Raw genomic sequence first — 229882 nt, 5'->3', positions numbered from 1 at the left:
GCCCTATCGGTGCTAGGCGCCTGCGCCTCAAACGGAAGCGATGGCAACCATATCTCCGGCGTCATGCAGGTCACCCTAAAGCCTGGTGACACCGCGACCTGCGAGACGACCCCTTGTCAGGTGTCCTTCCAGATGCCGCCAGGCTCTGGCACCTACGAGGTCACGGGAAATCAGGTTAAGATCGGCGACTTTCCCGCCGGCGAAACCGTGTCACTGGGCGGTTTAGACGCAAGCAACGCCATCAAGGTGGTCGGGGCCAATGTTCCAACGGCCTACGTCTACATTCCAACGATGCAGTAGGTCCGATGCATTGCGAGTGACCCTCCCAAAGATGATCCGCCATGCCTGAGATTTCCCAATTCGGGCTCGGAAAAGCCTCGCATCACTCCGGTGCCACTGGTGCTGCTGGTGCCACCTGGTTCGACGTCGACATGGCCGACGACGCTGATCGCCAATGGCTGATGGGCTTGCAAGAGATTAACGATCAGACCAGGCAGGCGTTATTGGCGCCGGTGCGTTTCAACCATTATGAACAGGTGCCTGACGGCACCTTGGTAAGTATCAGAACCCCGCGTTCCGAGCAGATCGAGGATATCAGCGAACTCGCCGATTTGAAGCTGCTGATCGGCCCGGCCCGGGCGATGACCGTGCGATCTGGCCCGATCGCCGCCGTGGAGGTGCTACGACGGCACAGGTCGGACAGCTCTCTGGTGACGGCCGTGGATTTGCTCGGTTTCATGGTGTCGGCGATGACCAAGCGGATGGAAGCGGTCATCTTTGATCTGACCCAAGACATCGATGCCGTCGAGGATGCCCTGCTCGACGGCGGTACCGCGCCTCCCCCGCAGGCGCTGAGCGAGCTGCGGCGGCGAATCTTTCGCACCCGACGGCAAGTGAATGCCACTCAGCAGGTGCTCGCTCCGATGACGACCGACCCCGCCCTGGTGCTGGATGCCGATGACCGTGAAACCTTGGTCCGATCCTCAAATTACGTGACCCGCTATTTGCAAGGGTTGGATGAATGCCGCACCCGGGTGCAGCTGCTGGAGGATCAAATCGATGCACAACGCTCGGAGACCATGACGCGTTCCAGCCTGAATCTGACCATCGTCGCGACCGTGTTTTTGCCCTTGACCTTCATCACCGGTCTGCTCGGAATGAACGTCGCGGGGATTCCCGATCAACACAATCCGTTTGGCTTCTGGACGGTGACGGGATTGTCTGTCCTCGTTGCTCTGCTGGCTTGGGTCTTGCTGCGTCGGGAAATCCACGATCGCCAGCTCGATCAGGCCAGTCGCCCGAAAAAGACACTAGCGCAAGAGCCCAAGACCTTGAGTCCAGAAAACGTCGAATTGACGCTCCCTCCCCGGCCCAGCGCGGAAACCGGGCATCAAGACAAGTCAGATCAAACCGCAGTGGAAGGACATCACCCGGGTTTCCGTCGCAAGATTGTCCGGATCTATGGCTTTGCGCTGCTGCTTGCGCTTGCTCTGTTCTTTTTTCACCTTGTTATGATCTTCGATGTGGCTGGCGCAATCATTGGACAGAAAGCGTGGATGCTGGAGCATTTTGGGCACCATACTGGCAAGACTTTGATCCTTGGCTGTTTCTTTCTGTTGTTCGCGGCCCACCTGGCAGAATCTGCGGCCTGGGGATTTTTTTTGCGCGGAACGCGGCTCTTGCCAAGCCTGACCGAAGGTGTCTATTTTGCCGCCGCATCCATCACGACGCTGGGCTTCGGCGATGTCCTGCTGAAATATCCCTGGCGACATATCGGACCACTGATCGCTATCTCCGGGGTGCTGATGTTTGGCTGTTCGACGGCTTTCTTGTTCGTGATCATGCAGGACGTCTGGGTCGGTCATCTTTAAGCCGGTACTGAAGCATCCGCCAAAACCATCTACTATCACCATCTACCAGAAGCATCTTCCTAAAGCATCCGATGACTCAATGAGCACCAGCCGCCGAATGAAAATCCTGCGCGTTTTCGCCTGGCTGCTGCTGTCACTCTTGTTAATCCTGGTCGGCGTCTCCTCCTATCTGCCCTTCTATTTGCAAAATCATAAGGCGGAACTCGAGACCGCTGCGAGCAAGGCCCTTGGGCGGCCGGTCGTGATCGATAGGGTCACGCTGGGGTGGTTGTTGCATCCACGCCCAGCCTTGTCGATCGCACTCCAGGGACTGCGAGTATCGAACCCGGACTGGGACAAGGATGATGCACTGGGGCCTTACCTGTTGGAGGCCGACCGGGTGGACCTGTCGTTGCAACTGCGGGCGCTGTTGTGGCGACAGGTTCGCATCGATCAACTGCTGATCCGCGATGCGCGATTGATGCTGCGAAAGACCCCTGATGGCCGCAACAACTGGCAACTTGGTGGTAGCAAAGACAAGGACACCGGCAAAATCCGCCTGCGGATGCCCAGAATTCAGGTCTTCGACTCCGAAATTGCCTTTGCACCGGCCAAAGGGCGCGTGCGACGCGCCGATATCACGGAGCTTCAACTCGACGGGCTGGGTGCCCCGCCCCTGGTCCTCCAGGCTGAACTGCGGATCAATCAGACGCCGCTGAGATTAAGCGCCAATGTTGGAACCAGTGCCGGAACCAGCTCTGGTGCCAGCTCCGATGCTAGTGCCAATACTGGTGCCAATTCCAACGCCAGTGACGCGCAGGCTCCGACCGGCGCTCGCTGGCCCTTCCAGGTGCAGGCGCAAAGTGCCGATACCCGTATCGAGTTAAATGGCAGCGCCCCGGCACCGTTCGAGATTAGCGGATTGGAAGCCAAACTCCAGGTGCAGGGGCCGACGGCGATACCCCTTGGGAACATCGCCGGAATCACGGGGCTGCCGGATGCGCCATTTCAGCTCAACACAGACCTAAGCTGGAGCGGCCAGACTCTGAAGGCCAGTGCGATCAGCGGCTCCCTGGATGCCCATGCCCTGCCCGCGCCGCTGACCCTCAGCGATGGCGAGATCAACATCTCGACGCATCAAGCTTGGTCCGTGCGACTGGCCGGGAAGCTCGGCGATCAGCCCGCGATGCTGCAACTGGCGCCGATAGACCCGCCGCAAGGTGACGCCCCAGTTTCCGGCGCCCAGGCTGGCGGCCCCCAGACGACCGCAACCCAGTCTGCCGCGACCAAGCCAACCAGCGATCTAATGATCGAGGCGACACTTGCCGACAGCCGCTTTAACGGCAAGCTGCGACCAGCATCAGCTGATGCGCGAGCGCGGCTCAGCGGCACACTGAAGCTCGGAGCCATCAACTTGGGACAGCTCACGCGCGCGCAAGCCAAGCAGGCAGATGCGAGCCCCCCACCGAAAGCCCCTGCCACCAAGACCCAGTCGGCGACAGCGCCAAGCTGGATCGACCGACCACTGCCGTTTGCGGCCCTGACTCGGTTTGATGCGGATCTGGACCTCGCTGCCGAGGCGCTGACCTGGAAGCAGATCACCCTGCGCAAGCTACAGGCTCAGGCCAAACTCAGCGGCGGTCGGCTCCAGATCGACGGGGCCAGACTGGCGCTACCCGGGCTGACAGTCACCGGCCAGGCGGTCATCGATGCCAGCGCCAAATCACCCGCGCTCAGCCTCCAGATCAAAACGGAGCGCATCGACTTGGCCGAGGCCCGGTCGATGCTGACCCAGAGCCCGAAGCTCGACGGTCGCATCGTCAATCTAAGCCTGGACGCTGCGGCCACTGGTTCGACTCCTGCGACATTAATCCGCGCCCTGAGTGGCACGCTAAAGGCCGAATCGATGCGGCTGCTGCCACCCGCCAAGCGGGGCCAAGAGACTGCGGCCATTGAACTCACCAGCCCCAGCGTGCGCGTCGACGCTGGTCAAGCCGTGCGCTTTACGACTAGCCTGGCGCGGGCCGGGCAGGCGCTGGATCTGACACTGACAGGCGGACCTTTGGCCGACCTGCTGCCCGCGGGTCAATCCTGGCCGCGCATCGAGATCGCTGCGCAGACCCGCATCCACCAGCATGCGCTCAGCATCCGCGGCCATCTGGGGCCGCTCGCGGCCATCGGCGCTGGCCGCGACCTGAGGGTCAATCTGACCCTGACCGAAGACACCGGCCTGAGCGGCGCCCTCACCGGCACGCTCGCCCGACTCGACGGCCTTGCGGGAAACCAACTCCAGGCGCAGTTCAAAGCCAAGAGCCTGGCGACATTGCATCCTGGCCTGCCCGCGCAACCGTTCGCAGCGTCAGCGCGCGTCCAGGGTCAGGCCGATCAGATTGAACTGCTGGACCTTAAAGCCAAGAGCGCTGGCAGCGATCTCGCCGGGCAGGTGCGTATCGCCCTCCGCGAGCGCCCGCAAATCGACGCCACCCTGAACGCCGAGACTCTGGACCTGATCCCGTTTTTGGCCCCAGACGCGCACCCAGACACAAACCCGGCTGACAAGCCTGGTGGCGCAAAGGAAGACGTTGTTTCGCCAATCCAGCGCAATAACACCAGCGAGCGACCGCTGCCATTAGATGCTTTAACCCGCCTTGATGGCTCCCTCAAACTGAGCGCCGCTCAGGTCCAGTTCGGACACTTCAGCATCGACAATGGCCAGCTCTATGCGAGCCTCGACGCCGGACATCTGGTGCTCGCGGGCGATGCCGGGCAGGACCGCTTGTCCGTGAATCTTGATGTGCAGCCTGGGCAAACCAGCTGGCAGTTCGACCTGCACCATCAGGGCAATCTCAACCTCGATGACCTGATTAAGTCGAAGCATCGGCAAACGACAGCCTCCGACCTCCCCGCCGCAATCGACATCCGCCTGCACGGAACAGGTGCCTCAATGCCCGCACTGCTTGGCACCGCCGACGGGCACCTGGGGCTGGTCCTGGGTGCCGGACGACTCGACCGCAAGGCGTCCGGGCTGCCCTTGGGGGGCGTTGTGGTCAGCCTGCTGGACACCGTCAATCCGGCCGACTTCAGCACCATCGACCTTCGGCGGGATCTTCTGAGCCTGAAATGCGCGGTGCTCCAGTTCGATGTCGCCGATGGCATCGCCACCAGCAAGCGCGGATTGGCGCTACAAACCGACAACCTCAATGTGCTCGGTGGCGGCGCCATCAAGCTTGAGACTGGCGAGATCCAGCTGAGCTTCAAGACCGCTAAACGCACCGGAGTCGGGCTGAGCCTGCTCGGCATCGCCGACCGTTTCATCGACCTTACCGGCACGCTCAAGGCCCCGCGCGCCAGCATCAACCGACGCGACCTGCTCGTCGAAAGCGGCGCAGCCTGGGCCACCGGCGGCCTGAGCCTGGTGGCCGATCAAATCCTTGGCCGTCTCAGCGCCTTCGGCAACCCGTGCGAGAAGGTGTTGAAACGCTATTCTGATGCACCCTGATCGGACAGGTCGGGTTCTCCGTCGCAAACGCACGCTATAATCCCGATGACCCCCCGTCTATCTGTGCACCCTGGACCCGCAAGACGCCGCTCTTCAAGAACCGCGGGGCCACCGCCCCTGGTAATTTCATTCCCTGACAAAAACTGGGTACCTGCGTGATGGATCAGCTTCAAGCCTTGCTTGCCCCAGCACTTTCCTTGACCACCTTTACCGATCATCTTCAAGCCATCGTCACGGTGCTGTCGGTCGTCAACCCTGCGATCTGCGGTCTCATGTTGGCTCAGGTTGAGGCGGCCCAATCCCAGCCCCGACCACTGGCCGACGCGACGAGGACCGCACTGGTCATTCTAATAATCCTGGTGTTAGCGGCACTGTTTGGGATGCGCTTGTTGCAACTCTTTGGCGTGTCTCTCAATGCGTTCCTGGTTGCAGGCGGCGGCGTCCTGGCCTGGATGGGGTTTTCAATGCTCAGCAGCGGGGGTGCGGCGTCCTCATCCACTGCGCCCGCAACCAAAACGGGCGCAAAGGTCTCGCTCGCACCCGTCATCCTGTTTGCGGCGAGTCCGGGCACCATCACGGCAGTTATTTCTATAGCCGTTTCCCATACGCCCTCGGCCTTTCCCATCACCGCGCTGATTGCGGTTGCCGTGGCGACTCTGATCGCCTGGCTTACGATGTGGCTGTTCGCGCGCTTTGGCGCATCCAAGGGAAATAGCTTTGGGCGCGACATGGTGACCCGCATGATGGGCCTGATCGTGCTGGCCATGGGCGTGCAATTTGCCCTGACGGGATTTTTTGCATTCAAAACAGCAGGGTAATGGATGCGGGGCGTCACTTAAAACCAGACGCCCGCCGGCTCGCGCTGAATCAGAACGGATTGAAGATGTAGTTGAGCAAGCTCTCGGACTGGATCTCGATCATCCGCAACACCTGCACCAGATCGATTGCCTTGCTGGTGAAAATCGCCGCCAGTCCGCTCGAGCCGAATTCCAGCGGCGTCTCGCTGAAATCACCCTCGGGGTCAAGCTTGACGAAGAAAGTTCTGCTCGTTCCCACCTGCTGCTCCGAGGGCAGCGGGCCCGTTGCCCTGAGCTGGGCGCGACCCGTGGCCCAAGCAACCGAGTCCACCTTGGCCTTGAAAATACGCCCTGGATACATGCTCAGCGCAAAATGGGCCTTGTCTCCAGGGCGAATCCACTGCACCGAGCGCTGATCGACGCTGGCAATCAGGAAGACGTCCTCGGAGCTGACGAAATTGGCCACGGGCGTCTTAAGGCGAATAAAGCTCCCAGGGCGCAGCACCAGATCGACCAGATAGCCATCGGTGGGAGCGACGATGGTCGCATGATCCAGGTTATATTGCGCCTGTTCCACCTCGGCCTTCAGGGTCTCCTGCTTGCTCAGGATGCCGGCAACCTGCGCCTTGAGCCCCTCGACACGATCCTGGCGGATGGGCAGCTCCTGGGCCGCCATCATCTTCTGTGGTACCAGCTTCACCGCATCCTGGAGCTTACGCTCTGCCTCCGCCAACTCGGCCTCGACCGATTTCTGCTCCTGGGTCGCACTGGCTAAGTCGCCGGTCGCCTCGGTCAGCTTGTTCTGCCACGGGGTCACGTCCATGCTAAAAATCGGCGCGCCCTTGGCAATAGGCACATTGGGTTTGGCGTGGACCTCGCTCACCAGACCGCCGAATTCCGGAGCGAGCTGAATCACATAGCGCTCGACCACCAGCTCTTTCGAGTAGGGCGTGGTCTGGCCGAGAACGACGATCTCGGTGAGAGCCGCACCGGCATAGAGGCCGAAAACGACGAAGCTCCAAAACAGGTTGAACCGCAGCAGGTGGAAGCGGAAGAAGATCAGCCAGACGAGGCAGAAGTAGGCGATAGTGACCAGCAGTTCCATGCGCTATGCCTCCGTTTCAGTGTTGGCGGGCCGTTCGACTTGCGCGACCGCAGGCGCCGAATCCGATGCGAGTGTTGATTCAATTTCCGGCTCCAGCTTTGGTTGCGGTTTTGCCTGCGTCGCCGATTGCTGGGCAGATTGCTGGGCCGGTTCGGATTCTGGCGCTGGCTCCAAACCCGATGTGCCGGAGCTACCATGATCGACCATCTTCACCGGGAGGGTGAAAGGTTTTAGATAGGCCCACACCAGCGCGGCCATCCACAGTGGAAAGATCAGCAGCCCGAGCAAGGACAGGATCTCGATCGCCTCGACCTGAGCGCTGCCTCGCTTCTTAGCGATCTTACCGGGCATGGTGTGCACAAAGATGATGAACAAGATGATGACAATGATGCAGGTCAAGATGAGACCCACTGAGACAGCCATCAGCATTTGGGGATTATCGGCCACAGAAAACTCTCCGGTTAATCGGCTCGCGCTGGCAGCAATCCGCCATCAGATAGCAGACGCCGCGCGCATTTTGCGCCCAATGTCTCCTGATGGCAACGCCGGCATGGCTTTTGCTGCCTCGCGCCCTTTCCATCCTTTCTCTGCGGCTGCGGTTAACCTCCACATGCATCCAATGTGCGCCACCGTAAAGAGAAAGAGCCGCGTGCCGAGTATGCTAAGAGTCAGACATCGAGATTGGATGTCTGGGTGGCATGAAAACAGACGGCTCTGTGTAGGAGAGGCTGGCAGGCTAGCAGCGATATTGCCGCCGTCATTTCAGTAGCCTGATTTTCTAATACCAGCTATATAGCAGGTGAGGATCAATGAAATCTCTATCTACAACTGCAATTCTTAGCATCATGACATTTGTGCTAGTACTGACAGCAACGCTCTCGGCATGCAGCACCGCATCGAAGTATGAGCCGGCGCCCGCCGCCCCAGCACCGATGTATGAGCCAAAAGCTGATCGCAATTAGTCATTTTTCTGTTGATTGTATTTGCCGTTAACTTGGACATTGAACAGTTCGAGTTGACGGCAAAGCCCGGCGATCTTTCATGTGAAACGACTCATGATCGGAGCACCACTTGTTGGTTCTTAGGCGTTTCCGGCCCACTATCATTGTTTTCTTTGTCATCCTCGTCGGCCCTGCCGGCTGGGTTGGCCCCACCGCCTCACAGCCGGTTGTTGATAGTGCTAAAGGATCGGTTTCCAGTCCACTGGTGCCTGAATACACAATCAACAAGGACGGCTCCGTAACGCTGCGAATCTGCTTTAACTGGTCATGCGCTTACAGGCAGACCATGACCTTCACTCCTGACGACATCGCCATCCTTAAACAGCTTATAGCAGCTTGTCCAGGGGGGAGTCTTCACGACAGGCTGCAACGTGTGCGTATTGGTATCTGGCAAATGGAGTTACTGGCACAGCAATATCAGCCCTTGTTGGCCAACGACCTGGCCATTAACGATGGTGAGGCGGGTGTTAATGGGCGGATGGATTGTATTGACAACACTAGCAATACCACGACTTACCTGCATATTCTCGAGGATATTGGGGAATTGAATAGTTGGACGGTCGCATCGCCCAAAGTGCGCGGTCGCTTCGATCTCATCGCAGTTCACTGGACGGCTGTTATCATCGATACGGATAATGGGGTTTACTGGAGTGTTGACTCCTGGTATCGGCCTAACGGCCATCTGCCAATGGTCATGCCCTTGCTGAGCTGGACCGATAAAAAGAAGGCATGGAACCCGCCTTTTAACCGGATAAACGCGACCCCGCATTCTATTGACGACCTCTGTCATCGGCCGCCATTAGGCTTACAGCAGTGAGTCGCGTATTCCAACAGATGGCCTAACTCAGCGGGTTTCCGGCAAAACATAGACAATGCCTGGCGTTTTGGAAAACAGGTAGTGGATCACCTGGTCGAAGAATGTCGCTGGAACATTGATGCAGCCATAGGAAATACGGTTATCAAGCGGCGATAATGTGGCTAGGCGTTGCGCCCGGCGCTCTTTGGGGCTGCTCGTAATCACCGGGTGCATGGAGATGGCGTTTTCGTAGTCCAGCCAGAATACTTCCTTGTCAAGAGAATTGCGGCCCATGGTTGCGACAAAACGACCCGCCGGTGTCGTGCGCTGCGCGGGGGAGATCTGTGACATCCGCATGTGACCAAGGCCGGGAGCCGTGTTATCCCCCTGCGCCAGCCCCAATAGCACGGGGGCTGCTGCGTAAAGCCTTCCGTCTGCTTGAAACACATAAATATTGGCGTTGACTTTATCGACAATCGCGAACGGCATGTTGAGGTTATCGCCTGAGCGGATCACCCAATCCGCCATCGCCCGTGTTCTGGGCGAGGCGCCCTCGGCCTTAAAGTTCGTCTGTTTGAGATCGTTGTCCGTGGCCGTAATGGCGTTCCTCACGAAGGGGACATCGGCGTCGTCCGCGTAGTTCGCGCCATACATCGGGCTAGGCTGATGAGCGACAGTGTCCGCCGACGTTGCCAGGTCCGGGCTGCAACCGGCAACCAAGGGAAGCAAACACAGGCTTAGCGCCATGCTCAAGATCTGATTGTTCTGGCGGCACCTCACCGATCCGGCTCGTGTGACCAGCTGAGCTGGTTTAGCCGCGCACAGGGCGCGGGCCGCTAGATGCCCTATGGCAGCCATTTCCAATCCCGTATCTCCGGCATATCCTCGCCTTTCTCGGTGATGTAGTGCTTGTGCTCGATGAGCTTGTCGCGAATCGCCTGCTTGGCGTAGGCGGCCTGGGGGCCTAGCCGTGGCACGCGATCTATGACATCGGCGACCAGATCGAAACGGTCAAGCGCGTTCTTGATCACCGTATCGAAAGGCGTCGAGGTGGTGCCTTCTTCCTTGTAGCCGCGCACATGCAGGTTGTGGTGGTTGGTGCGGCGATAGGTGAGCCGATGGATCAGCCAGGGATAGCCGTGATAGGCGAAAATGATGGGCTTGTTCGTGGTAAAGAGCAGATCAAAATCCGCGTCGCTCAAGCCGTGCGGGTGTTCACTGGGCGGCTGGAGCTTCATCAGGTCAACCACGTTGATCACCCGGATCTTGAGCTCAGGGAAGTGCTCGTGCAGCAGGGCAACAGCCGCCAGGGTTTCGAGTGTCGGCACGTCACCGGCGCAGGCCATCACCACCTCCGGCTCGCCGTCCTGGTCGTTGCTGGCCCAGGGCCAGATACCAATGCCGGCGGTGCAGTGCTTGATGGCGGCATCCATGTCGAGCCACTGGGGGGCGGGCTGTTTGCCGGCGACGATGACATTGACGTAGTTGCGGCTGCGCAGACAATGATCAGTCACCGAGAGCAAGGTGTTGGCATCGGGCGGCAGATACACCCGGATGACCTTGGCCTTCTTATTGATGACATGGTCAATAAAGCCGGGATCCTGATGGCTGAAGCCGTTGTGATCCTGCCGCCAGACATGCGACGACAGCAAATAGTTGAGCGATGCAATCGGCCGCCGCCAGGGGATGTCGTCGCACACCTTAAGCCACTTGGCATGCTGATTGAACATGGAATCAATAATATGGATGAAGGCCTCGTAGCAGGAAAAGAAACCATGACGCCCGGTGAGCAGATAGCCTTCAAGCCAGCCCTCGCACTGATGCTCGCTCAGCATCTCCATCACCCGGCCATCGGGGCCCACATGCTCATCGCCAGGGACAATCTCCGCGACTGAACAGCGATCAGTCACCTCAAACACGGCACCCCAGCGATTAGAGGCCGTCTCGTCCGGGCTGAAGACGCGAAAGTTGTGCGGATTGAGCCGCATCAGATCGCGAATAAAGCGACCCTGCACGCGGGTCGCCTCAGCCTCCACACCACCCGGGCGGGGCACATCCACCGCGTGATCGCGAAAATCCGGCATCCGCAGATCGTGCAGTAGCAGGCCGCCATTGGCGTGCGGATTGGCGCTCATGCGCCGCTCGCCCTGCGGCGCCAGAGCCGCGATATCCGCGTTGAGTCGGCCGGTCGCATCGAACAACTCCTCCGCGCGATAGCGCTTCAGCCAGTCTTCCAGAATGCCCAGATGCCCTGGCTCCGTCATGTTGGCCATCGGCACCTGATGGGAGCGGAAGGTGCCTTCAGTTGCTTTTCCATCCACGCTTTCTGGGCCAGTCCAGCCTTTGGGCGAGCGCAGGATGATCATGGGCCAGCGCGGACGAGTCTGAAAACCAAAGGCACGGGCGTCGTTCTGAATGCGCTGAATCTCGGCGACCACGGTATCGAGCGTGGCTGCCATGAGTTGGTGCATCGCCATAGGGTCATCACCCTCGACAATGTGGGGCGCATAACCATAACCCTGGAAGAGCGCCTCCAGCTCATCGCGCGGGATGCGCGCCAGAACCGTGGGGCCGGCGATCTTATAGCCGTTCAGATGAAGGATGGGCAGCACGGCCCCGTCGTGGATCGGGTTGAGGAACTTGTTCGAGTGCCAGCTCGTGGCCATCGGACCAGTCTCTGCCTCGCCATCGCCGACCACGCAGGCAGCAATCAGCTCGGGATTATCAAAGACCGCGCCAAAGGCATGGGACAGTGCATAGCCTAGTTCACCGCCCTCGTTGATCGACCCCGGTGTCTCCGGCGCGACATGACTGGGGATGCCACCGGGAAAGGAGAACTGCTTGAACAGCCGCCGCATTCCCTCCTCGTCGCGGGAGATATTCGGATAGACCTCGCTGTACGTGCCTTCCAGGTAGGCATTCGCCACCAAGGCTGGCCCGCCGTGCCCCGGCCCGGTGACATAGATGAGGCTCAGATCATGCTCCTTGATAACCCGATTGAGATGCACGTAGATAAAACTCAAACCCGGCGTCGTGCCCCAGTGCCCGAGCAGGCGCGGTTTGATGTGCGAAAGCGCCAGCGGCTCTTTCAGCAGCGGATTGTCGTAAAGATAGATCTGTCCGACCGAGAGATAGTTCGCCGCGCGCCACCAAGCATCAAGCTTGCGCAGACTCTCTGGATCAAGGGGCTGGGTCGCCGTGGTCATGGGCTGATTCCTGAAGGATATGGCTTGGAAGAAGCCGCCTGGGGTTTGCTGCTACCTGGCCATGCAGCGCCTCACCCAGACGATGGCGAGTAGATGCCGGATATCGCGTGTCCGGGAATCGCCATCAAACACCCTTTCCATCCTTCTGGTCTGTACGCTACAGAACATAAACCAGAGTCGCATCAATGCCGCCCTGCGCGAGACCATTGCGCACCAGGGTGAATCGGCTCATCAAGCTCAGGCATACCACATCAGGTTTTCCTGCTGCGCTGCGGCGGCTGTCACCTGATGCCCCGACCCCAGGATAGGGGTTTCCCCGATCATCACAGCCCACGTGAGTCCCCATAATAAGGTTGTTTCTCAGAGGGCTGTGTTCGCGCAGCAGTCCAGCACCCTCGTTCTCCGCGCTGCTGCAAATCTATCCAACAGAGGCAACCCCCATGACGACAACTACCACTCCCAAAAAACGCACAAGCACGACAACAGCCAACATCGACCCGCCCCGCTACGACCGACCTGCAAAAGACGAAAAAGTCGCGGAGCTCGCCTACCTCAAGGCCGAACAGCGAGGGTTCGAAACCGGCCACGAGATGGACGACTGGCTCGAAGCCGAGGCCGAGCTGGCCAAAGTTGACTGATTACTCTCTGCCAAGCCTTTAACTGATCGTGCCCGTGTCTCCAAGCGAGGCCGTTCGGTCCCAAGTTCTCCTGGAAGCTCGACGCGCGTGAGACGGGATCGCAGTACATTCCTTGGGTGAAAACGAAGCCGCAATGGTCCATGTTCTGAACCATGACAGCGGACGACCCCTGGAACCCTGCGATACGCGGCGCTAGAACAGGCACCTGGTCCAGCAGCCGCTTGACCGAAAGCGCCCAGAACACCGCGCCCCCCAATGCGGTTTCCGGAAGTCCGCTGAACCGGGTGCCTGCTTCCAGGCCCTAGACTGATTTCCGCGAATGCACTGCCGCCGCAGCTGGTAAGGCTGCACCACCAAGAAAGACCAGGGAGACTTTGACTCAGTCGCGGCTATTCGGCGGCGATAAGTCACGCAGTGGGTGCCGATGGGTCGGATCGCGCGGCCCTGGCTGTCGAAGATGTTGGCCGGCGGGCAATGCGAGTGCGGCCATGTCATCCACTTTTTATACTTCGTTCGCGAGTCGGTTCATATAAACCGCTGCTGACGGCTTCCCCTCTTGCACTCCGTAACTCCAGAGCGCCTGATTGAGATCGGAGCGCATGACGAGTTGTGAGGTCACATAAGAAGCACAATCGCGACATAGTGACTGATGCTGCCCGCGAGCACGAAAAGATGCCAGATGCCATGACCTGCGGGATACCGGTGATCGAGGACGTAGAAGAGAATGCCCGAGGTGTAGAAGATGCCGCCCGCCAGAAGCCAGCGAAAGGCCTCGGGTGGCAGGGCCGCAATCACGGGTTTTAGCGCGAACACACAGAGCCAGCCCATCAGGAGATAGATGATCATGGAAATCACGCGCGGCCCTCGGTGGGGCAGGGCGTCGAGGACGATGCCGAGCACGGCGAGCGCCCATATCGTGCAAAACATCCACCATCCGAGCGGCCCCTTGAGCCCGACCAGCGTGAAGGGCGTGTAGGTTCCGGCGATCAGTAGATAAATGGCCTGGTGGTCGAGTACTCGGAAGATCTGTTTTTTCCGGCCGCTCAGGCTGTGATAGAGGCTGGAGATCAGATACAGCAGGAACAGCGTGACCGCGTAGAGGCTGACGCTTATGATTGCACGAGTATCGCCTGTTTTCGCCGCCAGGGTGATGAGCAGCGCGCCACCGATGAGCGCGAGGACCGCGCCAATCAGATGACTAATGCTATTGAATTTTTCGGTGGCATACATGCGGCCTCCTTGCGATGCCCATCAACAATGCTGGGCCTATTGCGCGGTCTCTCTGGAAGCAGGGGCGTTGGAACTCCTTTTTGACCACCTGGTAGCATTCGCACGTCCAGCATGTAGCATATGATTCGCTCCCCTATGAGTTGCCATGATCAGGGCCGCTCTCTGTACGTTAGCGCACAAAGACCGCCGGGCAGTGCCGGTTTTCCCTGACAATGGCATGGGGAAAAACCTGGTTCGTCGAGCGCAGAGCGATCAGGCACTCGGCAAACTTTGGCGGTCAATGAGGCTGGCCGACATAGCATTCCGCTAAGGTGTCCGGTTGATTTTCTCAACCATACAAGAGGAGGTCGGCGATGCCGCGCAACCCGAACGAGGCCAAGGACCATCGCCTTGGGCAACCAGGGCAAACCGGCGGGCGGATTTCAGAAAGCGAGCCTTCTGTCGGATTCCACCGGCATTTGCTCAACAATCTGAGCGCTCCGCTTGCACTCTATCAGCCTGATGGCACACTCATTTTTATCAACACGGCAGGAGCCGCTTTGCTCGGCGGCAGCCCGGATGACTATGTCGGTCGCAACCTTCGGGAGATCGCTTCAGAGAATTCTGGGGAGACTCTGCGCCGAATCCGTCAGGCCTTTGATGACAACGCGACCCAGGAATACTTGGACCTAGTTTCGCTTCCCGGTGGGGACAGGTGGTTTCAGTCGACCTATCAGCCTGTTGCGGATGAGCATGGTGCTACATTTGGTGTGCAAATCCTCTCCGAGGACATCACCGAGCGCAAGCTGGCAGAAAAGGAGACGGTCAAACTCAAAAACCATCTTCAGTCCCTGTGGAATATCGCCAAGCATACCGAGGCGACACACAAAGAACTCTGCGATCTGGTGCTTGAGGAAATCCAGCGGATGACCGGCAGCCAGTTCGCCTTTTTCGGGTTCCTGAACGAAGACGAAAGCGATTTCGCCATTCATGCCTGGTCTAAGAGTGCTATGCCCTCGTGTACAGTTGAGGACAAGCCCATCCATTTTCCCATCCATCAGGCTGGGCTGTGGGCACAAGCCGTTGTTGATAGAAAGCCAAGTATCTTCAATGACCTGAGTCTGGAGCACCCGAGAAAGAAAGGGCTGCCTCAAGGTCATGTGCCGCTCTCGAATCTGATCTCCGTGCCCATCCTCCGCGAAGGCAAAGTGACAGCACTGTCCGCCGTCTCCAATAAGCAGGGGAAATACACCCAAGAAGATGTCGAGATGGTGCACGCCTTCACCTCGGGCGTCCTCTCGCTGCTCGACAAGAAGAGGGCCGAAGAAGCGCTCCAGACCATCGAGTGGATGCTCGACAAGAAACCCAACCCTGTGAGAACCCTGCCGAGGCAGCGCTATGGAAACCTTGCCGAGCTAAACAACTCGCGTGTCATTCTCGATGCGGTGGGTGAGGACATCCTGTACGACATCGTCAATGACTACATGCTCCTTTTGGAAACCTCCTCCGCAGTTTACGAAAAGAATGGCGACCATGCGCTCGGACTCTTCTCGTCCGGCTGGTGCAAGCGCATGGACCATGCCTCGCGTGGCTTGTGCGACTGTCAGGACAATACGCAAGCCATGGCCAGCGGCAGGTGGCTCTGCCATGAGTCCTGCTGGACCAATGCGGCAAAGGTTGCCATTGAGACCGGCAAGCCGACCGACATTGCTTGCAATGGGGGTATTCGGCTGTACACCGTTCCGATCCGGGCAGGGAATGACATTGTCGGGGCGATTAACTTCGGGTACGGCTCCCCTCCCACGGACCAGGACGCCTTGGAACAGCTGGCTAAAACCTACCGGGTTCCAATCGTTGAACTCAGAACCCTGGCGGCTCAATACCAACACCGCCCGCAATTTATTCTCAATGAGGCCAAGTCGCGGCTTGCTACTTCTGCCCGACTTATCGGTGAGATCGTGGCCCGCAGCCTGGCCGAAAAGCAACTCAAACACGCCAAGGAAAGCGCCGAAGCTGCCAGCCGGGCAAAGTCCGAATTCCTGGCCAACATGAGCCATGAGATTCGCACCCCGCTCAACGGGGTCATGGGCATGTTACAGCTGCTTGAGGACTCGGGACTGGATGCGGAATCCTCCGAGTATGCCAATATCGCATTGGAGTCCTCGCACAGTCTGCTGACCGTCATCAATGACATTCTGGACTTCTCCAAGGTCGAGGCGGGAAAGCTTGACCTCACCCTCGCCCCGTTCGGAATCGATTCCCTGCTCAAAGCGCTGGTCCTCACCTTCACCACGCAAACGCGGAGCAAAGGTATTGCGCTTGACTACCGGATCGCTGCGGATGTGCCGAATGAAGTCGTCGGGGACATGGCCCGATTGCGCCAGGTGCTCTTTAATCTTGTCGGCAACGCGGTAAAATTCACCGATCAAGGCGGCGTTCGCATCGAGGTGCGCGTCCTCGAAAAGTCCATTCCCCATCGCCTGCGTCTGGGGTTCAGGGTCACAGATACCGGCATCGGCATCCCCGAGGAGCAAATCAACGACCTCTTTGAACCTTTCGCACAAGCGGACGGCTCACTCACCCGAAAATTCCAAGGAACTGGCCTGGGGCTTTCTATCGTCAAGCGGCTCGTCAAACTGATGGATGGGGCCGTTGGCATCGAAAGCGCGCCGGGGCGCGGCACGGCGGTTCAGTTTGACATCCTGGTCGGGCTCGCGGATGCAGAGCTATAGAACATAGACCAGACGCGCATCAATGCCGCCCTGCGCGAGACCATCAAGCACCAGGGATAGTCGCCTCATCACGCTCAGACATCCCACATGACATTTTCCTGCTGAGCCGCAGCAGCCGTGAGCAGTTCGATCAGCGGTAGTGCCCGATGGGCCAGACTGACGTGCGGGCCTTCGTCCCCATCTTTCGCATGGCCGCTGGCGGGGTCCAGGGGCTGATCGGGTCGCGCCTCGACTGCGGCCTTGAGATGCGCGAGCGCGGCGGGTACATCCTCGGCGACCAGGGCGCCTGGCACTGTGCCGCTATGCCCCATCAGCTTGATCAGTGTCACGGCGATATCGCCGAACATGGTGATGCTGGCATAGGCTTTGGTTTCAAATTTAATCAGCATGGTCTTCTCCCTTCTGTCTTGATGCGTGGATTATTGTGTCAGCTCGGCTGTTTTTTCCTCCAGCGCGATGGGGGTGGTTGCGGTGATTGGGACGACCGGGCGCGACTGGGACTGGCCTTGCTCCGACCAGTTTGACACCCAATCGGGAATCGCCTCCGCGGGCATCGGGCGGGCAATGCCGAAGCCCTGACCCATGCGACAACCGAGCAAGGTCAGCAAGGCTTCCTGCTCGGGTGTCTCGACGCCCTCGGCAATGACCAGGCGGTCAAAGGCGTGCGCCAAGCGGACGACGCTCTCGACAATCTCCCGGTCCTCGGCGTCGCCGAGCATATCCTGCACGAAGCTCTGATTGATCTTCAGCACGTCAATTGGCAAGCGGCGGAAGTAAGCGAGGGACGCATAGCCCGAGCCAAAGTCATCCAGGGCGAAGCGCACCCCGAGTGCGCGACAGGCGGTGAGGGTTTGGCTCGTGCGCTCGATGTCGCTCAAGGCGGAGGTCTCCAGCACCTCCAGTTCAAGACACCCGGGATCACAGTCGCCATGCTCGGCGAGCAACTGCTCCAGACGTTGGGCGAAGCTCGGCTGCAACAGATGCCCATTACTGATATTGACACTGACCGGTAATTTGAGTCCGAGACGCTGCCAGGTCGCCAACTGGGTCAGGGCCGCCGCGATCACCCACTCACCGATGGCAATCTCCAGGTCGCTCCCTTCGACCAAGGGCAGGAAGGCACCCGGCAGCAGCAGACCCTCGTCCGGATGCGGCCAACGGATCAGTGCCTCGACGCCGATGACCTCGCGACTGACCATGTTGACCTTGGGCTGGTAATAGAGCACGAATCCCTGGCCGTCCAGCGCTTGTTCGAGATGATGCCGTTTCAGTCGCTGCTCTTGAATCAGCCGGTTTTGTTCCGCGTCGTGAAGGTGATAGCGATTCCCACCGGCCTCCTTGGCGATGTACATGGCCTGATCGGCATGGCGCAGCAGGGTGTCGGCACTGTCGACATCCGGCGGACTCAGGACCACCCCGATACTGGCCGAGACGCGGTGGGCCACACCGTGCGAGAGGATCGGCGTCGTTGCCGCCGCCAGGACGCGCTCTAGGAGCAGGTGACAGTCTTCCGCTCGCGCCAGATCGGTAAAGAGCAGGACGAACTCGTCGCCGCCCAGGCGGGCCACGGTATCCTGCGCGCGCATCAGCTTGCGCAACCGATCGGCAATGCCGATCAGCACCTCATCGCCCACCTCGTGCCCGTGCTGATCGTTGATCGGTTTGAAGTTGTCGAGGTCGAGATAGCACACCGCGATGAACCGCTCCGAACGTCGCGTTCCGGCCAGCGCCTGTTCCAGTCGGTCGCTCAACAGCCGCCGGTTGGGCAGCTCGGTCAGCGCATCGTAGTTGGCGAGATGGTCCAGCTCCCCCTCGTGGGCCTTGATTTCGCTGATGTCGGAGAAGACGCCAATATAGTTCTGGACCGCATCCGCGGCGTCATGAACGACCGAGATCGACAACAACTCGGCGTAGAGCTGGCCATCCTGGCGTCGATTCCAGACCTCGCCCCGCCAAGACCCTTGGTGCGTGATCGCATCCCACATCTCACGGTAGAAGGCCTCATCCTGACGGCCAGAGGCAAGGATGTTCGGGTCCTTGCCGAGCACGCTTGCCTGCTCGTAGCCGGTGATGGTGGTGAAGGCGGGATTGGTGTCGATGATCCGGTTCTCGGCATCAGTGATAATGATGGCCTCAAAGCTGTGCGCGAAGACTTTGGCGGCGAGTCGCAGCTTCTGCTCAGCTTGCTTGCGCTCGGTGATGTCTTCGAAGGTGCCGTAGACATGCGTGACGCCGTGGTTCGACCGGGTCTCGGGATAGCCCCGCGCAAAACACTGGCGCGTGCTGCCGTCGCGGCGTCGCGCGCACAACTCCAGGGCGTAGGGGGTGCCTTCATTGATCACCGCGTTCATCGCCGTAGTCAGGCGCGCGAAGTCTTCGGGACAGAAAAGCCGGTGGTGTTCGGTGAAGGGAGGCACCCCCTCAGCCGGGACCATCTGGAAGATGCGAAACAGCTCCTCAGACCAGGTGACAGTGTTCGTCTCGACCTCCAATTCCCAACTGCCGATATGGGCGAGCTGTTCGGTGCGGGCGAGCATGATTTGCAGATGACGCCGTTCGATGTCCTCTTGCTCGCGCTCGGTGATGTCCTGAACGGTGCCGGAAAGCCGCACGACCTGGCCCTGAGCGTCCAGATGGGGCGTGCAGATGGTGATCATCCAGCGCTCCTGGCCGTCGGGGCGGCGGATGCGCAACCTGAGCCGGTAGGGCTCTCCCCGCTGCGCAGCCCGGTTGACGGCTTGGTCGAAGGCGTCCCAATCGTCGGGATGGATGTAGCGACGATGCGCCTCGTAGCTCGGTGCGGCATCCTTGGGGTCCAGGCCCCAGATCGGAAACATGCCCTCCGACCAGCTCACCTGTCCGGTGCTCGGATCAAAGTTCCAACTCCCGAGCTGGGCGGTTCGCTGTGCCCACAGCAGCAGCCGCTCCTGCTCGGCGAGGTGCTGGTTGGTACGCTCCAAGGCCCCAATGGCGAGGGCAACGCGCCGCTGCGCCTGTGTCTGCACCGCAGCGAGCAGTGCCAGCAGCAGGCTGAGGGTGAGTCCGCTCAGGCCGATCCATGTCGCGATGTCGTTGGCCAAGGCGTACTCGAACCAGGGCGCGGCCGTGACCGCGACCGACCATTGACGCCCCCCGAACTCCACCCACTGGATCTTGCGCATGCTCCCGTTGGCCTCTGGGCTGATCTGCGCTGGCCCTGAGGTGAACAGCCGCTGCTGGGGCTCTAGGCGCTCGCCAGCGTAGACATCCAACCGCAGTCCGGGCTGCGCGAGGTCTGACTGCACGGGCCGCAGCACGTCTTGCATCAGGTCGCGCATCCGCAGCGGCGAATAGACCCAGCCGAGCAGATTCGCGCGCCGCTCGGCAACACTGTCATGGGGGGCGTCGGCACGATAGACCGGCAGGAACAACACGAAGCCCGGTTGGATATCGGTAGCGTCTTCCTGCTTCAAAGTCACCCGGGCCGACAGAGCCGCCGTGGCCTGATCCCGAGCACGGGTCGCCGCCTCCCAGCGCTGCGGCTCCGAGCCCATGTCATAGCCAAAGTCGCGCAGATTGCGACCGGAGAAGCGCTCGATATAGAGCACTGCCGCATAGAAGGCCCGCTCGCCCTCGGGGTGGATCTGAAACTGCGGAAACCCTTCCCGATGCACGGCGGCGACCCGCGCGTCCTTCTCGTCATCAGGGATCAGCAGCAAAAAGCCGATGCCCTGGATGCCGGGATACTGATCCTGCAGCTTGAGCATCTCGAAATAGCGCCGGAAGCGTTCGTGGGTGATCCACTCCGGGGTATCGAACAGGGCCGCCGCCCCGCGCAGCAACTGGACGTTGTCCTGGAACCGCTCATCGATCAAGCCGGCGACCTTGCTCGCCAACTCACCGAGTTCTTCCTCCCGGTCTTGGCGCACATGCTCTTCAGCGATCAACCAAAGCCCAGCGGTCAGCGTGAGCCCAACGGACAGGATCACAGCGGGCAGCAGGAAGGGGCGCAGCCAACTGAGGCGGCCGAGCGGGGGCATGGCGGAGGAAGTCTTCATGTCAGAGCACCCGTGACAGGCAGGGTGATCGCATGCGACCGAGGCAGCGCTGCCATCCTTCGAAGCGATTGATCATCTGTGTCATCCAAACCGAGCCGGCAGGTTACCCGGCAGGTCATCAGGGTTTCATCGAGCCACTCGCCATCCAGGTGCGGTAATCTATAAGACCGCCAGTTGATTGTTGCTGAGACAGCGCCGCGCGGATCCAGTGCAGCTTCAACCCTGGCAACGGCACCGCCTACAGGTCGATTGATTATGCGCCAATATCTTCGTCATCCATCGGATATTCCCATTGTCTATCGCCTTGGGGATTTAGTGGCCGACCGCAACGACTATCTCCGCAATATTGGTCACGGCGGCCTCTGCTTTCGTTCGAATAGCGCCGTTCCGATTGGCGCCAATATCCATATCGAAATCCCAATTGTGCAGCCGGAATTCAAAGCCGATGGCATCGTTGCCTGGTGTCGCACACAGGGAAACGAGCACGAAGTTGGGGTTCGTTTCAACGGTGTCGAGGCGGAATACAGTGTGCGCATGGTTGAGCAACTGTGCCAGATTGAACACTATATCCGCCACATCCGCGAAACCGAAGGACGCGAACTCACCAGTGAAGAGGCGGCTGTCGAGTGGATCGAAAAATATGCAGCAGGCTTTCCAGGGTAACTCCAGAGGATCTGGTAGAAAGCATAATGATCGCCATGCGGGCTGTATGTTCGCTGGCGCGCAGAGCGATTGAAATAGTAAAGCTCCTGATCAGCGCATGGAGGTTTCCCTGATGCCCGCAGGCAAGGGCTTTGTAGGGTAACCTATAGATCGCGCCCCTTGACCGGCAGGACGACCCAGCCGCCATCACCCGGAAAGAGACCGTATCGCCATGAAATTTCCCTACGGCACGGCTGACTTTCACAAAATCATCACCGACGGCTATTACTACGCAGATCGTACCGCGCACATTCGCACGCTGGAAAACGCCGGCGAGCAGCTTCTGTTGTTGCGCCCGCGCCGCTTCGGCAAAACCGCCTGGCTGACCACGCTGGAGAACTATTACGATCTGGCCCGTGCCGGGGAATTCGACGCCCTGTTCGCTTCGCTTGCCATTGGTCGCGACCCTACCGCGCGGCGCAATCAATACTTCGTGCTGCGCTGGGATTTCTCCATGGTCGATGCCAGCGGTAGCCTGGCGGAGATTCGCCAAGCCTTGCACGATCACCTCAATAGTCGGGCACGCGCGTTTTTTGCTCGCTATCGCGACCATCTGGGCCAGTGGTCGCTGAGTCTGCAACCAGAGAACGGGCTGGTGGCCTTGGAATCCGCCGTGAGTGCCGCCCGCACCCAAGGGCATGATGTCTATCTCCTGATCGACGAATACGACAACTTCGCCAACGAACTGATGCAGGGGCGGCACGCGGATTATGAGGCCTTGGTTTCTGGAGAAGGTCTGCTGAAAACCCTGTTCAAGGCGGTCAAGTCCCTGGCCTCCGGTCAAGGCATCGACCGTGTGTTCATCACCGGGGTCTCGCCGGTGGTGCTGGCGGATATTTCGAGCGGCTACAATGTCTCGAAAGACATCAGTCTTGATGCCCGCTTTGTCGATCTGTGCGGATTCACGGAATCCGAAATCGCCGCCGTGCTTGATCAACTCGCTGCCGAAAAAGAGCACGCTCCGGAGTGGTCAGCACGCATGTTGGCAACCATGCGCACCTGGTACAACGGCTATCGCTTCGGCTACGACCCCGGCCCCGGTCTCTACAACCCGACCCTGGCGTTGTATTTCTTCGATGCGCTGGCCTCCACCGGGCAGCCGCCACGGGAGATGCTTGACAACAACCTAGCGATGGATCGCAACCGCATCGACTTCGTCGCCCGTCAGCCGCATGGGCAGGAGCTGATCGGTGCCGCGCTCGATCCCGAGCACCCGCCGGTGATCGCCAGTCTGGCGCACCGCTTTGGGGTCGAGGATCTGCGCCGCGCGCCCAGAGACGCGCCCTTTCTTGGCTCGCTGCTGTATTTTCTTGGCGCGCTTACCCTCAAGGATCAGGATGCCATGGGGCGACTGGTGCTGGATGTGCCCAATCTGGTCATCCGCAAGCTGTATGTCGAGAAGTTCCGCGATCAGCTGTTCCCCGAGTATCCCGAGCGCGAAAGCCTGCGCGCCACCGCCGAAAGTTTCTACACCAACGGCGACCTTGGCCCGCTCGTCGAGGTGCTGGAAACCAACCATCTGCGGGTGTTCGATAATCGCGACTATCGCTGGTCGAACGAACTGACGGTCAAGACCGTTTTTCTGGTGGCCTTGTTCGCCGACATCTTCTATGTGATGGACTCGGAAACCGCCATTACGCGCGACCATGCCGATCTCTCACTGATCGTGCGCGAGGAGATGCGCCGCTTCGCGCTGCTCGATCATCTGTTGGAGTTCAAGTACCTGAGTCTTCAGGATCTCGGAGAAAGCGCCGAGCGCCTGCGGCAGCTATCGCGCGATGAACTCAGTGCGCGGCCCCAGGTCGCCGCCCGGCTCGACGAGGCCGAAGCTCAGCTTGCCCGCCACCGCCAGGGACTCGAACAGGCCTACGGCGGGCGGCTGCGCCTGCACACCCATGCCGTGGTGGCACTGGGGTTTGAGCGGCTGCTGTGGCGCAGCACTCCGCCATCCGCGCTCAGCCAGTAGGGGTTGACTCGGTAATGGACTCAGCATCGCACGGTCTGCGCTTGGCTGGCAGAACGGCCCAGGGAGCTTCTCATCAAGCGCCGACAGAACTTGTTTGCTGGCACATACGAAAACCGTGAATTGCTTGTAAAGCTCTAGGTTATAAAGCAAATACCTGCTGGGCGTTGCCGTAGTTGGGCCTTGCGCAGTCATCCGTCCGCGTGCCGCGCCAGTCGCTGGCGGCCCTTGTCGGTCAGGCGGTATTTCTGTAGACGACTATTGGGCTTGTCGGGGATGGTCATCTCAATCAGGCCGTCGGCCAGCGCCGGTTTGAGGTAGCGCTCGCGGAAGGATTTTCGATCCGCGAGGCCCAAGGCGGATTGCAGTGCCGCGCGATCCATCTCGCCCTGGATCATCGCCAGCAGCTCGCCGACTTGGGGGGCGACTTGGGGGGCGACTTGGGGGGTGAAGCTGATCAGGGCATCCAGGATCATCCGCAGCATGAAAGCGACGAAGGGCGCCGAGTCTGTCTGGCGGGTACTCTCCTCAATGGCCTGGTAGTATTCGCGCTGGTGTTCGAAGATCAGGCTTTCCACCGGAATCTCAGCGAACAGGCGGGACCAGCGGGCCAGAATCAAGCTCTGCCACAACCTGCCCATGCGGCCGTTGCCATCGGTGAAAGGGTGAATGAACTCGAACTCATAATGAAAGATCGAGCTGGCAATCAGTGGATGGACCTCGGTCGCGGCCAGCCACGCGAACAATTCGGCCATCAGATGCGGCACCCGATCGGCGGGCGGGGCCATGTGGATGACCTGATCGCCCGCCATGACGCCCACACCCCCGTGCCGATACCGGCCTACCTCCTCGACCAGGCCGGACATCAAGATTCGATGCGCCTCAAGCAGGTCCCTTTCGGTCGTCGGCTTCCAGGCGTCGAAGCGGTCGTAAGCGGCCAGGGCGTTTTTGACCTCCAGCACCTCGCGCGGCGGAGCCATGACCCGCTTGCCCTCAAGGATCGCGGTGATTTGCGCCTCGCTCAGCGTATTGCCCTCGATGGCCAGGGAACCCTGGATCGTGCGAATGCGATTGACGCGCCGCAGCCGCAGCGCCCTGTCCTGATCGGTGAGCACGGTCAAACGCCCGATGGTCTCGCTGATCGCGGCGACCCGGTTCAGGATCTCGGGAGTCAGGGTGCAGGGAGGCTGGTAGGCCAATTTTGATCACCCCACGCGAAATCGTCCGCCTGATGATAAATCTCGTGTATACCGAATGAGGAAAACGCCTGCATACCTATCCACTGAGCATCGCCTTAAGATCCTTCAGTAGGAGGAACAGATGATACGGATCGGTTGGACTGGGTTCGAACTCCCAGGCTTCGTACCACCGCCTGGCTGTATCGTCCTTCGCATGCACCAACAAACAGCGAATGCCGGCAATATCGGCGGCCTGTGCTGTGCGCATTAGGGCATCTTTCAGCATGGCTTTGCCTAACCCACGGGCCTGGTGATGTTGATCGACCGCAAGGCGCGCCAGAATCATGACCGGCACAGGGTGACGAGCCATCCCCTTCAAGACCCGAGCCGGCGCAACAAGGGGGTCGATGCTGCCAACAGCCAGGCTGTAGAAAGCCACGACTGCACCGTCTTGGCAGCAAACGTAGGTCTGGGCGCTGTTGGCTTTCTGATTGGTGAGCGCGAAACGCTGCAGAAAAAGATTGAGCGCCGGTTCCCCACAGTCGAACCCATCGATAAGATCGACCGCCGTGAGTTTGCGAACCGCCTCATAGCCGACGCTCAACCCAAAACCCCAGGGTCATTGAGCAGTCGGTTCAGGCGCGGCTTGCTCTGAACAGGACGATCCAACGCCGCTGCAAAGGCCCGCCACTGTGCTTCATCCAGCTGAAAATGGCGGCGATCCGCGAGGGCTTGGTTAGCGGCCGTCAGGCCTGCATCCAGCAGGAATTCGCTGACCGTTTTATGACTGGCGCGGGCCGCTTCTTGCAGTAGCAGCTTCACCGAATGGCTGGTACGGACGTCGATTCGATCCGTCTTGGTGGGATTCAATGCGCTCATGAGTAACTCCAAGCAAGAGACTCCAGGCAAGACACTTAGGCGCTGATGGTAATGTCCGTATGATGTCCTGACAAGCTCGATACGCTGACCCGAACGATCCCCGCCCCAAACACCCACCAACGGCTGCAACCGGGTCTTATCGCGCCGCCAGTCATGAGCTTTGCGCTGACCGCCGTGGCTCGGAGAGCGCCTCGAAGCCGGCAATGACATCGAAGAGTTCCTCGTCGATGCCGCTTTGGCGCAGACGGTGGAAGGTGGCGTTGAGTGTGTCGAGCAGCTCGTCGATATTCTTGTCAGCGCGTTGCATGGCGGCGAGGCGGCTGGCGTTTTCGCTGGCCAGGGATTCGGCGCAGGCGCGAAAGATGGAGACAAAGAGGTATTCGCGGATGAGCGCTCGCAGGGTGCCGGTATTGCTGTCACTATCGCCCCCGATCACCTCGGGCAGATTGTTCGTCGGCCAGGGGACATCGGCGAGCGCGTGCCGCCAGGGCGCGTCCAGGGGCAGCAGGCGCTGGTCGACGGGCGCGTAGACGGCACCGGAGCTGGGTCTGTTGTAAAACAGGTAAAGCGCGCCGAATTCGCCCTGACGCTGGTGCGCCTCGATCTCGACCAGAATCTCCCCGACTAGCGCGGTGATGGCCTCGACCGAGCTGGGCACAGTGAACTGGCCCACCACCGTCAGACCGGCGTCCGCCAAGCGCGCCTGCACGCGCTCGCCGACTGCCCAAACCTGGGGTTGGCTCGGTGATTGGTCCTTCTTTGCGTCAGGCCGTGCATCAAGCGGCGCGTCAGGCCCTGCGTCAAGCTGTCCAGCAGGCTGTGCGCCAGACAGCGGGGCTGCCAGTCCGGCCAGCTTCTGCACGGCATGATCGGCCACCCGATCATTGAACTGGCCCACCAGCCCCTGATCGGAGCCAAAGATGACCGCGCCAATCGGGCCTGAAGCGGTTTGCCTGGATGGGGCCGCCGGCCCGCCTGCCTTGCCGATACCCCGGAAGCAGACACCCAGACCCAGCTCGACGGTGCGCGCGTAATCGACCAGGGCATCCACCGATTGCTCGTACTGATGGATGCTGGATGCGGCCAGTGACTTCATGGTGCGCACGACCGATTGAAGGTCTCCGGCACTGTTGATCTGGCGGCGCAGGCTGGCGGTGGTGTCACTCACGGGGCGCTCCGTCGCCTGTCGAGGGCTGCGCGCGCCTGCGTTAGCCGACGTGCCAGGTGAGTCCGATCATGCGGCGCGACAATGTTGCGCTCGGCGGCCTCGGCGATCTCTTCCACCTTTTCTCGCAGCAACCAGCGCCGGTCCCGGCTGGCGGTCAGATCGGCGATGGTTTCCAGCGCGCCGAGCAGCCGCAGCAGGATGGCGACATTGGTTTCGGCATCCTGGCGGATCTGATCGAAGGCCTCGCTCAGCAGGCTCTCGAAGCTCTGGCCGCAGGCGATGACGCGCACGACGCCCTGATCCAGTCCGTGCCCTGTGCCAATCCGGCGCGCCGTCAGCCGGGTCATAATCGCCGCCAGGTAGTCGACGCACATCACCGCCGTGGTGGTGTCATTGATGCCGGGCGACAGCGCTTTCAGGGCGATGTCGACGATCTGGCGGATGCCGAAGGCGACATCCTGTTCCACCGTGCGCTGGCTGCTGATCACGAAAGCCGCGTTCAGCTTGTCCGTCGTTGTCTCATTCAGCTCAGCCGAGTCGAGCAGCGAGACCAGCGGTGTGTCCTCGACGACGAAGTCACCGACGCCATGCTCCATGCGCAGGATGCTGTCCAGGCTGCGGGCGACATCCAGCAGCGCGTCCGCATTGACGCGCTCGATGTAACCGGTTTTGCGCGCCGGGACGGGAGACCAGGGCTGTCTGGCGAGCCTGTCCGCCAGGTCGTCATCCAGGGCTTGATCGCCGTCTTCGTCCTTGCCTTCGTTGCAGCCCCCTTCACCGTTTTCGTGATTGCGCTTTTTCTTGTTCTCGCCCACGCGCCCGTCTTTGTCCTCATGATCGCACTTATCTGGCGGCGGCGGAAACAGCTTATCCACGGCTGCCAAAGTCTCTTGTGCGGCCTTGGCCACGATGCTCGATGCCTGGATTGAGGTCGCGATATGGTGGATGAAGTGAATCAGCACCCCGATGCCGACGAAGGCGAGCAGCAGGCCAGTCAAGACCGCGAGCGAAGGGACGAACTCGATCGCCCCACCTTCGCGAATCGTCCGCAGGACCACCAGGCAGTAGGCAAAAATGCCGAGAAAGACGCCCAGCACCCACTGGTTGACGCGGTCGCGCATGAAGTTGCGAATCACCCGCGAGCTGTACTGGCTGGATGTGAGCGACAGGGCCACCAGGGTGATCGAGAACACCAGTCCCGCCACGGTGATCATGGAGCTGGCCACGGTCGTCAGCAGCCCGCGCGCACCCGCCGCGCCGGTGCCAAAGATCAGCGGCCAGCGCGCCGCCAGATGCAGATCGATGTTGGTGTCCAGGGTGATGAGGACAATGGCCAGCACCACCGCATCCACGACCATCAGGGCAGGGACGAACCAGAAGCTCGAGCGCATCGATTGCCAAGCATGCTGGAGTTTGGTGATCATGCTTGGCGCTTCTCTGCTGATAGGGCCGGTTTAGGCGATCCGCCGAGTTTGGGTTCCACGCCAGGCTCCAAGTTCGGCTCCGAGTTCGGCTGCGATTCGGGCTGGCGCTCGGGCACGGATTGGGATTGGGATTGGGACTCGGGCTGGGACCCGGCGAGCGCCTCGCGCCCGATCTCCACGATGGTCTGACGATCCTCATCGCTCAAGGAATCGGCGCTCACCAAGCGCTCGATCAGATCCTCCGGGATCATCGCCGCCGCGTCTTGCACCGCGCGCTCGGCGTCGGGCATTTGCTCAAGCGGCACGGTGTCGAAGAGCCCGGCGGTCAGAGCCAGCAGGATGGTGATCTGCGCGGGCATGGACACCGGGGCGAATTCAGGCTGTTTGAGGCAGGCGCGGATGCGCCGCCCATGCGCGATGCGCTCCTGGGTGTCTTCATCGACGCGGGCGCCGAAGCGGGCAAAGGTTTCAAGCTCCTCGAATTGCGCATAGGCCAGTTTCAGATCGCCCGCCACCGCGCGGTAGGGCGACCGCTGCGCCTTGCCGCCAACACGCGAGACGGACTGGCCGACATCGACGGCGGGCAGCACGCCAAGTTCGAACAGCGACGGCGAGAGGTAGATCTGTCCGTCGGTGATGGAGATGAGATTGGTCGGGATGTAGGCGGAGAGGTTCTGCGCCTCGGTCTCGATGATGGGCAGCGCGGTGAGCGAGCCACCGCCAAGGTCTTCGCGCAGGTGGGTGGCGCGCTCTAGCAGGCGCGAGTGGATGTAGAAGATGTCGCCGGGGAAGGCCTCGCGACCGGGCGGACGGCGCAGCAGCAGCGACAGCTCGCGATAGGCGCGCGCATGGTGGGTGAGATCGTCATAGACGATCAGCACATCGCGGCCCTGCTCCATAAAATGCTCGGCGATGCTGGTCGCGGCATAGGGGGCGATGTAGGTGAGCCCCGGCGAATCGTTGCCTTCGGTCACGACCACCAGGGTGTAGTCCAGCGCGCCCTGGTCCCGGAAGGTCGCCAGCGTCTTGGCGATGGCGGACGCGCGCTGGCCGATGGCGCAATAGACGCACAGCACATCCTGGCCGCGCTGGTTGAGAATGGTGTCGATCGCAATGGCGGTCTTGCCAGTCTGGCGATCACCCAGGATCAGCTCGCGCTGGCCGCGCCCGATGGGAATGAGGGCGTCGATGACCTTGAGCCCCGTCTGCAAAGGCACGGTGACGGGCGCGCGGTCCATGATGGGCGTGGCGGGACGCTCAATTGGCAGGCGTTGGCTGGCGGGGACAGACCCGAGGCCATCGAGCGGTCGACCGAGCGGGTCGATGACGCGCCCCAGCAGACCCTCGCCGACGGCCACGTCCATGACCCGGCCAGTGCGCTCCACCGCATCGCCGGCGTGCAGTTGCCAGTAGTCGCCGAGCAAGACCACGCCGATCTCGTCCGGGTCCAGGTTGAAGGCGATACCGAACACATCGCCGGGAAAGGCGAGCAGCTCCTCGAAGCCGATGCCCGGCAGGCCGGAGACCTTGGCGATGCCGGTGGAGACGCTGGCGATGGTGCCGATTTCGTGAGGGGCGAGTTGCGGCGTGAAGGCGTCTCTCGCTTGGGCGATGGCGCTGAAGCTTTGATCGAAGACCGATTGTAGACGCTCGGGTGCGGCGCTCATGGATGCGCTGCGTCGGGTGCGGGCTGCGCGGCTTTGGGCTCGACATCGGATTGATCCTTTGCCTTCAGCAACTCCCCAACCTCCTGCTCCAGCGACTTCAGATACTCCGCAATACTCCAAGCGACCCTTTGCCCATTCGTGCTCAGTTCAATCCCGCTGATCAAGTCAGGCGAAGTCTCAAACCGAACCGGAATCTCAGTTGCAAATGTCTTGTTCAGTGCGGTCTGAATCGTCGCGCGCTGATCAGCGCTCAGATCAAAGGCGCTGCGCAGGCGCGCGGGGTCGGTCGCCGTCTTCTGCGTCTTGGTCAACACGGCGAGCGGCTCTCCATCCAAAGACTCCAAGCGCTTGACGAACACATCAACCAGACGCTCCTCAAGGCTCGCCCCGGCCAGATCCGTCAGCGTCTTGCGCGCAATCGCAAACACCTCCTGCTGAGTTCGGTTCATTAGGGCCTGATTGAGCTGCTCGGACTCCTGTCGCAGCGCAACTTGTCGCTTGGCACGCAAGGCGTCGGCAGCTTGCCGGGCCTCATCAAGCAGGCGCTGGCGTTCGGTCTTCGCCTCATCCACGGCTTTGGCCAGGCGTGCCGCGCGTTGCTGGTCGAACTCCTGGTTCTTCTGCTGGAAGGTCTCACGCTCTTGTTGGGCCTCGGCGCGTTTTGCGTCGGCGTCCGCCAACTCTGCCGCAATGCGCTGCTCGCGCGCGCCGATGGCGTCGAGAATCGGCTTATACAGAAAGCGCTTGAGAAGCCACACCAGAACCAGAAAGTTGAGCACCTGCGCGCCGACGGTGAACCAGTCGATGAGCATGGTCTACTTTCCTGCGACCTGGGCAATGGCGAGGTTCCAGAAGGGATTGGCGAAGATGAGGATCATCGAGACCACGAAGCAGTAGATGGCCGTGGACTCGATCATCGCCAGACCGACAAACAGGGTGCGGGTGATGGTGGCGGAGGCGTCAGGCTGCTGCGCCAGCGCTGTCAGTGCGGTCGCTACCGCTCGGCCTTCCGCCAGGGCTGGTCCCATGGTACCGAAGCCGGTGGTGAGGCCGGCCATGACGATCGAAATCACCGCGATCAGCGCTAAACTGTCCATGATAGGTCCTCGGTTGCTTGCATGAGTGATCTCACGGGTTGGTTGCTGCCTTTGGCTTTCGTGTCTGCGTGGCGGCCGCAATATAGACGGCTGCCAGGATGCTGAAGATGTACGCCTGCACCATCCCGGTGAGCAGGCCGAGCGCCGTCATGAGGATCGGAAAGATAAAGGGCGTGATGGTGAGCAGGATGGCGATGATCATCGCTCCGCTCATCATGTTGCCGAAGAGCCGCACCGCTAGGGCCAGAGTGCGGGAGACCTCGCTGATGATATTGAACGGCAGCATCATGAAGGTCGGCTCCATGTAGGACTTGAGGTAGCCGCCGAGTCCCTGGTCCGCGATGCCAAAAACGGGTACAGCCACAAGCACACAAAGCGCCAGCGCCGTCGTGGTCGACAGCGATCCCGTCGGCGGCTCGTAGCCTGGAATGATGGTGGCCAGGGCGGCGGCAGCGACGAACAGGAACAGGGTGCCGAGAAAGCCGAGATAGGTCCGCGCGTCGGGCAGCCCGACCTCCGCGATCTGCTTTTCGATGCCGGTGACGAGGATTTCCAACAGGTTCTGCCAGCGCGAACGGGTGAGGTCGCGGGAGAGTTTGCGCGTCACCAGGATGGAGCCAACCACCAGCACGAGCATCAGCGCCCAGGTGAAAACGATGGTCGCGTTGAGCTGGATAATGCCGGATTGCCAGTAGACGATTTCATCGGGACTTAGGCGCATGTCCGGTCTCCGTCGTGACCCTTTGACGGTTGATTGGCGGCGGCTTGACTGGGTGCTGCTTGCTTGGGTGATGGGCGATCGGCTAATGGATGGTCAGCTGGGCGAGTCCATCGCAGAACCAGCGCCCGAGCGCCGATGACGCCGAGCAGCGCGGCCAGCAAAGGCTCCCAATGGCCGTCGGAGATCAGATACAAACCAAACAGAAGCACACCCATCCGCACCAGCAGGCTGCCCAGAAGCCACAGCGCCGGGCGCGGGGACTCAAGACTTTTACGCAGCGTCCACCAGAGCCCTCCGAAGAAGATCGCCCCAAGCGCTAGGCCCGCGACCCCGGCCAGCACCATGATCAGCACCAGTTCCAGATCCAGTTCCAGCAATGGGCTCAGGGTTTCATTCATCGCGTTCTTCCGGATCTTCCTGATCCTCCGCCCGCATCGCCCGTTCTTCCTTGGCAACCCAATGCCAGGCATTGAAACAGCCGAGCGTGAGACCGCCCACCAAGAGCGCTAAAGTCCAAGAATGTGCGCCTGGATGCTGCTTGTCGAGCCAGAGTCCCAGGGCCGCGCCGAGTAGCGTCGGCACCACCACCGACCAGCCGATCAGCCCCATCATGCCCAGGCCAAACCAAACCCCAGGCGTGGGGTTGCGCCGGGCATGAAGCTTGCGCGCCGCCTTGGCACCGACCTGACTGGCAAAGGCATGTTCCGAACCAGACCCAGATCCAGACCCCAAGTTCGGAGTCTGTTTGCTCGGGTCATTGGTCATGTTGCAGGCTCACGAAGCGGCGCATGAATCCGGCTTCCATTCTTGCCATTACCCTTTCCAGGTTGTTCTTGCGCGCATTCACAATCAGAAACTCTTGGACCACGGTCGCGCGTAATTGATCGAGATCGCTGCCGCAGGTCGCGCGGCGCACGGAAACCAGCACCTCAGCGCCGGCTTTGACCAACACCCCCTCGTCCACGGCCAGATAGACCTCGCCCTCGGCCTCGGTTTCGTAGGTGAGAATTCCCGGCGTGAGCGCGGTGACACAGTCCAATCGATGGGGCAGGAGTCCGAAGGAGCCGTCCGGCGTCTCCGCGACGATGCGCAATACGCGCGTTGCATGCGAAAAAATCCGGAAGGGCAGAAGAACCGCAAGATTCATCGGCATGAAGGACATGACTTGCTCCTCAGGCATTCAACGGTTGGTTTTTGTAAGCCATTGCTTAACAGTGGGTATATCGATCCGATGCAAAGCTAATTGGTTATCCAGTGATTCAAGCATGACGCGGTCAGTCTCTCTTCCTGTCCGCTTCAATCTCAGGGACACACTCCTGCGCATGGCGATGAGTTCCTCGACATGCTTGATGTCGCGGGCAACGGGCTTCGAAGCGGGTGGGATCGAGGGAGATTGTGAAACCCGATTCCTCGATTGCTCGCCTGCCGAATTGTTGCTGGCCAGAGATGTTTTCATGGTGATCACCTGTGTTGGTGCTTTTGTTAGTCATGGCACTCATCCGAGACTGTAACCACGGCATCGGTCCGAGTCTGTTCGGTTCCGCACTTAAGCCTTAAGTCCGTCATTCCTTCAGTCCGCAAATCCGCAAGTCCCATCAGACGCACCGAAGGCTCGCAACATGCCTGCTGTTAGCGGTTTCCAAAACCTGCCGTGTTCGTTACCGGAAAGAGGACATCAGGAACCCGTCGATGCCGGCTTCAACGTCACTTCGTCAAGGTTCCCGATCATGTAAAGCGCCCGCTCCGGGGCGTCTTTGAATTCGTCGTTTAAGATGCGCTCGCAGCCGTCGAGCGCGTCGGCTAGGCTGACGAGCTTGCCAGTGAGACCGGTAAAGCGCTCGGTGGTGAAAAAGGGCTGAGTGAGAAAACGCTCCAGCCGGCGGGCACGGGCGACCAGCTTGCGGTCCTCCGGCGAGAGCTGTTCCAGGCCAAGCATGGCGATGATGTCTTTCAGCTCCGCGTATTGCGCCAGGGTGCGGCGGATCTCCTGCGCCAAGGCGTAATGCCGCTCACCGACGATGCCCGGCGTGGCCATCCGCGAGCTCGATTGCAGTGGGTCGATGGCCGGATACAAGCCTTCACCGGCCCGCTTGCGCGACAGCACAATGGAGGCGGAGAGATGCGAGAAGGTATGCACCGCCGCCGGGTCGGTGAAATCGTCCGCCGGTACATAGACCGCCTGAATGGAGGTGATGGCCCCGGCATCGGTGTTGGCGATGCGCTCTTCCAAGCTCGACAACTCGGTGCCCATGGTCGGCTGATAGCCCAGGCGCGAAGGCATCTGACCCATGAGCCCGGAGACCTCCATGCCGGCCTGGATAAAGCGGAAGATGTTGTCGATCAGCAGCAGCACGTCGCGCTGCTCGTCGTCGCGAAAATACTCGGCCATGGTCAGCGCCGCATGGCCCACGCGAAAGCGGCTGCCGGGTGGCTCGTTCATCTGGCCGAAGACCATCACCATATTCGGCAGGACGCCGGCGTCCTTCATCTCGCGATAGAGTTCCTCGCCTTCGCGACAGCGCTCGCCAATGCCGCAAAAGAGACTGACGCCAGCGTGGCGCCCGATCATGTTGTGGATCATCTCGGTGAGCAGCACCGTCTTGCCCACGCCCGCCCCGCCGAACAGCCCCGCCTTGCCACCGCGCTCCAGCGGCACCAGCACGTCGATGAGCTTGATCCCGGTCTCGAAGACTTCGGACTGGGTGGAACGCCGCGCGAGCGCTGGCGGGGCGCGATGCACCGAACGCCATTGGATATCCTCGGGCGTCGGCTGGCGGTCGATGGCGTTGCCGAATACATCAAACATGCGCCCGAGAATGCCCTGGCCCACGGGCGCCATCAGCGGCCCGCCGCTGTCCTCCACCCACATGCCGCGCGCCAGCCCTTGCGTCGGGGTGAGCGCGATGCCGCGCACATGATGGTCATCCAACTGCGCCAGCACTTCGATACGGATCTCGCCTTCCGAGCCCGCATGCAGCAGCCGATAGATCGACGGCAGATTCGTCTCGAAGTGCAGATCCACCACGCTGCCGCGCACCGCAACCACCAGGCCGTTGTTGGGGGATAAAGTGCGCTGGTGACTCATGCGTTGGCCTAGGCTGGTTGCTGATGCACTGAGGTCAAGTGCTGACGGTCGAGACCCATCCGACAAGAAAAGTGGAGAGCGTCACCACGCGCGAGAGTGGCCCTTAAAGCCGAGCCGACACTAGCTTGACGTTCCCCAGCAGAGTTTTGGATTCCTCCTTGGTCTTTTTCGTCGCCCGCTTTTCTTTTAGCGTCTGCGCGGGTTTTTTCTTCGTTTCTTTATTGCTTTTTTGTTCTTTGTTCATGGGATTTTCTCGCGGGTAATTTATTGATTAGGGGAAAACCAAAAGTCGACTTCACGTAAAGGCGCAAGGGCGCTCGCAACGCCCTCCGATTTCTAATGCGTCACATATCACCTCTGACGCTTCGCGCCGCATCGCTCACGGACTCGCCGCCACTTTGGATATCTTTACCCGCGCCTTCGATGGTGCTGCAGCCGGATAGCCCCGTGATCGCAATCAACAGCATTAGGCTAAATAGCTTAGTCATCAGTCTCACTTCTCACTGTGGCTTATGGTTGGCGTTCTGATGACCTATTTGCTCACGGCCGCCGCTTTCTTGTTGGAGCGGAAGTCAAAAAGCGCGTAGGCCGGGCAGAAGCGGAAATAAGCGGTGGTCAACACCACCGCGCCAATCACCGCGACTATCCAGCCACCACCGAGAAATCCCGCGATGATCATGAGTGCACCGACAATCGCGCGGATCAAGGTATCGGTATTACCCATGTTGGGTTGTTTGTAATCAAAACGCATGACAAATGCTCCTGTTGCGGTGAATGAACTCCGGCCTGCATGGCAGACCAGCCCGAGTGAGGACGAACCCGGCTATCTGGGTTCTTTGCAATAGATTTGTCCCGCTACTAATTAGCGATCTGATTGGGAAACTGGCGTGGCAAAATTGCGAGGCTTGCATGGCGCATGTCCGGCTGACCGACTGCGAACAGGCGCACTCCCTTGCAAATAAGCATGCGCGAGCTTGCCCGTTACTGCCATAAGGCGTACCCCGATGTTGCCATGGGCGCAAAACCCTTAGCTTTAAGCTCAGCTTATTTCTCGCCCCTAAACCATGGCCTGATCCGAGCCCCTCAGTCGCGGCTCTGCTGGATAATGAAAACCCGCAACCTGCCGGCAGACATCATTCTGGCTTTCATTCCGTGATCGGGTCGCCGAGGAGACGAAGGTTCTGGTCGAACCGCTACAGGTGCCGCTTGTGCTGGTCAGTCTGCTTGCAGAATGCGACAAAGAGCCTTTGCGTGCTAGCGCACGGCTATATGTCGACCTCATCGATGTGGAGGCCGACTGAAGGGAGGGGGGGAAGTCGGGTGGGAATGGACACGGCCAGGTACTCCAGGTGACCATCAGCCTGGGTGTGGTCGAGTTGGATGAAACCAGCCCCAACTTGGGCGCACTGCTCAAACACGCCGATCTGGCCACGTATGCGGCCAAGCGCAACGGCCGCAATCGGGTCGAGCGCCATACGCCAGGCATGGAGTTTGGCGCCGATCAAAAAGATGGGCCAGAGGATGGGGAAACTCGGAGGGGAAAGACCGCGAGCCAGGGGGGCTTACCCATGGCTCGCGGAAAGCCCGCAGGGGGGCTTTGGAGGGCTTTGGCTGGTTTTGTGCTTACCAGCGCGCGCCGCCGCCACCGCCACGTGCGGGACGGTCGCTGCGCGGCTTGGCCTGATTGACGCGCAATGGGCGACCTTTCAAAGGAGTTTCGTTCAGGGCTTTGATCGCGGTATCAGCTTCGGAATTGTTCGGCATCTCAACGAAGCCAAAACCTTTGGAATCACCGGTGAATTTGTCAGTGATCAAATTGGCGCTTTCCACTTGACCATAGGCGGCAAAGGTGTCGCGGAGTTCGTCTTGGGTGACGCCATAGGCCAGGTTGCCAACGTAAATATTCATCTATCGCTTTCTCTCTAAGGGACATTGCGCATCAACCTAAGAAGACTCCAACCAGGCGATGCGCGGCCTGGATGAAGAGTGTGCGACCAATCCATTGCGGATGGCCGCGACTGTTCGAATAACGGGCTGTTAACGCGCGGCGCGGGGACCGCTAGCCCGGGACGTTTTCCGCCCGCGTGCACCCGGCAGCGTCTGGCGATGTGCCCGAGCGGAGCCGCCATTGGGCGACGCCGAACGTGGCGGGCGCGAGCCCTTGGTGCGCGAGCGGGTGTCTGCGCCATCATCCGCGCTGGCGGGAGTAGCTTTGCGATCAGAAAAGCCGGGGATGGCCTGGCTTTCGATGCGACGGCCCAACAGGCGCTCAATGCCAGCGAGCAGCGAGCCTTCCTCGGGGCTAACCAAAGAGACGGCGGTGCCGCTCTCTCCGGCACGACCAGTGCGGCCAATGCGGTGCACGTAATCCTCAGCCACATTCGGCAGCTCGAAGTTCACCACATGCGGCAGGCGTTCGATGTCGAGCCCGCGCGCGGCAATGTCGGTGGCGACCAGGGTGCGCACGGCCCCGCGTTTGAAATCGGCCAGGGCGCGGGTGCGCGCGCTCTGACTCTTATTACCATGAATGGCGGCGGCGCTGATGCCATCGCGTTCGAGCTGCTGCGCGAGTCGATTGGCGCCATGCTTGGTGCGAGTAAAGACCAGTGTCTGGTCCCAGCCGCCGCTGGCAATCAGGTGCGAGAGCAACGCGCGCTTATGGCCACGCTCGACCGGGTGCGCAAGTTGCCGCACCGTCTCGGCGGCGGTGTTGCGGCGAGCGACCTCAATGCGCAGCGGGTCGTTCAGCAGGCCAGTAGCAAGCTGCTCGATGTCGCGCGAATAGGTTGCCGAGAACAATAAATTCTGACGCCGAGCCGGCAGCAGCTTCAGCACCCGGCGGATGGCCGGCATGAAGCCCATATCGAGCATGCGGTCGGCCTCATCAAGCACCAGCAGTTCGACATGGCCCAAGTCCAGATTACCCTGACCGACGTGGTCAAGCAGGCGCCCTGGTGTGGCGACCAGGATATCGACGCCCCGGCGCAAGGCGGTGATTTGCGGCCCCATGCCAACACCGCCAAAAATCTGCAAGGCGCGCAGCGGCAGATACTGGCCATAAGCACTGACGCTCTCACCCACCTGCGCAGCCAGCTCGCGGGTCGGCGTCAGCACCAGAGCACGGGGTTGCGGCGAACGCGCGCTGGCTTGTTGGCCGCTCTGGCTCAGGCGTTGCAACAGCGGCAAGGTGAAAGCGGCGGTTTTGCCTGTGCCCGTCTGAGCGCCGGCCATCACATCACGACCTGCAAGAATGGCGGGGATAGCCTGGTTCTGAATGGGGGTGGGCTCGGTGTAGCCCCGCGCCGTCACGGCGCGCAGCAATTTGGCCGACAGGCCGAGATCGGAAAAGGACATAGAGACTCCTGAAGTTCCCGGGGAAGGTACTGGGTTGGCCTACCCAGGGATTCAGGCTGGGCCGGTCTAGGCGGTGGGGTAAGAGCGGGAGGGCCTAAGGCCCCTGATGGGCAATCTTGATTAGGTAGTCAAGGAGCGGCGGTAAACCAAACAAGCCTTGAGACCGGGCGCGCCGACCGGAGGGCGCTGCATCTGAGCGGACACCATACGCGAATGCAGCGGAAAAGCAAGGACAAAATACCCATTGTATCCGGCCACTATCTGGCTCCATCTGGCCGCCATCTGGGACACAGAGCATTTTTCACCCGAGCGAAGACGCTTCCCGAACCCGCGTCAAATTGCGGCACAGGCTGGCAGCGAAGCCTGCCGTTGCTAGAGTTGCTAAAAGACCGCCCGCAAGCCGTAATGACAATTCCCCTTGTCAAATCGTGCCGAAGGCGTTCTTTCGCTACTTCACAAGCGCGGAATCTGCACCTATACTGGCCAGCCATTCGCTTCTGCGAATGCACGAGTCGGGGCCGCAGGAGCGGTCGGACAGTTTTATTGGACTCTTGATTCGGCGCGAAACCGGCCGAATATTAACGAGCCTGGTCCGGCCCGATTGGCCCGACCCAAATGGGTAGACCCGCTCTGATTCGGAGCAGGCATTGTGTTTTTAAGTAAATGACATAAAACCGCTTACCCGCAAGACGTAACCATTCAGGAGAGAGACGATGACGAAATTTTCCAAAATTCTCGGTGTTGCCGCCATCGCTGGCGCTGCTGCTTTCTCGATGAGCTCGGCGCAGGCCTGGGGACCAGGCGGCTGGGGCGGTCCCGGCGGTTACAACAACAACGGCTGGGGTGACGGCGTCGGCGACATGTTTGGCGACGGCTATGGCGACTTCAACTTTGGCATGTCAGGCGGTGGTCGTGGTCAGGGCCGTGGTCAGGGTCGCGGCTATGGCTACGGTAATAACTACTACAACCAGGGTTATGGCTACCCGGGTTATGGCTATGGCTATCCGGGTTATGGCTATCCGGGTTACGGCTACGCACCTCCAGCTCCTTATGGTGCTCCCTATGGCGCGCCGCCGGCTCCCCCGGCTCCGCCCGCCGGTGGCGAGTCCCAATAATCGGACTCGGACAGTCTGCTTCTTAGCTCCTTAAGCAGACCGCTCAGGCAACAAGTGCCTGAGCACCAAGCCGCGCCTAATCAAGGCGCGGCTTTTTTGTGCCCGCTCGATTCCCTGTTGACCTTGACAAATCACCCTCAGGATTCGCCTTATGCATCACGTCTCTTGATCTCCGTCAATGACAGCTGCAAAATGGCAAAAAAACCAAACGGAGTGGAGCACCTTGAGTCAGGACAAAATCATCTCTTTCGAAAATATCCGGGTTGCTTGCCGCAGTTGCTCGCTCAACGCCCTTTGTCTGCCGATGGGCCTGTCGAGCGAGGATGTCGAGAAGCTGGAGAGCATCATCAAGCGCTCGCGACCGCTGCATCGCGGCGAGCATCTGTTTTCCGGCGGTGAGCGTTTTCAATCGCTCTTTGTCGTCAAGACCGGATCGGTCAAGACCTATACCCCAAGCTCCGAGGGCGGCGAGCAAGTGCTCGGCTTTCACCTGCCCGGCGAGATCGTCGGTCTGGATGCCATCGATCAGGATTTTCACTCCTGCTCGGCTCGGGTGCTTGAGACCTCGGCGATCTGCGAGATCCCCTTCCGCCGGCTCGAGGAGTTGGCAGCCACCCTGCCCTCACTGCAACATCAGCTCTACCGGCTACTGAGCAAGGAAATTGTCGAGGAATCCGAACTCCTGATGCTGCTTGGCAAACGCAATGCCGAGGAGCGCCTTGCCTCTTTTCTGGTGAGCTTGTCGCAACGATTTGGTAAGCGCGGCCTGTCGACAACGGATTTTCACCTCAGCATGTCGCGGCATGAGATTGGCAATTACTTGGGGCTGGCGGTCGAGACCGTTAGCCGACTATTTACCCGCTTTCAGGACGAGCGCCTGCTGGATGTCGACCGCAAGCATGTGCAGGTGCTTGACATGGCGCGACTCGAGACCCTCGCGGGCGTTGCGCAAAATCGGGCTAGCCGACGGGAGAGCAACTGAGCTCGAGTGGCCCAGAACGCGCTGAAATATAAAAGGGTTTCGATATATCAGCCTCTGACTGTCAAGGCACTAAAACAGCATCAGTCACAACAGAATGCCCTATCAACTCTCAGGCGCGCAGTGGCGATCCGGTCAGCACTGTCTTGCATCGGCGGCGCAATCGCGACATCCTTAGCGCTTTTTTGCCCTTGGGGCTGGTTTGCAATCAGCCGCCTGTCCCGCACCTGCTGTCTTTTTCAGGATTTCCCGTCATGCACGATCTTCGCAATCGGCCACTCCGGTCCCTCCCGGCCTTGCCCTCCATTGTCATTGGCCGCACGACCCTCGGCATCAGCACTGCGCTGCTTGGAACGCTGTTACTGCTTTTCTCGGGCAGTCTGCTGGCCTCTGAAGGCGGCGCTGCACATCTGAATCTAACCACCACCTGGGTAGGATTTACCTCACTTTTGATCTTTGTCGTCGCCTATGGCCTGGTGATGACCGAGGAATTCACCCATCTGCGCAAGTCCAAGCCGGTCATGCTGGCGGCAGGCGCGATCTGGCTGCTGATCGCCTATTATTACTCCACCCATCACGGCAGCCCGCACGCGGCGGCCGAAGCGGTGCGGCATAACATCATGGAGTTTGGGGAGCTGTTTCTGTTCCTGCTCGCGGCCATGACTTACATCAATACCATGGAGGAGCGCCTGGTCTTCGATGCCCTGCGCTCCTGGCTGCTGCGCATGGGGTTCGGCTACCGCACCCTGTTCTGGATGACAGGCTTCCTGGCCTTTTTTATCTCCCCGGTGGCCGATAATCTGACCACGGCGCTGCTGATGTGCGCGGTCGTGATGGCGGTCGGTGCCGACAGTCCCAAATTTGTCGGGCTCGCCTGCATCAATATCGTAATCGCGGCTAACGCAGGCGGCGCCTTCAGCCCATTCGGCGATATCACCACCCTGATGGTGTGGCAGAAGGGCCTGCTGCATTTCGAGACCTTCTTCCGGCTGTTCATCCCCTCGCTGGTGAGCTTTGCGGTGCCAGCCTGGTTCATGCACAAGGAAATCCCCGACATCAAGCCACCGCCAAGCAATGAGCGCGTGCGCATGAAACGCGGCGCAATCCGGGTGGTGCTTTTGTTTATTGCCACCATTGGCACGGCGGTGAGCTTTCACAATTACTACCACCTGCCGCCGGTGCTGGGCATGATGACTGGCCTGGCCTATCTGAGCTTCTTCAGCTACTACCTGAACATGACCGGAGAGATGTCAACGGTGCGAGCGGGCAACATCGAAGACAGCATGCCCTTTAACATTTTCAATAAAGTGGCACGCGCGGAGTGGGACACCCTGATGTTCTTCTACGGCGTGATTCTATGCGTCGGCGCGCTGGGCTTTATCGGCTATCTGGAACTGGTCTCCCATGTTGCCTATGACGGCATGGGGCCGACCATTGCCAATACCCTGATCGGCATTCTGTCCGCCATCGTCGATAATATCCCGGTCATGTTTGCAGTGCTGACCATGAACCCGGACATGAGCCAGGGCCAGTGGCTGCTGGTGACGCTCACGGCCGGAGTGGGCGGCAGCTTGCTATCGATTGGTTCTGCCGCTGGCGTGGCACTGATGGGCCAGTCCAAAGGGATGTATACCTTCTTTGGCCATCTGAAGTGGATGCCCTATATCGCGGCGGGTTACTTCGCGTCCATTCTCTGCCACTTCATCATCAATTTCGGGACCTTTAAGCTGCCGGCAGGTTTGGTGTCCGCGACTACTGGCTAAAACCGCCCCGGCCCTTGTGCCTCGCAAGCCGGGCGGAGACTGATCCCTCCCCGGCTTTAGCCCATCAGGCATCGCTCTGGCGCAACCACACACAGCGCCCCTCACTGGCTTTGTCGATGGCCGCCAGCCGCTGCCGATGGGCGTCGATCTCGACCTCGGTCGCGCGAATAACAGCCAGTGGCGGGCGGTCCTTTAATAGCACCCGCGCCGCCTGAGCGCCCTGCCCGTCACGCTGGCGCGCCGGCTGCACGTCCAGCTCCAGACTGGCCTGACCGCCGGTCATGGCCAGGTACACTTCGGCCAGAATCTCGGCGTCGAGCAGAGCACCGTGCAGATCGCGCCTGGTGTTGTCGATGTGATAGCGCTTGCACAGGGCATCCAGGCTATTGCGCTGACCAGGATGGCGGCTGCGAGCTAGCTTCAGGGTGTCGATCACCTCGCACTGGCTCTCGAGGCTAGCTGCGCCCTTGCGCCACAAGCGCAGCTCGTGATTCAGAAAGCCAAGGTCGAAATCGGCGTTATGGATAATGAGCTGGGCACCACCGATGTAGTCCAGAAATTGCTCGGCCACATCGCCAAAGCGCGGCTTGTCGGCGAGAAATTCATCGGAAATCCCGTGCACCTGAACCGCGCCCTCCTCCACCTGCCGGTCCGGTTGCAGATACTGGTGAAATGAGCTGCGCGTGAGGCGTCGATCAACTAGCTCGACACAGCCAATCTCAATAATGCGATGGCCTTGGCTCGGCTCTAGGCCGGTGGTTTCGGTGTCCAGTACGATCTGTCGCATGCTGTCTTATACCAATGACATCAATGGTTTTCGGTTTTAGGTCGGGTGGCGGCCCAAAACGAGCCAAAATCTCAAGAGGTTTCGGTCTACCCTGTTTTCTTTGCCATCTTGGCCTTTTTGTCCATCTCGGCAATGCCACGATTGGCGAGCCTGTCGGCGGTTTCGTTCCCGGGGTGGCCACTGTGCCCGCGCACCCATTGCCAACGCACCCGATGCCCGGTCAGCGCGCGGTCGAGGCGCTGCCACAGGTCCTGATTCTTGACCGGCTCGCGCGCCTTGGTCAGCCAGCCATTGCGCTTCCAGTTGGCCATCCAGCGCTCCACCCCATCCTGGACGTAGCGCGAATCGACCGTGATGACCACCTCGCTTGGGCGCTTGAGCGCCTCCAGCGCCTGGATCACCGCCATGAGTTCCATGCGATTGTTGGTGGTCATGGGCTCCCCACCACAGAGTTCTTTCTGGTGCTCACCCGCGCGCAGCAAGGCGCCCCAACCGCCCGGCCCAGGGTTCTTCTTGCAGGCCCCGTCAGTAAAGATCTCGACCGCTTTAGTCATAACTGGACTCCCGAGCCGTGGGCTTGACCGCTCGACCCGGCAGCAACGACGGTCGTGGTTTCCAACTCGAGCGCAGCGGTGTCACCGCCGACAGCCGTTTGACCGCGCGCACCGCGTAAACGCCACCAAACACCGGCCAATACCGGCTGCCGAGCGCATCGACCCAGTCCAGCCGCGTGGTAAAAGCGCGCCGCCAGGGGGGGCGAAAAACCAGCATGCGCCGAACCTCCACATGAAAGCCGATCAGCTTAAGCCAGTCGCAGACGCGAAACAGCGTCAGCCGCGAACCGCACCAAGGCACGACACCGCGCCGTCGCGGCCATACCCGTCGCACGCCCCAGGTGCTAAGCGGATTGAAACCGAACAGAAACACTCGTCCATCGGCAATCAGCACCCGCTCCACTTCGCGCAGCACCCGGTGCGGATCGGGCGAGAAGTCCAGACTGTGCGGCAGCACCACGGCATCCAGGCTATCGGAGGCGAAGGGCAGTCGCGTCAGCTCCGCGCGCAGCGACAGGTCGCCACCGGGATTCGTGACCATCGAATTCTCGGCCGCCGGCTGCAACAAGAACTGATGGCGGATGCGACTTGCAGCGAGTGCGTCAGCAAACGGCTGCCGGGCACCGACTTGGAGCAGAAAATACCCAAATGCATCCTCGAGTAACTCCTCGAGACAGCGCGCCTCCGCCTCCGCGACACCGCGCCCGAGAGGGCTGCGATACCATGCATCGAGAGAGATCAGCGGATCGGCCGCAACGCCATCGCAGTCTTTCATGGAACCTCGTCAGGCAAGAGCAGAGAAGAACGCCACAGCATAACGCGCCTGTGGGGTCTTCGCAGAACCGGGCGCGCGAAAGGACACCATTGCAACGACTGGCAAGCATCCGGGTATTCCCGTATAGTGCAACGACTTATCCACCGAGGCCGGATTTGGCGTCATCGACGCGCAACACTATCAGGCCTCACGGACAAACCTCGTCGTTAAGCCCTCATGCGGAGGATCAGTGCGTGACTCTGACAGGACACTCTGCCCAAGCACCACTCTCTGGCCCGGCTCATGTCGACCCGGTTCGTTTATATACGAAGGCTGATCATCCCAGGCTGCCGGGTTCCGCTGGCCGCGCCAACAAAGCGAACAGACGCACCGGAACCAACATCATGCGGTTGTCGGCCCTGGTAGTCGCCCTGCCACTTGCCATGACAGGGCTCGGCGGCTGCGTCTCCAATCCCACGCGGGGTTCCGCCTTGGCGGATAACATGGTCGATCAGCCGTCACGCTCGGTATCGGCGCGCGAGTACGGCTTCGTCCGCCCCGCCATTGATCCACAAACCTTGGCGCAAAATACGCAGCGCCGCTCCGCTCGCCCCGGCACATCATCTCGCAGCATCAGCGGCGACCCCTGGCAGCGCATTAGAAGCGGTCCCAGTCTGGGCATTGCGCCAAACCCTCGAGTGAGCCAAAGCCTCAAGCAACTGGCGCGAAACAAAAAGTACCTCAACCAACTTGCTGACCGCGCGAGCCCCTATCTCCATCTCATCCTCACCGAACTTGATCGCGGCGGTCTACCAACAGAACTCGCGCTACTGCCGGAAATTGAAAGCCGCTACAACCCCCGCGCCGTCTCCCCCATGAGCGCAGCTGGCATGTGGCAGTTCATGCCCTACACCGGAAAGCAAATGGGGCTCGAGCAAAATGGCTCCTACGACGCCCGCCATGATGTACTGGCATCCACTCGCGGAGCGGTGAAGTATCTGACCGAGCTAAACCAGACCTTTGACGGCGACTGGGCGCTGACTCTGGCCGCCTACAACTGCGGCCCCGCGCGCGTCCAGGCGGCCCAGCGGGCCAATAAGCGCGCTGGCAAACCGACCGACTACTGGTCGCTCGACCTGCCGCGCGAGACCGAGGACTATGTGCCCAAGCTCCTCGCTGTCATCAGTATGGTGCAAAATCCCCAGCGTTTCGGACAGCGGCTGCCCGTTTTGCCCGCCGCCTCACCGCTCGCCGCAACCACAGCCCGGGCACCGGCTGGCGGAAACTCCTGAGACTTATTTGAACAGGACGCCCCAGGCGGCAAGAAAAACGCATTATTTTCGAATTTCGCTGGACCTTTTGTAAAAACAGGTCTAGCCTACGAACTAAGGCGTCGCCTGCGATGCTCGATAACCGCCTGGGTATTTTCTTGAGCCTAATTAGTACCCTGGGGGCATAATGTAAAGGCTGTTGTGCATGCCCGCCCACGAGCGGGAAGCCTGAAGCCAGCGCGAGTGCCCCCACTTGAACCCCTTGGTTCAAGAACGAAGGTCGGTACCGGCAAACGCGGGGGGCGCCGTTTTTTTACCCACCCAACTTTCTTTTTGCCCGGCTTTTTATCCACCTGGTTTTCTGTCTGCCCGGTTTTTTCCGCCAGGCGAGAGAGCATGATATCGCCTCAACCCCCTTCCAGCCCCTCCTCATCCATCCCAAACCTTTCCGCACGACCTGCGCTCAGACGCAAGTTACGCACCAAGCGCCGCGCCTTAAGTCAAAGCATCCAACGCCAGCACGCACATCAGGTCGCCGCGCGCATTCTGCGCCTGCCAGGCATCGCGCGGGCACGTTGCATCGCGCTATATGTGCCGACCGACGGTGAACTCGACCCCAGCCCGATCCGCGCCAGACTCGCACGCGCAAGCACCACCTGGTATCTGCCAGTAATCACCTCCCTAGCCCCACCTCGACTCGCGTTTTACCCTGACCAGAGCGCTCACCGGCGGCGACGCAATCGTTTCGGAATACCGGAACCCGACCCACGCCGACAAGCCCCGATCAAAATCTCCTCGCTCGACCTGGTATTCCTGCCGCTGGTGGGTTTCGACCCAGACTGCCAGCGCCTTGGTATGGGGCTTGGCTTCTATGACCGCTGCTTCGGAGCCATTCGCGCAAGGGCGCACTGGTATCGCCGCCCGCGTCTGATCGGGCTGGCGCACGAGTGCCAGCGTGTGGAGCGCATCGAGACCAACCCCTGGGATGTGGCACTGGATGCGGTGGTCACCGAGCAGCGTCTTTATGTATGCGGCCAGCCCCAGAGCCGCTCATAGCGAATCGGAGACCGAATCGCGCCGGCACCCGCCATTTGCAAAACAAAAACCGCCATAGAGGCATTGTCGGGTTTGACCGAGTATTCCCATGCGCTTATACTGCGCGGCTGTAACGACAGACCTGCATCCAATGCTGGTGTCCAGGCTGTTGGCCCCAACCCGAGGGTCGGAGTTAACAGCCAGAAACGGATGAACCAGCACTCTTGCAGGCTGAACCGGAACTCAAGACGCGCAAAAAAAACGCAATGCTTTCTCAGCCGCGCCAGATTCAGCACCTTCTGCGCTGGCAGGGAATCATTGGTGTGATTTTGTTATTGCTAGCAGCCCCTTTTGGCCTGCCCGCCCTGGTCTCCGCCGGCGCGGGAAGTGCAGCCTGCCTGTTGGCCAATGCAGTTGCCGCGTTCTGGGTTTTTCGTTCTTATCGCGCGCAACAACCGGGCGCCTTGGTGCTGCGGTTCTATGGCGCTGAAATTGTCAAAATCACCTTGATTCTGGCGCTTTTCGTCATCGCTTATGCGGTGTTCGATGATTTGGTTTTGCCAATCGTTCTGGGCAGCTATCTGGCAGTTCAGACGTTACCAGCGCTGATGCCTGATCGCCGCAGCGACAGGACGATGTCAGGCCAAGGCTGATTTGATGTGCCAGATTTAATTTGACCAGATTTGCTTTGACCAGATTTACTTTGAGAGTTGATCGTAACTAGAGCCCAAGGCTGCAAAATCAAGACCTAGCCGATCAGCACAAACCTAATTAGAAACCCAGTTGAGAAGATCCCCACAGGGCCTCCCATGTCTTCACAATCAGCGATGACAGCACAGGATTACATCCAGCACCATCTGACCAACCTGACCTTTGGCTGGCACCCGGAGCATGGACTTAGCTTCGCAGAAAACAGCGCCGAGGCAGCTGAGATGGGCTTCTGGGCCATCCATGTCGACACCATGGCGTTTTCCCTGCTGCTCGGCGGCCTGTTTCTGTGGTTCTTCAAAAAGGTTGGAGAAAAAGCCACCGCCGGAGTTCCCGGTGGCGCACAAAACTTTGTCGAGTGGATTGTCGATTTCATCAATGAGAACGTCCGCGGTTCTTTCAGTGGGAAAAACCCCATGGTCGCCCCTCTGGCGCTGACCATTTTTGTCTGGGTGCTCTTGATGAACACCATGGACTTGATCCCGGTCGATCTGCTGCCCTTCTATGCCCAGCACTTGATGGCCGGAGTTGGAGCGGACCCGCATCACGTCTTCTTTAAAGTTGTACCGACTACCGACCCGAACACCACATTCGCCATGTCGCTGGTGGTCTTCTTTCTGGTCATCTACTACAGCATCAAAATCAAGGGCGTCGGCGGTTTTGTTGGCGAACTCACCCTGCAGCCCTTCGGTAAATGGGGCTTGCCGGCCAACCTGCTGCTTGAGGGCATCAACCTGCTGTCAAAGCCCGTTTCCCTGGCGCTGCGACTTTTCGGCAACCTCTACGCTGGCGAGATGATCTTCATTCTGATCGCGCTGATGTACGGTCACAACATCATCATGGACATCTCTGGCGGCGCGCTGCAGCTGGCCTGGGCCATTTTCCATATCCTGATCGTGACCCTGCAAGCCTTTATTTTCATGGTGCTGACCATTGTCTACCTCGACATGGCGCATCAGGAGCACCACTGATCCGGTGCACATCAGCCCGCGGGCATGGCGCCCGGTTCGGGTCTCTCAGAGTTTCGTTTCTGTTTAATTCATTATTTTCCAAACACCCATGGGGGACACAATGGAACTTGCACAAGCCGTTATATTCATCGCCGCTGGTCTGATGTTGGGTCTAGGTGCCGTCGGCGCTGCCATCGGTATCGGTGTGCTCGGCGGTCGCTTCCTTGAAGGCGCAGCCCGCCAGCCGGAGCTGATCCCGATGCTGCGTACTCAGTTCTTTATCGTCATGGGTCTCACCGACGCCTTGCCGGTCATCTCGATCGCCATGGGTCTGTACTTGATGTTCGCTGTCTGACGCCGCTCCGGCCAAGCGTTCCGCCGCAGGCCGGATCACAGTCACTCGTCTTCACGAGGCTTACGGATGAATATCAATCTGACACTGATTCTCCAGATGATCTCCTTCACGGCGTTCGTCTGGTTTTGCATGACCTATGTCTGGCCACCGATCATTCACGCGCTCGATGAGCGCAAGAAGCGCATCGCCGAAGGCCTGGCCGCCGCCGAGCGCGGCGCGAAAGAACAGGAACTTGGCCAGCAGCGCGCGCTTGAAGTGATGCACAAGGCCAAGACGGACGCGGCCGAGATCGTCAATCAGGCCCAACGCCGCTACAACGAGATTCTCGACCAGGCCAAGCATGACGCGGTTGCCGAGGGCAGCCGACTGAAGCACGCGGCTGAGGCCGAGATCGAGCAGGAAACCAATCGGGCGCGTGAGGAATTGCGCGAGCGGGTAGCGACCCTGGCCATGGCGGCCGCCGAGAAAATCCTCCAGAAGGAAATCGACGCAGGCGCGCATCGCGAGCTGGTCGAATCCTTCGGCAAGCAAATTTAGGGCGACATCATGGCTGGAGACTTCACCACCATCGCCCGCCCCTATGCTGAGGCGGCCTTTGCCATCGCCAAAGCAGAGCAGGCACTCGAGCCTTGGTCTGCGGCGCTCAATGCTCTAGGCGCCATTGCCAGCGACCCACAACTGCACGCCATTGTTGGGAATCCTAATGTTGGTCGCGAGCGCCTGTGCGAGCTGGTGCTGGCGATTGCCGCTGGCACCAACGGCAAGGAGCTTCCGGCTGGCCCGGCGAATCTGGCGCGCATCCTGGCCGCCAATGGCCGCCTGCCGGCGCTCCCGGAGATCGCCCGCCTGTTCGATCAGCGCAAAACCGCTGAGCAGGGCGTGCGCCAGGTGCTGGTGCGCAGCGCCTTCCCTCTCGATAAGGCCGAACAGCAGGGTCTGATGACCTCGCTCAAGGCGCATTTTGGTGCCGAGGTCGAACTCAGCGTCGAGGAAGACTCTAACCTGATCGGTGGGGTCGAGATTCGCGCCGACGATCTGGTCATCGACAGCTCGATCCGGGGCAAGCTACAGCAGCTCTCAAACGAATTGCAATTCTGAACGGAACACCGCCATGCAACTGAATCCTGCCGAGATCAGCGATCTGATCAAACAGAAAATCGAGCAGTTCGACATCAAGACCGAGGCGCGCGCAGAAGGCACCATCGTCAGCTTGACCGACGGTATTGTGCGTATCTACGGCCTGTCCGACGCCCAGTACTACGAAATGCTCGAGTTCCCGAATAACACCTTCGGCCTGGCGCTCAACCTTGAGCGCGACTCGGTTGGCGCCGTGATACTCGGCGACTACACCCACCTGTCTGAAGGCGACTGGGCGCGCTGCACCGGGCGCGTGCTGGAAGTCCCGGTCGGCGAAGGCCTGCTCGGTCGTGTGGTCGACTCCCTCGGCGCCCCGGTCGACGGTAAGGGACCGGTCAATTGCAGCGAGACCTCAGCAATTGAAAAAATCGCACCCGGCGTTATCCAACGCCAGTCGGTTGATCAACCCCTGCCCACCGGTCTTAAGGCCATCGATGCCATGGTCCCGGTCGGGCGCGGCCAGCGCGAGTTGATCATCGGTGACCGCCAGACCGGCAAAACCGCGGTGGCCATCGATGCCATCATCAATCAGAAACACACCGGCGTTAAATGTGTTTACGTCGCCGTCGGCCAGAAGAACTCCTCGGTTGCAGGCGTGCAGCGCAAGCTTGAGGAATTCGGCGCCATGGACCACACCATCATTGTGCATGCCGGTGCGTCGGATTCGGCCGCGATGCAGTTCATTGCTCCCTACGCCGGCTGCGCCATGGGCGAGTACTTCCGCGACAAGGGCGAGGATGCGCTCATCGTCTTCGATGATCTGACCAAGCAGGCTTGGGCCTATCGTCAGGTGTCTCTGCTGCTGCGCCGCCCGCCGGGCCGCGAAGCCTATCCGGGTGATGTCTTCTACCTGCATTCGCGTCTGCTTGAGCGCGCCGCGCGCGTCAATACCGACTATGTCGAGAAGCAGACCGGTGGTCGCGTGCGCGGCCAGACTGGCTCGCTCACCGCCCTGCCGATCATCGAGACCCAGGCCGGTGACGTCTCCGCTTTCGTTCCGACCAACGTTATCTCGATCACTGACGGGCAGATCTTCCTCGAAACCGACCTGTTCAACGCCGGTATCCGCCCGGCCATCAACGCCGGCCTGTCGGTATCTCGTGTTGGTGGCGCGGCCCAGACCAAGATCATCAAGAAGCTCGGCGGCGGTATTCGTCTGGCCCTGGCTCAGTATCGCGAGCTGGCGGCTTTCTCCCAGTTTGCCTCCGATCTCGACGAGGCCACCCGCAAGCAGCTCCAGCGCGGTGAGCGTGTGACCGAACTGATGAAACAGACGCAGTACTCGCCGATGACTACCGGCACCATGGCCGTGTCGTTGTTCGCCGCCAACGAGGGTTATCTCGACGATGTCGAAGTCAACAAGGTCGTGGCTTTCGAGCGGGCACTGCAGGGCTACATGAAAAGCGCGCACAAGAGCCTGATCGACAAGATCGACGAGACTGGCGACTACAGCGACGACATCAAGGAAGCCTTGCATCAAGCCATCAAGGACTTCAAGGCCAACAACACCTGGTAAGGCCATCCGGCTGGGCGCGCGGGTCTGATGGTCCCTGCGCCCAAAGCCTCAGTGCCCTAGATTCAACCAGGATCGCTTCAGGAACCCCTCATGGCTGGCGCTAAAGAAATTCGCACCAAGATCTCAAGCATCAAAAGCACCCAGAAAATCACGGGTGCCATGGAGATGGTCGCCGCCTCCAAAATGCGCAAAGCGCAGGAACGGATGCATGCCACTCGCCCCTATGCCGAGAAAATGCTTCAGGTCATCCGCCATCTGGCCAAGGCCTCGCCCGAGTACCGTCACAGCTTCATGGCGCAGGAACGCGAGATCAAGCGCGTCGGCTACATTGTCGTCTCCTCTGATCGTGGACTCTGCGGTGGTCTGAACACCAACCTCTTTCGCATGCTGACACAGGAATTCAAGCAAAAGCGCGTTGAGGGTATCGACACTGCTTTCTGCACCATCGGCACCAAGGCCCTGGGCTTTTTCAAACGCTTTGGCGGTGACGTCATGGCCGAGGCCGCGCAGCTTGGCGACAAGCCGCGCATTGCCGACATCATCGGTCCGGTCAAGGTGATGCTCGACGCCTTCGAGAAAGGCGAAATCGACGCAGTTTTCATCGCTTACAATGAATTCGTCAACACCATGACGCAAAAGCCCAGTCTGCAACAGCTGGTACCCATTGTGCCCGATGACGAGCCTTCCGCCTCCGGCCCGGTGTGGGATTACATCTACGAGCCCGACGCGCGCCTGGTACTCGACAATCTGCTAGCCCGTTATATCGAATCCCTGGTCTATCAGGGGGTGGTCGAAAACGGCGCCTGTGAGCAGGCCGCGCGCATGGTGTCGATGAAGTCTGCCTCCGATAACGCCGGCAACCTGATCGACGAACTGCAACTGGTTTACAACAAGGCGCGCCAAGCGGCCATCACGCAAGAGATCTCTGAGATCGTCAGCGGTGCCGCCGCCGTCTAGGCTTTGGCTCCAGCCAGTGTATCTGGCGCGCTCGTTTAACCCCTTTTTATCATTTTTCGTTATCGAACCCGCCGCAAGGCAGAAGAGAGGACAGCATTATGAGCTCCGGTAAGGTGGTGGAAATCATCGGTGCCGTCGTAGACGTGCAATTTCCGCGCGAACATATGCCCAAGGTCTATGACGCGCTCACAATCGACGCCACTGGCCTGACGCTCGAGGTCGAACAGCAAATTGGAGACGGCGTGGTCCGTACCATTGCCATGGGCACGACCGACGGCCTCAAGCGCGGCGTTGAAGTCAGCAACACCGGCGCACCGATCAGCGTACCGGTTGGCAAGGCCACGCTCGGGCGCATCATGGATGTGCTCGGCAAGCCCATCGACGAACTTGGCGCTGTCGGCTCCGAGGAGACTTGGCCCATCCATCGCCCGGCGCCCAAGTTCGAGGACCAGGCGACCTCCACCGAGGTACTGGAAACCGGCATCAAGGTGGTTGACCTGATCATGCCCATCGCCAAAGGCGGCAAGGTGGGTCTGTTCGGTGGTGCCGGCGTCGGCAAGACAGTGACGCTCATGGAGCTGATCCGCAACATCGCCGTCGAGCACTCTGGCTATTCGGTCTTCGCCGGTGTTGGCGAGCGTACCCGCGAGGGCAACGACTTCTATCACGAGATGAAGGACTCAAACGTCCTCGACAAGGTCGCCCTGGTTTATGGCCAGATGAACGAGCCCCCGGGCAACCGTCTGCGTGTCGCCCTGACCGGCCTGACCATGGCCGAGTTCTTCCGCGAGGAAGGCCGCGACGTGCTGATGTTCGTCGACAACATCTACCGCTACACCTTGGCCGGTACCGAGGTCTCGGCCCTGCTCGGGCGCATGCCATCAGCCGTGGGCTATCAGCCAACTCTGGCCTCGGAGATGGGTGCCCTGCAAGAGCGCATCACCTCCACCCGCACCGGCTCCATCACCTCCTTCCAGGCGGTGTATGTCCCGGCTGACGACTTGACCGACCCTTCCCCGGCCACAACCTTTGCTCACCTGGACGCCACCCTGGTGCTGTCGCGTCAAATCGCCGAACTGGGCATCTACCCAGCGGTTGATCCGCTCGACTCCACCAGCCGCATCCTCGATCCGAACGTGGTCGGCCAAGAGCACTACGACACCGCCCGCGCGGTGCAGGGCACACTCCAGCGCTACAAGGAGCTAAAAGACATCATCGCCATCCTGGGCATGGACGAGTTGTCCGAGGAAGACAAGCTGACTGTCTCGCGCGCACGCAAGATTCAGCGCTTCCTGTCGCAGCCCTTCTTCGTCGCCGAGGTCTTCACCGGTGCTCCCGGCAAGTATGTCTCCCTGAAAGACACCATTGCCGGCTTCCAGGCCATCGTCAATGGCGACCACGACGCGCTGCCCGAGCAGGCCTTCTACATGGTCGGCTCCATCGACGAGGCCGTCGCCAAGGGCGAGAAGATGTAAAGTCGCTGGCGGGTTCCCAGCTTTAAGCCCCAGGCTTGAGGCCAACTCCCGCCGCGTCCGCGCATCGACCGCCGTAACAGGGAGACCAGACACCAATGGCAATGACCGTACATGTCGACATCGTCAGCGCCGAGGGCGCTATCCACTCAGGCATGGCCGCCATGGTCTATGCGCCTGGCGAGATGGGCGAGCTCGGCATCGCGCCGCGCCACACGCCACTCATCACCCGCCTGAAGCCCGGCGATGTGCGGGTAGAGGACGACAAAGGCGACATGGAGCATTTCTACGTCTCGGGCGGCATGCTCGAAGTCCAGCCGGATGTGGTCACAGTGCTTGCCGACACCGCCATCCGCGCCCAGAACATCGACGAGGCCAAGGCACTCGAAGCCAAGCGCCGCGCCGAGGACGCCTTGGCTGGCAAGGCGGCCGAGTTTGAATACGCCAAGGCCCAGGCCGAGTTGGCCGAGGCGATCGCCCAGTTGCGCGCCATCGAGAAATTGCGCAAGATGCGCGCTAGCTAAGCTAGGCATCGCCATCTCCGGGGCGTGCGACCACCAAACCCTCGCCCATGGCGGGGGTTTTTGGTTTTTACAGCCACTTCATCACGCGATGGATTCAGACGGGGAGCGCCTGTCGACATGAAACTTGGAGTCGTCATCCTGGCCGCCGGCAAGGGCACGCGCATGCGCTCGGCCTTGCCAAAGATACTGCACCCTCTCGCGGGGCGGCCTTTATTGCAACATGTGCTGGATGCCGCCGAAGCCCTTGGGGCCGCGCGCATCTGCTGCGTTTATGGCCATGGCGGCGACCTGGTCCCCAAAACCCTGAAGGATGCCAACTGCACCTGGGTCGAGCAGAGCGAGCGGCTCGGCACCGGCCATGCCGTCTTGCAAGCCATGCCCAGCATGGCGGGCATGGATCGCATTCTGGTGCTCTACGGCGATGTGCCGCTCATTGAACCCGAAACCCTCAACCGCCTGGTGGCTGACAGCAATGGCAAGGCGCTTGGGCTGATCAGCATGCATCTCGATGATCCCAGCGGCTACGGGCGCATTGTGCGCGACAAACGCGGCCATGTGCTGCGCATCGTCGAGCACAAGGACGCCAGCGAGGCCGAACTGGGCATTCAGGAGATCAACACCGGCATCATCGTGGCCGACGCCCGTCGCCTTGGTGAATGGCTGACGCAGATCGGCAACAACAACGTCCAGGGCGAATACTATCTGACCGACGTCATTGGTCTCGCCACAGCGCAGGGTATTGAGGTGGTGACTACCCACCCGGAGGCCCCGCAAGAAGTCGCCGGTGTCAACGACCGGCTGCAACTTGCCGAACTCGAACGCTACCACCAGCGTCGCCTGGCCGAAACCCTGATGCTCCAGGGCACCACGGTGCTCGACCCGGCACGACTGGATATTCGCGGCACCCTGATCTGCGAGCGCGACGTCACCCTGGATGTGAACCTGATCGTCGAAGGACGGGTGCGCCTGGGGGCCAATGTGCGCGTCGGGCCAAATTGCCTGCTCAAAGACTGCGAGATCGGCGCCGGCAGCGAGGTGTTCGCGAACAGCATCGTCGAATGCGCCCACGTCGGCGCTGGCGCGCGCATCGGCCCCTTCGCGCGCCTGCGACCCGAGGCCGACATCGGCGACCACTGCCACATCGGCAATTTTGTCGAAGTCAAGAAATCCCGCATCGGTGAGGGCACCAAGGTCAATCACCTGAGCTACATCGGCAATGCCGAACTGGGCAGCCGGGTGAACATTGGTGCAGGCACCATCACCTGCAATTACGATGGCGCCAATAAGCATCTGACCAAAATCGGCGATGGCGCTTTCATCGGCTCCAACACCGCCCTGGTCGCCCCGGTCGAAGTGGGCGCAGACGCCACCATCGGCGCCGGCTCGGTGATCGCGCGCGAGGCCCCCGCCGGCCAGCTCAGCCTGACCCGCGCGCCACAGACGACCGTCAAGGGCTGGGAGCGACCACGCAAGAAAAAATAGGGCTCACCTCCCAGCCCGGAGTTGAAAAGGCGGCTGTTTCACGGCACAGCCACTCCCGCCCGCAAATCCGTCGTTTTTTTCTGACATCAGGTGACATCCATGTGTGGAATCGTCGGCGCCATTGCCCAGCGACCCGTCGCTGAGATCCTGCTTGAAGGCCTGCGGCGGCTCGAGTACCGCGGCTATGACTCCGCCGGCATCGCAGTGCTCTCAGAGCAGGACGAACTCAAACGACTACGCTGTCTTGGCAAGGTCTCGGCACTGGCGGATGCCTTGGCGCAGACCTCCCTGCCCGGCACCCTGGGCATTGCCCACACCCGCTGGGCGACCCATGGCGAGCCATCCCAACGCAACGCCCATCCGCATATCTGCCGCGAGCGCTGCGCCCTGGTGCACAACGGCATCATCGAGAACCACGAAAGTCTGCGCCAGCAACAGCAAAGCGCCGGGCATCGTTTCACCTCGCAAACAGATACCGAGGTGGTGGTTCACGCCATTCATGACGCCCTCGAGCGCGGCCTCGACCTGACCGAGGCGGTACGCGACTGCATCAAGCAACTCGATGGTGCCTATGCGCTCGGCGTGATTGACCGCCAGCACCCGGAGCAGTTGGTCGCCGCCCGCCTCGGCAGTCCGCTGGTGATCGGTGTCGGTTTCCATGAGCACTTCATCGCCTCGGATGTGCCGGCCCTGCTGCCGGTAACCAATCGCTTTATATTTCTCGAAGACGGCGACCTGGCCGAGCTGACCCGCACCTCGGTGCGCATCTGGGATGCGACCGGGCAGGAGGTCGAGCGGCCGGTGCGCACCTCAAGCATGTCGGTCGACGCCACCGAGCGCGGGCCTTACCGGCACTTCATGCAAAAGGAGATTTTCGAGCAGCCACACGCCATTGCCGAAACCCTCGAAGGCCGCCTTGGCGCCGACCATGTGATCCCCGCCGCCTTTGGCACCGAAGCAGAAACCCTGTTCGCGCAGGTGCGCTCAGTCACCATTATTGCCTGTGGTACCAGCTTTCATGCCGGATTGGTCGCCAAGCACTGGATTGAATCCCTCGCCGGCATTCACTGCCAGGTGGAAGTCGCCAGCGAATATCGCTACCGCCAGCACGTGGTACCGGAGCAATCCCTCTTTGTCAGCATCTCCCAGTCTGGCGAGACCGCCGACACCTTGGCCGCGCTGCAAATGGCCAAGCACAGTGGCTATCTCGCCACACTCGCCATCTGCAATGTGGCCGAAAGCTCCCTGGTGCGCGAATCCGAACTACAGCTACTCACTCGCGCCGGGCCTGAAATCGGCGTAGCCTCGACCAAAGCCTTCACCACCCAACTGGTTGCCCTGCTGCTGCTGGCGCTCGCGCTTGGGCATCAGCGCCGTCTGAGCCCGGAGCGCGAAGCCCATGCCGTCGAAGTGCTGCGCAACCTGCCGACTCAGATCACACGCGCGCTCAGCATCGACGAGTCCGTCGCTGATCTGGCCCAGCACTTCGTCGAAAAGCGGCACACGCTGTTTCTCGGGCGCGGCGAACAACACGCCATCGCGATGGAAGGCGCGCTCAAGCTTAAGGAAATTTCTTACATTCACGCCGAGGCCTACCCAGCCGGTGAACTCAAGCACGGTCCGCTGGCGCTGATTGATGAGGATATGCCAGTAGTCGCGGTCGCGCCCAACAATGCCCTACTCGAGAAGCTCAAATCCAATCTTGAAGAAGTCCGCGCACGTGGCGGGCAGTTGTTCGTCTTTGCCGATGACAGTGTCGCCTGGCAGCAGGCCGAGGGTGTGCATCTGCTAAGACTGCCGGAAACCGATGATCTGATCGACCCGCTGGTGTTCACCATCCCCATGCAACTGCTGGCCTACCATGTCGCCGTCCTCAAAGGGACGGATGTCGACCAACCGCGCAATCTAGCCAAATCCGTTACCGTCGAATAGTCCGTCTAACCCCAACGCCTGCCGCTGCCCACCCGAAGAAAAAACCCTGGTCAATTGAACTCTTTGTAGTCAGTCAAATAAGACACCGACATCTCCGCTATCTTGAAGCCTTTGATCGAGCAGTGTAGCCTTTCAGCCTGAGCCATTGGAGGCCATCCGACGTCGGCTTTGGAGCGACACCGGTCGCTTCAGGCAAGCGCAATCTTTACCACTGCCCGATTCCCTTATGGACAGCGATCACATCAACTGCATCGACAAACCTGAGATCATCGCCAAGATTCTCACCAAGCATTTCAAGGCGCGTGGAACTCTTTGCGTGTCGACCATTGGCGGCGATTGCAAGGCCAACTCCAAAGTGGTGGATAACGACCCCTTTGCGGAGTACTTACTGCTCGATGCCTTACCGAGCGACGTCGGCGAGACCATCGAACATGCAGACAAGGTCGAACTCCGCGGCTCGATCGAATCTCTCTACAGCTGGTTCCACCACACCGGCAAGCTCGAAGTGATCGTTGAGGATGGCGAGCGCTACTACGAGATCCCCTACCCCGAAAAACTCTTTCAGTTACAGCGGCGCAACTCCTTTCGCACGCACCTGCCCACGCGGCTCACGGCAACCATGACCGGCGAGCTGGAAAACCCAGCCGCCGAGCAAGCACACCCATTTCGTGCCATGCTTCAGAACCTGTCGGCCACTGGCGCCGGTATGTCGGTCAGCGGCAAAACTGCTTCTTTGATCAGCGAGGGGACCAAGCTTTATCAGAGCCGCATTCGAGTTCCAAACATTCTTGATGTCACCGTCGATGCCGACGTCCGCAACTGCCGCCCGGGCAATACCGAAGACGAGTTGGTTCTGGGTCTGGAGTTTCTATGTCTGTCAAGTAAAGACGCCCAGAAAATCACCCGTGCCGTCATGGAGATCCAGCGGCAAGTACTGGCCGATCTGGACGACTAAGGTCGACACTCTGTTGCACGATGCCTTTGCCTCGCCAAATTTTTCTGGCTCATTTTTTTCTGGCCCATTTTTTTTTGGCCCATTTTTTTTTGGCCCGGTATTTTCTGGCCGCTCGGCTAGCCTCCCTTGCCGGGCGCCGAACCGCTCTTGCGCGCTTTGATCATCTGCTGACCGACAGCCTGATGAAGCAACTTAAAGGTGCGCCTCTGAGCTTCCTGATTGGTGGTTTTGGGCTCTCCGATCAGCCCAAGCCTGGCCTGAAAGTACGCCAAATCAGACTGCAGTTGAATCATCAGCAGGCGGCGCTGAATAATTTCTTCGCGCGTATCCGGGCGCTCGGCAATGTTTGGTGCCAGCGCGGCTTTGACTGCGGGTGTTTCGCTCATTTTTTGCTCGGCTGCTCCGGTCTGGTCGCTCATTATACCAATCGCAAACGAATGGTTTTCGGTTTTGGGTCGGGTGACGGCCACGGGGTCTCGGCGGCCCTTGATCGGATCAGGGATGCCGCCGGGAAGCCTACGGGGAGGTCTTCACGGCGTCCCCCCTGGCCGTCACCCGGCCCAGAACGCGCCGAAATCTCAAAGGGTTTCGATATACCATCCCCGAACCCGACACTTTTCTCCCGTCTGCCAAAAACGATCAACTCATGAGCGCGCTCCTTGAGCTTTTTCACGACTCTTCCGCCTTCAATGGTGGCAATGCGGCCTTCATCGAACAGCTCTACGAGCGCTACCTGCGCGACCCCGCCAGCATTGAGGCAGACTGGCGCGCGCGTTTCGATGCGCTGCCCCGGCGCGCAGCCGATGACATTGGCCACCAGCTAACACGCGTTCGCCTGACAGCACTGCAACAGGGATATGACAACCCAGTCTGGTCACCGCATGGGGCTACTCAAGCCGCCCCCGCCCGCGATGGCACATCCGAGTTTAGCGCCACCAAGCAGGCTGCCGTACTTCGATTGATCAATGCCTACCGCAGCCGCGGCCATCAACTGGCCAACCTCGACCCGCTTCGTCTACGCCCACTGCCCGAAGTGGCCGACCTGGAGCCCAGCCAGCACGGTCTGCTCGACGGCGATCTCGACCGGACCTTTCATAGCGGCTCCCTCTATGGTCCCGAACGCATGCCACTGCGCGAGATCATCGACCGCCTCAAACGCAGCTACTGCGGCAGCCTTGGCTGCGAGTACATGCACATCACCACCACACCCGAAAAGCGCTGGCTGCAGAAGCGTATCGAAAGCTACCAGGCACGCCCGGAACTCACCAACAAGGCCCGCCGCTGGCTGCTGCAACTGCTCACCGCCGCTGAGGGCATTGAGCAACACCTGCACCGGCGCTATGTCGGACAAAAGCGCTTCTCGCTGGAAGGTGGCGAGGCCCTGATCCCGCTGCTCGATGAACTCATCCAGCGCGCCGGACGCGACGGGATACGTGAAATCATCATTGGCATGGCCCATCGCGGTCGGCTCAATGTGCTGACCAATATTTTGGGCAAGCCGCCGCAGGATATTTTTGCTGAATTCGAGGGCAAGGTCGCCCTCAAAGCCGGTCAGCGCGCCGGGGACGTCAAGTACCATCTGGGCTTTGCCACCGATGTCGACACCCCCAGCGGGCCGGTGCATCTGGTGCTGGGATTCAATCCATCGCATCTGGAGATCATCAACCCGGTGATCCAGGGCTCGGTGCGCGCGCGCCAGCGCCGCCGCAACGATCGGGACGGAAGCCAGGTACTGCCGGTGCTGATTCATGGCGACTCGGCCTTTGCCGGTCAGGGCGTGGTGATGGAGACCCTGCAACTGTCGCAGACGCGCAGCCATGGCACGGGCGGCACAATGCATATCATTATCAACAACCAGATTGGCTTCACCACCAGCAATCCGCTCGACACCCGCTCAACCCTGTACTGCACCGATGTGGCAAAGATGGTCCAGGGGCCGGTATTTCATGTCAACGGCGATGATCCAGAAGCGGTGATTTTTGCCACCCGCATGGCGCTCGATTTTCGCAATCGATTCAAGCGCGATGTCTTCGTCGATCTGGTCTGCTACCGGCGTCTCGGCCACAACGAGGCCGACGAGCCGGCCGTCACCCAACCGCTGATGTATCGCAAGATTCGCCAGCATCCGAGCGCGCGCACCCTCTATGCACAGCGCCTGATCGACACCGGCGGGCTGACGGCTGATGCCGCCGAGGCCATGATGGCCGACTACCGCCACGCCATTGAGCACGGTCTGGTCGTCACTCGACCAGTACTGTGTGACATCACAACAAGCCAGCGCACCAACTGGCGTCGTTTCACCGACCAGTGGACCACAACCTGCGACACCGGTATGGCGCTCGCCAGTCTAAGGGATGTTGGCGAACGCCTGCTGCCCCTGCCCGATGGGTTCGAGCTGCATCCGCGGGTGGCCAAGATCTGGGCCGAACGGCGCCAGATGGCCGCCGGCGAACAGCTCATCAATTGGGGTTTTGCCGAGAACCTGGCCTATGCCAGCCTGCTTGATGCGGGCATGCCGGTGCGCCTCTCGGGCCAAGATACCGGGCGCGGCACCTTCTTCCACCGCCATGCAAAAATCCACTGCCAAGCAAGCGGCGATGACTACAGCCCTTTGCAGCACCTCAGCCCTGACCAAGGCGCTTTTGTTGCCATTGACTCTATCCTGTCAGAGGAGGCCGTGCTGGGCTTTGAATACGGCTTTGCTACGGCTGAGCCCGACGGGCTGACGCTGTGGGAGGCCCAGTTCGGCGACTTCGCCAACGGCGCCCAAGTGGTGGTCGATCAATTCATCGCCTCCGCCGGCACCAAATGGGGCCTGCAGTGCGGCCTGGTCATGCTGCTGCCGCACGGACTCGAAGGCCAGGGCGCTGAGCATTCGTCCGCCCGGCTGGAGCGCTATCTGCAACTTTGCGCCGAGCACAATATTCAAGTGTGCGTACCCACCACCCCGGCGCAGATTTTTCATCTGCTGCGCCGTCAGATGCTGCGACCCTATCGCCGCCCGCTGATCGTGATGACGCCCAAGAGTCTGCTCCGGCACCGACTGGCGGTCTCGGCACTTGAGGATCTCGCTGAGGGAGGCTTCCAGCCACTGATTTCGGAATGTGACCCGCTGCCAGCAGACAAGATCGAACGAGTGATATTCTGTAGCGGCAAGGTCTATTTCGATCTGCTCGAGGAGCGCCACACCCGGGCACTCGAGAATGTCGCCATTGTGCGCATCGAGCAGCTCTACCCCTTCCCGAAAGAGGACTTCGCGGCGACCCTGGCCGATTACGCTCATGTCGGAGAGTTTATCTGGTGTCAGGAAGAAGCCCAGAACCAAGGCGCATGGGATATGATTAAACACCGTTTTCAACCCCTGATCCGCGCCGGAAAACAGGTCTATTATGTCGGCAGGCCCGCATCTGCGGCGCCCGCCGTTGGCCATCGATCCATTCATCTCGAGCAGCAACAACGGTTGATCGACGAGGCACTGACCGGTCGCATCAACCCCAGCATGAACCACCACATTGACCGAGTCGCTCAAGTCGCATGACAACCGAGGTGCATGTCCCCGTCCTTCCCGAATCGGTCGCCGATGCCACCATACTCGAGTGGCACAAGGCTCCCGGCGACCCAGTGCGCGCCAACGAGAATCTGGTTGACCTCGAAACCGACAAAGTTGTCCTGGAGGTGCCAGCACCTTGCGATGGCATTTTGCGCGAAACCCTGGTCAAGGCCGGAGAAACCGTCACTGCCAGCACCCTGCTCGCGCGCATTGACGAGACCCAGCTAACCGATCAACCACCTGATCAAACAGCCGACCAACCAGACAATCAGCCGGCCGATCATCCAATCGAGCACCCAGCAGGACCCGCTCGAAACCCATCCACTGACATCGCAGCGTCTGACACCAAGCCTCATGCAGCCGACGAGGACGCCCCCGCGCCAGACCCGCTAGGGCTCATGGCGCCAGCCGCCCGGCGCCTGATCAAAGAACTCGGTCTCGACCCCACGCAAATCTCCGGCAGTGGCCGCGATGGACGCGTTCACAAGGCCGACGTACTTGCCTGGCTCGACCGCCACGAGGCGACCGATCCCCAAGCCGACGCTGACCAGGCCGCTTTTGGTGGCGACGCCAGCACCTCATCGCCAAGTGCCCAGCCCCGTCAGAGCCCGCTTCCCCAGCAGGCGATGTCCGCCGAGACGCGGCCGCAACAGCGCGTACCCATGACCCGCCTGCGCGCGCGCATCGCCGAGCGCCTGCTTGAGGCGCAGCGGCAAACTGCCGCGCTCACCACCTTTAACGAGGTCGACATGAGCGCGGTCATGGCGCTGCGCCATCGCTACCGCGAGGAGTTCGAACAGCAGCACGGCACGCGCCTCGGCATCATGGCATTCTTCGTCAAGGCGGCGGTCGCCGCACTGCGGCAGTTTCCGCTTGTGAATGCCACCATCGACGGCAGCGACATTCTCTATCAGGGCTTTTATGACATCGGCATCGCCGTCAGCACCGAGCGCGGCTTGGTGGTACCCATCCTGCGCGATTGCGACCGCCTGAGTCTGGCCGAGATTGAAAGCGGCATTGCAAGCTTTGGCGGCAAGGCCCGTGATGGCAGCCTGAGCTTCGACGAATTGACCGGCGGCACCTTCTCCATCACCAACGGCGGCGTATTTGGGTCCATGCTGTCAACGCCCATTATCAACCCACCGCAAAGCGCTATTCTGGGCATGCACAAGATCGAAGACCGCCCGGTTGCCATCGACGGACAAGTTGTCATTCGCCCAATGATGTATCTCGCGTTATCCTACGATCATCGGCTGATTGATGGACGCGAGGCGGTGCGCTTTCTGGTGGCCATCAAAAACACCATTGAAGACCCGGCCAGACTCTTGCTAAATCTTTAACCCTGAAACAACAGCTTCAAGTTCCCGGATTGCCGGAATCATAGGCCCGAGTTCAAATGCCGCCATCTCGCCCTGATCAGCAAGCGACTGCCCTTAATCCCGCGCGCTCCGTGCGTGCCTTTGCGCTAGAGGAAACTTGCCGCCAATGAAGGTCATGATCCGTGTCGACCGCGTCGCCGCGATCCTTGCCGGCTGCGACTGCTATGGCGATCTGATTGCCGAGGTGGACCCGCGCGAGCTGAACCTTGATGAGCGCAACGCCTTGGCACTCGCGCCCGAGCAACAAGGCGTCACCGATCTGACCGCACCCTTTCCGAGCCCCGGCAGCTACCCCACACCGCCCGAAACCGCCACGCCCGATATCCGCGCCTGGTTGCGCTGGCGCATTAAATGCGCGCGCATTCACGAGCAGGCCCTGATCAATCAACAGGCCGAATGGAAAGCCCAGGCCGACGCCTATATCCTTTACTGGTCGCAGCATCCCCCAGAACGCTTCATTCGCAAAGACTGGCCGGCCATCTACTTTAGCGCTGCCCTGCCCGCCGCAGACGCGCACAGCCCGCCCCTGCCCGAGCGCGACGCCGCCGAGGAGCTTGAACGCATCGAGCAGGCATTGGCCGATAAGCTCGATCAGGCGCGCGAGCTTGCCGAGCAACGCAACCGCGACATGGAAAAGCACAAGGCCCAGTCCGCCGCCCGGCGGCAGGCATCCCAGCAGCGCCGCGCCAAGCAGCTCTCCGCCTGGGTCGAAAACCACATGGACGACAACGCCAAGGCCAGATTCAAGCTCAATCTGCTGCCGGAAGATGAAATTCTCGACGCCATCCGCGCAACCGCCTATCAGCCACTTGATGGCTTTGAGCGATACCGGAAAATCCGCTTCGACGACATCACCCATGGCGATCAGTGCATCGACGGCCAGAGCCTCGATTGCGACACCGATGAGTCAAACCATCTGAGCGCGGAGCAATTTGAACGTTTCCGTGCAATCGATGCGGCTGCACCCGAGGGCGCCAAGCTCAAGGCGCTGATTCATAGCTGCGCCTGCGAGACCTGCAACGCCGGGACCATTCGCCGCAGCGTACAGGTGGTCATTCCTGTCGGCGAGCTACTGTTCAGCCGCGAGTACGCACTTGATATTGGCAGCCAGGTGCCCCCCGAGCCGCCGCGCACCGAGCATCAAGACAACCAGCAGCAGAGCCCCGTGTCTGCGGCAACGCCAGTTCCAGCCGACCACAGCGGACCCGTGCCCGACTGAGACGCGCAAGCACATCCCGCTCAGGCTATCTCTTATGGCCCATCTCTACCTTGCCGTCACCGCGCACGGCTATGGGCATCTGGCTCAAGTAGCCCCTGTCGTTCATGCCTTGAAGGCGCGCCTACCCCGGCTGCGCATCAGCTTGCAGGGCAACCTCAAGCCCGAGATCGTGCGCGCCCGCCTGCCACAAGATGTCGCGCTCATTCCCCATGCCGCCGATGTCGCGCTGCCGATGGATGGCCCGCTGACGGTTTGCTGGGAACAGGGGCTTGCACTCTATGAGGCATTCGAGGCCGATTATGACCGCCATCTCGCCCACCAGATGGACCTTCTGGCCGACGCGCGCCCGGATCTGGTGCTGGCCGACATTCCTTGGCTCCCACTTGATGCCGCGCACCGGCTCGGCATCCCAGCCGTGGGCCTGTGCTCGCTGAACTGGCTGGATATTCTGCGCCAAAGTCCGCTCGGTGATCGACTCTCCTCCGCGCTGGTGGAGCGCCTGCACACCGCTTATGCCGGGGCCGAGCTGTTCATCCGCCCTGCCCCTTCCATGCCCATGCCCTGGCTGCCCAACGCCATCTCCGTCGGGCCTATGGCGCAGTTGCACCCGCGTGATCCCGAACGCCTGCGCGCCCGGCTGGGGCTGGCCGAAGATCAGCGGCTGATTCTGATGCAATTCGGCGGCACCGGGTCGCTGCACATTGATCCCGGCCCCCTTGCGCGCGCCCGCCTGCAACTGCTCACAGCCGACCCCAAGCTCGCCGACAGCTCTGCGGTCAGTCCTATTGGAGGCGCTGGCCCCAGCATGCTCGAGGCGCTCGCCTCCTGCGATGCCATGATCACCAAACCGGGCTATGGCAGCTTTAGCGAAGCCGCCTGCCATGGCATTCCGGTGCTCTATGTGCCACGCGATGGCTGGCCGGAAACCCCGGCACTGGTCGACTGGCTGCACCAGCAGGTAACAGCGGGCGTAATCACCCCAGAACAGCTCGCGCGCGGCGACATGGTCGGGCCAATCGAAGCGCTGCTGGAACAGGCCCGCCTGGATGCCAGGAAGCCGGTGGTCCCGACCGGGATCGAGCAGACAGTTGAGCGGCTGCTACCATGGCTGCAACCCTAGCCGGACGACACTTGCCCTGCCGCCCCAGAGGATGAAACCGATATTTCGCGGTAAGGCTCAGGACGCAAGGGCAGACTCGTCGGCCGCCAGAGCCTCGCGCGCCCGCGCCACGGCCGCGCGCACTTGGTTAGGCGCGGTGCCGCCGAAGTGATCGCGCGCGGCCACCGAGCCTTCGAGGGTCAGGATATCGAAAACATCCTCGTCAATGGCAGCAGAAAAGCCGCGCAGCTCCTCCAGACTCAGATCTGCAAGATCGCGGCCGCGCTCCACACCCAAAGCCACCGCCCGCCCGACGATCTCGTGCGCATCGCGAAAGGCCACGCCTTTGCGCACCAGGTAGTCGGCCAGATCGGTTGCCGTGGTGAAGCCCTGCAGGGCCGCGGTGCGCATGCGCGCGTGATTGCAGCTCAGCGCCCCCATCATGTCGGCAAACACCTTGAGCCCACCACGCAGGGTATCGACAATGTCGAACAGGGGTTCTTTGTCCTCTTGGTTGTCTTTGTTATAGGCCAGCGGCTGGGCTTTCATCAGTGTCAGCAGGGCGATCAAATGGCCAAAGACACGGGCGCTCTTGCCGCGCAGCAACTCGGGCACGTCGGGATTTTTTTTCTGCGGCATAATCGAAGAACCCGTGCAGAAGGCGTCCGAGAGTGTAATAAAGCCAAACTGTGCCGATGACCAGATAATCAGCTCCTCGGAAAAACGCGACAGATGCATACTCAAAATGGCCGCCGCAGCACTGAATTCGATGGCGAAATCCCGATCAGAAACGGCATCGAGCGAGTTCGCCGCCGGGCGGTCAAAACCCAGCAGGCGCGCGCTGTAGTCGCGGTCGATCGGATAGGTGGTCCCGGCCAGCGCGGCAGCCCCGAGCGGCATCAGGTTGATGCGCCGACGCGCGTCGCGCAGACGCTCGACATCGCGTTCGAGCATCTCATACCAGGCCATCATGTGGTGGCCAAAGGTCACCGGCTGCGCCGCCTGCAAGTGGGTGAAGCCGGGCAGAATGGTCGCTGCCTCGCGCTCGGCCAGGTCAACCAGCACCTGCTGCAGGCGGCGAATGGCGCGACTGATCTCGTCCACCTCCTCGCGCAGCCACAGGCGAATGTCCGTCGCAACCTGATCGTTGCGCGAGCGCCCGGTGTGCAGGCGCTTACCAGCATCGCCAATCTCGGCAGTCAAGGCCGCTTCGATGTTCATATGCACATCTTCAAGCGGCACAGACCAGCTAAACTTATTTTGTTCAATGCGCGTTTTGATGCGCTCAAGACCGGCAACAATGGCGTCACATTCGCTGTCGCTCAGAATGCCCTGACGAGCGAGCATGCGCGCATGCGCCTGAGAGCCCTGAATGTCCTGCCGATACAATCGGCGATCAAAACCCACCGAGGCGGTAAAGGCCTCGACAAACACATCGGTTGGTTCATTAAAGCGCCCTGCCCAGGGCTTTTGGGTAGACTCTGTCTGCTGCATGACATCCGCCAGAAGCGATAATTAAAGTTCGGCGCGCGGCGACAGCAATGTCTGCGCACGCCAGAAGTGCAAAATTCGGTTGCGAAATAGGTGCCAGACGTCACCACAATAAGATGAAACGCCCATCCCAGACAGACCAGCCAACCACTGGCCAGGCGCCAGGTGCGCGCCATGAAGGAGCCGCAAGCGCCGCCGGCGATTCCAAACCCCCGGCACGGGCCAATCTGCTGCCCGATTTCTGTAGCCTGCCGATGGTGCTGGGTGTGGTGGTCTACGCCGAGCTGCTAGCGATTTTGATCACCCTAACTTCCCCGCAGCCGCTAGCGACATTCTGGACCAGAATGGGGCCGCTGTCAGTCTTTGTGCAGTTGATCGCGCTGCTAAGCGCGGCACTGATGTGCGCCGCCCGGCCAAGGCTGGGGCACATTGATGCCCGCCTTGGCGTCCTGGGCGCGCTGGTTATCATCATCGGCTCAAGCGCGGCCATCACTGTCGGCGCCACGCTGCTGATTCCGCCGGAAATGGCCCGACGGCTGTTTCCAAAGGATGGTCTTGCCGGACTGATGATCCGCGCACTTTGCATCAGCGCTATCGTCGGAGCGCTCTTCTTGCGCTACCTCTATTTACATCAGCAATGGCGTTTCCAAGTGGAGGCGGTTGCGAACGCACGCTTCAAGACCCTGCAGGCGAAGATTCGCCCGCATTTTTTGTTCAATAGCATGAATACCATCGCCAGCCTGACGCGGAGCAATCCCAAGCTTGCCGAGGAAACAGTGCTTGATCTTGCCGATCTGTTCCGTGCCTCCCTTGCGACCGAGGCCGATACCGCCACCTTGAGCGAAGAGTTCGAGCTAGCCCGGCGTTATCTCAATATCGAGCAGTTGCGTCTGGGTGAGCGCATGCGCGTCGATTGGGATATCCAACAAGCACCAGGCGAGGCGCTCCTGCCACCGCTGATTTTGCAACCTCTGGTTGAAAATGCCGTTTACCACGGAATTTCCCCATCCTTGCACCCGGGCTTTATCCGCATCGGCGCGAACTACCACCACGGACAAATTCATGTCACCATCGTCAATAGCCTGCCGCTGGCCGGGAACCACCCCACACAGCGACATCAAGGGCATCAGATGGCGATTGCCAATGTCACGCAGCGGCTGGAAGCCATGTTCCCTGGCACCGCCAGCCTGCGTCACGGCACCAGAGGCCAGGATTACCAGGTGAGACTCGCCTTTCCCCACCCATGGAGACGGGCATGAAGATACTTCTCGTCGATGATGAAGCACATGCACGCGAGCGCCTGCGGCGCCTGATTGCTGAGTTCAACGGCGACTACCAGATCGTCGCCGAAGCGGACAATGGCGCCGATGCTGTGCGTCGTTGCAGCGAGGCCAGCGCCGACCTGGTGCTGCTCGACATTCGCATGCCCGGAATGGATGGCTTGAGCGTTGCCGAGCATCTGGCGCAGCTCAGTCCACCACCCGCAGTGATTCTGATCACCGCCTATCCGGAATACGCGCTTGAGGCGTTTGAGCATCAGGTCGCCAATTATCTGGTCAAGCCAGTGCGTGCCGAGCGGCTGCGCGAAGCACTCGAGCGGCTGCATGTGGTCACCAGACCACAGCAACAAATGGCGGACGAGGATGCGCCGGCCTGGCCACGCCGCCACCTGAGCGCCCAATATCGCGGCGGTGTGCAAAGAGTCGCAATCGAGGACATCCTTTTTCTACAGGCCGAGCAGAAATACGTCACCGTTTATCATGGCGGCGGCAAAATGCTGCTCGATGAATCCCTAAAGACCCTGGAGGAGGAATTCCCCGAGCGCTTCCTGCGCATTCACCGCAGCATTCTGGTGTGTGCTCGGCGCTTGATCGGGCTTGAGAAAAGCCCTCAAGGCGGCATTCTCGCTGTCCTGGATGGAAGCGACCAGCGCCTGCCCGTCAGCCGCCGTCATCTTCCGAGTGTGCGCCGCTTTCTGCGCGCAAGCTGAAATCAGGATTATCGCTGCGGCCCCCCCCCGCAACTCGCTATACTTCACCCTCGCACTTTTATTCTGGCCCTTCTGCATCGGACCCCCTTGTCATGACCGAGACTCTGAAAATCGCTACCCGCAAATCCCCGCTTGCCATGTGGCAGGCCGAGCATGTCGCCACCGCCCTTGGACGCCTCTACCCGGAACTCAAGGTTGAAATCATCGGCATGACCACCCGTGGCGACAAGCTGCTTGATGCACCATTGGCCAAGGTCGGCGGCAAGGGATTATTCGTCAAGGAACTCGAGCAGGGCATGCTCGATGGCGATGCGGACATCGCGGTCCATTCAATGAAAGATGTCCCGGTCGGCTTCCCCGAGGGGCTACACCTTGCCGCCATTCTGGAGCGCGAAAACCCCCACGATGCCTTTGTTTCCAATAGCTTCGCGAGTATCGACGCCTTGCCCCAAGGGGCCTGCGTGGGCACTTCAAGCCTCAGGCGCGAATGTCAACTTGCGGCCCGGCGCCCAGATTTGCGCATCGAGCCGCTGCGCGGCAATGTCAACACCCGGCTGGCCAAACTCGACGACGGCGTTTATGACGCCATCATTCTCGCCGCTGCGGGTTTGATTCGCCTGGAATTTGGCGAGCGAATTCGTGCTGTCATGCCGCCGGAGGAAAGTCTACCCGCCATTGGCCAGGGAGCCATTGGCATCGAGTGCCGCAGCATGGATGAGCGCGTCAATGCCCTGATCGCCCCGCTGCATCACCAGAACACGGCCGAACGAGTACTGGCCGAGCGCGCGATGAACGAGCGACTCGATGGCGGCTGTCAGGTGCCCATCGCCGGCCATGCGATCCACCAAGACGGGCAGCTTTATCTGCGCGGTCTTGTCGGCACTCCTGATGGCCAGCGCATTCTGCGTGCCGAGGAACGCGCCGCCCCCGAGCAAGCCGAGGCGATGGGCCGTCGGGTGGCCGAGTTGCTACTCGACCAAGGCGCCGATGAAATCCTCAGTGCACTGGCCGAAGAATGACAAACCCGACCCGCAACCCGAAACCCAGCGGCAATCTGCCCGACGATATCCCCTGCGACCTGAAGGGCCAGACCATCCTAGTCACCCGGCCGGTCGAACAGGCGCCGCATCTGTGCGATCTCATCCAGCAGGCCAATGGCGAAGCGCTGCTCTTTCCGACCGTCAGCATTCGCCCGTCCACCCATGCTGAGAAGGCGAAAGCGCGGATGGCCGAGCCCTGGGATCTGCTGATTTTCATCAGCCGCAATGCGGTCAATTTCGCGCTAAAACTCCTGCCCGGCAGCCAACTCCCACCACCACCGCCCGCTGGCCCCATGATCGCCGCCGTTGGTGCTGCCACCGCCGCAGCGCTGGGCGATGCCGGGCGTCCGCCAGATTTGATCCCCAGTGCGCATTTTGACAGTGAGGGCTTGCTCGAGCTGCCCGAGCTGACGCATGTGCGCGGACGACGCATTTTGATCGTCCGCGGCGAAGGTGGCCGCCCAATGCTTGGCGACACCCTGGCCCAACGCGAGGCCGAGATTGTCTATGCGGAGGTCTATTGTCGTGGCCTGCCCGAGCAAGACGCCACCGAGCAGCTGCCGCGCTGGCATGAAACTCTCAATCTGCTCACCGCCACCAGTGACGAGGTGCTCAACAATCTGCATCGGCTGGTGCCCGAATCGGAACACCCCTGGCTGCGCAGCCTACCGCTGGCGGTTTACAGCAACCGCACCGCAGCCCGAGCCATGGAGCTTGGCTTTCGCACCGTGGCCGTGGCCTCAGAGTCGAGCGACCCGGCCCTGCTTGATGCCCTGTGCCGACTGGTGCAACGCGCGCCGCGCTGAAACTCGCACGGCTGCTATACCGAAACTTTTTGCGATTTCCGCTCGTTCTGGACCAGGTAACGGCCACGGGGCCGCCGTGAATACTTCCCTGTAGGCTTCCAGGCGGCGTCCTGGCGCCGAGACCCCCGTGGCCGTCACCCGAGCCAAAACCGAAAATCAGTTTGCGATTGGTATAAAGCTGACTAACGAATATCCTCCGGCTGATCCTTGCGCAGGTAGGCTTCTTCCTCGGGGCTCAGATCCACCTTATCAAAGCCGGTCACCATCGGCATGACGTGGTCGCGAAAGGAATGGCCCGTGGTCAGTATATAGACGTGAATAAACACAAAGGCCAGAATCAGGAAGGCCGCAGCCGTATGCACCTGAGCGATAGCACCTAGCCACAGAGGCGCGTCTGGCAGATTCCGCCAGGCGAAATAAAATAAATATAACAGCCCGGTGATCCAGATGGCCGGGAACAGCACGATCTTCAGCATCAGATAGGCCAGCGCCTGCAGCGGGTTGTGCTTACGCCAATAGGCTTTGCGGTAGGGATGACGCTCGCCCTTGAAAATGCCATAGGCGTAGAACCGTAGCACCCCCCACATTCCTTGCCAGGTTGGAATGAAATGGCGCCAACTGCGAGTGGTGAACAGCCAGAACACACTGAAAGCCCATAGCAGCAGCAGCGTCAGCGCCGCCCCCGTATGCAGAGTGACCGCTGTTCTAAAGCTCATCAGATTGTGAAAACCGTGCAGTCCAAAACCGGTGATCAGCAAAACCAGAATCAAAAGCATCTGCAACCAGTGCCAGAAGCGCTCGAACAGACTAAAGATTTTTACCCTAAAAATAGCCATTACTCCTGCTCTCCCTTGGGTGAAAAAATGCGGACCAGGCTATGAATGATAATGCCCGCGAGCGTGCCGCCGACCAGCAGGGTGCCAATGATATCCAGCCAGTGATTGTGATCACGCCCAGGCAGATAAATCCCTTCCACCGACGCCATACGGCTATTTTTTGGCTGATGACAATCGCGGCAGGCCAACGCGCTCTCCTTGGGCGCAACCATGTGAGTAATGGGCCACCATGACAGAGTCTCAATAAAGCCAAAATCGCCGGAGTAGTCCAGCCCGAAATCCGCCATGCCCTTGGCAATAGCCGCATTCATATCGTAATTGCCCCAATAGGCAGTTTCATCCTCGCCCCAAAGGTTGGTATACACCAGTGTCCCCCGGCCTTTGTCATAGGGCTGCCAGGTGTGCATGCGCTTGAAAGGCCAGATACGGGATTCTCGATCCTCGCGCGAGCCACTAAAGCCGTTTATCTCAATGAATTCGGCATTGGGATCAAATTCGGTGTCGATGGTGGTATAGCGCATCTGGCCGTCAAACCAGGCATATTCCGGAATCACGTTCTCATCGTAAGTAAAGTCGCCCTTGATCGACTTGTAGGTGTAGCGATGCTCACCATTACCCTGAATATAGCCTTCTTCATGATAGCCTTCGCCATCGCGGGTCTTACCGGAGGTGCGCCAGTCCCAATTGACGATCGTTGCCACCCCGCCGCGCGCAAATTCCGGAATATGGCAAGCCTGGCAGGCAACGCTCTGAATGTGGTCATTGAGCTTGAAATTCGCCAGTGAATTGACAGGATGCGGCGCCAGACCGTGACAGGACTCGCAAGTCGCCACATCAGGACGCATGCCTGGCTGCCCCGTGCCCTCTGTGTCCTTGGAAATCACATGGTAGCGGCTGCCCGCCCAGATGTGCCGGTTGGTGACATGACAGGCGGTGCAGGCAAAGTTCAGTCCATCGACACCCATGTGCACATCAAGCGTGCGCGGTGGCTCTTTCAGGGCGCTCGAGAGATCGCCATGCTTCACGTTATCGCCGCCACCGCCATAAAAATGACAGGTGCCGCAGTTTTCGCGCTGGGGTAGGTCGACGCTCTTTGCTGAAGCCGCCAGATCGATGGGCGGCCTGTCCGCAAACATGACCGAGCAAGCCGCGTTACCCGGACTGTTGGGCGTTTTGTAATAGTTGCCAGTGGTCTCGTGGCAGACCAGACAATCGATCTTGGTCTCGTCGCTAAAGTCAAAGCTCTCGTCCTTCCATCCATAGCCCGCGTGGCACTGGGCGCACATGCCCTCGTTGCCGCGCGAATTGGTGCAGAAGTTATTGACCAGATACCGCTTACCCAGTTGCTGGCCAGTGTCGGGATTCACATAAGACCAGGTCCAGTGGATGTTCTTCATGAAATGCTTGCCGGTCTCGGTATGGCAGCCAAGACAGGCTTTGGTCACATCCGATCCGGTCGCAAAAGGACCTTGAAGTTCCGGGAATTTGGCGTGATCCGCAGTGCCGCCCTGCAAAGGACCAGATAGTTGCGCGCGACGATCCGGGTTGATTGGCGGCGTGGGCCAGCCATCACGCGCCTGCACCTGCGGCACACTCAGGAAGGCTGCTAACATTGCTGTCATCAGCGCTAAGCAGGAAAACATCGTAATGTGACGCATGCAATCAACTCCCCAGGCCGCTTGGCATCGATATTGCTGGAACATTCCGGAGGGTTGCCAGCGTGCCGTTAGACAACAGCGTTTCCGGAACAGCGAGTCCACAGCCAAAACCATAGCATCGTCGAAGATCGCATGGATGTCAGTGACTTCGCGCAACCGAGACGCGAATGACCCACGCCAGACAACAACAAGAGTGAACTGCCGGGTAGTTGGCAAAATCTGATTCCTTGCCTGGCTAATTTGTTCAACATGATCAATACTTTCAGGTAGAATAATGCGCCAGCACGAAAGGGATTTCCAAGATCACACAGCAGTCAGCCCGATCTTAAACTTCGACCTTTTTCAAGGTTTTTACCTGCGGCTTTTAACCGGTTGTTTATTAACAACTAAATTATCACCCCATTCCTGGCTCCCCTAAGGCTTTCCCCACCATGATGATGTTGCGACCCAAATCCGCCATTGCCCCGCGTCGCCAGGGCCGCCGGATTGATCTGCTGAGCGCGGTCCTTGTCTTTGTGCTGATCGCGCTCCCGGTGTCGCTGCTCTACCAGATTTCGGTGCATTATCTCGGTGATAATCCAGCCGTCGCCGTGGTCGATATGCTGCGCACCGGCGAGCCCTAGAACAGAGATTGCTGCTCCCGGCTCTGGCGCACGAGAGCCGCCGCACGCTCATGCCTGCCAGCCCAACTCAGGACGATCACCCCGAACAGTCGCGCCACTGCGGCGCATGGTCACAAAAGAACCGCTACCGGCTGATCGGGCTGCGGGCACTCTGGCCTCGCCGCAACCGACTCGCTGCGGTCTTGCTGCTGACACTCGCACCCTGCTGGCAGACAACGCTGGCACTGCCAGCCGACCCCTTCCCTCGCCCGCCGGCGCTGCAACCGGCCATGCGTTTCTGGATGCGGATTTATTCAGAGTTCGACATTTCCAGCGGACTCATCCACGATAGCCGCGACCTGTCCATCTGTTACACGCCGCTGTACCTGAACCGGGGCGCCCCTTTGGCCTCGCAGAATCGGGTGATCGAGGAAACCATCAGCCATTACCGTGCCGCCATGCTGGCCCTGGCGGATGGCAAACGTGCCGACCTCAATGCCTTCGAGCAGCGCTCACTTGAGCCCTGGCGTCGCCGCGGCGGGACGCCCGAGGAATTACGCGCCGCAGCAGAGCGCATCCGCTTCCAGCGGGGTCAGGAAGATCGTTTTCGCGCCGGACTAAAGCGCGCACAACCCTGGGTGCACCAGGTTGAGGCAATCTTTCGCGCGCAGGAGCTACCCGTCGGTCTGGCCGCCATTCCCCATGTAGAGTCCTCCTACAACCCCAAAGCTATTTCCAAAGTCGGCGCCGCTGGTCTCTGGCAGTTCATGCCAACCACGGCACGGCGCTATATCCGCGTCGATGAAGAGGTTGACGAGCGCTATGACGTAATCAAGTCAACGCACGCGGCTGCCAACCTGCTACAACATAATTACTCTGTGCTCGAACACTGGCCACTGGCCATCACCGCCTACAACCATGGCCTCGCCGGCGTGCGCCGCGCCGTGCGCGCGACCGGCAGCGATGACATTGTCCGTATCATTGATGAATACCAGGGCAACCGTTTCGGCTTTGCATCGCGCAATTTCTATGTTGCTTTCATCGCCGCCCATGATCTGTCCGTGGCGCCGGATCGCTATTTCCGCCAGCTTGACCCGGACAGTGCGCTCAAAATCGCCGCACCGGCTTACCTGCCGGCACCAGAGCTTGCCGAGTTTCTCGACATCAGCCTGCACGACCTGCGCGCGGTCAACCCAGGGATGCATCATGATATCTGGAACGGCAAGCAACTCATTGCCCGCAACGACCTGCTGCGTCTGCCGCCTCCCATCCAAAAGCCCGTCGCCGAACGCAAACTCGCCGAGTTTGCCGCCCGCTACGGGTTCGATGGCCAACTGCCGCTGACCTATTACGATCTCAGCTATGGGGAATCCCTGTCGGGCATCGCCAGCCGTCTCGACACCAGCGTCAGCGAACTGGTGGCAATGAATGACCTCGATGATGCACATCAAGTGCAGACCGGCCAGCGACTGCGCATCCCGACACCAAATGTCCCGCGGCCGCTTGGCACCAGTGCGGCCTTCTTGCTGCCGGAACTGCTTTCGCTGCAAGAACCGGAGCAAGACACCTTGACCATTGCCGCCGCCGCGAGCCGGCGCGCCCCATCACCGGAGCAACCGCCGGAAAAGACCAAGCAGGAAACCAAGCAGGACACACCACAAATCATCGCCGACGCAGCCGATACCGGAACCGATGTCGAGCACTTCGACGCCGATCCAACAACGGCCGCACCCCTGGCCGAGACACAGCCTGATCTGGCCGCAGACCCGATTGACTACAGCGTCTCCACAGATGGCAGTATCGAAATTCAGGTGGCCGAGACACTGGGCCACTACGCCCAATGGTTAAAACTGGAGGCCAGTCAGATACGCGGCAAAAACGCGCTTGGCAAGGACAAATCGCTAATCATCGGCCAGCGGCTGCAACTGGATTTTAGCCATGTCTCGCCCGAGCAGTTCGAGCAGGAGCGCATCGCCTTCCATCGCAATCGCCAGCTCGATTACTTTGCCCAGTACCGCATCACCGGCGTGACCGAGCACCTGATCCGCCAAGGCCAGAGCCTGTGGGATATCGCGGTCGAGACCTACCATATCCCGCTCTGGCTGCTGCGCCAATATAATCCGGATATTGACACCAAAACGGTCCTGCCGCTGGATCAGCCGCTCTATGTTCCAATTGTCGAAACCCGGCTGCAGCCAGGAACCGCACTAACCGCCGCTGGGAGCTGATGAAACCCACCGCCCCCGCAGAGCGAGGAACAAACGCTTGTGAGCCCGTTCCTCGCCCCTGACCGTGCGAGCCGACTACACCATCACGCCAGGCGAGAAGCTGTAGCTATCCAGAATATTAACGTAGTTGGCACGCTCGAATTCCGCCGGGTTGGGGATGGCCAGCGCGCTCATGCGCCCGCGCATGTCGCTGACGGACTCGAAGCCATGCTCTTCCATCCAGTGCTCAAGGCCGGTCAGCATTTTGGGGATTTCGCCCGCGCCTTTTTTCAGCAGCACGCTGCACAGGTGCACCACGTCGGCACCGGCAAGCAGCAGCTTGATGACATCCTCGGGGGTATGGATGCCGCCGGTCGCGCCGATGGACAGGTTCTCGACCCGACCGTAAAGGATGGCGACCCAGCGCATGGCGAGCAGCGCCTCGGCGGAGGTGGACGGATGCAGGCTGGGCTGCAGGCGCAGGCTGTCGATGTTGATGTCGGGCTGGTAGAAGCGGTTGAACATGGCCACGCCATCGGCACCGGACGCGGCGAGTCGCTGCACCATGTTGCCGACCGAGCTGAAGGAAGACGACAGCTTCATGTTGACCGGGATTTTGATCTGGCCCTTGAGTTGCTTCAGTAGTTCGATATAGCGGTCTTCGACCTGCTGACCGTTTTGATTGATATCCGCGGCGATGTAATAAACATTCAGCTCGAGTGCATCGGCGCCGGCCTGCTCGAGCTGTTTGCCATGCTCGATCCAGCCGCCGGGGGTGACGCCATTGAGGCTGGCGATGACCGGAATATCCAGCGCCTCTTTGAGCTTGCGCAGGTTCTCCAGGTACTGATCCAGGCTGGTGCTGAACTCCTGCCAGTCGGGCAGAAAGCCATCATCGGCTTCGGCAAAGCCGGTGCTCTGGTTGATCAAAAAACGGTCCATGCCCTCGGACTCGGCGCGGATGGCTTCTTCAAACAGGGAGTACATGATCAGCGCCGAGGCGCCGCCGTCTTCCAGCTCTTTGGACATATCGACGCTTTTTGACAGCGGCGAGGCCGAGGGCACCAGCGGGTTTTTGAGGCTCATGCCCAGGTAGGGGGTGGTTAAATCCATGGGTGTTTCTCCGGGAAAAAATTAGGCGTTCTGAATCCTGAAACCGAGTGCCAGACGCGCAGCCAATCCGCGTCCGGCACCCGGTGAGCCGAGCCGGCCCCTTACGACTTCTGCTCAGCCGGCTTATCGACGGGCTTGGGCGCCTTCTGCACCGCCAGATGGGCCATCTGCTCATAGAGCGAGAAGCGCGTCTCGACATGCTTCTGCGCCAGGGCCAGGAAGCGCTCAGCGGCGTCCGGATGGGTGCGGTTGAGCACATTGAAGCGGTGTTCGCTGTAGATGTAATCCCGATACGGAACGCTCGGTGCCTTGCTGTCGATGTGCAGCGGATTCTCACCCTGGGCGGTCTTGCGCGGATCGTAGCGGAACAACGGCCAATGCCCGGAGTTGACCGCCATGTCCTGCTGGCGCAGATTGTTCGACAGGTCCGCACCGTGGGCGATACAGGGAGAGTAGCAAAGCAGCAGCGACGGCCCGTCGAAGGATTCGGCCTCAATGAAGGCGCGCAGGGTATGCACGTCCTTGGAACCGAAGGCCACCTGACCGACATAAACGTTCTCGTAGGCCATGGCCATCATCGCCAGGTCTTTCTTGAAAGTCGCCTTGCCGCCGGCGGAGAACTTGGCCACCGCGCCCATGGGCGTGGCCTTGGAGGTCTGACCGCCAGTGTTGGAGTAGACCTCGGTGTCGAGCACCAGCAGGTTGACGTTGCGCCCGGTGGAGAGCACATGGTCGAGGCCGCCATAGCCGATGTCATAGGCCCAGCCGTCGCCGCCGACGATCCACACACTGCGCTTGACCAACTGCTCGCAGGTGGATTCAAGCGAGTGCACGTCGATGCTGCCTTCCATCGCGGCGAGCTTTTTCTTGAGCGCATCGACCCGTTCGCGCTGCTCAAAAATGCCGGCCTCGGTGGTCTGATCCGCACTCAGCAGGCCATCGACCAGATCCTGACCGATCTTGTCCGCCAGCTTCACCAGCAGTTCGCGCGCCTGCTCGGCCTGCTTGTCGACGGCGAGGCGCAACCCGAGACCGAACTCGGCATTGTCCTCAAACAAAGAGTTGTTCCAGGTCGGGCCGCGGCCATTGGGGTCAGTCGTATAGGGCGTGGTCGGCAGATTGCCGCCGTAGATGCTTGAGCAGCCAGTGGCATTAGCGATCAGCATGCGATCACCAAAGAGCTGGGTGGCAAGTTTCACATAGGGCGTCTCGCCGCAGCCGACGCAGGCACCGGAGAACTCGAACAGCGGCTGCATCATCATGGCATGCTTGATCTTGCCCGAATCGAGCTTGGTGCGGTCGTACTCCGGCAGGGTCAAGAAGAACTCCCAATTGGGTTGTTCCCGATCATGGATTTCCTCCGCCGGCACCATGTTGAGCGCCTTGCGGTTCGGGTCCTTGCGGTCGCGAATCGGGCAGACCTCGACGCAGATTCCACAGCCTGTGCAGTCGTCGGGCGCGACCTGATAGGTGACGTGATAGCCCTCGGGGAAGTCCTTGCCCTTGATGGGCACGTGCTGGAAGCCCTCCGGTGCCTTGTCGGTCAGCCCCACCGGATACACCTTGGCGCGAATGGCCGCGTGCGGGCACACCATAGGGCACTTGCCGCACTGGGTGCAGAGGTCTTCTTCCCACTTGGGCAGTTGCAGGGCGATGTTGCGCTTCTCGTACTGGGTGGTCCCCGTCGGCCAGGTGCCATCGCAGGGCATCAGGCTGACCGGGAGTTGATTGCCCTTGCCGGCGATCAGCGTAGCCGTCACCCGCTGTACAAACTCCGGTGCCTGGGCGGGCACCACCGGCGGGCGCTCGAAGGCACTACTAGCCTGGCCGGGAATCTTGACTTCATGCAGCCCAGCGATACTGGCATCGATGGCGGCATAGTTGCGATCAAGCAGATGCTGGCCTTTCTTGCCATAGGTCTTCTCAACCGCTTTTTTGATCTGCGCGATCGCCTCATCGCGCGGCAGAATGCCGGAAATCGCAAAGAAGCAGGTCTGCATGATGGTGTTGATGCGCCGACCCATGTCGGTCTTGGCGGCAATGCCGTAGGCATCGACAACATAGAAGCTGATCTTCTTGTCGATCATCTGCTGCTGCATGTTCTTGGGCAGATCGTCCCACACCTTGTCCGCCGGGGTCTGGGAGTTGAGCAGGAAGGTCGCGCCCGGGGCGGCCTTCTCGAGCATGTCGAAGCGGGTGATGAAGGTCGGCTGATGGCAGGCGACGAAGCTCGCCTCATGCTCGCCGATCAGATAGGTGCTGTTGATCGGCTTGGGGCCGAAGCGCAGATGGGAGACCGTCATGGCACCGGCCTTTTTCGAGTCATACTCGAAATAGCCCTGGCCATAGTTCGGCGTTTCCTCGGAGATGATCTTAATGGAGTTCTTGTTGGCCGAGACGGTGCCGTCCGAGCCCAGACCATAGAAGACGCAGTTGGTCACGCCCTTGACCGCATCGGGCTGGAAGCTCGGGTCCCACTCCAGATTGGTCTGGCCCACATCGTCGATGATGCCGACGGTGAAACGGTTCTTCGGCTTGTCCTTTTTCAGCTCATCGAACACACCTTTGACCATGGCCGGGGTGAACTCCTTGGATGACAGGCCATAGCGACCGCCGACGATGTAAGGCATCTTGGCAATGCGCCCTTCGCCGACGCCCTCCGCCATGGCCGTGATCATGTCCTTATACATGGGCTCGCCATCGGCGCCCGGCTCCTTGGTGCGGTCGAGCACGGCGATCTTCTGCGCCGTGACGGGCATGACTTCAAGCAGTCGCGGCACGTCGAAGGGCCGATACAGCCGGACCTTGATCATGCCCACCTTCTCGCCTTGGGCGACCAGATGCTCGACCGCCTCCTGGGCGGCGCCAATGCCGGAGCCCATCAGCATCACCAGCCGCTCGGCATCGGGCGCGCCGACGTACTCAAACAGCTTGTACTGGCGTCCGGTCAGCTCGGCAAAGCGGTCCATGCACTTGACCACGATGCCGGGCAGCGCGTCGTAGTAAGGATTGACCGTCTCGCGGCCCTGGAAATAAACATCCGGATTCTGCGAGGTACCGCGAATGATGGGGTGGTCAGGATTCAGCGCCCGGCCACGGTGCGCCTTGACCAGCTCCTCGTCGATCATGGCGCGAATGGTCTCGACCGGCAGCTTGGAGATTTTTGTCACCTCATGCGAGGTGCGGAAGCCGTCGAAGAAGTGCATGAAGGGAATGCGCGACTCCAGCGTCGCCGCCTGGGCGATGAGCGCGAAGTCCATCACCTCCTGCACCGAGGACGAGCTCAGCATGGCATAGCCGGTGGCACGGCAGGCCATCACATCCGAGTGATCGCCAAAAATCGACAGCGCCTGGGCCGCAAGCGAGCGCGCCGAGACATGAAACACCGTCGGGGTGAGTTCCCCGGCGATCTTATACATGTTCGGGATCATCAGCAGCAGACCCTGGGAGGCGGTGAATGTGGTCGACAGCGACCCGCCCTGCAGCGCGCCATGAATGGCGCCGGCGGCACCGCCCTCGCTCTGCATCTCGACCACATCGGGGATGGTGCCCCAGAGGTTCTTGACGCCGAGCGAGGACCACTCGTCGGCCCACTCGCCCATGTTGGACGACGGCGTAATGGGGTAAATCGCAATGACCTCGTTGGTCATATGTGCGACATAGGCGGCGGCTTCATTGCCGTCGATGGTTACCGTTTGCTGTTGCGACATGATCAGTCCCGAATGCTGGGTTGACGGATGAGATGAATTGGTTCAGTGGCAGGCAACTCGCTCCCAATCGCCATGTTTCCAATCGCCAGATTGGCTGAAAAACATGCTTCAGCGCAAATCTGACCAAACACGGACACGCCCGACCGGAGCATACCGGCGAGCGCCGTCACCTTGTAGCTGCGGAAACTGATGATCCTCAGACTCGCTGAACGCTTTGATGCAGTGCCTACTGGGATGCCTACTGGGATAGTGGCTGCCTGGGATAGCGGCCTGCGCGGCGGCCCAGAATCGTGATCCCGGTCGCCTTGCGCCCCCATCCCAAGGTTGCCAATATAACGCGGATGGCACGGCTTTTGACCCCCTTTGAGCAAGCTTCTTCCGATAATCGCGCAAGCGCGTGACGCCGGTCAGTATTTGCCCCATCAACCCCTGTGCTGCGGAACTAGGCCCGAAACCCGCGCTGGAACGCGCACCGCAGCTGGCAAATCCCCCGAAATCACAACCACCGACCCCAAGCGACAGTCCTTCCCCCGATGCAGGCTACCGAGACCGCAACCAACGACATCCCAGACAGCCCCGGCCTGTATCTGCGCCGCATGACCCTGCACGACCTGACAGCCGTGCTCGCCGTCGAGCGTGCCGCCTATCACAGCCCCTGGAGCCAGGGCATCTTTCAGGACTCACTCAAGGCCGGCCATTACTGCATGGTGCTCGAACAGCCGGTCTCATGCGAGTTGATTGGCCATGGCGTCATCATGCTCGTGGTCGACGAATGCCATCTGCTCAATCTCTGCATCCACCCCAGCCACCAGCGCCAGGGACTCGGACGTCTCCTGCTCAGACGCCTGCTCGCGATCGCCAGACAGCGCCAAGCCGCCTCCGCCTTTCTCGAAGTGCGCGCATCCAACCGCGCCGCCCTCGCCCTCTACCAGGCCGAAGGCTTCAACGAGATCGGCCTGCGCCGCGGCTACTATCCGGCCGTCAAAGGCCGCGAAGATGCCATCGTCATGGGCTGCGCGCTCTGATGGCCTTATTTGGAATGGTCATTTCGGAATGGCCGTTTTGGCGTGCCAGCGACGAGCGTGGAGCATCACATCACACCAGAAACCCCAGCACGCAATGCCGCCGGGCTCGGTTTTCTTACAAATTGCAGATCAAAACTGCAAATTGTAAGAGCCTGCAATGCTTGATGATCTGCTTTGAAGCGGCGGCCACCGGTCAGCAGTTGATCGATCTCCTGCGCGAATCAGTTAAATCGAACCTGGAACCTTGTAATTTGTAAATAAATTGACCCGGACTGCTGGAACGCCATCGACCGGGGCGCACCGACCAATGGTGCTACCTCGATGCATGGCGAATGCTCCCGTCGCGCGCCGCGGGGCGACGCCATCTGCGGCAGTGCTGTCGCCATCGACCGCGGGTTCCATGACCGCGATCAGGGCTAAAAGCAATATTTGCAACAGGGCCGCCGTTGTCGCGGTTTAGCCCTCGAACTTGCCCGAATCAACGAGAGTCGCTAACCTCCTAGTCAGCCAAACTAGAATGAAGCACACGCCATGAATCATCAATCTGTTTCCAACGAGCAATCGCCCCAGACCGCGCACAGCTGGAAGCTTCAAGACGCCAAGGCGCGTTTCAGCGAACTTGTCCGTCTCGCGACCGACTCCGGACCGCAGCATGTCACGGTGAACGGTCAACCCAAAGTCGTGGTCTTGTCCGAAACAGAATACGAACACCTGCGCGGACAGGCCACCGGTCAGCAGTTGATCGATCTCCTGCGCGAATCCCCCCTTGCCGAAGTCGACATTGAGCATGCCAGGGTATCGGGGCCGGTGCGGGACGTTGCCCTATGACCGGATGGATGCTCGATACCAACGTCCTATCGGAATTGCGGCGCCCGCGACCTGCGCAAAAGGTGATCGCATTCATTCGCGGGCTGCCCCTGTCGCAACTATTCGTTAGCGAGGTCACCTTCGCCGAGATACGCTTCGGGATAGAACAATTGGGCGACCTCAAGCGCCGCGCTGAAATCCGACTGTGGCTGCAAAACCAACTCCGTCCGATGTTTCAGAATCGTGTGCTACCCATCTCGGAGGATGTCCTGGTGCAATGGCGCCTGATCATCGAACAGGGCCGCAAAGCCGGCCACACTTTCAGCCATCCGGATGTTCTGATCGCCGCCACAGCCGCCCACAATGGTTTATCAGTCGTCACGCGCGATACCACGGATTTCCTGGCCGCCGGCATCAAGACCATTAACCCCTGGCAGAGCTAAGGCGACCCCGATTCCTCAACCAGGACTTGATGCTACTTTTCTGCCGGAAGGATTTTCCCCAAGCAATTCGCCTTGGTGGGGCACGATGGAGAATCAAGCCGTAGGATGGATAAGCGAAGCGCATCCACCAATGCCAGCTAGAGCCAAACACCCATACCGGCTACCATCTCGCCCGCCAGCATTCGCCGTCCACGCCGGCGCATCCACTCCAGCCCCCTGCCCCTAACCGAAAGGAGTCTTCCCCCATGATAACCATCGCAGCCCCCGCGGCCTGCCGCCTTCCCCGTGCCCTCCATGCCCTTTGCGCCCTGCTCATCCTGGCGCTGCCGCTGCCCGCCCTGGCGGAAAAGGGCCTGCTGGAGGTCACCTCCAGCCCAGGCGGGGCCAAGATCTACCTGGACGGCCAGCGCAAAGGCAACACGCCCAAGCAACCGGGCAAGGCCCTGGTGCTGGAACTGGACGAAGGCGAATACCGCGTGGAGGCCGTCGTCGAAGGCAAGCGCCCTGGCAAGACCAGCCAAGAGGTCTTCGTCGCCGCTGGCGCCATCCAGCCGGTGCACCTCGCGCCAGTTCTTGGCCCCGAGATGGTACGCATCCCCGCCGGGCGCTTCCTGATGGGCTGTCAGCCCGGCGAGGCCGAATGCAGCGACTATGAAAAGCCTGCCCACCAGGTCAGCGTGCCCGCCTTTGAGCTGGGCAAGACCGAGGTCACCTTCGCCGACTGGGACGCTTGCGTCGCCGATGGCGGCTGCAAGCACGAGCCGGAAGACGAGGGTTGGGGTCGGGATGACCGCCCGGTCATCAACGTCTCCTGGGACGATGCCCAGGACTACCTCCGCTGGTTGAACCGCAAGACCGGCCAGGCGTATCGGTTGCCCACCGAGGCCAAGTGGGAATACGCCGCCCGCGCAGGTACCACCACCGCCTTCAGCACGGGGCGCTGCATCAGCACCCGCCAAGCCAACTACGACGGCAACAGCGATTACAACGACTGCGGCGCCAAGACCGGCGTGTATCTGCAGAAGACCCAGCCCGTGGGCAGCTACCCGAGCAACCCCTGGGGGCTCGCCGACATGCACGGCAACGTCTGGGAATGGACCCAGGACTGCTGGAACGACAGCTACCGGGGCGCACCGACCAATGGCGCTGCCTGGAACCGTGGCAACTGCGCGCGGCGCGTGCTGCGGGGCGGCTCCTGGGACAACGTTCCAAGGAATCTGCGCTCGGGCTACCGCAACTGGAACGACACCGGCTACCGGAACTACAGCCTCGGTTTCCGCGTGGCCAGGACGCTTACACCTTGATTCTTTTCTTCTTTACCTCTTGGGGGTCCAGGGGGCGATAGCCCCCTGGTCGCGATTTTTTTTCATCATGACTGACCCCGCCCGCCGCACCGGCCCGGCCTTGGAGGCCCACCGCCGCTTTCTGCTCTGGCTGATCCCGACACTGGACAAGTTTCCGCGCGCCCAGCGCTTTCTGCTTGGCGACCGCATCGAGACCACGGCCCTGGACGTGCTGGAGCGCCTGATCGAGGCGACCTTTACCCGCGAACGCCGCGGCATGCTTCAACAGGCCAACCTGGGCCTGGAGAAGCTGCGGCATCTGATGCGCCTGGCCCTTGAGCTAGGGTTTCTCGATCCCGCCGCTGGCCAGGGTGGATAAGCGCAGTGCATCCACCACAATCTCAGCAGGTATGATGCATATGAATTCATCATGGATACAGCCGGTTGTCTTGACTGCCGGTATCATTTGTTGTGGCACCGCGGTGGCCATCGACCGCGGTCTTTACGACCGCTATCAGGGCTACAAGCAATACCAGGAACGGGGCCAGCAAGAGCTGTTGGAGCAAGCGCGCGATGCCGCCCAAGACTGGGATTTCGAGCTGGCCGAGGAGCACTTGGCCGCGGCGCGCAACATGGCCTATGCGCCGGATGAGATTCGCGCGGTCGAGAAGCTGATCGCGGACAATCGCGCGGCCAAGGCCGACAAGGAGCGGCGCGAGCGCGAGGAGGCGGAGCGCCAGCGCCGGGCGGCCGCCGAGGCCGAGGAGCAGCGCAAACGTGAGGAGGAACAGCGGCGGCTGGCGGCGCGGCGCTCCTATAGCGGGTCGAGCGGGGGCTCGTCCGGAGGCGGTTCAGTTGATTTTGTGATGGTGGATGCCGACTGCACGGGTTGGAACTGCCCGCCTGACGCCATGCGGATCAGCCTATCCGGCGGACCCGGCTACATCAGCGACAACAACACGTGGAACCCCACAATCACCGAGGGCTTTGGAGGTGGCATGGCCGGCACCTACAACTATCAGGTCACATTCGGCCGCACCCGGTTTTTCAACCCGGACGAGGTCGGGCTCATCTGCACTGGCTCGGTGCGGATTTCAGGCACCAAGCAAACGGTGATGATTCGGGTCTATGACAATTGCAGCGATGCGGGTACCGGGGAATATTGATGCGTCAGCCCAGTAACGTCTTGCAGTCGTCACTCGCGATCGGGCAGATTTCCTGGCCGCCGGCATCAAGACCATCAACCCCAGGCAAACCGAAAGCGCATCGATTCCGACAAACAATTCTTGACTCTGCTCTTCTCACGGAAGCGTTTTTTGAGCGATACTCTTCGTAGAAAATAGTTCGGGCCACATGAAGCCTCTTGGCCGCGCGCCAGCGCGTCCTAGAATAGCTCCAACATCATCAACCCCAGGATCAGATAGCGCCAGGACAGCCGCAGGTCGTCGAGTTCGTCCTGTGCAATCGCCGTTGCCCGGGCCGATTCCTCGATCAGTTGCTCATGGCGATCCATGTCGTGCAGGATCGCAAGGCGTTGCCGTTCATCGGCGGACGTCCACGCAAGTCTTAATGATGAGGTGCGATCATCGATCCAGAAAACTGCCATTCCGACCTTGATAGGTGAGTATCACCTCATGGTTATTGATAGACACCCCCTCCAACCCGAGGGTTTAAGGTGATATTGTTGACCGGACTGCATCGCTCGGTTCTCCGCAGAGCGGCTTCGTCCAACGACAGGAAATAAAGATGGAGTCTATATTTTTCATAGGATTGATAGGAAAACGGCAAAATACTAAGAATCAATGGCGCAGTCTGCATTTGAATACAATGTATGAGGGTGAAATACCGACCGAAGGAATGAGCGACTGCCGCCCTTTTTTAACAGAAAACCATGGATGCGTCACTGTAGTTGAAGCACATTTCATTCGCCGAATTATAAATGTGAAAAAATTTAAAGCATTTCTGGATACAGAATGCCAAACAAGAAACGCACGAGTTGTGTTTTTCCGGGGCGAAGTCGTGACTGATTTTGTCTCGATTAAGGCTGATCTACAAAAATGCGGTCATCACATGCGACTGTATCATTTCTTGGATGCTGATATTTTGGGCAAAGACTCAGATGCTTTAGAGTATTCCAACGCCGAAAACGCGACTTCTGCCGTGAATGTAACTCCAACAATAATTAACTTACTTACAGCTTTTGCAGCTGGGGAAGAAGGTATTCTCTGGACCGTAGGTTATTGATTTTAAGTCCCGTGCAATAGGAATAGGGAATTACTGACAGGGAGCCTATGCGAGCTACTTGGGTTATATATCGTCGAGTTCGTGCTGTGCAATCGCCGTTGCCCGGGCCGATTCCTCGATCAGTTGCGCATAGCGATCCATGTCGTGCAGCATCGCAAGGCGTTTTTCCAAGGCGTTGCCGTTCATCGGCGGACGTCCACCACGTCTTAAAGATGAGGTGCGATCATCGACCAGTCAGGCTCATGCCTTACGCTGGCGCGCTCCCGCTTTCCAGATACTCTTCGTAGTTGCCGCTGAAGTTGATGACGCCCTGGGGCGTCAGCTCGATGATGCGGGTCGCCAGCGAGGAGACGAACTCGCGATCGTGACTGACAAGGATCAGGGTGCCCGGGTAGCCTTCCAGCGCGGTGTTCAGCGACTCGATCGATTCCATGTCCAGGAGGTTGGTGGGCTCGCCGAGCAGCAGGATGTCCGCTTGCCGCCGAACTGTATGGTGAGGTTGGCTGTAGAGATCAAAAGTAGGGTTCCACGAAAGGCTGATGGTAGGGTTGGCTGTCATTTGAAGGCAAGCCATCCTTGCCGTCAAGAAAGCCACGCAGGCATCAACCGGTAACGCAGAATGACTTACACGGCATTTCCACTCCCGACCAACTCATGAAGAAAGTAAAATCAAACCTGGAACCTTTAATTTTCTAGGCGGGAAAACAATTCGATCCAGACCCCATAAATTCAGACCCCATAAATTCTACTTGGACCGAGATACCCTAGCCATGATTGCTGCGATTCTCTCTCTTGTGGCATACCGCACAACTCTTTCGATGCTTGGAGCGCAGAGAAAAGCTGTCCACTGGAGTGCCAATTTAGCACTTTAATTGCGTTGCATTCCATTACGCTTCACAAAATCAGCAATCCAACTACTTACTCCATTTTCCGTAGTGCCGCGCGGGTCAATTAGAATAGTCCCGAGGGCACGGTTACATATCTCCGTTATTTTAGAAATGTGTTCTTTCAGTACTTCCTTGTATCCCATTGAAAAATACTGACAGCCGTATACAAAAATGTGCCCAGGGTCGTTTTTCCAGGTGAAGTTATTACCAGACAAAGACAAGAACTCTGCGTGCAGCTTAGTTACATCATCTATAACGGACTTCGGCGCCGCCCAGTAATAATGATGCAGCAATTCATGGACTAACCCGGCGTTACTCCTTCTCAAAGATTCCTCGGTAATAACAACAAACGGCCTATTATCAAATGGTGGAGACCATCGTCCTATTGGCTTGGCTGTTCCTTCTGCGCTCTTAAAGCCTTCTGCTACCACACCATCAATAGCCATTCTTTTAAGCGCATCGTAAACGCCGTGTTCCGCTTCATTACGCGGAGCAATAATGACAACTCCCCCTTCAAATGCCTTATTAAAGGTGGAGAGCGACATGAAGGACTGTATTACTTCCGCTGCCTCTTCGGTATAAAGCGCTCCCTCCCAGAAAACCAAATCAACGCCACTAATATTTATTGTACGCGCTCCTAGTATATGACCCCATGATTCAGAGGTATTTCCGATTAGCAGTTGTGGAGCCAACATAAAGATAAAAAAAATCCCGTGCCTAAAAGTCTTCAATTCTAACATCTACTTTTTTTCTCACTGTTGCTAACGTTTAGGCTCATGCGACCATTAAAGCGGTAAACCGATAGCCCCGGCGCTTTGGTAGGGCGTCTGGAGCAGCAAATTAGGCGATTGATTTGCTGAGCAATACTTCAGCTATTCTTTGTTTCTGAATGCGCATTTGCTGCTTAACCAGCATTTTGCATCAGATACCGGTTTCTTTTCCTTGGTGGAACAACCTCCTTGCATACAATATTGGTGCGCCCTTCCTGTGTTTTTTATGTTTTTAAGGGTTACCTGGCTTGATTCTAAATCGGACTCGGTCATTACCGATAATGCGGTTTTATAATTGATACCTTGCTCATTTATTTCAGTAGCCGTTTTTCTCCAAATTTTCAATTTATCGCAATCATCGTAAGCGCTTCCTGTATAAAGCTCATCTCCTACGGATATTTCTTTATCAAAATATACAATGTGGTCGCGACCGTCGTAATTTAAAAAAAAATCAGTGCGATGGCGCTAACGTTGACGGCATTGGGGGCTAACCCCATCCGTCGCGAGATCCTGTCAACCTCCCTCAAGCCGACCACTAGGTCCAATTGCTTAAAGTTTTGGCTCGGATAATGGAGCAGCATATGTTACCGGGGTTGTATTATTAACTACATCCCATTTGACATCATCAATCCACATTTGGCCACCCCCCCAAAGCGAAAAACAAAATTTAATGTAAGGCTTTTCATGGCTCTCCGGAATACCGAATACCATAGATAGCTGACTCCAGTCTTTTTCTAATGGCTGCTCTTTGCTTCCTTTAATTCCTTCGACTGGATATAGATCTCCCGAAAGGACATACATATACGCCCATTGCTCCAAAGAGCTTACTTTTATAAACGCAGAATACTTAATTCTCTTGCCTCTAAAATTATCTGTTTTTATGCTTTGGCAAATCCCCGATCTGCTAGGATCCTTTTCCTTTGGTTTTGACACTTGCTTGATTGTTAAGCTCGTGGGACTGCTTCTAAATATTGATGTATCTTCATCTGCCATATATGTGCCTTTCTCGATCTCCCATTGAGGCCACTGTGACATTCCATTGGCAATCTGGGTCACGGGAGCTATTGGAAGCGCGGCGTGGTCGCGATCCTCGTAATACTCGTAATAGAGGTAGCCCCCGACCCCGGCTAGGCCAACCAAGAGCAGGCCAGCGGGGAGGGCTGCGGATCGCCACCGGCGGACCGGTCGCACCATCGACGGGGCTGTCTGGGCCTTCTGAACCGGCTCTTCCGCTCTGCTGGCATTGTTTGCCAAGGTTTCGACCTCTGGGGTTGGCTCCTCGCCGCCATCGCTATCCGGCGGCGGTCGGTCGTCGCTGCTCCGTTCGAGCGTGCTCGGCAGGGCGACCCCGAGGTAGTCGGTAAAGTACCAAGTGGTGACCTGCGCTAGGGCGGAAAGACATGGGGCAACCCACTCGGCGGAAATCTCCCGGTGCCCGTCTTGGGCGTGGACCCCGAAGTTGCCGTACATCTGGATCGTCCGCAGCGGGACCAGCACATCGGGCGGGATAACCTGCCGGGCCTGAAGCTTGGTGATCAGCTCATCCAGCATCATCTTCCCGGGCTTGCCGATCTCGGCCTGGAACAGGCGGCAGCAGATCGCCTCCGCCGACTTGCGCGCCTGCCCGAGTGCAACCTCGGGGTCGGTCACAGCATACTGCTGCGCCTTCACGATCAGCCGACTCAGGTATACCACCGTCTGTTCCAGGTCAGCCAACCGCTCGTCCGCGCTCTTACCATTTGCCATAAGGCATCTCCTGCCAACTCTATAGATGCACGGCTAGCCGCTAGGGAACATCACCCCGCCGCATCCTACATCCCCCGCCCATCGGGGCCAAGCGCAAACGGGAACGGAAAATTTGTGCTGTTCCGCTTTTGCAAAATAATCAATTGGGCGACCTCAAGCACCGCGCTTAAATCCGGCTTTGGCTGCAAAACCAACTCCGTCCGATGTTTGAGAATCGCGTGCTCCCCATCTCGGAGGATGTCCTAGTGCAATGGCGTCTAATCATCGAACAGGGCCGCAAAGCTGAGCACACTTCCTCCCTCCCCCCGACTAGCGCGAGCCAAAGCCCTCTAACGCCTTTCTGATCCAAGCGCCTGTCGGCAAAGCTGGAACTCAGCGCTCATAACGGCTACCATCTCGCCCACCAGCATTCGCCGTCCACGCCGGCACATCCGCTCTAGCCTCGACCGAAAGGATTCTTCCCCCAATGATAACCATCGCAGCCCCCGCGGCCTGCCGCCTTCCCCGTGCCCGCAATGCCCTTTGCGCCCTGCTCATCCTGGCGCTGCCGCTGCCCGCGCTGGCGGAAAAGGGCCTGCTGGAGGTCACCTCCAGCCCCGGCGGGGCCAAGATCTACCTGGACGGCCAGCGCAAAGGCAACACGCCCAAGCAACCGGGCAAGGCCCTGGTGCTGGAACTGGACGAAGGCGAATACCGCGTGGAGGCCGTTGTCGAAGGCAAGCGCCCTGGCAAGACCAGCCAAGAGGTCTTCGTCGCCGCTGGCGCCATCCAGCCGGTGCACCTCGCGCCAGTTCTTGGCCCCGAGATGGTGCGCATCCCCGCCGGGCGCTTCCTGATGGGCTGCCAGCCCGGCGAGGCCGAATGCAGAGACGACGAGAAGCCCGCCCACCAGGTCAGCGTACCCGCCTTCGAGCTGGGCAAGACCGAGGTCACCTTCGCCGACTGGGACGCCTGCGTCGCCGACGGCGGCTGCAAGCACGAGCCGGAAGACCAGGGCTGGGGCCGGGATGAGCGCCCGGTCATCAACGTCTCCTGGGACGATGCCCAGGACTACCTCCGCTGGCTGAACCGCAAGACCGGCCAGGCGTATCGGTTGCCCACCGAGGCCGAGTGGGAATACGCCGCTCGCGCCGGCACCACCACCGCCTTCAGCACCGGGCGCTGCATCAGCACCCGCCAAGCCAACTACGACGGCAACGTCGACTATAACGACTGCGGTGCCAAGACCGGCGTGTATCTGCAGAAGACCCAGCCCGTGGACAGCTACCCGAGCAACCCCTGGGGGCTCGCCGACATGCACGGCAACGTCTGGGAATGGACCCAAGACTGCTGGAACGACAGCTACCGGGGAGCGCCGACGAATGGCGCTGCTTGGACGCGTGGAGACTGCGCGCGGCGCGTGCTGCGGGGCGGCTCCTGGGACAACTCTCCGAGGTATCTGCGCTCGGGCGACCGCCACAGGAACGACACCGGCCTCCGGAGCCGATCCCTCGGTTTCCGCGTGGCCAGGACGCTTACACCTTGATTCTTTTCTTCTTTACCTCTTGGGGGTCCAGGGGGCGATAGCCCCTTGGTCGCGATTTTTTTCATCATGACTGACCCCGCCCGCCGCACCGGCCCGGCCTTGGAGGCCCACCGCCGCTTCCTGCTGTGGCTGATCCCGACCCTGGACAAGTTTCCGCGCGCCCAGCGCTTCCTGCTTGGCGACCGCATCGAGACCACCGCCCTGGACGTGCTGGAGCGCTTGATCGAGGCGACCTTTACCCGCGAACGCCGCGACATGCTGCAACAGGCCAATCTGGGCCTGGAGAAGCTGCGTCATTTGATGCGCCTGGCCCTGGAATTGGGCTTTCTCGATCCCCGTCGTTATGAGTACGCGGCGCGGGCCATCGACGAGACCGGGCGCCTGGTGGGTGGCTGGCTCAGGGGCAAACCCCAACCTGATCCGGATCATGCCGCGGCGTCATAGGGACCTGTTCGGCGGTATCGCCAACTTCGCCGCCCTCTACGCCGCCACCGAACGCGCGGCGCGGGGCAAGCGTCGCAATCCGGGTGTGGCGGCCTTCCTGGCCCGGCTGGAGCCGGAACTGCTCAACCTCGAGCGCGAACTGCGTGGGGGCAGCTACCGGCCGGGGCGTTATGTGGCCTTTGAGGTGCGCGAGCCCAAGCGGCGCATGATCTCCGCCGCGCGTTTTCGCGACCGGGTGGTGCACCAGGCCTTGTGCGCGGTGGTGGAGCCCCTGTTCGAGCGCGGCTTCATCCACGACAGCTACGCCAATCGTCTTGGCAAGGGCACCCACCGGGCGGTGCAACGCTACGAGCACTACCGAAATCGGCGCGCCCAGGTGCTGCGGGCGGACATCTATCGCTACTTTCCGGCCATCGATCACGCCATCCTCAAGGCCGACCTGCGCCGGCGTATTGCCTGCGAACAGACCCTGTGGCTCGTCGATACGGTCATCGATGCCTCCAATGCCCAAGAGCCCGTGGATCTGCTTTTCCCGGGCGACGACCTGCTCACGCCCTTGGAGCGTCGGCGCGGCCTGCCCATCGGCAATCTGACCAGCCAGTTCTTCGCCAACGTTTACCTGGACCGGCTCGATCACTTCGCCAAGGAGGTGCTGCGCGCCCCTGGCTATCTGCGCTACGTGGATGATTTTGCCCTGTTCCACGACGATCCGAGCGTGCTGGCCGAGTGGCAGGTGCGCATTGCGGAATTCTTGGTCGGACGCCGGCTGTTGCTGCACCCGCGCAAGACCTTCATCGTGCCGACGGCTCAACCAGCCCGGTTTCTCGGATACGAGCTGCATGCCGGCGGTCGGCGGCGACTGCCGGAGGAGAATGTGCGCCGCTTCCGCAACCGGCTGCGCGGTCTGCGCGACCGTTGGCGCGCGGGTAGGGTATCCTGTCAGGAGGTACAACAGCGGGTGCAGGCATGGATCGCGCATGCCGAGTTTGCCGATACCCTCGGCCTGCGCCATGCCATCTTCCGTGGCGGGGTCTTCGATCCCGTCCGGGGGCCTGATCGGTCCCCTGCGCGCGGCGCGTGCTGCGGGGCGGCTCCTGGAACAACAATCCAAGGAATCTGCGCTCGGGCAACCGCAACAGGAACGACACCGGCAACCGGAACAACAACCTCGGTTTCCGCGTGGCCAGTACGTTCCCAGGCCGGAGCCGATGGGTTTACGGACCCGTCGGGCGAGCGGGGAAGCGTCCAGGACCGATCATGATGAGACGGGACCACGGCATGGCCGTTGGTCCACCCCGGCGTCCGTCTTGGCCCCCTCGTGGGCGACGGCCGCCACCTTTTTTACGACCGCGCCACAGTTCAGCAGGGTGGACAAGCGCAGCGCATCCACCACAATCTCAGCAGGTATGATGCATATGAATTCATCATGGATACAGCCGGTTGTCTTGGCTGCCGGTGTCATCTGTTGCGGCACCGCGGTAGCCATCGACCGCGGTCTTTACGACCGCTATCAGGGCTACAAGCAATACCAGGAACGGGGCCAGCAGGAGCTGCTGAAGCAGGCGCGCGATGCCGCCAAAGACTGGGATTTCGAGCTGGCCGAGGAGCACTTGGCCGCGGCGCGCAACATGGCCTATGCGCCGGACGAGATTCGCGCGGTCGAGAAGCTGATCGCGGACAATCGCGCGGCCAAGGCCGACAAGGAGCGGCGCGAGCGCGAGGAGGCGGAGCGCCAGCGCCGGGCGGCCGCCGAGGCCACCGAGGCCGAGGAACAGCGCAAACGCGAGCAGGAGGAACAGCGGCGGCTGGCGGCGCGGCGCTCCTATAGCGGGTCGAGCGGGGGCTCGTCCGGAGGCGGTTCAGTTGATTTTGTGATGGTGGATGCCGACTGCACGGGTTGGAACTGCCCGCCTGACGCCATGCGGATCAGCCTATCCGGCGGACCCGGCTACATCAGCGACAACAACACGTGGAACCCCACAATCACCGAGGGCTTTGGAGGTGGCATGGCCGGCACCTACAACTATCAGGTCACATTCGGCCGCACCCGGTTTTTCAACCCGGACGAGGTCGGGCTCATCTGCACTGGCTCGGTGCGGATTTCAGGCACCAAGCAAACGGTGATGATTCGGGTCTATGACAATTGCAGCGATGCGGGTACCGGGGAATATTGATGCGTCAGCCCAGTAACGTCTTGCAGTCGTCACTCGCGATCGGGCAGATTTCCTGGCCGCCGGCATCAAGACCATCAACCCCAGGCAAACCGAAAGCGCATCGATTCCGACAAACAATTCTTGACTCTGCTCTTCTCACGGAAGCGTTTTTTGAGCGATACTCTTCGTAGAAAATAGTTCGGGCCACATGAAGCCTCTTGGCCGCGCGCCAGCGCGTCCTAGAATAGCTCCAACATCATCAACCCCAGGATCAGATAGCGCCAGGACAGCCGCAGGTCGTCGAGTTCGTCCTGTGCAATCGCCGTTGCCCGACCCGCTTCCTCAATGAGTTGCTCATAGCGATCCAGGTCGTGCAGGATCGCGAGACGTTTTTCCAAGGCGTTGCCGGTCATCGGCGCACGTCCACCCAAGTCTTAATGATGAGGTGCGATCATCGATCAGTCACCGACCTGCCTTACGCAGGCGCGCTGCCGCTTTCCAGATACTCTTCGTAGTCACCGCGAAAGTTGATGACGCCCTGGGGCGTCAGCTCGATGATGCGGGTCGCCAGCGAGGAGACGAACTCGCGGTCGTGACTGACGAGGATGAGGGTGCCCGGGTAGCCTTCCAGCGCGGTGTTGAGCGACTCGATCGATTCCATGTCCAGGTGGTTGGTCGGCTCGTCCATCAGCAGGATGTTGGGCTTTTGCAGCATCAGCTTGCCGAACAGCATGCGGCCCTGCTCGCCACCGGAGATGACGTTCACCGGTTTTTTGATCTCGTCCTGGGAGAACAGCAACCGCCCCAGCGTGCCGCGGATGACCTGCTCGTCGTCGCTGGGTTGCTTCCATTGATCCATCCAGTCGTAGAGCGTGGTGCGCTCGGTGAAATCGGCCGCGTGGTCCTGGGCGAAATAGCCCAGTTGGCTGTTCTCGGACCACTTGACCTTGCCGCCGTCGGGCGTCAGGTCGCCGGCCAGGCAGCGCAGCAGGGTGGTCTTGCCGATGCCGTTTGGGCCGATGATGGCGACGCGTTCGCCGACCTCGACGGTCAGGTCGAAGCCGCTGAACAGCGGTGTGCCATCATAGCCTTTGGCCAGGTCCGTGACCTCCAGCGCCAGACGATAAAGCTTCTTGTCCTGAGCGAAGCGGATGAAGGGGTTAACCCGGCTGGAGGGCTTGATGTCCTCCAGCACGATCTTCTCCATCTGACGCTTGCGAGAGGTGGCCTGCTTGGACTTGGAGGCGTTGGCGGAGAAGCGGCTGACGAAGGTCTGCAACTCGGTGAGCTGGGCCTTCTTTTTGGCGTTGTCCGCCTGCAGGCGTTGGCGTGCTTGGCTGGAGGCGGTCATGTACTCGTCGTAGTTGCCGGGGTAGAGACGCAGCTCGCCGTAGTCCAGGTCGGCCATGTGGGTGCAGACACTGTTTAGAAAGTGCCGATCGTGCGAGATGATGATCATGGTGCTATCGCGTGTGATCAGCACCTCTTCCAGCCACTGGATGGTGTGGATGTCCAGATTGTTGGTGGGCTCGTCGAGCAGCAGGATGTCCGGGTCGGCGAATAGCGCCTGGGCGAGCAGCACGCGCAGCTTCCAGCCCGGCGCGACCGCGCTCATCGGACCCTCGTGCTGTTCCAGCGGTATGGCCAGCCCCAGCAGCAGTTCACTGGCGCGTGACTTGGCGGTGTAGCCATCCAGCTCGGCGAACAGCACCTCCAGGTGCGCGACCTCCATGCCTTCCTCCTCGCTCATCTCCGGCAGGGCGTAGATGCGATCGCGCTCCTGCTTGACCCGCCACAGCTCGTCGTGCCCCATGATGACGGTGTCTAGCACCGTCTGGTTCTCATAGGCGAATTGGTCCTGGCGCAGCTTGCCGAGCCGTTTGCCGGGATCGACCGAGACGTTGCCTGAGCTGGGCTCCAGATCGCCGCCCAGGATTTTCATCAGGGTCGACTTCCCGGAGCCGTTGGCACCGATGAGTCCGTAGCAATTACCGCCGCTGAATTTGACGGAGACGTTCTCGAACAACGGCTTGCCGCCGAACTGCATGGTGAGGTTGGCTGTAGAGATCAAAAGTAGGGTTCCACGAAAGGCTGAGTGAAGGGTTGGCCGCCATTTGAAGGCAAGCCATCCTTGCCGTCAAGAAAGCCACGCAGGCATCAACCGGTAACGCAGAATGACAACCCTCGAAATTGCCCTCCCCAACCAACTGGAACGCGCGCCAGCACGCGCAGCCTGGTTGCACTGTCGTCAGGTTTCTTTATTGACGCGAAGTATGTTATCTAAAGCCCTTGCGAAATACGGAGTCACCTGATCGAATTCCACGGCGATTCCATCGTGGTCAATGCGAACGACGCGGCCTTTGATTTTGAACGGTCGCTCCGCGCCTGGGAGAGAAAACACAATATCGACTTTGTGTGTCGGAACAAAATCCTGATCGACAAGAATGAAGATGCCACCCGCACTGAGATCCTTCGCTCTACCCACAGTTACTCGGCCATTGTAGCCAATACCAACATCGACAGGTTGCTCAAACCGATCAGATTGACGCTGCTGCCCAACTTGCCACTGCCTCACGAGTTCCAGCAATTCCTCCTGCCGCTCAGAGTCAAGGCTACCGATCCGTTCGCTCAGTTCATCAATCACCGCATGCGCCTTCATCGTCTTGATCCTCTGAGAAAAACTACCGGCGGATGATTTGTCTCTGCACAGAAGGCATTATCCGAAGACTAGCTTCAACTGAGTACCGAGACTGCCCACCTAAGTGTAGTTCGGTGAGCATCCGGCTCATATCGGGCTAAGTCGGCTTCAGTCTTTCATTGAAACCCTAGCCAAGTATCGGGGAAACCGGTGGAGTCTTCATGGGGCCATCGGGACTCGACTGGTCGGAAACTGACCCTGATCAATCAACTCGACCCCACCCGCGCAACGCCCCCTAAGGCCTATTTGCCACCGACTAAGCGCGCTGGCTCACCGCCTATCAGGCCAATCGCCCGCGCAGCATCGCGCGCGCACACCTGTATAATCTCAGAGGGTCTTGACCCTGATGAGGTGCTGAAGCGGTTTGATCCTGAAGCGCGGCTGAGGGGGCTCGATTCCGAGGCGCGCCTGAAAGGGCTTGATCCCGTTCTGATCAAAGCCTGGCTGAAAAAGCAGCGCAGTGATCCCTAAACCTGCCAGGTCCGGGCAGCTCGGGCAGCTGATCTCTGTGAACAGTTTACTTAAATTAACTCAAGAGGATAGAAAATGTCAGATGAAGCACAAGATCAAAAAAAGGCCCTAGCGAAGCTAAAACGGAAGGCCACTGAAATCGCGGGACAGATCCACGACATCGTCGAGGACTCGCTATGGACGGACTACGGACAACTGCCGGAGTTGTCGGCGAAGCTGGTCTCGGCGTGCAAAGAGGTGGATGAGTTCAAATCCAACAACCCGGTCGCGTAAAGGCAAGTTGTTAATAAGCTCCGGCTTATTGAATATCGACCATAGCCGCCAGCATCACATACCAAGAGGAGATTGCTCAGTGATTCAGTCCCCATGCAGTCGTTCCCGACCAAGGCTGATGGTCTCGGCCAATCCGGGCAATCAATCCATGAGGTTCACGACACGCACCCGCTCCATGGCCACCCTATGCGCAGCGGCTGCCCTTTTACTCTCAGCCTGCTCCAATCCTATGGAAGATGTTCGTGTGACTCTATGCAAAGACCTGGTGCGCATCAAGCGCGGCGATGAGGTCGTTTGGAAGGACGTGAGAACCGAAACCCCGGGCTACAACGACGCCGTGGTGCAACTCAACTTTTCCGCATCTGGCAATGACGGCAGCGCCGCCTGCTATTATGCCTACAATGCCGTCGACGATACTGCCCTGGCCCTGAGCGATCCACTCTCTTCTTACTCTACATCACCATCGAAGATGCAGCTCGATGGACGCACCCTGCCCCGACCCGAACTCGCAGAGGCGGTCAAACAAGCCATGATCAAACAAGGCCGTTCATTCGTCGATGGCGTTCGCAACTTCCTGAAATAGCAGCGCCGAGTGAGCGGCAAAGGGCGCATCCCCGACCGCGAGAACGCCGGCCTATCGGGCTGCGCTATGACAACACAATCTGAGACGCCAGCGCCTGCGCATTGCCCGGTCTGTCGCGCGCCGAAACCCAATGCGCTGCTGTCGGTTGGCGGGCGCGACTATTGGGCCTGTGCGGTCTGCGAGGCGCGCTTTCTGGATCCGCGCCAATATCCGTCGCGCGCCGAGGAACAGGCCTACTATCTTTATCACCAAAACGACCCGGCGGACCCAGGCTACCGACGCTTTCTTGCCCGACTCGCCGAGCCGCTCCTGGCCCGTCTACCCGTTGCTGCCAGCGGACTCGACTTCGGCTGCGGGCCCGGCCCGGCGCTAGCGGCCATGCTGCGCGATGCAGGGCACGACATGACGCTCTATGATCCCTTCTTCCAGTCCGACCCAAGTGCGCTGCAAGGCCGTTACGATTTCATCACTTGCACCGAAACGGCGGAGCACTTCCATCATCCGGCCGAGGAACTGGACCGACTCGACCGGCTACTCGCACCGGGTGGCTGGCTGGGCATCATGACCTGCTTTCAGACCGAGGACGCGCGTTTTGCTGCCTGGCACTATCGGCGCGATCCCACCCATGTGGTTTTCTACCGCGCCGCAACCTGGCGCTATCTGGCGGCCCGGCGCGGCTGGTTGTGCGAGATTCCGCGAAAAGATGTCGCGCTCTTGCGCAAACCCGTATGCACGCAGCTTGCGCAGAATCCGACCGGAGTTGCCGAGCAGGATGAAAACTCGCTCACCCCCGCTCGCAGTTGGGGGCGAGATTCGCGATCATGATGCCCCTGCGGTTAGCGAATCAGCAGCGTGGGGATGCGCGCCGAGCGCAGCAGATCAGAGGTTTTGCTCCCAAACAACAGGGTGCGGATCGGCGAGTGTCCGTAGGCGCCCATGATCAGCATGTCGATCTCTAACTTGCGCACCGATTCGGCGATGACCCGTTCGGCGTCGCCCGGAATCAGCTCCGCAGGCGCATCGAAGCCCGCCTGTTCGAGCGTGCTTCTGGCCCATTCGAGCTGTTTGGCACCATCTCGGGTTGCCTTGCCCGACATCAGAAGATACACCGGCAGATCGCGCAAAAGCGGACTGGCCGCGACCAGCTCGACACCGCGACGGGTGATGCTGCCGCCGTCAAAGGCGATCAGCACCCGGCGCGGCGGCTGAAACTGCTCGGTAACGGCCAGAATGGGCTTTTTCAGCGCCCGAATCATGCGCTCGACATTGCGCCCGAGGTCGCGGTGCGTTGCCTCGGCCGACTCACCACGGCGCCCGAGCACGAACAAACGCACCCCAGGTTGCTGCTCAACCAGCACTTCTTCGAGATCGCCATGACGCTGGCGTACATCGGGGGCGAGCTGGCCGGTCTGGGCGACGCGTTGGCGTAACCGGTTGAGAAACAGCCGGCCCTGTTCGCGTGCGTCGCGCCCGCGATTGGCGTCTTCTTCTGACAGGGTTTCAAGCAAATGCTGCTGGGCATCAAAGCCAATGGCGCCGCTGCGATCCCCGCCTGCCGCGACCTGGGCCTGGTGGTTGATGATATGCAGCAGTTCCAGCGGGGCATTGAGCCGCCCCGCTACCCAAGCCGCCGCGTCGGTGACGGTATCAGCGTAGTGTGATTGATCGACACAGGCCAGGATTTTGTCTTCCTCGTCCATCGGGCATCTCCGTGTGCAGGGTTGTCGCTTAGGGAGGCGGGAGCGGCGCGAATCGTCCTCAGTGCCCCATCAACTGCTCGACCGCCTCGGGCTTGTCATGCACCGCGAACTTGTCAATCAGGGTAGCACTGGCTTCATTCAGACCCACCACTTCGACCTCGGTGCCCTCGCGGCGGAATTTGATCACCACCTTATCGAGCGCGCTCACGGCGGTGATGTCCCAGAAATGCGCCCGACTGACATCAATGCGCACCCGCTCAATCACCTCTTTAAAATCAAAGGAGGCAACGAAGCGATCCGCCGAGGCAAAAAACACCTGTCCAATGACCAGATAGGCGCGGGTGCGACCTTCATCGAGCGACACCGAGCTGACATAAAGCACCTGCCCGACCTTGTGGGCAAAGAAGAAGCCCGACAGCAGCACGCCGACCAGCACTCCTTGCGCCAGGTCATGGGTGGCGACCACCACCACGACGGTCGAGAGCATCACCACATTGGCAGCCAGCGGGTGCTCGCGCAGGTTGCGAATCGAGGCCCAATTGAAGGTACCGATGGACACCATGATCATCACCGACACCAAGGCCGCCATGGGGATCTGCGCCACCCAGTCGCCGGCGAACACCACCATCAGCAGCAAGCAGACGCCGGCGGTCAGGGTCGAAAGCCGTCCGCGCCCGCCGGATTTCACGTTAATGACCGACTGGCCGATCATGGCACAGCCGGCCATACCGCCGAGAAAGCCGGTGGTGACATTGGCCACACCCTGGCCGACACATTCGCGATTCTTGTTGCTGCTGGAGTCGGTCAGATCATCGACGATAGTCGCGGTCATCAGGGACTCGAGCAACCCGACCACAGCCAGAGTGACCGACACCGGAAAGATAATCTGCAAGGTTTCAAAATTCAGCGGAATATCCGGCAGCAGAAACACCGGCAGGGTATCCGGGAGCTGTCCCATATCGCCCACGGTATGCACATCAAGATCCAAATAAATGGTCACGCCGGTCAGGATCAGAATAGTGACCAGCGGCGAGGGGATGGCCTTGGTCAGATAGGGGAACAGATAGATGATGCAAAGGCCAGCGGCCACCAGCGCATAGACCTCCCAGGTCACGCCCTCATGGGTCAGCTCCGGGATCTGCGCCATGAAGATCAGAATCGCCAGTGCATTGACAAAACCGGTCACCACCGAGCGCGAGATAAAGCGCATCAGACTGCCGAGGCGCAAGGTGCCGGCCAGGATTTGCAATAGCCCGGTCAGCACGGTCGCGGCCAGCAGGTATTGCAGACCATGCTCCTTGACAAGGCCGATCATCAGCAGCGCCATGGCGCCGGTAGCGGCAGAAATCATGCCCGGTCGGGCGCCGACAAAGGCGGTGACCGTGGCGATGGAGAAGGCAGCGTAGAGTCCGACCTTGGGGTCGACACCGGCGATGATGGAAAAAGCGATGGCCTCGGGAATGAGCGCCAAGGCGACCACCAGGCCGGCGAGCAAATCGTTGCGAATGTTAGAGAACCAGTCCTGACGGATGGATTTCATGCGGGATTGGTACCTTCGTGAATCGATGCCGGACGGGCCGGCGGGCTTGAAACGCGAAGGCCGATCAGTTCCGCCGCTGGGTTAGCTGGCGGGAAGAGCGCAGACCAGAAAAGCGAGAGAATGGAAACGGCAGGCGCGCGGCATCGCGTGACACAGGAGCGGGAGTCGTCGGGACTTCATGCGGAAGGAGATGACGGGAAACTCAATCCGAAGAACCTATCCGAACAATCCATCCGGGGACTCAGTGCGAGCCAATGCTTACACGGTCTAAAAACTCCAGCAGTGCCTTACAAGGCAGTAACACGACCAGTATAAGGAGGCGACAAGACTGAGGCAAGCCGGGGCGCTGGCAGCAACATGATGCAATCGGCCATCGAGAGTGAACTGGCCGACTGCTCTCCGTCCCGACAGGTATAATCCCACGCATGAATTTGCGGGATCTCTCTTACATCGTCGCCGTCGCAGAAACGCGCCACTTCGGCCGCGCGGCCGAGCGCTGCTTTGTCAGCCAACCCACCCTGAGCGGTCAAGTTAAAAAGCTTGAGGAAGAGCTCGGCGTGACCATCTTTGAGCGCAGCAACCGCTCGGTCGACATCACCGCCGTGGGCGAGGATATTCTGCGCCACGCACGCCGACTGCTGGAGCAATCCGACGCCATTGAGCAGGTCGCGCGCGCCGCGCAGGACCCACTCGCCGGGCCGCTGCGCGTCGGTGCCATCCCGACACTCAGCCCCTATCTGATGCCGCAACTGCTCGCGCCCCTGCGCCAGCAGTATCCGCAGCTCAAGCTGATCCTGCGCGAAGAGGTCACGGACGCCCTGCTGCTGCGCTTGCGCCGGCACGAGCTAGACGCCCTGCTGCTCGCCACTCCGGCGGAGGATGCCGATCTCGACCAGATCCCGCTGTTTGACGAACCCTTCTGGCTCGCCCATCCGCCCGGGCATCCGCTAGCGGCCAAGCCCAAGATCACCGATGCCGACCTCGAGGCGGCCGACCTGCTGCTGCTGGCTGAGGGACACTGTTTAAGCCAGCAGGTCATGCATGTGTGCCGCCTGGCCGAACGCCCACACACCAGCGCGGCAGCCGATCTCAGTGCCGCCAGCCTCGAGACCCTGCGCCATCTGGTGCGCGCCGGCTTCGGCTGCACTCTGGTGCCCGCGCTGGCGCTCGACAGCGGCTGGCGCGACACACCTGGCATCAGCGTGCGCCCCCTGTCGCTGCCGGATGCGCGGCGGCACATCTCGCTGGTGCATCGCCGCAGCTTTCCGCGCACGGCGGCGCTTCAGGCTCTGGCCCGGGTCGTGCGCGAGGTGCTGCCAGATTTGGCGCCGCCCGCGGGCACCCCTGCCAGCCCAATCACTGCGCAGGCTGCTCCGCCAGTCAATACCCCAGACACTCCCCCAGACACGCCTCCAGTCACTTCGCCAGTGACTCCCTCGGCCACACCAGCGGCGGCGCCGAGGTGCTAGAGCTCGCAACACCGCCCAGCGAGGCACCGGATCAGCACCACTTTTTCGTCACCGCTGCCCGGCATCTTGAGACCCTGCTCGCCGAGGAGCTGCGCGGCCTTGGCATCCCCGAGGTGCGCGAGACCCGCGCTGGCGTCGCCTGCGCCGGCGCCCTGGCCGATGCCTATCGGGTGTGCCTGTGGTCGCGCGTCGCCAGCCGGGTGCTGTTGCCGCTGGCGGAATGGCCCGCTGCCGATCCCGATGCACTCTACGCCGGCATCGCCGCCATCGACTGGTCGCAACATCTGGGGCCGGAGCAAACCCTGGCAATTCATGTCGACAGCGCCCGTTCCGGCATCGATCACACCCATTTCGCCGCCCTGCGCATTAAGGATGCCATTGTCGATCAGTTCCGCGAGCGCAGCGGCCAAAGGCCCAGCGTCGATACCGCCCAGCCCGACATCCGCCTTTACTGTCGGCTGTTTCGCGATCAGGCCGCGCTCAGCCTGGACCTGTCGGGCGATGCGCTGCACAGGCGCGGTTATCGCACCGAAGCCGGCGCGGCCAGCATCAAGGAGAACCTGGCCGCCGCCCTGCTGCTGCGCGCGCGCTGGCCTGCGATTGCCGCCGCCGGCGGCGCCCTGGTCGACCCCATGTGCGGTGCCGGTACCTTAGTGATTGAGGCCGCGCTGATGGCCGCCGACCGCGCGCCTGGGCTAAACCGCGCGCACTGGGGCTTTAGCGCCTGGCGCGGACATGATGCAGCAGCCTGGAACGGCTTGCGCGAGGAGGCCGAAGCACGCGCGAGCAAAGGACTGGAAAGCCTTGGCCGCCTGTGCGGCTATGACCGCGACAGCGCCGCCATTCGCATGGCCTATGCCAACCTGGAGCGCGCCGGTCTGGCCGGGCGCCTGCATTTCGAGCGCCGCGAGCTGGCCGACTGCCAGCCCTGTGGTCAGGTGCGGCAGGGGCTGGTCATCAGCAACCCGCCTTATGGCGAACGCCTCGGTGCCAAGGAGAATCTGGTGCCGCTCTACCGCACGCTCGGACAGGTCCTGCGCGAGCGCTTCGACGGCTGGCAGGGCGCGGTATTGACCGCCAACCCCGAGCTTGGCCGCAACATGGGCCTGCGCGCGCACCGCATGCACCGGCTGTTCAACGGCCCGCTCGACTGCCAGTTGCTGCATTTCGACATCCGCTCTGAGGCGCATGTGGATGACAGCCCGCGCCCGCTGCCACCCGAGGACCGTGGCCCCGGCGCCGAGATGCTCGCCAACCGGCTGCGCAAAAATCAGAAAAGCCTGAATAGCTGGCTCAAGCAGCAGGACATCGGCTGCTATCGGCTCTATGACGCCGATTTGCCCGAATATGCCCTGGCCATCGACATCTACTCGGCTGCCGCAGCGGACGCCAACAGCGGGGCTGACGCGAAGGCGGGGGCGAGCGCGAGACCTCGCGCTAGCGTAGAGCACGACGCTGGCATGCAAAGGCTCGCCCATGTGCAGGAATATGCTGCACCGCCCGACATCGACCCACGCGCGGCACGCCGGCGTCTGCGCGAGGCCATGGGGGTAATCAGCGAAACCCTGGGCATCGCGCGTGAGAACCTGTTCTTTAAGGTGCGACAGCGCCAACGCGGCAACGCGCAATACGACAGACAGGGCCAAGCGGAGCAGTTCTTTGAAGTGCGCGAAGCCGGGCTGCGCTTTCTGGTCAACCTGCAAGACCATCTCGACACCGGGCTGTTTCTCGACCACCGCCAGACCCGCGCGCTCATCGGGCAGCTCGCGCAGGGGAAGCGGTTTTTGAATCTCTTCGGCTACACAGGTGCGGCCAGCGTACATGCCGCAGCGGGTGGTGCGCTCTCGACCCTCACAGTCGATCTATCGCGCACCTACTGCGACTGGGCGCAGCGCAATCTGGCGCTCAACGGCTTCGCGCCACCCGCGCACAGAGTTGAACAAGCCGACTGCCTGCAATGGATCGAGCGTCCGCGTTGGGACAAATTCGGGCTGATTTTTCTCGACCCACCGAGCTTTTCGACGTCCAAGCGGATGCGCGGCAGCTTCGATATTCAGCGCGACCATGTCAGGCTGATCCAGCAGACCGCCCGGCTGCTCGAGCCGGACGGCGAGCTGATCTTCTCCACCAATCTGCGCCGCTTCAAGCTGGAAACCGAAGCCCTAGCGGACCTAGCGATTGAGGACTTGAAGCCCCGCACCTTGCCGCGAGACTTCAAGCGCAACGCGCGCATTCATCATTGCTGGCGCTTCCGTCATCGCCACTGAGCGCCGCGAGCACAAAAATCGGCTCCTGCGCTGGCGAGACAGACAGCGCCACATCAGGCGCTGGCGTTCGCCTCGATCCCGCCCGCTGCGTCGCTCTTGGTTTTCTTTCTGCTTGTGACTCTCGAGCGCACCAACAGGGTCAAAATCACAGCCACCGCTGCGGCACCGCCAACAATGCCCATGAGTACGGCATTGTCATCGAACCACCCGATGGTCTCGCCGCTCATGATCAGGAAAGCGCCGAACAGACCCATTTTCCAATCCGCATGGATCCCAGACAGAATCGCGGTCAGCCCAAGCAGGAAAATCATCACCACGCCGTCGGTTTCAGCATTCAGAAAGTGGAGCAAATCCTTGGTGAAAAAGTAGTGCACCACTACCGCCAGCGCAGCCCAGTGCAGCACTTGGCGAAAGAGATAAAAGACGCGCGATTTCGCGCTCTCACCGGCGTGATATTTCCAGCCACCAAAAATGGCCACCAGCGCGACGGCAGGGATGAACCAAATCCACTTCATCGCTACATCGGTCGGCTCCCTGTCCGTCATCGCGACCAGCACGATGGTTGTGGCGTAAAGGATGACGTACGGAAGCTGATTCAAAAAAAACACCCACCGCGCTTTTTTCTTGGCAGACTTCTGGGCCTCAGCGTCAGTCATAGCAATAGATTCAGACACAATGATTCTCCTCTTCAGTGATCGATCACGCGGGCACGCGGCCTTAATGACCTAATGATGAGCAATGGCTTTGTCAGTAAACAGATAATCTTTCAGCTCGCCTTCGAATTTCGCATCCCGGCGCCTGATCCACTCCAGCAGCATGGCCGCATGCTCTTTTTCCTCATCGCGGTTGTGGGCCAGAATCCCCGCCAACTCCTTGTCCTGACAGGCATCGACACGCTGGTTGTACCAGTCAACCGCCTCAAGCTCCTCCATCAGCGACTGGATCGCTCGATGCATGTCGCGCGTCTCGGCGCTCAGTTCGTCGATGGGCTCGTGGTAACCTTCGTTCGCCATGGATACTTCTCCGTTGTTAGTTTGAAGGCGGAATCTGGTGCCTGGAAGCTTCGCATTGTCCGAGTCAGCGGGCGGAAAGACAAGCCGCGACCCGAATCAAGGGGCATCGGGGTTCAGGGTTCGTTGTGTCAGCGCGGCAAGCATCTCGCGCAGCATCGCCTCAATGTACTCCGATCCATCCATGGTTAGCACATGTTGGGCTCGCAGCTTGGCACGCTTCTCCTTGTCGGTACCTGTCAGCCACTTGACTTGCTTCAGTTCCGTGTCGGTGACGATGAAGGCGAAAATGGGGAAGCGCAATTGCTGCGCCAGATCGCCGCGAATGAATCCGAGCAGGTCGAGCTTTTCCTGTTCCTGATGGACGACGCCATGGGGCTCGACGAAAGCGAGCGCCTGCTGGTCGCCGCGCTGCATCCAGAGCATGAAGTCCGGATAGAAGCCCCCGGTCTGAAAGAAACCGATGCCCTTCTTCGGCAGATTGCGCAGCAGGAAGACGTCAATATCGTCCCAATCCGGTGCCTCCCAAGCGTCGTACCAGTAGGCGCGCAGATCCAGCAGAAAGCGCCGCTCGCTGCCGACGAGTCCCATCGGTACCGACTTCACCACTGCCGCGCCATCGGGTAGCCCATCGCTGGCCAGCAGCAACGGGGCATAGAGGTGCTCGTCCAGGTGCAGGCGCGGCAGTGGCTCGCGCGTGTCTTCGTCCAGGCGCTTGCGCTGTTGCTCGATAATGGCGCGGACCTCCGTCACCCGGTTTGGCGGCACATGCAGCTCGTAAGCGGGTATCGGCGGCTCACCCAGGCGCGGGATATTGGCATGGGTTGCGTCGAATAGTTCGAGCTGAGAGTTCTGTGTTTCCTCTGTCCGCTGAAGGCGCAAGTAAAACCGATCAATGCCCTGCTCGATCAGCGTTCGTGCCGCATTGGTCAGGCGCTCCAAGTCCTTGGTCGTGCGCGGCGCCAGCACCTCCGGGGGAGCGGCGAGATGGGCGCTTTGCTCCATGAAGGTGTCGATATCCTCGCGGGCGATGTACAGGTTGCACCAGTCCTTGCGCGCCTTGTGGGCGAGCGCATCTCGGTACAGCAACTCCATCGGCAAGAGCGCTCGCACACCGCCGAGCGTCTGCCAGTGGACCTTGCGCGCGCTGGCCGCGAAGCCGTCCTTGTCGCCGACGCCAAGCATCGGCATCAGATTCAACTGCGTCGAAGATGCTGTCGGGTCGAAGCGGATACTCCGGTCCTTGAAGCGGAAATCATCGCGGACCTTCGGATAGCTCAGCCGCGCCGCGCCGATGCCTGGTCGCACATCAATGGGCAGGCGCATCACCACCGGAAGCTCCAGGTCTTCGCGTTGCAGCGTGTTCAGAAAGGTAGCGAGATACTTGGTGCGCAGACCGAAAATGTTCAGGGTTTCCAGCAGCGGCAGATGCGGCGGATGTTCACGCGCCAGCGCCCCGTCCAGCGACCCAGAGCGGCGCATGGAAAACTGCAAGCCCTTAAGCCGGACGCCGCGCCCGAACAGTTGCAGCACTTGTGCGCCAGCGTTCTGCCCGACTTTTAGCAGCCCCATGGTGGAGACGCGCCAACTGCTCCAGCCCTCCAGAAACTTCTTGGAACCCACCAGGAAGGACACAGTGCTGTCGGCCGCGTCCAGCGCCTTGAACAGCGAGGGGCTGATGCTGTCGTCCTCGTCGGTCGCTATGCTGATCTCGGGGTCGGCTTCGATCCGTTTTAGCAAATTACCTGGGTCCCCGACGTTGATGACGCCGCAATAGGCATCACGCGCGCTGGCGCGGGCACGGATGCCGATTTCACCGTCAGCGCCCTTGATGAGATGCAGGCTCAGACCGCTGTCGGCATCGCCTTCGGCCAGAAACAGATCCCGGCGCAGATCCGCAATAACGCGCTCGGGCTTGAGGTTCAGCCTTGCCAGATAGGGAAAGCGATCCGCAAACAGATCGGCGCCATCCGGGCGTGTCAGGTCGGTGTCGGCGCTCAGCACTCGGCCCGCAAGCCGCACCGCCCATGCTTTGTCGCGACAGACCCGATCCAAAAAGCGCATGACCTCCAACACCTCTGGTGCCTTGCCTGCGCTCACCTTGTCGCCGATAAAAACCATCAGCGGTGGCTCGATCAGGTACTGGCTGCGCGCATCGGGCTCGGCATCGAAGTATCGGCGCTGCTGGTAAAAGGCCAGCAAGCCCCCCATCAGCAGCAGTTCCTCCTGCGTATTGCCCTCATCACCTTGCAGATTGGCGACCCAATAGTCCTTGCCATAGCCGTCGCGGTAGAAACTCCGGTAGGCGTAATCGAACAGGATGCAGCGGGCATACTCGGCATGCAGCACAGCGTCCTTCTCGGCCACCTGGGCAAAGGTCGCGCTGTATTCGATGGTGAAGCCGCCGTTCGCAGCCAGCGCCTCGCGGATGTTGCGCCAGGCGCGCTCCTCCTTGGCATCGGTTTCGCTGGCCGTCCCCTTGTGGCCCTCGTCCACCAGCAGCAGATTCGGCCCCTCGAAATGCTCCGTGGGCAGGCTTTCGCCGGAGCGCGGGCCAGCCTTGCCCGGTTCCGGCACATAGAGCTTGGTGATTTCCAACACCTGAATACCCGCATAGCAGGCGCAGCGCTCCAGCGCATGGCAGGCAGGGATGCCGCTTTGCTCCAGATCCCGAAGATGCTGGTCGGCCAGCCCCCGACTCGGCGCGAGCAGCAGGATATTGGCGGGTTTGAACAGGCCGTAGTCCAAAAACTGCAAATAGTTCAGATGCAGCAGCAGGGTCTTGCCGGCGCCGGTCGCCATCCAGAAGGCGAGCTTCAGCAGGTCCGGCGCTTGCAGCGGCGCCTGATGGCCGAAGCGGGCCTTGCGGAACCCCTCCAGGTCCAGCAGCAATTGCGCGGCATCCGTGGTGAGTCGGTCGAGAAACACCTCCGCATACAGCAGCGCCAGGTATTGGAAGAACTTCAGCCGAAAGCCCGCGCGGCGCTCGGCTAGCCGGGCCTCGTGCTTGAGAATATTCAGGTCGTAACGGCGCAGCGCGTGCTGGTCCAGCGGTATCGTCAGCGGCCCAGCCGCGAACTTCGACGCGCGCGCCTCCAGCACGCCGCACCAATGGCTCTGCCCGTCCGCGCGACGCCTGTGGTCGGCATCCTTGCAGGCAGCGGACAGGGCCGCAAAATCTCCGCCGAGCGCCGCCGAGAGAAAGTCGAACAGCAGCAGGTCCTGATGCAGCTTCATTGCAAAAAATGCTCGTCGCGCTCGTTCATCCGGCGGTGGAATTCGCCATCCAGACTGCGCCCGTTGAGAATGCAACTGTCGCCGTTGACATAAACGGTCGTGTAGTTTGCCAGATCGGGATACTCGCCCTCGACGAAAGCGCGATCTCGCACATGATCGAAGCCCGTCATATCGCGCCAGACCACCAGCACCGGCCGACCGTCCTCCAGCGCCTCGACGATGCGATAGGGCCGTTTGCCGTCCTTCAGCGCGCGAATGCGCCGAACATGAAAGCCCATCAATAGGTTGAAGGTTTCCACCAGGTCCACCGGCACCTCGGTGAGCCCGTTGTTGCCATGCACACGCAGCCGATAGTCGAAAGGCTGCTCTAGCGCGCGGGTGTTGAGCCGCACCTCGGATTCTTCCGTCTCGGCGTCGAGCATGTATTTCAGCAGGTAGTCGTCGCCGAAAATATCCTGCTGGCCCATGAGTCGGGCGCTGCGCTCTTCGGGCAATTCGAGCGCGTTCAGGGAGTCTTCGAAGGATTCCAGGCGAAGAATTTTGATGAGGCGGGGGGAACGCTCGACCCAATCCTGCCCGTCGACCGCGCCGTCACGAGCCCCGTTCTTCCACAAAGGCCAAGACATCAGTTTGGTCGTTCGCTTGACAAGCGTAGATTCAAAATATTGGCCGTAGTCTACTGCCAGGAATCGACGATTTGCGCCGTCGTTACGATTTTGCTCGATAACTGCCTGAACGCTCGTGCCAGACCCCGCAAAGTAATCAGCTACCAAATCGGAATTATTTGTTACGAAGCTGATCAGCTTCTCTATTAAAGAAACCGGCTTGGGGTTCTTGAATATCTCCCGCGAACCAAAAAGACTTTCTAGCGCATTCGCGCCGATCCGACCATCAAGCTCAATCACACCTTTCAATGAGCCACAATAATCGCGCAAATACTCTTTGATCTGCACAATCTGCTTTTCATCTTCCCCGAAAATAAACTTGCCTTTAGCAAGAAGCTGATCCCGCTTTACGGGAGGAAACCTATAACCCCGGGCGGGCTGCACGCAAGGCTTTCCGTTGGGGTGCATGATGTCATAGCGGTAGCCTTCCTTACCGGGGTTATGCACCTTACGGCTCCCAGTGTATGGGCCTTCATCATCGACGCGATCATAGTGTGTCAGCGGGCTGAGGATCTGCTTGTTATTCTTGATGAATAGGCGGAATGCGGCTTGCACATCCTGCGGCTTCTTCAACTCTTCTTTCAATCGCTCGTATTCTGACAGCATTAAATCCTTTGCATCGATGTCACCACTAGACCAAACACCGGGGTTGCTTTGCGAATCACGGACGAAGCACTCAACATACTCGTGCTCGAATTGAATTCTTGTTGGATTATTGTCGGTCGCGCCCTTCCAGACCATGGTTCCAACGCAATTCGCCTTCCCGAACGTGCGCATCAGAAGTTCATGCAGAAATGACTGTTCGTTGGAGTCGATACTCGAAAAGAAAACACCATCCTGGTTAAGCGCTTCGGAAATTAACGGAAGCCGCTCCTCCATCATCGCCAGCCAGGTCGAATGCCGCGAGAAGTCGTCCTTGTAAAGAAACTCGTCGCTGCCGGTGTTGTACGGCGGATCGATGTAGATGCACTTGACCCGCTCGCGATAGCGATATTCCAAGGTGCGCAGCGCGGCATAGTTCTCGGCATGCACCAGCAGTCCGTCCAGCGCCGCGTCGATGTCGTCGTAGCAGGCCAGCAGGCGCAGCTTGAAGGCGTCGTCGAAATGGCGGGTGTCGACCACCAGCGTCGGGTATTGCTCCAGCGTCTCGTCTGTGACGGGGCCTTCCAGGCCGAACAGGTCACGCCAAGCAGCGATCTGCGCCGAATTGCCCAAAATTTCCGGCCAAAGCGCGCGATCCAGCAGCCGCACGGGGGCTAGGTAGTCGGCGCGCATGACAAACTTGCGCTTCTCGAACAGCGCTGCCTGAAAGGTCTCGATCTGGTCCAGGAAGTTGATAATGAGACCGCCAATGCGACGCAGCGCCTTGAGCTTGATCAGCCGGTCGGAAAGCAAGGCCGGGTCGGTGCTGGCGCTGTCCTCGCTGCCGATGATGCCGTCCAGATCCAGGTACTCGTGCTTCAGGTACCAGTCCAGCTCGGCCTTCAGGAAGCGCCCGAGATTAGGGTGCACGAAGTAGTCGGTGCGGTGCTTGCGGGCATAGCGACGGATGTGGCGCTCCAGAGTTGCGGGGTCGAGCCCCGGCTTCAGGCGGTCCTTGAGCGGTGCTTGCAGGTCATCGATAATCTGCTCTTGCGCGCTGCCGTTGCCCTTGTAGCGCTCCTCCTCCGGCTTGGTCAGGGGGCGAAATACGAACGGCAGGCGGGCGCTGCGCCCGGCCACGTCCAGGTCAAAGTCTTGCGGTTGCGGGAAAAAGTAGCGCGTTTTGCCCTTGACGTTATCCTGCTCCTGATTCGCCTCGGCAAGCTGGAACTCGACCGCCCAGTCGCCGTCGCGGTAACGGTAGCTGCTCAGCTCCTCGGTGGTTTTGACGTAGTGGCTGCCACGCCCGCGCCAGTGAAAGTGCACGTCTTCGCCGTTGTAGGCGACGCTGTAGCGGCCCTCACGCCCGCGTCGCGGCTGGCGGATGAAGTCGCCGTCGGCGTAGTAGCGTGAGAAGAACAGGTATAAATGGTTGTAAAGGCGGTCTTCCTCGGTCTCCGAGAAGCCGGCGGCGGCGGCCAGATGCGCGCGCTCGGCGGTCAGGTCCCGCCAGCGTTTACCAGCAGGCATCTCGGCGATGCGCGGGTCCAGCTCATCGGTGGCAATGAAGGGACCCGCGAGCCCCCAAGCGTTTGACGCCTGTTCCAACTCGCCCTGCACTGTCGTCAGCGCGTTATTCACCTCGGCGAGCCGGTCCGCCGCCTGGCCCCGCATGGCCTGGGTCATGATCTCCGGGAGGCGCTGGTCGAAGAACGCGCGCACCTCGTCGCGGCGGTACTTGAGGATGCGATAGAAGCCGAAGTCTAGGTCGGCCAGATCGACCTTCAGCAGGTCGCTGTAGAGCAGGTGGAGGAACTTTTTCTTGCTGGATGCCATGACTGCGGGATGTTGGTTGCGGGTGCCTGCACGGGGAACGCGGGGCAAAGGATAACCTACCAGCGGGTAGGAGGCAGAACCCAAGGCGCATGATTCATCCAAATCACGGCTGTTCGCCCCCAACACTCGCGCATTTCCGTCACCACGCGGAGGGGATTTTTCCCGCTGCCCCGGCTATCCTTGCCCGGAGGCTGACATCCATCAGCCGGGCTCTGTTTTTTCGTCAGGAACCCATCCACTTTGAAGACTTTCCCCGCTGTGAGCACTGCCAGCTTGATCGACCCCTTCGGCCGGCGCATTCATTATTTGCGCGTATCGGTCACCGACCGCTGCGACTTCCGCTGTCGCTACTGCATGTCGGAGGGCACCCGCTTTTTGCCGCGCGCGCAACTGCTGACGCTGGAGGAAAACGCGCGACTGGCTAGGATTTTCTGCGAGCTTGGCGTTGATCGCATCCGCGTCACCGGCGGCGAGCCGCTGACTCGGCGCAACCTGCCTTGGCTGCTGGAGCGCATCGGCCAACTACCCGCGCTGCGCGAGCTGACTCTGACCACCAACGGTAGCCGCCTGGCGTCTTTTGCAGCCGAACTGCACCGTGCGGGCGTCGCACGCCTGAACATCAGCCTGGATACACTCGACCCTCAAGGTTTCAATCAGCTCACGGGCGGCGGCAAGCTGGCCGATACCCTGGCTGGCATTGAAGCCGCGCACGCGCTCGGTTTTCGCCGCATCAAACTCAACTGCGTGATGCTCAAGGGCGTGAATCAGGACCAAGCCTTCGACTTGCTGAGGTTCGCGATGGAGCGGGATTTGGATATTAGCTTTATCGAACAGATGCCGCTTGGCGCAGCCGAGAACCTGGAGCCGCCTGTCAACTTCTGCTCAAGCGAACAGATTCGCGCCGACCTCGCCCGCCATGTCGAACTGCTGCCGACAACCGAGCGCAGCGGCGGGCCGTCGCGCTATTGGCGGATCGCGGGCAGCGAGACGCGCGTCGGTTTTATCTCCCCGCGCAGCCGAAACTTTTGCGGCGACTGCAACCGAGTGCGGATCACCGCCGACGGTCGGCTGCTGACTTGCCTTGGGCGCGAACAGGCCACCGACCTGCGCCTGCTGGTGCGCGCCCATCCTGGCGATGACGCACCGGTCAAGGCCGGCATCCGGGAGGCCATCGCAACCAAGCCGCGAGGGACGGATTTCGCGCAACTGGCCGACGGCTGTCAACCGATTTCTCGCGCGATGAATGCTACTGGCGGCTAATGCTGAACTTTTCCTTCGCAACCATGCGGGCCTAATGATATGCACCAATGGATCGCCTCGCTGCTGCGCATTTCAATTGCGGTACTGTCGGTCGTCGCCATCGCCTGGGCGTTGTCTACCGATGACCAGCGCCGACGGTTGCTGGTGCGCTTCGGCCTATTCGATTCTCTGGCGCAGGCGGAACTCGCGGGGCTTCGGATCATCGGACCCGTTGGCGAGTGGGAGCTTCTGCCCAAGCTGCCGCCGATCAGTCGCTACATAGCACCCCCCCAGCCCGACCCAGGCCGGAGTCGCCTCCCAGAACAGCAATTAACACACCGAGGCTCAGAGGGCGGTAGACCTGGCGCTTCGACGCCGAGCGGAGCCGATGCTGCCAGCCATGGCGTCGGCCACGGCGCAGACCCCTGTGCCGTCGGCGTCGCCCGCAACCCGAGCCGCGCTCGCAGGCCCACCGAAATCCATCGCTACGTCGACTCCAAGGGCCGAATGGTGTTCTCAGATCACGCCCCCAGCGCCGACGCCGGGGAAGTGCTGGCTGTTCAGGCAGACGCCAGCGTGGGTCGTTTCTCGGCTGACTACGACTTCGATGGGTTGACGCCGCCGCTCGGCTTCCAGCATCAGCTTGAGATTGATCTGGACGGGGTGTTCCATTTTCTAGCCGATGACCTCGGCCTGCGCGGAGTGCAGCCGGTGCACCTGCGTCTAAAGATTATCAAAGACCAACGGCGCTTCGCCCAGGCTGCCGCCGGCGCCGGACTCAGCACCAATAGCGGCTTCTACACCCATCGCAACAACCTCGCCGTGGTGCGCTGGATGGGCGACGAGCCAACCCGCGCCGTCGCCCGCCATGAGATCGCGCATCTGGCGCTCGGCAACTGGCTCGGCCGCACGCCGCTTTGGTTGAACGAGGGTCTCGCCGAAATCGTCGAGAAGATGCGCTTCCAACAGAACTTCGCCACCGCCCTGGCGCCGCCGCAACGGCTCGACCACCTGCGCCGGCTTGCCCGCGCCGGGCAGTTGCCGGCACTGCGCACCTTCCTGGAGAGCGAACGCGCGGACTGGGATCGTTGGGGCGACGACATGGCCTATCCTTACGCCTGGTCGCTGGTGCATTTTCTGCTTCAGGAGCCGGCTCGGCAGCGCACGGTAACCCGACTGCTGAACGAACTCGCCACCCACCGTTGCCGCATGTTCGACGACATCGCTTTCCTGGAGGGTGACTATGCCGGCGGACTCTCCGGACTGAACCGCGACTGGCGCCGCTGGCTGTTCGCCGAGGCGGCGCCGCTGCACTTTTGAGCGACAAGCGCAGACGCGTCAGTCGCCACCGGCCTTGAGCCAGCCTTGCAGGGCGTCGATCAGGGCTTGGGCCTGGGCTGCACTTGAGATATTGAACTTGGACTGCTGACGATATTCACCGCTGCGCTTCTGGTAGCGTCGAATCGTATATTTCTCTGGACCGTACTCACCCTTCGCCTTATCCCAGTCCTGGTAGCGGAACAGCAAGGTCGCCCAACTACCTTTGGACAATATGACCTTATCGAGTTCCTTGGTGGTTTCAATGCCGTCATCAACATAGGTCACAGTGAGTTCGTCGACCGTTTCAGCCATTGCTATTCGTCCTTTCGTGGATTTGTTGTGATTTCACTGCTGCGCGCCATACTGCTGCAATAACAGAATCAGATTGGGGTCAGCCTCGGCGGCAAGCGCCAGATCGAGCGCCGTAGCCCCGGAATCCGTCACCAGATTCACATCGGCCTCTTCCTGCAACAGCCATTTGGTCATCTTCAGATTATCATTGGCCACTGCCTGATGCAGTGGCGCCAGTCCTTCGGGCCCGAGCGCGTTGAGATCGACGCCCCGGCTGACCAGCAGCGCCAGGGTATCGCGGTCAAGTCGATCCTCAACCACCAACTGCCTCAGCAGCACCTGCGGATCATCCCTCGCGCCTCGCTCCATCAGCAATTCTGCTGCGGGAACCCGGCCATTGGCCAAAGCGACATAGAGCGGCGTATGCCCCAGTTGGTCACGCACATCCATGCTCGCCCCATGGTCGAGCAGTTCGCGCGCAATGACTACCCGCCCGTCGGCCACCGCCACCTGCAACGGGTAGCGCCCATCCGGTCCGGGCTGATTGACATCCGTGCCCCAGAACAAATGCCGCTTGATCTGATCGAGATCGCCAGAGTGCACCGCGCGATAGAGGTTGGTCGTCGGCTGCGGCGGCTCTCCACAAGCGGCCAGCACGAGCGCGGTTAACAGCCCCGCGACCAGCAAGGCTCTAGCAACAAAGGACGACAGCGGTGCAGGTATCATTAGAAAACTCGTCTACATATCGAATTAGGACTCGGTTGCAGTGGGGCAAACCCCTTGACCACAACAACCCGATCCGCTGCGATACTAAGACCCAGCCCCCATCGCCCGCAAGCGGTTGCCACCTCAAACGCGCGATCGGACGAGAGAGCTTCCTTCCCGTCGCTGGTTCGGACAGATATACGCGCCGGTTTCAACAGCGAATTTTTCGCTAACGCCCTCCTCGCCTAATAGGCATTGCCATAGCGCAGGCGCCTTGGCCGATACCATCAACCCCGGTAACCTGCTTTACGCATAAACCGAAGCGTTAAGGGTTTTGGCCAGCTCGTGCCATCGGCCGTTTGGTGGCGCGCGGTCTCAAGCGCGAAGCGGCAGCGCGACGATGGCGTCGGCCGGCACGCCAAGCCTTGACTGCTCGCCCGGCGCCGGACCTGGTGCACCATCGGGAAGATGCACGCGCAGCGAGCTGCCGTCGGCGAGCCGGCACCAGCAGGCGGTGTAGCGGCCCAAGTCGACGCTGCGCAGAACTTGAATCGGAAGCCCCTCGGCGCTGCCAAGACAAGGACCGTCCGGGCGGATCGCGACCACCTCGGCCGGCTGCGAGCCGCCAGCTGGCAACGGCAGTCGCCCCCAAAGACCCTCAACCGAGGTCTCGTTTCGCGACCTGATCGGCAGGATGTTGGGCCAGCCGAGTACCCGCGCGACCTCGGCGTCGCCCGGATCGGCGAAGACCTCGGCTGTGTTGCCAAAGCGGCGCAACTCACCATCAATAATGACAGCGGCCCGGTCGGCAATCTGGCGGACGTCGTCGATGTCGTGGGAGACCAGCAGCGTCGGCACTTGGGTCTCCGCGACCAACTCGTGCAACAGCAGGCGCAATGTTTGGCGCAGGCTGGCATCGACGGCCGAGAAGGGCTCGTCGAGGAGCAGTGCCGCTGGGTGTGGAGCAAGCGCCCGGGCGAGGGCAACGCGCTGGCGCTCGCCACCTGACAAGGCGCCTGGTCGTCGGCTCGCGAGCGGCGATAGCCCGACCCGTTCTAGCCAGAACGCGACCTGGGCGCGCCAGTCGACGCTGCGGGGTAGACCGAAGGCGATGTTACGGGCCACGCTCAGGTGCGGGAAGAGTGCGTAATGCTGGAACATGAAGCCGACGCGGCGTTGGCGGGTCGGTACCTCGATGCCTAAGTCAGTGTCCAACCAGCTGTGCGGACCATAACGGATGTGCCCGCAGTTAGGTGTTTCGAGCCCCGCCAACAGACGCAGCAGGGTGGTCTTGCCGCCGCCGGACGGGCCGAGCACGGCGGTGATACCATGCGCTGGGATGCGGATAGCGAGATCCAACGCGAAGCCCTTGCGCCGCAGCGCTAAACGAGCGTCGAGATCCGAGTCGAGTTCTGAGTCGAAATTGGGCATCAGAGCCGCCCCAGCCGCCGCAGTAGCGCGAAGAGTCCCAGGGAAACCGCCCCCAGCAGCAGCGAGAGCCGGGTGGCGCAGGTGAAATCACCATCGAGCACGCTATTGTAGATGGCCAGCGAGAGCGTTTCGGTCGAGCCGATGATGTTGCCGCCGAGCATCAGCGTGATACCGACCTCGCCGAAGGAACGGCCAACCCCGAGGGTGAGTCCAGCGATGATGCTGCCGCGAACTGCCGGAATCAGCACCAGCACCAGGGTCGCCAGGCGGCCCTTGCCGAGCGTATAGGAGGCCTCGACCAGCTCGCATGCGCTGCCCTTGATCGCCGATTGGATCGGCTTCACCACCAGCGGCAGCCCGGCAATAAAGGCCGCCAGCACCAGACCTGGAAAGGAGAACACCAAGTCCCAGCCGGTGGCGGCGTGCAGCGGACCACCGATCAGGCCATAGCGTCCGAGTAGGAGGAGCAAGAAGAAACCGATGGCGATGGGCGGGAAAACCAGCGGCAGCGACACCAGCCCATCGACCAAACCGCGCAGCGGGAAAGGCCGGCTCAGTGCGTAGCCGAGGCCGATACCCGCCACCAGGAACAACAGCAACACGACGCCGGCCACCTTGAGGCTGAGCATCAAGGCGGCCGGGGAACAGGCGAGAATCGCATCCATGCGCGGGTCAGAAGACGGCCTGGATTTGCAGGGCAACGAGGTTGTCGAGCCCGTCGAGGATGCGGTTGGGCACGTCGTCCTTCGGCAGCCTGGGGGCCTCGGCATCCTGCCACTGGTAGTTCGCCATCAGGCGCCAACGCTTGTCGATGCGGTACTGCAGGCCCAGGGTCCAGGTATTAAAGCGGCGCTCGGTGTCGCGACTCTCGGTTCCGCGGTTCAACTGATCGAAGCGCAGATCAAGCTGCAGGGTCGGCAGGATGTTGAAACCCCCTTCCAGGTACCAGCCATTGGCCTCGCCGTCCGGCAGCAGGTTGTAGGAGGCGATGCGGTTGCCGGCATTGTCGAGACTGCCTGGCACTGCGCCGCCATCAGTGCCATTGGCGATCATGCCTTCGGCCCTGATCAGTTCACCGGACAGCCGGTAGCGCTTGTGCCGCAGCACTGCACCGCCACCGTAACGGGTGCGCAAATAATTGCCAGCCCCGGCTCCGGTCAGTGTCCGCATCCCTTGCTGCCACCAGCCGTAGACCTTGAGACCATCGCGCTTGCCGCCTTTGCCACCCAGGATGCGCTCGGTCGACCAATACAGGTAGAGGTCCTTGTAGGCATTGTTATCGGGCCGGGTGATCCCGTTGCCGTTGCCGACCATGACCGCATAGGTATGCTCCCACTGCTCGCCACCCACGGGGAGCACGCCGAACAGCTGGATACCAATATCGTGGTAGACGCTACGCGCTCCATTGGGCTGGTTGGACGTGTTGGGGGCGGTGCCGTCGCCATCGAAGAAGGTCTCATTGACGAGTTGGTTCACGACCTGACTGGTATTGACATAGTTCAGCCGGAAAGCTGGCTGCATACCCTCGTCGCTGCCTGGAGTCTTAAACTGGCCCGCGCGCAAGCGCAGCGCGGGGTTGAAGCTATAGGTCAGGCTGGCGTCGATGAGCTGGATAGGGGTGGCATTCTCGGTGGCGGCATTAATGCCGGCATCGATGGCCAGTGCGTAATTGAACGCCGGTAGCTCCGGCACGAGGCCGCGGGCACCGACCCGCGCGCGCTTGATCAGCCATTCACTGGACTCGGTCTTCTGCGGACCGATCAGGTTCGCGAACATCGGCTGCCCTTGCCAGGGGCCGGCCTGGAGTTTGGTCCCGTCGGTGCTCTGGTACTCGAGCTGAACGAACCCCCAGGGCCGGAAGGTATTCGTACTCTTCGGCGGCTCGGTGCCCTGCAGGATGAGCCAGTTGATTGCGTAGCTCGGCAAGGGCGCCAGCAGGCTTGCTGCAAGCGCGATGAGCGAGAGTCTGCGGCTAAGTGCGCGCCCTTGTAACGGCGGAGGTTGCATCTTCACGATCTCCTTCATCCCGTTGTTCAAAGCCCGAAGCGCTTGAAGATGGCGCGGGCTTGGTCGCTACTGACGAAGGTGGCAAGGGCCTCTGCCGCATCGGTCTGCCCTGCCGAAGTAGGAAAGGCCAGCACGATCCGGGGCGGGTCATAGAGATCGGCCGGAAGCTCGTCGAATCCGGCGATCTTTTCGGCGATGCCGAGCGCATCGGTGACATTGATGAAACCAACATCCACGGTGCCAGCAAGCAGATAGGCGGACACCTGGGGGACGGTTGCGAGCGTCATAAGCCGCTCCTTGACCTGCGGCATCAGCCCGCTGCGCTCGAGAAACTGCGTGGCGGCGCGTCCATAGATCGCCTTTTTCGGATCAGGCAGTGCGATGCGCTCAATGGAGGGGTCTGCGATATCCTGCCAGCTGTCGAGCCGCTGCCGACCGTAGGCGAGCACCAGCCGACCTGTCCCGAGTGGCTCGAAACGATTAAACAGCCCGCTCTTGCGCAGAAAACCCTGCTCGCCAACCACCAGATCGACGCGGCCGCTGTCGCGGGTTTGCGCCAGCACCTGCTGCATGTTGCCGAATGCAGCGTCAACGCCAATGCCGGTCTCCTCGGTGAACGCGGCATAGATTTCGGTTAACGGTTTTTTGTAGCCAGCGCCAGCGGCGACCAGCAGACGATCAGCCATCGCCGGCAGCGACAGGACGAGACAAAGAACAAGAACGAGACTTCTCATGAAACAACACTCCTAAAGATACTTGAAAACGGGCGATCAATAACGCCCCATACCGTTACATCATTTGAGAATAACGGTAGAAAACGCGTGCAACATGGGCACCGCGAGCATTATGCAAAATATGCGCCACATATTAAAAAACGTCAGTTATCCAGATAACATGCTATATTTAAAGGTTTTTTATTGTTTCCAAGCGAGAGTTGGACGGAGCGAGTGACCAGGCGGATTTGCTAGATGCTGTAGCAAAACGAACGCGACTCTATATATGTTTGTATATAACGCAACAAAGTCAGCGTGGTGTTGCTGCGCAAGATAATCGATACGCGCACTGGCGCTGCCTTTGGTTCCGCCCACCCTGGTGCTCACCGACTTGCGTCGGGACCCAGAGGGAGATAGAGATGTCACTGGTGGCGCGCATAGTGGACCAGAATTACATCATCTGGGCGCTTATCCGGGCGTTTGACGGCGTCCTGGCAATGCCCCGTCAAATTCCAGAGACCAGCAAGCCAACCGCTTCCTCCACGCAAGATCGCAACAAGGGTATCAGCGCCTTCGTCTCGTGATATATATCATAATATAGCGAAAAGCGGATTTCGCCCCATTTATCCGGGCGAACGATAAGTACTAGCGCTGGCACAAAAGCTGCATGTTGACGCCTATTTCATGAAAAAGCCGGGCACTGGTCAGCTTTTGCCATCCGAAGAATACTGCCTAGCAACGTCGTCGATTTCCCTGCGCCCCCCCAATACGCCGACTCGGGAATGGCGCGCGCGCATGCTGAGATGTCAGTCATACGGAATCCTCGACCTGATGCGGCAACATCATTGGTTCGACCGAGGCACTTCACCTGACTCATCGCGAGGAGTCCAACATGTCCTTACAGCCCGCATTATGTGCTTATGGCAAATTGAAACGGCTTCCGTGCCGTAACCAGATCGATCTTTGCCAGCCCCAGTGGTCGGCTGGGCTGCCAGCAGCATGGCGAGCGCGCGTGGTGACCCCGTGCAAATTCAAGGTGTATCCTGACTATGAAATGCCCGCGCGCCAGGTCGTGGGCTTTGATGTCAGCGGCGCGATCTGTTTCCGCGCCTATGACTATCGCTTGCTCGATCCCTATTCGGACGATGACGAGGAGTTTTACACTCTGCTGACCTATGGCGAATCGGCCGTGGGCTGGCGACTTAAGGAACGGGGCTGGCTTTTGTACCGCCGGGTGGAATCCCACATGGAGGAGGATCATCGGGAAGAAGGGCTCCAATGGGCGGCCGATTGGCCGGGCTCCTAAAGCTAAAGTCCATGGGGCCATCCGCGCTGATCAGCCGCTCGCCCGCTCTGTATCGATATGGACAAATGCCTCTCTGTCCTGGCTGTCGCGATCCTCACAAGATGCTTTGCTCCTGCTCGAAAAACATCTTTCGATCAGACGATTAAAGTTGATTGGCAAGCAGGTATGATATTTGCCTATTTGCTATCAAGATTGATCGCCACACTGGAACGGCCCCTCCCCCCGATTGTCTCGGGCCCGTGTGATGACGGATCGTGATCCAGAACGGAGCCGCAGGGGGCGCGTTGGGCAGTTGCAAAAGCAGTGCCGACCGACTGGTTCATTCCACTGAACACAACCAATGGAATCCTCACTTGTCAAACACAGTCATTTTCTACGAAAAACCAGGCTGCATTTCCAACGGCAAGCAAAAGGCGCTGCTGCGCTCGCTCGGCCACGATCTGAGCGTGCACAACCTGCTCGCCGAGCGCTGGACGCCCGAGCGTCTGCGGCCCTTCTTCGGCGATCTGCCGGTACGCGACTGGTTCAATCCGACCGCGCCTCGAATCAAAGCGGGCGAGGTCAAGCCGGATGCACTGGATGAAACAACCGCGCTGGCCCTGATGCTGGATGATCCACTGCTGATCCGTCGCCCCTTGATCGCGTCCGACTTTGGCTGCGGCTGCGGTTTCGCATCTGGTCCGCTGCTCGCCGCGCTTGGCGTTCATCTGCAACCGGAGCAAGATTTCCAGTCCTGCTCCCAGACGGGCGATGATCCCAAATGCGACATCCCCACCGGATCGGACTCGACATGAACGCAGTCCTCGCAGACGCGGGTGCCCCTGAACGCGCCCGACCGGGCGAGGCGGTAGAGATCGCGCCCGGCGTGCACTGGGTCGGCGCGCTCGACCCGGCACTGCGCACCTTCGATATCATCCTGCGCACGGCCAACGGCACCACCTATAACGCCTATCTGGTGCGTGGCACCGAAGGTGTTGCGATCATCGATACGGTCAAGGCCGAATTCGCCGACGAGTTCTTTGCGCGGCTGGAAGCTGTCGCTCGCTACGACGAGATCCGCGTCATCGTCCTCAATCATCTGGAACCGGACCACAGCGGCGCGCTGCCCGAACTGATGCGCCGCGCGCCTCAGGCACGGCTCTACATCTCGACCCGCGCGACCTCAATGCTGAAGGCGCTGCTCAAGCCGAGCGAGGACGAGCCATCCTTTGAGTACCAGACCGTCGGCACCGGCGACGAGGTGTCGCTTGGTGATCGCACGTTGCGTTTTCTGCATACGCCCTATCTGCACTGGCCAGATACGCAATGCACCTATGTGGTCGAGGAGGCGGTGCTGTTCTCTGGCGATGTCTTCGGCTGTCACCACTGCGACAGCCGGCTCTTCAACGACCGCTGCGGCGACTTCCGCTTCGCCTTTGATGACTATTACGCCCACATCATGCGCCCCTTCAAGACGCATGTGATGGACGCGCTCCGTTTGATCGAACCGCTGCCGCTCAAGATGGTCGCGCCCACGCACGGCCCCATCTTGCGCGACCGCCCGCGCCGCTACCTGACCCGCTACCGCGAACTCTCCAGCCCCCGTTTCACCGAGGGACTGGGCGAGGCACAGGAGGCGCACAAGACCCTGCTCATCTTCTACTTGAGTTCCTACGGCAACACGGCCCGTATGGCCGAGGCGATCCGCGACGGGGCGGAAGAGACCGCCGGGGTGCGGGTGTCGCTCTATGACCTGGCAGGGGGGGCGCTTCAGCCCTTCGTGGATCTGATCGAATCCGCCGATGCGCTGGCATTGGGTTCACCCACCATCAATGGGGACGCCGTCAAGCCCATCTGGGATCTGCTCTCATCACTGGCGGTGATCGATCTCAAAGGCAAGCTGGGTGCCGCCTTTGGCTCCTACGGCTGGACCGGCGAGGCGGTGCGCATGATCGAGGAGCGGATGCGCGGGCTTAAACTGCGGGTGCCGGTGGTGGGTCTGCGCATCAAACTCATCCCGACGGACGCGGAACTCGAGGACTGCCGTGCCTTCGGGCGCGCGCTGGGCGCGGCCATGACCGGAGCGAATGCAGGCCAGACGCTGGAGTTTGCGGATCTGGTCTGATTTGGGACCTATCACTTTAGTCAATGCGTTTTCTGTTTTGAGCCGAAAATCCATGGTCGCTGGGTATACTCACCCGGCGCCCGCTCACACGGGAAACAGCTTTCTCTCCCGCGCCAGAATGTAGCCAAGCTTGCGCAGCGCATGGATGGTCTGCCTGGCACTGACGCGATCAAGTTCCTTTTCTTCTTCGCTCAACTCGCTGTAGGGGATCAGCGTTGGATTTTCCTTGCGCGCATCGTCGCGCACCGGGCCATAGCGCCAGCCCTGCGCCGTGCGTTCCGTCACGTAGGCGATGTGCACCGCCTCCGCGAGTTGTTCGAGCACAACTTCTGCGCCAGTTTGCACATGCTGGATTGCAAAGGCCAGTGCCTGGGCATCGCCATAGCGTTGGGATTTCTTGAGCGCCATCGCCCGTTTACAAATGGCAATGAGTTCATCGGGCAGGGACAGCGCCAGATCCGCGTCCTGAGGCTGGCCGTCCCCTTGCGACAAAATGGCCTCCAATTTTGCGACATCGCGGTAGGACTTGATCTTTCGCCCGGTCAGAATCTCGAACAAAATGGCACCCAGCGAGTAGATATCGGAGCGTGCGTCGACCTCTTCGAGTCGGCCAAGCGCCTGCTCGGGCGACATGTAGTAGGGGGTTCCGACGCCATGCCCGGTTAAATTAGCGTCTTCGCTCGCCGCGCTGCCAGCCTGTTTGCCAGGCGCCTGTCCATCCGGCCCTGGTGCCGACGATGGGTCTGGCGCTGGGTCTGACGCCGGGCCTAATCGGCGTGCCAGCCCCCAGTCAAGCACATAGGTCTCGCCGAACTCACCAATAATGATATTGGCGGGCTTGAGATCCCGATGAATCACGCCATGGCAATGCGAGTAAGCCAGGGTCTGGCACACGTCGATAAAGTTGGGCAACAACGCCAGGCGTTCCTCCAAACCCTTCGCGGTCTTGATCGCTTCGGCCAGGGTGCGCCCTTCGACCATCTTCATGGTGTAATACGCCTCGCCCGAGGCGCGACGCCGGCCAATCTCATAGACAGGCACGATGCCCGGATGCTGTAGCGCAGCGGTCAGCTCGGCTTCGCGCAAAAAGCGGCGGCGCAAGTCGGGCAGGTATTGGTTCATGGACTCATCCGCCGCCAAATCGGGCAGGACTTCCTTGAGCGCAACCCGGCGCTTTATGGCGACATCCCGCACGCAGTAGACAATACCCATGCCGCCGCGGCCAATCTCTTTCTGCCCCAGATAGCGACCGGCCTGCTCGTCGAGTAGAAGCTCGTCGCCCTCGCCGCGTTCGACGCCGCGATTGGACGCCTCACCCTGCTCCCATAGCAGCGTTGTGGTCTGATCCAATGGCTCATTCTGGTCTTCGTCTGGGTCCAGGTCCGGCTTGCCGGCTGCGGCCTGAACTGCGAGATGTTGCTCAAGCAGCTCGAACTGGGCGGCCGTCAGCAGTTGCCGCTCATGACAGCGTTGCGCCAGCGAAGCAGCCCGCTCCTCTGGCTGCTCGAACAACAGATCCAATATCCGCGAAAATGACAAGAGTCCGAGCTGATAGGCGGCTTCACAGAAAGTTCTGTCTGTCATCGCTATCATCATTCTTTGGCCTGTTTCTATTAGCGCCCGTTTGGCAGGATGGCTGAGCCCTCTGACTCTGGCATCCGCTTGTATAACCAAAGCAAATGCGTTTTCTGTTTTGGGCCGAAAGTCCATGTCCGCTGGGAATACCTTTGCCCCGTCACCAGAGTATAGCCGTCATGGGTCCGATGTCGGATGCGGGGCACGAGCGCATGCGCTGGCCAAAGAGCGGATCAGACACCACCGGGCGTTTGCCGCAACATTTTCCGCGCCCCCGCCCTCGTGCTAGGGTATGCGTCTGCGCAGTGCTGTTGGGATTTCTGATCCTCAACTTCATACTGTGGCACCACCCCGGAGAATGAATCTGCTGTTACGGCAGGACTCATAGCCCGGCCACCCTGGAATATTCAGCTTGTTGTCTCACGGTTAAGCTCAATCATGCTTGCCAAACTGCTTTTGACTCTCGCCGTGGTCATTGCCGCCTACACGGCCCTGCGGAATCGTCGCGCGAAATCCACCGGCGCACCGCCGCCAAAAGCCAAATCTGCCCTGCCCTGGCGGGCCTTGCGCATCGGCGCCTGGAGCATTATCGCAATCATGCTGATCGGCAGCGCTTGGTCTGTATTGCATCAGTGGCAGCGCGCGCAAGAGATCGTCGAAATTCAGGTGGTCAACCCTGCCACTGGCGCAATCGACCACTACCAGGCGCACCGCAAAGACATCAAGGGCCGCGGCTTTCGCACACTCGATGGGCAGCAGGTGCGCATCGCCGAGTTCGAGCGCATGATTCTGAGCGACCTGCGCTAAACTGGCCAGGTGAGCGCGCTTCAGCCCGGACAGCGCCACCTTAGATCAGGAGATCCCCGATGTCCGCCATTCGTCCCGGCGATGCCCTGCACCGCCTGCGCAAAGAAGCGCCCTTGGTGCACAACATCACCAACTATGTCGCCATGAATCCCATGGCCAATATTCTACTGGCTGCCGGCTGCTCGCCAGCCATGGTGCATGCTCCAGAAGAGGCTGCGGAATTCGCCGCCATCGCCAGTGCGCTGACCGTTAACATTGGCACCCTGTCGCGCCCCTGGCTGGAGGCCATGCTGAGCGCGGCGGAAGCGGCCCGCGCCCATCAGCGCCCATGGGTTCTGGACCCGGTCGCGGCAGGCGCCACCCGTTTTCGCCGCGAGGCCGCAGCCCGACTGCTTGAGTTACAACCGACTGTGATTCGCGGCAATGCCTCGGAGATTCTTGCGCTCGGCGCCAGCGCCGAGGTGCAAGCCGCCACCGAGGTGAAAGGCCGCGGAGTCGATTCCAATAACCCAGTTGCTGCGGCGGCGGCGGTCTCCGTTGCTCTGGCCAAACGCCACAACGCGGTGGTGGCCGTGACCGGCCCGACGGATTGGGTAACGGATGGACGCCGCGCCGCGAACATCGGCAACGGGCACCCGCTGATGCCAAGGGTCACAGCACTCGGATGCTCACTGACCGGCATCATCGGCGGCTTTCTCGGTGCCGGCTGCGACCCCTACGAGGGTACTCTGGCGGCACTGGCGTACTACGGCGCCGCCGGTGAATGGGCCGCGCAGGATGAGCGATGGGCGGTGCAGGGACCAGGCTCCTTCGCGGTCGCCTTCGTCGATGCCCTGGCCCTGATGAGCGCAGATCAGCTTGAGCGCACCGCGCGGATCGAGAGCATGGCCCGAGCCGACCCGACAGGAACCCAGCCAGCAGGAACACAAAAGGCGGAATGAAACCCTTCGATCTTGGCGTCTACCTGGTCACCGATCCGCACCTCTGCGGACCGCGTGGGGTTCTAGCCACGGCCACCGCTGCGGTTGAGGGCGGCGCGACCATGGTGCAACTGCGCGATAAGACCGCCAGCGATGCCGAGCTGATTGCGCTCGGCAAGGCACTCAAGGCCGCCATCAGCACCCACGCGGCGCTCCTGATTGTGAACGACCGGATTGACGTTGCCCTGGCCATTGACGCTGATGGCCTGCATCTCGGTCAGCGCGATGCCGATCCGGCACAGGCCCGGGCCCGGCTTGGCACCCAGGCCATCATCGGGCTGTCGGTGGAAACACCCGCGTTGGCGCGCGCGGCCAACCCCGAACTGATCGACTATCTGGGCGTTGGTCCAGTGTTTGCCACCGCGACCAAAGCCGATCATGCCACCCCGCTCAGCTTTGATGGTCTGCGTGCCATCTGCCGTGAGGCGCCAGAATTGCCCAAGGTGGCTATCGGTGGCCTGCATGCCGAGCATGCGGGGGATGTCATCCGCGCCGGCGCCCAAGGGCTGGCGGTCGTCTCGGCCATTTTTACCGCGGGTGATCCCCAGGCCGCTGCCCGGGCAATCCGCACGCAGGTCGACCTGGCTCGGGCGATTAGCTGAAACCCCAGGACGTTGCCGGCTTAGCGATCACCCTCAGCCGCGCCCTGGCTCGCATTCTGGATCGCACTCTGAGGCGCACCGGACCAGGGTCGGATCACCACCACCGAGGTACTGTTTTTCGGCGAGCCCTCAATGATGCGATCACTGTAGGACAGGTAAACCAGAGTGTTGCGCGGCGCATCGTAAAAGCGCACCACCTGCATGGTTTTGGTCAGCAGCGAGGTGCGTTTCTTGAAGACTTCGTCTCCGTCGTTTTTGCCGCTGGCGATGTCTTTCGGCAAGCTGACCGGACCCACCTGACGACAGGCCAAGGAGGCATCGGAGGTGTCCTCGGCCAGCCCGACGGCGCCGCTCACTCCACCGGTTTCTGCGCGGCTCAAATAACAGGCCACCCCCGGAACGTCCGGATCCTGAAACACCTCGATAACGATTTTATCGTTTGGTCCCATCAGCTTAAACTTGGTACTGACCTCGCCAACGCGCTCGGCCCACAAGGCTGGCGGGAGCAGCAGTATGGCAAGACCTGTTGCCAACCCCAGTCCCCTCAGCGGGCTTACAGATTTCAAATGTTTCATTGGCTAAAACCTCCCGAAAAGGCGCGTCATCTCGCTGTGACTGCGGGTCAGACAGTCTTCGATGGATACCCCAAGGAACCAGTTACCGGTCACGGCCATGGATGACCCGCTCGCGGACGCCAGCGCCTGATCGAGTTCCACGACCAGATCCCAATGGCCCTTGCGCAGACTTGGCAGACGATTACGCTCATGGCGCACGGCGGCCACTTTGGCAGGTGCGACATCCAGCGCCTGACAGGCGGCGGCGATCTGCCCCTCGGCCTCAAGCCGGCCACCGGGGAAATGAAAAGCGAACCCGCGATAGCGCGGATGATCGAGAAAGTCCCGCGACACGGCCGACAGAAAAGGTCCGTCCACGCTGATCAAGCCGGCCATCCGGGGCAGATTGAGATCCTTGCGATCAAACGCCAGCAGCAGGGAATCGATCTCGGCGACGCCAATGCGTCCGGTGGCCCTGGCAGCAGCGGGGGCGACCTGCTGTAACAGACGGGTCGCCACATCCGGCGGCACCGCCAAGGTAACGCGCTCGGCTCGCAGCGTCTCGCCGCTGGTCAGCTCAATGCGATAGCCGCCCGCGTCCGGGCTCAGAGCATCGACGACCGCGCCCAAACGCACCTCGATCCCCTTCGACTGCGCCAGCGCTTGCGGAATCTCGGCCAAGCCGCTCGGCAAGGTAAAGCTGCGCAGCACGTCTTTGCGGCGCGGTTTCTTGCGAAACAGTGCTGCGGCCGGATAATCATCGGCCGTCTGGCAGATCACCGAACGGAAGGCCGGACCGAACAGATCGTTGTAGTTCTTGCGGCCTAGGCCCTGGCCGTAATACTCGCGGACGCTGAGTGCTTCCTTATCGAGTTTTCGCAACCTCGGCAGCGAGGCAATCAGCTCAAGAGGATGCAGCGCGGACAGGATGGATACCCGCTTGCTACTCCGCCACAGCCGGTAACTCGCCTTGGCCTTGGCCTGGATCTGCCCGAGTGTGCCGATTTCCTCCATGATAGTGAGCAGATGGCCGTAGCTGTTAAAGCAGCTATGACTGCCGGCCTCGACCCAGAAATCTTCAAGCCCAGCGAAGCTGCGGGTGTTCATGCAACCGCCGACGCGGTCATCTTGCTCCAACACCAGGCTGGGCGTGCCGGCACGCGAGGCAAAAAACGCCGCGCCAAGGCCACTGATCCCGCCGCCGATGACGATATGAGAATGCACGTCAGATGAGGTAAGCTGGTTCATGCGCGTGGGTGGTCTTCCTGAATGGATTCATGCTAATCATCGTCTTCGACCAGACTCAGCTTACTGATGTCCGGATGCTGTTCGGGACCGCGATCAGACAGCTCTTCAAGCTCCGCACCGGGGGGTGCGATCGACCAGGAAGCACTGGGGGGAGACGAACTGGGGGGAGACGAACTGGGGGGAGACGAACTGGGGGGAGACGAACTGGGGGGAGACGAACTGGGAGTAATGGTCGAACCCTTTGCCGCGCTCGGCGATGCATCGACATCCGCTTCATCATCGGAATCGTCGAAGTGAAAAACCTCGTCCGGATCGCCGCCGACCGGCACAACTTCAGCCAGGGCACCTGCTTTGTCAAACACCTCGCGCAAGCGTTCCGCTGTTGCGAAATCAACACCGCGCTTCACAAACACCCGCTGCCCGCTGAACAGGCGCTCCACGCCGGCCTCATCGAGCTTGAATATTTGCGCCAGCCGCTTCTTGACATAGTCCGGCGATGCCGAGCCCAGCAACTCGCCAGAGAAGAGCACATCGAATGTGGGGTCAGCCATTAGGTTCCTCCGGACAGGTCATTTGCGCCCGGATGCGTCCATGCATGCCCAGGGCGCGCGCTCATGCTGGAGATTCTGGCCAGAGACTAACGGATTTTCAAGCGCTCAGAGCGGTTTTTTCAGCGAAAAGGCGCCGCGCAGATCGCCGGCCTCGTAGCCCCGCGCCTGATCCTGCGGATAAGCCGCATCCAAAGCGGCGGCGATCTCGGGATTAATCTTCTTGCCGTGGCAGGCCAGACAGACCTCCGCCGTCGGGATTGCCTTCATGAAGCGGTAGCTCCTACCACCGCTCTCTTCGACCACCTCGGCATAGGTAATGGTATTGGGGTTTTCCCCGATGCGGGCGCGATCCTCGAACTGCCGCAGCACCCGCTGCTCCCAAAGATCCGGGCTGTTTCGCTCAACATTGCGCGGCTTCAGGCTGGTCCGCCCAATCTGCCAACCACTCTGTTGCGACAAGGAATCGGCAATGCCAGGGGCCTTGTCCTTGCAAATGGCGACGGCGGCAACCGGCCCGCCATCCTTCATCGCGCCCTTTAGTTCGCCCTGCAACCTTTGGGTAAAGTCCTGGATCAGCATTCTTGCCTGGTAGGCGTTCATCATGGCCGAGTTCTGCTCAGCCATCGCAGCCCCGGACAGTAGCGAGACAGAAAACACACCGGTAGCAATCACGAAAGAGATGCGCATCATTACAACTCCTTGAAACAAGAAAAAAAAACACAAAACCGGATACCAATGGTCGAACCACGCCAACGAGGCCGACCGGCTTCTCGATTCTCGATCTCTCATTGTTGCAATCGCCGTCCCAACGGACAATGAGGATTCCAAATCCCGACGAATTTTCTCATGATGGCGCCAAGACAAAAAAACCCAGCCAGTCAGCCACGGCCAAGGGGCCGCAGCGACCGGCTGGGTCACTACTGACTACTGAAGGTTATGCAGGGGAATGGTGATGGATGGGTCACCAGAGGTCGATGGTCTCGGTCACCCCGGACGATCAATACCTGGTGGTTGGTCTCTAACGTTCATGGTCCCGACCACCCCGGATAATGAATCCGTGTGATTCACAGTAAAGACCAGGCAGCATCCGAGCTAGATCAGCACAGCTCTTTAGATACCAGAACCGGGCATTTAGGCGCCAGAACCCGGCATGCTCAGCACCTCAATCTGAACGCGGGTAACGCCGCGCTTGATCATGTCCAACTTAGCCGCAGCCCGGCGCGACAAATCGATGACGCGACCTCTGACAAAAGGCCCACGGTCGTTGATGGGCACCACTATGGAGCGCCCGGTTTCGAGATCGGTGACCTTGACCTTGGTCCCAAGCGGTAGGGTTTTGTGCGCGGCACTCACGCGGTTTTTATCGTAAACCTGACCACTTGCCGTTCTATTTCCATGCAAGCTGTCGTGATAAAAAGACGCCATTCCGCTCTGTACCGCTCCCGGTGCGGGCTTCACCGCTGCCATGCCGGGCAGCGCTATTAGCAGCAGCAAGAGGCCCGCGACTGCAACAGGTAGACGGCGGTGAGCAATGGTCGCAAAGGTATTGGTCTTCATCCTGCAAGTCCTCATCAACATCAGTTCCGCCGCGCAAGCACGAAAGCACGCATGCTGGCGATAGCGGAACTGGGTCACACAATTGAACAAGACTCAAGGATACAGGAAAACCCTTATTAGGGAAAACACCTAATTCAGCCCCAGCGGACATGGTTTTTCGGCTTGCTTAGGACTAGGCAGCAGCCACCGCGTAGGCAACAAGCGCCGGATAACAGTCACCGCCGGCTAGAATCAGGCCCGAATTGGGTGCCAATCAGGCGCCCAATGGGTGCGCGGCAATGCACCCGGGCACCGGGGATCAGCTCCGAGGATAGCTCGGCCGCGCCGGATGGCAGTAGCACAATCACTGTCGAGCCCATATTGAAGCGCCCCATCTCCTCCCCGCGTGCCAGGGTGATGGGAGCCCTAGGATCATCCGCCGAGGGGGCAAAAGGATCAGCCGGCGGATAGTCCATGCGCGTGAGCATCCGAGCGCGCGGTGGTGTCACCTCGCCCGCCCAGCGGGTCTCGATGCTGCCAACAAAGATGGCACCGACCAACACCATGGCCATGGGGCCGATGGCCGTGTCAAACAGGACCACCACCCTTTCATTTCGCGCAAATAGCCCTGGCACTCCTTTGACCGTAGTCGGGTTGACGCTGAACAGCCGGCCCGGCACATGCAGCATGCGGGTCACACATCCGGCCAGCGGCATGTGGATGCGATGGTAGTCGCGCGGCGACAGATAGAGGGTGGCAAAGAGCCCATTGCTAAAAAGCGCCGCCATCTCACCATCACCGAGCAGCAATGGCAGCGAAAACCCTTGTCCCTTGCACTGAAGCAGGCGCTCACCCTTGATGATACCAGCCTCGCTCACTTGCGCATCGACCGGGCTCAGCAGCGCCTGTGGATCATCGGGTAGCGGACGCGCATGCACTGCCAGCGCGCGCGTGAAAAAGGCATTAAAGCTTGCGTAAGACTCCGCCCTGGGCTTGACTGCTTCGCTGAGATCCACGGCAAAGTGGGAAACAAATCGCCGGATCAGCCAATGGGTGACAGGCCCGAGGCGCAGCCGGGTTAGACGCAACATTAACCGAGAGAGCAAATGCTGCGGCAGCGCGTACTGTAGCCAGACGAACAGACGCGCGCTCAACGCTTGGCGTGTTTGGGTGAATGATTTCAACGACAAATTCAACTCAGGGCTCCTGAGAACCAGGCTCGGCCAAATGCCGGATATCGCGCGCAATCCCAGCCGGTGACTGCGCGGCGGGAAAGACGGCGATCAGCTCAGCATTGGGGTCGATCAGATGCAAGGAGGATGCTTGCGCATCGGGGCCAGCGGCGAAGGGCTCGCGGGACTGAACATGCGACGCGGATGCGGCGACTTGGGTTGCGGATGTCAGGGTTTCAGTCTCAGCGGGCTGCCCGGTCAACATCGCCTGTAATCGAGCGAGTTGCTCGGGCGTGCCCGACACGACCCAGGTCTGAGCGAGCAGGCGGCGAAAATCCTGCGCCAGGGCCGCGTCCATGCGCGGACTGACCAGCACCAGCCGCAGTTTTTCGCGCAAGGCCGGTCGGTCCGCCAGGCGGTTGAACACCTCCAGCATGCGCGTCATGCTCAGATGTCCAGAAAGGCCGTCGATAGGAGCAACGCCGAGCAACACCCAGAACCCCTTGAGCTGCTCCGAGCCAAAAACCTGACCGGCGGCGGTGTGGAGTTCCCAATCCGGCAAAGGCACTGGTGGGCGCAGCCGCACGCCTTCAATCACCGACGCCGGTTCATGGCGCGGCTGCCACTGATTGCCCCACTGATAGCCGATGAGAAAAAGTCCGCCAGCCAGCAGCGCCATCACCAAACGCGCTGCAAGCGACCGGCGGCGGGACCTATGCTTTGATTTTGAGATCAAGTGCCACCACCTGCGCGCGCAATCGCCTTCCTAACGCTCATGCTGAGGCACATCCATGCTGGCGCCAGGCATCAGCGGCAATCAAGCGCAGCCGAGCGCGATCATCCTTGCCCGACGCCAGGAGCGGCCAGTCCTCTAGCGGCACCAACAGCCGCGGGCGCTGCGGACCTGGCAGATGCTCACGGCACCAGTGATGGAGCGCATCGACACTGATGGTACCCTGATAGAGCGCCACCAGCGTCTGCCCCCAAACCGGCTCGGGCAGTCCCACCAGGGTGCATTGGGAAACACCGGCTTGATGGCGGATTTGCTCTTCGATCAACCCCGGCTGCACATTGACGCCGGCAATGACAAGCTGATCGTCCGCGCGGCCCAAAATACACAGACAACCCGCGTCGCTCAGGCAGGCCAGATCGCCCGTGCTCAGCCAGCCCTGGTCGTCCAACCCATGGCCCGGGCGGCGCTCTGGGTTAGCATAACCGGACATAAGCATGGGCGCGGTCAGGCGCAACGGCGCAGCGGCATATCCGCTGGCGCACCGAGGTGCCTCGACGCGAACATCGGGCAAGAACTCCAATGCCTGTTCCCCGTTCTCATTGAGCGCCCGGCTGGCGATAAAAGAACAGGTTTCGGTCATGCCATAGCCTAAATGCAGGGGCCAGCCCGCTGCAAGTGCCCGCCGCGCAAGACCGGTATCCAGTGCCTGACCGCCAATGAGCACCACCCGCAGCCAGTCAGGTGGGCGCTGACACTCCTCAAGCAGCCGCGCCAGCATCGCCGGCACCAGCGACAGGTGAGTAACCGGATGCCGCCACAGATCCACCGCGACACGCGCAGCATCAAAGCGCGCATGCAAGAGCATTCCTGCCCCGGCCAAGGCGCAGCGATAGCCGATGGCCAGCCCGCCGATATGCTGCCGGGGCAAGGCGCACAGCCACAGATCCTCGGCCCCGAGGCCAAGCCGCTGATTGATGCGCTCGCAGGAGGCCCGCAAGGCCGCCCCGCTCAGCATCGCTGCCTTGCGACCACCGCTGCTGCCGCTGGTCTGAACGACAAGTGCGAGCGGCTCCTTTCGACCGATTGCTTCTCCGGTTGAGTCCCCGATCGATTCAGGCCAGGCCCGCCTTGGGACCGGCTCCGATTTCCCACCCGCCGGAATTAAGCATCCCCCGGCTGCCGCACCGCCAGCACCCGGACGGTTGAAATCATCGCCGGGCTGCCACCACCAGTCAGCGCCTACTTGCGCAGCAATCTGGCGCAACTGCGCAGATTCCAGCTGATCAGCAACCGGAAGCAGGGCAGCTGCGTTCAATGCCAGCGCAGTCTGCATCAGGCTCAGCTCCGGGGTAGCACCGCCGACCTGGCAAATGACCAGATCGCCGCCTCTAAGCCCCTGCTGGCGCAGCACGGCCGCGCGTTCATGGCCTCGCGCAAAAAGTTCGTCGCGCGCGATCTGGCCGTCCGGCAACATTAGAGCGGCGACGGGCGTGACAGCTGCCCGGCCCAAAACAAGCCGAGAGTCGATGTCCGCTAGCATGATCAAGCGGCCTGGCGCCCGCCGTGGCGGACGCGCGAAAAAACCGGGAATCGCACTAGAGCCCGCTACTCTGGCACTTGGGACAGACGCCATAGATGACCAGCGAGTGATCCTCGATCCTAAAGCCTTTCTGCTCGGCAACGGCGCGCTGGCGCTCTTCGATCTCCTCCTCGACAAACTCCACGATCAGGCCGCATTTCATACAGAGCAGGTGATCGTGGTGGCCGCCGCGGTTGAGTTCGAACACCGACTGCCCGCCTTCAAAGTGATGGCGAATCAGGATACCGGCCGCCTCGAACTGCGTCAGCACCCGATAAACGGTCGCCAGACCGATGTCCTCGCCCGCAGCCAAGAGCTCCTTGTAAACATCCTCGGCACTGAGATGACGCTGGCCGGTGGTTTGCAGAATACCCAGGATTTTGACCCTCGGCACTGTGACCTTCAAACCGACCTCTTTGATTTGCTGACTCTGGTTCATCTCAATCGGCTCCACCTGAGAGCTGCCACGAAGCCAGACACCACAGGTCGGGATACCAAACCCGAAGGTACCAAATGCGAGGAAATCGAACGCGGGAATGTCGTACGCGGCATGTCTGGGGTATCATTCAGGCTTTGCACTGGCGGCACGCGAAGTAAAGTATCAATGCGAAGGCTTCTCATCATTATAACAGCCACAGCCCTGGCTGGCCTGCTGGCAATCGGCCTGAGTGGATGCGCCGGCAAACGCAGCAAGCCGGCGCACGAGAAAGGTGCCAAGCTCTCGAACCTGCCCTTCGTCTATAAGATGACGGTGCAGCAGGGCAATCTCATCACCGAGGAGATGGTCGCCCGCGTAGAGCTGGGCATGACCCGGGCGCAGGTGCGCTATCTGCTTGGTACTCCCCTGCTGACCGACATCTTTCATACCGACCGCTGGGACTACCCCTATACCATCAGGCGCGGGCACCGCAAAATGGAAGAGCGCAAACTGACGCTCTGGTTCGATGGCGACTCGCTGGTGCGCATCTTAGGTGATTACGAGGCCAACCCTGATGGTCTGCCCGCAGCGGAAGAAGAGCGCGAATTCGTGGTTGAAGTCCCTGACTGGAAAAACAACCGAGGCCTGATCAACAAAGCGCTCAATGCCGTTGGCGCTAAGAAATAAGCCTAAGCTCCAACCGCTGGTCCAGTTTAAGCCGGTCCGGTTTCAGGTCCAGCTCCCGATTCAGCCCCTCCCTTGGCGGCCCGATTCGCGGCCTGTTTCTTCTTCGCCTGCTTGGGGTCGGCAATCAGCGGCGCGTAGATTTCAACCCGGTCGCCATCGCCCAAAGCCTGCTCGGCTTTGATCGGCTTGCCGAAAATACCGAGCTTATTCACGCTCAGGTCAATTTCGGGTCGCAAGCGCAAGATACCCGAGCGTTGAATCGCCTCGCCCGCCGTCACCCCTGGAGCAGCTTTCAACTTGAGCAAGGTCTGCGCCGCTTGGCGTGCATAAACGACCTCAACGCCAATGGTCGGGTCAGCATTCGGGCTCCCGCCCTCGCCCGCATCTTTTGTCGTGTTGTTAGACACCATGCACCTCATCGGCTCGTTTGCAAAAGGCATCGACCAGCGAGCCGGCGATCTGGCCAAAAACGGCACCAAAGGCACGGTCGATCATCCGCCCGGAGAACTCAAACTCCAGCTCCAGTTCCACCTTGCAGGCATCCTCGCGCAGCGGGGTGAACACCCAGCCGCCGGTGAGCTTGCGAAAGGGTCCGTCTTTCAAGTTGATATCCATCCGATACGGCGGGTCGATGCGATTGCAGGTGGAAAAGGCCTGATGAATACCCAGGCGCGAGACCTCGATGCGACCGCAGATTTCATCCTCCGTTCGCGACAGCAGCTGGGTCGCATGACACCAGGGCAAAAACTTGGGATAGCCCTCCACGTCGGCGACAAGCTGAAACATATCGTCAGCTGAATGGCGCACGAGCGCACTTTTCTTGATAACTGGCACGTTAAATCAATCCAATGGCATTGAGAAAAACAATGGTTACGCCAACCGGCGAGATATAGCGAATCAGGAAGCGCCACAAAAGGTAGCCGCGGCGTTCGCCGCCCATCAGTTCTGCGGCCGTGACCTGCCGGCTCAGCACCCAGCCGGCAAAAACAGCGATGAGCACACCGCCAATTGGCAACAGCACATTCGATGTGGCATAGTCGAAAAAATCAAAAAAGCCCTTTCCAAACAGCGTGATATCGGACCAAAGATTGAGCGACAACAGACAGGCGATACCCAACAACCAGATCAGCCCGGTACCAATCGCGGCGGCAACCGGCCGCTGCCAGCCACGGTTTTCAACCAGCCAGGCCGTCAGCGGCTCAAGCAGGGAAATCGCCGAGGTCCAGGCAGCAAACAGGAGTAGCAAGAAGAACAACACCGCAAAAAATTGCCCGCCAGGCATTTGCCCAAAGGCAATCGGCAGAGTCTCAAAGATCAGGCCCGGGCCACTGCCGGGGGCGAGACCATTGGCCAACACAATCGGGAAGATAGCCATGCCCGCAAGCAGGGCCACTAGGGTATCCATGCCCGCGATAATGACAACATTCTGAGTGATAGACGCCTGGCTGCTAAGATAGGAGCCGTACATCATGATGGCCCCCATGCCTAAGCTCAGGCTGAAAAACGCCTGACCCATGGCGCTGAGAATCGCCTCGCCAGCGCGGCCCTGGAACTCGGCAAAATCCGGACGGAACAGGTACTCAAGCCCCTGAACAAAGGCACCGCTCTGGGTGGCCGCATAGACCACCATCACTAGCAAGAGCGCAAAGAGCGCCGGCATCAGAAAGCGCACCGCCTGCTCCAGACCGCCGGATACACCGCGCGCCACCACCAGCGCGACCATCACCATGAAAACGCTGTGCCACAGCAAGAGTTGCCAGGGATCGGCAATGAGGCTGGAGAACACCTGGCTCGAGGCGGCGGCGTCAATCCCCGCAAAGCCCCCCATGCCAGCACGCAACATATAGGCCAGCGTCCACCCGGCCACCACACTATAGAAAGACAGAATCAGAAACCCTGAGAGAATTCCGAGCCAGCCGACAAACTGCCAGACTTTGGGTGCAGCCTGGGCCTGCGCAAGAGCGCGCATGGTGTTGATGGGGCTCTGGCGCCCGCGCCGCCCAAGCATGACCTCAGCCATCATGATGGGAATCCCGATCATCCCCACGCACAGCAGATACACCAGCACAAAGGCGCCGCCGCCATACTCGCCGGCGGTATAGGGAAAGCGCCAGATATTGCCGAGGCCGACCGCCGAGCCACTGGCCGCCAGGATAAAGGCAAAACGCGATGACCACATGCCATGGATGCTGGTTGAAGTTGCCATGGTTGTCTGCTCCGCCGAAAATTGTGGTTATACCAATCGCAAACTAATGGTTTTCGGTTTTAGGTCGGGTAACGGCCCAGAACGAGCCCAAATTCCAAAGAGTTTCGGTATATCCGTTCAGTGGGTCGACCTTCGCCCGGCTTAGCTTAGGCACCCACTTGTTCGCGCACGCTGTCGGCCAGCTCGGCCGCCATCTGTTCGACCTGATCGCTATCGCGTCCTTCCACCATTACCCGCACCACGGGCTCGGTACCGGATGGGCGCAACAGCACCCGTCCTTGTTCGCCCAGGCGCTCCTCCACTGCACGCACCGCACGCTGCACACCAGGCAGCGCCATGACATCCACCCGGCGCTCCAGGCGCAGATTGATCAACACCTGCGGATACTGTGCCACCGCGCTCGCGGCCTCAGCCAGGCTTTGCTCCGAGACTGCGAGCGCGGCCAACACCTGCAAGGCCGCAATAATGCCATCGCCGGTCGAGGTGCGGTCCCGACAGATAATATGACCCGAGGGCTCCCCGCCAAGAATGCCATCATCGGCCTTGAGCCGCTCCATGATGTAGCGATCACCGACCTTGACGCGGGCGAAGTCGATGCCAAGTCGCTGTAGGGCCTGCTCCAGCGCCAGATTACTCATCAGGGTGCCCACCACGGGGCCTTTCAGACAGCCAGCCTGCTGGCGGGACTTGGCAATCAGGTAAAGCATCAAGTCGCCATCGATCAGCCGCCCGTCGGCATCTACCATCAGCACCCGATCCCCGTCACCATCGAAAGCAATGCCAAGATCGGCTTGCTCGCGCTTGACCGCCTGCTGCAAAATCTCGGGATGCAATGATCCGACCGCACGGTTGATATTGAAGCCATCCGGCTCAACGCCAAGGCTGATAATCTCGCCACCGAGTTCCTCAAACACGAACGGAGCAATATTATAGGTAGCGCCATGGGCGCAATCGATCACAATTCGCAGCCCATTTAACGAGAACCACGAGGGCACCGTACTCTTGCAGAACTCGATGTAGCGCCCGCTTGCATCCTCGACCCGCTTGGCTTTGCCAAGCGCGCTCGCCGGGACCGCCTCGAGCGGGAGTTCGAGTTCGTCCTCGATTGCCAGCTCGGTGTCATCGGGCAGCTTATCCCCAGCGCCGGAGAAAAACTTAATGCCATTGTCCTCATACGGATTGTGGGACGCGGTGATGACAATGCCCGCCAAGGCACGCAGGGTACGGGTCAAATAGGCCACGCCCGGCGTTGGCATCGGTCCAAGCAGCCGGATATCCAACCCCGCCGCCACCAGCCCCGCCTCTAGGGCGGACTCAAACATATAGCCAGAAATTCGCGTGTCCTTGCCGATCAGCACCTTGCGGCCGTTGCCATGGCGTGCTAAAACGCGTCCGGCAGCCCAGCCCAGTTTGAGCACAAAATCCGGGCTGACGCTGGGGTCGCCTACGCGACCGCGAATACCATCGGTTCCGAAATACTTTCGCATGCGTTTGGGTCGAGATTGAAGCCTGTTGGTGAATCTGTAACGGGGGCCCGCAGATCAAAGACAATAACCCGCGATCACGGCTTTCCAGCCAGCCGCACAGCCTGTACCAGCTTGAGCGCTTGCACAGTCGCTGCGACATCATGGGTGCGCACAATGGCGGCCCCGCGCTCCACCGCCATGACGGCTGCCGCGAGCCCCGCTGGCATACGCTCGCCCAGCTCGGCACCGGTCAGGGCGCCCAGCATGGACTTGCGCGACAGCCCAACCAGCACCGGCGCGCCTAGTGCAAGCAAGGAGTTAAGCCCCGCCAAAAGCGCCAAATTATGCTCCAAGCGCTTGCCGAAACCAAATCCGGGGTCGATCAGAAGATTATCCCTCGCCATGCCAGCATCTTCAGCAGCCTTCAGCCGCGCGCGCAAAAATCCCGCCACCTCGGCCACCACATCGTCGTAATCCGGGTTCTGCTGCATGGTCGCGGGGTCGCCGCGCATGTGCATCAGCACGACAGGGACTTGCAACTCGACGGCCGTGGCCATGGCACCAGGCTCGCGCAGGGCGCGAATGTCGTTAATGATGCCGGCACCAGCACCGACGGCCTCGCGCATCACAACAGGATCGGAGGTGTCGATAGAAATCACCGCGCCCAGGGTGGGCGCGATGCGTTCAATTACCGGGATGACGCGATCAAGCTGCTCGGCCGCGGCGACAACGGCAGCGCCGGGCCGGGTTGACTCGCCGCCGATATCGATGATTTTCGCCCCGGCCTCGGTCATAGCCTGCGCGTGCGCGCAGGCGGCATCTATCTGGGCGTAGCGCCCGCCATCAGAGAAGGAATCGGGCGTGACATTGAGCACGCCCATGACAGAGGGCTGAGTGAGATCGAGCGTCAATGCTCGCCTGCGGGACCGCCGATTGGACCAATGCCGCTGACGGGCTTACCATCCTCGTCCGAAGTCACCGGAGCATCGGCACTGCCGCCGGGTGGATGCTGCGCATCTTCCTTGTCCCAATCCTTGGGCGGGCGCGGCGGACGGCCTTCCATGATGTCGTTGATCTGCTCCAGGTCAATGGTCTCGTACTTGATCAGCGCGGCGGCCATGTTGTGGAGCTTCTCCATGTTCTCATTCAGCAGGTTCTTGGCGCGCTCATAGTTGCGATCAATGAAACTGCGCACTTCTTCGTCGATCACGTGCGAGGTCTCATCGGACACCGACTTGTGCTGAGTGACCGAGTGGCCGAGAAAAACTTCCTGCTCGTCCTCACCGTAGGCCAGCGGGCCGAGCCTGTCCGACAGGCCCCAGCGGGTGACCATGTTGCGCGCCAGCTCAGTGGCACGCTGGATGTCGTTTGATGCGCCCGTGGTGACCATCTCCGGTCCGAAGATCAGTTCCTCGGCAATGCGCCCGCCGAACAGACTGGAGATTTGACTCTCAAGCCGCTGCTTGCTGTAGCTAAAGCGGTCATCCTCGGGCAAAAACAGCGTCACGCCCAGCGCCCGTCCGCGCGGAATGATGCTGACTTTGTGCACCGGATCATGCTGGGGCACCAAGCGCCCGACGATGGCGTGGCCAGACTCATGATAAGCAGTGAGCTTCTTCTCATCATCAGACATCACCATGGAGCGCCGCTCGGCGCCCATCATGATCTTGTCCTTCGCCTTTTCAAGGTCCTGCATATCCACCAAGCGCTTGTTGGAGCGGGCGGCAAAAAGCGCTGCCTCATTGACCAGATTGGCCAGATCGGCACCCGAGAAACCGGGCGTGCCGCGCGCGAGGATGGACGCCTTCACATCCTCGGCGGTCGGCACCTTGCGCATGTGGACCTTCAGAATCTGCTCGCGTCCGCGCACATCGGGCAGGGGCACGACCACCTGACGGTCAAAGCGACCGGGCCGCAGCAGCGCCGGGTCGAGCACATCGGGTCTGTTGGTAGCGGCAATGACAATGACGCCTTCGGTCCCCTCAAAGCCGTCCATCTCCACCAGCAGTTGGTTCAGCGTCTGCTCGCGCTCGTCATGGCCGCCGCCAAGGCCGGCACCGCGATGACGACCGACGGCGTCGATCTCATCGATAAAAATAATGCAGGGCGCGTGCTTTTTGGCCTGTTCGAACATATCGCGCACGCGCGAGGCACCGACGCCGACGAACATCTCGACAAAGTCCGAACCTGAGATGGTGAAGAAAGGGACCTTGGCCTCACCGGCAATCGCGCGCGCAAGCAGCGTTTTACCGGTGCCAGGCGGGCCGACCATGAGCACGCCTTTGGGAATCTTGCCACCGAGTTTCTGGAACTTGGATGGGTCTTTGAGGAAATCGACCACCTCGACGACTTCGTCTTTGGCTTCCTCGGCTCCGGCCACATCAGCAAAAGTGACCTTAACCTGGTCCTCGCTCAACATGCGCGCCTTGCTCTTGCCAAAGGACATGGCACCGCGCCCGCCGGCGCCGCCCTGCATCTGGCGCATGAAGAAAATCCACAGGCCGATCAGTATAAACAGCGGGAACCAGTTGATCAGTATCTGCATCAACAGCGACTGCTTCTCGGGTGGCGCGGCTTTGATCTCAACATTGTTGTTAAGCAGGTCGCCCACCAAACCATCGTCGCCCGGGCTGTAGGTGGTGAACTTGTGGCCATCGACACCCACACCTTCAATGGTGCGCCCCGTCACCACCACCTCCTTGACCTGACCCTGCTGCACCTGCTCGAGAAAATCCGAGTAGGCCATGGTCCGCGGCGTGCTTGGAGCCGTTGTGAAATTATTAAAGACGGACATCAGCACAATCGCGATGACCACCCACAGAAGCAGATTCTTTGCCATATCACTCACAGACACAGTCTCTCCAAAATTTGTCCAGCATTGCCGGACACCTTGTCGATCAGCCCGACCCGTCGTCGATCAGCCCGACCCGTCGTCGATCAGCCCGACCCGTCAGCCCGCTATCCAGAGCTTCACACCTCATCGCCGAGGCTTCACACCTCATCGATGATATCAGCTGCCGGAGAATTCGCTTGATGACCCTTAGGGAATCAACCCCGAACCGGCGATCGGCATGCTGAGCGAAAACCCGTGGCAACCAGATAGGTTTCACGGCTGTTGGCCCGCGAGGCGTCTGGCTTGCGCGTGACGACCCGCTCGAAACAGCGTCGCAATTCGCGCACCAGTTGGTCAAACCCTTCGCCATGAAACGCCTTGATCACCAGATGACCGCCAGATTGCAGCACTCTGGTTGCCAAGTCCAGTGCCAACTCGCAAAGATGCACTGAGCGCGGTTGATCCACCGCCCGCATTCCCGAGATATTTGGGGCCATGTCGGAAAGCACAAGGTCAACAAATTCTCCATTCAGAGCCGCATGGATCCGTTCCAGGGGCTCATCCTCGGTGAAATCCCCCTGAATAAAAACCACGCCCGGCACAGGGTCCATCGGCAACAGGTCAAGTGCAATCACCTGCCCACGACTCCCAACACCAGCCGCCAGAACCTGTGACCAGCCGCCTGGGGCAGCGCCCAGGTCAAGCACCCGCATTCCCGGGCGCAGCAGCCGGTCTTTCGCGTCGATTTCCAGGAACTTATAGGCAGCCCGCGAGCGATAACCCTCGGATTGCGCCTGCTTGACATAGGGGTCACGACGCTGGCGCTCAAGCCAGCGCTGGCTGCTTTTGCTTCGCACCGCCATTGTGCTTGAACCGACCCTCCAAGAAAGCGGTGATTGATCCCTCAACCACGCCGGGCGGCGCAAGCTAAGGAAAAACCCTGACCCGTCATCGCGCTAAACGTCAAAGACCCAGCGAAAACGGAAAATCTCGAGCAGCCCGCCCGTGATGGCGCCGGCGACAGCGCCCGCCATTAGCGTACCCGGCAACCGGTCCGGCAAGGCCATCAGCGCCATGGCCATTGGGCTCGACACATCGCCCGCGATCGACTTTGACACAATCCAAACGCTCGCGGCGGTGAGCATGGAAACCACACCGATCACCAATGCCTCTTTCCAGCGATTGTCTACTGCGTCAATCCGGGCCAGTAGGCGAACCCAGGGCTGAATGGTCACGACATAGAGAACACCATTGACCGAGACCAAAAATGCCACGGTGACAATCTCGAACCGCACCAAAGGAACATAGGGTGCCGCCAACGCCAGCAAAGCGCCGCACAAGGCCCCCGAGACGATGCCTGTCACCGCCTTTGCCACCACATGAGAAGTACAAATACTGGGAAAACTCACAAACAAACCGCCAACAACGCCGGCCACCAGTCCAGCCAGCGCCGGCTGCCAAAGTTCCGTGGCAGCGCCAGGAATCAGCAATATTATCGACCCGGTCGACACCCCGACTAGGCTCGCGGCAATGGCCACCTGGCGCGCACCGTAGAGCATGGCACCCGCGCCACCCGCAAGGGCCGCAGCAGGCACCAAGGCCCAGGGGCCAAGATTCGTCAGGAGAAAAAGGTCTTGGAGTGCCACGAACAGCGGCGCGTAAATGACGCCGATGATGGCCCAAATCAGCGCACGAAGCAGCAGGTGGCGCTTCTCCGGTGCACCTGCGGCATAGGTTGCGGTTGTCATTTTGGAGCCTGTCACGGAAAGAAAAACGGATGACACAGATCAGACGCATGCCGCGAGCACGGCATTGCATCACGCACAGGCCGCTGCGATCTGCGTGCCCAGTCAAACGGGAAACAAACTAGCAGAGGCCAGATGTCCGCAGCTGGCAGTTCAAAAAGCGGGTTGGGAACTCGCAGTTAGGCGAATAAGGGCTTGAAGGCAAACCAAACGCCAGAAACGGCATTTTCCGGCACGCATAGACGCGGGCGGTATCGGTAGAGGATGCCGCCCGCGCTTCTCAGCCAAAGATCCGCGAGACGGATCAGGAAGCGGCCGGCCTAGGAGAATACGAGGAGCACCAGCCATTCCGGTTCACGGAGAACCCAGTGAACAAGGTGCAGGGAATGTATGCATCAGCACTTTCCGGCATCTGGAACATGCAATTGGCGCAGTGATCCGCGTCCGTCTTGCGCTCCGTCGCTGCGGTGGCATCCTCAACGTACTTCAGCTGGGCCGCCATTTGATTGGTGGCCGGATCAAGATGCGGCAATTCCTCGGCCTGCGCGGCCGCCATGCCGACGAGGTTCATCAACGGAACGGTCGCGAGACCACCGAGAACCACCTTGACAGCATCACGACGGCTTTGATTCATTGGCTTATCGGACATTTGTCATCTCCTAAACTAGCTGTAGACTTGAAGTCGCGCCGGTGCGCGACAAAATTTCATGGGCCGTTGGGGCAACCAGGCCCCAGGGCTTGCCTTAAGACGGAAAAGCGGCCCATGCCGCCTATTCCGACCCGGCATTTTGCATCAAAGTTCACCAAAAGGCGAATTTCCATTTTTTGCACCCCAATCTACCATCAGCGGCCCGGTCACGAAGTTACCCGCGCCGAGCAGATGCTTCTGCCAGTAGGCTCGATTCTAACGAGGCAGAACAGGATCAGGTATACCGACCAACGCTCGCCAGTTCAGCCATCACTTGAATCGCCAATCGACTGACGGCATTTCTGCCCTATCCATCGCGGCTTCGGAGCTTCATCCATGAATATTTCCATCATCGGCGGTACTGGCTTTGTCGGCCAGGCGGTTGTTGATCGACTACTGGCGGACGGCCATCATCTGAGGCTGCTGGTGCGCCCGGGCAGCGGCGCGAAGGCGCCCGAACACCCCCAATGCACCCGGATTGAAGGCCGGCTTGAAGACCCCGACAGCCTGCGCAGCTGCATCGCGGGGAGCGATGCAGTGATCTATCTGGTTGGCCTGCTGCGCGAGAACGCAGCTGCGGGCATCACCTTCGAACTGCTACAGTTCCAGGGAGTCGAGCGCAGCATCGCCGCCGCAAAAGCGGCAGGCGTCGCGCGTTTCCTGCTGATGAGCGCCAATGGGATTGATGCTGGCGAGACACCTTATCAACGCACCAAGCTCCAAGCCGAGGCTGCGCTCAAAGACTCCGGGCTCGAGTGGAGCATTTTCCGCCCCTCGGTGATCTTCGGCGAACCCAATGGGCGCATGGAGTTCTGCAGCCAGCTCAAGGCCGAACTGATCGACGGCCCGGTTCCGGCGCCGCTATTTTACCAGGGCCTGCTGCCGCTCAAGGCCGGGCAGTTCAAGCTCGGGCCGGTTTGGGTAGAGGATGTGGCCGCAGCCTTCGCCACCGCGCTCACAGGCGCTGACACCATCGGGCAGACCTATGCGCTCTGCGGCCCGAGCGAGGTGAGTTGGAAGGAGATACTGACCACCATCGCTGCGGCAAGCGGCAAGAAGAAGACCATGCTGCCGGCACCGGTCATGCTAATTGCCCCGATAGCCGCCGTGATGGAGCGCTTTCAGTGGTTTCCTGTGACCCGCGATCAGCTCAAAATGCTGGTCGTCGGTAACTGCTGCACTGAGGACGGCTTCAGCCGGCTTGGCATCAGGCCCGCGCCCTTCAATACCGCTGCGCTAAAGTATCTCGGCTAGCAGTATCTCGGCTAGCAGTATCTTGGCTAGCCATCAGTTGCCCGAACGCGGCTTGAGCTGCTCCGGGCGCACCCGGGGTGTAAAATACACATCGGCGTCATCGAGGTCGACATCCTCGCCGGCGCCATTCACCAGCGGCTGCTCATAGTCTTTCCACCCGCTCAGGCCGGTCTGTAGCGAGACCACATTGGTGTAACCCAGCACTTGCATCGAGTGGGCCGCCAGCACGCTGCGATTTCCAGAGCGGCACACCACCACGATTTCCCGATCACGCGCCTGCACCAACTCGGGCACCGTCTCCTCATAGTCCCATTCGCAGGCCGACTCCAGAATGCCGCGCGGCACATGGATGGAGCCGACAATGTGCATGGCGTCGAATTCATCCGGCTCGCGCACGTCGAGAATCAGCATCTGCGGATTTTCCTGCAATCGTTCTTCGAGATCCCAGGGCATGATCTCGCGCACGTCGGTCAGACAGTGCTGAATGAGTTCAATAAATTTTTTCATCGTCCAAATAGGTGTTCATTAATGATTGCTTCAGCTATGACTGCGGGAAAGACCGGCAATTGCATCAGCACCCGGCTTTGACGAGGTCTCTGCACACAGGCCACGTTCCACCGCGATCACCGCCGCCTCGACCCGCGAGCGCACCTCGAGCTTGCGCAGAATGGCTTTAACATGCAGCTTCACGGTGCCGTCGCTGATGCCAAGTTCGCGCGCGATGGCTTTGTTGCTGAGCCCGGCCGCAAGCTGGCAGAGAATTTCCATCTCGCGTGGGGTCAGATCGGAAAAGCGCGGTTCTTTCACCGGCGTGGTGTTCTCATCGCGCACCGCGCGCGCCAGCACGCCGGTTAATTCTTTCGCCACCACAGTTTCGCCGGCAAGGATATCGCGCAATGCGGCGACCAACTCGTCCGGTTCCATGTCCTTTAGCAGATAGCCGTTGGCTCCCGCTTGAAGAGAGCCGATCAGGTCGCGCTCATCGGTACTGGTGGTCAGCATGGCCACGCGCCGTTCAATGCCCTCGGCGCGCATGCGCTTAAGCACATCGATCCCGCCCATCACCGGCATGCGCAGATCGAGCAGCACCACGTCCGGACCGCAATCGCGCGCCAGGCGCAGGCCGACTTCCCAGTCGCCGACTGCGTCTATGACCTCAATGCCACGGCGCTCAAGCAACTCCAGCAGGCCGACGCGAAAGAGCGCATGGTCATCGATCAGCAGCACCCGCATCAGGCAGCCCGCCGCGCCGGGGCGCTATGATTTTCAGTACCGACTTTACCCGCACCGAAGCGCAGTTCCACCCGGGTACCCTCCCCCGGCTCGGTCTCGATGCTCAGATCGGCACCGATGCGCCGGGCGCGTTCTTCAAGAATGGACAGCCCGATATGTTCGCCCGGCGCGCCCTGATGCTCCGGCTGCGCAAAACCTACGCCATCGTCCTCCACCAGCAGCGCGGCGCGGCCATCTGACTCCTGCATCAGCAGCAGCCGAACCGTCTGCGCATCGGCGTGCTTACGCACGTTATTGAGGGCCTCCTGTGCGATGCGCAGAATATGTAATTCCTCGGCCGCAGAGAGTTCGAGGTGACGGCAACTCGCCTGGAAGAAGGTCGGGATATTGGTCTCCTGGCGAAAACGCTGGGCCAGATGTTCCAGTGCCGGCAGCAGACCACGACGATCCAGTGGCGCACGAAAGCTGCCGAGGAGTTCACGCAATTCGCCATGAGCCTCGTCGATGCCATTGCGCAGGCGGTTGAGATCGACTCGCGCATCGCTTGGCAATTCGGTATCGACCAAAGCATCCTGGAGCATGCGCACCTTTAGCCGCAAGCTGGCCAGCGTCTGCGCCAGGGAATCGTGCAGCTCGTGCGCCAGGGTGCTGCGTTCCTCGACAATCGACAGCCGCCGCGCTTCCTCATCCGAGCGATGCTTGGCGATAGCCACGCCGATGTGCTGACCGATGGTCCGCAGCAATTCCAGAATATCCTCACGTACGGACACGCCCGGACGATCGACAAAAATGCTGTAGGCACCAAAGAGTTCATCGTGATGCTTGAGCGGCACTGTCACCACTTCAATCTCATCGCTGCCGAACATTCGCCGACCATAAATGCGCGAGCAATAGCGGGCATCATGGTCACACAGAATCTCGCCGGGGATTAGCACCGTGCCGCACAGGCACAGATCGACAGGGGATTTGTCCGTGCTAGCGATGAGGTCGTTATCCAGACCGATGGAACCGATCAGACGCTGCTGACCATCCGGCATCAACAGCCGCACGGTGGCGGCGCGACCATTGACCATCTCTTTCAGTACGCGCAAAAAGCGCAGCAGCATTTCCTCGAGACTGTCAGCCGTAGTGATACCAGCGGCGACATCGTAGAGAATTTTGAGCGAGGCGGTTTTCTGCGCAAGCCTTGTGGTTTGGCGTGCGACGCGCGCGTCCATGTCTTCGTACAAGTCGGTCAGCTCGGCATTCAGACTGCCGATATCACGCGCCATTTTCCCCAGCACCCCGGCGTAGCGCAGGGATTCACTCGCCCCAGGTTCGCCCTGGCACACGCGCGCGACTGATTCCTCCAGATGCGCGAGCGGGCGCAGCAACTGCGCATACAACCGCTGCCCCACCACAAGCGCGGCAAGCAGCGCCACGCCAAGTGCGGCCAGCGCCACAAACAGCCAGACACCGGCTGCGGGCGGGAAACGAAGCCAATGCAGGATTAGCGCCAAAACAGCAACAAAGAGCACCCCCGGCACTGTCATCAGCGGCCCGAGCAGACGCGCCGAGCGCAGCAGCTCAGGGACCCTGGGGCCGCGAACCGGGATGCTCTCAGAGGGATTCATGCCCGCAAGCGCGCGCTGATCTCCTCCGGCGGCACCGGTCGCCCGAACAGAAAACCCTGCACCTCATGACAGCCTTCTGCTGCAAGGAAGTCTGCCTGTGCGCGGGTTTCCACCCCCTCCGCCAGCACCGCCAGGCCGAGGCTGCGGCCCAGAACAATCACCGCGCGCACAATGGCGTCGTCATTGGGGTCCTGCGTGAGTTGCTCGACAAAGCTGCGATCGATCTTCAGCCGGTGGATGGGCAGACGCTTGAGATAGCGCAACGAGGAGTACCCAGAGCCAAAGTCGTCGATAGCCAGATACACACCCATCTCACGCAGCGCTTCGAGATTTGCCCGCACTTGATCGATGTTGCGCATCAGCATGGACTCGGTCACTTCGAGCTCGATGCGGTTGGCGCTGACACCAGTGCGCTCGAGCACCCCGCGGACCTGGGCCACCAGCTCAGGACTCTCCATCTGCGGCATCGCCAGATTGATGGCAAGGCGCGGCACCTTGATGCCGTCCCGGTCCCATTGCGCGAGTTGGCGCACTCCCTGCTCCAGCACCCAGTCGCCAATCTCGCGAATCAGTCCGGTTTCCTCGGCAATGGGGATGAACACGCCGGGTGAGATCAAACCGAGCTCCGGATGCTGCCAGCGCAGCAGCGCTTCCACCCCGACCAGGGTTTCATCCTCGAGTGCGATCTGCGGCTGGTAGGCGAGCCAGAGTTGATCGCGCGCCAGGGCGCCGCGCAGGGCACTTTCGAGCCGCAGGCGGTCGCTGACCCCCGAGGTCATGGTGGCCTCGAAGAAGCGGTAGGTATTGCGGCCATGCTCCTTGGCCTGGTACATGGCCAGATCGGCGTGGCTCTGTAGCTCGTCGATGTCGTCACCGTCGGCTGGAAACAAACTGATACCGATACTTGCGGTGATGAACAGCTCGCGATCATCAGCACTGAAAGGTTCGGCAAAACAGTTCAAAATACGCGCCGCCAGTCGCCCCGCGACGCTGGGTTCGGCCAGATCCTCGGCCACCACCATGAACTCGTCGCCGCCGACGCGGGCGATCAGACAGCTGTCGCCAATCGCTTTCTGCATCGCCGTCGCGACCTGCTGCAGCAGCTGATCGCCGACCGGATGGCCCAGGGTTTCGTTCACGTTCTTGAACAGATCAAGATCGAGATACAGCAGTGCCAGCAATTTCTTGCTGCGACGCGCGCGCGCCAGGGACTGTTCCAGGCTCGCGCGCAGCAGAGCGCGATTTGGCAGACCTGTCAGAATGTCGTGATGGGCAAGGCGGTAGAGCGCCTCCTCCGAGCGGCGCAGGCTGCTCAGATCACCAAAAACGCCGATGTAGCCGGTCAACTCGCCGGCATCGTTATGCATTGCGCTGATGGTCGACTGCTGCGGATAAACCTCCCCGCTCTTGCGTCGGTTCCAAAACTCACCACGCCAGGAGCCGGTTTCCTCGATCGACGTCCACATGGCCTTATAGAAGGCATCATCATGGCGGCCTGAACGCAGCATCTGTGGCGTCTTGCCCAGCACTTCGTCCTCGCTGTAGCCGGTAATCTCGCTAAATGCCTGATTCACCATCAGGATGCGGGTTTCGGCGTCGGTGAAGACGATCCCTTCGGAAGTCTTTTCAAACACGGTCTGCGTGCGCACTTCGCGTTCGCGCGCGGCCCGCTCGTCGGTCATATCGCGCCAGGCAGCCAAGATCGCCGGCTTTCCCTGTAGCTCGATCCGGCTGAGATTGAGCTCGACCGTGATCGCGCCACCATCCGCTCGCTGATGATCCCAATAGGTATGCGCAGATCCGCTCTCAAGCGCCTGCTCCACCAGCGCCTTGGCCTTGGTGATCGATGTCTCGCCATCCGGTTGGGTCGCGGGCGAAATCTCCCACGGCCTCGTGCCAATGAGCGCGGACTCATCCTGATATCCGAGCATGCGCAGGGCGGCTTGATTGAATTTGATAAAGCGCCCCTCGGCCAACAGGCTCATGCCCTCACTCGCCGACTCGAACAGCGCCCGATACTGAAGCTCATGCTCCCGCAGGGCATTGTCAGCATCGATCCGCTCAGTAATATCCTGTAGCGAGCCGATCAGCTTAAGGATTCCGCCCTTGCCTTCACCATCCCGGTACACCGGATCGCCCGCGATCTTCACCCACAGGGCCTGCCCCCTGGCGGTAGTCAGCCGGACTTCGAGCGCGAACTCCACACCCTCGCGCAACGCGCGCTCAATGGCCTGGTGCACGCTGTCGCGATCGTGCGGATGAAAAAAGCCGATGGCCTGCGCCAGACTGGGTGAGAACGTCTCACTGACTTCATGAATATCCCGGGTCGAATCCGTCCAGATAATCTGGCCAGTTGCCGCATCCAGCTCCCAGCCACCCACCCGCGCCATGCGCCCGGTCGCGCGCAGCAACGCCTCGCCGCGCGCCCGCGCCTCCTCGGCCAGCTTGCGTTCGGTAATGTCCCGATTCACACCGCGACGCCCGAGGTCACGCCCATCCGCACCCGAAACGGGCGTGCACACATGTTCAATCCAGTGCAGCTTGCCATTGCGGTCGAACAGCCGAAGCTCCAGCTTCTGCGGGCCACTGATGGGGATACCGCACTCACGGTTGAAATGTTCTCGCCACAGCTCACGGTCATCCTCGTGAATCAGGCGCTCGATCAAATGTCGGTCTTCAAGGAAATCTTCCGCCGGAAAACCCGTGATCCCTTCACAGGCAGGCGATATATAGAGGAAATCGCCATCGGCCGAGGACCAATATTCCCAGTCCGGGCTAAACTCGGCCAGCACCCGATAGCGCTCCTCGCTATCGCGCAAACTTTGGTAAGCCACGCCGAGATCAGCGCGGTGTTTTTCTTCTTCGGTGCGATCAATCACCGCACACAGGAACCTCCGACGGCTGTCACGCTCGAAACTCAGTCGCGCAACATGCAGATCGCCAACAAAAAAGTGATCGCCGTCGCTGAGAAAGCGCAACGCATGGAGCACAACGGTCTGATCGGTGTCGAGACGGGACCAGGCCTGAATCACCTGGCCGCGGTCTTTTTCATCCACCAGCCGCACAAAAAAGTGCTGATGCAAGTGTGTCGGCTTGAGCGCGAACACCCGGCTGGCTTCCGGGTTAGCGTCCATAATCAACCCTTGCGCATCAACGATCAGCTCGGCGATCGGCAGCGAATTGAAAAAGGTGGTGAAGCGCGCCAGGGCTTCCTCGCGCCCACTTTCGCTGCGGCGCAGCTCTTCGTTCTGGATCAGCAGCTCCGCATGATAAATGCGAAGATTCTCCACAACGGTTTCGAGATTTAACTCGCCCCGGGCAAGCACCTCCTCGGCCAGATCGTAGCGTCCGTCGCGCAGTGCTTGGAGCGCTTGTTCGCGCACATCCTGCGCCTGCGTGACATTGTTATCCTCATCCTTGAGCGGGAACTTTTGATCGAATTGATTCATTCATCGCCTCGGAAGCGAATGCTCCTCAAAAACGCACGGTCGCAATCGTGTTGACACGGCACTCGTGGTTTAACTGATAGACCCTCAGCTTTCGTCACCCTCTGCACCAAGGTTGTCACCATCCTGCAAGGATTGCGTCAGATCGACATGGCTAATAATCAAGCCCCCTGCAGGATGACGAATCGGCGCAACGTGCATCACAAGGCGATGTTCGCGCTCGTCCAGGCAACACGGGTACTCCATCGAAAAGCCGCTCTTTGCTCCTGACAGCACCGCTTCGATGCCCGATCTCGCCGCCAGCGCGACCTGCTCCTTCTTGCTCCCGTCCTTGATCTCATCCGGGTTTGCGTCCGGGCTTGCGTCCGGAGACTCGCACATATCGAGATAATTTACTCCGACACCATGTTGTTGCAGATCCTGATCGCCGGTGTGGTGCGCGAATTTCCGCCACGCATCGTTCACCATGGTGATTTCACCATGCGAATCGAGCACTGCGACACTCTCGGGCAGGGAATTCAGTACCGCCTGCAAATGCTTGATGTCGTGCAGTGTCGTGACATCAATGAAGGTCGCCACCGCGCCGCGCGCATCGCCGCGACGCACCGCATAGGGCAGCACCCGCACTAAATAAACGCGCCCGTTACTCGCAGTAATCTCGCGCTGCAGCATCTCACCGCTTTGAATGGTATTGCGCAACTCTTCGATAAAGTTTGGATAATTGAGCAAATTGCTAAAATCATCGATGTTGCGGCCAAGATCGCCATCGCGAATCTTAAACAGCCCCGTGGCCTCGGGAGTGAAGCGCGTCAGACGCAAATCGGAGTCGACAAAGACTGTGGCAATGGCCGCAGCCTTGGCCATACCGTCGAGATCGGCATTTAGCCGGTTGAGGATTTCGATCTTTTCCTGGTTCTCGGCATTGACGGTGTAGAGTTCCTCGTTGACCGACTGCAGCTCCTCGTTGGAGCTTTGCAGTTCTTCGTTCGAGGCCATGAGTTCTTCATTGGTGGCCTGGAGTTCCTCGTTGGCAGTTTCGAGTTCCTCGATTGTGGCCTGCAAGCTCTCGCGCGTCGCCGCCAGTTCGCGCTCGAGTGTCTCGACTCGATCAGCGGTCTCGTGATTGAGGTCCATGGTTTCCATGCCACCGGGGCTGTGCACGGAAATGCTCTCAGCGGCCATGGGCTCGAAGGATAGCAGCAGATAGGGCTCGCGCTGCTCGATCTCGACCCGCCGCACCACCAGGCGCAAGCGTTCGGACTCGCCATCGGACAGTTTCAGGCTGAGCACATCAGAGCGCAGCGGCTCGGCGCCCCGGGCTGCCTTGTGCAGCAGGGCCTGCGCCACAGGCGCCACCTGCGCCGGCAGCAGCTTGGGCAAATCAAGCGACACCGCCCCTTCACTGAAACGCAGGTAACGACCGACGTCGCCGAATACATGCAACAACTCGTTGTTGGAGTTCAGCAGCAGGGTGTTGGGTGCATAGCTGCGCAGGAGCAACGACTGACCGGCATCAATGGCCACAGCATCCGTCATGCCACGGCCCGGCTTGTTGACCGCACGCGGTTTGCCCGCCATGTTTGAATAGCGCCCCAGGGATGAAGACGACGGATCAAGCGGCAGCGAGACATGCCGCAGGATGCGGTAAATCTTGTGCTTGGAACTAACAGCGGTGAAGTCCGACTGGAGACCGGCCAGGGTCTCGCTCGAGCCCAGGAACATGAAACCACCGGGCGCGAGTGCATATTGCATGCGCCGCAACGCCCGTTCCTGCGCCTCGCTGCGGAAATAAATCAGCAGATTACGGCAGGTGACCAGGTCCATGCGGGTGAACGGCGGGTCTTCCAGCAGATTGTGGCGCGCAAACACAATGCTCTGGCGAATTTCGTTCTTCACCACAAAATGATTGCCGCGTTTGTAGAACCAACGCTCCAGCCGCTCGGGCGAGACCTCGGCAGTAATGGCCTCGGAAAACACTCCCGCACTGCCAACATCGACATTGTGCTGTTCAACATCCGTGGCGAACAACTTGAAGTTTGGCCACCGCTTTAAACGATCGAATGCCTCGGCAAACAAGATGGCAATGGAGTAGGCCTCCTCGCCGGTGGAGGTAGCCGGCACCCAGGCACGGATAGCCTGCGCCTCGCCGCGCTCTTGCACAATGGTGTGAATCGCATTCTGCGCCAGGGTTTCGAAAGACTCCGGATCGCGAAAAAAATTGGTGACCGGAATCAGCAACTCGCGCCGCAGGGCGTTGAGTTCGGTGCGGTCGCCGTCGAGCAGACGAGCGTAGTTTTCCAGATCTGGCACATGACGCACTTGCATGCGTCGCTCGATGCGGCGCATCACGGTGGCCGGCTTGTACTCGCGAAAATTGATCCCGCCCTGGTGATAGAGCAGATGCATGGTCTCTTCGAGCGCATTGTCCTTGTCGTAGCCAACCGTGGCACGATTGCTGCGTATGCTAATGCGCGCAACCTGGCTGATGTGGTCGAGAATGCGCGGACCGAGTTCTTCCGGCGGCAGGATGGCATCGACCAGACCGGTGGCGATGGCACTGCGCGGCATGCCGTCAAACTTGGCTGTTTCAGGCTCCTGGGCCAGCAGAAAACCGCCGGCATCATTAATGGCCACGGCACCTCGGGTACCGTCCGAGCCGGTGCCGGAGAGCACCACACCGATAGCGTATTTGCCGAACTCCCGCCCCAGGGCGGTGAAGAACAGATCAATCGGCAGGGTCAGGCCACGGGGGTTCTTGGGACTCAGGCGCAGCTCGTTGTTGGCGATACTCATCATGCTGGCCGGCGGAATCAGATGCACCCGATCAGTCTCGATCTTCATCCCGTCCTCAACCGTCACCACCGGCATCAGCGTATGACGCGCCAACAGATTGGCCATCATGCTCTTATGGTCTGGCGAGAGGTGCTGAATCACCACATAGGCCGCTCCGGAACGCTCGGGCAGCGCCTGAAAGAACCGCTCCAGCGCATCGAGTCCGCCGGCCGAGGCACCAACGGCGACGATGTAGCGCCCTTTTTCGTCATCCGGCACCATTGTGGCGCTCGCCAGGTCCTCTTGACCCGGTTGGTCCGTTACAGTTTGATCTGGTGCAGCTTGATCTGGTGCAGTTTGATCTGTCACAGCTTGATCATCATCAGCTTGATCGGTGACAGGCTCTTGGTGAGTCGACATAGCTTTTGTGAACCTATACGCCTTGGCGCTGTTGCGCGCCCATTCGAAAATCTCGCACGCGGGTTAGCAATGCCGGAGCATCTTGACCGCTGCCGCTAGAAAACCGCCAGGCTGACGGCCTGCTCATCGGCCGCTTTATTGAGCGAATTGGCCCAACATCATACTCGTGCCATCAGCGGCTTGCTATCGAAAAGGGCGCGGTCCGACCATGCAAAGCGGCGGACTTGTCACCGCAAGGCATCGATTTTTTTTGAGTTCACAACCCGAAAGCGCCATGCAGATACCAGCCTGCATGCACCTCGCCACCAGGGGCCTGCGCCGGCCTGCCATGACCCGGCGTACTATCCCCGGCCAGGCGGCGATAGACCCAGAATCTTTCTCCGTTTGCCGCCTGCACGCTGAAGTAATCTCGCGCCACCGGATGCGCATCCCACCAGCCGGTTTCAATGCGTTCACGCCCACCACTGAATCTGAGCGGCTGCGCCCGCGCCAACCCGGGCAGCATCGCCGCTGCGGCAGAGTCGGCCAACCACAGACACCCGTCGCGCAAGCGCAGACGCAGCGGTTGCTGCAACAGCCACAGCGGCCGCTCATCGCGCCCGCGTCCTGAAATTGGCTGGAGGTCAGCGGGCTGCCCCCCGGGCCGGTCATCATCGCCCGGGGGCGAACTTGGTTTCATCCAGCGCCAGGCCCGCTCGGGGCGGTGATCGTCCACCAGCGCCAAGGTCTTAACCGCCTCCTCGCCAAGACGTGCGCGCAGCCGATCGAGCAGATCAGCCCCATAGTGACGGCTCCCTTCATGGTGCGCAAACAAATCGCCAGTGTGCAGGGTGATCATCTGAAAAGGATCGCTCGCGAGCACAATCGCCCGCACCGGCGCCACCACCGGCGCAGCGGCCAGACGCGCGCGCAGCAACCACGTCCAGGACTCTAGGTCGGCCTCGGGTCTGGCGCTGCCGAGGCGCAGCGCCGTGCTCTGCCCCTCGGCATGAAGCCAGGTCCAGTAGAGCATCGACACCACCGCCTGGCGCGCCTGCAACAAACGGCAAAGCTCCGCCAGCAGCCGCCGGCAGGCAAAGATGAGCGCGTCCGTCTCCTGTATCTCAACCGGCAATTCCAGCTCGCCATGAAAGCGATCCGGCGGGACAAACGGCAGTCGCGGATCAGGCTTTTCGCCCAGCACAGCTTCGAGCCTGTCCACCAGCGCGGTGCCAAAACGCAGGGCCAGACCGGCGCGCGGCAATGCCAGCAGATCGCCAATGCAGCCTAGGCCCATGCGCTGGCAGTCGGCTTGGGCGCGCGCATTCAAACCCAGCGCCAGCGGTGGCAGTGCAGCCAGCCGCCGGCGCAGATCCTCGGGGCGGACAAGGATTTCCTCGCAGCCCCAGGCCGCCAGCAGCAGAGCACCCCCGGGCGTCGGCGCCATGCAGACCTGTGCTTGATAGCCGAGAGCTGCGGCTGCCTCAACCACAGCGCGATAGAAGGCTTGGGCACCGCCAAAGAGCTTCAGACTGCGCCCTGCCTCGAGAACCAACGCCCGAGGTGGCGCCACACTGACCTGATCGCTAAACGCCAGCGCCCAGGCGGCGAGACGCTCAAGCGCGGCCCGCTCCAGCGCCGGGCGGCGTGGACGTGTGCATAACTCAGCACTCAGCGCAAGCGCCGCCAAACGCGCGAGCCCTGCGCGCACGCCCACCGCCCGTGCCGCCGGATTGCAGGCGATGACCCGCGCCCCATCCGTAATGGCAAGGGGTCGCTGCTCACCCCAGGCGCGCTGATAGACTTCGAGCGGGAGCGCCGGGAAAGACACCGCCAACCAACAGGATGGGAGCATGCCAATTAGCGTGAAGCAGCCGCTTCAGTGCTGGTGGTGAGCGGGACCATGAGCCTTAGAACCGCAGCTTGACCGTCGCTGAACGACCGCGCTGTTTGAGCAGCCTGAGCTCGAGTTGATTGGGCGTCATGGCACCGAGTTGCAGGCGCAGACCGGCGGGCGATGGCTGAGTCGCCACGGCTGGCGGGCGAAACACAAAGGCAGGGGTGCGCGTTTGCACCGATGCCAGCTGCAAACGCCGCAGGTCCGCCATCGTACCGCGCTCGATCCAGCCAATGACGGCGGCACAACTACCAGCCTGCAGCGCCTGTTCCATGACCCACAACACCGGCTGGCAGGTGACAACCAGCAATCGACCCGGCTCCAGGCCACGGGCCGCCAGCGCCGGCGCATAGGGCAGCAGCGGCGGCGCAGCCATGAGTATCCAGGGGCGCTGCCGGCCAAGCCGCGCCAGTGCAGGCAAAATCAACGCCAGGCCCGGACCGGGACTGTCGGTCAGAATCTCGCACAGACCGGCGTTGGGCCAGCCGCCGCCGACCAACGCCCGATCCAGGGCTGCGAAACCGCTCGCCAGCCCAGGCTCGGCACAAGCCGTCTCTCCCTTGCCACGCCACAGGTCGCCGCGCTCAGCGAGTAGTTCCTCTAACAGCGCCCTGGGTACAGGAGGTGATACTGGTCCCGGTGACAGTCCTGGTGCCGATACCGGTGCCAATCCCGCTGCCGCGACGACATCCATCGGCTCCGGGGTGCTTGCCGTTGCCAGTGCCAAGGATCAGCCCCCCAAAGATGTCGCCAGTTGCCGGCGCAGCACGCCAACAGCCAGACCTTCGACCGCCAATTCCTGCGCGCGCAAGTCGATATCGATGGGGTCAAACTCCGGGTTTGCGGGCAACAGGCGCACGCGATGAGGTGCATCGTCGGATTGCTGGAAACGCTTGACCGTGACTTCATCATCGACACGCACGATGAGAATCTGCCCATTGCACGCCTCTGCCGTGCGCCGCACCGCGAGCAGATCGCCATCGAAAATGCCGGCATCGCGCATGCTCGCGCCACTGACCCGCAGCAGATAATCCGCACGCGGGTGAAACAGGGCGGGGTCAATTGGGTAATAGTCCTCGATATGCTCGAGCGCCAGCAGGGGGCGCCCTGCGGCCACTCGCCCGACCAGCGGCAGAGTGCCAGCCGCGGGAGGGGCTGAGGCGGGCGCGGGCGAATCAAGCAGCCGGATGCCGCGCGACGCGCCCGGTTTAAGCTCAATCACCCCGCGACGGGCCAGCGCCTTAAGGTGGTCTACGGCTGCATTGACCGAGCGGAAACCGCAGGCGGCGGCAATCTCCGCGCGCGTCGGCGGATAACCGGTCTCCAGCACATAGCGGCGAATCAACGCCAGAATTTCCCGCTGGCGGTCAGTCAAGGTGGGCTCTGCCACGGGCGACTCCAGAGTGGGTTAGGATCAATGAAGATCAGAATACTGTTATTTTAGACAGTCCTGACCATCTCGCAAGCCGCAAGGCCCCAGCGCCTGGCCCATCCCGAAAAAGCCTGCCTGAAAAGCCCTAAAGCCACCAACAACCCTGTCTGTTTGGGCTATCCTTTACCGCCAACATGAACAGAGCCAAACGCACCGAGATTTTCACCCGTCTGCGCGCCGCGAATCCGCACCCCACCACGGAGCTGCGCTATGCCTCTCCGTTCGAGCTGCTGATCGCCGTGATCCTATCCGCCCAGGCCACGGACAAAAGCGTCAACAAGGCCACCGAGACGCTCTTTGCCATCGCCAACACACCCCGTGCCATGTTCGCGCTCGGCGAGGCAGGCTTGAGCGAACACATCCGCACCATTGGCCTGTTCAACACCAAGACTCGGAATATCCTCAAAACTTGCGCCCTGTTGCTTGAACACCACCAGGGCCAAGTCCCGCGCGAGCGCGCTGCACTCGAAGCCCTGCCCGGTGTCGGGCGCAAGACCGCCAATGTCATCCTGAACACTGCCTTCGGCGAGCCGACCATCGCCGTCGATACCCATATTTTTCGTGTTGCCAACCGCACCCGCCTCGCCCCAGGCAAAACGCCGCTCGCGGTCGAAAAGCAACTGCTGCGCTTAGTCCCGCAAGAATTCCTCAAAGACGCCCACCACTGGCTCATCCTACACGGTCGCTACAGCTGCACGGCCCGCCGCCCGCGCTGCACGGATTGTTGCATCGCGGATTTATGTGAATTCCCTGATCGCGCTTCACCCACAGCCCCATCCCTGGTGAAAGACTCCGGCGACCAGCCACCTCACCAGACACTTTAGAGGACCTGAAGTATGGATCTTTTTGATGTCATCGCAGTATTGATTTCCTTGTCGGCGGTTTTTAGCTGGCTCAATACCCGCTTTCTTAAACTGCCAACGGCAATCGGTTTGATGATGATGGCGCTGGCGATGTCGCTGGTCCTGCTACTGCCATTGCCACTGAGCGAGTATATCGCCCTGGACGCCCGCGAACTGGTGGCAAGCGTCGACTTCAATGCCACCGTTTTGCACGGCATGCTGAGCTTTCTGCTGTTTGCCGGAGCCTTGCATGTCAACATTCATGATCTGGCAGAACACCGCAACACCATTGCGGCCCTCACCACAATTGGCGTTTTTCTCGCTAGCCTGATCATTAGCCTTGCGGTCTATCTGGTCTTTCTGCTGCTGGGCTTCGATATTCCCTATATTTATTGTCTGCTATTCGGTGCCCTTATTTCACCAACCGACCCGATTGCCGTACTGGGAATACTCAAAAGCGCCGGCGCGCCCAAAAGTCTGGCGACCAAGATCACCGGAGAGTCTCTGTTCAATGATGGCGTCGCGGTGGTGCTCTTCATGGTGCTATTCGACATAGCCATCGACGGTCAGCACATCAGTCTCGATCATGTGCTGGTCCTGTTTGCACAGGAGGCCATCGGCGGTGCCATCTTCGGGCTCATCGTTGGTCAGATTGCGCTCGAAATGCTTAGACGCATCGACAATTATCAGGCTGAGGTGTTGATTACGCTCGCCGTGGCGAGTGGAGGCTACGCGATTGCCGAGCATGTGCATTTATCCGCCCCCATTGCCGTGGTGGTCGCCGGCTTGATGATCGGTAACCAGGGACTCGGCGGCGCCATGTCAAACAAAACGCGCGAGCACCTGGATTCCTTCTGGGAGCTGGTGGATGAATCGCTAAACGCTGTACTGTTCGTGCTGATCGGACTCGAGGTACTGGCACTAACGATTAAAGAGAGTTTTCTCCTCGCTGGCGCGCTACTCATTCCGCTGGTGCTGCTCGCCCGGGCGCTAAGCATCGGCGTGCCGCTGGGACTTTATCGCGGTTTTCGCAATGTCTCACCCGGTACCGTGGCGGTGCTGACCTGGGGCGGAATTCGCGGCGGTATCTCGGTCGCCCTGGCATTGTCCCTGCCACCCGGCGCCACCCGCGACTTGATCCTGACCGTCACCTATATGATTGTGGTGTTCTCGATCATGGTCCAGGGGCTGACGCTGGCACCCGTGATTCGCGCATTCAATCAAAGCGCGAACCGCGAGTTCGGGGCCGCCGAACCGGAGGACAGGGCACCTGAACCTGAGTGACACACTGACGGTTGCACCAGCGCGGTGCATAGCCAAAAAAAAACGGGGCCCGCAGGCCCCGTTGCAAGGATGATGAGATGCTATCGCATCATCACTAACCTGCCTTGACAAACTCCGGATAGGCTTCCAGGCCACATTCGCCAATATCGACGCCCTCGTACTCTTCCTCCTCGCTGACACGCAGGCCCATGGCCAGCTTGATCAGGAACCACGTCAGAAGAGATGCGGCAAAGACCCATGCCAGAATGGTGAAGAGACCAATGAACTGAGCAACAAAGGATGCGTCGCCATTAGTCAGCGGCACAGCGATCAGACCCCACATGCCGACAACACCATGCACTGAGATGGCACCGACCGGGTCATCGATGCGCAGCTTATCCATGGTGACGATGGCGAAGACCACAATCACGCCGCCGAGGCCGCCGATCAGGGTTGCCGCGATCGGGCTCGGGGTCAGTGGCTCGGCGGTAATAGCGACCAAACCGGCCAAAGCGCCGTTCAGTGCCATGGTGAGATCGGCCTTGCCGAACATGATACGAGCGGTGATCAACGCCAGAACCAGACCACCAGCTGCGGCCATGTTGGTGTTGACGAAGACGGCAGCCACCGCGTTGGCCTCGCCGATGTCGGAAATCTTGAGTTCCGAACCACCGTTAAAGCCGAACCAGCCCAGCCACAGAATAAAGGTACCCAGGGTTGCCAGCGGCAGATTGGAGCCAGGAATGGCGTTGATGCTGCCGTCCTTGCCGTACTTGCCTTTACGCGCGCCGAGCAGAATCACACCGGCCAGAGCCGCAGAGGCACCGCACAGATGGACGATACCCGATCCGGCAAAGTCGTTAAAGCCGATGCCGTCGAGCCAGCCACCGCCCCACTTCCAGTAACCCTGCATTGGATAGATAAAGCCGGTCATGATGACGGCGAAGGCCAAGAAAGCCCAAAGCTTCATACGCTCGGCCACGGCACCGGAGACAATCGACATGGCGGTGGCGACAAAGACCACCTGAAAAAAGAAGTCGGAAAGACCCGAGTAGTAGGACGGGTCAGGGGCTTCTTCTGGGTTGGCTGCCTTCGCGGCAATAGCCTCGGTGATCGCTTTGAGCGTATTGTCGTCCGTCGCGTTCATGAACATGAACGACCAGTTGATGCTTGGGATAACGCCGTTACCACCCGCCGGATACATGATGCCGTAACCAATCAACATGTACATGATGCAGCTGATGGCAAAGAGCGCGACGTTCTTGGTAAGAATTTCAGCGGTATTCTTGGCGCGGACCAGCCCCGCCTCGAGCATCGCAAAACCGGCGGCCATCCACATGACAAGAGCACCGGAGACGAGAAAGTAAAAGGTATCCAGCGCGTAGGCGAGCTGTATCGTTGGTTCTTCCACTATGAGGTTCCTCCTGCAAAAGTCGCTTAAAGCGCGTCGGGACCGGTCTCGCCGGTACGGATGCGGATGACCTGACCGACGTCGAAGACGAAAATCTTGCCGTCGCCGATCTTGCCGGTACGGGCTGCATTGGTGACAGCTTCAATCACCTGCTCAACCAGACCATCGTCGACAGCAATTTCCACCTTAATTTTGGGCAGAAAGTCGACGACATACTCGGCACCGCGATACAGTTCGGTGTGGCCTTTCTGCCGCCCGAAACCCTTAACCTCGATGACAGTGATGCCAGACACGCCGATATCGGCCAGCGCCTCCCGCACATCATCGAGCTTGAATGGTTTAATCACTGCTGTGATCAGCTTCATTGCATAAGCTCCCTAAGTGTATTAAGTGCGGGTAACCGCCATTGACGGTCCCCGCGCAATTAGCCTGTCGGAACGTCAGGATACTCGGACGACTTAGAACGTTTTGTTCCAACCGACCCAGACTTGGGCATCTTCGTCATAGTAGTCGCCATCGGCATCCACTTGTTCATAAGTGAAGCTAAAGGTCCCAAAGTCGCCCGCCTCTTTGCTGACGGTCGCCCCCCAATGCCAGTAATCGTAGGAGGCTTTTTTTGCGACACCATTACTGTCGGCGTAGAAATAGCGGTCATTATCAAAGTCATAGTAACCGCCGAAAACGCCGAAACTAAAATCCCGGGGAAGCGGGACATCCAAGGCGGCGCTGTAGTAAAGGTCGCCCTCCGCGAACATGCCGCCATCGTTCACCTTGCCGTTCCATGCGGTATATTGAATGCCGCCAGACACGGCAGCAGGACCGAAATCATAGCCACCAGAGATACCGATTTCCCAAAAGTCGACGTTACCCGAGCTGTCAGGATAGGCGTAGTAGATGGTATTGAGGCCCAAGCTGGCGTTTTCATCAGGCAGGCTAAAGTCGTAACCCGCATACAAGTCGAGTTCATAGGTCGGCAAACCCGAATTATTGCCGGATGTCGTGCCCACAACCGTTGGGCGCCCCGTGGTTGGATCGAGTCGCACAACCCCGGTCACTGTTTGGGTTCCATCGTCCCAATCGATGTTCGACGCCCAAGTACCAGCATAGAAGCCGCTCTCGTGAGCCACATCCAGCCCACCCTGCACTGCCGCGCCGTCCCCCGTCTGGGTAACGCCGCGCCACATGTAATTAGAAACGGCGCCAATGTTTGCGCTGAAATCCCAAGGCCCCGCCCCTTGTGCCAGCGCGACGTTGGTGCCGGCCAGCGAGAGAGCGACTGCCGCCGCCAGACCGGCGAGTCGCGGCGACGACCGATGAATGCGTGCGGTTTCTTTCATGGCGATTTTTTTCATACGTCTCATCCTAATCAGTTGTCAGTGAAAACCGGTTAATTCGTCCGCCACCTCAGTGCAGCAAAAAGCAGTGCAGCAAAAAGCTGCGGCGGCTGGAACTGACAATTCTGCAAGCAGAACGCATGCCAGCCCTGAATGTTACGAAAACACAACGATCACTCACGACTGTTGCAAAAATACATCAATAAATGCACCAAAATAGTGCTAAAAATCCGTGATCGCACCCAAAAGATGCGCTGTATCGGTGCGCGAATCCCCGAGGACGCGACACCCAAACAGGCTCTATAATGGCTGATATTTCTTTCAGCAAGAACAGGTAGCCGCGCCATGTTGGACCCAAAACAGCTCGATGAACTCGCCCGCCGTCTCAGTGCCGCAATGCCAAAAGGCATGCAAGTGTTGCAAGAAGACCTACAGCGCAGCATGCGCGCAACGCTCGAGGCTGGACTGAACCGGCTCGACTTGGTCACCCGCGAGGAATTCGACATTCAGGCCGCTGTGCTGGCGCGCTCCCGCGCTAAGCTGGAAGCACTGGAGGCACGCATTGCCGAGCTTGAGCAATCGGCACGCGCCGGCAAGGTCTGAGCCATCCGAGCCCGATGGCCAGCACACCGCCCCTAACCAGCAAGCGAGCGGCGCGTGGGCCTCAGCATTCTCCATAGCCGTGCCCCCTATGGCATTCAGGCGCTTGAGGTGATTGTCGAGGTGCAGACCGCTGGCGGCCTGCCCGGCCTGTCCATCGTTGGATTACCCGAAATGGCCGTGCGCGAGAGCAAGGACCGGGTGCGCGGCGCGCTGCGCAGCGGCAGTTTTCAATTTCCGGACGGGCGCGTGACCATCAATCTCGCACCGGCGGATTTACCCAAGGATGGTGGCCGCTTCGATCTGCCCATCGCGCTTGGCATTCTTGGTGCTTCCGGGCAATTGCAGCCCGAGGCCATCGCCGAGCATGAGTTTCTGGGCGAACTGGCCCTTTCCGGCGCCCTGCGGCCAGTTTCGGGCGTGCTGCCCTCGGCACTGGCAGCGCGCGCTGCCGGACGCGCGCTGGTGCTACCGGTCGAAAACGCCGATGAGGCCAGCCTGGTGCGCGATCTGCGCATCCTGCCCGCGCGCCACCTGCTCGATGTCTGTCAGCATCTGAATCAGATCGAGCCGCTGGCGCCTCACCAAACCCAACCCGCCGCCGAAGCCGACAGCGCACCACTGTCCGACCTGGCCGAGGTTCGCGGCCAGCCCCAGGCTAAGCGGGCACTGGAAATCGCCGCCGCCGGTGCTCATAGCCTGCTGTTCGTCGGCCCGCCCGGCACCGGCAAATCCATGCTCGCGAGCCGCCTGCCCGGCATTCTGCCGCCGCTAACCGAAGAAGAAGCCCTGGAGGCAGCGGCCGTGCGCTCTGTGGTGGGGCGAGAACAGCTGGATCGCAGCCGCTGGCGCGAACGGCCCTTTCGCGCACCCCATCACACCGCCTCCGGACCAGCCCTGGTCGGGGGTGGCAGTCATCCACGACCAGGTGAGATTTCGCTTGCACATCATGGAGTGCTCTTCCTTGATGAGCTGCCAGAATTCGATCGCCGGGTGCTGGAGGTACTGCGCGAGCCGCTCGAATCCGGGCGCATTCACATTTCGCGTGCCGCGCGTCAGGCCGAATTCCCAGCGCGTTTTCAGCTCTTGGCCGCGATGAATCCCTGCCCCTGCGGTTACCTTGGTGACCCGAGCGGGCGCTGTCATTGCACTGCCGAGCAAGTCGCGCGCTATCGTGCCCGTATTTCCGGCCCCCTGCTTGATCGCATCGATATGCAGTTAGAAGTCCCCAGGCTCAGCCCCACCGAGTTGGCCGGCCCGCGGCCCCCTACTGAATCCAGCGCGGCGGTGCGCGAGCGGGTGTGCGCTGCACGCGCCCGCGCCGAGACGCGCGGCGGCGGCCCCAACAGCCAGCTACAACCCGCTGGCATCGAACAACATTGTCAGCTCGATGACACCAGCCGCGCCCTGATCAGCACCGCCATGCAGCGCCTGGGGCTCTCGGCGCGCGCCTATCATCGAATCTTGAAGCTCGCGCGCACCATCGCCGATCTCGACGACAGTCCGGCCATCACTCCAGCGCATCTGAGCGAAGCCATCGGCTACCGCCGCCTTGATCGCGGGGACGCGGCTGACCAAACAGCGGGCCAAAGATCAAACAGGCAATCAAGCCCGAAAACCAACAGGGCGTCACGGGCATGATCGAACTGCGCGCGCTCAGTCTCAGACGCGGTCCCAGAGTGCTGTTTGAGCAGGCCGATCTGCGCATTCACCCAGGCCAACGCCTTGGCGTGGTAGGACCCAACGGCTGCGGCAAATCCAGCCTCTTTGCATTGTTGCGCGGCGAGCTGACACCTGATCATGGCGAGTTCAGTCTGCCCCCTAACTGGCAACTGGCGGCGGTCGCACAGCAAACCCCGGCGGGCCAGCAAAGCGCCCTGGACTTTGTGCTCGACGGCGATGCACCCTGGCGCCGCCTGCAACGCGAGATGGATGCAGCGGCCCACGAGGCCGACCAGGGCCTGCACCTGGCCGGACTGCACGATGCCTTCGAGGCCATTGACGGCTACCGCGCCGAAAGCCGGGCTGCACGACTACTGCAGGGGCTCGGATTCGCGCCAGGTAGCGAGCAACGCCCGATCGACAGCTTCTCCGGCGGCTGGCGCATGCGCCTGGCCCTGGCACAGGCACTGATGTGCCGCTCCGATCTGCTACTGCTGGACGAACCCACCAATCATCTCGACCTCGACGCCGTGATCTGGCTCGAGAGCTGGCTTAAAGATTACCCCGGCACCCTGCTGCTGATTTCGCATGATCGGGATTTTCTCGACGCCATTGCCACCCAGGTCTGCTACTTCGAGCAAGGCCGCCTGGGTCTGGTCAACGGCGGCTATTCCGCCTACGAGCGCCAGCGCGGCGAGCGACTGGCGCAGCAGCAGGCGGCACACGCAAAACAGCAACGCGAAATCGCCCATGCGCGCAGCTTTGTCGACCGCTTTCGCGCCAAGGCGACCAAAGCGCGCCAGGCCCAGAGCCGGCTCAAGGCGCTTGAGCGCATGGAGTTGATCGCCCCGGCGCATATCGACTCACCCTTCTCCTTTGCTTTTTTTGAACCGGCACGCGCGGCCAATCCGCTGCTAAGGCTCGAGAGCGCCAGTGTGAGCTACGGCGAAACCCCTGTGTTGCAGGAGCTTGATCTCAGCCTCGCGCCCGGTGGCCGCATCGGCCTGCTTGGCCCCAATGGCGCCGGCAAATCCACCCTGATCAAACTACTCGCTGGACAGCTGGCGCCGGTGAGCGGCGAGCGGCTTGCATCCGAGGGGCTGAAAATCGGCTATTTCGCCCAGCATCAGCTCGATCAGCTCAACCTTGAAGATTCAGCGCTTGGGCATCTGCGCCGCCTCGACCCGGAGCGTCCGGAACAGGGGCTGCGCGACTATCTCGGCGGCTTTGGCTTTGGTGGCGAACGGGTGACCGACCCCATTGCTCCCTTCTCAGGCGGTGAGAAGGCACGCCTGGCCCTGGCCCTGCTGGTCTATCAGCGTCCCAATCTGCTGCTGCTCGACGAGCCGACCAATCATCTCGACATCGACATGCGCCTGGCCATCAGCCGCGCGCTCCAGGCCTTTGCCGGCGCTCTGGTGTTGGTCTCACATGATCGCCACCTGCTGCGCCTGAGTTGCGACGAACTCTGGCTGGTCGATCAGGGTCAGGTGACAAGTTTCGACGGCGACCTCGATGACTATCCGGCCTGGCTAGCCGCGCGCAACCAGACGCCCGGCGCGGCCCGATCCAATAGCACGTCTGCTGCCGAAAACACGCTGAACCTCCAGGTTGGCGCCAACGCTAGCGAACGCGATGCGCGCAAGGATCAACGCCGACGCGAGGCCGAGGCCCGCGCCCGCACCCTGCCACTGCGCCGGCGCCTGAACGAGCTTGAGCAACGCCTGGACCACCTCAGCACACGCCAGTACGAGCTGGAAACTGCGCTTGGCGACAGTGCGCTTTACCAGGAAGACGCCAAAGCTCGGCTGTTGTCGCTGATCGCCGAAAAGCAGCAGGTGGATGCCGATCTTGCCAGCGTCGAACACAGCTGGCTCCAGGCGGGCGAAGCCCTGGAACAGGCCGAGGCCACCGCCGCATGACGCACCTACCGCCCCAGTATCGCTGGCAGTGGTGGATGCGCGAATGGCACGAGCTGCGCGACCGGCGCCTGCGCCTGCCAAAATGGGCCTGGCATGCCCTTGTCAGCCTGACCTTGGCCGGGCTGCTACTTTTCGCCTCCCCCTACTGGACTCTGTGGCGCATGAGCCGCGCGGCCAGTTCCGCCACGCCGGAGGCGCTGCGCCCCTTTGTTGACCTGGGAGCGGTGCGCGATCAAATTCGCCGCCGCCTCAACAAAGACCTCAAAAGCGACATTGGCGAGGTGTCGGATCACTTCATCGAGTGGATCGAGCAAGGTCTCCAGCAACAGGGAACCGCAGCCATTGATCACCTGGTCAAGCTCGAATGGATTGCTGGACTGCTGCGCGATGAGAGCAGCCAGACTCCGCTGTTAGAACGTGTTATCTATGCCTTTTATGACCCTCCCCATGGCTTCCTGATCAAGCTCGAGCAGCCCGACGGCGAGCCCGTCACCCTGCTACTGCGCCCAGCGCCGCTGCGCTGGCGCATCACAGCCGTCTCTTATTGATGGTACAAAGGCAAAGCAAGCCGCGCGATCCGCCACCAACAACCCCGAGCGCTTTTGTTACACTGCCGCTAGCGCTCGAGAGTCCTTATTCCCTGTCTTTTTATTAAGGTTATTCCATGTCCCCGTTCAAAGATCTCTGCGAGAGTTCCCCTAACGACAGCCTGTTCGACCTGCCGCCCCTGGCGATGGACGGACCCGGTTTGGCGCGGGATTTTCAACACTATTACGCGCACAATTTCGGCCGTGATCGCGATTGTCGCTCCAGCTACTACCCCTACAAGGCACTGGCCATTGCCCTACGCGACCGGCTGATGGAGCGCTGGAAAAGCACCCGCGCCGCGCAGGATGCCGCCAATTGCAAGCGCACCCATTATCTGTCACTCGAGTTCCTGATGGGCCGCACCACGAGCAACGCCCTGATGAACCTGGGTCTCACTGAAGGGGCCGCAAAAAACCTGCACGACATGGGCCTGATGCTGGAGGAAATTGAAGCCGCCGAAATGGATGCCGGGCTGGGCAACGGTGGTCTGGGTCGACTCGCTGCCTGCTTTCTCGATAGCTGCGCCACCCTGCAACTGCCAGTCAAAGGCTATGGGCTGCGCTACGAATACGGCATGTTCCGCCAGCTGATCGAAAACGGCCATCAGGTCGAGGAACCCGATCATTGGTTGCGCGATGGCGTGCCCTGGGAGCTGGAACGTCCGGAATACACCCAGCGCATTAAGTTTGGTGGTCGCACCGAAGAATACCTTGACGATCACGGGCGTCTACACAAACGCTGGGTCGATACAAACAACGTACTGGCTGTGCCTTACGACATTCCCATTCCCGGCTACCTCAACGACACCGTCAATACGCTGCGACTCTGGTCGGCCGCCGCCACCGATGAGTTTGACCTGGGCGAATTCAACGCCGGCAGCTATCCGGAATCGGTCGCGGCCAAGAACGACGCCGAGCACATCACCATGGTGCTCTACCCCAACGATTCCAACGAGTGCGGCAAGGAACTGCGCCTGCGCCAGCAGTATTTCCTCGCCAGCGCCAGCATCAAGGACGTGATGCGCGACTGGATTCGCCTGCACGGCAAGGACTTTACCCACTTTGCCGAGAAAAACTGCTTCCAGCTCAACGACACCCATCCAGCCATCTCTGTCCCCGAGCTCATGCGCCAGCTGATGGACGAGCATCACATGGAGTGGGCAGAGGCCTGGGCCATTACCAGCCAGACCATGGCCTACACCAACCACACCCTGCTGCCCGAGGCGCTGGAGCGCTGGCCGGTGCGGCTGTTTGCACAACTGGTACCGCGGCTGCTGGAAGTTATCTACGAAATCAACGCGCGCTTTCTGTCCGAGGTCGCCGGGCGCTGGCCGGGCGACATGGATCGCCAGCGGCGCATGTCGCTGATCGAAGAGAGCGATGATCCCCAGGTGCGCATGGCCTTTCTGGCCATTGTCGGCAGCTTCTCGGTCAATGGCGTGGCGGCGCTGCATTCGGAGTTGCTGATTCACGGCCTGTTCCGCGATTTTTACGAACTCTGGCCGGACAAGTTCAACAACAAGACAAATGGTGTCACCCCACGCCGCTGGCTGGCCATGTGCAATCCAGGCCTGCGCGAGCTACTGAACGACACCATCGGCGAGGACTGGGTCAACGACCTGTCCCTGCTCGGGCGCATGGCGCCCTCGGCCGAGGATGCCGCCATGCGCGAGCGCTGGGACAAGATCAAACAGGCAAACAAGAAGCGAGTGGCCACCATGGTGACGGCCGCCTGCAATGTCGACTTCCCAACCGACTTCCTGTTTGACGTGCAGGTCAAGCGCATCCATGAGTACAAACGCCAGCTGCTCAACGTCCTGCATCTGATCTATCTTTATGCGCGCATCAAGCGTGGCGAGGACATTGGCACTCCGCGCTGCGCTTTGATCGGCGGCAAGGCAGCGCCTGGCTATGAGATGGCCAAGCGCATTATCAAGCTCATCAACAACGTCGCCTCGGTGGTGAATGCCGACCCCAAGGTCAATCAGCAACTGCGCATTGCTTTCATTCCGGACTATCGCGTCTCTGTGATGGAAGTGCTGGCACCTGGCACCGACTTGTCCGAGCAAATCTCGACTGCGGGCAAGGAAGCCTCCGGCACCGGCAACATGAAGTTCATGATGAACGGCGCGCTGACCATCGGCACCCTGGACGGCGCCAATATCGAGATTCGCGAGAAAGTTGGCGATGAGAACTTCTTCCTGTTCGGCCTGACCGCTAAGGAAGTCGAGCAAACCCGAGGCAACTACGACCCCAATGGCATCATCGAGCGCACTCCGGCGCTGGCCGAGACCATGGCGCTGCTGGAATCCGGGCATTTTTGCCAGTTCGAGCAAGGCATTTTTGACCCCATCATCCACAGCATTCGCGATCCCTTTGATCCCTGGCTGACGGCGGCCGACTTCGACAGCTACCGCCTGACCCAAGAGCAGGTGGCCGAGGCCTATCAAGACCGTGAGCGCTGGTTGCGCATGAGCATTCTCAACACCGCCCACAGCGGCTATTTCTCCTCCGACCGCACCATTGCAGAATACAACCGCGATATCTGGCGGCTAGATCCAGTGCGCCCGCCGGCGCCCGGCAAACATTGACGGAAGGACCCATGAGCAAGACCCAGCAACCAACCCCTGCGGGCAACGAACCGGCACCGCACGAACTCGACCCCGAACGCATCATTGATGTGCAGTTCGAGCGCGCCTGCGCGCACCTGACCGACATCGACCCAGGCCTGATCCAGGTGCTGCGGCGGCCAAGGCGCACCCTCACCGTCAATGTGCCCATTGAGCGCGATGACGGCAGCCTGGCGAATTTCGTTGGCTACCGAGTGTTGCACAACCGCCTGCTTGGTCCTGGCAAGGGCGGCATTCGCTATCACCCGCGCGTGTCCCTGCCTGAAGTCGGCGCCCTGGCCGCGCTCATGACCTGGAAATGCGCCCTGGTGCGGGTGCCCTTCGGCGGAGCTAAGGGTGGGGTGACCTGCGACCCGAAGCACTTGAGCGAGCGCGAACTGCGCCACATCACTCGGCGCTTTATCTCGGAACTTGGCGACAATATCGGACCTTATACCGACATCCCAGCGCCGGATCTCTACACCAGCTCCCAGACCATGGCCTGGATTCTGGACACCTTCGACGCCATGCACCCGGGCAAAAACAATCTGCCGGTGGTCACTGGCAAGCCGCTGGAGCTCGGCGGCTCCGAGGGGCGGGACGAGGCCACAGGACGCGGCTGCGTCTACAGCGCCGAGCGGCTGGTCTCCTTGGGTGCGGTCCCTGGCTTGAGCGAGCTTGATGGCGCGAGCGTTGTGATTCAGGGCTATGGCGAGGTCGGCCGGGTTGCCGCGCAGCTGCTGCACGAACTTGGTGCGCGCATCATCGCCGTCAGCGACTCGCGCGGAGCCGTTCTCGACCCGGAGGGACTGGATCTCTCCGCCCTCGCCCGTCACAAGGCCGCCACCGGCAGCGTGCTTGGCTTTGACGAGAGCCGCAGCATCACCGCCGCAGAACTCCTGGCACTGGAGTGCGATCTGCTGATTCCGGCCGCGCTCGGCGGGCAGATTCATTCCGGCAACGCAGGGCAGGTCAAGGCCCGGCTGATCGTGGAAGGCGCCAACCGGCCCATCACGCCGGAGGCCGATGACATCCTGACCGACAAGGGCATTCTGGTGCTGCCGGACATTCTCGCCAATGCCGGTGGTGTCACCGTGAGCTACTACGAGTGGGTGCAGAACATCGAGCACCACACCTGGCCGCTGGAGGAAATCAACAGCAAGCTGCGGGTGCGCATGAACGATGCCACCGACCGGGTGGCAGCGCGCTGGCGTCAATTCACCCCGCCTGCGGATGAAACGGCGCCCGACTCCCAGCGCCGCGATCTGCGCACCGCCGCGCTGGTGGAATCACTCGAACGCCTGGCCCACGTGCTAAAACAACGCGGCATCTGGCCCTGATGCCTTGGGGCTGCCAAGCCCCATTTGCCGTGCGCTGGGCACGCTGGCGGCCCCGGCTCCATAGTGCTGCCGCACGAAGTCGCCAAATACGCCTATCGCTGGGTACTCTATGTACTCTAACAATTCGTTTAGCATATTATTATCCGCAAAGACGATCAGCTCAGCCCCAGAGCCTGGCAGGCCAATTGCGTTTGTGCGGCAGCAAAATCACAATATCCGACCTACCATCTCGGACTCTAACCTGCTTTAATCTGTCGGACAGGGTCAGCGCTGCGCGGTCAGATCGCTCACGTCTGGACCCCAAGTCACCCAAATTCTCACCATCTCTGAGGAAACAGCGCGATGCTTGACAGTACCATGATCGAGCTATCGCGGTGGCAGTTCGCCGCCACTGCGATGTATCACTTCCTCTTCGTGCCCCTGACACTCGGACTCTCCTGGATTCTGGTCATCATGGAGAGTGTGTATGTCATGACCGGGCGCGAAATCTACCGCGACATGACCAAGTTCTGGGGCAAGTTGTTCGGCATCAACTTCGCGCTCGGGGTCACCACCGGACTCACCATGGAGTTCCAGTTCGGCACCAACTGGTCTTACTACTCCCACTATGTCGGCGATGTGTTCGGCGCCCCGCTGGCCATCGAGGGCCTGATGGCCTTCTTCCTCGAGTCCACCTTCATCGGGCTATTCTTCCTCGGCTGGGAGCGCCTGTCCAAGCGCCAGCATCTCACCGTCACCTTCCTGACCGCGTTTGGGTCCAACCTCTCAGCACTCTGGATTCTGATCGCCAACGGCTGGATGCAGAATCCGGTCGGGGCCGAGTTCAGCTATGAAACCATGCGCATGGAAATGACCAGCTTCTGGGAACTGCTGATGAACCCGGTCGCCCAGGTCAAGTTCGTGCATACGGTCGCCGCCGGTTATGTGACCGCCTCCATGTTCGTCATGGGCATCTCGGCCTGGTACATGCTGAAAGGGCGCGACCTGGCCTTTGCCAAGCGCTCCTTCTCGGTCGCCGTCGGCTTTGCCCTGGCATCGATCCTGTCGGTCATTCTGCTCGGTGACGAATCCGGCTATGAGGTCGGCGATGTGCAGAAAGTCAAACTTGCTGCGGTGGAGGCCGAATGGGACACCGAAAAGGCACCGGCGGCCTTCACCCTTTACGGTCACCCAAGCAATGAGGACGAGGAAACCCACGACGCCATCAAAATCCCCTGGGCACTCGGGCTGATCGCCACCCGCTCGTTGGATGAGGAAGTCATCGGACTCAAAGATCTAATGCGCGATCACGAAGTACGCATCCGCTCGGGCATGATCGCCTATGACTACCTGCAAAAACTTCGCGGCGACGAGGATACCGAGTCCAATCGCGCGGTGTTCGAGGAGCATGTCGACGACCTCGGCTATGGACTGCTGCTCAAGCGCTACACCGAAAATCCGGCAGAAGCCACGGAGGACCAGATCCAGCTCGCAGCCAAGGATTCCATTCCCGAGGTCGCGCCTTTGTTCTGGAGCTTCCGCGTGATGGTGATGGCCGGCTTCTGGATGCTGTTGCTGATTGTGCTCGGCTTCTACTACAACGCTAAGCGCGTGATCCAACAAAAACGCTGGCTGCTGCGCGCCTTCCTGTGGAGCATTCCGGTGCCCTGGATCGCAGCTGAAACCGGCTGGTTCGTGGCGGAATTCGGCCGACAACCCTGGGCCATCGGTGAAGTACTGCCGACCAGCATCGCGGCCTCGAGCCTGACAGCGAATCAAGTCATGACCAGTCTGACGGCCTTTATCGTCTTCTACACCGCCCTCTTTTTGATCGAGATGTTCCTGATGATCAAGTTCAGCCGTCAGGGCCCGAGTTCACTTCACACCGGGCGCTATCATCACGAACGCGATACCGGTACCGGCGGCGGCGCCGTGCCTGAAGGCGCACCGAGCAAGGAAAACGCAGGAGACTGATGCCATGATCCTCGACTACGAAGTCCTAAAACTCATCTGGTGGGTGCTGGTCGGCGTGCTCTTCATTGGCTTTGCCGTCACCGACGGCATGGACATGGGCGTTGGCACCCTGCTGCCCTTTTTGGGCAAGAATGACCTCGAACGCAGAGTCATCATCAACACCGTCGGCCCGCACTGGGATGGCAATCAGGTGTGGCTGATCACCGCCGGCGGCGCCATCTTCGCCGCCTGGCCGCTGGTCTATGCGGCGGCCTTCAGCGGGTTTTACTTCGCCATGCTGCTAGCCTTGTTTGCCTTGTTCTTCCGGCCGGTCGGCTTCGACTACCGCAGTAAGATCGAAAACAAAGTCTGGCGCAGCGCCTGGGACTGGGGGCTGTTCATCGGCGGCGCCGTGCCAGCGCTGGTGTTCGGCATCGCCTTTGGCAACCTGTTGCAGGGGGTGCCTTTCCATCTCGATGAACTGCTGCGCCCCTACTACACCGGCAGTTTCTTCGGCTTGCTCAATCCCTTCGCGCTGCTAGTGGGTGTGGTCAGCCTGGCCATGCTCACCACGCACGGCGCCATCTGGTTGCAGCTGCGTACCGGAGAACCCGTCGCATCGCGTTCCAAGGCCGTTGTTAAGGGGCTGGGCCTGGTGACCATCGCCACCTTCGCACTGGCCGGCATCTGGCTGGCCATTGCCGGCTATGGTTACTCAGTGGTCGATATGCCCAGTGCCGACGCCATTCCCAATCCGCTCACCAAAGAAGTGATAGCGGACCGTTGGGGTTGGCTCAACGGCTACAAAGACTGGCCGCTGACGTTGCTCTTCCCCATCCTCGGCTTTGCCGGCTTAGGCGGCGCCATCGTCATGTCCATGCGTGATCGCCCCGGCTTGGGGCTGATCCTGAGCGGCCTGGGAATTACCGGCATCATCATGACCGCCGGCGCAGCGATGTTCCCCTTCATCATGCCCTCGAGCACCAACCCCAATAGCAGCCTGATCGCCTGGGACGCGACCTCCAGCCATCTGACACTCACAGTGATGTTTTGGGCCGCGATGATCTTCATCCCCATCATCCTCGCCTACACCACCTGGACCTACGCGAAGATGTGGCGGCGCGTCACCACCGAGGAAATCGAGGCCCAGAAAACCCTGGCCTACTGAGCTGATCAATCCATCACCGGAGGACAAAACATGTGGTATTTCGCCTGGATTCTCGGCGTCCTACTGGCCATCGCGTTCGGCATCATCAATGTCATGTGGTATGAGTCCGAGCAGTTTCTCGGGCCGGCCAATGATCATGAATAGGACGCGCGGAGTCTGCTGATCCGCAGTCAGGGGCGCTGAGCGCCCCTTTTTTTATGCGTCATTTCCGGGTACAAAATGTTGACCGCAAACCGGCTCAGTCGCAATCAGAGTATCCTGTCCGTCACTCAGCGAGGCACAGAGGCCGAGTCTGAGTCCAACTGAAGCTCCGCCAACACCCGCTCCCAAGGGAACGCCGCCCCTGGGTCCTGCTTGCGTTTGATCGCAACGCCATTGCAGACAATGGTTGAATCATCAAGCTCGGCATGAGATTTAATCGCATCCGGCTCCAACTGATGACGCTCAAGCAACCCGAGCAAGAGGTCAACCAAGGTATCGATCTGCGCCGCAGCGAAAGGATCAACGCCATCACCGTCGTTGACCAGCTCAATGCCGATCGAATCCTGATTATGCCCTCGCACGTGCCAGGCGACCTGTGACTCCGGCACCATGCTGACGACCCGGCCATCGCGGCCTATCACATAATGGATGCTAATGCGGCTGCGATTGCGCAGAAAATGCCCCACAATGCCATCCAGCGTGCCACCGCGAAAACTGCGCGAGTCAACGCAGTCAGGCCCGCCGGTGGCATGCAGAACAATCATACGCACCCCATCTGGCCGCGCCTTGCCCGTTACCAGCACCTGGTCGTCCAACGCGAAGACCGGCATGGCAAGGCCCAGAAACAAAACCAACAGCAAAACTCCTTTCATCACTGCACCTCCGCTTAATTGCCAGTATCTACGCCTCGGCTGCGTCACATTTTCGCCGCGCGCTGCTACAATTATGTCGAGTCGCCGACGCTTCAGCAGACCCTGGGCTAAATTTGACTTCACGGCTTATCGGTTCTCGAACTGTGTTATGCCAATCGTGAACTGATTTTCGGTTTCGGTATATCACAGTCCGCGGCCCGAATACTTTCCCACCGAACAATCCCAAGACCGCATCATGATGTTTCGACTGCCAAATCGCGGCCCATGGCTGAGAGCCACCTGGCCAGGAACCATCGCGGCCGCCTGCCTTGGCCTCTGTTATCCAGCGCTCTATCATCCAGCGCTCGCAGAGTCCAGACCGGTCATGCATATATCAGACCACCCTGAAGAATCAGCCGCTTGGAGCGCTTGGCAGGCGCTGGCGCGACGGCATCCTGACGCCGTTGAAGGGCTCCAGCCTCAGGTGGTCGCGCGCGACTGGGTCTTCACATTAATTGCAACTGCTACGACCAGCTCCCCTCAAGCTGGCTGCGAGAAACTGCGCCAGGCAGGTTATCAGTGCTTCCTGAGCCAAGCGGATTTCAGCACCAGCCCGAGCGAATCATCCGACATTCCAGGCACCGAACAAAGGCCGGCGAATGAACAGGAAATCACCCCCTCTGCGGCTGAAAAACCGCCATCCGAATCCCTTGCTAGCGCCAGCAGCCTGAATGACGAAGCTTCCCCTCCACCGGCCGTGAAACCCCCGGGGCTCACAGCGGAACATCAAGCGGAACCCCAGGCAGAGACCCAGGAAGCATTTGAGGCGGCCCCCCAAGAAGAACCTGAAAAAAAACCTCAGGCAGAACCACAAGCTGAACCAACTGTCGAGCCGATTACCGACCCGGTCGATCAACCCATTGCCCAGCCCATCACCCCACCCATCGCCCAGCTGGCGACTGAACAGCCCGGCATGCAGCTCGCGCTCTACCATGACCGGGCCATGGCGGAGCAAGGCTGGCAATTACTCCATGAGCGCTTTCCCGACCTGCTCGGCGATCTGGTACCCGTCTACACCCTGCTTTACAACTATATCGCGCTGCGAGCGGTAACTGCTGACGCGGCCGACCGCGACAGAATCTGCACCAGTCTGCGCCAGCGTGGCGCTGAATGCCTACCAACCGAAGTCGCGTTCTCGGGAAATTTGGCGGCATTACCGACACCGACGCAAAACCATCGACCGGACTCCAGCGACACAGACCCAGCCGCTGATGACTCACCTGAGGTGCCTCAAACCGATGCAGAAGCTGACACCAATGCTTTAGAACATGGCGCCGAGGACAATGGCACTGGAGCAGATGGCGTCAATGAAAATCGCGATGAAAATGCCGAGGCTTCCAAGGACAAGAACCTTGACAACAACCTCGCACCACCGGAGACCGAGTCACAAAGCGCGCCATCCCAGCCACCACCGCCAGAGCCGCCGCCTCCGCAGCCACCAGAGCGCTTTGGACAGGGTGGTGCCACGCTCGATTACCCAGCATCACCCTTGGGGCCAGACTCCATCGTCATTTCCATCCCCGACCGCAAGCTGCTGTATCACGCCAAGGACGGTGCCATTTATGTCTGGCCGGTTGCGGTCGGGCGACACTGGTCGTATCACATTTTCGGCGATACCGAGATCACCGTGAAACGCCCTAATCCAACCTGGACACCCCCGCCAGACATGCGCAAGCGCAACCCGCGATTACCCAGCCGCATGGGCCCCGGCCCGCGCAATCCGCTCGGCGCTTATGCGCTGAATCTTGGCTTTCCCTATATCCGCATCCATGGCACCGACAAGCCCCATAGTGTTGGTCGGGCGGCATCTTCAGGCTGCTATCGCATGCATGCCGATGCGATCAAGTTTCTGTTCCAGTCGGTCTCCGTTGGCACGCCCGTGCGAGTCACGGCCGAGCCGCTGGCAGCCCTGATGTCAAGGACCGCAGCACGCTAGCCCCCTGGCTGACTGAGTCTGCACTTCAGATGACCAGCCTTTGCGCCGCAATGGATGGCGCCATGCGCCCAAACATCCGCCAGCCCCAATCCGGTATGATGCCGACTTGCAGTCCCAGCGCCCCCGCGCTTCTCGCCTGCGCCAGACCCGGCCAGTGCTGGCGCTCCGTCTTGCCGACCTCCCACTGAAACAATGCTTGCTTTAACTCCCTTCATCGACCTGTTCCGCGCCGCCGGCTGGCTGATGTTGCCAATTTCCCTATGCTCAGTCGCGACCTTGGCGATTGTGCTGGAGCGCTTTTGGGCGCTGCGGTCGCGGGCGATCATGCCGGGCGATCTGGTCGAGCACATCTGGCAGCTGCACCGCAATGGTGAACTCACAGATGCACGCATTGCCGAGCTGCGCTCGGGCTCGGCGCTCGGGCGCATGCTTGCCGCAGGCCTGGTAAACCGCGCGCATTCGCGCGAAATCATGAAAGAAAGCATCCAGGACACCGGCCGTCAGGTCGTCGCAGAGATGGAGCGCTATCTCGACATGCTTGGCACCATCGCATCGGTCGCTCCCCTGCTCGGGTTGCTGGGCACCGTCATCGGCATGATTGATGTCTTCGCCGTCATCATGCAGGCAGGCGTGGGCGATCCAACGGTGTTGGCCGGCGGTATTTCCAAAGCCCTGCTGACCACGGCAGCCGGTCTGTCGGTTGCCATTCCGGCACTGCTGTTCCACCGCTATTTCAACAGCCGCGTGGCGCACCTGGCGATTGGCATGGAAGAACAATCCCTGCGTCTGGTGGAGGTCATCAAGGGCGAACGCGAACCTGACGAAACAGGCACCCCGACATGAATCTGCGACCGCATCCGCCGCAGCCCGCCGACCTTAACTTGACACCTTTGGTCGACGTGGTGTTTCTGCTGCTATTGTTTTTCATGATCTCAACCACGTTCGAGCAGCAACGCGAGTTACCCATCGCCCTGCCGGAGGCTAAGGGGCAACCCGCACAAAAGACTGATCGCAAGCCACTGGCAATCGGCATCGACCGCAACAGCCACTATGTTGTCGACGGCCAGCCTCTTGATCCGGGTTCCGCTGAGCAAACGCGGGAAAGGCTGATCATCGCACTGCGCCACGCCAGCGCGTCATCCAAGAACCGCTCGCTACTGATCGAGGCCGATGCCCAAACGCCGCATCAGGCCGTGATGCGAGTGCTCGATGCGGCCCAAGAGGTCGGACTCACCCAGCTTGCCTTTGCCGCCACGCACATGCCGGACGCGGAGAACAGGGATACGCCGTCAGCACCGGCCATGCCCGATCCCGCTGAAACAACGCCAGCCCAGGCTGACTCGCCCCCTCTACCACCGCAATGAGCCAGACCGAACTTAACACCAGCGCGCGGGTCATCTACGCGCGCCTGCTTGGCTATGCCAGGCCTTACTGGGGCATGTTCACCCTGTCCATCGCCGGCATGCTGGCGTTTGCCGTTACCGAACCCATGTTCGCCGCCATGATCAAGCCGTTGCTCGACGGCAGCTTTGTCGAGCGCGATCCAAACACCGTGCGGCTGATGCCCTTTTTATTGGTGGGGCTCTTCGTCGTGCGCGGCATTGCCGGTTTCACCAACACCTATTGCCTGAAATGGGTTGGCCGGCGCGTGGTGACCGATCTGCGCCAGCAGATGTTCGATCACCTGCTACGCTCGCCAACCCGCTATTTTGACACCCATGGCTCGGGGCAGATTCTTGCCAAGCTGACCTACAACGTCGACAACGTCGCCAACGCCAGCACCTCGGCTGTGACCACAGTTGTGCGCGATGGCTTTACTGCGCTGGCGCTGCTGGCCTATATGCTGTACCTCGATGCCAAGCTCGCGGCCATTTTTTTGTTCATCGGCCCGACCACGGCCTTTGCCATCAAATACGCCACCAAAAAGTTCCGCCGCTACAGCAAGCGCATTCAGGAGCGGGTCGGCGCCCTGACCCATGTCGCGCAGGAAGCCATCGACGCCCACCGGGTGATCAAGGCCTTTGGCGGGCAGGACTACGAGCGCAATCAATTCCAGCGGATGAACGAAAAAACCCGCGCCCTACAGATGAAAATGGTCGCCACCGAAGCCGTGAGTGTGCCTCTAGTGCAGCTCATCTCGGCCGTGGCCATCGGGATTGTGGTTTATTTATCCACTATGCAGGGCCTGCGCGACAACATTAGTGTCGGCAGCTTCATGTCTTTTGTGGTGGCCATGGGCCTGCTGCTGCCACCAGTCAAACGCCTGACTTCGGTCAACTCCCATCTCCAGCGCGGCATCATTGCAGCCGAGAGCCTGTTCGAACTGCTCGATACCGCCCCCGAGCCGGACAGGGGCACCCGCACCCTGACGCGCGCGCAGGGACGCATTGACTACGTCAACATCAGCCACAGCTACGACGAAGACAATGGCCTGGTCATCGAGGGCCTGAACCTGTCCTTTGCCGCCGGCGAAAGCCTGGCGCTGGTCGGTCGCTCCGGCAGCGGCAAATCAACGCTCGCGAACCTGCTCGCGCGTTTCTATGAGCCATGCGCCGGTCAGATTCTAATCGACGGCATCGACATCCGCGAACTGCGCCTGGCCAGCCTGCGCGCACAGATTTCGCTCGTCACCCAGGACGTGGTGCTATTCAACGACACCATCGCCAACAACATTGCCTACGGGCGCATTGGCCAGGTCTCCCCCGATGACATCGAGCGTGCTGCCGCAGGCGCCCATGCACTCGATTTCATCCGCGCCCTGCCCCAGGGTTTCGACACCCTGATCGGCGATCGCGGCGTGCTGCTCTCCGGCGGTCAGCGCCAGCGCCTGGCCATTGCCCGCGCCATGCTGAAGGATGCGCCCATTTTGATTCTCGACGAGGCCACCTCGGCCCTGGATACCGAAGCCGAGCGCCACATCCAGGCCGCGCTGCACGCGCTGATGCGCGAGCGCACAACACTTGTCATCGCCCATCGACTTTCAACCATCGAGCAGGTTGATCGCGTGGTGGTCCTTGAGCAAGGACGCATCCTGGAACAGGGCCCGCACGCGGAACTCATCGCCCGCGACGGCCACTTTGCCCGCCTGCGGCGCTTGCAATTCAACCAATCGTCTCACCCATGACTGCGCCGCCAAAGATGTTATTGATCGCCTGGCGGGGCGACATTCTCACGCTTTTGAGCCTGTTGCTGTTGATCCATGCAAGTGCGGCTTAACCAGCTCTCGACACAACTCCAGGCCCTCTGGTATGGCCCGGCACATCCGTTCGTCCGGCTGCTGGCACCGCTTGGCTGGCTTTACTGCGGCATCGCCGCAGCGCGCGCCGCCCTGTGGCGCTGGCGCTGGCGCCAGCCACCGGAGGCAGAACAACGCATCCCGGCACCGGTCATCGTGGTCGGCAATCTCACCGTGGGGGGCACCGGCAAGACACCGCTGGTTCTGTGGCTCGCCCAGCATCTGCGCGAGCGCGGCTGGCGCCCAGGCATTCTCACCCGTGGCTATCGCGGACAAAGCCAGGGTGAGCCCCGGCAAGTGCCAGCCGATGGCGATCCGCGCGACCATGGCGACGAGCCCGTCCTGCTCGCCGCGCGCTCGGGCTGCCCGGTGATGGCGGGAGCCGATCGGGTCGCCGCAGCCCAGCGCCTGGTCAGCGAATGCGGCTGCAACCTGCTGCTGGCCGATGACGGCTTGCAGCATTACCGCCTTAGACGCAACCTGGAGATCCTGCTGGTCGACGGCCGGCGTGGCTTCGGCAACCGCCGCTGCCTGCCAGCGGGTCCCTTGCGCGAGCCTTTCACGCGCGCCCGCCGTGCCGATATCCTGCTGACCAACGGCGGTGCCGAGGATGGTCAACCGCGCATGGAGTTGCGCCCGCAGCGTGCGCTTAACCTCGCCGACTCAAGACAGACACGGGCGTTGGCTCAGTTCATCGGCTCGCCGGTTGCGGCGGTAGCCGGCATCGGGCATCCGGAACAGTTCTTCGCGCTGCTTGAGCGCCAAGGACTGCGCATTACCCGCCTGCCCTACCCCGACCATCATGGCTTCACCCGCGAAGACTGTCTTCAGTGGCCCCAAGGCCCCGTGCTGATGACCGAAAAAGATGCCGTCAAGTGCCGCGCCTTCGCCGAGCGCCGGCACTGGTATCTGCCGGTGACAGCTGTGCCCAATGCCGCTTTCATCAACGCGCTTGAACAACATATTCGCCTCCTCGAAGCCGCCCGCGCGCCATCGTCAACCAAAGCCATGGAGCCACCCGGTTGAACTCAATGACCGACGTCACCAAGCCCCAATCGCCCTTCAAGGTGGTCATTCCCGCTCGCCATGGCGCCTCGCGCCTGCCCGGCAAGCCGCTGGTGGATATTGGCGGCAAGCCGCTCATTGCCCATGTCTGGGAGCGTGCCCGCAAAAGCCTGGCCGCAGAGATACTGGTCGCAACCGACGATGCACGCATCGAACACGTCTGCCGGGGATTTGGCGCAGAGACCCTGATGACCTCCACGCACCACCCGAGCGGCTCTGATCGAATCGGCGAGGCAATGCGGCTGCGCGCTTGGGAAGCCGACACCATCATCGTGAACCTGCAAGGGGACGAACCCTGCGTCCCAGCCGCCCTGATCAATCAGGTCGCCGCCACGCTCGAACAGCATCCAGAACTCGGTATGGCAACCCTGTCCGCGCCCATCAACGCGGCCCAGGCACTGAGCGATCCGCACATCGTGAAAGTGGTGACTGACGCCGAAGGCAGAGCGCTCTACTTCTCGCGCGCTCCCATTCCCTGGCATCGCGACGCCTTTCTTGGTGATCGCGCACAGCTCCCCTCTGGCTTGACACTTCAGCGCCACATCGGGCTGTACGCCTATCGGGTCGGCTTTCTCGCCCGTTTTCTTGCCTGGCCGCCCGCGCCTCTGGAACAGGTCGAGGCGCTCGAGCAATTGCGCGTGCTCTGGCATGGCGAGCGTATTCAGGTCGAAGAGGCATGCGCGCCCCTAGGCCCGGGTGTCGATACCCGCGAAGACATTCCCGCGGTACTCGAATGGCTTGGACTCGCGGCCTAAGGCTCACGCTCCCGGCCGCCTCGGTGGATGGAAGCTGCTGCCCCCCCAAAAAAAAAATGCCCCGAGCTAACGCCCGGGGCAATTCACCACTGAGGAGGTTGGAAAACGGAACTCGACAAAAGAAAAAGCTCGTCCGTCTGCAATTTTTTATAAGCGAAACGCGTGCCAAATCTTGCTCATGCGGCTGGTGACGCCATTGGCCTAGCCAAACGCGCAATCTCTTGCGCTCCATCAGCCAAATGGTGGTTTTCGCCCTTTCAAATCGCCGCACTCCGCACAATTATCATGGCAAAAAATTCCGATCACTCTTGACGCAACCGCAGCAGCGCACGCCGCCGCACCGTCATCGCGCAAAACCCACCAGGCGCTGCAAGACGGTGCATCCTTGCCGCCATCGCGCGGATTCATGTTTCGGGGCGGTGAAGCTCGAACCGCGCCAAGCGCGCTAGAATGGCCCTCGGCATGCTCATTGAGGTCGGCCCATGCAACGCAAATCCTTACCCATCGGCATCCAGACCTTTCGCGAGATCCGCGAGGGCGGGCATTACTACGTCGACAAGACCCCCTTTGCGCTGCGATTGATTGAGCAGGGCAAGTACTATTTTCTCTCCCGCCCGCGCCGCTTCGGCAAATCGCTGTTCCTCGATACCCTGGCGGAGTTGTTCAGCGCCAACGCACCGCTGTTTGAAGGGCTGCACGCACAGACCCACTGGGACTGGGCGCGGCCTTATCCGGTGGTGCGCCTGAGCTTTGCCGAAGGAGTGATGGCCTCGCGGGCACAGTTGGATCGGCGCATCAAAGATCTGCTGCGCATCAATTGCCAAGCGCTGGGCGTGGAGATTCATCCCGGCCTGGATATTGCCGGAAGCTTCGGCGATCTGCTGCGCAACGTCCATGCGCACACCGGAGAGCGCGTGGTGGTGCTGGTGGATGAGTACGACAAACCCATTCTGGACAATCTGACCGATACGGACACTGCCCGCCAGCTGCGCGACGGCCTGCGCAATCTCTATTCCGTCATCAAAGGTGCCGATGCGCATATTCGCTTTGCCTTTCTAACCGGCGTGAGCAAGTTCAGCAAGGTGAGCCTGTTTTCGGGACTGAACAACCTACGTGACATCACCGTCTCGGCCGAGTATTCGGCAATCTGCGGCTATACCGAGGCCGATCTCGACACCGTCTTCGCTCCAGAACTCGACGGCCTTAACCGCAAGGAGATCCGCGCTTGGTACAACGGCTACAACTGGACCGGCGTAGCGGTCTACAATCCCTTCGATCTGCTACTGCTGTTCCAGGAGCGCCAGTTCCGTCCCTGGTGGTTCGAGACTGCGACGCCGACGTTTTTGATTGATCTGTTGACCCAACGCCAAACCTGGCTACCGGAACTCGGTCAATTGGAAACCGATGCCGCGCTGCTGTCTTGCTTCGACGCGGAACGCATGACCAGCGAGGCGTTGCTGTTTCAGAGCGGTTATCTGACCATTGATGTTGAGGAGAACATCGGTGGCAATTACTTCTACCGGTTGCGTTATCCGAATCGCGAGGTCTCTCAGAGCCTCACCGGGGCGCTGTTGGATGCCTGGACCCCGGCCGGGGCGGTGGAGGTGCGCCAACGCAAGTCGCTGTATCGGCTGTTGCAGCAAAACGACTTCGCCGGCCTGGAGGCGCTGTTCACCGCCTTCTTTGCCAGCATCCCGCACGATTGGTACCGCAACAATCCCATTGCCCAGTACGAGGGCTACTACGCCAGCGTGTTTTACGCCTACTTCGCATCTCTGGGACTGGACCTGACGCCAGAAGACAGCAGCAATGCCGGGCGGCTGGATATGGCGCTGCGCTTTAACGGCAACCTCTACCTGTTTGAGTTCAAGGTCGTCGAGCTGGCGCCGGAGGGCCGCGCCCTGCAACAGATCAAGGACCAAGGCTATGCTGACCAGTACCGCGCCGAGGGCCTGCCGATCCATCTCATCGGCGTGGAGTTTAGCCGTGAGCAGCGCACGGTGGTGGGCTTTGAGGTGGAGTCGACATTGTGACCGACACTGACCGAACGAGACCGCCCCGATAAACCGCAGGCCATGTGCGACATTCCTATTCTACTTGCGTCGTTAACCGATCATTCTTATCAGTGTGGGCGTTGAGCTTGACGATGTCGCGGGTTGCATCCTGCCAACTTCAAAGCGCGGATGGGGAGCGCTCGCTGTCGCTTTCGGGTCGACCGCTTTTCCAGGTGCGCAGCCACTGTTCGACCTCGGTCTGAAGGCAGGCGGTCTCTTCTCGGTTCAGTCCGCCAGGGCGAAAGCGGGCGCGATCATTCAGCGCCAAGAGGACATCGACATCCGGCACTCCATGCGCACGACGGCCAGTTCGCTGGCAGCGCAGCAGCCACTGGCGGTCAGTCTCACCCGGGCGGCGCGGCCAGCCGGCGCGGGTCAGCACTTCCGAAATGGGCGCAAGCGGACTGTCTAGCGATGCCGCGCCTTCTCCTTTGCGCCGCTCGCGGCCAGCTCTCCAGCGCTCACCAAGTCGCAGCCGGTAGGCAAGCAGCGCAAAGAGCAGCGCGAGAACGCCCCACAGCCAGGGTGGCGTGCTCTGCCCAGGTTCCAACCGACTGAGGTTGAACTGGTACCACAGCCGCGACCACAGATCCGCGACCGGCTGCCAGAAAGGGCGATCATCAGCTTCCAGCTCCGCCCAGAGCGCCGGGGTCGTGTCCAGGTTGTGCCAACGCCCAGCATCCCAATAGAGCGCCCAGGCATGGGCGTGGCTGCGGCGCACGCGATACTTGCCCGGCGATCCATCTGGCTCCTGCACCGAATAGCCCACCGCATAGCGCGCTGGCACGCCGGCCTGACGCAGCAGGAGCACTGTGGCAGAGGCAAAAAACTCGCAGTGTCCGCGCTGGCTTTCCGTCAAGAAGTGCTCAACTGCGCTCTGACCGGGTGTCGATCCCGGCAATTGCAGGCTGTAGCGAAAATGGGTGGCAAAATACTCCCGCACCCGGCGAATTGCGGTCGCGGTGTTCTGATCGCTCAAACCCAGCTCGCCGACCAGAGCCTGCAAGACGGACTGCTCTGGCTTGGGCACGCGCAGATCGCTCTCCTGCGGCGGTCGATCATCTCCAGCCCCCTCAGAATAGTCCGCCCGATAGCGGATCAGCGGCGGCCCGTCACTGGCCTTGACCGCGCCGAGCAATTGTCGCTCCAGGCTCTCGACCGGCAGATCGCTCAGGCGCCAAGTGCCTATGGGCATGGGCAAGAGGTGTCCGCGCCGTTGCAGATAGCTGCCGATTCGCAGGCTCCCGCCGCCCCGGCTCGCCGCGGACGGGACCGAGGACAAGGCCCCGGACGCCCACTGCCAGCCATCCCCGACGCGAGGCACGGCGACGAATTCGCGCTCGTTCGAGAACCAGGTGGTGTTGACGTAGCGATCATAGGCCGCAGTGCGCAACAGCAGGGCCTGGGTCAGGGGCGTCTCGGTGGTGACGCGATAGAGGACGCGATCAGACAACTTCAGCTCGCCGATATCGCCAAGCGCGGTGCGCGCCTGGTAGGGGTCCCGATCACTCCAGAGCAACCCGCTCATCCAGGTGACCGCAAGGTCTTCGATGCGTTGCTGCGCCTGGCTTAATGCCAGCTGCCCGACAAAGGCCAAAGCCCCGGTCAGGACGAGCAGTGCAAGGCCCAACGCCCATTGCCGTCGCCCTGCAGGCCGAGGCTGCCAGGCGCAGACCCAAAGGCAGAGCAGCAGTAGCCCACCCAAATAGCCGTAAGGCGTTTGCGCCTGAGCTCCCACCCCGGCGGCCAGCAAAGCTGACACCAGATAGACGGGTTTGAGGTCCAGCAGCTGATCGGCTTCGGGCGAGCGGCTGCGACGCTGAGACAAGAACAAAGCCCGGTAGCTGATGCCATCTCGCGCACTCAGCACTTGCGCCGACAGCAGGGGGGCAAGCAGCACCGGAGACCAGCGCAAGGCGGAAAAAATGCCGGCTGACAAGGGCGCGCGACTGTATTCAAAGAGCACCAGGACAACCAGCGCCAGACTGGTCAAATCGACCAGGCGCTCGAGCGTCTTGTCCGCGATCTGCCAGCGCCAGGTCGCGCGTTGCGACCACTCGAACCAGACCGCGAGGGCCATCCCCGGAAGCCAGGCGCCGGTCTGCCAGCTCCACAGCAGCAACGGCAGAACGAAAACCAAGGGCGGTTCGCGGTTCATATGCGCGCCAAATCCTCAGCGATGCGCCCGCGATGGATGGGCTGCACCTGCGGCCCCGTCCAGCCGGCGTTCAGCGCCTCGGCCGGCTGAGTGGAGATCGCCAGAACCCGCAGCGGCAGCCCGCTAGCTTGGAGTGCGCTGACCAGATTGCGTCGTGCCTGATCGAAGCCAAGTAACACCAGGACCAGCGCACTGAGCTGACCCATGCGCCTGAGCAGTGCCTGCTCGAGCTGCGCGACCGACCCATGGGGACTGGCTTGAGCACAGGCAAGCACTTCCAAAAACTGCCCAGTGCCGCCTAAACCGCGACCGCCAGTGACGCAGTAGGTCTCGGCGCCGACGAACAGCAGATCGAGCAGACTGTCGGCATCGCCAATGCGATCACACAGGGACGCAGCCACGCTGACGGCGGCCTCAAAATCAGCATCCAGGGCGCTTGCGCTAAAGGTATCCAGCACCAAGGCATGGCGGGTGAAGAATTCATCCTGATACTCCTTCACCTGCGGGCTGCCGCTGCGCGCCCAGCTCGGCCAGTGGATCATGCGCGGCGAATCCCCGGGGCGATATTCACGCAAGCCGATAAACTCCTGGGAGTCTCCCACCGCCGAGGCCAGCGTCCAGCCCCCGGGCTGATACTGGCGCCGTCCGGGAAGCCTGAGTTGCGGCGCCGGGTAGCGCATGGGCAACACCAGCAGGGATTGTTCGCAGGGAATGCTCACCCGCGTCCGCACCAGACCAAGTGGGTCGGGCCGCGTCAGCCAGAGTCCGCGCAGGCGCAGATAGCCGCGCCGCTGGGGGACCAGGCGCAGGCGCACATGGGTGTCTGCGCCATCCATCAACGGGCTGATCGCAATCGGCTCGCCGGGGCTGGCCACGCGATTATGCCGCCGCAACCGCTGCCATCTCGGATACCCCATGATCCGATCGAACCAACCATCGCTCAAATCGCCGCCCTCACGCGGGTCGCGAAACTGCGCGCGGGTCGGCGTCGGATCGGGCAGGCGCTCGGCGAGAAAAAGCCCGCGCGCGCCGCGCCCACCAAGCACCTGCAACCGCACGCGATACTCGAGCGCCATACCCAGACAGGCAGTGCGCGGCAATTCCCGGCTGGCGATAACACGTCCGCGCAGTCGCCAGGAATCGACCAACGCGGCCAAACCCGAGAAAAGCAACAGCGACAACGCCAGCGTAAAAAGCTGGTAGAGCTGATTGAGCCGCGTGTCGAACCCAAAAATTGCTGCGGCAAAACCCATCGCAAGCACCAGACGCCCCAGCGGTGTCAAGCCGTCGCGCTGATAGCGCTGCCAGCTCTCCAGTCGGCGCAGGCCCGGATAGAGTGCCGCCCGCAGCAAACTCCCGCTCATCGGTGCGATGCGCTCAGCGCGGCGGGTCCAGATGCTCGAGCAGATCGCGCACCACTGCCTCGGCGCTCTGGCCGGCAAAACGCGCCTGGCTGTCGAGCCCGAGGCGGTGCGCAATCACCGGTACCGCGAGGCGCTGCACCTGATCAGGCGTAACGAAATCCAGCCCCTCAAGCAACGCCAGCGCCTGAGCGCATTTCATCAGCGTGAGTGACGCACGCAGCCCAGCGCCCAGAGTCACGCCCTCGGCACTCCGGGTCGCGCGGGTCAGATCGACCATGTAACGGGCCACTGCCGGGCTGACCGTCACCTCCGCCGCCGCCGCGCGCAGGGCGAGAATTTCCGCTGGTGTAGCAACCGGCTCGAGACTGTCGAGCGGCTCGCCCAGACGGCGCTCGCTCAGCACGGCGGCTTCCACCTCTGGCGAGAGATAGCCAAGACGAAAGCGCATCGCAAAGCGATCAAGCTGAGCCTCTGGCAGCGGATAGGTGCCGTGGAATTCGATGGGATTCTGGGTCGCAATGACGAAAAACAGCGCGTCAAGCGCCCGCGCACGTCCCTCAATGCTAACCTGGCCCTCGCCCATCGCCTCGAGCAGCGCCGACTGAGTGCGTGGCGAGGCGCGGTTGATCTCATCGGCCAGCAGAATCTGGGTAAAAACAGGACCGGAGCGAAACTCGAAGGTGCGCGCACCAGGATCAAACACCGACACACCCAAGATGTCCGTCGGCAACAAGTCCGGCGTGAACTGAACCCGATTGAAGTCCGCCTTGAGCGAGCGCGCCAGTGCCTTGGCCAGCGTGGTTTTTCCAGTGCCGGGGAGGTCTTCGAGCAGCACATGCCCGCCGCTCAGCAGCGCGACCAGCAGCAGCCGAATGGCCTCGGATTGACCACGGATGACGCGCGCGAGATTGTCTTCCAGTCGTGCCAGAACGGCGTCCGCCGGCGCCGAAGAATGCTCGGGTTTGGGGATACTCATGGCAGGATTGCTCCCATGGATGGTGTTGCCGCCACAGAGCCGCGCCGGTCCTTGCGCGTCATGGTACCCGAATGCCGAGGCCTCAGCATTCGGGCCGGTGGCGCTTGTCTCCTTTCAGTCCAGCAGGATCCGACCCTGATGCAAAGCAGCGACTTCACGCACACAGCTCAAGCCAAGCCCGTTGCTCTTGCGGCTCTCACCCGGGCGCGCCAGGGAGAAAAACCGCTCCAAGACCCTTTCCTGTGCATAGTCCGGTATCCCAGGCCACTGCTTGAGGATGACGATCTCGGACTCGGAGGCGCCCGCCCGCACCCGCCCTGGGTAAAGATCGGCCTCAGTTCCATGCCTGCTCCGCAAGCGCCACCAACAGAAAACATGTTTTCTGTTGGTACCTTGATTCGCTATAATGCAAACGATGCTTACCTTAACAGATACTGAAAATCAGAGGCTCAACGCGCTTGGTGCTCGCTTAAGGCGGCGTCGGGTACTGGCGAACGAGCCCCAGTATCGGGCGGCAGCTCGGATTGGCGTTTCGGTGCCAACCTATCGCAAACTGGAGCAAGGTGACCCGTCGGCACCCGTTGGGCTCTGGGTGCGGGCAATCCGGCTGTACGGCAACATCGGGGAAATCGACGCATTGTTTCTAGAATCCTTATTCGATGCGGACATGAAGCGACAGCGCGCGCGACCAAGATGAGACTCAACGTCTGGAGATGCACTACCACAGGAGTCCAGTTGCCCGTCGGGGAAATCCGGATCAGCGATCCTGATAGAACCGCCGGAGGGCGCCGGCGGGGGGAGTTTCGCTACGCCAGAGCCTACCTCAATCATCCCGAGGCAAGAGCGCTCGATCCTGTGCATCTGCCACTTGCGCCCAATGTGTTTTCAGCTTCCGCACCGGAATCTGGTCTACATGGTGTTTTTGAAGATTCGTTGCCGGACAGCTGGGGACGCGCGTTGCTGATCCGGCAACATCACCTCGCACGCAGTAATCAACATCCCGCTTACTTACTGGATTGCTTGGGCGCCAATGGTCTAGGCGCTCTGGTCTACAGCAGCAGGGATGAGCCACCAACACCGGCATTGTCAGTTCTGTGTGGCACGGAGGACCTTATCGAAGCGGCGCAGCGCTATGAACGTGATCCGTCTTCCGTTGAAGAGTTGCATCTGCGCGCCCTATTCCAAGCCGCCAGTTCTCCGGGCGGCGCTCGCCCAAAACTCCTGCTGGAGGATCAAGGGCGATCCTGCTTGGCCAAACTGGCCTCCGCCCACGATAGCTACGATATTGTTCGCCTAGAGGCGGCCAGCCTGGCACTGGCTCGATCAGCCGGCCTGGATGTGCCGAATTTTCGCATTGCGACTTTCGGTCGGCATACAGCCTTGCTCATTGAGCGCTTCGATTGCGCAAATGGTGGGCGCAGGCACATGCTAAGCGCTCAAACGCTACTTGATGCGCGAGGCTGGTACCAACTTGGGTATGTCGATTTAGCCGACTCGATTCGCGCTGTTTCGGATGCCCCTGAACGCGATTTGCCTATGCTTTATCGCCAGGCTGTACTCAATGCCATACTCGGCAATACCGACGACCACCTAAAAAATTTCTCCCTTCAGGATACTGATGTTGGCTGGTGCCTGACACCAGCTTACGATCTGCTGCCGGACGTCTTAAACCGCAGTGAACATGTTCTGCATTTCGGGTCAACCGGGCATTGCCCGACGCAAGCCGCACTGACAGCACTCGGACGCGCTTTCGGCCTATCTGCTTTCCGTGCGGATTCGATTCGCGCCGAAGTCGCCGCTGCCGCAACACGATGGATAGAATTTTGCGATCAGGCAGGCGTCCCGAAAAACCAAAGTTTACATTTCGCTCGCGATATTGAGCGCAGATTGGCGCATTAGGTGCCTGCGCCGCTTTGGTCGCGGGTAGTTTTGCGGTCCACTTGGCCATCGCTAACGGCTTCTTCCCGGCGTTCCTCGCACTGCTGTTCCAGGCGATTCATGCCGATTGACTGGGATGCGCCACCTAGCACTTCTGAAACAATTTGGCAGCACGCAGCTAGAACATGAAACACCTAAGATTTTATCGGCACGGAAAATGGCGTGAAAACTAACTCTGAACCTGAAATACCGCAACAATGCGGGGTAAGGGCGCTTTCGGTCGCCCCGATGCTGGATTGGACGGACAAGCATTTCCGCTTCTTCGCGCGTCTGATCAGCCGTCATACCTGGTTATATTCAGAGATGATTACTACCGGGGCGCTGATTCATGGCGACACTGGCCGCTTTCTGCGCTTTGATCCGGCCGAGCACCCGCTGGCCTTGCAGCTTGGAGGTTCGGACCCGGCAGAGCTGGCCCGTTGCGCGCGCATGGGCGCGGACTGGGGCTATGATGAGATCAATCTGAATGTCGGCTGTCCGTCGGATCGGGTTCAGAACGGGCGTTTCGGCGCTTGCCTGATGGCCGAGCCCGAGTTGGTGGCTGACTGCGTCGCCGCCATGAAAGCCGCCGTCTCAATACCCGTGTCGGTGAAGACGCGCATTGGCATTGATGACCGTGATAGTTACGAAGAACTGGCCGATTTTGTGACGCGGATTTCTGCCGCTGGCTGCGATCTGCTGGTTCTGCATGCGCGCAAGGCCTGGTTGCAGGGCTTGAGTCCGCGCGAGAACCGCGAGGTACCGCCGCTGCGCTACGATGTGGCGTTGCAACTGCGGGCGGATTTTCCCAGGCTGCCACTGGTGCTCAATGGCGGCATCACCACCTTGGAGCAAGCACAATATTGGTGCGAAAGACTCGATGGCGTGATGATCGGCCGCGAGGCCTATCAGAACCCCTGGCTGCTGGCGGCGGCGGATTCTGAATTGTTTGGCGATGCTCATCCGCTGCCAAGCCGGCATCAGGTGCTAGAGCGGTTTTATCCTTACGTCGAGCGCTGCCTCGGCGAAGGCGTGCCGCTCAATAGTATCAGCCGACATCTGCTGGGGCTGTTCAATGGCTGCCCGGGGGCGCGGCGCTGGCGGCGGCTCTTAAGTGAGCAGGCGCATCGGGCCGGGGCTGGCGTAGAGGTGCTGCGAACGGCAGCGGCATTGGTACCGGTTGCCAGCAACGCCTGAGGAGTTTGACGCCATGGCTCGGGAGCTTACCGGTTTTCCGCCCATTCTTGGGCCTGCGCCGCGAGTTCTGGTGCTAGGCTCGATGCCGAGCGCGGCATCCCTTGCACAGCGGCAATACTATGGTCATCCGCGCAATGCCTTCTGGCCGATTATGGCGCAACTATTTGGCTGGCCGGCGGACCTGCCCTACCCTGAGCGCTGCACGGCTTTGGCTGAACGCGAGGTAGCGCTCTGGGATGTAATTGCCCGCTGTGCACGCGAGGGCAGCGCGGATACAGCCATTGATGCCGCTAGCGTGGTGGTGAATCCCATCGCGGAGTTGCTTGGTGAACAGCCGACCATCGGTGCAATTTTGTTTAATGGCGGCACAGCGGCGCGGGAATTTCGCCGCCACATTGGGCCTGCGCTTAGCGCCAGGCCGGTTGACTTGCCGCAACATCAGTTGCCATCGACCAGCCCAGCGATGGCGCGTCTCACGCTGGCACAGAAAGCGGAGGCCTGGAGAATTTTGCTTGAGTTGCTAGGGGATGGTTAAGGCATTGGGCTGGAAACTGCTGGCTGGGAGTGTTGACATCCAAGTCAACCCAAGGCGACCTGGAATTCGCCTCTACCAGAACCCGCCTCAGCTGACCTGACCGCTGCGCACGAAAGGCGAGAGTGCGAGCAGCGCGTGGGCCTGGCTGACGGCCTCCTGCTTGATGCGGCGCTCTAAGTGCCGGCTCCAGCGCACGGGGATATTGGCCGGGCCATGCAAGGCGCCGGCGATCATACCGACGATGGCACCCGTGGTATCGGCATCGCCGCCACGATTGACGGCTTCAATCAGCGCGTTCTCGAAGCTGTCGGTTGCGAACAAAGCCTGGAACACCACTTTGAGGGTATCCACGATATAGGCACTTGGGTTGTCGATGCGCTTGCGCTCAAAGCCAAAGCGGGCTTCCTCGGCGACCAGAGATTCGGCCAGTAGCTTCAGGCCATTTTTGTCACTGCCCAGAATGGCGGCCTGCACCATGCGGATGATGCACAGGGTGCCGGCGTCCGAAAGCCTGTTGTGGTGGGTAACATGGGCCTGAATCCGGTTGGCCTGGTCGACCACTTCGATATCCGCGCCGAGCGTCGCCAGAGCCACCGGCAGGCAGCGCATGCAGGCGCCATTGCCGGCGTCGTAGTCGTTCTCCGGCATTTCGGTTTCGCCACTTTGGCGAAAATGGGCAATACCTCGACGCACGGTGTTGCCGATGTCGACCGGCTTGGCGCTCATCCAGTCACTGAATGCCTCAGCCGCTGCCTGCGCTTCAACCTGGCCCGCCTGCAAAATCCCGCGCCCCAGAGCCAGCGCCATCTCGGTGTCATCCGTGACCTGGCCTTTGCGCAGTTTCAGCCAGCCGCCGCCGTGCATATCTTTGTGCACGCGATATTCGGCCTGAATCTCGCGCGGCATAAGGAACTCGACGGTTGCGCCCAGGGCATCGCCGACCGCGAGGCCAAGGTAAGCCCCAACCGCGCGACGGCGGATGAGTTCGCCCGAATCGGCGCGGGCAAGAAACAGCGCTTCGGGATCAAGGACTGAAACAAGCATGATAGTCCACACATTGGCCGCAGCTCGGCGCACGGCAGCTGTAGATGCCTTCAGATTCGCACAATTGCTTGTAAAGGAAACGCTTCCACTTCATGTCCTTGACATTGCGCGATGCCAGCGCGGGAAAGTTACGCTGCATCAGTGCGGTGAGTTCGGCTCTGTCCCAAAGGCCCAGGTCTTGCCAAAGATGATCGTCGCCGCAACAGCCGGCGGCAATCACGTGTGCCATCCACACTTCCGAGGGCGAATCGCCTGCCTTGTCCATGAGCAAGATACGCACCAGGTCGGCCACCTCCTCCATGCGCTCAGCTGCAAGGCGCGCGCCCGTGGCGACAGCGCCGCCAAGTTCGACTCCAGGAAAGTGCCAGCGCATCAAACAGCCGAACGCGGCGGATTCCAGTCCCAGCCAATCGGGCAGCGCGCCCTGTCCGCCACAGCGGCTCGCGATCATGCAGGCGTAGGCGTGATCGTTGCCGCGACCGGCAGCATGTTGCATCAGCCGGTGGAAGATGTCGCGGCCGTCGAAGGGCCAGTCCGCCTCTGCCGTCGGTTGCTTCGGCGACTGCCCGGGCGAGGACGCTGATGACACTAGCGAGGGCGCTGGCGGCTGATCCAGTCGTCCTTGCCAACTGTCGCGGGCCACAACTGCCGAGCCGCGCGCCAGCATGGGATCAGTACTCCACGAGGATGTCTTCATCGCGGACGATCATCTGGCAGGCTAGCCGCCATTCGCTCGGCATGTCATCCACATGAAGCTGGTCAATCTGTTCCTGTGTGAGCTTACCCAGCTCTTTGAGTACGCTCTGTTCCTTATCGGTCAGGAAATAGCCCATACGCCCCTTATTGTCGACGCTGCTGACCCGCACCAGGCAATGGCCACATTCGCCGTCCTGGCAGTCGAAGTTGACCGGCACCTTGTTCTCTTTGGCGAGTTTCAGCAGGGTCTCGGTATGGCTGCCAGCAACCGCGTAAACGGTCTTGTCCTTAAAGTCGGGATTGGAAAAAGTCACTAAAGCCATCTTTAAGATGCTCCATTTGTTGGAAAGGATGGGGAAGTTTGTTATACCGAAACCCTTTTGAGATTTCGGCGCGTTCTGGGCCGGGTGACGGCCACGAGGGACGCCGTGAATACCTCCCTGTAGGCTTCCCGGCGGCATCCATGCCGCAGAGACCCCCGTGGCCGTCACCCGGACCAAAACCGAAAACCATTAGTTTGCGATTGGCATGTCACTGCGCAGTGGTCGAGGGTCAGCATCAAGCAGGCTTGACGGTGCAGTCGCCGATAATCTGTGCCTGACAGGCAAGGCGGTCGTGACGACTGGCCATGTTCTCGCGCAGGACCTTTTCCTCCAGCACGGAGGGCTCGGTCAGGTTGTTCCAGCCCTCCACCACATGCATCATGCAGGTGCCGCAGTCGCCCTCGCGGCAGCCATAGATAATGCCGGCGCCAATTTTCTCGGAGACATCGATCACGCGAATGCCGGCAGGCACATTCACGGTCTGACTGATATCCTCGAAGGTGACTTTTGCTTTTGCCATTGGGTTTTGACTCCTGTGTTGTCAGAAAAAAACGGTGGTCGATACGCCCGGTCAGCGCGCTTGAATGCTCGCCCGCGTCTGCTGCCAGGCGCTCGGCGGGATGCCGGTCAGCGAGCCTGGCGGATTCACGGGCACGCCGGTTGGATCGAGAATGGCGCCCTCAATCGGGCAGATGCTGGCGCACTGGGGCTCGGCAAACTCACCCTCGCAACCGGTGCAGCGCGCCGGGTCGATGGTGAAATGCGGCTTGGCGGCCAATACCGCCTGTTGCGGGCACAAGGGCTCGCAGGCCCAGCAGTTCACGCAGTCAGTGGTGATACGGTAGGACATCGGGCTGTCTCCTAACCTTCATATACGGAAAGCATTTGACATCTCCGCTCGTTCTGGGCCGGGTGACGGCCACTGGAAACGCCGTGAATACTTCCCCATTTACATCCAGAGAGGCTGCTTCCCGGCGGCGTCCCTGATCCGATCAAGGGCCGCCGCCCCCCCCGTGGCCGTCACCCGACCCAAAACCGAAAACCTGTTCGCGACTTCTATCGTGCGGCGCCACCCCAGAAGATGAAGCAGCTGTTTCAGGGCAAAGACGCTGGTTCATTGATCGCTGTTCGCTGCCAGCGATCATCAGGCTGACAGGGCGCGGGGCGTCGCGTCGATGTTGGCCTCGGTTTCGGCGCGCCAGTCGGCATGAGCTTGCCTGAGCGCGGCTTTGGTGGCTGTGCCGGCCTCAACGCTCAGGGGCCGAATGCTGGCCTGCTCCAATTGCTGCCATGCACCAAAACCAATGCGGGTGCAGAGCACGGCATCGCAATCCTTGACCAGAGCCATCGCCGCAACAACTCTTGTTGCTGCGGCAGAGCCCTCGCCAGAGTCCATTACTGGTGGCAAGTCTTGGCCTGACTCTGGCAATAGCGCAGGTACTGCGACCGGGCGCGTCTCGATCAGGCGCAGAGTGTCGTTATCGACCTGGTAGATACGCAGGGCCTCGACCTCGGTAAACGCCTGGTCGATCTGCTGGCCATCGCTGCTGGCCACTGCGACGCGAAAGCTTGCCCCTGCAAATGCCGACTTTCCCTGCCCAGCATGCACCGACGGCAATGCCTCAGCTGCGGGCTTGGGGCTTGTCAGTGACGCAAGCGACACCAGTGCGGGCTGTTGTGACTTGGCAGCGCGAGCGGCTTCGATCTCGGCGCGCACCCGGGCGCGGCGCTCCATGGCCGCAGCATGATCAATGTCCAGCGTTTCAATGCGCTCGAGAGTGAATTCGTCGTGGCGATCCTGCCCGAGCATGCCGATGGCATCGGCGCGGCACTGCCGGCAGTGGCTCATGATCTCCATGTCATTGGCGCAGGCTTGTTGCACTGCTTTGAGTTCCTCAGCGCTCGGCGAGCGTTGCCCCATAAGCCCGAAGAAGGTGCCGTGCTCCGGCTCGGCAATCAGCGGCATGATGTTGTGCAGGAAAGCGCCCTTGTCCTTGACGATGCGGCTGACCTCGGCCAGATGCTGATCATTCACACCCGGGATGAGCACCGAATTGATTTTGACCAGGACCCCACGTTCGGCCAGCATCTCCAGGCCCTTGAGCTGCTGCTCAATCAGAATGGCAGCGGCTTTGACACCGCGAATACGCCTGTGCTCCCAGAAAATCCAGGGGTAAATCTGCGCGCCAATTGTTGGGTCCACACAGTTGATTGTGATGGTGACGTGGTCGATGTTGTGCTGGCAAAGTTCGTCAACATGCGGGGGCAGCATGAGCCCATTGGTCGAGACACACAGCCGAATATCCGGAGCTTTCTCCGTCAGGGCCGCGAAGGTGGCAAAGGTGCGCTCAGGGTTGGCCAGAGGGTCACCGGGTCCGGCGATGCCAAGGACGCTGAGTTGGGGGATCTCAGCTGCCACGGCGAGGGTCTTCTTGACCGCCTGCTCAGGTGTCAGCAGCTCAGAGACAACGCCTGGACGGGATTCGTTGGCACAGTCATATTTGCGATTGCAATAGTGACACTGGATGTTACAGGCTGGCGCCACGGCTACGTGCATGCGCGCATAATGATGATGCGCATCTTTCGAGAAGCAGGGATGATTACGGATTTTCTCCCGCACCCCAGACGAATCAACAACCTTCAACTCCATGATGCCTCCCGTTGGAATCGGCAGCCGCCCAAGACAGCACCTGACACGCGAATTGCCTGAGCTCTAAACAAGCCGTTTGGTTATTCTTAGCAACCCGCGTGCCTATTCCGATACCACAGGAAACACTCTTTTATTCAGCATGTTAAGAACCGCCAGCCAAACACTTGTCGCAAGCGCGACAGCCCAAGGCGGCACTTTGTGCGATCCGCGACTCGGATGGACCGGGGCTGCACCCAAGTCTCAGCGGGCGTATCAAAAATCCCCGCCAAACCGGCGCCAACGCATGCGACGTCTGATTGCGCTTGGCTGTCTGCTGCTAGCCCCTAGCCCAAGCGCGGCACTTTATCAGGGGACGGCGGATCTCCACGGGCGCTATCCCGCCGTGGTGGCCATCGGAACCCAAACCGAGATGTTATGCAGCGCGACCAAAATTGGCGCGCGACGACTCCTCACCGCAGCCCATTGCGTGGTGGACGCGCAAAACGGCGAGTTACGGCCCGCTTTTGAGCCGGGAAGGGAGATTGTTGTGAACCAGGCGCCCGTGCAACGCCAGCCTGGCGCCGGGCAGCGAGTGACAGTCGCGCGGACGCTGCTCTCACCTGAATACGCGCGCGGGCTGAAAGCCTTTCGCGCTTACAAAGCGCAGCAGTTGTTGGCTGCACGTGAAGGTGATTCGCCCGGATCGGCGCTTCCCGAGATGACGGTCGAAGCCTCGCTAAAACTGCGGTTGCGGCTGCGTTATCACTTCGCCGCGCGCTACCCGGATGTCGCCCTGATTGATCTGCGCACAGAGACGCCGACAATTCCAACCCTGGCGGTGCGAGCCGTGGCTCCAGCGCCGGGAGATGAGGTGGTTCTGGTTGGCTATGGTTGCGCCCAGCCTGGCGCCAAGACCAGCGGGCCAGTGCGTCGCGGCTGGGGCCGCACCCAGGTCATTCGCGCCGACGCGATCAACTTCTACAGCATGGCCGGTCAGAAGCAGGATGGTGCGCCATCGCTCTGCCCCGGCACGTCGGGCGGCCCGGTGCTCCGGCAGGGGCAAGTGATTGGAGTCAATAGTGTGGTTTACGGACTCAATGCCAGACATGGCGCGCGATCCAACATGGCGGTTAATCTCGCGCCCTTGGCTGACTGGCTCGATTCTGCACATTAACAGGCGCGGATCAGCGGAACCAGCAGAGGCTCCGCGATCCGCGCCGGGCAGACCGCCTTAGGAGGGTATTGGCTTAGCGCGGCCAGTAAGGATAGGACGGGTTAGCCGACATTCGTTCCTGCGGCACTGGTGGTGCTGGCATGCCAAGGGGCAGGCTGGCAGCTGGCAGTTGCGGGCGCAAACCTGGAGCCATTTCCTGCGCCCTTGCCTCAACCGGCGGCTTGGCTGGCGTGTGAACCTCAGGCGTCGCAGGTGAAGGCTGCGGTAAGGACGCGGGGGGAGGCTGCACATCTTGAACCGGGCTCTTGCCGCTAGCTGTTAATCCTTCAAGGTCCTGCAATTCAGCGACCTGCTCGGGCGAATAGTCGAGAGCGGCGAAATCCATGACGCCGTTGGGATCGTGACAGTCTTTGCATTCCCGACCCTTGCCCTGGATACCATGGTTGACCATCAGGGTGCCCATCTGGCGCATCCAGTGCGGCTCAACATTGACCAGCTCGCCATTGACCAGCGGATAGGTGGGGTTCCAGCCCTCCATGACGCCGAAGTAGTACATGAACTCATCCATCATGTAGACCTTAAAGGGCATCTGGTACATGCGTTGAACGATGGGATCGCTGATGGCCTGCTTGACCGAGGCTTTGCCATCGCCTGTCTCATAGTAGGTGGCGTAATCGAAGGGCAGAATCATGGCACCAAAGGGACCCTGGTTACCCATGTCCTCGTACATCATGGCATTGAAGACTTTGAACGGGTAAATACGGCTTTCGCCATCGTTCATCGCCACTTGCAGATTCTTGGCGATCATCTCGCGGCGCTTGGCGAGCATCTCGGGCGTGAGCTGACTTAACGGATCGGTCGCCTTTTTCACATACTCATCGACATCGATCTCGGGATAGGTCTCTTTCAGCTCCTCAACCGCCGCACGAATATCGGCGAGCGCTTCTGGATCATCGATCTTGACCATCTGATTCATCAGCGGATTGTAATCCCCGGTACCCGCGGGATTGCTGCCGAGCGCATTGGCGAGGAAAGTCCCATTGCCGTTGAACCACAGAAACTTAAAGCCCTTGCCCGGTTCGCCCGACTGAAAGATATCGGTGGGTTCCCAGACGCCTTCCTCGGAATTCCAACTTGGGTGGACCCAGTCGCGCAGCACCACACTGTTGGCTTCCAGCTCCTTGATATGACAGGTCTCGCAGGCCATGCGGGCGATATGACCGTTGAGCAGGGCTTTGTCCTTGGAATTGTTGTGCGGGGTCTCGGTATGGCAACTGGCACAGGTGACATCCACATCCGGCAAGTCGTTGGCGACTAGGTCGACCCCCATGCGCCCGCGCGGGATTTTATGCCCTTCAGGCTCGTGGCAGTCGGTGCATTGAATGCCGGCAGCGGCATGCACATCGTCCTGCGGACTGAAGGGATTGCCCCGCTTGGCGCCATGGTGCAACAGCCGCTGGTTCTCATCGCCCAACTGGGTGGCGGCAAAATTGTGCTCGTAGATATCGCCGCCCATGTTGTGCTGATGGCAGCGCAGGCAGTTGTCGCTGCGAATCTCGGCGACAGTCAGGGCCGCGTGCATGCTGCGGTCCTGGTTCCAGCGGGTGCCTTTGTCGTCGCGAATGACATAACGCTTGTTCATGTCGTAGGTGCGCGAGTGGCAGATCAGGCAGTCAATACCTTCCTTAGCCATCTCGGGCACATCGCCGATGGGCATCATTTTCTCGGTGGCGGGCTGGTAATTGCCGCCAATGTGACACTGACCGCAGCCCTCGCTGCGCATCTCAACCTCGCCTCCTGCATGCTCAGGGCGGCTTTTCACCAGCGCCGCCCAGCCGGTCCAGGTGAAGCTGCCCGGAATACCGCAGGCGCGATCAATCTTACCTACAGGAATCTTGTGCGGACCGGCGTTGACCTGACGCCCGTCGTAGCCAAAGGTCGAGAAGCCGCCGGCCGAGGTCTGGAACTTGAAATGCACCGAGTTAACGATGTCATCGAGCGTATTGACCGTCTTCAGCCCCCCTTCGCCGTGGTTGACGGTGATGGTTTCATGACAGCGCAGACAGGTCTCGGGCCCTTCATATTTGCGGATGCCGGCCTCGCGGAAATACTCGATATGCTTGGGCTCGATCTCACTGACGAAGGACGGGGTGTTCATCAGCATCTCGATCTTGACCTGACGAGCGAAGGGCTCTTGATCCTCGCTCACCACCGCTGCGGCTTTCTCGTAACGCGCCTCCTCGCTCAAATCGCGCGCTAGCGCTTCGAACTCAAGATCACTCAGTTCTTGGCTGCTCTCATAGCTGAGCGGCGCATTGGTCTTGCCGACATAGGCATCGAAGAACAGCGGATAGAGAAATTTGTACGCCAGAATCACCGCCAGCAAGATGCCGCCGATGATCAGGAAACGACGTTTGGACTTGGGGCTGACAAGGTCTTCGGTCAGGGTACTCATGATCTTTTCTCGATATCAGTCAGGCGCGTGGGCCAATGCAAGCTGTAGGCGCAAACCAAGGTGCATGCTTAATGCTGATCTGTCTCCCGGTGCCAACCTGTAAACATGGCGCGCAGGTTGGTGGTCAGGGTCTCTCCAGTGGTGATGATGTACATGTGAACAATTAAAAACATCACCAGAAAATAGGCCAGGGTCAGATGCGCCATGGCAATCAGCCAAAGGATACCAATACCAAAGAGGGTTTCCGGCAGATACACCGAGTACAAAAAGGCCCAACCGCTGATGATTAAAAAGGGCATGAGTCCATACATAACACCAATGTAACTAATCTGCTGCAACGTATTGAGCTTCATTTCCTCGGTGACATGAAAAGGATGTGGCGCATTACGGAAAATCCCATAGCCGTAATAGCCCATCTGCGCGAACAAGCGTTGGAAAAAGCCCCGGAATTGAACCCGGTAATGACGCCCATTGGTGGTAAACAGATTCCCGACAATAAAAACCACCCAACTGATGGTCAGAAGAATGCCGGAGGCGTTATGAATAGGCACGGCGGTATTGAAGGACAACAGCCAGGGCGTGCCGGAAAAATGCATGCTCGCACCCGTGACCATCAGCACAATGAAGATCACCGCGTTCAACCAGTGCCAGAGGCGCATCCAGATGGGATACAAATACAGGGCGCTCATTGTTTGTCTCCTTCATTCGCGGCTGTCGCCTGCTGCTCGCGCAAGGACTGATAAGCCCGGTAACGGCCATAGCCATGGGCTGCCAGCACCAGCACCGTCAGGCCGATGATGATCAGCGCCAAGCGATCAATCAGCGGGTTGCGGCTCATGCCGACGATATATGCCTGGTTAAACACCGCCTTGGCGAAAAAGCCCTTTTCTTCGATATCCTCGCGCGAGCGGTATTGATAAAGCCGGCTCAAGAGGCCCTGTGCCTGGGAATGGCAGTTGACGCAGTTGGCGTTGCTCTGCTCCTTGCTCAGGATTTCATGCGACACCGGGCGACCGTTGTCTCTCGAAGGGGTATGACAATCCAAACAGCGCACCGACGCCCAGTGCTTGTCGCGATTCGGCAGCCAGGCGTGGGAAGTGCTGAAAGCATCGCGCAATTCCTCGTGGCAGGACAGGCAGATCTGATTGTCGTAGGCGACGATATCGGGGATATCGCGCCCAAGCAGGGAGGCTCTGAAGGCGTGAGGATCGTGACAGGAGTGACAGTTAAAACCCGCCGCCTCAGAGTCATCGGAGCGCGCATGCACGCTGGCCTGATATTCCTGATCGATCACCGTGAAATCGACGCGGTCGGTGTTTTCCGGGTGATCCTCGTGGCATTGCACGCAATTTAGCTCCGCTGCCGATACGTCTGGCGAGTGCGGGTAGCTCTCATAGCCGTCTTCGTGGCAGTGGCTGCACGCCAGCTCGCCATGCACGGAATGCCCGAATGTTTTTTCATTGAGTGCCAGATTAACAATGTCGCCAGTGGCCGGGTCGCGATAGGCCAGGGTGGCCATGCCATGACAACGCAGGCAGGCACGCTGTTCGCTCGCGGCTTCGGCAGCCGGGGCTGGCAGCGCCATGGCCGGCTCCGCAAACCCGATGCTGGGAGCGCCCAAGCCAAGCGCCAATATCAGCGCCAAGACAAACCCAGACGCGCTTTTTGGCAAGCCCCGCAGTGCCGCGTACTGGTTTAGCACGGACCCGTCAGAGCGCTGGCCAGGATGAACTGCATGGTGTTTTTTTATCATCGAATCAGTCAACAGACAACTGCCCCCCAGGTCAGTCTTTCAACATAGTGACCATAGCGCCAAACGCGCACTCCTGCCCAGGAAAAACGCGCCTGATTGATCCCGGGCAATGGCGCGATCCCGCAGCTGAGCCCCGTTTAGATCTCGGCCCGATTCTGCACAAACCCCAGAAACCCGCGCATTCGATCACCGGCACACGACAACGCACATTCGCTAAAAGCGCACCCCGCCAGATTAAAACAAGCGCGAACCAATCGCATTACCATCCGAGCAGCGCAGCCCGATAACTGAGTAAAAAACCCTGTTAAAAACTGATTGAGATCAAGCATCTTAAGCGATCCGCACCGGGGCTGGACAGTTGGTTAAATCCGGACTATAAGTAATATAGCACATAAGCATATTAGCACTTTCGCATATTCTTGACGGGCCGACTGGGGTTTCTCCCGCAGCGGTTCGAATTCTTAAAGACTCCAGCGAACGACGACAGAGGTCAGGCAGAGCGCGCCATGAACAACCAACAACAGCCCTTTTCGGATGCCTCCAGCCATGGGAGCCTCCCGTCCTCCCCGCCACCTGCGCTGCCGCCTGCACTCGAAGACCATCTGGAACTCCATGGCCTGAGTCGCCGCCGCTTTTTGCAGTTTGCCACCAGCATCACCGCCGCCATGGGGCTGCCGGCAACCATGACCGGCCAGGTGCTGGCGGCGGTGGAACAACAGGCTGCCAGCCCGGCGCGTCCGCCGGTGATCTGGCTGCATTTTCAGGAATGCACCGGCTGCACGGAGTCCCTGCTGCGCGCTACCCACCCAACGCTCGAGGGGCTGATTCTTGATCTGATCTCGCTGGATTATTCCGAGACGCTGCTCGCCGCCGCTGGCCATCAGGCCGAGCAGGCACTGCATGACTCGCTTGAGAAGAACAAGGGCAACTTCATTCTGGTGGTCGAGGGCTCGGTCCCCACGGCGGACAATGGCAACTTCTGCAAGGTAGCCGGCAAGACACCCCAGCAGATGCTGCATGAAATCGCACCCCACGCGGCTGCGGCCATCGCCATTGGCTCCTGCGCCTCCTGGGGCGGCGTGCAGAGCGCAGCGCCCAATCCAACCGGGGCTGTCGGTATTCAAGAAGCACTGGATCTGTATGGCATCACCAAGGCCGACGGCACGCCGCTGCCGGTGATCAATCTGCCCGGCTGCCCGGCCTCGCCCTACAACATCCTCTCGACGGTTCTGTATTACCTGACGCTGCAACAGCTCCCCGAGCTGGACGCCAAGCACCGCCCAAAATTCGCCTACGGTCGCCTGATTCACGAGAACTGCGAGCGTCGCCCGCACTTCGACGCCGGGCACTTTGCCGAGGAATACGGCGACGAGGGCCACCGTCAGGGCTGGTGCCTATTCAAGCTCGGCTGCAAGGGTCCCGAGACCTATGCCAACTGCCCGGTGATCGAATTCGGCGATGTCGGCGGCAACACTTGGCCGGTCGGCATTGGCCATCCCTGTTTTGGCTGCTCGGAGCAAGGCGTTGGTTTCCACAAGCCGCAGCATGAGCAGGCAAAAAATGTCTCTGTTACCTCGCCGTCCATCTTCCCGGGAATCATCACCGAGCACCCCGGCGGCGTCACCCTGACCTCCGCTGCTGTGGCCGGTGCCATCGGCGGCGGCGCCCTAGTCTATGCCTTGGGCGCGAACAGCAAACTCAAAGCGCTTGAGGAGGCGGAAGCCCAGAGCGCATCCGACCCATCATCCGACGCATTATCCGAAGGCACCAAGGCCTAACACGGAGGAACACCCATGAACATTGATCGTCGTCAGTTTTTCAAAGTGATGGCCGCCGGTAGCGCGGTCGCCGTCGGTGCTTCACCGGTTCAGGCCCGCGAGTGCAAAACCTTACCACCGGATGCCATTGGCATTCTTTATGATGCCAACCTGTGCATCGGCTGCAAGGCGTGCGAGGTCGCGTGCAAAGACGCGAATGACATGCCCGTCAGCGGTCAGGGCGCCATCGATCAGGCCTATGGCGTCAATGGCGCCTGGGATGGCGATGACGACCTGAATGGTCGCACCATGAATAAGATCAAGGCCTATGTGGCCGAGGGCAGTCGCACCGATCTCGATGACCCTGATGCATGTTTTATCAAGCGCGCCTGCATGCACTGTATCGACCCGGACTGCATCTCTGCCTGCCCGGTCAGCGCCCTGACCAAAGACCCCTTCACCGGAATTGTGCAGTACAACGCGGATGCCTGCATCGGCTGCCGTTATTGTCAGCTCGCCTGCCCCTTTAACATCCCCAAGTTCCAGTACGACAAGACCTTCCCGCAGATTGTCAAATGCCAAATGTGCGCGCCGCGCATTGCCGATGGCGAGATTCCGGCCTGCTGCGATGTCTGCCCGACTGGGGCTAGCCTCTTTGGCCGGGTTGAGGATCTGCGCGCGGAAGGGCATCGGCGACTTGCCATGCAGCCTGGCGAGCGGGCGGAATTTCCGCTCAATCAACTCGGCGGCAAGACGCGCGAGACCGAGGCGGAAAAATACCTTCCGCACCTCTATGGCGAGACCGAATCCGGCGGCACCCAGTATCTGATGGTGGCCGGCGTACCGTTCGAGCAGCTTGGCATGCCGCCGGTGGGTGATGAGTCGCGTGCGCGTCTGTCCGAGACGCTGCAACATACGCTATACAAGGGCATGGTCGCCCCCGGCCTGCTGCTTGGTGGTCTGGTCTATGCGGCCTATCAGCACACCAAGGAAGATCGCGAAGATCATCCGGAGCATGATCCAGAGTCGGAAGACAAGTCGGTGTGCGGGCAACCGGAGCACCACGATGACTGAGGCCTTCCGCCCGGTCGGTGGCAAGGTGCTCACCCGGCACTTCAAGTTCATGGGAGTGCTGGTGCTGATCGCCGGCTATTTCCTCATCCGCCGCTTTGTCTTTGGCATTGGGGATGTCTCTAACCTGAGTGACGGCTTCCCCTGGGGCCTGTGGATCACCTATGACGTGGTCACGGGCACCGCCATCGCCTGCGGCGGTTATGCCATGGCGTTGCTGGTGTATGTCTTCAATCGCGGGCAATTCCACCCGATGATCCGCGCCGCGCTCCTGACCAGCGTCTTTGGCTACACCCTGGCCGGCGCATCCATCGTCGTCGATGTGGGCCGTTACTGGCAGCTATATAACGTCTTTCTGCCGCAGTACATCAATCTAAACTCCGTGATGCTAGAAGTCGCGCTCTGCGTGACTCTCTATACCTTGGTGCTCTGGATTGAGTTCTCCCCGGCGATACTGGAGGCGATGAAAGCCAACCGGCTGCTGCGCTTTATGCGCCATATCCTGTTCTTCTTTATCGGCGTGGGCATGCTGCTGCCGACCATGCATCAGTCCTCGCTTGGATCCCTGCTATTGATTGCTGGCTACAAGGTGCATGATCTGTGGCAAACGTCCATTATTCCGCTGCTGTTTTTGCTCACCGCCATCACCATGGGCTATGGCATCGTGGTGTTCGAGTCGCTCTATGCCTCGGTCAATCTCGGACGCAAACTCGAAACCCCGCTACTGAGCAAAGTCAGCGCCATTATTCCCTGGCTACTCATTGCCTATCTGGTGCTGCGCATCGGGGATCTGGTCTTAAGCGGCCACATCAGCGCCATCGCCGGCCCTGGTCCCGAGCCCTATCTGTTTCTCGCCGAGATAACCCTCTTTGTCTTTGCGATTGTCATTTTGATGGACAAACACCATCGCACCCGCCCGACAATTTTGTTCTGGAGTTCACTGGCCGTGGTATTAGGCGGCGCCCTGTATCGCTTCAATGCCTTTATGATCGCCTTCGACCCCGGTCCGGGCTGGCATTATTTTCCATCAGTTGGGGAGATGAGCATTGCCCTTGGCATTGTTGCCTTTGAGGTCATGGCTTATCTGTTCTTTGTGAAAAAGACGCCCATCATGGCAGTGGAGCATTGAGCGGCTTGATTAACATGCGGCGTTAGCGGCTTTTTTGCTCAAGACACCTTTTACTCAGCTTTATTGAGGGCGACTAAAGTCGTCCCTACAGGGAGACATCCGTGACCATTAACCGCATCACAGTAGACCCGGTAACGCGCATCGAGGGGCATCTGCGCGTCGATTGCGACGTCAAGGACGGAAAAGTCGTCAATGCCTGGTCGAGCGGCCAGATGTGGCGCGGCATCGAGACCATACTGACTGGCCGCGACCCGCGCGATGCCTGGCTCTATACCCAGCGCATCTGCGGCGTCTGCACCACGGTGCATGCCATTGTCTCAGTGCGTGCGGTCGAGAATGCACTGGACATGGAAATCCCGCTCAATGCCCAGCTTATTCGCAATATCATCATGGCCGCCCATGGCATCCATGACCATCTGGTGCATTTCTATCACCTCTCGGCACTCGACTGGGTGGATGTGGTCTCCGCCCTTTCGGCTGATCCAAAAAAGACCGAGCAACTGGCCCAAAGCCTGTCAAACTGGCCAAACAATAGTGCTGCCCAATTCGCCCAAGTACAGGCGAAGGTGAAAAAGTTCGTCGAAAACGGCCAACTCGGCATCTTTGCGCATGGCTACTGGGGCCATCCGGCCATGATTCTACCGCCTGAGGCCAACTTAATGGCGGTGGCCCATTATCTGGAAGCACTCGAATACCAGCGCAAGGCCAATCAGATCACCGCCATTCTGGGCGCCAAAACCCCGCATATTCAGAACTTAGCAGTTGGTGGCGTAGCCAATCCCATTAACCCCAATGAGCAGTCCGCGCTCAACATGGAGCGCCTGGCCTATGTCAAGACCCTGATGGATGAGATTCAAGGCTTTATCCGCGAGGTCTATCTGCCTGATGTCACCGCCATTGCGGCGCTGTATGCCGACTGGCTACCCTATGGTCAGGGGGTGACCAATTACCTGTCTGCACCCGACTTCCCCAAGGATGGCAAGGGAACGGAGTTTGCCATGCCCGGCGGTTACATTCCCAATGGGGACATGTCCCAATTCCGCCCCATCACCCATTTTGGTGATCCCTTCTTTGAGCAAAACGTCAAGGAAAGTATCAAGCACGCCTGGTACGACGGCGACTGGACGCGCACGCCTTATCAGGAAGACACCATTCCGAAATACACTGACTTCGACGAAAACGGTGCCTACTCTTGGGTGAAAGCGCCAACCTTTGCCGATAAGCCGGCGCAAGTCGGGCCGCTGGCCAATGTGCTGGCCATGGTTGCCGCCGGCGATGAGCGCACCCGAGGCTATCTCAAGGTGGCAATGGACCGCATTGGTGCCATCACTCGCTCGCAGGTGCCGCTGACCGTCTTGCATTCAACCCTCGGCCGCCATGCCGCCCGCTGCGTGCGCACCCAAGTGCTCTATGACATGCTCGAGGACAACTACAACGCGCTCATCAGTAATATCGCCAGTGGCGACATGACCACCTTCAACCCGCCGACATTCCCCAAGGGTGAACAGATGGGATTTGGTTTCCACGAGGCACCACGCGGCCTTCTGTCGCACTGGATTGTGATTGAAAACGGCAAAATCAAAAACTACCAGGCAGTGGTACCCTCCACCTGGAACGCCGGTCCGCGCAACCAAAACGACGAGAAAGGCCCTTATGAGGCCTCGCTGATGAACAACCCCATTCTCGACGAACAACGCCCGCTGGAGGTGCTGCGCACCGTGCATTCCTTCGACCCTTGCCTGGCCTGCGCCATCCACCTGCACGACAACCAGGGCCGCGACATCGTCCGTGTCAACACTAATCTCTGATTCTGCGCCTAATTCGGTCCCAACCGCAGATATCGCCGCCGAGTCCGATGCGCTCATCATCGGACTCGGCAATCTGTTGCTGAGCGACGAGGGCGTTGGCATTCACGTCCTGCGCCGGCTTGAGCAGCAGTATGGCTTCGCCCCCAGCAGTGTCGAGCTCGTCGACGGCGGCACCACCGGACTCGACCTGCTCGCGCTCTTTCAGGAACATAACCTCATCCTGCTGATCGACGCCCTCTTCGCGCCGGATTCAGCGCCCGGCGATATTCAAATTCTTCGCAATGACGCCATCCTGGCCGCACTCTCCAAAAAACTCTCCATGCATCACCTGGGCATCAGCGACGTGCTGGCTCTCGCCCAACTGCTCGACTACCGCCCGCGCGAGATCGTACTCCTTGGCGTGGTTCCAGAGAATTTGGAACTCGGCACCGAACTGTCCACGCCCGTGGAGCAGCGCCTGCCCGACATTCTCACAAGCGTTCAGACCATCCTGAGCGATTGGCATATCGCCATGAAGCCACACAAGCCGGGAATCCATGCACCCTCCCCCACCGGCGCCGCGCTCTTCCTCGCAGACCCGGTTAGCTCAACTTAGCTGCGACACCAGAAATTGCCGGTGGCATCGGCCAAACGGAGCCCAAAGAACTGTGCTCATCGCATGCTCCCGAGACCGAAAGACTGAGCCTAATTCGGTTCAAGCCCCGCGCCGGCATGGGCCTGTTCGCTGCCAGCGCGGACTGAGGTGATCGCCACGCACGTTTCATCCTGAATGGCGGCAATCATGGTGCTGATCTCACTGGTGGCGGAAGCCGTGCGCTCCGCAAGTTTTTTGACCTCGTCGGCGACCACCGCGAAACCTCGGCCCTGCTCGCCAGCGCGGGCTGCCTCAATGGCGGCATTGAGCGCGAGCAGGTTGGTCTGCTCAGCAATCTCGCGGATCACCTAGACTGGCGAGTCCGCGATTGTTCAGGCTTTGTGTCCGCAGCGGTCATCGGCGCTTTGGCATTAGCACTGGGCAGGAGAGGAGAAAAAAGCGACAGGCGTCCTTAGGTTTCCCGCAACTGCGCCAGCGTGTCGCTGGCTGCGGCAAACCGATAGCCGGTGATTTGGCGCTCCAGGCGTCGATATTGATCCGGGTCGAGGCCGGCATGCAGCAGGATATTTTCCTCAAGCAAGAGATCCTCCGCGCGCGGATCGTGCGCCTGGGTCAATTCGTACAGTCGCGCCAGCAGCTCTTCCAGGCGTTCACGGCTGACCGCAGTGGGCGGCTCGGCCGGTGCCTGAGTGGCGCCCAGATCCATGGCGGTCTGGTCAGTCGCGACCTGGTCGCGCCAGGCGGCGATGGCAGCCAGTGCCGGCTCCAGCTGATCGGCGAGCTGCACGCGTGCCTCGGCCAGCGCGACATCCGCCGGCGGCTGGTCTCTTAGCACATCTTCCAGCGCCCGAGCGGCGGCGCCAATCTCCACCAGCCCCAGATTGCCGGCAGCACCGGCTAAACTGTGTGCATGGCTCTCGGCCAGCGCGATGTCGCCGGCAGCCAGTGCCGCATCGATGCGCGCCAGACTCCCGATATGGGTGTACTCAAAGAGCCTGAGCAGCTTCGGCCACATGTCAAAATTCGGACCCAGCGCGACGCTCAGAGCGGCAGGATCCAGCCCAGAGATGGCGGGCAACTCAAGCGCATCGGTCGGTCGCTCGCCGCCATCTCCAACGCAGCTGTCCACATTCAAGCCGAGCTGTTCGGCCAGCAGGCCGTAAAGGCGTGCGACATCAAGCGGCTTGCCCAGATGGGCGTTCATGCCGGCTTCTCGGGCGCGGGTCACATCCTCATCGCGGACATGCGCACTGAGGCCAATAATCGGCAGCCGGGTGCCATCGGGTCGCGCGCGGATGCGCCGGGTCGCTTCCAACCCGCCCATCTCCGGCATCTGAATGTCCATGAGCACCAGATCGAAGGCCTCGCAGCCCTGTTCACTCAACTGCGCAAGCGCCGCAACACCCTGCTCGGCCTCGCTGACGATGATCCCGGCGCGCTCCAGCATGGCGCGCGCCACCTCGCGATTGACCGGGTTGTCCTCAACCAACAGCATCCGCCGACCGGCCAGGCCGCGCGGCGCCTGGGTCAACCGCTGGGGTTGCTGGCTAACGGGTTGTTCGTCTGCGCGCAGGCATTGGCTCCAGATGGTAAACCAGAAGGTGCTACCCTCCCCCGGTTTGCTGTCAACGCCAATGGCGCCCCCCATCAGGGTGACCAGGCGCTTGCAGATCGACAACCCCAGCCCGGTGCCGCCATAGCGGCGAGTGATGGAGCCGTCTGCTTGCTGAAAGGGCTGAAACACGGTGGCGATCTGTTCCTCGCTCAAGCCGATGCCGGTATCCCGGACGCGAAACTCCAGATGCACCCGCTCGCGGCTCTGTCCGGCCGCCGCCGGCAAGCGTTCGAGTTGGCGCGCATCAATGCGAATGTCGCCCTGTTCGGTAAACTTCAGCGCGTTGTTCGCCAGGTTAAGCAGGATTTGGTTCAGCCGCAGCGCATCGCCGTAGAGCGCCTCGGGCACCTCGGGCGCGCAATCAATCAGAAAGCCCAAACCCTGATCCTCGGCCTGGCGACCGACGATGTCGAGCAACTGATCTAAGACCTGGGACAGCGCGAAGGGCTGTGCGTCCAGGCGCAAATGCCCGGCCTCGATCTTGGAGACATCAAGGATGTCGTTCAGCAATCCGAGCAGCGCATTGGTCGCGCTCTGGGCCTTGGTTAGATACTCGCGCTGGCGTTGATCCAGTTCGGTCTCCAGACACAGATACTGCATGCCGAGAATGGCATTCATCGGCGTACGGATTTCGTGGCTCACATTGGCGAGAAACTCATTCTTGGCGCGATTGGCCGCCTCGGCTTTCTCTTGGGCTGCGCGCAGCCGCGCCTCGGTCGCGCGCTGTTCGGTGACATCGACAAACATCACCAACTGTCGCTGGCGCAGACTGGTGGCGTGAAAAATAAAGATTCGGGTTTGTCCATCGCCGCAGCGCACCTGCGCTTCCATGGGCTCCAGGGGGCTTTGCGTCGTCATGGCGCGCGCCAATTTTTGCTGCCACTCCGCCTCAATCTGCTGGCGATACTGAGGGTCTGGATAGGCCTTGGGCCACCAGCGTGCGACATCCGGTATCTCGTCGATTTCGTAACCCACAAGATCGCGAAAGCGTTGATTGACCATCAGCACGCGTTCCTCGTCACCGCTTGAAATCACGATCGGTAACGGGGACAGCTCAAAGAGGGTGCGAAAATCGGTTTCCAGCTCGCGTACTTCTTCCTCAAGGCGCAGACGTTCGGTCAGGTTGACATTCAGCCCCTCAATGCGCACCACGCGGTTGTTGTCATCCTTGACCGGGTGCGGGAAGCTGATCAAATGGCGGCGCTCACCATCCAGTTCGTAGGTGAGGGTCACGGGCGCCGGCGCCTGGCCAAGCCAGCAGGTCGCCAGCGCCCGCTGGCCCAGCACCAGGCTGTCGCCACTCCAAGCGGCAATATCGCGCCAGTTCCGACCGAGCATTTCATGTTCTTGCATGCCAAACAGCTCAAGCGTGCCAGCCCCCGCATCCAGCACGACGCCATGCTTGTCCAGGCAATAAAACACAAGCACTGAACTGGCCGACTCGACCATGCCGCGATAGCGCTGCTCGCTGGCGCCCAGGCGCTCTTCGGCACGCCGGCGGCGCTGGATTTGGCGCGCCAGACTCAGGTTCCAGGCCAGAATAACGGCCACCACCAGGGCAACCGCCAGCGTTACCTGCCAGACCAAGCGGGTGTCGATGCGCGGCACTGGCTGCGCGCTCAACCAGCGGCTCTTGATCGCATCCTGTTCGCTGACGGGAATCGCCGCAATCGCACGCTCAAGCAGCCCGTTCAGAATGTCCCAATCTGGACGGGTCGCCATGGCCAGTTCGTAGGTGTAGTCCGTATGGCCAGCGACGCGGACCTGAAATAACTCTTCCAGCGTGATCGCCTGACTCACCGCGAACAGATTGCCGACGAGAGCATCGGCCCGCCCCTCGGCCAGCCAGCGCACGGCTGTGCGCACATCGGGCGCCAGCACCAGGTCGATCTCGGGATGCTCGGCGCGCAGCCATTCCTCGGTGGCATAGCCCTCACTCACCAGCACCCGCTTCCCGGCGAGGCGCCTCAGGCTGTCGATCAAAGGCGTTTCCACACGCGCGAAGATGGCGACGGGAAACCGCAGATAGGGCGCAGTGAAATGACAAGGCCCCTGGCGGTCTTGCCTGCGGGGCATGGCCGCTGGAAGCAAGTCAAGATTGCCGTCCGCGAGCGCATCCAGCGCCTCGGGCCAAAGCTCGATGGTCTGCGGCTCAAAGCGCACCCCAAGCAGGGCTTCGATCTGGCGCAGATAGTCCGGCGCGATGCCGGCCGGCTGGCCCTCGGTATCGATGTATTCAATCGGCGCCCAGGCGCTGATGCCATAGCGGATGACTGGATGCTCGTCCAGCCAGCGGCGCTCGTCTTCAGTCAATGTCAGGCGCCGGCTCAGGCGCGCGAACCGCAACCCACCGACCCAGTGACTGAGGATCGCGATCCATTCGTCGTTGCTGATGCTGGCCAGGCCCAGATTGAGGATATTGACCAGGGGTGCCCAGTCCTTGCGAATGGCCATGGCAATCTGGTACTCGCTGCCTTCGAGTACACCGGCGATGCCGAAGTCGCTCATGGTGTTTTGCCGTCGCCACCAGTCGAAGGTGCCAGGCGCCACCGCCACATCGATACGCCCGTCGATCAGCGCTGCGGCCAGGGCTTCATTGGAAGAAAACTCAATGTGCTCCATGTCCTCGGCAACCGGCGCGAGCAAGGCATTGATGCGTTTGTGATCCTGGAGCGTTCCGACGCGCTGTCCCGACAAGGCCGCGAGGTCGGTGCCCACGAGGGAGACGCCGTCACGCGCGTACAGATAAAGGTAGGTCTCGAAATAACTGTCGGTCAGCAGAAACTGATCATCCCAAACCGGCAATTGCGCTACCGCCAGTAAGCCGTCGAGCCGCCCGGCCCGGGCCTCCTCGATCAGCGTCGGCGAGGATGTATCCGCCTGCAAGCGAATCGAGCTACCGAGGCGTTGATTGAGCAGGTCCAGCACGTCTATCAGGATCCCGGACAGCTCACCATCGCCCGCGCGGATCAATTCTGGCGGGTATTGATCCGTCATTCCAAGGACGATATCCGGATGGGCATCAAGCCAGGCGCGTTGCTCGGCGGTGAGTGCAAAGGCGTCGCACGCGGCCTCGGTGTACCCAGCGCTCAGGAGGAAAAGCAGGCCAATCAAGCCAGAGATCATGCGCGCGAGCGAGGCCCACCACATCTCTGCAGTCATGTGTTACTCGTCCATTGTCGCCGCCGCCGTTGCCGCCGATGGCATACGTAAATGAATGCAGGTGCGATCATCCGCGTCGGACGTGCTCATGGTCAGTTCGAAGCCCATGGTGTCGGCCATGAGTTTGGCCGAATAGGTGCCCAGCCCAGTGCCGCCCGCCTTGCCGTGCGTGCGATATTTCTCGAAAAAATGCCCACGCATCGGCGGCGGAACGGCGCCCTGGTTGCAGATGTCGAGTAGAACCCATTCTTTGGTCTGGTTGTCCTGTTCATTGACCTGGATGTCCAGGCTAATGGTCTCACCGGGCGGTGACGCATCCACAGCATTGGTGAGCAGATTTCCCAGCATCGACACCAGCAGTCGCGCATCGGCGGCGATCATCTCGACGCAACGCCCGCCGGCATCGGGCTTCTCTGGTGACACCGGCTGGCCATTGCGGAGGATCGCGAGGCTCAGTTGCTTGCGGCTCAGCAGTTGCGCAATGGACGCGCAGACATCCAGCACGATTCTTACCAAATCGACTGGATTCGCCCTGTAGTCGAGTTGACCGGTTTCCATTTTGAACAAGTCAAGCGAAAGCTCGATCATCCCGAGCATGCGCTGGCCGGCTTCGCGGATGAGTCCGATCTCTTCCCGAAGATCTGCGCTCAAGTCGTCGTCCATCAGCAGCAGATCGGGCACATTGATCACGACATTGAGCGGCGTTTTCAGATCATGCCGCATGATGCGCTCGACATCCTCCTTGATGCGTTCGAGTTCCTTACGGTCTTTGATGTCCTGCTTGACCGCGACATAGCTCTGAAGCACGCCTTGCTCGTCGAATACCGGAGAAATGGCAGTTTCCACCCAATACAGGTCCCCCTGCTTGTTTTTGTTAATCAATTCGCCACGCCAGGTATCGCCGCGATGCAGGGTGGCCCACATCTCCTGATAGAAGGCGTCATCGTGTTCCCCAGACGAGAGCAAACGCGGATTCTTCCCCAGCACTTCCTCCTTGGTATAACCCGAGAGCCGGGTGAAATGGGGGTTGACATAGAGGATGTTGCCGTTTGGATCTGTCACTGTCACGGACACTGGCGCATGCTCCACGGCCTGCGCCAGAGTCCGAAGACGCCCATCCAACGCGCGCTGCTCGGTCACATCAAGCGCGATGCCCTCGATCAGTTCCTGTCCGCGCTCCTGATCCAAGACCCGGTAAGCATGGATCTCAAGCTGCCGCCAATCCGCCTGCGGATGGCGGATGCTCAACCCGAAGCGGGCTTTCTCGCCAAGGGTCAGCCAGCGCCGGCTTTCCTCGAGCACATTGACAAGCGACTCCGGCGACCAGTCGGCCAGGTTGCCCCAGGATTGACCAAGGGCGTCTTCCGGCGTGGCAACGCCCAGCAGCTGCTTGAAGCCCTCGCTGGTATATAAAAGCTCGCCACTAGGCGCGTTGGTGAAGAAAAACAGCCGGTCGGCCAGTTGGGAGGTCAAGCGCACGAAACGGGCCTGGCTTTCGCGCAAGGCCGCCTCGACCTGCTGGCGCTCAGCGATTTCGCGCGCCAGCAGGGCGTTTTGAGTTTCCTGATCATCGCGTTCGCGGGTCACGCGCGCGACCAGCCGGTTGCTCGCCTGCAAGGCCGTGCGCGCCTGGTTGAGCTGACGGGCCAAGGCGAGTTGGGCCTTGATCCGCGCCTGAACCAGGCGGGCGTTCACCGGCTTGGTGACATAATCCACCGCGCCAACATCGAATCCGCGCTCCTCATCCTCAGGTCGATCCCGCGCGGTCAGAAAAATCACCGGCGTCTCACTGGCGCCCGGAATCGTCTTAAGCCGCTGGCACAGGGTATAGCCGTCCATCTCCGGCATCATGATGTCGAGCAGAAAAAGATCCGGCGCCTCAAAACGGTGCACAATCTCCAGTGCCTCGGCGCCTGAGTTTGCTACGCGCACGCGATAATTTGGCTTGAGCGTGTTAAACAGCACCTTGAGATTATCGACTTGGTCATCGACAATCAGGATGGATGGCATATCAGGCATGGCTTAAATTCCGAACTGTCAGGATTCTTGGTTTCAAGGTAAAAACGGGGCGCAGCATCCGACTGACGGATCCGTTCAAGCGCTGCCCGCCAAATCCTCCGGCACCTCTTCGCGCACCAGTGCATACCCCGTGCCACGCACATTGTTCAGCAGCATGTCCACTTCCTGAGTCCCAAGACCCAGCGCACTCAGGGTCTCGGCCGCCAGTCGCAGGCTGGCCTCGACCGCTTCGGGAAATGCCTGGGTGGCGCCGGCGCGCAGGAGCGCATCGCAGGTGGTCAAATCTCGCGCACGCGCGACAATTTTCACATCTGGTGCATAAGCGCGAATCAGTTGGGTGGCATTGATGGCGGCGCGCTGGTCGTCGATGGTCAGGACGACCAGATCGGCCTGCTCGACTTCGGCCGCCTCCAGCAGATGGGGATCACCGATGTCGCCGTAGTACACCGGGCAGCCTTCACGGTGCCAGCTGGCGACCAGTTCAGGATTGGACTCGAAGGCCACGTAGGAAATCCCATGCCCGGTCAGAATGGCGCCGATCGTGTGGCCAACTCGCCCGAATCCGGCAATGATAACCCGCGCCGGCGCACTGCCCGCCTCTCGCTCCGGCAACCGCAGGGAGCCGTCGACACCATCCATGCCGCCAGGCGCGCGTCGCGCGAGCCATTCACCCAGCGCCACCAATAGCGGGGTGAGCAGCATGCTGACCGAAATGACCGCCACCAAGAGCACGAAGGTTCGATCATCAATCAGCCGAAGCAGCTTGGCGGCGCCAAAAAGCACAAAGCCAAATTCGCCCGCCTGTGACAGCAGAAAGGCAACGCGAAAAGCCGCCGCCCGGCCCACGCCAAACACCAGACACAGCAGGAAGAGCACCAGGATTTTAATCGCCAGAATGCTGGCCAGATGCTCACCGAACTGCAGTGGCTCATCGATCAAAATGCTCAGATCGACCGACATGCCAACGGCGACGAAAAACAGACTCATCAGCAGCCCCTTGTGGGGTTCCACCAACGCCTGAATCTGCAGGCTGAAGCGCGAACCAGAGAGCATCACGCCCATCAGGAACGCGCCCAGCGCCATGGACAGTCCGGCGTGTTCCATGGCGGCAGCAGCGAGAAAAACCGAGGCCAACACCACCAGAAAAAAGGCATCGCGATTGCCCTGACGCGACAGTCGCTCCAGCACCCAGGGCACCAGATAACGCCCGACCAGAATCACCGCGCTGACCAGAGCCACGACGGTTCCAACCTGCTGCCACAGGGGTATCTCCTCCGGTAGCGGCCCGACATCGGCCAGCACGGGCATTAACGCCAGCAACGGCACCACAGCCAGATCCTGCATCAGCAGCACGGCAAAGGCGGTCTGGCCATGGCAGCTCGCCATATCGCCGCGTTCCTGCAACATCTGCACGACCAGCGCGGTCGAGGAAAGGGCCAGGCTCATGCCAATCAGCAGGGCGGTGGACCAGTCGGGTTGAAACAGCCGGAAGTAGGCCGCCAGCGCCAGCCCGGTAAGCAACACTTGCAGCGAACCCAGGCCAAAGAGGGTGCGGCGCAGTTCCCACAGGCGCCCGGGATGCATCTCGATGCCGATGACAAAGAGCAGCAGCACCACGCCCAACTCGGCAAAATGGCGTAGATCTTCAACATTGTTGGTGACTGAGGGGCCTGGCGTGTGCGGCCCCAGCAGCACACCGGCGACCAGCAGACCAAGAATCGAACCCAGTCCGAAATGGCGAAAGATAGCCACCGCCAAAGCCGCGACCACCAGCAGCAGCACCGCCGAGGAGACGAAGGATTCTGCTTCCATGGGATCAGTCGTGCTCGGGCTGACGCTCGCGCCGACGCGTGTCGCGCCGCTGGCGCAACTGGAACAGCGTCATCAGGGGGCCGGAGATGGCATAACCGACGAAGAGCACAAAAAGCACAATGGGTGGGTCGAGCACCACCAGCGAGAAGCCCAGCACCACCGCCACCATAACCACAAAGGGCACCCGACCATGGACATCCAGCTCTTTGAAGCTGTGATAACGGAAGTTGCTCACCATCAGCAACCCGGCAGCAGCCGTGAGCAGCGCGGCCAACCAGGCGAGGTAGTCGCCGCTGAGGGCGTTATCCGTGACGATCCAGACCGCGCCCGCCAGAATAGCCGCAGCAGCAGGACTTGGCAGCCCCTGAAAGTAGCGCCTGTCGGCCATGCCGATCTGGGTATTGAAGCGCGCCAGGCGCAGCGCAGCGCCAGCGGTATACACAAAGGCCGCCAGCCAGCCAAGCTTACCCAGCCCGGACAGCGCCCAGTTGTAAACCACCAAGGCCGGTGCCACACCGAAGGCGACCATATCGGAGAGGCTGTCGTACTCGGCGCCAAAGTCGCTCTGGGTGTTGGTCAGCCTGGCGATGCGCCCGTCGAAGCCATCGAACACCATGGCCGCGAAAATGCCGAGCGCGGCAGCCTCAAAACGTCCATGTTCGGCGGCCAGGATGGCGTAGAACCCGGAAAAAAGCGCCGCAGTGGTGAAAAGATTGGGCAGCAGGTAGATGCCGCTGCGTCGCCGTGGTTTGGTATTTTCTGGATGCATAGCCGCCCAAAAGTGGGTTGGTTTGAGTGATGAGTTGCAAGAGAGCGGGCCGCCATCATGAACACGTGGCCCTGTCGCAGTGGCAAGAGTTCTGGAGCCGCTATTTCTTGAAAGTATGCCGCATTATGAAGGTACTGACATCCGTGTGACATAGGCGCGTAGTGGATGCCAGATAGCGCGCACCAAGCTGTCACATCAAATCTTTACTTGGCGCACCCTGCCCGCTCGCGTTTTAATGGTGGCTCTGTCAGGGTCGTGCCCGACGCTATTCAGCGCGACCTTACTCAAAGACCCAAGGCCTAAAGACTGCGGCCAGCCAACGGATTTTGCATTCGCCATGACCATGCAACGCGCCCGCCCGAGCCTGCCCAGCGATGACAAACGCTGGAAAATCGTCAATGCCACCATGCGCCGCACAGGCTATGCCGAGCATGCGCTGATTGAGGCCCTGCACAGCGTACAGGATGCCTTCGGCTTTCTTGATGAAGATGCGATGATCTTCGTCGCCGATTCCCTCGACCTGCCGCTCAGCAAGGTATTCGGGGTCGCAACCTTCTATCACCTGTTCATGCTCAAGCCCCAAGGCCGGCATAGCTGCGTGGTCTGCACCGGCACCGCCTGTTACATCCAGGGGGCCGGTGCGCTGATCGAGGGGCTGGAGCAGCGCTTTGGCGTCAATCCCGGCGAGACGACAGAAGACGGCGCCCTGTCGGTAATGACCGCGCGCTGCGTTGGTGCCTGCGGGCTGGCCCCGGCGGTGGTGATCGACAGGCAGGTGTCGGGCAAACTCGACAGCAACGCGCTTAATGCCAAGCTTGAACAGGAGATCGCACAGTGAATGTTGATGATCTCGAAGAACTCGCCGACAAGCATCGCGAGGAATATGCTGCGGTCAAGACGGAAATTCGCGTCTGCACCGCCGCGAGTTGCCAGTCCTCCGGCGCCCTGCCGGTGCTCGAGGCTCTGACCACCGGCTGCGACGCCAGCGATCATGCCGGCTGTTGCGTCAAGCAGGTCGGCTGCATGGGGCTATGCTCGGCCGGGCCGCTGGTGGCCATCGCCGCCAAAGACGCCCCGCTCGACCAAGCGCAGATTTATCGCGATGTGGCCGCCACCGATGCGCCGGAGATACTCACCAGCGCCAAAACCGGCACTCCCATGGAGCGCCTGCACTGCCCGACCGAGATGCCCTTCTTTGCCCGCCAGCAGCGCATTGTGCTGGAGAACTCTGGCATTGTTGACCCCAACAGCTTCAAAGGCTATGTGGCCCTCGGTGGCTACCACGCCATGGTCCATGCGCTGACTGAAATGACCCCGGCGGAAGTGATCGCCGAGGTCACCACCAGCGGCCTGCGCGGACGCGGCGGCGGCGGCTATCCCACCGGGCTTAAGTGGTCGACTGTGGCCAAAATGCCCGCAACACAGAAATACGTCATCTGCAATGCCGATGAGGGCGACCCGGGTGCCTTCATGGATCGCGCCATTCTCGAATCCGACCCCCATCGGGTGCTGGAAGGCATGGCGATGGCCGCCTATGCGATTGGCGCCAACAAGGGCTTTGTCTACATCCGCGCTGAGTATCCGCTGGCGGTTGAGCGGCTCAAAACCGCCATTCGCAAAGCGAAACGCGCCGGCTTCATTGGCCACCATATTTGCGAGACTGAGTTTAACTTCGACATCGAAATCCGTTTGGGCGCCGGGGCCTTCGTCTGCGGTGAGGAGACCGCGCTGATGGCCTCGATTGAGGGCGGTCGCGGCCAACCCAGACCCCGCCCGCCCTACCCGGCTGAGTCCGGGCTCTGGGGCCATCCGACGCTGATCAACAATGTCGAGACCTACGCCAACATCGCCCCGATTGTGCGCGAGGGCGGCGATTGGTTTGCCGGCATTGGCACCGAGCGCTCCAAAGGCACCAAGGTGTTCGCGCTGGCGGGGGCCATCTGTAACACCGGCCTGATTGAAGTGCCCATGGGCACCCCGCTGCGCGATATCATTGAGGCCATCGGCGGCGGCATTCCGGGCGGTAAAGCCTTCAAGGCGGTGCAAACTGGCGGCCCCTCCGGCGGCTGCATCCCCGAGGCGCATCTGGACATTCCAGTCGACTACGACAGCCTCAAGACGCTCGGCACCATCATGGGCTCAGGCGGTATGATCGTCATGGACGAAACCTCGAGCATGGTCGAGGTGGCACGTTTTTTCATGGAGTTCTGCATGTCGGAGTCCTGCGGCAAGTGCATCCCCTGCCGCGCCGGCACCGCGCAGATGCACGGACTGCTGGATCGCATCGTCAAGGGCGAGGCAGGCAGGCAGGATCTTGCCCTGCTGGAGGAACTCTGCGAGGTGGTTCAGGCCACCAGCCTATGCGGACTTGGGCAAACGGCGCCCAATCCGGTACTGAGCACCCTGCGCTACTTCCGCGCAGAATACGAACAGCGGCTGCTCGAACAAGCCGCCTAAGTGTCTAATTCAAGACAAATCAAACAAGATAACAACACGAAACGGTGAGCGACCAATGGCACTGATTCAATGCCCTGAATGCGAAGGCAAGGTTTCCGACCAGGCTCAGGTCTGCCCCCACGGCGGCTTTCCGCTTGCTGGCCCGGCGGCCCGAGCCTGAGCGTCCGCCACCGCGCCCTAACCCGTCCATCCGCCCGGAGTCCCTTGCATGCCATTGCCGACACCCCAGAGTTCGGTCCGCGTCGTCACCATGAAGGTCGACGGGCTGGACCTATCCGCCCGCGAGGACGAGACCATCATCGAGGTGTGCCGGGAAAACCAGATTCCCATTCCCAGCCTGTGCTATCTCGACGGCCTGTCCATTCTTGGCGGCTGCCGCCTGTGTTTAGTCGAACTCGAAGGCCAGAGCCGCCTGTTCGCCGCCTGCTCGACCCGCGTCGCCGAGGGCATGCGGGTGGTGACCAACAGCGAGCGACTGCAACACTATCGGCGCACCATCGTCGAGTTGCTCTTTGCCGAGCGCAATCATGTCTGCTCGGTATGCGTCTCCAACGGTCATTGCGAGCTGCAAAATCTCGCTCAAGGGTGTGGCGTGAATCATGTGCGCATGCCCTATCGTTACCCGCATTATGAGGTCGACAGCTCGCATGAGATGTTCCGCGTCGACCACACCCGCTGCGTTCTTTGCAGCAGATGCGTGCGGGTGTGCGATGAGATCGAAGGCGCTCATACCTGGGACATCATGGGCCGCGGCAGCGACTGTCAGGTGATCACCGACTTGGCGCGCCCTTGGGGGGACAGCAGCACCTGCACCAGTTGTGGCAAGTGCGTGCAGGTCTGCCCCACAGGCGCGCTGGTCAAGCAAGGCACATCGGCCGGGGAAATGGTTAAAGACCAAAGCTTCCTGCCCATTCTCGCCCGTCGGAGACACCAGCGATGAGCACAGCAGATTCCAGAATTACGGTCGCCACCGCCTGGCTCGACGGCTGTTCGGGCTGTCACATGTCTTTTCTTGATATGGACGAGCGCCTGGTCGAGTTGGCCCGCCAGATCAACATCGTCTACAGCCCGCTGGTTGACACCAAAGAGCTGCCGGCGAGCGTTGATCTCGGCATCCTGGAAGGCTCGGTCAGCAATGATCATGACGTCACCACCGCCAAAGCTTTTCGCAAGCACTGCAAGCAGCTGATCAGCCTTGGCGACTGCGCGGTCAACGGCAATGTCCCGGCCATGCGCAATGCCTTCAAGCTTGATGCCGTAATTGAGCGCGCCTACCGCGAGAATGTGGATGTGAATCCGCAGATTCCGGTCGATGGCGTGCCACGACTGCGCCAGGTGGTGCTGCCCCTGCATGGAGTGGTGGAGGTCGATCTTTACGTTCCCGGTTGCCCACCGCCGGCGGATGCCATCTACTATGTGCTGAGTGAACTCATCGCCGGGCGCACCCCAGAACCCAATCAGCTCACCCGTTTCGGCGCCTAAGACCCGCACTGAATGGCAACAATCCGAATCCAGGCCATCGAGCCGCAAGCACCCGTTTCCATCACTGGCGACATCGATCACAGGAACCGCCGACCATGAGCCGCACCATTACCATCGAGCCGGTCACCCGCATCGAAGGGCACGCGCGCATTTCGCTGCAACTCGCCGACACCGGCGAGGTGGAAGACGCCCGCTTTCATCTGACCCAGTTCCGCGGCTTCGAGAAATTCTGCGAAGGCCGTCCCTACCGGGAAATGCCCGCGCTCACCGCACGCACCTGCGGCATCTGTCCAGTCAGTCACCTGCTGGCGTCGAACAAAGCCTGCGACGATCTGCTCGCGGTCACCATTCCACCGACTGCCGAGAAATTGCGCCAGGTGATGAACCTGGCCCAGCTAGTTCAATCGCATGCGCTGTCGTTCTTTCATCTGTCCTCACCCGACCTGCTGCTTGGCTGGGATGCCGATCCCCAAAGCCGCAATGTCTTTGGTGTCATGCAGCAGTACCCGGAACTGGCCAAAGATGGCATCCGCCTGCGCCAGATCGGCCAGACCATCATCGAGATTCTCGGCGGCAAGAAAATTCACCCCACCTGGGTGGTACCTGGCGGCGTCAGCGAAGCACTCTCGGAAGAGAAACACAAAGCCATCCAGGCGATGCTGCCCGAGGGGCTGGAAATTGCCAAGCGCACCTACGCCACCTTCAAGACCCTGCTGCCGAAGTTCAAGGACGAGGCCAGCCACTTCGGCAGCCTGCCAACCCTGTTCCTGAGCCTGGTCTCGGAGACGGGCCAGCTCGAGCACACCACCGGCCTGCTGCGGGTCAAAGACGCCCAAGGCCGCATCATCGAGGACAAAGTCCCGCCGCGCGACTACAAGCGCCTGATTGGCGAGGCGGTGGAGGACTTCTCCTACATGAAGTTCCCCTACTACAAGCCCATGGGCTACCCGCGCGGCATCTACCGCGTCGGCCCTCTGGCACGCCTGAACAACGCCGACTCCTGCGGCACCCCCTATGCCGATGTCGCCCTGGCCGAGTTCCACACCCTTCAGGAAGACTCAGGCCCCGTCGCTTCGAGCTTCCACTACCACTATGCGCGCCTCGTGGAAATTATCTACGCCATCGAGCGCATGCAGCGCATCCTGAAAGAGCCCGACATTCTCAACACCCGAGTGCGTGCCCACGCCCGTGGTAACCGCTTTGAGGGCATCGGCGTGTCCGAAGCCCCGCGCGGCACCCTGATGCATCATTACAAGATCGACGAAAACGGCCTGATCACCTGGGTCGATCTCATTATCGCCACCGGCCACAACAACCTGGCGATGAACCGCAGCATCAAGCAGGTTGCCGACGCCTATGTCGATGGCAATAAACTCAATGAAGGCATGCTCAACCGCGTCGAGGCGGTCATCCGCTGCTACGATCCCTGCCTGTCCTGCGCCTCCCACGCCTTCGGGCAAATGCCGCTGGTAATTGAACTCAAAGACGCCGCCGGACAGGTGATTGATCGCCTCAGTCGCGACTGAGTCCATAATCAGACAGAGCATCAAACAGGCCATCAAACCCGACGTGAGCGCAACCGCCCTAGTCATCGGCTACGGCAGCCCCATTCGCGGCGACGATGCTATCGGCCCGCTGGTGGCTGATCGCCTGCAACAACTCACCCTGCCTGACTGGGTACAGGTGGAAGCCCGCCACATCCTGACCGCCGAGTTGGCCGCCGACATGGCGCACATGTCCCAGGTGATATTTCTCGATGCGGCTGTCGATCTCCCGCCGGGCGAGCTGCGCTGCCAGCCCCTGCTCCCCGACGCCAGCGCCCTATCGACCATGGCGCATTTTCATGACCCGCGCGAGCTATTAGCCTGGTGTCAGGGACTCTATGGCCGCGTGCCAAAGGCATGGCTGATCACCGCTGGCGGTGCGGAGTTCGACTATGGGCATTTTCATCTAAGCGAAGCTGCCACCCATGCCGTGCCCTCGATGATTCAGACCGTCATGGACCTGCTTGGCTTGCGGCACACTAAGGGTCCCGTCGGCAACCATACGCCACTTGGCCAATAAGCCTCTGTCAGCCTCCCTCATGGGGCGCCTCGGCGCCACCGCAGCCAGAAACATCTGCCAGCGCCACCCAAACTCCAATCGCGCCAAATTGGTGCCGGGCACCAGCGGCGAGAAATCCTCGCCACAAAGCAATCAAGCTTTGGTACAATAAAGCGCTCTTTCGGAGAGATGGCCGAGTGGCTGAAGGCGCTCCCCTGCTAAGGGAGTATGGGTTAATAGCCCATCGAGGGTTCGAATCCCTCTCTCTCCGCCACTCAATGAAAAAAGCCCGCTAGAACATGCTTCTAGCGGGCTTTTTTTTTGGACTGGGCACTTATCCGGACAGCGTTTTACAACTTAGGCACACTTCTCCGATGAAACGCAGCCGCTGCTCGTAGAACTTGCCCATCTCGCCATCAAGGCGGCTAATCGCCGGTGTCGCACAGATCCCCCGTTTTATGGCGGTCTCTGCCCGATCCCAGTCAAAACTGGCCGCGCAGATAGTCGGGCCTCCCGATCAGATCAATTAGGGATAGCATCTATACGGCTTAAATTGGCGGAGAGAGAGGGATTCGAACCCTCGATGGGGATTAACCCATACACACTTTCCAGGCGTGCTCCTTAAGCCACTCGGACACCTCTCCGGGAGGGTGGTTGAGCCTGGTCCGAGGTGGGACGCTAGTGCGCAAGACCATGCTCAAGGTCGCGTAGGATACGGGATGTCAGCCGATCTCGCAATCGAACCTTGAGATTATGGCTCGCGGAAGACGATGACGGGTGCTGCGCAGCTTGCTTGCATTCGACACTTGCCTTTTGGCCAACAGAGCCAAAATCTTGTTTTCGCGTCGCTGAAGCATGGCGGAAGCGGCTGATGACAGCGAAAATGGAGGTAGGCATGCATGGTAACAAGCCGTTCGCGGCAGCAAGCGAGGAAAACAAGGCGCCGATTCTGGCGATACTCGAGAGACATTTCGCCGTTGCGAGCCGAGTGCTCGAGATCGGCGGTGGAACTGGCCAGCACGCGGTCTTTTTTGCGGCACAGCTGCCCCATCTGCACTGGCAATGTTCTGATCGCGCGGAGAATCTCGCTGGCATACGACAATGGATCGCGGAGGCCGCGCTACCCAACCTGCCGCCACCACTGCAACTCAATGTCACCCGCGACCAGGACTGGCCGACCGGCCCGTTCGATGCCGTTTTTAGCGCCAATACGGCGCACATCATGTCGCTGCCAGAGGTGGAAGCCATGTTTCTTGGCATCGGCCGTATGCTGCAATCCAATGGCTGTTTCGCGCTCTACGGGCCTTTCAGCCGCGATGGACGCCATAACAGTCCGAGCAATGCGATGTTTGATCAGCACCTGCGCGCGCGTGACCCGGCCAGCGGCGTGCGCGACATTCGCGATCTTGTCGGCATCGCGGCGGCAGCCGGTCTGGAGCTTGAGGAGGACTGTACCATGCCGGTTAACAACCGCATCCTAATTTGGCGCCGGTGCGGGGACAAGCGCGCATGACAACGAAAGCCCTGTCACGGCGCGACCGGGCGAGCTTGCCGACTAATTGTCGACGGTCGACGCCGCAGCATGCGCCGCGCGCAGGCTCTGTTCCACTTGTTCTTCACTCACCGGCAGCGACAAAGCCGCGAACACGGGAAAACGCTGGCGAAGTTGTTCGAGCTTAAGCTGGTGCTCCGGCTGGTAAAAACAGATCACCTTGACATGCGGATGACGCTGAAGGCGCGCCATGAGCGTCTCAAGATTGCTCGTCCGATCCCGAAAATCGGATTGAAAATTGTATTCCGCAACAACCACGTCCGGTACCTGACGCTTTAGCGCCGCTTGCGCCTTGCGTTGGGAGTTCAGTATCTCGACATCGAAGCCCAGGCGCTGATAGAGCGCAGTGAGATTCGGGTAGCCGCCTAACTCGATGATAGCAAGCAGACGCGGGCGCTGGCCGGATGCCCCCATCATGCGAAAACCACCCAGGTGGTGGCGATGTATTTCACCCCAGCCTGGAGTGTGACGGCGCGGTGCTCGTGAGTCCAGAAGGGAGGGAAGATGACCAACTTGCCCTGCTCCGGGCGCACGCTGATATCTTGATATAGAAACTGGGTCGCTCCGCCAGGACCGGGCACGTCGTTTAGGTACCAGAGCGCCACAAGCTGACGCTGGCTGAATTCATGACTGCCACCGTCGATGTGCCAGTGATAAAACTCGCCGGGCTGGTAGCGCTGGATCTGGTAGCCCATGTCCTTGAACGGGCCTTTGAAATAGGGAAAGGTCTCGCGAAACTCACGCAGCGCGGCGGCCAAGGAGCGGAAGAAGATCCCGTCGGCGTCCTTCCAATCGTCTTTGTTGCTGACCACCAGATCCATGGTCTGTTTGATCCCAGGGTCGCGCTCTTGAATCTGCCCAATCCGCCCCTCGAACTGCTGCGACGGATTGGCCTCAAAGCGCGCGATCATCTCTTCGCAAAAAGCCGGTGGCAGCGCCTGCCGGCGCTCGAAGATGAAACTGCCCGGTTTGATCTCGCGGATAGTCGGCAGAGCTGGCAGACCAAGTTCGGCCGTCAGCGCATTCAGTGTCGGATGCTGGTCCATCTGGCTCCTGCTGGCTGTTGATGGCGGCGAAGAAGCTCAAGGCGCCCGCTCACCAGACGCCTGCTTAACTCACCTTCATCCTGCGGTAACATCCCCGCAGATGAAGCTGCTGTTTCCTGGGAAGCTTAAAGTCTAATCCCTTGCCCAGCGCTTGTCCCGCGCCCTGACAGCCAAATATAGGGACAGAAGCGAATAATCCCGATCCCGCGCCTGCCGCGGCGATCCCTGCACAAACGGAGACTGGGGTGGCATTACGCATTAAGAGTCACTGGTGGAATGATGAGAACGACCGCTCCCTGGCTGAGATCGGCTCGGCACTCGCCTTCATCGCCTGGCGCATCGCGGTCGATAAGGCGATTAACCTGCACTGCGAGCGCTTTGTCTACAGCAACGACGCACAACGTCTGCAAGTCATTCAGGAATACCTGGTGTTCCTGATCCAGATCGCCGACCGGCTGTCGTTCGGGCGCTTCGGTGACGAGGACCGCCGCGCATTGGTCACCAGTTTTGCCAAGAAGTGCATCGAGCACTTGCAAGACAATAGCACCGACTTACTCGGCCCCGGGGACTATGGCCAAGTCTTTGTCGAGCGGCTGAATACCCGCTCGGGCGAATATGCCGATTTCGAACTCAGCCCCGAGGGGCCCAGCTATGCATTCCTGCGCCACCTTGGCTTTGAGATCCAGAGCCTGATGGGTCAACACGAGGAAAACCGCTGGGTAATCGATCAGGTCATGGACAAGGACGGCTGGGACGCCTACAAACGCTTTGCCAAGGCCTTTGGCGACCTGTTCGAATGAGTCACTCACAACCTCTGCCGTTCATTCCCGCACGCCCTGACCACTAAGCTGAGGTCCGACCAGTTCCCGGTGGTGCGACACGACCAGCCAGCCTTAGTCGGTGCTTTCGATCACTTTCCGCAGCTCAGCCTCCTCGTCCTTATTCAGCGAGGTCCGCAGCACCTTGCCTTTGCCGTGGAACGCCTGCAATCCATCTAGCACCTTGTCCGTGGTGGCCTTGCGCACCAGCACGAAAATGGCAGCACAACCGGGCTGGAAATGGGCAGCCAGATCCTTCATGAAGTTATCATCCACGCCAATGTCGGACATTTTTCCGGACAGCGCACCCGCACCTGCCCCCACGGCTGCGCCGAGCAGCGGATTCAAAAACAGCATTCCGATCAGCATACCCCAGAAGCCGCCGCCAACAGCCCCCATACCAGTCAGGCTAACGGCCTGATGCAATTTCACCTTGCCATGGTCGTCCTTTGTGACCACCACCACATCTTCCATTTCGATCAGGTATTCCTTCTGCATTTTTGCCAGTGCCGCGCGCATTTCAAATGCCAGAGCCGGTTCAGGGAAAGAGATCACGATGAGATCGCTCATTTAAAATTCCTCATTGATTAATGTTGATCAAACGGTTGCTCTAAACAAAAAAAACCCCAGAAAGATTGCTCTTCCTGGGGTTTTTACATAAAGC

Annotated in this window: 207 protein-coding genes, 2 tRNA genes, 1 rRNA gene, 1 other RNA gene and 2 pseudogenes (2 of these 213 only partly in view); 103 read left to right on the top strand and 110 right to left on the bottom strand. The window is 60.6% G+C overall.

Going from position 1 to position 229882, the window contains the following annotated elements:
* From Thiofri_RS07970 to Thiofri_RS07955, 4 genes are all read left to right on the top strand, one after another.
* Window positions 1-300, top strand: the 3' portion of a protein-coding gene (locus tag Thiofri_RS07970) for a cupin domain-containing protein (protein WP_009151173.1). It extends 72 nt beyond the left edge of the window; only the last 300 of its 372 coding nucleotides appear in the window; the start codon falls outside the window, past its left edge; its stop codon occupies window positions 298-300.
* A 41-nt stretch (window positions 301-341) separates the two neighbouring features.
* Complete coding sequence (locus tag Thiofri_RS07965; protein WP_009151172.1) at window positions 342-1871, top strand: CorA family divalent cation transporter; 1530 nt, start codon at window positions 342-344, stop codon at window positions 1869-1871.
* Window positions 1872-1950: 79 nt separating this feature from the next.
* On the top strand, window positions 1951-5349 hold the full coding sequence (locus Thiofri_RS07960; protein WP_223296833.1) for an AsmA family protein: 3399 nt from the start codon (window positions 1951-1953) through the stop codon (window positions 5347-5349).
* Between the two features lie 158 nt (window positions 5350-5507).
* A complete protein-coding gene (locus Thiofri_RS07955) occupies window positions 5508-6167 on the top strand; it encodes a MarC family protein (RefSeq protein ID WP_009151170.1) in 660 nt (219 codons plus the stop codon).
* A gap of 49 nt (window positions 6168-6216) precedes the next feature.
* Here the strand turns inward: Thiofri_RS07955 and Thiofri_RS07950 are convergent, their stop codons facing one another.
* Both Thiofri_RS07950 and Thiofri_RS07945 read right to left on the bottom strand, forming a co-directional pair.
* Window positions 6217-7251: an HlyD family secretion protein gene (locus Thiofri_RS07950; protein ID WP_009151169.1), complete on the bottom strand. Its 1035-nt coding sequence runs from the start codon at window positions 7249-7251 to the stop codon at window positions 6217-6219.
* A 3-nt stretch (window positions 7252-7254) separates the two neighbouring features.
* Window positions 7255-7698: a DUF3302 domain-containing protein gene (locus tag Thiofri_RS07945; RefSeq protein WP_009151168.1), complete on the bottom strand. Its 444-nt coding sequence runs from the start codon at window positions 7696-7698 to the stop codon at window positions 7255-7257.
* A gap of 624 nt (window positions 7699-8322) precedes the next feature.
* Between Thiofri_RS07945 and Thiofri_RS07940 the strand changes: the two genes are divergently transcribed.
* Window positions 8323-9069: a hypothetical protein gene (locus tag Thiofri_RS07940; protein WP_009151167.1), complete on the top strand. Its 747-nt coding sequence runs from the start codon at window positions 8323-8325 to the stop codon at window positions 9067-9069.
* Between the two features lie 27 nt (window positions 9070-9096).
* Here the strand turns inward: Thiofri_RS07940 and Thiofri_RS07935 are convergent, their stop codons facing one another.
* Both Thiofri_RS07935 and Thiofri_RS07930 read right to left on the bottom strand, forming a co-directional pair.
* Entirely contained in the window at window positions 9097-9795 is a 699-nt protein-coding gene (locus Thiofri_RS07935; RefSeq protein ID WP_223296832.1) for a L,D-transpeptidase, read from the bottom strand.
* 98 nt (window positions 9796-9893) lie between these two features.
* Window positions 9894-12254 (bottom strand): phosphoketolase family protein, encoded by a 2361-nt coding sequence (locus tag Thiofri_RS07930; protein WP_009151165.1) that lies wholly within the window; start codon window positions 12252-12254, stop codon window positions 9894-9896.
* A gap of 440 nt (window positions 12255-12694) precedes the next feature.
* On the opposite strand from Thiofri_RS07930, the gene Thiofri_RS07925 reads away from it, so the two are divergent.
* Entirely contained in the window at window positions 12695-12892 is a 198-nt protein-coding gene (locus Thiofri_RS07925) for a DUF2934 domain-containing protein (RefSeq protein ID WP_009151164.1), read from the top strand.
* Between the two features lie 615 nt (window positions 12893-13507).
* Here Thiofri_RS07925 and trhA read toward each other — a convergent pair.
* Window positions 13508-14122 carry a PAQR family membrane homeostasis protein TrhA gene (trhA, locus tag Thiofri_RS07920; RefSeq protein ID WP_009151163.1) on the bottom strand — a complete coding sequence of 205 codons (615 nt, stop codon included), beginning with the start codon at window positions 14120-14122 and terminating at the stop codon, window positions 13508-13510.
* Window positions 14123-14475: 353 nt separating this feature from the next.
* On the opposite strand from trhA, the gene Thiofri_RS07915 reads away from it, so the two are divergent.
* Window positions 14476-16833: an ATP-binding protein gene (locus Thiofri_RS07915; RefSeq protein ID WP_009151162.1), complete on the top strand. Its 2358-nt coding sequence runs from the start codon at window positions 14476-14478 to the stop codon at window positions 16831-16833.
* Between the two features lie 74 nt (window positions 16834-16907).
* Here Thiofri_RS07915 and Thiofri_RS07910 read toward each other — a convergent pair whose 3' ends face one another.
* Both Thiofri_RS07910 and Thiofri_RS07905 read right to left on the bottom strand, forming a co-directional pair.
* Entirely contained in the window at window positions 16908-17222 is a 315-nt protein-coding gene (locus Thiofri_RS07910; RefSeq protein WP_009151161.1) for a DUF1840 domain-containing protein, read from the bottom strand.
* Between the two features lie 30 nt (window positions 17223-17252).
* Window positions 17253-20870: a bifunctional diguanylate cyclase/phosphodiesterase gene (locus Thiofri_RS07905; RefSeq protein WP_009151160.1), complete on the bottom strand. Its 3618-nt coding sequence runs from the start codon at window positions 20868-20870 to the stop codon at window positions 17253-17255.
* Window positions 20871-21125: 255 nt separating this feature from the next.
* Here Thiofri_RS07905 and Thiofri_RS07900 point away from each other — a divergent pair, with 255 nt between their 5' ends.
* Window positions 21126-21533, top strand: coding sequence for a PilZ domain-containing protein (locus tag Thiofri_RS07900; RefSeq protein ID WP_009151159.1), 408 nt, complete (start codon window positions 21126-21128; stop codon window positions 21531-21533).
* A 211-nt stretch (window positions 21534-21744) separates the two neighbouring features.
* Window positions 21745-23538 (top strand): AAA family ATPase, encoded by a 1794-nt coding sequence (locus Thiofri_RS07895; RefSeq protein ID WP_009151158.1) that lies wholly within the window; start codon window positions 21745-21747, stop codon window positions 23536-23538.
* A gap of 188 nt (window positions 23539-23726) precedes the next feature.
* Here Thiofri_RS07895 and Thiofri_RS07890 read toward each other — a convergent pair whose 3' ends face one another.
* The 17 genes from Thiofri_RS07890 to Thiofri_RS07810 form a co-directional block, all read right to left on the bottom strand.
* The gene (locus Thiofri_RS07890; protein ID WP_009151157.1) at window positions 23727-24734 is read right to left on the bottom strand and encodes a Fic family protein; all 1008 of its coding nucleotides are present in this window, start codon (window positions 24732-24734) and stop codon (window positions 23727-23729) included.
* A gap of 76 nt (window positions 24735-24810) precedes the next feature.
* Entirely contained in the window at window positions 24811-25317 is a 507-nt protein-coding gene (locus tag Thiofri_RS07885; RefSeq protein ID WP_009151156.1) for a GNAT family N-acetyltransferase, read from the bottom strand.
* Complete coding sequence (locus tag Thiofri_RS07880) at window positions 25314-25592, bottom strand: type II toxin-antitoxin system TacA family antitoxin (RefSeq protein WP_009151155.1); 279 nt, start codon at window positions 25590-25592, stop codon at window positions 25314-25316. The genes Thiofri_RS07885 and Thiofri_RS07880 overlap by 4 nt, the downstream gene beginning before the upstream one ends.
* 151 nt (window positions 25593-25743) lie before the next feature.
* A complete protein-coding gene (locus tag Thiofri_RS07875; protein WP_323706034.1) occupies window positions 25744-26760 on the bottom strand; it encodes a F0F1 ATP synthase subunit gamma in 1017 nt (338 codons plus the stop codon).
* The gene (locus Thiofri_RS07870; protein WP_009151153.1) at window positions 26757-28184 is read right to left on the bottom strand and encodes a DUF2254 domain-containing protein; all 1428 of its coding nucleotides are present in this window, start codon (window positions 28182-28184) and stop codon (window positions 26757-26759) included. Before Thiofri_RS07870 ends, Thiofri_RS07875 begins: the two co-directional genes overlap by 4 nt.
* Window positions 28181-29851, bottom strand: a complete 1671-nt coding sequence (locus Thiofri_RS07865; protein ID WP_009151152.1) for an alternate F1F0 ATPase, F1 subunit alpha — start codon at window positions 29849-29851, stop codon at window positions 28181-28183. Before Thiofri_RS07865 ends, Thiofri_RS07870 begins: the two co-directional genes overlap by 4 nt.
* Window positions 29848-30663, bottom strand: coding sequence for a F0F1 ATP synthase subunit delta (locus tag Thiofri_RS07860; protein WP_009151151.1), 816 nt, complete (start codon window positions 30661-30663; stop codon window positions 29848-29850). Before Thiofri_RS07860 ends, Thiofri_RS07865 begins: the two co-directional genes overlap by 4 nt.
* A 3-nt stretch (window positions 30664-30666) precedes the next feature.
* Window positions 30667-30948, bottom strand: a complete 282-nt coding sequence (locus Thiofri_RS07855) for a F0F1 ATP synthase subunit C (protein ID WP_009151150.1) — start codon at window positions 30946-30948, stop codon at window positions 30667-30669.
* A 31-nt stretch (window positions 30949-30979) separates the two neighbouring features.
* Complete coding sequence (locus Thiofri_RS07850) at window positions 30980-31669, bottom strand: F0F1 ATP synthase subunit A (RefSeq protein WP_009151149.1); 690 nt, start codon at window positions 31667-31669, stop codon at window positions 30980-30982.
* A complete protein-coding gene (locus Thiofri_RS07845; protein ID WP_009151148.1) occupies window positions 31660-32067 on the bottom strand; it encodes an ATP synthase subunit I in 408 nt (135 codons plus the stop codon). The genes Thiofri_RS07850 and Thiofri_RS07845 overlap by 10 nt, the downstream gene beginning before the upstream one ends.
* Window positions 32060-32434: an AtpZ/AtpI family protein gene (locus tag Thiofri_RS07840; protein ID WP_009151147.1), complete on the bottom strand. Its 375-nt coding sequence runs from the start codon at window positions 32432-32434 to the stop codon at window positions 32060-32062. Before Thiofri_RS07840 ends, Thiofri_RS07845 begins: the two co-directional genes overlap by 8 nt.
* Window positions 32424-32831 (bottom strand): F0F1 ATP synthase subunit epsilon, encoded by a 408-nt coding sequence (locus Thiofri_RS07835; RefSeq protein WP_009151146.1) that lies wholly within the window; start codon window positions 32829-32831, stop codon window positions 32424-32426. Before Thiofri_RS07835 ends, Thiofri_RS07840 begins: the two co-directional genes overlap by 11 nt.
* An 18-nt stretch (window positions 32832-32849) precedes the next feature.
* Window positions 32850-33125, bottom strand: a complete 276-nt coding sequence (locus Thiofri_RS07830) for a hypothetical protein (protein ID WP_009151145.1) — start codon at window positions 33123-33125, stop codon at window positions 32850-32852.
* 219 nt (window positions 33126-33344) lie between these two features.
* Complete coding sequence (atpD, locus tag Thiofri_RS07825) at window positions 33345-34754, bottom strand: F0F1 ATP synthase subunit beta (protein ID WP_009151144.1); 1410 nt, start codon at window positions 34752-34754, stop codon at window positions 33345-33347.
* Between the two features lie 103 nt (window positions 34755-34857).
* The gene (locus Thiofri_RS07820; protein WP_009151143.1) at window positions 34858-34998 is read right to left on the bottom strand and encodes a hypothetical protein; all 141 of its coding nucleotides are present in this window, start codon (window positions 34996-34998) and stop codon (window positions 34858-34860) included.
* Window positions 34999-35098: 100 nt separating this feature from the next.
* Window positions 35099-35221, bottom strand: a complete 123-nt coding sequence (locus Thiofri_RS07815) for an entericidin A/B family lipoprotein (protein WP_313778868.1) — start codon at window positions 35219-35221, stop codon at window positions 35099-35101.
* A 65-nt stretch (window positions 35222-35286) separates the two neighbouring features.
* On the bottom strand, window positions 35287-35505 hold the full coding sequence (locus Thiofri_RS07810; RefSeq protein WP_009151141.1) for a YgaP family membrane protein: 219 nt from the start codon (window positions 35503-35505) through the stop codon (window positions 35287-35289).
* Window positions 35506-36103: 598 nt separating this feature from the next.
* Here Thiofri_RS07810 and Thiofri_RS24730 point away from each other — a divergent pair.
* A complete protein-coding gene (locus tag Thiofri_RS24730) occupies window positions 36104-36442 on the top strand; it encodes a nucleotidyl cyclase domain-containing protein (protein ID WP_083848581.1) in 339 nt (112 codons plus the stop codon).
* On the opposite strand, the gene Thiofri_RS07805 is transcribed toward Thiofri_RS24730, so the two are convergent.
* On the bottom strand, window positions 36378-36662 hold the full coding sequence (locus Thiofri_RS07805) for an RNA recognition motif domain-containing protein (protein ID WP_009151139.1): 285 nt from the start codon (window positions 36660-36662) through the stop codon (window positions 36378-36380). The genes Thiofri_RS24730 and Thiofri_RS07805 overlap by 65 nt on opposite strands.
* Before the next feature lie 129 nt (window positions 36663-36791).
* Complete coding sequence (locus Thiofri_RS07800) at window positions 36792-38108, bottom strand: DEAD/DEAH box helicase (RefSeq protein WP_009151138.1); 1317 nt, start codon at window positions 38106-38108, stop codon at window positions 36792-36794.
* 713 nt (window positions 38109-38821) lie between these two features.
* Here Thiofri_RS07800 and Thiofri_RS07795 point away from each other — a divergent pair.
* From Thiofri_RS07795 to nhaD, 3 genes are all read left to right on the top strand, one after another.
* Window positions 38822-39223 carry a sulfur globule family protein gene (locus Thiofri_RS07795; protein ID WP_009151137.1) on the top strand — a complete coding sequence of 134 codons (402 nt, stop codon included), beginning with the start codon at window positions 38822-38824 and terminating at the stop codon, window positions 39221-39223.
* 223 nt (window positions 39224-39446) lie between these two features.
* On the top strand, window positions 39447-40205 hold the full coding sequence (fnr, locus tag Thiofri_RS07790) for a fumarate/nitrate reduction transcriptional regulator Fnr (protein WP_009151136.1): 759 nt from the start codon (window positions 39447-39449) through the stop codon (window positions 40203-40205).
* A 251-nt stretch (window positions 40206-40456) separates the two neighbouring features.
* Window positions 40457-41965, top strand: coding sequence for a sodium:proton antiporter NhaD (gene nhaD / locus Thiofri_RS07785; protein ID WP_009151135.1), 1509 nt, complete (start codon window positions 40457-40459; stop codon window positions 41963-41965).
* Between the two features lie 64 nt (window positions 41966-42029).
* Here nhaD and dnaQ read toward each other — a convergent pair whose 3' ends face one another.
* The 3 genes from dnaQ to Thiofri_RS07770 all read right to left on the bottom strand — a co-directional run bounded on the left by dnaQ (window position 42030) and on the right by Thiofri_RS07770 (window position 44081).
* Entirely contained in the window at window positions 42030-42752 is a 723-nt protein-coding gene (gene dnaQ, locus Thiofri_RS07780; protein ID WP_009151134.1) for a DNA polymerase III subunit epsilon, read from the bottom strand.
* 86 nt (window positions 42753-42838) lie between these two features.
* Window positions 42839-43306, bottom strand: a complete 468-nt coding sequence (gene rnhA, locus Thiofri_RS07775) for a ribonuclease HI (RefSeq protein ID WP_009151133.1) — start codon at window positions 43304-43306, stop codon at window positions 42839-42841.
* The gene (locus Thiofri_RS07770) at window positions 43299-44081 is read right to left on the bottom strand and encodes a class I SAM-dependent methyltransferase (protein WP_009151132.1); all 783 of its coding nucleotides are present in this window, start codon (window positions 44079-44081) and stop codon (window positions 43299-43301) included. The genes rnhA and Thiofri_RS07770 overlap by 8 nt, the downstream gene beginning before the upstream one ends.
* 383 nt (window positions 44082-44464) lie before the next feature.
* Between Thiofri_RS07770 and Thiofri_RS07765 the strand changes: the two genes are divergently transcribed.
* From Thiofri_RS07765 to Thiofri_RS07695, 15 genes are all read left to right on the top strand, one after another.
* Entirely contained in the window at window positions 44465-45352 is an 888-nt protein-coding gene (locus Thiofri_RS07765; RefSeq protein WP_009151131.1) for a transglycosylase SLT domain-containing protein, read from the top strand.
* A 99-nt stretch (window positions 45353-45451) separates the two neighbouring features.
* A non-coding RNA gene (gene ssrS, locus Thiofri_RS07760) (6S RNA) lies at window positions 45452-45637 on the top strand.
* 90 nt (window positions 45638-45727) lie between these two features.
* Window positions 45728-46387: a 5-formyltetrahydrofolate cyclo-ligase gene (locus Thiofri_RS07755; protein ID WP_009151130.1), complete on the top strand. Its 660-nt coding sequence runs from the start codon at window positions 45728-45730 to the stop codon at window positions 46385-46387.
* A 203-nt stretch (window positions 46388-46590) separates the two neighbouring features.
* A complete protein-coding gene (locus Thiofri_RS07750) occupies window positions 46591-47019 on the top strand; it encodes an ATP synthase subunit I (RefSeq protein WP_009151129.1) in 429 nt (142 codons plus the stop codon).
* Window positions 47020-47175: 156 nt separating this feature from the next.
* Window positions 47176-48045 carry a F0F1 ATP synthase subunit A gene (gene atpB / locus Thiofri_RS07745; RefSeq protein ID WP_009151128.1) on the top strand — a complete coding sequence of 290 codons (870 nt, stop codon included), beginning with the start codon at window positions 47176-47178 and terminating at the stop codon, window positions 48043-48045.
* A 100-nt stretch (window positions 48046-48145) separates the two neighbouring features.
* Window positions 48146-48379, top strand: coding sequence for a F0F1 ATP synthase subunit C (gene atpE, locus Thiofri_RS07740; protein ID WP_009151127.1), 234 nt, complete (start codon window positions 48146-48148; stop codon window positions 48377-48379).
* Between the two features lie 66 nt (window positions 48380-48445).
* Window positions 48446-48916 carry a F0F1 ATP synthase subunit B gene (locus tag Thiofri_RS07735; protein ID WP_009151126.1) on the top strand — a complete coding sequence of 157 codons (471 nt, stop codon included), beginning with the start codon at window positions 48446-48448 and terminating at the stop codon, window positions 48914-48916.
* 9 nt (window positions 48917-48925) lie between these two features.
* Window positions 48926-49477 carry a F0F1 ATP synthase subunit delta gene (locus Thiofri_RS07730; protein ID WP_009151125.1) on the top strand — a complete coding sequence of 184 codons (552 nt, stop codon included), beginning with the start codon at window positions 48926-48928 and terminating at the stop codon, window positions 49475-49477.
* Window positions 49478-49490: 13 nt separating this feature from the next.
* Entirely contained in the window at window positions 49491-51032 is a 1542-nt protein-coding gene (gene atpA / locus Thiofri_RS07725; protein WP_009151124.1) for a F0F1 ATP synthase subunit alpha, read from the top strand.
* Window positions 51033-51122: 90 nt separating this feature from the next.
* Window positions 51123-51989, top strand: a complete 867-nt coding sequence (gene atpG / locus Thiofri_RS07720) for a F0F1 ATP synthase subunit gamma (RefSeq protein ID WP_009151123.1) — start codon at window positions 51123-51125, stop codon at window positions 51987-51989.
* 98 nt (window positions 51990-52087) lie between these two features.
* Window positions 52088-53464: a F0F1 ATP synthase subunit beta gene (gene atpD / locus Thiofri_RS07715; protein ID WP_009151122.1), complete on the top strand. Its 1377-nt coding sequence runs from the start codon at window positions 52088-52090 to the stop codon at window positions 53462-53464.
* Between the two features lie 95 nt (window positions 53465-53559).
* Entirely contained in the window at window positions 53560-53985 is a 426-nt protein-coding gene (locus tag Thiofri_RS07710; RefSeq protein ID WP_009151121.1) for a F0F1 ATP synthase subunit epsilon, read from the top strand.
* A 117-nt stretch (window positions 53986-54102) separates the two neighbouring features.
* Entirely contained in the window at window positions 54103-55467 is a 1365-nt protein-coding gene (gene glmU / locus Thiofri_RS07705; protein ID WP_009151120.1) for a bifunctional UDP-N-acetylglucosamine diphosphorylase/glucosamine-1-phosphate N-acetyltransferase GlmU, read from the top strand.
* Between the two features lie 99 nt (window positions 55468-55566).
* Window positions 55567-57399 carry a glutamine--fructose-6-phosphate transaminase (isomerizing) gene (gene glmS, locus Thiofri_RS07700; protein ID WP_009151119.1) on the top strand — a complete coding sequence of 611 codons (1833 nt, stop codon included), beginning with the start codon at window positions 55567-55569 and terminating at the stop codon, window positions 57397-57399.
* 226 nt (window positions 57400-57625) lie between these two features.
* Window positions 57626-58354, top strand: coding sequence for a flagellar brake protein (locus tag Thiofri_RS07695; protein ID WP_009151118.1), 729 nt, complete (start codon window positions 57626-57628; stop codon window positions 58352-58354).
* A gap of 116 nt (window positions 58355-58470) precedes the next feature.
* On the opposite strand, the gene Thiofri_RS07690 is transcribed toward Thiofri_RS07695, so the two are convergent.
* Window positions 58471-58773: a hypothetical protein gene (locus tag Thiofri_RS07690; protein WP_051023979.1), complete on the bottom strand. Its 303-nt coding sequence runs from the start codon at window positions 58771-58773 to the stop codon at window positions 58471-58473.
* 227 nt (window positions 58774-59000) lie between these two features.
* On the opposite strand from Thiofri_RS07690, the gene Thiofri_RS07685 reads away from it, so the two are divergent.
* From Thiofri_RS07685 to Thiofri_RS07670, 4 genes are all read left to right on the top strand, one after another.
* Window positions 59001-61892 (top strand): 2-oxoglutarate dehydrogenase E1 component, encoded by a 2892-nt coding sequence (locus tag Thiofri_RS07685; RefSeq protein ID WP_009151116.1) that lies wholly within the window; start codon window positions 59001-59003, stop codon window positions 61890-61892.
* The gene (gene odhB, locus Thiofri_RS07680; RefSeq protein ID WP_009151115.1) at window positions 61889-63244 is read left to right on the top strand and encodes a 2-oxoglutarate dehydrogenase complex dihydrolipoyllysine-residue succinyltransferase; all 1356 of its coding nucleotides are present in this window, start codon (window positions 61889-61891) and stop codon (window positions 63242-63244) included. Before Thiofri_RS07685 ends, odhB begins: the two co-directional genes overlap by 4 nt.
* A 145-nt stretch (window positions 63245-63389) precedes the next feature.
* The gene (locus Thiofri_RS07675; RefSeq protein WP_009151114.1) at window positions 63390-64502 is read left to right on the top strand and encodes a hypothetical protein; all 1113 of its coding nucleotides are present in this window, start codon (window positions 63390-63392) and stop codon (window positions 64500-64502) included.
* Window positions 64503-64536: 34 nt separating this feature from the next.
* Window positions 64537-65622 (top strand): hypothetical protein, encoded by a 1086-nt coding sequence (locus Thiofri_RS07670; protein WP_009151113.1) that lies wholly within the window; start codon window positions 64537-64539, stop codon window positions 65620-65622.
* Window positions 65623-65679: 57 nt separating this feature from the next.
* Here the strand turns inward: Thiofri_RS07670 and argH are convergent, their stop codons facing one another.
* Entirely contained in the window at window positions 65680-67095 is a 1416-nt protein-coding gene (argH, locus tag Thiofri_RS07665) for an argininosuccinate lyase (RefSeq protein ID WP_009151112.1), read from the bottom strand.
* 113 nt (window positions 67096-67208) lie between these two features.
* Here argH and Thiofri_RS07660 point away from each other — a divergent pair, with 113 nt between their 5' ends.
* The 4 genes from Thiofri_RS07660 to Thiofri_RS07645 all read left to right on the top strand — a co-directional run bounded on the left by Thiofri_RS07660 (window position 67209) and on the right by Thiofri_RS07645 (window position 70928).
* The gene (locus Thiofri_RS07660; RefSeq protein ID WP_009151111.1) at window positions 67209-68351 is read left to right on the top strand and encodes a sensor histidine kinase; all 1143 of its coding nucleotides are present in this window, start codon (window positions 67209-67211) and stop codon (window positions 68349-68351) included.
* Window positions 68348-69082: a LytR/AlgR family response regulator transcription factor gene (locus Thiofri_RS07655; RefSeq protein WP_009151110.1), complete on the top strand. Its 735-nt coding sequence runs from the start codon at window positions 68348-68350 to the stop codon at window positions 69080-69082. The genes Thiofri_RS07660 and Thiofri_RS07655 overlap by 4 nt, the downstream gene beginning before the upstream one ends.
* Window positions 69083-69174: 92 nt before the next feature.
* Window positions 69175-70101: a hydroxymethylbilane synthase gene (gene hemC, locus Thiofri_RS07650; protein WP_009151109.1), complete on the top strand. Its 927-nt coding sequence runs from the start codon at window positions 69175-69177 to the stop codon at window positions 70099-70101.
* A complete protein-coding gene (locus Thiofri_RS07645) occupies window positions 70098-70928 on the top strand; it encodes a uroporphyrinogen-III synthase (RefSeq protein ID WP_009151108.1) in 831 nt (276 codons plus the stop codon). Before hemC ends, Thiofri_RS07645 begins: the two co-directional genes overlap by 4 nt.
* A gap of 182 nt (window positions 70929-71110) precedes the next feature.
* Here the strand turns inward: Thiofri_RS07645 and Thiofri_RS07640 are convergent, their stop codons facing one another.
* Entirely contained in the window at window positions 71111-71764 is a 654-nt protein-coding gene (locus tag Thiofri_RS07640; protein ID WP_009151107.1) for a cytochrome b/b6 domain-containing protein, read from the bottom strand.
* Entirely contained in the window at window positions 71764-73377 is a 1614-nt protein-coding gene (locus Thiofri_RS07635; protein WP_223296830.1) for a tetrathionate reductase family octaheme c-type cytochrome, read from the bottom strand. Before Thiofri_RS07635 ends, Thiofri_RS07640 begins: the two co-directional genes overlap by 1 nt.
* 476 nt (window positions 73378-73853) lie before the next feature.
* On the opposite strand from Thiofri_RS07635, the gene Thiofri_RS07630 reads away from it, so the two are divergent.
* The gene (locus Thiofri_RS07630) at window positions 73854-74045 is read left to right on the top strand and encodes a hypothetical protein (protein WP_009151105.1); all 192 of its coding nucleotides are present in this window, start codon (window positions 73854-73856) and stop codon (window positions 74043-74045) included.
* Between the two features lie 50 nt (window positions 74046-74095).
* On the top strand, window positions 74096-76252 hold the full coding sequence (locus tag Thiofri_RS07625) for a LysM peptidoglycan-binding domain-containing protein (protein ID WP_009151104.1): 2157 nt from the start codon (window positions 74096-74098) through the stop codon (window positions 76250-76252).
* A gap of 75 nt (window positions 76253-76327) precedes the next feature.
* Here the strand turns inward: Thiofri_RS07625 and Thiofri_RS07620 are convergent, their stop codons facing one another.
* Window positions 76328-77344 (bottom strand): dihydroorotate dehydrogenase-like protein, encoded by a 1017-nt coding sequence (locus Thiofri_RS07620; RefSeq protein ID WP_009151103.1) that lies wholly within the window; start codon window positions 77342-77344, stop codon window positions 76328-76330.
* A gap of 101 nt (window positions 77345-77445) precedes the next feature.
* Entirely contained in the window at window positions 77446-81054 is a 3609-nt protein-coding gene (gene nifJ, locus Thiofri_RS07615; protein ID WP_009151102.1) for a pyruvate:ferredoxin (flavodoxin) oxidoreductase, read from the bottom strand.
* Between the two features lie 533 nt (window positions 81055-81587).
* Here nifJ and rimI point away from each other — a divergent pair.
* From rimI to Thiofri_RS07585, 6 genes are all read left to right on the top strand, one after another.
* Window positions 81588-82079, top strand: coding sequence for a ribosomal protein S18-alanine N-acetyltransferase (gene rimI / locus Thiofri_RS07610; RefSeq protein WP_009151101.1), 492 nt, complete (start codon window positions 81588-81590; stop codon window positions 82077-82079).
* A gap of 531 nt (window positions 82080-82610) precedes the next feature.
* The gene (locus tag Thiofri_RS07605) at window positions 82611-82907 is read left to right on the top strand and encodes a type II toxin-antitoxin system prevent-host-death family antitoxin (protein WP_009151100.1); all 297 of its coding nucleotides are present in this window, start codon (window positions 82611-82613) and stop codon (window positions 82905-82907) included.
* Window positions 82904-83329, top strand: a complete 426-nt coding sequence (locus tag Thiofri_RS07600) for a type II toxin-antitoxin system VapC family toxin (RefSeq protein ID WP_009151099.1) — start codon at window positions 82904-82906, stop codon at window positions 83327-83329. Before Thiofri_RS07605 ends, Thiofri_RS07600 begins: the two co-directional genes overlap by 4 nt.
* Before the next feature lie 245 nt (window positions 83330-83574).
* Window positions 83575-84633 carry an SUMF1/EgtB/PvdO family nonheme iron enzyme gene (locus Thiofri_RS07595; RefSeq protein ID WP_323706024.1) on the top strand — a complete coding sequence of 353 codons (1059 nt, stop codon included), beginning with the start codon at window positions 83575-83577 and terminating at the stop codon, window positions 84631-84633.
* 67 nt (window positions 84634-84700) lie between these two features.
* Window positions 84701-84991 carry a four helix bundle protein gene (locus tag Thiofri_RS07590; protein ID WP_009151097.1) on the top strand — a complete coding sequence of 97 codons (291 nt, stop codon included), beginning with the start codon at window positions 84701-84703 and terminating at the stop codon, window positions 84989-84991.
* Window positions 84992-85094: 103 nt separating this feature from the next.
* Complete coding sequence (locus Thiofri_RS07585; protein WP_223296829.1) at window positions 85095-85778, top strand: hypothetical protein; 684 nt, start codon at window positions 85095-85097, stop codon at window positions 85776-85778.
* 218 nt (window positions 85779-85996) lie between these two features.
* On the opposite strand, the gene Thiofri_RS07580 is transcribed toward Thiofri_RS07585, so the two are convergent.
* Window positions 85997-86218: a hypothetical protein gene (locus tag Thiofri_RS07580; RefSeq protein WP_009151095.1), complete on the bottom strand. Its 222-nt coding sequence runs from the start codon at window positions 86216-86218 to the stop codon at window positions 85997-85999.
* A gap of 140 nt (window positions 86219-86358) precedes the next feature.
* Between Thiofri_RS07580 and Thiofri_RS07575 the strand changes: the two genes are divergently transcribed.
* Window positions 86359-86856: a hypothetical protein gene (locus Thiofri_RS07575; protein WP_009151094.1), complete on the top strand. Its 498-nt coding sequence runs from the start codon at window positions 86359-86361 to the stop codon at window positions 86854-86856.
* A 63-nt stretch (window positions 86857-86919) separates the two neighbouring features.
* Here the strand turns inward: Thiofri_RS07575 and Thiofri_RS07570 are convergent, their stop codons facing one another.
* The 4 genes from Thiofri_RS07570 to Thiofri_RS07555 all read right to left on the bottom strand — a co-directional run bounded on the left by Thiofri_RS07570 (window position 86920) and on the right by Thiofri_RS07555 (window position 90259).
* Window positions 86920-87042: a hypothetical protein gene (locus Thiofri_RS07570; RefSeq protein WP_009151093.1), complete on the bottom strand. Its 123-nt coding sequence runs from the start codon at window positions 87040-87042 to the stop codon at window positions 86920-86922.
* A 61-nt stretch (window positions 87043-87103) separates the two neighbouring features.
* A complete protein-coding gene (locus tag Thiofri_RS07565; RefSeq protein WP_009151092.1) occupies window positions 87104-87415 on the bottom strand; it encodes a hypothetical protein in 312 nt (103 codons plus the stop codon).
* 309 nt (window positions 87416-87724) lie between these two features.
* The gene (locus tag Thiofri_RS07560; RefSeq protein WP_009151091.1) at window positions 87725-88483 is read right to left on the bottom strand and encodes a hypothetical protein; all 759 of its coding nucleotides are present in this window, start codon (window positions 88481-88483) and stop codon (window positions 87725-87727) included.
* Between the two features lie 579 nt (window positions 88484-89062).
* Window positions 89063-90259, bottom strand: a complete 1197-nt coding sequence (locus Thiofri_RS07555) for a DUF4145 domain-containing protein (protein WP_009151090.1) — start codon at window positions 90257-90259, stop codon at window positions 89063-89065.
* 466 nt (window positions 90260-90725) lie between these two features.
* Here Thiofri_RS07555 and Thiofri_RS07550 point away from each other — a divergent pair, with 466 nt between their 5' ends.
* The 5 genes and pseudogenes from Thiofri_RS07550 to Thiofri_RS07530 all read left to right on the top strand — a co-directional run bounded on the left by Thiofri_RS07550 (window position 90726) and on the right by Thiofri_RS07530 (window position 94402).
* Window positions 90726-91784, top strand: coding sequence for an SUMF1/EgtB/PvdO family nonheme iron enzyme (locus tag Thiofri_RS07550; RefSeq protein WP_009151089.1), 1059 nt, complete (start codon window positions 90726-90728; stop codon window positions 91782-91784).
* Window positions 91785-91850: 66 nt separating this feature from the next.
* A complete protein-coding gene (gene avd / locus Thiofri_RS07545; RefSeq protein WP_040858325.1) occupies window positions 91851-92228 on the top strand; it encodes a diversity-generating retroelement protein Avd in 378 nt (125 codons plus the stop codon).
* A pseudogene (locus Thiofri_RS07540) lies at window positions 92128-93006 on the top strand (reverse transcriptase domain-containing protein); the annotation flags it as partial. The gene avd and the pseudogene Thiofri_RS07540, both read left to right, overlap by 101 nt.
* Before the next feature lie 299 nt (window positions 93007-93305).
* Window positions 93306-93638: a hypothetical protein gene (locus tag Thiofri_RS07535; protein ID WP_143742031.1), complete on the top strand. Its 333-nt coding sequence runs from the start codon at window positions 93306-93308 to the stop codon at window positions 93636-93638.
* A gap of 5 nt (window positions 93639-93643) precedes the next feature.
* Window positions 93644-94402: a hypothetical protein gene (locus tag Thiofri_RS07530; protein ID WP_223296828.1), complete on the top strand. Its 759-nt coding sequence runs from the start codon at window positions 93644-93646 to the stop codon at window positions 94400-94402.
* A 218-nt stretch (window positions 94403-94620) separates the two neighbouring features.
* Here the strand turns inward: Thiofri_RS07530 and Thiofri_RS07525 are convergent, their stop codons facing one another.
* From Thiofri_RS07525 to Thiofri_RS07515, 3 genes are all read right to left on the bottom strand, one after another.
* Complete coding sequence (locus Thiofri_RS07525) at window positions 94621-94794, bottom strand: hypothetical protein (protein ID WP_009151085.1); 174 nt, start codon at window positions 94792-94794, stop codon at window positions 94621-94623.
* 62 nt (window positions 94795-94856) lie between these two features.
* The gene (locus Thiofri_RS07520; protein ID WP_040857580.1) at window positions 94857-96452 is read right to left on the bottom strand and encodes an ABC-F family ATPase; all 1596 of its coding nucleotides are present in this window, start codon (window positions 96450-96452) and stop codon (window positions 94857-94859) included.
* Between the two features lie 177 nt (window positions 96453-96629).
* Entirely contained in the window at window positions 96630-97040 is a 411-nt protein-coding gene (locus Thiofri_RS07515) for a PilZ domain-containing protein (protein ID WP_009151083.1), read from the bottom strand.
* 585 nt (window positions 97041-97625) lie between these two features.
* Here Thiofri_RS07515 and Thiofri_RS07510 point away from each other — a divergent pair.
* The 3 genes from Thiofri_RS07510 (at window position 97626) to Thiofri_RS07500 (ending at window position 99231) form a co-directional block, all read left to right on the top strand.
* Window positions 97626-97823 (top strand): CCE_0567 family metalloprotein, encoded by a 198-nt coding sequence (locus Thiofri_RS07510; RefSeq protein WP_009151081.1) that lies wholly within the window; start codon window positions 97626-97628, stop codon window positions 97821-97823.
* 244 nt (window positions 97824-98067) lie between these two features.
* Window positions 98068-98406: a hypothetical protein gene (locus Thiofri_RS07505; protein WP_143742030.1), complete on the top strand. Its 339-nt coding sequence runs from the start codon at window positions 98068-98070 to the stop codon at window positions 98404-98406.
* 66 nt (window positions 98407-98472) lie between these two features.
* On the top strand, window positions 98473-99231 hold the full coding sequence (locus Thiofri_RS07500; RefSeq protein WP_051023977.1) for a class I SAM-dependent methyltransferase: 759 nt from the start codon (window positions 98473-98475) through the stop codon (window positions 99229-99231).
* 11 nt (window positions 99232-99242) lie between these two features.
* Here the strand turns inward: Thiofri_RS07500 and Thiofri_RS07495 are convergent, their stop codons facing one another.
* Both Thiofri_RS07495 and Thiofri_RS07490 read right to left on the bottom strand, forming a co-directional pair.
* Window positions 99243-100106 (bottom strand): universal stress protein, encoded by an 864-nt coding sequence (locus tag Thiofri_RS07495; protein ID WP_009151078.1) that lies wholly within the window; start codon window positions 100104-100106, stop codon window positions 99243-99245.
* A 58-nt stretch (window positions 100107-100164) separates the two neighbouring features.
* Window positions 100165-101646, bottom strand: a complete 1482-nt coding sequence (locus tag Thiofri_RS07490; RefSeq protein WP_009151077.1) for a SulP family inorganic anion transporter — start codon at window positions 101644-101646, stop codon at window positions 100165-100167.
* A 425-nt stretch (window positions 101647-102071) separates the two neighbouring features.
* Here Thiofri_RS07490 and Thiofri_RS07485 point away from each other — a divergent pair, with 425 nt between their 5' ends.
* A complete protein-coding gene (locus Thiofri_RS07485; RefSeq protein WP_009151076.1) occupies window positions 102072-103115 on the top strand; it encodes a LysR substrate-binding domain-containing protein in 1044 nt (347 codons plus the stop codon).
* Window positions 103109-105382 carry a bifunctional 23S rRNA (guanine(2069)-N(7))-methyltransferase RlmK/23S rRNA (guanine(2445)-N(2))-methyltransferase RlmL gene (rlmKL, locus tag Thiofri_RS07480; RefSeq protein ID WP_009151075.1) on the top strand — a complete coding sequence of 758 codons (2274 nt, stop codon included), beginning with the start codon at window positions 103109-103111 and terminating at the stop codon, window positions 105380-105382. Before Thiofri_RS07485 ends, rlmKL begins: the two co-directional genes overlap by 7 nt.
* 53 nt (window positions 105383-105435) lie before the next feature.
* Here the strand turns inward: rlmKL and Thiofri_RS07475 are convergent, their stop codons facing one another.
* The 4 genes from Thiofri_RS07475 to Thiofri_RS07460 all read right to left on the bottom strand — a co-directional run bounded on the left by Thiofri_RS07475 (window position 105436) and on the right by Thiofri_RS07460 (window position 112712).
* Window positions 105436-105990, bottom strand: coding sequence for a hypothetical protein (locus tag Thiofri_RS07475; protein WP_407702936.1), 555 nt, complete (start codon window positions 105988-105990; stop codon window positions 105436-105438).
* 117 nt (window positions 105991-106107) lie between these two features.
* Window positions 106108-106395, bottom strand: coding sequence for an encapsulin-associated ferritin-like protein (locus Thiofri_RS07470; RefSeq protein ID WP_009151073.1), 288 nt, complete (start codon window positions 106393-106395; stop codon window positions 106108-106110).
* A gap of 96 nt (window positions 106396-106491) precedes the next feature.
* The gene (locus Thiofri_RS07465; protein WP_009151072.1) at window positions 106492-109629 is read right to left on the bottom strand and encodes a DEAD/DEAH box helicase family protein; all 3138 of its coding nucleotides are present in this window, start codon (window positions 109627-109629) and stop codon (window positions 106492-106494) included.
* The gene (locus tag Thiofri_RS07460) at window positions 109626-112712 is read right to left on the bottom strand and encodes a site-specific DNA-methyltransferase (protein WP_009151071.1); all 3087 of its coding nucleotides are present in this window, start codon (window positions 112710-112712) and stop codon (window positions 109626-109628) included. The genes Thiofri_RS07465 and Thiofri_RS07460 overlap by 4 nt, the downstream gene beginning before the upstream one ends.
* 258 nt (window positions 112713-112970) lie before the next feature.
* On the opposite strand from Thiofri_RS07460, the gene moaA reads away from it, so the two are divergent.
* Together moaA and Thiofri_RS07450 are read left to right on the top strand one after the other, a co-directional pair.
* Window positions 112971-113972, top strand: coding sequence for a GTP 3',8-cyclase MoaA (gene moaA, locus Thiofri_RS07455; RefSeq protein ID WP_223296827.1), 1002 nt, complete (start codon window positions 112971-112973; stop codon window positions 113970-113972).
* 39 nt (window positions 113973-114011) lie between these two features.
* Entirely contained in the window at window positions 114012-115271 is a 1260-nt protein-coding gene (locus Thiofri_RS07450) for a DUF1570 domain-containing protein (protein WP_009151069.1), read from the top strand.
* 18 nt (window positions 115272-115289) lie between these two features.
* Here Thiofri_RS07450 and Thiofri_RS07445 read toward each other — a convergent pair whose 3' ends face one another.
* The 6 genes from Thiofri_RS07445 to modA form a co-directional block, all read right to left on the bottom strand.
* Window positions 115290-115583, bottom strand: a complete 294-nt coding sequence (locus Thiofri_RS07445) for a hypothetical protein (protein ID WP_009151068.1) — start codon at window positions 115581-115583, stop codon at window positions 115290-115292.
* Between the two features lie 33 nt (window positions 115584-115616).
* Window positions 115617-116288: an ankyrin repeat domain-containing protein gene (locus tag Thiofri_RS07440; protein ID WP_009151067.1), complete on the bottom strand. Its 672-nt coding sequence runs from the start codon at window positions 116286-116288 to the stop codon at window positions 115617-115619.
* Between the two features lie 354 nt (window positions 116289-116642).
* Window positions 116643-117698, bottom strand: a complete 1056-nt coding sequence (locus tag Thiofri_RS07435; RefSeq protein ID WP_009151066.1) for an ABC transporter ATP-binding protein — start codon at window positions 117696-117698, stop codon at window positions 116643-116645.
* Entirely contained in the window at window positions 117698-118363 is a 666-nt protein-coding gene (locus Thiofri_RS07430) for a molybdate ABC transporter permease subunit (protein WP_009151065.1), read from the bottom strand. The genes Thiofri_RS07435 and Thiofri_RS07430 overlap by 1 nt, the downstream gene beginning before the upstream one ends.
* A gap of 7 nt (window positions 118364-118370) precedes the next feature.
* Window positions 118371-119705 (bottom strand): porin, encoded by a 1335-nt coding sequence (locus Thiofri_RS07425; RefSeq protein ID WP_009151064.1) that lies wholly within the window; start codon window positions 119703-119705, stop codon window positions 118371-118373.
* Window positions 119706-119731: 26 nt separating this feature from the next.
* Window positions 119732-120439: a molybdate ABC transporter substrate-binding protein gene (modA, locus tag Thiofri_RS07420; protein WP_009151063.1), complete on the bottom strand. Its 708-nt coding sequence runs from the start codon at window positions 120437-120439 to the stop codon at window positions 119732-119734.
* 398 nt (window positions 120440-120837) lie between these two features.
* Here modA and Thiofri_RS07415 point away from each other — a divergent pair, with 398 nt between their 5' ends.
* The 4 genes from Thiofri_RS07415 to Thiofri_RS07400 all read left to right on the top strand — a co-directional run bounded on the left by Thiofri_RS07415 (window position 120838) and on the right by Thiofri_RS07400 (window position 123828).
* A complete protein-coding gene (locus tag Thiofri_RS07415; RefSeq protein WP_009151062.1) occupies window positions 120838-121002 on the top strand; it encodes a hypothetical protein in 165 nt (54 codons plus the stop codon).
* 452 nt (window positions 121003-121454) lie between these two features.
* Window positions 121455-121724, top strand: coding sequence for a hypothetical protein (locus Thiofri_RS07410; RefSeq protein WP_190275873.1), 270 nt, complete (start codon window positions 121455-121457; stop codon window positions 121722-121724).
* Between the two features lie 353 nt (window positions 121725-122077).
* Window positions 122078-122518, top strand: a complete 441-nt coding sequence (locus tag Thiofri_RS07405; RefSeq protein WP_009151060.1) for an ArsC/Spx/MgsR family protein — start codon at window positions 122078-122080, stop codon at window positions 122516-122518.
* On the top strand, window positions 122515-123828 hold the full coding sequence (locus Thiofri_RS07400; protein WP_009151059.1) for an FprA family A-type flavoprotein: 1314 nt from the start codon (window positions 122515-122517) through the stop codon (window positions 123826-123828). Before Thiofri_RS07405 ends, Thiofri_RS07400 begins: the two co-directional genes overlap by 4 nt.
* Before the next feature lie 84 nt (window positions 123829-123912).
* On the opposite strand, the gene Thiofri_RS07395 is transcribed toward Thiofri_RS07400, so the two are convergent.
* On the bottom strand, window positions 123913-125412 hold the full coding sequence (locus Thiofri_RS07395; protein ID WP_190275872.1) for a protein kinase domain-containing protein: 1500 nt from the start codon (window positions 125410-125412) through the stop codon (window positions 123913-123915).
* 429 nt (window positions 125413-125841) lie between these two features.
* Here Thiofri_RS07395 and Thiofri_RS07390 point away from each other — a divergent pair, with 429 nt between their 5' ends.
* From Thiofri_RS07390 to thiE, 3 genes are read left to right on the top strand one after another with little or no spacing between them, the layout of a single operon-like run.
* A complete protein-coding gene (locus Thiofri_RS07390; RefSeq protein ID WP_009151057.1) occupies window positions 125842-126210 on the top strand; it encodes a hypothetical protein in 369 nt (122 codons plus the stop codon).
* 59 nt (window positions 126211-126269) lie between these two features.
* On the top strand, window positions 126270-127151 hold the full coding sequence (gene thiM, locus Thiofri_RS07385; RefSeq protein WP_009151056.1) for a hydroxyethylthiazole kinase: 882 nt from the start codon (window positions 126270-126272) through the stop codon (window positions 127149-127151).
* Entirely contained in the window at window positions 127148-127792 is a 645-nt protein-coding gene (thiE, locus tag Thiofri_RS07380) for a thiamine phosphate synthase (RefSeq protein ID WP_009151055.1), read from the top strand. Before thiM ends, thiE begins: the two co-directional genes overlap by 4 nt.
* Window positions 127793-127812: 20 nt before the next feature.
* Here thiE and Thiofri_RS07375 read toward each other — a convergent pair whose 3' ends face one another.
* From Thiofri_RS07375 to fur, 9 genes are all read right to left on the bottom strand, one after another.
* Window positions 127813-128367, bottom strand: a complete 555-nt coding sequence (locus Thiofri_RS07375) for a CreA family protein (protein WP_009151054.1) — start codon at window positions 128365-128367, stop codon at window positions 127813-127815.
* A 3-nt stretch (window positions 128368-128370) separates the two neighbouring features.
* Complete coding sequence (locus Thiofri_RS07370; RefSeq protein WP_009151053.1) at window positions 128371-129594, bottom strand: protoporphyrinogen/coproporphyrinogen oxidase; 1224 nt, start codon at window positions 129592-129594, stop codon at window positions 128371-128373.
* Window positions 129595-129626: 32 nt separating this feature from the next.
* Entirely contained in the window at window positions 129627-130145 is a 519-nt protein-coding gene (locus Thiofri_RS07365) for a hypothetical protein (RefSeq protein WP_009151052.1), read from the bottom strand.
* A gap of 105 nt (window positions 130146-130250) precedes the next feature.
* Window positions 130251-131063: a Tll0287-like domain-containing protein gene (locus Thiofri_RS07360; protein ID WP_223296826.1), complete on the bottom strand. Its 813-nt coding sequence runs from the start codon at window positions 131061-131063 to the stop codon at window positions 130251-130253.
* A gap of 213 nt (window positions 131064-131276) precedes the next feature.
* Window positions 131277-131702, bottom strand: a complete 426-nt coding sequence (locus Thiofri_RS07355; protein WP_009151050.1) for a septal ring lytic transglycosylase RlpA family protein — start codon at window positions 131700-131702, stop codon at window positions 131277-131279.
* Window positions 131703-131917: 215 nt separating this feature from the next.
* Window positions 131918-132865: an archaetidylserine decarboxylase gene (gene asd / locus Thiofri_RS07350; RefSeq protein WP_223296825.1), complete on the bottom strand. Its 948-nt coding sequence runs from the start codon at window positions 132863-132865 to the stop codon at window positions 131918-131920.
* Between the two features lie 13 nt (window positions 132866-132878).
* Window positions 132879-133532, bottom strand: a complete 654-nt coding sequence (locus Thiofri_RS07345) for an SCO family protein (RefSeq protein ID WP_009151048.1) — start codon at window positions 133530-133532, stop codon at window positions 132879-132881.
* A 94-nt stretch (window positions 133533-133626) separates the two neighbouring features.
* Window positions 133627-135126 (bottom strand): AMP-binding protein, encoded by a 1500-nt coding sequence (locus tag Thiofri_RS07340; protein WP_190275871.1) that lies wholly within the window; start codon window positions 135124-135126, stop codon window positions 133627-133629.
* Window positions 135127-135181: 55 nt separating this feature from the next.
* Window positions 135182-135604 (bottom strand): ferric iron uptake transcriptional regulator, encoded by a 423-nt coding sequence (gene fur / locus Thiofri_RS07335; protein ID WP_009151046.1) that lies wholly within the window; start codon window positions 135602-135604, stop codon window positions 135182-135184.
* 165 nt (window positions 135605-135769) lie between these two features.
* On the opposite strand from fur, the gene Thiofri_RS07330 reads away from it, so the two are divergent.
* Entirely contained in the window at window positions 135770-136270 is a 501-nt protein-coding gene (locus Thiofri_RS07330; protein ID WP_040857574.1) for an outer membrane protein assembly factor BamE, read from the top strand.
* A 26-nt stretch (window positions 136271-136296) separates the two neighbouring features.
* On the opposite strand, the gene Thiofri_RS07325 is transcribed toward Thiofri_RS07330, so the two are convergent.
* The 9 genes from Thiofri_RS07325 to Thiofri_RS07285 all read right to left on the bottom strand — a co-directional run bounded on the left by Thiofri_RS07325 (window position 136297) and on the right by Thiofri_RS07285 (window position 145169).
* Window positions 136297-136680 carry an RnfH family protein gene (locus Thiofri_RS07325; RefSeq protein ID WP_009151044.1) on the bottom strand — a complete coding sequence of 128 codons (384 nt, stop codon included), beginning with the start codon at window positions 136678-136680 and terminating at the stop codon, window positions 136297-136299.
* A complete protein-coding gene (locus tag Thiofri_RS07320; protein ID WP_407702931.1) occupies window positions 136670-137056 on the bottom strand; it encodes a type II toxin-antitoxin system RatA family toxin in 387 nt (128 codons plus the stop codon). The genes Thiofri_RS07325 and Thiofri_RS07320 overlap by 11 nt, the downstream gene beginning before the upstream one ends.
* Before the next feature lie 49 nt (window positions 137057-137105).
* Window positions 137106-138476, bottom strand: a complete 1371-nt coding sequence (locus Thiofri_RS07315; protein ID WP_009151042.1) for a sodium-dependent transporter — start codon at window positions 138474-138476, stop codon at window positions 137106-137108.
* Between the two features lie 146 nt (window positions 138477-138622).
* Window positions 138623-139963: a phosphoglucosamine mutase gene (gene glmM, locus Thiofri_RS07310; protein WP_009151041.1), complete on the bottom strand. Its 1341-nt coding sequence runs from the start codon at window positions 139961-139963 to the stop codon at window positions 138623-138625.
* Between the two features lie 74 nt (window positions 139964-140037).
* A complete protein-coding gene (gene folP / locus Thiofri_RS07305) occupies window positions 140038-140853 on the bottom strand; it encodes a dihydropteroate synthase (RefSeq protein ID WP_009151040.1) in 816 nt (271 codons plus the stop codon).
* On the bottom strand, window positions 140850-142781 hold the full coding sequence (ftsH, locus tag Thiofri_RS07300) for an ATP-dependent zinc metalloprotease FtsH (protein WP_190275885.1): 1932 nt from the start codon (window positions 142779-142781) through the stop codon (window positions 140850-140852). The genes folP and ftsH overlap by 4 nt, the downstream gene beginning before the upstream one ends.
* 209 nt (window positions 142782-142990) lie before the next feature.
* Window positions 142991-143638 (bottom strand): RlmE family RNA methyltransferase, encoded by a 648-nt coding sequence (locus Thiofri_RS07295; RefSeq protein ID WP_009151038.1) that lies wholly within the window; start codon window positions 143636-143638, stop codon window positions 142991-142993.
* 93 nt (window positions 143639-143731) lie between these two features.
* On the bottom strand, window positions 143732-144523 hold the full coding sequence (locus tag Thiofri_RS07290) for a hypothetical protein (RefSeq protein ID WP_009151037.1): 792 nt from the start codon (window positions 144521-144523) through the stop codon (window positions 143732-143734).
* A gap of 301 nt (window positions 144524-144824) precedes the next feature.
* Complete coding sequence (locus Thiofri_RS07285) at window positions 144825-145169, bottom strand: high-potential iron-sulfur protein (RefSeq protein WP_009151036.1); 345 nt, start codon at window positions 145167-145169, stop codon at window positions 144825-144827.
* Window positions 145170-145544: 375 nt separating this feature from the next.
* On the opposite strand from Thiofri_RS07285, the gene Thiofri_RS07280 reads away from it, so the two are divergent.
* Complete coding sequence (locus tag Thiofri_RS07280; RefSeq protein WP_009151035.1) at window positions 145545-146462, top strand: NAD(P)H-binding protein; 918 nt, start codon at window positions 145545-145547, stop codon at window positions 146460-146462.
* A gap of 33 nt (window positions 146463-146495) precedes the next feature.
* Here the strand turns inward: Thiofri_RS07280 and Thiofri_RS07275 are convergent, their stop codons facing one another.
* From Thiofri_RS07275 to lexA, 8 genes are all read right to left on the bottom strand, one after another.
* Window positions 146496-146969 (bottom strand): rhodanese-like domain-containing protein, encoded by a 474-nt coding sequence (locus Thiofri_RS07275; protein ID WP_009151034.1) that lies wholly within the window; start codon window positions 146967-146969, stop codon window positions 146496-146498.
* 30 nt (window positions 146970-146999) lie between these two features.
* A complete protein-coding gene (locus Thiofri_RS07270; RefSeq protein ID WP_009151033.1) occupies window positions 147000-147695 on the bottom strand; it encodes a response regulator in 696 nt (231 codons plus the stop codon).
* Window positions 147695-149308 (bottom strand): histidine kinase, encoded by a 1614-nt coding sequence (locus Thiofri_RS07265; RefSeq protein ID WP_009151032.1) that lies wholly within the window; start codon window positions 149306-149308, stop codon window positions 147695-147697. Before Thiofri_RS07265 ends, Thiofri_RS07270 begins: the two co-directional genes overlap by 1 nt.
* Window positions 149305-152757, bottom strand: coding sequence for a PAS domain S-box protein (locus Thiofri_RS07260; protein ID WP_009151031.1), 3453 nt, complete (start codon window positions 152755-152757; stop codon window positions 149305-149307). The genes Thiofri_RS07265 and Thiofri_RS07260 overlap by 4 nt, the downstream gene beginning before the upstream one ends.
* 84 nt (window positions 152758-152841) lie before the next feature.
* On the bottom strand, window positions 152842-155808 hold the full coding sequence (locus Thiofri_RS07255) for a chemotaxis protein CheB (protein WP_009151030.1): 2967 nt from the start codon (window positions 155806-155808) through the stop codon (window positions 152842-152844).
* A gap of 394 nt (window positions 155809-156202) precedes the next feature.
* Window positions 156203-157780, bottom strand: coding sequence for a Y-family DNA polymerase (locus tag Thiofri_RS07250; protein ID WP_009151029.1), 1578 nt, complete (start codon window positions 157778-157780; stop codon window positions 156203-156205).
* 55 nt (window positions 157781-157835) lie between these two features.
* Window positions 157836-158549: a translesion DNA synthesis-associated protein ImuA gene (gene imuA / locus Thiofri_RS07245; protein ID WP_143742027.1), complete on the bottom strand. Its 714-nt coding sequence runs from the start codon at window positions 158547-158549 to the stop codon at window positions 157836-157838.
* Window positions 158550-158552: 3 nt separating this feature from the next.
* A complete protein-coding gene (gene lexA, locus Thiofri_RS07240; RefSeq protein ID WP_009151027.1) occupies window positions 158553-159212 on the bottom strand; it encodes a transcriptional repressor LexA in 660 nt (219 codons plus the stop codon).
* Between the two features lie 176 nt (window positions 159213-159388).
* Between lexA and nth the strand changes: the two genes are divergently transcribed.
* Both nth and Thiofri_RS07230 read left to right on the top strand, forming a co-directional pair.
* Window positions 159389-160078 (top strand): endonuclease III, encoded by a 690-nt coding sequence (gene nth / locus Thiofri_RS07235; RefSeq protein WP_009151026.1) that lies wholly within the window; start codon window positions 159389-159391, stop codon window positions 160076-160078.
* A gap of 12 nt (window positions 160079-160090) precedes the next feature.
* A complete protein-coding gene (locus Thiofri_RS07230) occupies window positions 160091-161380 on the top strand; it encodes a cation:proton antiporter (protein ID WP_009151025.1) in 1290 nt (429 codons plus the stop codon).
* A 94-nt stretch (window positions 161381-161474) separates the two neighbouring features.
* On the opposite strand, the gene Thiofri_RS07225 is transcribed toward Thiofri_RS07230, so the two are convergent.
* The 3 genes from Thiofri_RS07225 to Thiofri_RS07215 form a co-directional block, all read right to left on the bottom strand.
* Window positions 161475-162698 carry an ammonium transporter gene (locus Thiofri_RS07225; RefSeq protein ID WP_407702930.1) on the bottom strand — a complete coding sequence of 408 codons (1224 nt, stop codon included), beginning with the start codon at window positions 162696-162698 and terminating at the stop codon, window positions 161475-161477.
* 98 nt (window positions 162699-162796) lie between these two features.
* Window positions 162797-163135 carry a P-II family nitrogen regulator gene (locus tag Thiofri_RS07220; RefSeq protein ID WP_009151023.1) on the bottom strand — a complete coding sequence of 113 codons (339 nt, stop codon included), beginning with the start codon at window positions 163133-163135 and terminating at the stop codon, window positions 162797-162799.
* Between the two features lie 93 nt (window positions 163136-163228).
* Window positions 163229-164122, bottom strand: coding sequence for a TorF family putative porin (locus tag Thiofri_RS07215; protein WP_009151022.1), 894 nt, complete (start codon window positions 164120-164122; stop codon window positions 163229-163231).
* A gap of 327 nt (window positions 164123-164449) precedes the next feature.
* On the opposite strand from Thiofri_RS07215, the gene ubiK reads away from it, so the two are divergent.
* The 9 genes from ubiK (at window position 164450) to cydX (ending at window position 176068) form a co-directional block, all read left to right on the top strand.
* Entirely contained in the window at window positions 164450-164707 is a 258-nt protein-coding gene (ubiK, locus tag Thiofri_RS07210; protein ID WP_009151021.1) for a ubiquinone biosynthesis accessory factor UbiK, read from the top strand.
* A gap of 54 nt (window positions 164708-164761) precedes the next feature.
* Entirely contained in the window at window positions 164762-166345 is a 1584-nt protein-coding gene (locus tag Thiofri_RS07205) for a YifB family Mg chelatase-like AAA ATPase (RefSeq protein WP_009151020.1), read from the top strand.
* Entirely contained in the window at window positions 166342-168288 is a 1947-nt protein-coding gene (locus Thiofri_RS07200; RefSeq protein ID WP_009151019.1) for an ATP-binding cassette domain-containing protein, read from the top strand. The genes Thiofri_RS07205 and Thiofri_RS07200 overlap by 4 nt, the downstream gene beginning before the upstream one ends.
* Window positions 168285-168836, top strand: coding sequence for a DUF2939 domain-containing protein (locus tag Thiofri_RS07195; protein ID WP_009151018.1), 552 nt, complete (start codon window positions 168285-168287; stop codon window positions 168834-168836). Before Thiofri_RS07200 ends, Thiofri_RS07195 begins: the two co-directional genes overlap by 4 nt.
* Window positions 168837-168952: 116 nt before the next feature.
* Window positions 168953-171466 carry a glycogen/starch/alpha-glucan phosphorylase gene (locus Thiofri_RS07190; RefSeq protein WP_009151017.1) on the top strand — a complete coding sequence of 838 codons (2514 nt, stop codon included), beginning with the start codon at window positions 168953-168955 and terminating at the stop codon, window positions 171464-171466.
* 11 nt (window positions 171467-171477) lie between these two features.
* Entirely contained in the window at window positions 171478-172824 is a 1347-nt protein-coding gene (locus Thiofri_RS07185; RefSeq protein ID WP_009151016.1) for a Glu/Leu/Phe/Val family dehydrogenase, read from the top strand.
* Between the two features lie 342 nt (window positions 172825-173166).
* On the top strand, window positions 173167-174777 hold the full coding sequence (locus Thiofri_RS07180; protein ID WP_009151015.1) for a cytochrome ubiquinol oxidase subunit I: 1611 nt from the start codon (window positions 173167-173169) through the stop codon (window positions 174775-174777).
* A 4-nt stretch (window positions 174778-174781) separates the two neighbouring features.
* Complete coding sequence (gene cydB / locus Thiofri_RS07175; RefSeq protein ID WP_009151014.1) at window positions 174782-175924, top strand: cytochrome d ubiquinol oxidase subunit II; 1143 nt, start codon at window positions 174782-174784, stop codon at window positions 175922-175924.
* Between the two features lie 30 nt (window positions 175925-175954).
* Entirely contained in the window at window positions 175955-176068 is a 114-nt protein-coding gene (gene cydX, locus Thiofri_RS07170) for a cytochrome bd-I oxidase subunit CydX (RefSeq protein ID WP_009151013.1), read from the top strand.
* Window positions 176069-176193: 125 nt separating this feature from the next.
* On the opposite strand, the gene Thiofri_RS07165 is transcribed toward cydX, so the two are convergent.
* Window positions 176194-176778: an N-acetylmuramoyl-L-alanine amidase gene (locus Thiofri_RS07165; protein ID WP_009151012.1), complete on the bottom strand. Its 585-nt coding sequence runs from the start codon at window positions 176776-176778 to the stop codon at window positions 176194-176196.
* A gap of 364 nt (window positions 176779-177142) precedes the next feature.
* On the opposite strand from Thiofri_RS07165, the gene Thiofri_RS07160 reads away from it, so the two are divergent.
* A complete protein-coding gene (locus Thiofri_RS07160) occupies window positions 177143-178753 on the top strand; it encodes a L,D-transpeptidase (RefSeq protein ID WP_009151011.1) in 1611 nt (536 codons plus the stop codon).
* A gap of 25 nt (window positions 178754-178778) precedes the next feature.
* On the opposite strand, the gene Thiofri_RS07155 is transcribed toward Thiofri_RS07160, so the two are convergent.
* Window positions 178779-178946, bottom strand: a complete 168-nt coding sequence (locus tag Thiofri_RS07155; protein WP_190275870.1) for a hypothetical protein — start codon at window positions 178944-178946, stop codon at window positions 178779-178781.
* On the opposite strand from Thiofri_RS07155, the gene Thiofri_RS07150 reads away from it, so the two are divergent.
* The 6 genes from Thiofri_RS07150 to Thiofri_RS07125 all read left to right on the top strand — a co-directional run bounded on the left by Thiofri_RS07150 (window position 178946) and on the right by Thiofri_RS07125 (window position 185841).
* The gene (locus Thiofri_RS07150) at window positions 178946-179596 is read left to right on the top strand and encodes a MotA/TolQ/ExbB proton channel family protein (protein ID WP_009151010.1); all 651 of its coding nucleotides are present in this window, start codon (window positions 178946-178948) and stop codon (window positions 179594-179596) included. The genes Thiofri_RS07155 and Thiofri_RS07150 overlap by 1 nt on opposite strands.
* A complete protein-coding gene (locus tag Thiofri_RS07145) occupies window positions 179593-180117 on the top strand; it encodes an ExbD/TolR family protein (RefSeq protein ID WP_009151009.1) in 525 nt (174 codons plus the stop codon). Before Thiofri_RS07150 ends, Thiofri_RS07145 begins: the two co-directional genes overlap by 4 nt.
* Entirely contained in the window at window positions 180114-181877 is a 1764-nt protein-coding gene (msbA, locus tag Thiofri_RS07140; protein ID WP_009151008.1) for a lipid A export permease/ATP-binding protein MsbA, read from the top strand. The genes Thiofri_RS07145 and msbA overlap by 4 nt, the downstream gene beginning before the upstream one ends.
* Before the next feature lie 75 nt (window positions 181878-181952).
* Window positions 181953-183014 carry a tetraacyldisaccharide 4'-kinase gene (lpxK, locus tag Thiofri_RS07135; RefSeq protein WP_009151006.1) on the top strand — a complete coding sequence of 354 codons (1062 nt, stop codon included), beginning with the start codon at window positions 181953-181955 and terminating at the stop codon, window positions 183012-183014.
* A gap of 5 nt (window positions 183015-183019) precedes the next feature.
* Window positions 183020-183808, top strand: coding sequence for a 3-deoxy-manno-octulosonate cytidylyltransferase (kdsB, locus tag Thiofri_RS07130; RefSeq protein WP_009151005.1), 789 nt, complete (start codon window positions 183020-183022; stop codon window positions 183806-183808).
* Between the two features lie 482 nt (window positions 183809-184290).
* Entirely contained in the window at window positions 184291-185841 is a 1551-nt protein-coding gene (locus tag Thiofri_RS07125) for an ATP-binding protein (RefSeq protein ID WP_009151004.1), read from the top strand.
* Between the two features lie 139 nt (window positions 185842-185980).
* Here Thiofri_RS07125 and Thiofri_RS07120 read toward each other — a convergent pair whose 3' ends face one another.
* The 4 genes from Thiofri_RS07120 to Thiofri_RS07105 all read right to left on the bottom strand — a co-directional run bounded on the left by Thiofri_RS07120 (window position 185981) and on the right by Thiofri_RS07105 (window position 190717).
* On the bottom strand, window positions 185981-188020 hold the full coding sequence (locus Thiofri_RS07120; protein ID WP_009151003.1) for a transglutaminase family protein: 2040 nt from the start codon (window positions 188018-188020) through the stop codon (window positions 185981-185983).
* Window positions 188017-189384, bottom strand: coding sequence for a DUF58 domain-containing protein (locus tag Thiofri_RS07115; RefSeq protein WP_009151002.1), 1368 nt, complete (start codon window positions 189382-189384; stop codon window positions 188017-188019). The genes Thiofri_RS07120 and Thiofri_RS07115 overlap by 4 nt, the downstream gene beginning before the upstream one ends.
* 13 nt (window positions 189385-189397) lie before the next feature.
* Window positions 189398-190360, bottom strand: a complete 963-nt coding sequence (locus tag Thiofri_RS07110) for an AAA family ATPase (protein ID WP_009151001.1) — start codon at window positions 190358-190360, stop codon at window positions 189398-189400.
* 114 nt (window positions 190361-190474) lie between these two features.
* Window positions 190475-190717, bottom strand: coding sequence for an ATP-binding protein (locus tag Thiofri_RS07105; RefSeq protein ID WP_304412355.1), 243 nt, complete (start codon window positions 190715-190717; stop codon window positions 190475-190477).
* Window positions 190718-190766: 49 nt separating this feature from the next.
* Between Thiofri_RS07105 and Thiofri_RS07100 the strand changes: the two genes are divergently transcribed.
* From Thiofri_RS07100 to Thiofri_RS07085, 4 genes are all read left to right on the top strand, one after another.
* A complete protein-coding gene (locus Thiofri_RS07100; RefSeq protein WP_009151000.1) occupies window positions 190767-191057 on the top strand; it encodes a helix-turn-helix domain-containing protein in 291 nt (96 codons plus the stop codon).
* Complete coding sequence (locus Thiofri_RS07095; RefSeq protein ID WP_083848573.1) at window positions 191054-192259, top strand: type II toxin-antitoxin system HipA family toxin; 1206 nt, start codon at window positions 191054-191056, stop codon at window positions 192257-192259. The genes Thiofri_RS07100 and Thiofri_RS07095 overlap by 4 nt, the downstream gene beginning before the upstream one ends.
* A gap of 267 nt (window positions 192260-192526) precedes the next feature.
* A complete protein-coding gene (gene dusA, locus Thiofri_RS07090; protein ID WP_009150998.1) occupies window positions 192527-193474 on the top strand; it encodes a tRNA dihydrouridine(20/20a) synthase DusA in 948 nt (315 codons plus the stop codon).
* 13 nt (window positions 193475-193487) lie between these two features.
* Window positions 193488-194009, top strand: a complete 522-nt coding sequence (locus Thiofri_RS07085; protein ID WP_009150997.1) for a DNA-deoxyinosine glycosylase — start codon at window positions 193488-193490, stop codon at window positions 194007-194009.
* An 87-nt stretch (window positions 194010-194096) separates the two neighbouring features.
* Here the strand turns inward: Thiofri_RS07085 and draG are convergent, their stop codons facing one another.
* From draG to nifB, 6 genes are all read right to left on the bottom strand, one after another.
* On the bottom strand, window positions 194097-195053 hold the full coding sequence (draG, locus tag Thiofri_RS07080; protein ID WP_009150996.1) for an ADP-ribosyl-[dinitrogen reductase] hydrolase: 957 nt from the start codon (window positions 195051-195053) through the stop codon (window positions 194097-194099).
* Window positions 195034-195750 carry a nitrogen fixation protein NifQ gene (locus tag Thiofri_RS07075; protein ID WP_223296823.1) on the bottom strand — a complete coding sequence of 239 codons (717 nt, stop codon included), beginning with the start codon at window positions 195748-195750 and terminating at the stop codon, window positions 195034-195036. The genes draG and Thiofri_RS07075 overlap by 20 nt, the downstream gene beginning before the upstream one ends.
* The gene (locus tag Thiofri_RS07070) at window positions 195725-196072 is read right to left on the bottom strand and encodes a 2Fe-2S iron-sulfur cluster-binding protein (RefSeq protein ID WP_009150994.1); all 348 of its coding nucleotides are present in this window, start codon (window positions 196070-196072) and stop codon (window positions 195725-195727) included. Before Thiofri_RS07070 ends, Thiofri_RS07075 begins: the two co-directional genes overlap by 26 nt.
* A 235-nt stretch (window positions 196073-196307) precedes the next feature.
* Window positions 196308-196592: a 2Fe-2S iron-sulfur cluster-binding protein gene (locus tag Thiofri_RS07065; RefSeq protein WP_009150993.1), complete on the bottom strand. Its 285-nt coding sequence runs from the start codon at window positions 196590-196592 to the stop codon at window positions 196308-196310.
* 51 nt (window positions 196593-196643) lie between these two features.
* Window positions 196644-196922 (bottom strand): 4Fe-4S dicluster domain-containing protein, encoded by a 279-nt coding sequence (locus Thiofri_RS07060; protein WP_009150992.1) that lies wholly within the window; start codon window positions 196920-196922, stop codon window positions 196644-196646.
* A gap of 294 nt (window positions 196923-197216) precedes the next feature.
* A complete protein-coding gene (gene nifB / locus Thiofri_RS07055) occupies window positions 197217-198722 on the bottom strand; it encodes a nitrogenase cofactor biosynthesis protein NifB (protein WP_009150991.1) in 1506 nt (501 codons plus the stop codon).
* A 283-nt stretch (window positions 198723-199005) separates the two neighbouring features.
* On the opposite strand from nifB, the gene Thiofri_RS07050 reads away from it, so the two are divergent.
* Window positions 199006-199875: a trypsin-like serine protease gene (locus Thiofri_RS07050; protein WP_009150990.1), complete on the top strand. Its 870-nt coding sequence runs from the start codon at window positions 199006-199008 to the stop codon at window positions 199873-199875.
* Window positions 199876-199948: 73 nt separating this feature from the next.
* On the opposite strand, the gene Thiofri_RS07045 is transcribed toward Thiofri_RS07050, so the two are convergent.
* The 3 genes from Thiofri_RS07045 to Thiofri_RS07035 all read right to left on the bottom strand — a co-directional run bounded on the left by Thiofri_RS07045 (window position 199949) and on the right by Thiofri_RS07035 (window position 203915).
* Complete coding sequence (locus Thiofri_RS07045; protein ID WP_009150989.1) at window positions 199949-202330, bottom strand: nitrite reductase; 2382 nt, start codon at window positions 202328-202330, stop codon at window positions 199949-199951.
* A 68-nt stretch (window positions 202331-202398) separates the two neighbouring features.
* Window positions 202399-203019 carry a cytochrome b/b6 domain-containing protein gene (locus Thiofri_RS07040; RefSeq protein WP_009150988.1) on the bottom strand — a complete coding sequence of 207 codons (621 nt, stop codon included), beginning with the start codon at window positions 203017-203019 and terminating at the stop codon, window positions 202399-202401.
* On the bottom strand, window positions 203016-203915 hold the full coding sequence (locus tag Thiofri_RS07035; RefSeq protein WP_009150987.1) for a cytochrome c3 family protein: 900 nt from the start codon (window positions 203913-203915) through the stop codon (window positions 203016-203018). The genes Thiofri_RS07040 and Thiofri_RS07035 overlap by 4 nt, the downstream gene beginning before the upstream one ends.
* Before the next feature lie 674 nt (window positions 203916-204589).
* Here Thiofri_RS07035 and Thiofri_RS07030 point away from each other — a divergent pair.
* The 5 genes from Thiofri_RS07030 to Thiofri_RS07010 all read left to right on the top strand — a co-directional run bounded on the left by Thiofri_RS07030 (window position 204590) and on the right by Thiofri_RS07010 (window position 210443).
* On the top strand, window positions 204590-205861 hold the full coding sequence (locus Thiofri_RS07030; RefSeq protein WP_009150986.1) for a hydrogenase small subunit: 1272 nt from the start codon (window positions 204590-204592) through the stop codon (window positions 205859-205861).
* A gap of 15 nt (window positions 205862-205876) precedes the next feature.
* Window positions 205877-206914, top strand: a complete 1038-nt coding sequence (gene hybA, locus Thiofri_RS07025; RefSeq protein WP_009150985.1) for a hydrogenase 2 operon protein HybA — start codon at window positions 205877-205879, stop codon at window positions 206912-206914.
* On the top strand, window positions 206907-208040 hold the full coding sequence (gene hybB / locus Thiofri_RS07020; RefSeq protein WP_009150984.1) for a Ni/Fe-hydrogenase cytochrome b subunit: 1134 nt from the start codon (window positions 206907-206909) through the stop codon (window positions 208038-208040). Before hybA ends, hybB begins: the two co-directional genes overlap by 8 nt.
* A 101-nt stretch (window positions 208041-208141) precedes the next feature.
* Window positions 208142-209848, top strand: a complete 1707-nt coding sequence (locus Thiofri_RS07015; protein WP_009150983.1) for a nickel-dependent hydrogenase large subunit — start codon at window positions 208142-208144, stop codon at window positions 209846-209848.
* Entirely contained in the window at window positions 209829-210443 is a 615-nt protein-coding gene (locus Thiofri_RS07010) for a HyaD/HybD family hydrogenase maturation endopeptidase (RefSeq protein WP_009150982.1), read from the top strand. The genes Thiofri_RS07015 and Thiofri_RS07010 overlap by 20 nt, the downstream gene beginning before the upstream one ends.
* A gap of 113 nt (window positions 210444-210556) precedes the next feature.
* Here the strand turns inward: Thiofri_RS07010 and Thiofri_RS07005 are convergent.
* From Thiofri_RS07005 to pssA, 5 genes and pseudogenes are all read right to left on the bottom strand, one after another.
* Window positions 210557-210790 (bottom strand): annotated as a pseudogene (locus Thiofri_RS07005) (methyl-accepting chemotaxis protein); the annotation flags it as partial.
* Between the two features lie 104 nt (window positions 210791-210894).
* Window positions 210895-215220, bottom strand: coding sequence for a transporter substrate-binding domain-containing protein (locus Thiofri_RS07000; protein WP_009150981.1), 4326 nt, complete (start codon window positions 215218-215220; stop codon window positions 210895-210897).
* 3 nt (window positions 215221-215223) lie between these two features.
* Window positions 215224-217239, bottom strand: a complete 2016-nt coding sequence (locus Thiofri_RS06995) for a PAS domain S-box protein (protein ID WP_009150980.1) — start codon at window positions 217237-217239, stop codon at window positions 215224-215226.
* 75 nt (window positions 217240-217314) lie between these two features.
* Window positions 217315-219051 (bottom strand): cation:proton antiporter domain-containing protein, encoded by a 1737-nt coding sequence (locus Thiofri_RS06990; protein ID WP_009150979.1) that lies wholly within the window; start codon window positions 219049-219051, stop codon window positions 217315-217317.
* Window positions 219052-219055: 4 nt separating this feature from the next.
* Window positions 219056-219820 (bottom strand): CDP-diacylglycerol--serine O-phosphatidyltransferase, encoded by a 765-nt coding sequence (pssA, locus tag Thiofri_RS06985; protein ID WP_009150978.1) that lies wholly within the window; start codon window positions 219818-219820, stop codon window positions 219056-219058.
* A gap of 337 nt (window positions 219821-220157) precedes the next feature.
* On the opposite strand from pssA, the gene hoxE reads away from it, so the two are divergent.
* The 7 genes from hoxE to Thiofri_RS06950 all read left to right on the top strand — a co-directional run bounded on the left by hoxE (window position 220158) and on the right by Thiofri_RS06950 (window position 226076).
* Window positions 220158-220658 (top strand): bidirectional hydrogenase complex protein HoxE, encoded by a 501-nt coding sequence (gene hoxE, locus Thiofri_RS06980; protein ID WP_143742025.1) that lies wholly within the window; start codon window positions 220158-220160, stop codon window positions 220656-220658.
* On the top strand, window positions 220655-222277 hold the full coding sequence (gene nuoF / locus Thiofri_RS06975; RefSeq protein ID WP_009150976.1) for an NADH-quinone oxidoreductase subunit NuoF: 1623 nt from the start codon (window positions 220655-220657) through the stop codon (window positions 222275-222277). Before hoxE ends, nuoF begins: the two co-directional genes overlap by 4 nt.
* Before the next feature lie 208 nt (window positions 222278-222485).
* Complete coding sequence (gene hoxU, locus Thiofri_RS06970) at window positions 222486-223217, top strand: bidirectional hydrogenase complex protein HoxU (protein ID WP_009150975.1); 732 nt, start codon at window positions 222486-222488, stop codon at window positions 223215-223217.
* Window positions 223214-223759 carry an NADH-quinone oxidoreductase subunit B family protein gene (locus tag Thiofri_RS06965; protein ID WP_009150974.1) on the top strand — a complete coding sequence of 182 codons (546 nt, stop codon included), beginning with the start codon at window positions 223214-223216 and terminating at the stop codon, window positions 223757-223759. Before hoxU ends, Thiofri_RS06965 begins: the two co-directional genes overlap by 4 nt.
* Window positions 223760-223854: 95 nt before the next feature.
* Window positions 223855-225285 carry a Ni/Fe hydrogenase subunit alpha gene (locus Thiofri_RS06960; protein ID WP_009150973.1) on the top strand — a complete coding sequence of 477 codons (1431 nt, stop codon included), beginning with the start codon at window positions 223855-223857 and terminating at the stop codon, window positions 225283-225285.
* 43 nt (window positions 225286-225328) lie between these two features.
* Window positions 225329-225823 (top strand): hydrogenase maturation protease, encoded by a 495-nt coding sequence (locus Thiofri_RS06955; protein ID WP_143742024.1) that lies wholly within the window; start codon window positions 225329-225331, stop codon window positions 225821-225823.
* Between the two features lie 162 nt (window positions 225824-225985).
* Window positions 225986-226076, top strand: a tRNA-Ser gene (locus tag Thiofri_RS06950).
* A 280-nt stretch (window positions 226077-226356) separates the two neighbouring features.
* On the opposite strand, the gene Thiofri_RS06945 is transcribed toward Thiofri_RS06950, so the two are convergent.
* Window positions 226357-226446 (bottom strand) — tRNA-Ser (locus tag Thiofri_RS06945).
* 251 nt (window positions 226447-226697) lie between these two features.
* On the opposite strand from Thiofri_RS06945, the gene Thiofri_RS06940 reads away from it, so the two are divergent.
* Window positions 226698-227315 (top strand): DUF938 domain-containing protein, encoded by a 618-nt coding sequence (locus Thiofri_RS06940; RefSeq protein WP_009150971.1) that lies wholly within the window; start codon window positions 226698-226700, stop codon window positions 227313-227315.
* Between the two features lie 42 nt (window positions 227316-227357).
* Here Thiofri_RS06940 and Thiofri_RS06935 read toward each other — a convergent pair whose 3' ends face one another.
* Together Thiofri_RS06935 and Thiofri_RS06930 are read right to left on the bottom strand one after the other, a co-directional pair.
* Window positions 227358-227771 carry a hypothetical protein gene (locus tag Thiofri_RS06935; protein WP_009150970.1) on the bottom strand — a complete coding sequence of 138 codons (414 nt, stop codon included), beginning with the start codon at window positions 227769-227771 and terminating at the stop codon, window positions 227358-227360.
* Window positions 227768-228400: a 2OG-Fe(II) oxygenase family protein gene (locus Thiofri_RS06930; protein WP_009150969.1), complete on the bottom strand. Its 633-nt coding sequence runs from the start codon at window positions 228398-228400 to the stop codon at window positions 227768-227770. The genes Thiofri_RS06935 and Thiofri_RS06930 overlap by 4 nt, the downstream gene beginning before the upstream one ends.
* A 245-nt stretch (window positions 228401-228645) precedes the next feature.
* Between Thiofri_RS06930 and Thiofri_RS06925 the strand changes: the two genes are divergently transcribed.
* The gene (locus Thiofri_RS06925) at window positions 228646-229200 is read left to right on the top strand and encodes a hypothetical protein (protein ID WP_009150968.1); all 555 of its coding nucleotides are present in this window, start codon (window positions 228646-228648) and stop codon (window positions 229198-229200) included.
* A 93-nt stretch (window positions 229201-229293) separates the two neighbouring features.
* Here Thiofri_RS06925 and Thiofri_RS06920 read toward each other — a convergent pair whose 3' ends face one another.
* Window positions 229294-229788, bottom strand: a complete 495-nt coding sequence (locus Thiofri_RS06920; RefSeq protein WP_009150967.1) for a DUF1269 domain-containing protein — start codon at window positions 229786-229788, stop codon at window positions 229294-229296.
* A gap of 93 nt (window positions 229789-229881) precedes the next feature.
* Window position 229882: ribosomal RNA gene (gene rrf, locus Thiofri_RS06915) — 5S ribosomal RNA — on the bottom strand (it continues 115 nt past the right edge of the window).

Origin of the sequence: Thiorhodovibrio frisius (assembly GCF_033954835.1) — a bacterium.
GTDB lineage: Bacteria > Pseudomonadota > Gammaproteobacteria > Chromatiales > Chromatiaceae > Thiorhodovibrio > Thiorhodovibrio frisius.
The sequence above is the reverse complement of the archived record's forward strand: the minus strand, read 5'-3'. Positions and strand labels throughout refer to the sequence as shown.

Coding starts and splice junctions, on each gene's coding strand:
- hybA (WP_009150985.1), top strand. CDS start 205,877: ATGAACATTGATCGTCGTCAGTTTTTCAAAGTGATGGCCGCCGGTAGC.
- Thiofri_RS07415 (WP_009151062.1), top strand. CDS start 120,838: ATGTCACTGGTGGCGCGCATAGTGGACCAGAATTACATCATCTGGGCG.
- Thiofri_RS07320 (WP_407702931.1), bottom strand. CDS start 137,056: ATGTTTCAGCTTGTCGCCGACGTGGAGGGCTATCCCAAGTTTTTGCCC.
- Thiofri_RS07865 (WP_009151152.1), bottom strand. CDS start 29,851: ATGAGCGCCGCACCCGAGCGTCTACAATCGGTCTTCGATCAAAGCTTC.
- glmU (WP_009151120.1), top strand. CDS start 54,103: ATGAAACTTGGAGTCGTCATCCTGGCCGCCGGCAAGGGCACGCGCATG.
- Thiofri_RS07955 (WP_009151170.1), top strand. CDS start 5,508: ATGGATCAGCTTCAAGCCTTGCTTGCCCCAGCACTTTCCTTGACCACC.
- Thiofri_RS07070 (WP_009150994.1), bottom strand. CDS start 196,072: ATGGCTTTAGTGACTTTTTCCAATCCCGACTTTAAGGACAAGACCGTT.
- trhA (WP_009151163.1), bottom strand. CDS start 14,122: ATGTATGCCACCGAAAAATTCAATAGCATTAGTCATCTGATTGGCGCG.
- kdsB (WP_009151005.1), top strand. CDS start 183,020: ATGACCGACGTCACCAAGCCCCAATCGCCCTTCAAGGTGGTCATTCCC.
- Thiofri_RS07255 (WP_009151030.1), bottom strand. CDS start 155,808: ATGGTGCCGGATGACGAAAAAGGGCGCTACATCGTCGCCGTTGGTGCC.
- Thiofri_RS07270 (WP_009151033.1), bottom strand. CDS start 147,695: ATGCGGGTGCTGCTGATCGATGACCATGCGCTCTTTCGCGTCGGCCTG.
- hoxU (WP_009150975.1), top strand. CDS start 222,486: ATGCCATTGCCGACACCCCAGAGTTCGGTCCGCGTCGTCACCATGAAG.
- Thiofri_RS07115 (WP_009151002.1), bottom strand. CDS start 189,384: ATGAGCGGGAGTTTGCTGCGGGCGGCACTCTATCCGGGCCTGCGCCGA.
- Thiofri_RS07965 (WP_009151172.1), top strand. CDS start 342: ATGCCTGAGATTTCCCAATTCGGGCTCGGAAAAGCCTCGCATCACTCC.
- Thiofri_RS07895 (WP_009151158.1), top strand. CDS start 21,745: ATGAAATTTCCCTACGGCACGGCTGACTTTCACAAAATCATCACCGAC.
- Thiofri_RS07490 (WP_009151077.1), bottom strand. CDS start 101,646: ATGAAATCCATCCGTCAGGACTGGTTCTCTAACATTCGCAACGATTTG.
- Thiofri_RS07225 (WP_407702930.1), bottom strand. CDS start 162,698: ATGTGGATGGCCGCCGGTTTTGCGATGCTCGAGGCGGGGCTGGTCCGC.
- Thiofri_RS07915 (WP_009151162.1), top strand. CDS start 14,476: ATGCCGCGCAACCCGAACGAGGCCAAGGACCATCGCCTTGGGCAACCA.
- nhaD (WP_009151135.1), top strand. CDS start 40,457: ATGCACGATCTTCGCAATCGGCCACTCCGGTCCCTCCCGGCCTTGCCC.
- Thiofri_RS07345 (WP_009151048.1), bottom strand. CDS start 133,532: ATGGCGCTGCTGGCTGGCGGACTTTTTCTCATCGGCTATCAGTGGGGC.
- pssA (WP_009150978.1), bottom strand. CDS start 219,820: ATGCATCCAGAAAATACCAAACCACGGCGACGCAGCGGCATCTACCTG.
- Thiofri_RS07035 (WP_009150987.1), bottom strand. CDS start 203,915: ATGGCGCTGCCAGCCCCGGCTGCCGAAGCCGCGAGCGAACAGCGTGCC.
- Thiofri_RS07835 (WP_009151146.1), bottom strand. CDS start 32,831: ATGTCCTTCATGCCGATGAATCTTGCGGTTCTTCTGCCCTTCCGGATT.
- hemC (WP_009151109.1), top strand. CDS start 69,175: ATGACCGAGACTCTGAAAATCGCTACCCGCAAATCCCCGCTTGCCATG.
- Thiofri_RS07925 (WP_009151164.1), top strand. CDS start 12,695: ATGACGACAACTACCACTCCCAAAAAACGCACAAGCACGACAACAGCC.
- atpD (WP_009151144.1), bottom strand. CDS start 34,754: ATGAGTCACCAGCGCACTTTATCCCCCAACAACGGCCTGGTGGTTGCG.
- Thiofri_RS07950 (WP_009151169.1), bottom strand. CDS start 7,251: ATGGAACTGCTGGTCACTATCGCCTACTTCTGCCTCGTCTGGCTGATC.
- Thiofri_RS06995 (WP_009150980.1), bottom strand. CDS start 217,239: ATGCCTGATATGCCATCCATCCTGATTGTCGATGACCAAGTCGATAAT.
- Thiofri_RS07275 (WP_009151034.1), bottom strand. CDS start 146,969: ATGAAAAAATTTATTGAACTCATTCAGCACTGTCTGACCGACGTGCGC.
- Thiofri_RS07755 (WP_009151130.1), top strand. CDS start 45,728: ATGATATCGCCTCAACCCCCTTCCAGCCCCTCCTCATCCATCCCAAAC.
- Thiofri_RS07325 (WP_009151044.1), bottom strand. CDS start 136,680: ATGGTGTCTAACAACACGACAAAAGATGCGGGCGAGGGCGGGAGCCCG.
- Thiofri_RS07860 (WP_009151151.1), bottom strand. CDS start 30,663: ATGCTCATCGACTGGTTCACCGTCGGCGCGCAGGTGCTCAACTTTCTG.
- Thiofri_RS07840 (WP_009151147.1), bottom strand. CDS start 32,434: ATGACCAATGACCCGAGCAAACAGACTCCGAACTTGGGGTCTGGATCT.
- Thiofri_RS06935 (WP_009150970.1), bottom strand. CDS start 227,771: ATGATGGGGGCATCCGGCCAGCGCCCGCGTCTGCTTGCTATCATCGAG.
- Thiofri_RS07120 (WP_009151003.1), bottom strand. CDS start 188,020: ATGAACCGCGAACCGCCCTTGGTTTTCGTTCTGCCGTTGCTGCTGTGG.
- modA (WP_009151063.1), bottom strand. CDS start 120,439: ATGAGAAGTCTCGTTCTTGTTCTTTGTCTCGTCCTGTCGCTGCCGGCG.
- Thiofri_RS07900 (WP_009151159.1), top strand. CDS start 21,126: ATGCGCCAATATCTTCGTCATCCATCGGATATTCCCATTGTCTATCGC.
- Thiofri_RS07600 (WP_009151099.1), top strand. CDS start 82,904: ATGACCGGATGGATGCTCGATACCAACGTCCTATCGGAATTGCGGCGC.
- Thiofri_RS07440 (WP_009151067.1), bottom strand. CDS start 116,288: ATGATACCTGCACCGCTGTCGTCCTTTGTTGCTAGAGCCTTGCTGGTC.
- Thiofri_RS07845 (WP_009151148.1), bottom strand. CDS start 32,067: ATGAATGAAACCCTGAGCCCATTGCTGGAACTGGATCTGGAACTGGTG.
- Thiofri_RS07690 (WP_051023979.1), bottom strand. CDS start 58,773: ATGAGCGACCAGACCGGAGCAGCCGAGCAAAAAATGAGCGAAACACCC.
- thiM (WP_009151056.1), top strand. CDS start 126,270: ATGTCCGCCATTCGTCCCGGCGATGCCCTGCACCGCCTGCGCAAAGAA.
- Thiofri_RS07565 (WP_009151092.1), bottom strand. CDS start 87,415: ATGACAGCCAACCCTACCATCAGCCTTTCGTGGAACCCTACTTTTGAT.
- Thiofri_RS07730 (WP_009151125.1), top strand. CDS start 48,926: ATGGCTGGAGACTTCACCACCATCGCCCGCCCCTATGCTGAGGCGGCC.
- Thiofri_RS07430 (WP_009151065.1), bottom strand. CDS start 118,363: ATGGATGCGATTCTCGCCTGTTCCCCGGCCGCCTTGATGCTCAGCCTC.
- Thiofri_RS07870 (WP_009151153.1), bottom strand. CDS start 28,184: ATGATCACCAAACTCCAGCATGCTTGGCAATCGATGCGCTCGAGCTTC.
- Thiofri_RS07675 (WP_009151114.1), top strand. CDS start 63,390: ATGAAGGTCATGATCCGTGTCGACCGCGTCGCCGCGATCCTTGCCGGC.
- argH (WP_009151112.1), bottom strand. CDS start 67,095: ATGCAGCAGACAGAGTCTACCCAAAAGCCCTGGGCAGGGCGCTTTAAT.
- Thiofri_RS07645 (WP_009151108.1), top strand. CDS start 70,098: ATGACAAACCCGACCCGCAACCCGAAACCCAGCGGCAATCTGCCCGAC.
- glmS (WP_009151119.1), top strand. CDS start 55,567: ATGTGTGGAATCGTCGGCGCCATTGCCCAGCGACCCGTCGCTGAGATC.
- rimI (WP_009151101.1), top strand. CDS start 81,588: ATGCAGGCTACCGAGACCGCAACCAACGACATCCCAGACAGCCCCGGC.
- Thiofri_RS07265 (WP_009151032.1), bottom strand. CDS start 149,308: ATGAATCCCTCTGAGAGCATCCCGGTTCGCGGCCCCAGGGTCCCTGAG.
- Thiofri_RS07050 (WP_009150990.1), top strand. CDS start 199,006: ATGCGACGTCTGATTGCGCTTGGCTGTCTGCTGCTAGCCCCTAGCCCA.
- Thiofri_RS07935 (WP_223296832.1), bottom strand. CDS start 9,795: ATGGCGCTAAGCCTGTGTTTGCTTCCCTTGGTTGCCGGTTGCAGCCCG.
- Thiofri_RS07085 (WP_009150997.1), top strand. CDS start 193,488: ATGGCTCGGGAGCTTACCGGTTTTCCGCCCATTCTTGGGCCTGCGCCG.
- Thiofri_RS07820 (WP_009151143.1), bottom strand. CDS start 34,998: ATGAACAAAGAACAAAAAAGCAATAAAGAAACGAAGAAAAAACCCGCG.
- Thiofri_RS07230 (WP_009151025.1), top strand. CDS start 160,091: ATGGATCTTTTTGATGTCATCGCAGTATTGATTTCCTTGTCGGCGGTT.
- atpA (WP_009151124.1), top strand. CDS start 49,491: ATGCAACTGAATCCTGCCGAGATCAGCGATCTGATCAAACAGAAAATC.
- Thiofri_RS07525 (WP_009151085.1), bottom strand. CDS start 94,794: ATGACCGGCAACGCCTTGGAAAAACGTCTCGCGATCCTGCACGACCTG.
- ubiK (WP_009151021.1), top strand. CDS start 164,450: ATGTTGGACCCAAAACAGCTCGATGAACTCGCCCGCCGTCTCAGTGCC.
- Thiofri_RS07435 (WP_009151066.1), bottom strand. CDS start 117,698: ATGCCCAATTTCGACTCAGAACTCGACTCGGATCTCGACGCTCGTTTA.
- Thiofri_RS07670 (WP_009151113.1), top strand. CDS start 64,537: ATGGCCCATCTCTACCTTGCCGTCACCGCGCACGGCTATGGGCATCTG.
- Thiofri_RS06930 (WP_009150969.1), bottom strand. CDS start 228,400: ATGGACCAGCATCCGACACTGAATGCGCTGACGGCCGAACTTGGTCTG.
- Thiofri_RS07030 (WP_009150986.1), top strand. CDS start 204,590: ATGAACAACCAACAACAGCCCTTTTCGGATGCCTCCAGCCATGGGAGC.
- Thiofri_RS07285 (WP_009151036.1), bottom strand. CDS start 145,169: ATGTCCGATAAGCCAATGAATCAAAGCCGTCGTGATGCTGTCAAGGTG.
- fur (WP_009151046.1), bottom strand. CDS start 135,604: ATGAACCAGAGTCAGCAAATCAAAGAGGTCGGTTTGAAGGTCACAGTG.
- Thiofri_RS07100 (WP_009151000.1), top strand. CDS start 190,767: ATGCAAACGATGCTTACCTTAACAGATACTGAAAATCAGAGGCTCAAC.
- Thiofri_RS07930 (WP_009151165.1), bottom strand. CDS start 12,254: ATGACCACGGCGACCCAGCCCCTTGATCCAGAGAGTCTGCGCAAGCTT.
- Thiofri_RS07125 (WP_009151004.1), top strand. CDS start 184,291: ATGCAACGCAAATCCTTACCCATCGGCATCCAGACCTTTCGCGAGATC.
- Thiofri_RS07150 (WP_009151010.1), top strand. CDS start 178,946: ATGCTTGCTTTAACTCCCTTCATCGACCTGTTCCGCGCCGCCGGCTGG.
- Thiofri_RS07765 (WP_009151131.1), top strand. CDS start 44,465: ATGCGGTTGTCGGCCCTGGTAGTCGCCCTGCCACTTGCCATGACAGGG.
- Thiofri_RS07315 (WP_009151042.1), bottom strand. CDS start 138,476: ATGGCAACTTCAACCAGCATCCATGGCATGTGGTCATCGCGTTTTGCC.
- Thiofri_RS07595 (WP_323706024.1), top strand. CDS start 83,575: ATGATAACCATCGCAGCCCCCGCGGCCTGCCGCCTTCCCCGTGCCCTC.
- Thiofri_RS07805 (WP_009151139.1), bottom strand. CDS start 36,662: ATGAATATTTACGTTGGCAACCTGGCCTATGGCGTCACCCAAGACGAA.
- rnhA (WP_009151133.1), bottom strand. CDS start 43,306: ATGACTAAAGCGGTCGAGATCTTTACTGACGGGGCCTGCAAGAAGAAC.
- Thiofri_RS07605 (WP_009151100.1), top strand. CDS start 82,611: ATGAATCATCAATCTGTTTCCAACGAGCAATCGCCCCAGACCGCGCAC.
- Thiofri_RS07045 (WP_009150989.1), bottom strand. CDS start 202,330: ATGAGTACCCTGACCGAAGACCTTGTCAGCCCCAAGTCCAAACGTCGT.
- msbA (WP_009151008.1), top strand. CDS start 180,114: ATGAGCCAGACCGAACTTAACACCAGCGCGCGGGTCATCTACGCGCGC.
- Thiofri_RS07465 (WP_009151072.1), bottom strand. CDS start 109,629: ATGAAGCTGCATCAGGACCTGCTGCTGTTCGACTTTCTCTCGGCGGCG.
- Thiofri_RS07290 (WP_009151037.1), bottom strand. CDS start 144,523: ATGACAACCGCAACCTATGCCGCAGGTGCACCGGAGAAGCGCCACCTG.
- Thiofri_RS06960 (WP_009150973.1), top strand. CDS start 223,855: ATGAGCCGCACCATTACCATCGAGCCGGTCACCCGCATCGAAGGGCAC.
- Thiofri_RS07515 (WP_009151083.1), bottom strand. CDS start 97,040: ATGAAGGCGCATGCGGTGATTGATGAACTGAGCGAACGGATCGGTAGC.
- Thiofri_RS07215 (WP_009151022.1), bottom strand. CDS start 164,122: ATGAAAAAAATCGCCATGAAAGAAACCGCACGCATTCATCGGTCGTCG.
- Thiofri_RS07630 (WP_009151105.1), top strand. CDS start 73,854: ATGATGATGTTGCGACCCAAATCCGCCATTGCCCCGCGTCGCCAGGGC.
- Thiofri_RS06965 (WP_009150974.1), top strand. CDS start 223,214: ATGAGCACAGCAGATTCCAGAATTACGGTCGCCACCGCCTGGCTCGAC.
- Thiofri_RS07395 (WP_190275872.1), bottom strand. CDS start 125,412: ATGACAGACAGAACTTTCTGTGAAGCCGCCTATCAGCTCGGACTCTTG.
- Thiofri_RS07000 (WP_009150981.1), bottom strand. CDS start 215,220: ATGACTGCAGAGATGTGGTGGGCCTCGCTCGCGCGCATGATCTCTGGC.
- Thiofri_RS06990 (WP_009150979.1), bottom strand. CDS start 219,051: ATGGAAGCAGAATCCTTCGTCTCCTCGGCGGTGCTGCTGCTGGTGGTC.
- Thiofri_RS07570 (WP_009151093.1), bottom strand. CDS start 87,042: ATGAACGGCAACGCCTTGGAAAAACGCCTTGCGATGCTGCACGACATG.
- Thiofri_RS07530 (WP_223296828.1), top strand. CDS start 93,644: ATGAATTCATCATGGATACAGCCGGTTGTCTTGGCTGCCGGTGTCATC.
- Thiofri_RS07470 (WP_009151073.1), bottom strand. CDS start 106,395: ATGGCGAACGAAGGTTACCACGAGCCCATCGACGAACTGAGCGCCGAG.
- Thiofri_RS07625 (WP_009151104.1), top strand. CDS start 74,096: ATGCCTGCCAGCCCAACTCAGGACGATCACCCCGAACAGTCGCGCCAC.
- hoxE (WP_143742025.1), top strand. CDS start 220,158: ATGACCATGCAACGCGCCCGCCCGAGCCTGCCCAGCGATGACAAACGC.
- Thiofri_RS07200 (WP_009151019.1), top strand. CDS start 166,342: ATGATCGAACTGCGCGCGCTCAGTCTCAGACGCGGTCCCAGAGTGCTG.
- Thiofri_RS07880 (WP_009151155.1), bottom strand. CDS start 25,592: ATGAGCGCATTGAATCCCACCAAGACGGATCGAATCGACGTCCGTACC.
- Thiofri_RS07575 (WP_009151094.1), top strand. CDS start 86,359: ATGGAGTCTATATTTTTCATAGGATTGATAGGAAAACGGCAAAATACT.
- atpE (WP_009151127.1), top strand. CDS start 48,146: ATGGAACTTGCACAAGCCGTTATATTCATCGCCGCTGGTCTGATGTTG.
- Thiofri_RS07280 (WP_009151035.1), top strand. CDS start 145,545: ATGAATATTTCCATCATCGGCGGTACTGGCTTTGTCGGCCAGGCGGTT.
- ftsH (WP_190275885.1), bottom strand. CDS start 142,781: ATGGCAAAGAATCTGCTTCTGTGGGTGGTCATCGCGATTGTGCTGATG.
- odhB (WP_009151115.1), top strand. CDS start 61,889: ATGACAACCGAGGTGCATGTCCCCGTCCTTCCCGAATCGGTCGCCGAT.
- Thiofri_RS06940 (WP_009150971.1), top strand. CDS start 226,698: ATGCATGGTAACAAGCCGTTCGCGGCAGCAAGCGAGGAAAACAAGGCG.
- Thiofri_RS07590 (WP_009151097.1), top strand. CDS start 84,701: ATGACTGACCCCGCCCGCCGCACCGGCCCGGCCTTGGAGGCCCACCGC.
- Thiofri_RS07180 (WP_009151015.1), top strand. CDS start 173,167: ATGCTTGACAGTACCATGATCGAGCTATCGCGGTGGCAGTTCGCCGCC.
- Thiofri_RS07400 (WP_009151059.1), top strand. CDS start 122,515: ATGAACGCAGTCCTCGCAGACGCGGGTGCCCCTGAACGCGCCCGACCG.
- Thiofri_RS07555 (WP_009151090.1), bottom strand. CDS start 90,259: ATGGCAAATGGTAAGAGCGCGGACGAGCGGTTGGCTGACCTGGAACAG.
- Thiofri_RS07450 (WP_009151069.1), top strand. CDS start 114,012: ATGCACCAATGGATCGCCTCGCTGCTGCGCATTTCAATTGCGGTACTG.
- Thiofri_RS07830 (WP_009151145.1), bottom strand. CDS start 33,125: ATGAAAACATCTCTGGCCAGCAACAATTCGGCAGGCGAGCAATCGAGG.
- dusA (WP_009150998.1), top strand. CDS start 192,527: ATGCTGGATTGGACGGACAAGCATTTCCGCTTCTTCGCGCGTCTGATC.
- Thiofri_RS07560 (WP_009151091.1), bottom strand. CDS start 88,483: ATGTTAGAATTGAAGACTTTTAGGCACGGGATTTTTTTTATCTTTATG.
- Thiofri_RS07145 (WP_009151009.1), top strand. CDS start 179,593: ATGAATCTGCGACCGCATCCGCCGCAGCCCGCCGACCTTAACTTGACA.
- avd (WP_040858325.1), top strand. CDS start 91,851: ATGACTGACCCCGCCCGCCGCACCGGCCCGGCCTTGGAGGCCCACCGC.
- Thiofri_RS07770 (WP_009151132.1), bottom strand. CDS start 44,081: ATGAAAGACTGCGATGGCGTTGCGGCCGATCCGCTGATCTCTCTCGAT.
- lpxK (WP_009151006.1), top strand. CDS start 181,953: ATGCAAGTGCGGCTTAACCAGCTCTCGACACAACTCCAGGCCCTCTGG.
- Thiofri_RS07160 (WP_009151011.1), top strand. CDS start 177,143: ATGCATATATCAGACCACCCTGAAGAATCAGCCGCTTGGAGCGCTTGG.
- Thiofri_RS07425 (WP_009151064.1), bottom strand. CDS start 119,705: ATGCAACCTCCGCCGTTACAAGGGCGCGCACTTAGCCGCAGACTCTCG.
- Thiofri_RS07460 (WP_009151071.1), bottom strand. CDS start 112,712: ATGGCATCCAGCAAGAAAAAGTTCCTCCACCTGCTCTACAGCGACCTG.
- Thiofri_RS07710 (WP_009151121.1), top strand. CDS start 53,560: ATGGCAATGACCGTACATGTCGACATCGTCAGCGCCGAGGGCGCTATC.
- nifB (WP_009150991.1), bottom strand. CDS start 198,722: ATGGAGTTGAAGGTTGTTGATTCGTCTGGGGTGCGGGAGAAAATCCGT.
- Thiofri_RS07850 (WP_009151149.1), bottom strand. CDS start 31,669: ATGCGCCTAAGTCCCGATGAAATCGTCTACTGGCAATCCGGCATTATC.
- Thiofri_RS07065 (WP_009150993.1), bottom strand. CDS start 196,592: ATGGCAAAAGCAAAAGTCACCTTCGAGGATATCAGTCAGACCGTGAAT.
- Thiofri_RS07695 (WP_009151118.1), top strand. CDS start 57,626: ATGGACAGCGATCACATCAACTGCATCGACAAACCTGAGATCATCGCC.
- cydX (WP_009151013.1), top strand. CDS start 175,955: ATGTGGTATTTCGCCTGGATTCTCGGCGTCCTACTGGCCATCGCGTTC.
- Thiofri_RS07660 (WP_009151111.1), top strand. CDS start 67,209: ATGAAACGCCCATCCCAGACAGACCAGCCAACCACTGGCCAGGCGCCA.
- Thiofri_RS07110 (WP_009151001.1), bottom strand. CDS start 190,360: ATGAGTATCCCCAAACCCGAGCATTCTTCGGCGCCGGCGGACGCCGTT.
- Thiofri_RS07185 (WP_009151016.1), top strand. CDS start 171,478: ATGAGCAAGACCCAGCAACCAACCCCTGCGGGCAACGAACCGGCACCG.
- Thiofri_RS07260 (WP_009151031.1), bottom strand. CDS start 152,757: ATGAATCAATTCGATCAAAAGTTCCCGCTCAAGGATGAGGATAACAAT.
- Thiofri_RS07190 (WP_009151017.1), top strand. CDS start 168,953: ATGTCCCCGTTCAAAGATCTCTGCGAGAGTTCCCCTAACGACAGCCTG.
- hybB (WP_009150984.1), top strand. CDS start 206,907: ATGACTGAGGCCTTCCGCCCGGTCGGTGGCAAGGTGCTCACCCGGCAC.
- Thiofri_RS07550 (WP_009151089.1), top strand. CDS start 90,726: ATGATAACCATCGCAGCCCCCGCGGCCTGCCGCCTTCCCCGTGCCCGC.
- Thiofri_RS07095 (WP_083848573.1), top strand. CDS start 191,054: ATGAGACTCAACGTCTGGAGATGCACTACCACAGGAGTCCAGTTGCCC.
- Thiofri_RS07855 (WP_009151150.1), bottom strand. CDS start 30,948: ATGGACAGTTTAGCGCTGATCGCGGTGATTTCGATCGTCATGGCCGGC.
- Thiofri_RS07910 (WP_009151161.1), bottom strand. CDS start 17,222: ATGCTGATTAAATTTGAAACCAAAGCCTATGCCAGCATCACCATGTTC.
- Thiofri_RS07390 (WP_009151057.1), top strand. CDS start 125,842: ATGCTTGCCAAACTGCTTTTGACTCTCGCCGTGGTCATTGCCGCCTAC.
- Thiofri_RS07500 (WP_051023977.1), top strand. CDS start 98,473: ATGACAACACAATCTGAGACGCCAGCGCCTGCGCATTGCCCGGTCTGT.
- Thiofri_RS07250 (WP_009151029.1), bottom strand. CDS start 157,780: ATGCTCCCATCCTGTTGGTTGGCGGTGTCTTTCCCGGCGCTCCCGCTC.
- Thiofri_RS07060 (WP_009150992.1), bottom strand. CDS start 196,922: ATGTCCTACCGTATCACCACTGACTGCGTGAACTGCTGGGCCTGCGAG.
- Thiofri_RS07445 (WP_009151068.1), bottom strand. CDS start 115,583: ATGGCTGAAACGGTCGACGAACTCACTGTGACCTATGTTGATGACGGC.
- dnaQ (WP_009151134.1), bottom strand. CDS start 42,752: ATGCGACAGATCGTACTGGACACCGAAACCACCGGCCTAGAGCCGAGC.
- Thiofri_RS07735 (WP_009151126.1), top strand. CDS start 48,446: ATGAATATCAATCTGACACTGATTCTCCAGATGATCTCCTTCACGGCG.
- Thiofri_RS07510 (WP_009151081.1), top strand. CDS start 97,626: ATGTCAGATGAAGCACAAGATCAAAAAAAGGCCCTAGCGAAGCTAAAA.
- Thiofri_RS07370 (WP_009151053.1), bottom strand. CDS start 129,594: ATGAACCAGCTTACCTCATCTGACGTGCATTCTCATATCGTCATCGGC.
- thiE (WP_009151055.1), top strand. CDS start 127,148: ATGAAACCCTTCGATCTTGGCGTCTACCTGGTCACCGATCCGCACCTC.
- Thiofri_RS07960 (WP_223296833.1), top strand. CDS start 1,951: ATGAGCACCAGCCGCCGAATGAAAATCCTGCGCGTTTTCGCCTGGCTG.
- Thiofri_RS07040 (WP_009150988.1), bottom strand. CDS start 203,019: ATGAGCGCCCTGTATTTGTATCCCATCTGGATGCGCCTCTGGCACTGG.
- atpG (WP_009151123.1), top strand. CDS start 51,123: ATGGCTGGCGCTAAAGAAATTCGCACCAAGATCTCAAGCATCAAAAGC.
- Thiofri_RS07340 (WP_190275871.1), bottom strand. CDS start 135,126: ATGCTAGCGGACATCGACTCTCGGCTTGTTTTGGGCCGGGCAGCTGTC.
- Thiofri_RS07330 (WP_040857574.1), top strand. CDS start 135,770: ATGCGAAGGCTTCTCATCATTATAACAGCCACAGCCCTGGCTGGCCTG.
- Thiofri_RS07375 (WP_009151054.1), bottom strand. CDS start 128,367: ATGAAACATTTGAAATCTGTAAGCCCGCTGAGGGGACTGGGGTTGGCA.
- Thiofri_RS07620 (WP_009151103.1), bottom strand. CDS start 77,344: ATGGATTTAACCACCCCCTACCTGGGCATGAGCCTCAAAAACCCGCTG.
- Thiofri_RS07075 (WP_223296823.1), bottom strand. CDS start 195,750: ATGAAGACATCCTCGTGGAGTACTGATCCCATGCTGGCGCGCGGCTCG.
- Thiofri_RS07795 (WP_009151137.1), top strand. CDS start 38,822: ATGACGAAATTTTCCAAAATTCTCGGTGTTGCCGCCATCGCTGGCGCT.
- Thiofri_RS07165 (WP_009151012.1), bottom strand. CDS start 176,778: ATGAAAGGAGTTTTGCTGTTGGTTTTGTTTCTGGGCCTTGCCATGCCG.
- cydB (WP_009151014.1), top strand. CDS start 174,782: ATGATCCTCGACTACGAAGTCCTAAAACTCATCTGGTGGGTGCTGGTC.
- draG (WP_009150996.1), bottom strand. CDS start 195,053: ATGCTTGTTTCAGTCCTTGATCCCGAAGCGCTGTTTCTTGCCCGCGCC.
- Thiofri_RS06920 (WP_009150967.1), bottom strand. CDS start 229,788: ATGAGCGATCTCATCGTGATCTCTTTCCCTGAACCGGCTCTGGCATTT.
- Thiofri_RS07495 (WP_009151078.1), bottom strand. CDS start 100,106: ATGGACGAGGAAGACAAAATCCTGGCCTGTGTCGATCAATCACACTAC.
- Thiofri_RS07685 (WP_009151116.1), top strand. CDS start 59,001: ATGAGCGCGCTCCTTGAGCTTTTTCACGACTCTTCCGCCTTCAATGGT.
- atpB (WP_009151128.1), top strand. CDS start 47,176: ATGTCTTCACAATCAGCGATGACAGCACAGGATTACATCCAGCACCAT.
- Thiofri_RS07635 (WP_223296830.1), bottom strand. CDS start 73,377: ATGTTAGCAGCCTTCCTGAGTGTGCCGCAGGTGCAGGCGCGTGATGGC.
- Thiofri_RS07640 (WP_009151107.1), bottom strand. CDS start 71,764: ATGGCTATTTTTAGGGTAAAAATCTTTAGTCTGTTCGAGCGCTTCTGG.
- nifJ (WP_009151102.1), bottom strand. CDS start 81,054: ATGTCGCAACAGCAAACGGTAACCATCGACGGCAATGAAGCCGCCGCC.
- Thiofri_RS07365 (WP_009151052.1), bottom strand. CDS start 130,145: ATGGCTGACCCCACATTCGATGTGCTCTTCTCTGGCGAGTTGCTGGGC.
- Thiofri_RS07810 (WP_009151141.1), bottom strand. CDS start 35,505: ATGCGTTTTGATTACAAACAACCCAACATGGGTAATACCGATACCTTG.
- atpD (WP_009151122.1), top strand. CDS start 52,088: ATGAGCTCCGGTAAGGTGGTGGAAATCATCGGTGCCGTCGTAGACGTG.
- Thiofri_RS07355 (WP_009151050.1), bottom strand. CDS start 131,702: ATGAAGACCAATACCTTTGCGACCATTGCTCACCGCCGTCTACCTGTT.
- Thiofri_RS07220 (WP_009151023.1), bottom strand. CDS start 163,135: ATGAAGCTGATCACAGCAGTGATTAAACCATTCAAGCTCGATGATGTG.
- Thiofri_RS07800 (WP_009151138.1), bottom strand. CDS start 38,108: ATGTCCTTTTCCGATCTCGGCCTGTCGGCCAAATTGCTGCGCGCCGTG.
- nth (WP_009151026.1), top strand. CDS start 159,389: ATGAACAGAGCCAAACGCACCGAGATTTTCACCCGTCTGCGCGCCGCG.
- Thiofri_RS07295 (WP_009151038.1), bottom strand. CDS start 143,638: ATGGCGGTGCGAAGCAAAAGCAGCCAGCGCTGGCTTGAGCGCCAGCGT.
- Thiofri_RS07580 (WP_009151095.1), bottom strand. CDS start 86,218: ATGGCAGTTTTCTGGATCGATGATCGCACCTCATCATTAAGACTTGCG.
- Thiofri_RS07195 (WP_009151018.1), top strand. CDS start 168,285: ATGACGCACCTACCGCCCCAGTATCGCTGGCAGTGGTGGATGCGCGAA.
- Thiofri_RS07905 (WP_009151160.1), bottom strand. CDS start 20,870: ATGAAGACTTCCTCCGCCATGCCCCCGCTCGGCCGCCTCAGTTGGCTG.
- Thiofri_RS07655 (WP_009151110.1), top strand. CDS start 68,348: ATGAAGATACTTCTCGTCGATGATGAAGCACATGCACGCGAGCGCCTG.
- Thiofri_RS07485 (WP_009151076.1), top strand. CDS start 102,072: ATGAATTTGCGGGATCTCTCTTACATCGTCGCCGTCGCAGAAACGCGC.
- Thiofri_RS07815 (WP_313778868.1), bottom strand. CDS start 35,221: ATGCTGTTGATTGCGATCACGGGGCTATCCGGCTGCAGCACCATCGAA.
- glmM (WP_009151041.1), bottom strand. CDS start 139,963: ATGCGAAAGTATTTCGGAACCGATGGTATTCGCGGTCGCGTAGGCGAC.